The sequence below is a fragment of the Pseudomonas taeanensis MS-3 genome, assembly GCF_000498575.2.
GTDB classification, from domain to species: Bacteria; Pseudomonadota; Gammaproteobacteria; order Pseudomonadales; family Pseudomonadaceae; genus Aquipseudomonas; species Aquipseudomonas taeanensis.
The window spans coordinates 1,652,858-1,851,393 of the sequence record NZ_AWSQ01000001.1; the positions used below are offsets into that span (position 1 = coordinate 1,652,858).

Annotated in this window: 176 protein-coding genes, 2 tRNA genes, 1 other RNA gene and 6 pseudogenes (1 of these 185 cut by a window edge); 110 read left to right on the forward strand and 75 right to left on the reverse strand. The window is 59.3% G+C overall.

Annotated elements, in window-relative coordinates:
* Both TMS3_RS07225 and TMS3_RS07230 read left to right on the forward strand, forming a co-directional pair.
* Positions 1 to 407 carry the 3' portion of a malonic semialdehyde reductase gene (locus TMS3_RS07225; protein WP_025164589.1) on the forward strand. It extends 184 nt beyond the left edge of the window, so only the last 407 of its 591 coding nucleotides appear in the window; the start codon falls outside the window, past its left edge; the stop codon is at positions 405 to 407.
* Positions 408 to 418: 11 nt separating this feature from the next.
* Positions 419 to 1,195, forward strand: a complete 777-nt coding sequence (locus tag TMS3_RS07230; protein WP_025164590.1) for an SDR family NAD(P)-dependent oxidoreductase — start codon at positions 419 to 421, stop codon at positions 1,193 to 1,195.
* 39 nt (positions 1,196 to 1,234) lie between these two features.
* On the opposite strand, the gene TMS3_RS07235 is transcribed toward TMS3_RS07230, so the two are convergent.
* A complete protein-coding gene (locus TMS3_RS07235) occupies positions 1,235 to 1,855 on the reverse strand; it encodes a TetR/AcrR family transcriptional regulator (RefSeq protein ID WP_025164591.1) in 621 nt (206 codons plus the stop codon).
* A 183-nt stretch (positions 1,856 to 2,038) separates the two neighbouring features.
* Between TMS3_RS07235 and TMS3_RS07240 the strand changes: the two genes are divergently transcribed.
* Entirely contained in the window at positions 2,039 to 3,085 is a 1,047-nt protein-coding gene (locus TMS3_RS07240) for an aromatic ring-hydroxylating dioxygenase subunit alpha (RefSeq protein WP_025164592.1), read from the forward strand.
* Positions 3,086 to 3,209: 124 nt separating this feature from the next.
* Here the strand turns inward: TMS3_RS07240 and TMS3_RS07245 are convergent, their stop codons facing one another.
* Genes TMS3_RS07245 through TMS3_RS07255 form a run of 3 tightly spaced genes read right to left on the reverse strand, consistent with a single transcriptional unit; the run spans position 3,210 to position 5,830 of the window.
* On the reverse strand, positions 3,210 to 3,962 hold the full coding sequence (locus tag TMS3_RS07245; protein ID WP_029866186.1) for an SDR family NAD(P)-dependent oxidoreductase: 753 nt from the start codon (positions 3,960 to 3,962) through the stop codon (positions 3,210 to 3,212).
* A gap of 13 nt (positions 3,963 to 3,975) precedes the next feature.
* Positions 3,976 to 5,259: a histidinol dehydrogenase gene (hisD, locus tag TMS3_RS07250; RefSeq protein WP_025164594.1), complete on the reverse strand. Its 1,284-nt coding sequence runs from the start codon at positions 5,257 to 5,259 to the stop codon at positions 3,976 to 3,978.
* A 16-nt stretch (positions 5,260 to 5,275) separates the two neighbouring features.
* A complete protein-coding gene (locus TMS3_RS07255) occupies positions 5,276 to 5,830 on the reverse strand; it encodes a carboxymuconolactone decarboxylase family protein (RefSeq protein ID WP_025164595.1) in 555 nt (184 codons plus the stop codon).
* Between the two features lie 169 nt (positions 5,831 to 5,999).
* Between TMS3_RS07255 and TMS3_RS07260 the strand changes: the two genes are divergently transcribed.
* Positions 6,000 to 7,067, forward strand: coding sequence for a LacI family DNA-binding transcriptional regulator (locus tag TMS3_RS07260; RefSeq protein ID WP_025164596.1), 1,068 nt, complete (start codon positions 6,000 to 6,002; stop codon positions 7,065 to 7,067).
* 36 nt (positions 7,068 to 7,103) lie between these two features.
* On the opposite strand, the gene TMS3_RS07265 is transcribed toward TMS3_RS07260, so the two are convergent.
* On the reverse strand, positions 7,104 to 8,138 hold the full coding sequence (locus tag TMS3_RS07265; protein WP_025164597.1) for an aromatic ring-hydroxylating dioxygenase subunit alpha: 1,035 nt from the start codon (positions 8,136 to 8,138) through the stop codon (positions 7,104 to 7,106).
* Between the two features lie 111 nt (positions 8,139 to 8,249).
* On the opposite strand from TMS3_RS07265, the gene TMS3_RS07270 reads away from it, so the two are divergent.
* From TMS3_RS07270 to TMS3_RS25750, 12 genes are all read left to right on the forward strand, one after another.
* Entirely contained in the window at positions 8,250 to 9,272 is a 1,023-nt protein-coding gene (locus tag TMS3_RS07270) for a helix-turn-helix transcriptional regulator (RefSeq protein WP_083491714.1), read from the forward strand.
* A gap of 263 nt (positions 9,273 to 9,535) precedes the next feature.
* On the forward strand, positions 9,536 to 10,081 hold the full coding sequence (locus TMS3_RS25585) for a Rieske (2Fe-2S) protein (protein ID WP_235576612.1): 546 nt from the start codon (positions 9,536 to 9,538) through the stop codon (positions 10,079 to 10,081).
* A 73-nt stretch (positions 10,082 to 10,154) separates the two neighbouring features.
* Positions 10,155 to 11,168 carry an SMP-30/gluconolactonase/LRE family protein gene (locus tag TMS3_RS07280; protein WP_025164600.1) on the forward strand — a complete coding sequence of 338 codons (1,014 nt, stop codon included), beginning with the start codon at positions 10,155 to 10,157 and terminating at the stop codon, positions 11,166 to 11,168.
* 28 nt (positions 11,169 to 11,196) lie between these two features.
* On the forward strand, positions 11,197 to 12,180 hold the full coding sequence (locus TMS3_RS07285; protein WP_025164601.1) for a fumarylacetoacetate hydrolase family protein: 984 nt from the start codon (positions 11,197 to 11,199) through the stop codon (positions 12,178 to 12,180).
* A gap of 4 nt (positions 12,181 to 12,184) precedes the next feature.
* A complete protein-coding gene (locus TMS3_RS07290; RefSeq protein WP_025164602.1) occupies positions 12,185 to 13,132 on the forward strand; it encodes an NAD-dependent epimerase/dehydratase family protein in 948 nt (315 codons plus the stop codon).
* Positions 13,133 to 13,302: 170 nt separating this feature from the next.
* Positions 13,303 to 14,088: a cyclase family protein gene (locus TMS3_RS07295; protein WP_025164603.1), complete on the forward strand. Its 786-nt coding sequence runs from the start codon at positions 13,303 to 13,305 to the stop codon at positions 14,086 to 14,088.
* A 22-nt stretch (positions 14,089 to 14,110) separates the two neighbouring features.
* Positions 14,111 to 15,037 (forward strand): LysR family transcriptional regulator, encoded by a 927-nt coding sequence (locus TMS3_RS07300; RefSeq protein ID WP_025164604.1) that lies wholly within the window; start codon positions 14,111 to 14,113, stop codon positions 15,035 to 15,037.
* Positions 15,038 to 15,134: 97 nt separating this feature from the next.
* A complete protein-coding gene (locus TMS3_RS07305; protein WP_025164605.1) occupies positions 15,135 to 16,526 on the forward strand; it encodes a metal-dependent hydrolase family protein in 1,392 nt (463 codons plus the stop codon).
* Positions 16,519 to 16,959 (forward strand): GlcG/HbpS family heme-binding protein, encoded by a 441-nt coding sequence (locus TMS3_RS07310; RefSeq protein WP_025164606.1) that lies wholly within the window; start codon positions 16,519 to 16,521, stop codon positions 16,957 to 16,959. Before TMS3_RS07305 ends, TMS3_RS07310 begins: the two co-directional genes overlap by 8 nt.
* 47 nt (positions 16,960 to 17,006) lie before the next feature.
* Positions 17,007 to 17,390, forward strand: coding sequence for a nuclear transport factor 2 family protein (locus TMS3_RS07315; protein WP_025164607.1), 384 nt, complete (start codon positions 17,007 to 17,009; stop codon positions 17,388 to 17,390).
* Positions 17,391 to 17,666: 276 nt separating this feature from the next.
* Complete coding sequence (locus TMS3_RS25745) at positions 17,667 to 18,014, forward strand: hypothetical protein (protein WP_025164608.1); 348 nt, start codon at positions 17,667 to 17,669, stop codon at positions 18,012 to 18,014.
* Entirely contained in the window at positions 18,011 to 18,406 is a 396-nt protein-coding gene (locus TMS3_RS25750) for a hypothetical protein (protein ID WP_268788210.1), read from the forward strand. Before TMS3_RS25745 ends, TMS3_RS25750 begins: the two co-directional genes overlap by 4 nt.
* Before the next feature lie 229 nt (positions 18,407 to 18,635).
* Here the strand turns inward: TMS3_RS25750 and pobA are convergent, their stop codons facing one another.
* Complete coding sequence (gene pobA / locus TMS3_RS07325) at positions 18,636 to 19,820, reverse strand: 4-hydroxybenzoate 3-monooxygenase (protein ID WP_025164610.1); 1,185 nt, start codon at positions 19,818 to 19,820, stop codon at positions 18,636 to 18,638.
* 139 nt (positions 19,821 to 19,959) lie between these two features.
* Here pobA and TMS3_RS26150 point away from each other — a divergent pair, with 139 nt between their 5' ends.
* The 7 genes from TMS3_RS26150 to pcaC all read left to right on the forward strand — a co-directional run bounded on the left by TMS3_RS26150 (position 19,960) and on the right by pcaC (position 26,085).
* Positions 19,960 to 20,829, forward strand: a complete 870-nt coding sequence (locus TMS3_RS26150) for a helix-turn-helix domain-containing protein (RefSeq protein WP_025164611.1) — start codon at positions 19,960 to 19,962, stop codon at positions 20,827 to 20,829.
* A 13-nt stretch (positions 20,830 to 20,842) separates the two neighbouring features.
* A complete protein-coding gene (pcaQ, locus tag TMS3_RS07335; protein ID WP_025164612.1) occupies positions 20,843 to 21,769 on the forward strand; it encodes a pca operon transcription factor PcaQ in 927 nt (308 codons plus the stop codon).
* 119 nt (positions 21,770 to 21,888) lie between these two features.
* A complete protein-coding gene (gene pcaH, locus TMS3_RS07340) occupies positions 21,889 to 22,608 on the forward strand; it encodes a protocatechuate 3,4-dioxygenase subunit beta (protein ID WP_025164613.1) in 720 nt (239 codons plus the stop codon).
* 13 nt (positions 22,609 to 22,621) lie between these two features.
* On the forward strand, positions 22,622 to 23,230 hold the full coding sequence (gene pcaG, locus TMS3_RS07345) for a protocatechuate 3,4-dioxygenase subunit alpha (RefSeq protein WP_025164614.1): 609 nt from the start codon (positions 22,622 to 22,624) through the stop codon (positions 23,228 to 23,230).
* A 204-nt stretch (positions 23,231 to 23,434) separates the two neighbouring features.
* Positions 23,435 to 24,796, forward strand: coding sequence for a 3-carboxy-cis,cis-muconate cycloisomerase (locus tag TMS3_RS07350; protein ID WP_025164615.1), 1,362 nt, complete (start codon positions 23,435 to 23,437; stop codon positions 24,794 to 24,796).
* 10 nt (positions 24,797 to 24,806) lie between these two features.
* On the forward strand, positions 24,807 to 25,595 hold the full coding sequence (pcaD, locus tag TMS3_RS07355; protein ID WP_025164616.1) for a 3-oxoadipate enol-lactonase: 789 nt from the start codon (positions 24,807 to 24,809) through the stop codon (positions 25,593 to 25,595).
* Between the two features lie 94 nt (positions 25,596 to 25,689).
* Positions 25,690 to 26,085, forward strand: coding sequence for a 4-carboxymuconolactone decarboxylase (gene pcaC, locus TMS3_RS07360; protein WP_025164617.1), 396 nt, complete (start codon positions 25,690 to 25,692; stop codon positions 26,083 to 26,085).
* 488 nt (positions 26,086 to 26,573) lie between these two features.
* Here the strand turns inward: pcaC and TMS3_RS24550 are convergent, their stop codons facing one another.
* The gene (locus TMS3_RS24550; RefSeq protein ID WP_083491715.1) at positions 26,574 to 27,176 is read right to left on the reverse strand and encodes an antitoxin Xre/MbcA/ParS toxin-binding domain-containing protein; all 603 of its coding nucleotides are present in this window, start codon (positions 27,174 to 27,176) and stop codon (positions 26,574 to 26,576) included.
* A 489-nt stretch (positions 27,177 to 27,665) separates the two neighbouring features.
* Here TMS3_RS24550 and TMS3_RS07365 point away from each other — a divergent pair, with 489 nt between their 5' ends.
* Together TMS3_RS07365 and TMS3_RS24555 are read left to right on the forward strand one after the other, a co-directional pair.
* On the forward strand, positions 27,666 to 27,971 hold the full coding sequence (locus TMS3_RS07365; protein WP_025164618.1) for a plasmid mobilization protein: 306 nt from the start codon (positions 27,666 to 27,668) through the stop codon (positions 27,969 to 27,971).
* The gene (locus TMS3_RS24555) at positions 27,961 to 30,303 is read left to right on the forward strand and encodes a relaxase/mobilization nuclease domain-containing protein (RefSeq protein ID WP_083491716.1); all 2,343 of its coding nucleotides are present in this window, start codon (positions 27,961 to 27,963) and stop codon (positions 30,301 to 30,303) included. Before TMS3_RS07365 ends, TMS3_RS24555 begins: the two co-directional genes overlap by 11 nt.
* 14 nt (positions 30,304 to 30,317) lie before the next feature.
* On the opposite strand, the gene TMS3_RS07380 is transcribed toward TMS3_RS24555, so the two are convergent.
* The 6 genes and pseudogenes from TMS3_RS07380 to nadC all read right to left on the reverse strand — a co-directional run bounded on the left by TMS3_RS07380 (position 30,318) and on the right by nadC (position 38,583).
* On the reverse strand, positions 30,318 to 31,628 hold the full coding sequence (locus TMS3_RS07380; RefSeq protein ID WP_025164621.1) for a site-specific integrase: 1,311 nt from the start codon (positions 31,626 to 31,628) through the stop codon (positions 30,318 to 30,320).
* 341 nt (positions 31,629 to 31,969) lie between these two features.
* Positions 31,970 to 34,420 (reverse strand): site-specific integrase, encoded by a 2,451-nt coding sequence (locus tag TMS3_RS07385; protein ID WP_025164622.1) that lies wholly within the window; start codon positions 34,418 to 34,420, stop codon positions 31,970 to 31,972.
* 446 nt (positions 34,421 to 34,866) lie between these two features.
* A complete protein-coding gene (locus TMS3_RS07390; RefSeq protein ID WP_025164623.1) occupies positions 34,867 to 35,952 on the reverse strand; it encodes an IS5 family transposase in 1,086 nt (361 codons plus the stop codon).
* 712 nt (positions 35,953 to 36,664) lie between these two features.
* Positions 36,665 to 36,850 (reverse strand): annotated as a pseudogene (locus TMS3_RS25320) (IS3 family transposase); the annotation flags it as partial.
* Positions 36,851 to 37,037: 187 nt separating this feature from the next.
* Positions 37,038 to 37,526, reverse strand: coding sequence for a MarR family winged helix-turn-helix transcriptional regulator (locus TMS3_RS07395; protein WP_025164624.1), 489 nt, complete (start codon positions 37,524 to 37,526; stop codon positions 37,038 to 37,040).
* A gap of 208 nt (positions 37,527 to 37,734) precedes the next feature.
* Positions 37,735 to 38,583, reverse strand: coding sequence for a carboxylating nicotinate-nucleotide diphosphorylase (gene nadC, locus TMS3_RS07400; RefSeq protein ID WP_025164625.1), 849 nt, complete (start codon positions 38,581 to 38,583; stop codon positions 37,735 to 37,737).
* A 443-nt stretch (positions 38,584 to 39,026) separates the two neighbouring features.
* On the opposite strand from nadC, the gene TMS3_RS07405 reads away from it, so the two are divergent.
* The 19 genes and pseudogenes from TMS3_RS07405 to TMS3_RS07495 all read left to right on the forward strand — a co-directional run bounded on the left by TMS3_RS07405 (position 39,027) and on the right by TMS3_RS07495 (position 57,599).
* A complete protein-coding gene (locus tag TMS3_RS07405; RefSeq protein WP_025164626.1) occupies positions 39,027 to 40,487 on the forward strand; it encodes a 2-hydroxymuconic semialdehyde dehydrogenase in 1,461 nt (486 codons plus the stop codon).
* Positions 40,488 to 40,520: 33 nt separating this feature from the next.
* On the forward strand, positions 40,521 to 41,306 hold the full coding sequence (gene dmpE / locus TMS3_RS07410; RefSeq protein ID WP_025164627.1) for a 2-oxopent-4-enoate hydratase: 786 nt from the start codon (positions 40,521 to 40,523) through the stop codon (positions 41,304 to 41,306).
* A gap of 19 nt (positions 41,307 to 41,325) precedes the next feature.
* Positions 41,326 to 41,955: pseudogene (locus TMS3_RS25445) on the forward strand (acetaldehyde dehydrogenase (acetylating)); the annotation flags it as partial.
* Positions 41,953 to 42,770, forward strand: a pseudogene (locus tag TMS3_RS07420) (4-hydroxy-2-oxovalerate aldolase); the annotation flags it as partial. The pseudogenes TMS3_RS25445 and TMS3_RS07420, both read left to right, overlap by 3 nt.
* Positions 42,767 to 43,561 (forward strand): 2-oxo-3-hexenedioate decarboxylase, encoded by a 795-nt coding sequence (dmpH, locus tag TMS3_RS07425; RefSeq protein ID WP_025164630.1) that lies wholly within the window; start codon positions 42,767 to 42,769, stop codon positions 43,559 to 43,561. The pseudogene TMS3_RS07420 and the gene dmpH, both read left to right, overlap by 4 nt.
* A 20-nt stretch (positions 43,562 to 43,581) precedes the next feature.
* Complete coding sequence (locus tag TMS3_RS07430; protein WP_025164631.1) at positions 43,582 to 43,782, forward strand: tautomerase family protein; 201 nt, start codon at positions 43,582 to 43,584, stop codon at positions 43,780 to 43,782.
* Complete coding sequence (locus TMS3_RS07435) at positions 43,779 to 44,609, forward strand: alpha/beta fold hydrolase (protein WP_025164632.1); 831 nt, start codon at positions 43,779 to 43,781, stop codon at positions 44,607 to 44,609. The genes TMS3_RS07430 and TMS3_RS07435 overlap by 4 nt, the downstream gene beginning before the upstream one ends.
* A 74-nt stretch (positions 44,610 to 44,683) precedes the next feature.
* Entirely contained in the window at positions 44,684 to 45,985 is a 1,302-nt protein-coding gene (locus TMS3_RS07440) for an aromatic ring-hydroxylating oxygenase subunit alpha (protein ID WP_025164633.1), read from the forward strand.
* A gap of 32 nt (positions 45,986 to 46,017) precedes the next feature.
* On the forward strand, positions 46,018 to 46,548 hold the full coding sequence (locus TMS3_RS07445; RefSeq protein ID WP_025164634.1) for an aromatic-ring-hydroxylating dioxygenase subunit beta: 531 nt from the start codon (positions 46,018 to 46,020) through the stop codon (positions 46,546 to 46,548).
* Positions 46,549 to 46,790: 242 nt separating this feature from the next.
* A complete protein-coding gene (locus TMS3_RS07450; RefSeq protein ID WP_025164635.1) occupies positions 46,791 to 47,840 on the forward strand; it encodes a TAXI family TRAP transporter solute-binding subunit in 1,050 nt (349 codons plus the stop codon).
* Positions 47,841 to 48,335: 495 nt separating this feature from the next.
* Positions 48,336 to 49,460, forward strand: coding sequence for an OprO/OprP family phosphate-selective porin (locus TMS3_RS07455; protein WP_235576613.1), 1,125 nt, complete (start codon positions 48,336 to 48,338; stop codon positions 49,458 to 49,460).
* A gap of 105 nt (positions 49,461 to 49,565) precedes the next feature.
* Complete coding sequence (locus TMS3_RS07460) at positions 49,566 to 51,536, forward strand: TRAP transporter permease (protein WP_025164637.1); 1,971 nt, start codon at positions 49,566 to 49,568, stop codon at positions 51,534 to 51,536.
* A 3-nt stretch (positions 51,537 to 51,539) separates the two neighbouring features.
* Positions 51,540 to 52,397: a VOC family protein gene (locus TMS3_RS07465; protein WP_025164638.1), complete on the forward strand. Its 858-nt coding sequence runs from the start codon at positions 51,540 to 51,542 to the stop codon at positions 52,395 to 52,397.
* A 57-nt stretch (positions 52,398 to 52,454) separates the two neighbouring features.
* Positions 52,455 to 53,264, forward strand: coding sequence for a 1,6-dihydroxycyclohexa-2,4-diene-1-carboxylate dehydrogenase (locus TMS3_RS07470; protein ID WP_025164639.1), 810 nt, complete (start codon positions 52,455 to 52,457; stop codon positions 53,262 to 53,264).
* A 99-nt stretch (positions 53,265 to 53,363) separates the two neighbouring features.
* The gene (locus tag TMS3_RS07475; RefSeq protein WP_025164640.1) at positions 53,364 to 54,266 is read left to right on the forward strand and encodes a DMT family transporter; all 903 of its coding nucleotides are present in this window, start codon (positions 53,364 to 53,366) and stop codon (positions 54,264 to 54,266) included.
* Positions 54,267 to 54,292: 26 nt separating this feature from the next.
* Positions 54,293 to 54,643: a non-heme iron oxygenase ferredoxin subunit gene (locus tag TMS3_RS07480; protein ID WP_025164641.1), complete on the forward strand. Its 351-nt coding sequence runs from the start codon at positions 54,293 to 54,295 to the stop codon at positions 54,641 to 54,643.
* Between the two features lie 71 nt (positions 54,644 to 54,714).
* Positions 54,715 to 55,698, forward strand: coding sequence for an amidohydrolase family protein (locus TMS3_RS07485; protein WP_025164642.1), 984 nt, complete (start codon positions 54,715 to 54,717; stop codon positions 55,696 to 55,698).
* Between the two features lie 46 nt (positions 55,699 to 55,744).
* A complete protein-coding gene (locus tag TMS3_RS07490) occupies positions 55,745 to 56,758 on the forward strand; it encodes a 2Fe-2S iron-sulfur cluster-binding protein (RefSeq protein ID WP_025164643.1) in 1,014 nt (337 codons plus the stop codon).
* 259 nt (positions 56,759 to 57,017) lie between these two features.
* The gene (locus tag TMS3_RS07495; protein ID WP_025164644.1) at positions 57,018 to 57,599 is read left to right on the forward strand and encodes an NUDIX hydrolase; all 582 of its coding nucleotides are present in this window, start codon (positions 57,018 to 57,020) and stop codon (positions 57,597 to 57,599) included.
* Here TMS3_RS07495 and TMS3_RS07500 read toward each other — a convergent pair.
* Both TMS3_RS07500 and TMS3_RS07505 read right to left on the reverse strand, forming a co-directional pair.
* On the reverse strand, positions 57,596 to 58,357 hold the full coding sequence (locus TMS3_RS07500; protein WP_025164645.1) for an IclR family transcriptional regulator: 762 nt from the start codon (positions 58,355 to 58,357) through the stop codon (positions 57,596 to 57,598). The genes TMS3_RS07495 and TMS3_RS07500 overlap by 4 nt on opposite strands.
* Before the next feature lie 630 nt (positions 58,358 to 58,987).
* On the reverse strand, positions 58,988 to 60,013 hold the full coding sequence (locus TMS3_RS07505; RefSeq protein ID WP_025164646.1) for an IS110 family RNA-guided transposase: 1,026 nt from the start codon (positions 60,011 to 60,013) through the stop codon (positions 58,988 to 58,990).
* Positions 60,014 to 60,136: 123 nt separating this feature from the next.
* Here TMS3_RS07505 and TMS3_RS07510 point away from each other — a divergent pair.
* Positions 60,137 to 60,598: pseudogene (locus tag TMS3_RS07510) on the forward strand (transposase); the annotation flags it as partial.
* A gap of 652 nt (positions 60,599 to 61,250) precedes the next feature.
* Positions 61,251 to 61,712: a conjugative transfer protein MobI(A/C) gene (mobI, locus tag TMS3_RS07515; protein ID WP_025164648.1), complete on the forward strand. Its 462-nt coding sequence runs from the start codon at positions 61,251 to 61,253 to the stop codon at positions 61,710 to 61,712.
* A gap of 369 nt (positions 61,713 to 62,081) precedes the next feature.
* Here the strand turns inward: mobI and TMS3_RS07520 are convergent, their stop codons facing one another.
* Together TMS3_RS07520 and TMS3_RS07525 are read right to left on the reverse strand one after the other, a co-directional pair.
* The gene (locus TMS3_RS07520) at positions 62,082 to 62,447 is read right to left on the reverse strand and encodes a hypothetical protein (RefSeq protein ID WP_025164649.1); all 366 of its coding nucleotides are present in this window, start codon (positions 62,445 to 62,447) and stop codon (positions 62,082 to 62,084) included.
* Positions 62,448 to 62,987: 540 nt separating this feature from the next.
* On the reverse strand, positions 62,988 to 63,962 hold the full coding sequence (locus tag TMS3_RS07525; RefSeq protein WP_025164650.1) for a hypothetical protein: 975 nt from the start codon (positions 63,960 to 63,962) through the stop codon (positions 62,988 to 62,990).
* Positions 63,963 to 64,188: 226 nt separating this feature from the next.
* Here TMS3_RS07525 and TMS3_RS07530 point away from each other — a divergent pair, with 226 nt between their 5' ends.
* A complete protein-coding gene (locus tag TMS3_RS07530; RefSeq protein WP_025164651.1) occupies positions 64,189 to 64,764 on the forward strand; it encodes a recombinase family protein in 576 nt (191 codons plus the stop codon).
* 174 nt (positions 64,765 to 64,938) lie between these two features.
* Here the strand turns inward: TMS3_RS07530 and TMS3_RS07535 are convergent, their stop codons facing one another.
* Positions 64,939 to 65,124 (reverse strand): hypothetical protein, encoded by a 186-nt coding sequence (locus tag TMS3_RS07535; protein ID WP_025164652.1) that lies wholly within the window; start codon positions 65,122 to 65,124, stop codon positions 64,939 to 64,941.
* 200 nt (positions 65,125 to 65,324) lie between these two features.
* On the opposite strand from TMS3_RS07535, the gene TMS3_RS07540 reads away from it, so the two are divergent.
* The 5 genes from TMS3_RS07540 (at position 65,325) to TMS3_RS07560 (ending at position 70,268) form a co-directional block, all read left to right on the forward strand.
* Positions 65,325 to 66,026: a hypothetical protein gene (locus TMS3_RS07540; RefSeq protein ID WP_025164653.1), complete on the forward strand. Its 702-nt coding sequence runs from the start codon at positions 65,325 to 65,327 to the stop codon at positions 66,024 to 66,026.
* A 10-nt stretch (positions 66,027 to 66,036) separates the two neighbouring features.
* On the forward strand, positions 66,037 to 67,146 hold the full coding sequence (locus tag TMS3_RS07545; RefSeq protein WP_025164654.1) for an XRE family transcriptional regulator: 1,110 nt from the start codon (positions 66,037 to 66,039) through the stop codon (positions 67,144 to 67,146).
* Between the two features lie 152 nt (positions 67,147 to 67,298).
* Entirely contained in the window at positions 67,299 to 68,609 is a 1,311-nt protein-coding gene (locus tag TMS3_RS07550; RefSeq protein ID WP_025164655.1) for a nucleotide-binding domain-containing protein, read from the forward strand.
* Positions 68,602 to 69,165 carry an SLATT domain-containing protein gene (locus TMS3_RS07555; protein WP_025164656.1) on the forward strand — a complete coding sequence of 188 codons (564 nt, stop codon included), beginning with the start codon at positions 68,602 to 68,604 and terminating at the stop codon, positions 69,163 to 69,165. The genes TMS3_RS07550 and TMS3_RS07555 overlap by 8 nt, the downstream gene beginning before the upstream one ends.
* Before the next feature lie 272 nt (positions 69,166 to 69,437).
* Positions 69,438 to 70,268: a hypothetical protein gene (locus TMS3_RS07560; RefSeq protein WP_025164657.1), complete on the forward strand. Its 831-nt coding sequence runs from the start codon at positions 69,438 to 69,440 to the stop codon at positions 70,266 to 70,268.
* 137 nt (positions 70,269 to 70,405) lie between these two features.
* Here TMS3_RS07560 and TMS3_RS07565 read toward each other — a convergent pair whose 3' ends face one another.
* The 8 genes from TMS3_RS07565 to ssrA all read right to left on the reverse strand — a co-directional run bounded on the left by TMS3_RS07565 (position 70,406) and on the right by ssrA (position 81,134).
* Complete coding sequence (locus TMS3_RS07565; RefSeq protein ID WP_025164658.1) at positions 70,406 to 71,596, reverse strand: GIY-YIG nuclease family protein; 1,191 nt, start codon at positions 71,594 to 71,596, stop codon at positions 70,406 to 70,408.
* Positions 71,589 to 73,601, reverse strand: a complete 2,013-nt coding sequence (locus TMS3_RS07570; protein ID WP_235576614.1) for a DEAD/DEAH box helicase — start codon at positions 73,599 to 73,601, stop codon at positions 71,589 to 71,591. Before TMS3_RS07570 ends, TMS3_RS07565 begins: the two co-directional genes overlap by 8 nt.
* Positions 73,602 to 73,696: 95 nt before the next feature.
* Positions 73,697 to 74,758, reverse strand: a complete 1,062-nt coding sequence (locus TMS3_RS07575; RefSeq protein ID WP_025164660.1) for a PDDEXK nuclease domain-containing protein — start codon at positions 74,756 to 74,758, stop codon at positions 73,697 to 73,699.
* Positions 74,755 to 77,592, reverse strand: coding sequence for a class I SAM-dependent DNA methyltransferase (locus tag TMS3_RS07580; protein ID WP_025164661.1), 2,838 nt, complete (start codon positions 77,590 to 77,592; stop codon positions 74,755 to 74,757). The genes TMS3_RS07575 and TMS3_RS07580 overlap by 4 nt, the downstream gene beginning before the upstream one ends.
* Positions 77,593 to 78,076: 484 nt before the next feature.
* Positions 78,077 to 78,667, reverse strand: coding sequence for a helix-turn-helix domain-containing protein (locus TMS3_RS07585; RefSeq protein WP_029866196.1), 591 nt, complete (start codon positions 78,665 to 78,667; stop codon positions 78,077 to 78,079).
* Positions 78,660 to 78,899, reverse strand: coding sequence for a helix-turn-helix transcriptional regulator (locus tag TMS3_RS24560; protein ID WP_043301784.1), 240 nt, complete (start codon positions 78,897 to 78,899; stop codon positions 78,660 to 78,662). The genes TMS3_RS07585 and TMS3_RS24560 overlap by 8 nt, the downstream gene beginning before the upstream one ends.
* 468 nt (positions 78,900 to 79,367) lie before the next feature.
* The gene (locus tag TMS3_RS07590) at positions 79,368 to 80,573 is read right to left on the reverse strand and encodes a tyrosine-type recombinase/integrase (RefSeq protein WP_025164663.1); all 1,206 of its coding nucleotides are present in this window, start codon (positions 80,571 to 80,573) and stop codon (positions 79,368 to 79,370) included.
* Positions 80,574 to 80,746: 173 nt separating this feature from the next.
* Positions 80,747 to 81,134, reverse strand: a transfer-messenger RNA (tmRNA) gene (gene ssrA / locus TMS3_RS24565).
* Positions 81,135 to 81,282: 148 nt separating this feature from the next.
* Between ssrA and TMS3_RS07595 the strand changes: the two genes are divergently transcribed.
* Positions 81,283 to 83,784, forward strand: a complete 2,502-nt coding sequence (locus TMS3_RS07595; protein WP_025164664.1) for an ATP-binding protein — start codon at positions 81,283 to 81,285, stop codon at positions 83,782 to 83,784.
* A gap of 166 nt (positions 83,785 to 83,950) precedes the next feature.
* On the opposite strand, the gene TMS3_RS07600 is transcribed toward TMS3_RS07595, so the two are convergent.
* The 5 genes from TMS3_RS07600 to TMS3_RS07620 all read right to left on the reverse strand — a co-directional run bounded on the left by TMS3_RS07600 (position 83,951) and on the right by TMS3_RS07620 (position 90,635).
* The gene (locus TMS3_RS07600; protein ID WP_025164665.1) at positions 83,951 to 84,196 is read right to left on the reverse strand and encodes a hypothetical protein; all 246 of its coding nucleotides are present in this window, start codon (positions 84,194 to 84,196) and stop codon (positions 83,951 to 83,953) included.
* A gap of 126 nt (positions 84,197 to 84,322) precedes the next feature.
* Positions 84,323 to 84,586, reverse strand: a complete 264-nt coding sequence (locus tag TMS3_RS07605; protein WP_025164666.1) for a hypothetical protein — start codon at positions 84,584 to 84,586, stop codon at positions 84,323 to 84,325.
* A 221-nt stretch (positions 84,587 to 84,807) separates the two neighbouring features.
* Positions 84,808 to 87,615, reverse strand: coding sequence for an FAD-binding and (Fe-S)-binding domain-containing protein (locus TMS3_RS07610; RefSeq protein WP_025164667.1), 2,808 nt, complete (start codon positions 87,613 to 87,615; stop codon positions 84,808 to 84,810).
* A 14-nt stretch (positions 87,616 to 87,629) separates the two neighbouring features.
* Positions 87,630 to 88,784 carry an FMN-dependent L-lactate dehydrogenase LldD gene (gene lldD, locus TMS3_RS07615; RefSeq protein ID WP_025164668.1) on the reverse strand — a complete coding sequence of 385 codons (1,155 nt, stop codon included), beginning with the start codon at positions 88,782 to 88,784 and terminating at the stop codon, positions 87,630 to 87,632.
* 156 nt (positions 88,785 to 88,940) lie between these two features.
* Positions 88,941 to 90,635 (reverse strand): L-lactate permease, encoded by a 1,695-nt coding sequence (locus TMS3_RS07620; protein WP_025164669.1) that lies wholly within the window; start codon positions 90,633 to 90,635, stop codon positions 88,941 to 88,943.
* A gap of 315 nt (positions 90,636 to 90,950) precedes the next feature.
* On the opposite strand from TMS3_RS07620, the gene TMS3_RS07625 reads away from it, so the two are divergent.
* A complete protein-coding gene (locus tag TMS3_RS07625) occupies positions 90,951 to 91,718 on the forward strand; it encodes an FCD domain-containing protein (protein ID WP_025164670.1) in 768 nt (255 codons plus the stop codon).
* 82 nt (positions 91,719 to 91,800) lie between these two features.
* Here TMS3_RS07625 and smpB read toward each other — a convergent pair whose 3' ends face one another.
* Complete coding sequence (smpB, locus tag TMS3_RS07630; RefSeq protein ID WP_025164671.1) at positions 91,801 to 92,283, reverse strand: SsrA-binding protein SmpB; 483 nt, start codon at positions 92,281 to 92,283, stop codon at positions 91,801 to 91,803.
* Positions 92,284 to 92,453: 170 nt separating this feature from the next.
* On the opposite strand from smpB, the gene TMS3_RS07635 reads away from it, so the two are divergent.
* From TMS3_RS07635 to TMS3_RS07645, 3 genes are read left to right on the forward strand one after another with little or no spacing between them, the layout of a single operon-like run.
* On the forward strand, positions 92,454 to 93,857 hold the full coding sequence (locus TMS3_RS07635; RefSeq protein WP_025164672.1) for a sodium-dependent transporter: 1,404 nt from the start codon (positions 92,454 to 92,456) through the stop codon (positions 93,855 to 93,857).
* A 34-nt stretch (positions 93,858 to 93,891) separates the two neighbouring features.
* Entirely contained in the window at positions 93,892 to 94,326 is a 435-nt protein-coding gene (locus tag TMS3_RS07640) for a type II toxin-antitoxin system RatA family toxin (protein ID WP_025164673.1), read from the forward strand.
* Positions 94,319 to 94,639 carry an RnfH family protein gene (locus tag TMS3_RS07645; protein ID WP_025164674.1) on the forward strand — a complete coding sequence of 107 codons (321 nt, stop codon included), beginning with the start codon at positions 94,319 to 94,321 and terminating at the stop codon, positions 94,637 to 94,639. The genes TMS3_RS07640 and TMS3_RS07645 overlap by 8 nt, the downstream gene beginning before the upstream one ends.
* Before the next feature lie 73 nt (positions 94,640 to 94,712).
* Here the strand turns inward: TMS3_RS07645 and TMS3_RS07650 are convergent, their stop codons facing one another.
* Positions 94,713 to 95,234, reverse strand: a complete 522-nt coding sequence (locus TMS3_RS07650) for an outer membrane protein assembly factor BamE (protein WP_025164675.1) — start codon at positions 95,232 to 95,234, stop codon at positions 94,713 to 94,715.
* A 97-nt stretch (positions 95,235 to 95,331) separates the two neighbouring features.
* On the opposite strand from TMS3_RS07650, the gene fur reads away from it, so the two are divergent.
* Positions 95,332 to 95,736, forward strand: coding sequence for a ferric iron uptake transcriptional regulator (gene fur, locus TMS3_RS07655; protein ID WP_025164676.1), 405 nt, complete (start codon positions 95,332 to 95,334; stop codon positions 95,734 to 95,736).
* A gap of 81 nt (positions 95,737 to 95,817) precedes the next feature.
* On the opposite strand, the gene recN is transcribed toward fur, so the two are convergent.
* Positions 95,818 to 97,491 (reverse strand): DNA repair protein RecN, encoded by a 1,674-nt coding sequence (gene recN, locus TMS3_RS07660; RefSeq protein WP_025164677.1) that lies wholly within the window; start codon positions 97,489 to 97,491, stop codon positions 95,818 to 95,820.
* Between the two features lie 155 nt (positions 97,492 to 97,646).
* Here recN and grpE point away from each other — a divergent pair, with 155 nt between their 5' ends.
* The 8 genes from grpE (at position 97,647) to TMS3_RS07700 (ending at position 107,898) form a co-directional block, all read left to right on the forward strand.
* Positions 97,647 to 98,216: a nucleotide exchange factor GrpE gene (gene grpE / locus TMS3_RS07665; protein WP_025164678.1), complete on the forward strand. Its 570-nt coding sequence runs from the start codon at positions 97,647 to 97,649 to the stop codon at positions 98,214 to 98,216.
* A gap of 99 nt (positions 98,217 to 98,315) precedes the next feature.
* Positions 98,316 to 100,232: a molecular chaperone DnaK gene (dnaK, locus tag TMS3_RS07670; protein ID WP_025164679.1), complete on the forward strand. Its 1,917-nt coding sequence runs from the start codon at positions 98,316 to 98,318 to the stop codon at positions 100,230 to 100,232.
* A 172-nt stretch (positions 100,233 to 100,404) separates the two neighbouring features.
* Entirely contained in the window at positions 100,405 to 101,532 is a 1,128-nt protein-coding gene (gene dnaJ / locus TMS3_RS07675; protein WP_025164680.1) for a molecular chaperone DnaJ, read from the forward strand.
* Positions 101,533 to 101,601: 69 nt separating this feature from the next.
* Entirely contained in the window at positions 101,602 to 102,405 is an 804-nt protein-coding gene (gene dapB / locus TMS3_RS07680) for a 4-hydroxy-tetrahydrodipicolinate reductase (RefSeq protein ID WP_025164681.1), read from the forward strand.
* 204 nt (positions 102,406 to 102,609) lie between these two features.
* Positions 102,610 to 103,758: a glutamine-hydrolyzing carbamoyl-phosphate synthase small subunit gene (carA, locus tag TMS3_RS07685; RefSeq protein ID WP_025164682.1), complete on the forward strand. Its 1,149-nt coding sequence runs from the start codon at positions 102,610 to 102,612 to the stop codon at positions 103,756 to 103,758.
* A gap of 36 nt (positions 103,759 to 103,794) precedes the next feature.
* On the forward strand, positions 103,795 to 107,016 hold the full coding sequence (gene carB / locus TMS3_RS07690; RefSeq protein WP_025164683.1) for a carbamoyl-phosphate synthase large subunit: 3,222 nt from the start codon (positions 103,795 to 103,797) through the stop codon (positions 107,014 to 107,016).
* Entirely contained in the window at positions 107,013 to 107,489 is a 477-nt protein-coding gene (greA, locus tag TMS3_RS07695; RefSeq protein ID WP_025164684.1) for a transcription elongation factor GreA, read from the forward strand. Before carB ends, greA begins: the two co-directional genes overlap by 4 nt.
* A 10-nt stretch (positions 107,490 to 107,499) precedes the next feature.
* Entirely contained in the window at positions 107,500 to 107,898 is a 399-nt protein-coding gene (locus tag TMS3_RS07700; RefSeq protein WP_029866197.1) for a hypothetical protein, read from the forward strand.
* A 49-nt stretch (positions 107,899 to 107,947) separates the two neighbouring features.
* On the opposite strand, the gene yhbY is transcribed toward TMS3_RS07700, so the two are convergent.
* Positions 107,948 to 108,259 (reverse strand): ribosome assembly RNA-binding protein YhbY, encoded by a 312-nt coding sequence (gene yhbY / locus TMS3_RS07705; RefSeq protein ID WP_025164686.1) that lies wholly within the window; start codon positions 108,257 to 108,259, stop codon positions 107,948 to 107,950.
* 101 nt (positions 108,260 to 108,360) lie between these two features.
* Here yhbY and rlmE point away from each other — a divergent pair, with 101 nt between their 5' ends.
* From rlmE to TMS3_RS07790, 17 genes are all read left to right on the forward strand, one after another.
* Positions 108,361 to 108,984, forward strand: coding sequence for a 23S rRNA (uridine(2552)-2'-O)-methyltransferase RlmE (rlmE, locus tag TMS3_RS07710; protein WP_025164687.1), 624 nt, complete (start codon positions 108,361 to 108,363; stop codon positions 108,982 to 108,984).
* A 198-nt stretch (positions 108,985 to 109,182) separates the two neighbouring features.
* Positions 109,183 to 111,099 carry an ATP-dependent zinc metalloprotease FtsH gene (ftsH, locus tag TMS3_RS07715; protein ID WP_025164688.1) on the forward strand — a complete coding sequence of 639 codons (1,917 nt, stop codon included), beginning with the start codon at positions 109,183 to 109,185 and terminating at the stop codon, positions 111,097 to 111,099.
* Between the two features lie 8 nt (positions 111,100 to 111,107).
* Positions 111,108 to 111,959: a dihydropteroate synthase gene (gene folP / locus TMS3_RS07720; protein WP_025164689.1), complete on the forward strand. Its 852-nt coding sequence runs from the start codon at positions 111,108 to 111,110 to the stop codon at positions 111,957 to 111,959.
* A 20-nt stretch (positions 111,960 to 111,979) separates the two neighbouring features.
* Positions 111,980 to 113,317 (forward strand): phosphoglucosamine mutase, encoded by a 1,338-nt coding sequence (gene glmM / locus TMS3_RS07725; RefSeq protein WP_029866198.1) that lies wholly within the window; start codon positions 111,980 to 111,982, stop codon positions 113,315 to 113,317.
* Positions 113,318 to 113,382: 65 nt separating this feature from the next.
* Positions 113,383 to 114,138 carry a triose-phosphate isomerase gene (gene tpiA / locus TMS3_RS07730; RefSeq protein ID WP_025164691.1) on the forward strand — a complete coding sequence of 252 codons (756 nt, stop codon included), beginning with the start codon at positions 113,383 to 113,385 and terminating at the stop codon, positions 114,136 to 114,138.
* A gap of 4 nt (positions 114,139 to 114,142) precedes the next feature.
* On the forward strand, positions 114,143 to 114,526 hold the full coding sequence (gene secG / locus TMS3_RS07735) for a preprotein translocase subunit SecG (protein WP_025164692.1): 384 nt from the start codon (positions 114,143 to 114,145) through the stop codon (positions 114,524 to 114,526).
* 8 nt (positions 114,527 to 114,534) lie between these two features.
* Positions 114,535 to 114,620 (forward strand) — tRNA-Leu (locus TMS3_RS07740).
* A gap of 97 nt (positions 114,621 to 114,717) precedes the next feature.
* A tRNA-Met gene (locus TMS3_RS07745) sits at positions 114,718 to 114,794 on the forward strand.
* A gap of 129 nt (positions 114,795 to 114,923) precedes the next feature.
* Positions 114,924 to 115,382: a ribosome maturation factor RimP gene (rimP, locus tag TMS3_RS07750; RefSeq protein WP_025164693.1), complete on the forward strand. Its 459-nt coding sequence runs from the start codon at positions 114,924 to 114,926 to the stop codon at positions 115,380 to 115,382.
* 47 nt (positions 115,383 to 115,429) lie between these two features.
* The gene (gene nusA, locus TMS3_RS07755; protein WP_025164694.1) at positions 115,430 to 116,911 is read left to right on the forward strand and encodes a transcription termination factor NusA; all 1,482 of its coding nucleotides are present in this window, start codon (positions 115,430 to 115,432) and stop codon (positions 116,909 to 116,911) included.
* A 26-nt stretch (positions 116,912 to 116,937) separates the two neighbouring features.
* Complete coding sequence (gene infB / locus TMS3_RS07760) at positions 116,938 to 119,427, forward strand: translation initiation factor IF-2 (RefSeq protein ID WP_025164695.1); 2,490 nt, start codon at positions 116,938 to 116,940, stop codon at positions 119,425 to 119,427.
* A gap of 119 nt (positions 119,428 to 119,546) precedes the next feature.
* A complete protein-coding gene (gene rbfA, locus TMS3_RS07765; protein WP_025164696.1) occupies positions 119,547 to 119,954 on the forward strand; it encodes a 30S ribosome-binding factor RbfA in 408 nt (135 codons plus the stop codon).
* A gap of 4 nt (positions 119,955 to 119,958) precedes the next feature.
* Positions 119,959 to 120,876 (forward strand): tRNA pseudouridine(55) synthase TruB, encoded by a 918-nt coding sequence (gene truB / locus TMS3_RS07770; RefSeq protein WP_025164697.1) that lies wholly within the window; start codon positions 119,959 to 119,961, stop codon positions 120,874 to 120,876.
* Positions 120,877 to 121,033: 157 nt separating this feature from the next.
* Complete coding sequence (gene rpsO / locus TMS3_RS07775; protein ID WP_025164698.1) at positions 121,034 to 121,303, forward strand: 30S ribosomal protein S15; 270 nt, start codon at positions 121,034 to 121,036, stop codon at positions 121,301 to 121,303.
* A 174-nt stretch (positions 121,304 to 121,477) separates the two neighbouring features.
* Complete coding sequence (gene pnp, locus TMS3_RS07780; protein ID WP_025164699.1) at positions 121,478 to 123,583, forward strand: polyribonucleotide nucleotidyltransferase; 2,106 nt, start codon at positions 121,478 to 121,480, stop codon at positions 123,581 to 123,583.
* Positions 123,584 to 124,024: 441 nt separating this feature from the next.
* Positions 124,025 to 124,390: a BON domain-containing protein gene (locus TMS3_RS07785; RefSeq protein WP_025164700.1), complete on the forward strand. Its 366-nt coding sequence runs from the start codon at positions 124,025 to 124,027 to the stop codon at positions 124,388 to 124,390.
* Positions 124,391 to 124,448: 58 nt separating this feature from the next.
* Entirely contained in the window at positions 124,449 to 124,646 is a 198-nt protein-coding gene (locus TMS3_RS07790; protein WP_025164701.1) for a CsbD family protein, read from the forward strand.
* A 189-nt stretch (positions 124,647 to 124,835) separates the two neighbouring features.
* Here TMS3_RS07790 and TMS3_RS07795 read toward each other — a convergent pair whose 3' ends face one another.
* The 18 genes and pseudogenes from TMS3_RS07795 to TMS3_RS07880 form a co-directional block, all read right to left on the reverse strand.
* Positions 124,836 to 125,120 (reverse strand): DUF2845 domain-containing protein, encoded by a 285-nt coding sequence (locus TMS3_RS07795; protein ID WP_029866199.1) that lies wholly within the window; start codon positions 125,118 to 125,120, stop codon positions 124,836 to 124,838.
* Between the two features lie 62 nt (positions 125,121 to 125,182).
* Positions 125,183 to 125,476: a DUF2845 domain-containing protein gene (locus tag TMS3_RS07800; protein WP_025164703.1), complete on the reverse strand. Its 294-nt coding sequence runs from the start codon at positions 125,474 to 125,476 to the stop codon at positions 125,183 to 125,185.
* A 58-nt stretch (positions 125,477 to 125,534) separates the two neighbouring features.
* Positions 125,535 to 125,828 carry a DUF2845 domain-containing protein gene (locus tag TMS3_RS07805; protein ID WP_025164704.1) on the reverse strand — a complete coding sequence of 98 codons (294 nt, stop codon included), beginning with the start codon at positions 125,826 to 125,828 and terminating at the stop codon, positions 125,535 to 125,537.
* Positions 125,829 to 125,841: 13 nt separating this feature from the next.
* Complete coding sequence (locus tag TMS3_RS07810) at positions 125,842 to 128,769, reverse strand: DUF748 domain-containing protein (RefSeq protein ID WP_025164705.1); 2,928 nt, start codon at positions 128,767 to 128,769, stop codon at positions 125,842 to 125,844.
* 100 nt (positions 128,770 to 128,869) lie between these two features.
* A complete protein-coding gene (locus TMS3_RS07815; RefSeq protein ID WP_025164706.1) occupies positions 128,870 to 129,886 on the reverse strand; it encodes a class I SAM-dependent rRNA methyltransferase in 1,017 nt (338 codons plus the stop codon).
* A gap of 450 nt (positions 129,887 to 130,336) precedes the next feature.
* Positions 130,337 to 131,518 carry an acetyl-CoA C-acetyltransferase gene (locus TMS3_RS07820; protein ID WP_025164707.1) on the reverse strand — a complete coding sequence of 394 codons (1,182 nt, stop codon included), beginning with the start codon at positions 131,516 to 131,518 and terminating at the stop codon, positions 130,337 to 130,339.
* A 355-nt stretch (positions 131,519 to 131,873) separates the two neighbouring features.
* Positions 131,874 to 133,811, reverse strand: coding sequence for an acetate--CoA ligase (gene acs / locus TMS3_RS07825; protein ID WP_025164708.1), 1,938 nt, complete (start codon positions 133,809 to 133,811; stop codon positions 131,874 to 131,876).
* 220 nt (positions 133,812 to 134,031) lie between these two features.
* Positions 134,032 to 135,696, reverse strand: coding sequence for a glucose-6-phosphate isomerase (pgi, locus tag TMS3_RS07830; protein ID WP_025164709.1), 1,665 nt, complete (start codon positions 135,694 to 135,696; stop codon positions 134,032 to 134,034).
* 108 nt (positions 135,697 to 135,804) lie between these two features.
* Positions 135,805 to 136,184: pseudogene (gene panD / locus TMS3_RS07835) on the reverse strand (aspartate 1-decarboxylase).
* A gap of 80 nt (positions 136,185 to 136,264) precedes the next feature.
* Positions 136,265 to 137,125 (reverse strand): pantoate--beta-alanine ligase, encoded by an 861-nt coding sequence (panC, locus tag TMS3_RS07840; RefSeq protein WP_025164710.1) that lies wholly within the window; start codon positions 137,123 to 137,125, stop codon positions 136,265 to 136,267.
* Positions 137,122 to 137,922: a 3-methyl-2-oxobutanoate hydroxymethyltransferase gene (gene panB, locus TMS3_RS07845; protein WP_025164711.1), complete on the reverse strand. Its 801-nt coding sequence runs from the start codon at positions 137,920 to 137,922 to the stop codon at positions 137,122 to 137,124. The genes panC and panB overlap by 4 nt, the downstream gene beginning before the upstream one ends.
* A gap of 281 nt (positions 137,923 to 138,203) precedes the next feature.
* Complete coding sequence (folK, locus tag TMS3_RS07850; protein ID WP_025164712.1) at positions 138,204 to 138,689, reverse strand: 2-amino-4-hydroxy-6-hydroxymethyldihydropteridine diphosphokinase; 486 nt, start codon at positions 138,687 to 138,689, stop codon at positions 138,204 to 138,206.
* Positions 138,689 to 140,126 (reverse strand): annotated as a pseudogene (locus TMS3_RS07855) (polynucleotide adenylyltransferase PcnB). The gene folK and the pseudogene TMS3_RS07855 overlap by 1 nt, the downstream one beginning before the upstream one ends.
* Positions 140,127 to 140,819: 693 nt before the next feature.
* Positions 140,820 to 142,244 carry a sigma-54-dependent transcriptional regulator gene (locus TMS3_RS07860; protein WP_025164713.1) on the reverse strand — a complete coding sequence of 475 codons (1,425 nt, stop codon included), beginning with the start codon at positions 142,242 to 142,244 and terminating at the stop codon, positions 140,820 to 140,822.
* Positions 142,245 to 142,278: 34 nt separating this feature from the next.
* Positions 142,279 to 145,233: a sensor histidine kinase gene (locus TMS3_RS07865; RefSeq protein ID WP_025164714.1), complete on the reverse strand. Its 2,955-nt coding sequence runs from the start codon at positions 145,231 to 145,233 to the stop codon at positions 142,279 to 142,281.
* Positions 145,234 to 145,328: 95 nt separating this feature from the next.
* Positions 145,329 to 145,505 (reverse strand): hypothetical protein, encoded by a 177-nt coding sequence (locus tag TMS3_RS25005; RefSeq protein ID WP_003244646.1) that lies wholly within the window; start codon positions 145,503 to 145,505, stop codon positions 145,329 to 145,331.
* A gap of 117 nt (positions 145,506 to 145,622) precedes the next feature.
* Entirely contained in the window at positions 145,623 to 146,564 is a 942-nt protein-coding gene (locus TMS3_RS07875) for a DUF808 domain-containing protein (protein ID WP_025164715.1), read from the reverse strand.
* A gap of 143 nt (positions 146,565 to 146,707) precedes the next feature.
* Positions 146,708 to 147,295, reverse strand: a complete 588-nt coding sequence (locus tag TMS3_RS07880; RefSeq protein ID WP_025164716.1) for an LOG family protein — start codon at positions 147,293 to 147,295, stop codon at positions 146,708 to 146,710.
* 510 nt (positions 147,296 to 147,805) lie between these two features.
* Between TMS3_RS07880 and amaA the strand changes: the two genes are divergently transcribed.
* The 6 genes from amaA to TMS3_RS07910 all read left to right on the forward strand — a co-directional run bounded on the left by amaA (position 147,806) and on the right by TMS3_RS07910 (position 154,683).
* Positions 147,806 to 149,089, forward strand: coding sequence for an L-pipecolate oxidase (gene amaA / locus TMS3_RS07885; protein ID WP_025164717.1), 1,284 nt, complete (start codon positions 147,806 to 147,808; stop codon positions 149,087 to 149,089).
* A gap of 333 nt (positions 149,090 to 149,422) precedes the next feature.
* Positions 149,423 to 150,544 (forward strand): branched-chain amino acid ABC transporter substrate-binding protein, encoded by a 1,122-nt coding sequence (locus TMS3_RS07890; protein ID WP_025164718.1) that lies wholly within the window; start codon positions 149,423 to 149,425, stop codon positions 150,542 to 150,544.
* Positions 150,545 to 150,894: 350 nt separating this feature from the next.
* Positions 150,895 to 151,809, forward strand: coding sequence for an ABC transporter permease subunit (locus TMS3_RS07895; RefSeq protein ID WP_025164719.1), 915 nt, complete (start codon positions 150,895 to 150,897; stop codon positions 151,807 to 151,809).
* A gap of 29 nt (positions 151,810 to 151,838) precedes the next feature.
* Complete coding sequence (gene livM / locus TMS3_RS07900; RefSeq protein ID WP_407691609.1) at positions 151,839 to 153,098, forward strand: high-affinity branched-chain amino acid ABC transporter permease LivM; 1,260 nt, start codon at positions 151,839 to 151,841, stop codon at positions 153,096 to 153,098.
* A complete protein-coding gene (locus tag TMS3_RS07905; protein WP_025164721.1) occupies positions 153,095 to 153,970 on the forward strand; it encodes an ATP-binding cassette domain-containing protein in 876 nt (291 codons plus the stop codon). Before livM ends, TMS3_RS07905 begins: the two co-directional genes overlap by 4 nt.
* Positions 153,967 to 154,683, forward strand: coding sequence for an ABC transporter ATP-binding protein (locus TMS3_RS07910; RefSeq protein WP_025164722.1), 717 nt, complete (start codon positions 153,967 to 153,969; stop codon positions 154,681 to 154,683). Before TMS3_RS07905 ends, TMS3_RS07910 begins: the two co-directional genes overlap by 4 nt.
* A 740-nt stretch (positions 154,684 to 155,423) precedes the next feature.
* Here TMS3_RS07910 and TMS3_RS07915 read toward each other — a convergent pair.
* The 6 genes from TMS3_RS07915 to osmE form a co-directional block, all read right to left on the reverse strand.
* Complete coding sequence (locus TMS3_RS07915; protein WP_025164723.1) at positions 155,424 to 156,335, reverse strand: glycerophosphodiester phosphodiesterase; 912 nt, start codon at positions 156,333 to 156,335, stop codon at positions 155,424 to 155,426.
* 159 nt (positions 156,336 to 156,494) lie between these two features.
* Positions 156,495 to 157,067 (reverse strand): HupE/UreJ family protein, encoded by a 573-nt coding sequence (locus TMS3_RS07920; protein ID WP_025164724.1) that lies wholly within the window; start codon positions 157,065 to 157,067, stop codon positions 156,495 to 156,497.
* Positions 157,068 to 157,133: 66 nt separating this feature from the next.
* Positions 157,134 to 157,748: an urease accessory protein UreG gene (gene ureG, locus TMS3_RS07925; RefSeq protein WP_025164725.1), complete on the reverse strand. Its 615-nt coding sequence runs from the start codon at positions 157,746 to 157,748 to the stop codon at positions 157,134 to 157,136.
* A gap of 16 nt (positions 157,749 to 157,764) precedes the next feature.
* Complete coding sequence (locus TMS3_RS07930; protein WP_025164726.1) at positions 157,765 to 158,439, reverse strand: urease accessory protein UreF; 675 nt, start codon at positions 158,437 to 158,439, stop codon at positions 157,765 to 157,767.
* A gap of 108 nt (positions 158,440 to 158,547) precedes the next feature.
* Positions 158,548 to 159,048: an urease accessory protein UreE gene (ureE, locus tag TMS3_RS07935; RefSeq protein ID WP_025164727.1), complete on the reverse strand. Its 501-nt coding sequence runs from the start codon at positions 159,046 to 159,048 to the stop codon at positions 158,548 to 158,550.
* Between the two features lie 251 nt (positions 159,049 to 159,299).
* The gene (osmE, locus tag TMS3_RS07940; protein ID WP_025164728.1) at positions 159,300 to 159,671 is read right to left on the reverse strand and encodes an osmotically-inducible lipoprotein OsmE; all 372 of its coding nucleotides are present in this window, start codon (positions 159,669 to 159,671) and stop codon (positions 159,300 to 159,302) included.
* Between the two features lie 193 nt (positions 159,672 to 159,864).
* On the opposite strand from osmE, the gene TMS3_RS07945 reads away from it, so the two are divergent.
* The gene (locus tag TMS3_RS07945) at positions 159,865 to 160,761 is read left to right on the forward strand and encodes an AEC family transporter (protein WP_025164729.1); all 897 of its coding nucleotides are present in this window, start codon (positions 159,865 to 159,867) and stop codon (positions 160,759 to 160,761) included.
* A gap of 37 nt (positions 160,762 to 160,798) precedes the next feature.
* On the opposite strand, the gene TMS3_RS07950 is transcribed toward TMS3_RS07945, so the two are convergent.
* Positions 160,799 to 161,080 (reverse strand): hypothetical protein, encoded by a 282-nt coding sequence (locus TMS3_RS07950; RefSeq protein WP_025164730.1) that lies wholly within the window; start codon positions 161,078 to 161,080, stop codon positions 160,799 to 160,801.
* Positions 161,081 to 161,303: 223 nt separating this feature from the next.
* Between TMS3_RS07950 and TMS3_RS07955 the strand changes: the two genes are divergently transcribed.
* The 7 genes from TMS3_RS07955 to TMS3_RS07985 all read left to right on the forward strand — a co-directional run bounded on the left by TMS3_RS07955 (position 161,304) and on the right by TMS3_RS07985 (position 169,702).
* Entirely contained in the window at positions 161,304 to 162,194 is an 891-nt protein-coding gene (locus TMS3_RS07955; protein ID WP_025164731.1) for an esterase/lipase family protein, read from the forward strand.
* A 218-nt stretch (positions 162,195 to 162,412) separates the two neighbouring features.
* Positions 162,413 to 162,919, forward strand: coding sequence for a TRAP transporter small permease subunit (locus TMS3_RS07960; protein ID WP_025164732.1), 507 nt, complete (start codon positions 162,413 to 162,415; stop codon positions 162,917 to 162,919).
* A complete protein-coding gene (locus tag TMS3_RS07965; RefSeq protein ID WP_025164733.1) occupies positions 162,919 to 164,244 on the forward strand; it encodes a TRAP transporter large permease in 1,326 nt (441 codons plus the stop codon). Before TMS3_RS07960 ends, TMS3_RS07965 begins: the two co-directional genes overlap by 1 nt.
* Positions 164,245 to 164,417: 173 nt before the next feature.
* Positions 164,418 to 165,470, forward strand: a complete 1,053-nt coding sequence (gene dctP / locus TMS3_RS07970) for a TRAP transporter substrate-binding protein DctP (RefSeq protein WP_025164734.1) — start codon at positions 164,418 to 164,420, stop codon at positions 165,468 to 165,470.
* A 177-nt stretch (positions 165,471 to 165,647) separates the two neighbouring features.
* Positions 165,648 to 167,021, forward strand: coding sequence for a glutamine synthetase family protein (locus tag TMS3_RS07975; RefSeq protein WP_025164735.1), 1,374 nt, complete (start codon positions 165,648 to 165,650; stop codon positions 167,019 to 167,021).
* A gap of 111 nt (positions 167,022 to 167,132) precedes the next feature.
* Entirely contained in the window at positions 167,133 to 168,524 is a 1,392-nt protein-coding gene (locus TMS3_RS07980; RefSeq protein WP_025164736.1) for an aldehyde dehydrogenase family protein, read from the forward strand.
* 8 nt (positions 168,525 to 168,532) lie between these two features.
* On the forward strand, positions 168,533 to 169,702 hold the full coding sequence (locus TMS3_RS07985) for an iron-containing alcohol dehydrogenase (RefSeq protein ID WP_025164737.1): 1,170 nt from the start codon (positions 168,533 to 168,535) through the stop codon (positions 169,700 to 169,702).
* A 54-nt stretch (positions 169,703 to 169,756) separates the two neighbouring features.
* Here TMS3_RS07985 and choX (TMS3_RS07990) read toward each other — a convergent pair whose 3' ends face one another.
* The 4 genes from choX (TMS3_RS07990) to TMS3_RS08010 form a co-directional block, all read right to left on the reverse strand.
* Positions 169,757 to 170,701, reverse strand: coding sequence for a choline ABC transporter substrate-binding protein (gene choX, locus TMS3_RS07990; protein WP_029866201.1), 945 nt, complete (start codon positions 170,699 to 170,701; stop codon positions 169,757 to 169,759).
* Positions 170,702 to 171,455: 754 nt separating this feature from the next.
* Positions 171,456 to 172,400 (reverse strand): choline ABC transporter substrate-binding protein, encoded by a 945-nt coding sequence (gene choX, locus TMS3_RS08000; protein WP_029866202.1) that lies wholly within the window; start codon positions 172,398 to 172,400, stop codon positions 171,456 to 171,458.
* 323 nt (positions 172,401 to 172,723) lie between these two features.
* Positions 172,724 to 174,253: an aldehyde dehydrogenase gene (locus TMS3_RS08005; protein ID WP_025164741.1), complete on the reverse strand. Its 1,530-nt coding sequence runs from the start codon at positions 174,251 to 174,253 to the stop codon at positions 172,724 to 172,726.
* 110 nt (positions 174,254 to 174,363) lie between these two features.
* Positions 174,364 to 175,326: an NAD(P)-dependent oxidoreductase gene (locus TMS3_RS08010; RefSeq protein WP_025164742.1), complete on the reverse strand. Its 963-nt coding sequence runs from the start codon at positions 175,324 to 175,326 to the stop codon at positions 174,364 to 174,366.
* Positions 175,327 to 175,615: 289 nt separating this feature from the next.
* Here TMS3_RS08010 and TMS3_RS08015 point away from each other — a divergent pair, with 289 nt between their 5' ends.
* Positions 175,616 to 176,527 (forward strand): LysR substrate-binding domain-containing protein, encoded by a 912-nt coding sequence (locus TMS3_RS08015; protein ID WP_029866204.1) that lies wholly within the window; start codon positions 175,616 to 175,618, stop codon positions 176,525 to 176,527.
* 84 nt (positions 176,528 to 176,611) lie between these two features.
* Here the strand turns inward: TMS3_RS08015 and TMS3_RS08020 are convergent, their stop codons facing one another.
* From TMS3_RS08020 to dksA, 3 genes are all read right to left on the reverse strand, one after another.
* Positions 176,612 to 177,151 carry a hypothetical protein gene (locus TMS3_RS08020; protein ID WP_025164744.1) on the reverse strand — a complete coding sequence of 180 codons (540 nt, stop codon included), beginning with the start codon at positions 177,149 to 177,151 and terminating at the stop codon, positions 176,612 to 176,614.
* Positions 177,152 to 177,280: 129 nt separating this feature from the next.
* The gene (gene gluQRS / locus TMS3_RS08025) at positions 177,281 to 178,168 is read right to left on the reverse strand and encodes a tRNA glutamyl-Q(34) synthetase GluQRS (protein ID WP_025164745.1); all 888 of its coding nucleotides are present in this window, start codon (positions 178,166 to 178,168) and stop codon (positions 177,281 to 177,283) included.
* A 95-nt stretch (positions 178,169 to 178,263) separates the two neighbouring features.
* The gene (dksA, locus tag TMS3_RS08030) at positions 178,264 to 178,707 is read right to left on the reverse strand and encodes an RNA polymerase-binding protein DksA (RefSeq protein ID WP_025164746.1); all 444 of its coding nucleotides are present in this window, start codon (positions 178,705 to 178,707) and stop codon (positions 178,264 to 178,266) included.
* Positions 178,708 to 178,903: 196 nt separating this feature from the next.
* On the opposite strand from dksA, the gene TMS3_RS08035 reads away from it, so the two are divergent.
* On the forward strand, positions 178,904 to 180,085 hold the full coding sequence (locus TMS3_RS08035) for a pyridoxal phosphate-dependent aminotransferase (protein ID WP_025164747.1): 1,182 nt from the start codon (positions 178,904 to 178,906) through the stop codon (positions 180,083 to 180,085).
* Positions 180,075 to 180,782: a DNA/RNA nuclease SfsA gene (gene sfsA, locus TMS3_RS08040; protein WP_025164748.1), complete on the forward strand. Its 708-nt coding sequence runs from the start codon at positions 180,075 to 180,077 to the stop codon at positions 180,780 to 180,782. The genes TMS3_RS08035 and sfsA overlap by 11 nt, the downstream gene beginning before the upstream one ends.
* Before the next feature lie 58 nt (positions 180,783 to 180,840).
* On the opposite strand, the gene TMS3_RS08045 is transcribed toward sfsA, so the two are convergent.
* Positions 180,841 to 181,155: a Rieske (2Fe-2S) protein gene (locus TMS3_RS08045; RefSeq protein WP_025164749.1), complete on the reverse strand. Its 315-nt coding sequence runs from the start codon at positions 181,153 to 181,155 to the stop codon at positions 180,841 to 180,843.
* Between the two features lie 151 nt (positions 181,156 to 181,306).
* On the opposite strand from TMS3_RS08045, the gene TMS3_RS08050 reads away from it, so the two are divergent.
* From TMS3_RS08050 to TMS3_RS08060, 3 genes are read left to right on the forward strand one after another with little or no spacing between them, the layout of a single operon-like run.
* A complete protein-coding gene (locus TMS3_RS08050; protein ID WP_025164750.1) occupies positions 181,307 to 182,344 on the forward strand; it encodes a FecCD family ABC transporter permease in 1,038 nt (345 codons plus the stop codon).
* Entirely contained in the window at positions 182,344 to 183,111 is a 768-nt protein-coding gene (locus TMS3_RS08055) for a heme ABC transporter ATP-binding protein (protein ID WP_025164751.1), read from the forward strand. Before TMS3_RS08050 ends, TMS3_RS08055 begins: the two co-directional genes overlap by 1 nt.
* Positions 183,112 to 183,120: 9 nt before the next feature.
* Positions 183,121 to 184,002, forward strand: a complete 882-nt coding sequence (locus TMS3_RS08060) for a ChaN family lipoprotein (RefSeq protein ID WP_025164752.1) — start codon at positions 183,121 to 183,123, stop codon at positions 184,000 to 184,002.
* Between the two features lie 439 nt (positions 184,003 to 184,441).
* Here the strand turns inward: TMS3_RS08060 and TMS3_RS08065 are convergent, their stop codons facing one another.
* The 5 genes from TMS3_RS08065 to TMS3_RS08085 all read right to left on the reverse strand — a co-directional run bounded on the left by TMS3_RS08065 (position 184,442) and on the right by TMS3_RS08085 (position 188,408).
* A complete protein-coding gene (locus TMS3_RS08065; RefSeq protein ID WP_025164753.1) occupies positions 184,442 to 185,242 on the reverse strand; it encodes a Crp/Fnr family transcriptional regulator in 801 nt (266 codons plus the stop codon).
* Between the two features lie 106 nt (positions 185,243 to 185,348).
* The gene (locus TMS3_RS08070; RefSeq protein WP_025164754.1) at positions 185,349 to 185,621 is read right to left on the reverse strand and encodes a TfoX/Sxy family protein; all 273 of its coding nucleotides are present in this window, start codon (positions 185,619 to 185,621) and stop codon (positions 185,349 to 185,351) included.
* A gap of 41 nt (positions 185,622 to 185,662) precedes the next feature.
* Entirely contained in the window at positions 185,663 to 186,412 is a 750-nt protein-coding gene (locus TMS3_RS08075) for a class I SAM-dependent methyltransferase (protein ID WP_025164755.1), read from the reverse strand.
* Between the two features lie 2 nt (positions 186,413 to 186,414).
* Positions 186,415 to 186,759: a pentapeptide repeat-containing protein gene (locus TMS3_RS08080; protein ID WP_025164756.1), complete on the reverse strand. Its 345-nt coding sequence runs from the start codon at positions 186,757 to 186,759 to the stop codon at positions 186,415 to 186,417.
* Between the two features lie 86 nt (positions 186,760 to 186,845).
* Positions 186,846 to 188,408 (reverse strand): bifunctional aminoglycoside phosphotransferase/ATP-binding protein, encoded by a 1,563-nt coding sequence (locus tag TMS3_RS08085; protein ID WP_025164757.1) that lies wholly within the window; start codon positions 188,406 to 188,408, stop codon positions 186,846 to 186,848.
* A gap of 120 nt (positions 188,409 to 188,528) precedes the next feature.
* Between TMS3_RS08085 and mrcB the strand changes: the two genes are divergently transcribed.
* Genes mrcB through TMS3_RS08100 form a run of 3 tightly spaced genes read left to right on the forward strand, consistent with a single transcriptional unit; the run spans position 188,529 to position 191,897 of the window.
* Complete coding sequence (gene mrcB, locus TMS3_RS08090; protein WP_025164758.1) at positions 188,529 to 190,847, forward strand: penicillin-binding protein 1B; 2,319 nt, start codon at positions 188,529 to 188,531, stop codon at positions 190,845 to 190,847.
* A gap of 16 nt (positions 190,848 to 190,863) precedes the next feature.
* Complete coding sequence (locus tag TMS3_RS08095; protein WP_025164759.1) at positions 190,864 to 191,568, forward strand: tetratricopeptide repeat protein; 705 nt, start codon at positions 190,864 to 190,866, stop codon at positions 191,566 to 191,568.
* The gene (locus TMS3_RS08100) at positions 191,568 to 191,897 is read left to right on the forward strand and encodes a YqcC family protein (protein WP_025164760.1); all 330 of its coding nucleotides are present in this window, start codon (positions 191,568 to 191,570) and stop codon (positions 191,895 to 191,897) included. The genes TMS3_RS08095 and TMS3_RS08100 overlap by 1 nt, the downstream gene beginning before the upstream one ends.
* Before the next feature lie 17 nt (positions 191,898 to 191,914).
* Here TMS3_RS08100 and TMS3_RS08105 read toward each other — a convergent pair whose 3' ends face one another.
* Positions 191,915 to 192,349: a DUF4124 domain-containing protein gene (locus TMS3_RS08105; RefSeq protein WP_025164761.1), complete on the reverse strand. Its 435-nt coding sequence runs from the start codon at positions 192,347 to 192,349 to the stop codon at positions 191,915 to 191,917.
* A 404-nt stretch (positions 192,350 to 192,753) separates the two neighbouring features.
* On the opposite strand from TMS3_RS08105, the gene TMS3_RS08110 reads away from it, so the two are divergent.
* Together TMS3_RS08110 and ilvN are read left to right on the forward strand one after the other, a co-directional pair.
* Complete coding sequence (locus TMS3_RS08110) at positions 192,754 to 194,478, forward strand: acetolactate synthase 3 large subunit (RefSeq protein WP_025164762.1); 1,725 nt, start codon at positions 192,754 to 192,756, stop codon at positions 194,476 to 194,478.
* Positions 194,479 to 194,480: 2 nt separating this feature from the next.
* Positions 194,481 to 194,972, forward strand: coding sequence for an acetolactate synthase small subunit (gene ilvN, locus TMS3_RS08115; protein WP_025164763.1), 492 nt, complete (start codon positions 194,481 to 194,483; stop codon positions 194,970 to 194,972).
* Between the two features lie 51 nt (positions 194,973 to 195,023).
* On the opposite strand, the gene ilvY is transcribed toward ilvN, so the two are convergent.
* Positions 195,024 to 195,905 (reverse strand): HTH-type transcriptional activator IlvY, encoded by an 882-nt coding sequence (gene ilvY / locus TMS3_RS08120; protein ID WP_025164764.1) that lies wholly within the window; start codon positions 195,903 to 195,905, stop codon positions 195,024 to 195,026.
* Between the two features lie 123 nt (positions 195,906 to 196,028).
* Between ilvY and ilvC the strand changes: the two genes are divergently transcribed.
* Positions 196,029 to 197,045: a ketol-acid reductoisomerase gene (ilvC, locus tag TMS3_RS08125; protein WP_025164765.1), complete on the forward strand. Its 1,017-nt coding sequence runs from the start codon at positions 196,029 to 196,031 to the stop codon at positions 197,043 to 197,045.
* A gap of 156 nt (positions 197,046 to 197,201) precedes the next feature.
* A complete protein-coding gene (gene pssA / locus TMS3_RS08130; RefSeq protein WP_025164766.1) occupies positions 197,202 to 198,017 on the forward strand; it encodes a CDP-diacylglycerol--serine O-phosphatidyltransferase in 816 nt (271 codons plus the stop codon).
* Positions 198,018 to 198,536 lie beyond the last annotated feature (519 nt).

The following is a 198,536-nucleotide window of genomic DNA, read 5'->3' on the forward strand; positions in this document are numbered from 1 at the left end:
CTAAGCAGCGTCTGCTGCCCGCGCTGAAAGGCTACAACGGCGACAAGATGCTGGGTGCGCCCGTGACGGTGATCGTCGCTTACGACTGCCAGTTTTACGAGCGCTTACCCGAGCTGTTTCCAATCTACGATGCTGGAGCGGTTTACCGTGAAAACCCGCAGGCGGCCTATGTCGGTGCCTTGCGTAACGGCAGTCTGCAGGGCGCGTACTTGATCCTGGCGGCGCGTGCACTGGGTCTGGATTGCGGGCCGATGTCGGGTTTTGACAACGCCCAGGTAGACGTCGAGTTCTTCTCGGATGGCCGCTGGAAGAGCAATTTCCTCTGCTGTCTGGGTTATGGCGATCCTCAAAAACTGCGCCCTGCAGGCATTCGGCTCGGGTTCGAAGAAACTTGCCAACTGGTGTGAAGGGATAAATCGTGAATAACCCACTGTTCGATCTCTCCGGTAAAGTCGCGCTGATCACCGGAGCTACTCGCGGCATTGGCTTGGCGATTGCTCGCCAATACGGGCGTGCTGGCGCTCGCCTGGCGATCTCTAGCGAGAATGCCGAGGATTGTTCGCGTGTCGCGCTCATGCTCAATGGAGAAGGCCTTGATGCTCAGTCTTTCACCGCCGACCTGAGTTCTCAGGCTGCAGTCGTACGGCTCGCTGCTGACGTAAATGAGCGCTTTGGTCGTCTCGATGTGCTGGCTTGCAACGCTGGCGTAGCGCCGCACATGGGGCCGATCGGCAACGCCAGCGATGCCGACTGGGACCTGACCATGACAGTTAACTTGCGCAGCGCCCTGTGGCTGACCAGCGCTTTGCTGCCGCAGATGGCGGCGCAGGGCGGCGGCAGCGTGGTGTTGATGGCCAGTATCGCTGGCGTACGCGGCAACAAGGGCCTTGGCCTTTACGGCCTGTCGAAGGCCGGCCTGGCTCAGCTGGCACGCAACCTGGCGGTGGAGTGGGGGCCGTCGAACATTCGCGTCAATGCGATCAGCCCCGGGGTAATCCAGACCGAGTTCGCTCGACCGCTGACTGATCGGCCCGTGGTGATAGAAAAGCGCCTAGCCCTGACCCCGCTGCGCCGTGTCGGTACGCCCGATGAAATTGCCGCACTGGCACTGTTGCTGGCCGCGCCTGGGGGGGGCTTTATTACCGGTCAGAACATCGTGGTTGATGGCGGTACTACCATTGGAGACGGCAACTGAGTTTGGCGCACGCTTTCGATTTGTTGTGTTGTTTATGGCCTATACCGAACAGCCATAGCTTGGCAACGGGCCGAAGGCGGCGGCGATCACGGCGTTTTCCGTGTCTGCCCGGCTCAATTGTTCCAGCATGTAGGGCTTGAGCATATGACTTTGTCTCAATCGGGCATAACCATAGAGTGTCGACCACATTGCCACGAGCCGAACCCTCACGTGCTTCACATCCGCGCTGCCAAGCGCGCTCGCCACACTCGCGCCGATCTGCTCATAGGTCTCGTGCAACAACCCGCCTAATTCGTCCGCTTCATTGGCTTGTACCAACAAGCCGGAATCAAACATCAGCATGAATAGGCCTGGGCGTCGCTCGGCAAAGTCGAGGAAGGCCCGGCCCAGCGCATGGGCTTTTTCCTGCGGGCTTTGCGAGCCGGCCATCACTTGTCGGTGATCGTTCAGCAACAGCTGAAATCCCTCGCAGGCGCACGCGGTCAGCAGTGCGTCGCGATCGGTGAAGTGGCGGTAAGGGGCGGCGCGCGAGACGGCAACGACCTGTGCCAGTTCGCGAAGTGATAGCGTCTGATAGCCATCGCGCTCGATGACCTCGAGCGCGGCGTCGAGCAAGGCCTGGCGGAGATTGCCGTGGTGATAAGACCGTGTATCGCTCATGAGTACCTTCATTGACGGAACGGGATGGTGACGTTAATGTAAGCGCAGCTTACATCTGATCGGCAGGCGGTAGCCAGAGCTGCCTGCAGGGGCTTCTGCTGCTGGGACCCGCGTACAGGGTAGCAAGCGCGATCGCCGGTTGGGCGATGGCTTTTCGCATGGTTTGGTGAGGATAAAAACAATATGGCTTATCTACGAAACGTTTGGTATGTGGCCGCCTGGGATAATGAAGTGAAGCCCGGTGAACTGTTTACTCGTATGCTGCTCGACGAGCAGGTGTTGCTCTTTCGCGACGAAGCGGGCAAGGTCCAGTCGGTCTTCGACCGCTGCCCTCATCGCTTCGCTCCGCTTTCGATGGGCAAGCTGTGCGGCAATACCGTTCAGTGCGCCTATCACGGGCTGCAGTTCGACGGTTCCGGTGCCTGCACTAAAAATCCTCACGGCGACGGTGCTATACCGCGTGCGGCAAAGGTCAAGGCCTATCGCGTTGTCGAAAAATACAGCCTGATCTGGATCTGGATGGGCGATGATGAGCAGGCTGACGAGTCGCTGATTCCCGACTTTTCATGCATGGATCCGCAGCACATGTATGTCGCTAAGCGTTACCTGCTCGCCCGTGCGAACTATGTGCTTGAGTCGGACAATATCCTCGATCTGTCGCACATTCAGTATCTGCACCCCGGTACCTTGGGCAGCGATGACGTGAGTCAGTCCATCACCAAAGTCGAGCAGCAAGGTAATACGGTCTGGTCCTACCGCCTGATTGTGGCCGAGATCATGCCGGACTTCCTCTACGCAGCCATGGGAATTCCCGCCGGTACCACGGTTGATCGCTGGATCGATGTGCGCTGGGACGCGCCGGCCAACATGCTGTTGCTGGCCGGCGCAGTCGCGACCGGCGAGGCGCGCAGCGAGGGTCGGGAGACGCCGTTGCCGCACCTGTTCACGCCCGAGACCGAGACCACCACGCACTACTGGTTCGCTTTTCCGATGCCTCATGAACTGGGCGAGCAGGGCGCGCAAATTGCCGAGCAACAGGTCTCCGGCCTGTACGAACCGTTCAGCAAGGAGGACTTGCCGATGCTCGAAGCGCAGCAAAAAGCGATTGGCGGCGCCGATTTTTGGTCGCTCAAGCCAGTCCTGCTGCCCGGCGATGCGGGTGCTGTGCGTGCGCGGCGGGTACTGGACAAGCTTATTGCGGACGAGCAGGGCGCCCAGAACTCTGCTTGAACACAATGGCAGGCTAGGGAAGAAGGGGCTCAGATACCAGGCTTTCAATTGCTGTGATGAGCTACTTCACTATGGGTGGTGCCCGGCGCAGCGTAGCTTGGCCGGGCACCACAGATATCACCTCTTAGGTCAGCGGCCTGCCGCCATCGACCGGGATAATCGCCCCGGTGGTGAAGGTCAACTGCGTTGCCAGTGCGAGTACCGCTGCGGCCACTTCGTCAGGTTTGGCGAGCCGCTTGAGGGGCGTGCGTTCGGCCTGTTCGTTGCGCCAGTTGTCATCGAGCCCTTTAACGAACTCGGTGTCGGTCAGCCCCGGTGCTACTGACACCACTCGCACCGTCGGCGCCAAGGCGCGGGCGAGCGAGCGGGTCATGTTGTCCACCGCGGCCTTGGATGCGCAGTACATGACGTTGCTGCCCATTGCCGTGACCGCCGCGATCGAGGTGATATTCACCACCAATCCAGCACCGCTCTTTTGCAGCAACGGGCGCAGTGCGCGCACGCAGGCGAAGGGCCCGCGCACGTTCGTCGCAAGTATCTGATCGATCAGCGCATCGTCCAGACCATCCAGGTCGTCGTGGGCAACAAAACGTGTGGTGCCTGCGCAATTGACCAACAGGTCTAGCCGTCCGTAACGGCGTTCGACTTGCGCAGCCAGTTCGGCGAGTGCCGAGCTGTCAGTGACTGGCGCAGGCAGAGCCACGTGCTGCTGGCTCTCTCCCGGTAGCCCTGCAGCCAGACGCTCGGCCGGCTCGCGCGAGCTATTGTAGCCCACCACGATACTTGCACCTTCACGAGCCAGGTGCTGGCAGATCGCGGTGCCCAGCCCCCCTGCGCCACCGGTGACCAATGCCACCTTGCCTTTCAATGTATCCATGTCAGCGTTGTCCTCAGACAATTTTTTTCAGGCGGCGCACGCGGATATCTGCTTGTTCCTTATGGCCAGAGAAATGCTCCAGAGCGCACAGCCGTGAGCAGTACTCACCGATCATTACCGAGGCGTCATCAGTCAGTATGCGCTGATAGGTGTGGGTCTTGATGAACTTGCCGACCCATAGCCCGCCGGTGTAGCGGCCCGCACCCATGGTCGGCAGCGTGTGATTGGTACCGATCACCTTGTCGCCATAGGAGACGTTGGTACGAGCACCGAGGAACAGCCCGCCATAGTTGGTCATGCGCTCGAGGAACCAGTCCGGGTCACGGGTCATTACCTGTACATGCTCGGAGCAAATGCGCTCTGACTCCTGCAGCATTTCTTCCTCGGTGTCGCAGAGGATTATTTCTCCATATTCCTGCCAAGCCTGGCGGGCAACGGGTGCTGTATCCAGGCGTGCCAGTACCGCTTCGATTGCGGCTGGCAGCTGCTCGGCAATGGCCCTGCTGGTCGTCACGCAGATGGCTGGAGAGGTTGGGCCATGTTCGGCTTGGCCCAGCAGATCGACTGCGACCAGCTCGGCGTCCACCGTATCGTCGCAAATAACCATCGTCTCGGTCGGTCCGGCGAACAGGTCAATGCCGACGCGTCCGAACAGCTGGCGCTTGGCTTCGGCGACGTAGGCATTGCCCGGCCCAACGATCATGTCCACCGGAGCGATGGATTCGGTGCCCAACGCCATCGCCGCGACACCCTGAACGCCGCCCATCACGTAGATTTCATCGGCACCGGCCAAGGCCATCGCAGCAATGATTGCAGCTGACGGCTTGCCTTCGAACGGCGGGGCGCAGGCGATCACACGCTTTACGCCGGCCACCTTGGCGGTGAGCACGCTCATGTGAGCCGAGGCCAATAGCGGGTATTTGCCGCCGGGGATGTAACAACCAACCGAGTTGACCGGGATGTTCTTGTGGCCGAGCACTACGCCAGGGAGGGTTTCGACCTCGACGTCACGCATCGACATCAACTGGATCTGCGCGAAGCGGCGGATCTGCGCCTGAGCGAACTTGATATCCTCGATAGCTTGCGCGGATAGACTGTCGATGCACACCTGGATCTCGTCCTGACTCAAGCGTAGGGATGGCGGATTCCACTGGTCGAAACGCTCGGAGTACGTACGCACGGCCGCCTCTCCTTGCTGCTCGATATCGCGAATGATGGACTCGACGGTGGAGCGAACCTGCGCATTGAGCTCGGCCTTGGTCTCGACGGGCTTACCTTTTTTCAGATGGCGAATCATTTGTGTACTCCTGATTTCATGGCTGTGGTTCGAGGGGGATATCGAGCGCGATGAGAACGCGCGCGACCATGTTGTAGGCGGCGATCACACCGACCAGTTCGACCAGCTGCGTATCACCGAGCCGACCGCGGAGCTCGGTGAGCAGATCATGGTCGACTTGCAGTTGGTGGGTCATCTGGGTGGCGATAGTGAGGGCCTGGTGCTCGAGTGAGCTGAACAGCTCGGCAGTGGTTTCGCTCGCAGGGTTCGTCAGCGCCGCCAGTTGCGCCTCGCTACCGCCTAGGTTCAGGAAGACCTTGCTGTGCGCGGCATACTCGTAATGAGTGCCGGTCAGGACGGCCACCTTGCAAATAACCAGTTCGCGCAGGGATGCCGACAGCGCGAGCTCGTTGCGGACCTTCCCAAGCAATGCGCCCCAGCCTTGAGCGAATGGCACGCTGCGCATCAGCATGCGGTCGAGGTTCAGCAGCGGACCACCGCGTCGTGCGCGAACTTCGCGGGCTAGCTGGGCAAGCGACTCGCCGGCAGCATCGAGCTGTGCATCTGTAAGCAGGGGTGGCGTAGGGGGCATCGGGGCCTTCAATTGTAGTTTGCATACGTATGCAATTTAGCTGATCGTTTACATCTGCGCACTAAAAAAATTGCTTATGTTCAGATTCGCTGCGTAACGACGTCATTTCGATCGGGCCGCTTATCTGCCAAGCTATGCCTCTCGAGGCGACGACTGGGCGAAGGTAGCAATGACTGGACAGATAGATGCATCGCGTCGCCCGATAACCGCCAAGGACGTGGCGCGTTTGGCCGGTGTGTCGCAATCCGCCGTGTCGCGCACCTTCACCCAGGGTGCGAGTGTCGGCCCCGCCACGCGAGAGAAGGTCAGGCAGGCGGCTACACAGCTCGGTTATCGCCCCAATCTACTGGCCCGTTCACTGATCACTAGTCGCTCCAACCTCGTCGGTGTGGTCGTGCCCAGTCTCGACAACCCTTTCTACGCCCAGGTGCTCGAACAGTTGAGCGCTGCGTTCGAGTCACTCGGCTACCGCATCCTGCTGTTCTCCACGGCGAACCATGAGGACTCGGATCCGGTGCTGGAGGAGGTGCTGAGTTACCGCGTCGAGGCATTGATCCTGGTTTCCGCCAGCCTGTCGTCCAGCTTCGCCGAGCAGTGCTATGCCATCGGACTGCCGGTGGTGCTGTTCAACCGACGGATCGACAACGACAACATTTCCAGCGTGACCAGCGACAACGTAACGGGGGCACGCATGATCGCCGCGTTTCTGATCGCGGCGGGCCATCGGCATATTGGTTTCATCGCGGGCAAACCGACGTCATCTACCGGCCGTGACCGCCAGCGTGCGTTCCATGAAGCGCTCGATGCTGCAGGACGGGGAGTGCCAGTCACCGAGGTTGGCGCGTTCAGCTTCGAAGGCGGGGCCGCGGCCACTCGTCGCTTGCTGACGGTGCAGCCACAGATCGACGCGATCTTCTGCGCCAATGATGTCATGGCTCTGGCCGCGATCGGCGTCGCCAGTCATGAGTTCGGCCGGCATGTGGGCAAGGATATTTCGATCGTCGGATTCGACGATATCGCCATCAGCGCCTGGCCGACCTTTGCACTAACGACGTACCAGCAGCCCGTGGTGCGGATGGTCGAGCGGACGGTGCGGATCATTCTCGATCAGCTTGAACGGCCCGGTAGTCGCGCCGTTGCCGAGATCATCGCCGGGCAGTTGGTGGTACGCCGCAGCGCGCACGCCCCGGAGCATGGCGTAGTGATACGAGACGGCCAGAGCATCTGGCAGCCCTGAGCCCGTTCCCCCCGGACCATCCGCGCCCGGGCTCACTTAGTCGGCCTGCTGCTCTTGTTCGATCATCCCGGCGAGAATCCGCCGGGCTCGAACGGCGCCCGCATCGCCTGCCAGCAGAATTGGCTTGAGCGACCAGAAATCGTCCGAGCCCATGAGCCGCTGTTGTGCCTCTACGATGGGTTTATCCTCGCCGGCGAATATGCCCACCAACATCTCGTTCAGCATTCGGTTGTACTCGATATCGTCCTGCAGAAACGAACGGGTGTTGGCGTAGAAGTAATGCGTGGTGTTTTCACTTTCCGGAGTCATCACGTGTAGGTTGGCGCTGGTCACCGCCAGCTCGTCCGAGCCTCCTGCGGGTGCGACGCCCGTGGACAGGTACATTGATGCAGGGGGCGACCAGACCACGTCAGTCCACACATCGGCGAGTGCCTGTGGTTCCGGCAGGTGCGGGGCGAAAGCCGGCGGAGCCACCTCGTCAAAGGCTTCCCAGAGGATGCCCAGCCTGTTGCCGTCCAGTTCACTCAGTTTAGCTCCGACCCGACTTAGGGCCCCGCCACCCAGTGTATCGGGGTGCAGGAAATCGACATGACTCAGGTCCATAATGTTGTCGGTCAGCAGTTGATAATCGCTAAGGGTATGCAGATAACCCAGGTTGCGAGCGGTGGGTTTGGCTGCGCTGAGGAAGGCATAGTCCGGTATAAGTGATGTATCGGCCTTGTCCGTATCTCCCATCCAGATCCAGACGGCCAGATGCTGCTCGATGACCGGGTACGCCTTGACTTGCGCCGCCTTGGGAATGCGGCCATCTCCATGCGGGTTGTGGCTGCATTTCCCGGCGCTGTCGAAGGTCAGCCCATGGTAGGGGCACCTCACACAGTCGCCTTGCAGCGTGCCCATGTGCAGCGGGGCAAAACGATGCGGGCAGCGATTGCTGATCGCCGCTACGCTGGTATCGGTTTTACGGTAGAACAGGATCGATTCGCCCAGCAGGGTTCGGTTGAACAAGGCGCCTTCGGCCAGCTCCTCGCTCCAGGCAGCCATGTACCAGGTATTACGCAAATAGTTCATTATTGTTTTCCTTTGCGGAGTGCACTTAAGACCTCACTATCCTGCGAATCTGGTAGACGAAACAGCCTTCAGAGTCCTAATTTACGACTAAATACTCTCATTTGGTGATGCGTGGATCTTTTGGGTGAGCTGCTTCTTTCCGTTCGGATTGATGCGAATTCTATTGGTGTACTGCACGCCGGGGCCGACTGGGGCATTACGATGCCGGTGATGGAACGGTCCGCTGCCACGCTGTACAGCGTGCTGCACGCGCCCTGTCTGCTGTTGCGCGAAGGCAAGGATGATCTGCTGCTGGTACCTGGCGATTCTGCCATCGTGCTGCGCGACACCGCCGTGGCATTCGCTTCCGCGTCGTGCGTCTCACGGGTCCCATTTATCGAACTATGGCGGAGGCAAGGCCTGCCTGAGGAATTCAGCGCGCGGTCACGTCGCAGTGCGCCCATCCATTTTGGTTTTGACGCCCCTGATCGCACTCCCCGCTTGTTGACCATCGCCTACATGTTTCATGAGCCAGAGCGCAGCCCGCTGCTCTCCGGCTTGTCGGATGTTGTGGTACTTCGTGGAGGTGGCAGCGCCTCCTTGCCTTGGCTCGAGGCAACCCTGGACTGGCTGACGAGCGAAGACATAGCCCACAAGCCCGGTTATCTGGCACCCGCCTCGCTGCTGGCGGAGTTGGTGCTGACCAGCTTTCTCCGCGAGCACCTGCTGAGTGCCCCATTGGCCGGGGCCGGCTGGCTGCAAGCCCTGACTGATCCGCGGATGGCCCGAGCATTGACGGCCATGCATTCACAACCTGAACTGACTTGGACCGTCGTTACCCTGGCGCGCGAGGCCAGTCTGTCCCGTGCGGCCTTTGCTCGACGCTTTACCGCCTTGCTCGGTCAATCGCCGATCCAGTATCTGATTGGTTGCCGCATGCGTTACGCCGCCCGATCATTGACGGACGGCAGGGTCACCGTCGCAGCCTTGGCTGAGCGGTATGGCTATCGCTCAGAGTCGGCGTTCCGTACCGCGTTCCGGAAGCATTTCGGCATGGCACCCCAGGCCTTTGCCCGAAGCACGAGAACGGCGAAGAACGATGGGGAACCAGTCGAGAGGCATCGCTCCGGCATGCAAGAGTCGCCCCTCCGATAATTCTTGCGAGCGTCCGCGCGCGTGGCCCGTTATTGCTTAAGCACAACAGCGTACCTTCTGGCGTCGCCGAGATGGCCGAGCGGAGCGGTGCATCCGGCTCAGCGCCCTCGGCTATGGATTGAAGCGTTGCTCAGCGGACGTTTACCCAGCCGCACCATTCAGAGTGCCTACGTGATGCCCGGAAGCGAGATTCTGCTAGCCGACTGGGCCTGCTAGGCGGAAACGGGTGACTACAACTGTAGCCTGGAGCATCGTCAGAGGCATTGCTCGGTGCTTCATGTATTTCCTCCGGCGATACCTCGCATCGGAACAAGCGATTAGCCAAATTCGTGGTTCGGGGTGACCCTTCCAGTATTGGCTTTGCATCTATTTTGTTTGCTGCAGCGCGAGGCTACCCGAACAACGAGAGATGTTGCTGGCTTGTAGGCCAGAACATTCAAGTCGGCCTGATTTTCAGGCTCGCTATAGAGGTTTTTACCCTGTTATTTCTTTGCAACCTGTGTGAGCTGAAGCACGGCTCTGCGCTTGGATTAGACCCATGGGAGCAGGGCCGTGACACGCTGCTGGCACTGCTCTACGACGGACGGCCCAAGGTGTACCGTAACAACTGCCCACACCAGAACGTGCCGATGCAGTACCGCAAGGACCGTTTCATGTCGCCGGACGGCAGCCGCATCATCTGCTTTGCCCACGGTGCTTCCTTCAGGCCCGACAACGGGCTGTGCATCGATGGACCTTGCCTCGGTCAATCGCTGACGTCGCTGTCGTGCTTGGTTGATTCCGAGGGACGTGTCTGGCTCGAGTCTTAGACAAGGACAAATGCGGCCGCCTTAGTGGCTCCGTTCCCAACAATAAAAAGGCCGGACACCGGCTGAGGTACCCATGCAAAAAAACCCTCTGCTCGATTGGCAAGTTGATCGCGAATCCATCCGTTTCGTTGGCGATAACCTGCAGCGTCCCGAATGCATCATTGCCCAGCGTGACGGCACCCTGTGGAGCGCCGATGCGCGCGGCGGGGTGATGCGTATCGCTCCTGATGGCCACCAGAAGTTGCTGGCGCCGGCCCAGGCTGAAGTTGGCGATGCTTCATTCGAGCAACGCTTTGTGCAGTCACAGAATGCCTCCCTGCCTAACGGCCTCGCGATGACTGCCGAAGGTGACTTCATCATCTGTAACTGGGGTTTGGATCGCATTGAGCGACTCAACCGTAGCGGCGAGCTGCACGTGCTGCATGACAACCTCAATGGCCGGCCGCTGGGTAAAACCAACTTTCCGCTACTCGATTCCAAGGGGCGGATCTGGTTCACGGTGACGACGCAGATGCAGCCTTGGACCGACTCGATTAACGCTGACGTGGCTGACGGCTATATCGGGATCATCGATGAGAAGGGCATGCGCATTGTTGCCGACGGTTTCTACGGCACCAACGAGATTCGCTTTGACGATAACGAAGAGTGGTTGTACGTCGTCGAAAGCAACGCTCGGCGCATTTCGCGCCTGCGCCTGCAGGACGATGGTGGCCTGACAGGGCGCGAAATATACGGGCCTGAAACGCTCGAAGGTTTCCCTGACGGCTTCGCCTTCGACAGTTTCGGCAACCTCTGGGTGACGCTGATCATGACCGATAAGCTAGTCGCTATCACCCCCCAAGGCGAATTGCTGACGTTGCTCGACGACAGTAATCCGCAGGCCACCGCCGAGCTGTACAAGCATCGAGATGCCAAGACTCTGACCCCGCCGTTGATGCTCGCCGCTCAGGGCGCACTGGCACCGTGGATGGCCAGCATTACGTTCGGCGGCCCGGATCTGCGAACCGTTTACCTGGGCAGCCTGCTGGGCACCCGGATCCCTACGTTCCGCTCGCCAGTGGCCGGCCAGGCCCTGATCCACTGGTGAATAACTACAACTAACAGGAAAACGATCAATGAAGCTTGCTACGTTGAAAAACGGTACACGCGATGGCCAGCTGGTGGTGGTTTCGCGCGACCTCAGCTGGGCCGTTAGCGCCCAGGAAATCGTCCCGACGATGCAGCTCGCGCTAGAGCAGTGGGATGTGTGCGAGCCTCGCCTGCAGGAGCTCTACGAGGTGCTGAACCGCGGACGCGCCGAGGGCGCCTTCGCTTTCGATCCACGGCAGGCGCTGGCCCCGCTGCCGCGCGCCTATCAGTTCGTCGACGCCTCGGCGTTTCTCAACCACGGCAACATCATGGAGCGTGCCTTCAACCTCTCGATAAACGTGCCCGAGGGTGTGCCGATCCTGATCCAGCGCCAGGGTGACGACTTTCGCGGGCCTTGTGAGGACTACGAGTTCCCTCGCGAAGCCGATAACTGCGACTTCGAGGGCGAACTGGCCGCTATTACAGCGGACGTGCCGATGGGCGCAAGCGCCAGCGAGGCACAGCAGTGCATCCGGCTGTTCGCCCTTTTCAACGACGTGTCCATGCGTGGCCACCTGGCGCGCGAGCTGTCCATGGGCTTCGGCTTTATCCAAGCTAAACCGGCCTCGGCATTTGCGCCCGTTGCGGTCACCCCCGACGAACTCGGTGCTGCCTGGAAGGACGGACGCGTTCAGCTGGATCTGAAGGTGTCGCGCAACGGCGAATGGTTTGGCAACCCTAACGGCCGCGAAATGGATTTCAGTTTCGGCCAACTGCTTAGCCACCTTGCCTACAACCGCAGGCTGGGGGCAGGCACCATGCTAGGTACCGGCACTTTCTCCAATCGTGACCACAAAAATGTGGGCTCGAGCTGCCTGGCCGAACGGCGGGCGCTGGAGGTGATTGAGTTCGGCCAGCCCAGCACACCTTTCATCGAGTACGGCGAGCGGCTGCGTTTCGAGATGCTCGACGAGCAGGGTGCCAGCCTGTTCGGCGCCATCGATCAACGTTTCGTCAGGCCACAGGAGTGATCGCATGCACGTGTTAATCACCGGAGCCAACGGCTTCGTCGGCCAATCGCTGGCGCGGCGACTGATCGCCGATGGCGTGGTCGACGGTCGCCGCCTCGAGCGCCTGACGCTGCTGGACTTGGAATTTCCGGAGTCCGCGACTGACTCGCGGGTACGCCAGCTCAAGGGCAGCATTGCTGACAGCGGTGTGCTAGCTCGCGCGTTCGAGCACGGTCCGATTGAAATGGTGTTCCATCTGGCGAGTATCCCGGGCGGGCTGGCCGAACGCGAGTTTGATCTCGGTCGCCAGGTCAATCTGGACGCCACCCAGTGGTTGCTCGAGCTACTACGAAAGCAACAAAGCACGTCACGCCTGGTATTCGCCAGCACCATCGCGGTGTATGGCGCACCGATGCCGGGCCTGGTGACCGACGATACGCCGATGCGCCCATGCCTGAGTTACGCGGCGCAGAAGCTGATGGGCGAGATTATGGTTGATGACTATAGCCGTCGCGGCTGGGTCGACGGGATTTCCCTGCGCCTGCCCGGCATCGTCGCCCGCCCGCCACAACCTTCAGGCCTTCTCTCCGCTTTCATGAGCGATGTGTTCTGGAAGCTCAAGGCAGGCGAGCCATTCGAGAGCCCGGTTTCACCGCAGGCAGTGGCCTGGTGGATGTCGGTTGGTCGCTGCGTGGACAACCTGTTGCACGCAGCAGGTTTGCCGGCCGACGCCCTGAAGTCGCGGCGCAGTATGGCGCTGCCGGTGCTACGACTGACCATGGCCGAGGTTATAGACGGATTGTGCCAGCGATTCGGCGAAGATCGGCGGGCTCTGGTCAGTTATCGACCGAATGCGCAGTTGGAGGCGGTATTCGGAGCCTATCCACCGCTGCAGGCACACGCGGCCGAACAGCTTGGATTTCGCCACGACGGTGACGTCGGCGGCTTGATCGAGCAAGCAATACTAGGTTGAGGTTGGCGCTTGGCGGATGCCCTCCATCCGGCAAGCGCTTTTTGTTCTGCGGACGATTTCCGCCGATCTTCGGAGCGCGGCCTACTGTGTATGTTTGGGCGACTTCTCGGCGGCCGGCGAAGTTCGCAGCATAACTACAGCACGGCGCCTATGCGTCGGTAGGGAGTTGTATGAGAAACAGTAAACGCCGGATCGTCGATCTCTCTGTAACACTGGACAACAACCCATACACTGACCCGCCACCCCTGCTGCCGAAGATCGAATATACCGATCACCAGGAGGGATGGCCGCAGATGGCGGCGATGTTCCCCGGGTTGAGCCTTGACCAGCTGCCCGGCAACGAAAGCTGGGCAGCCGAGTACCTACATATCACCACGCACAGCGGCACCCATATGGACGCGCCCTGGCATTACGCCTCGACTACCGATGGCGGAAAACCGGCCTTCGGCATCGACGAGCTGCCGCTCGATTGGTGCTTGCAGCCAGGCGTGAAGCTCGACTTTCGCCACCTGCCGGATGGCCACGTGGTCACCGCGACCGAGGTCCAGGCGGAACTTGATCGCATCGGCCACGAGTTGCAACCCCTCGACATTGTGCTGGTCAACACCCGCGCCGGTGCACTGTTCGGTCAACCCGGTTATCTGGACGCCGGCGTGGGCATGGGCCGTGAAGCCACTCTATATCTACTTGAGCGCGGTGTGCGCGTGGTCGGTACCGACGCATGGAGCTGGGACGCACCGTTCAAGTACACCCGAGAACGCTTTGCCGAAAGCGGTGACGCCTCGATTATCTGGGAAGGGCATAAGGCCGGCCGTGATATTGGCTATGGGCAGATGGAAAAACTCTCTAACCTGGAAAGCTTGCCAACCAACGGCTTTGAGGTTTCGTGCTTTCCGTACAAGATAAAGCACGCCTCGGCTGGTTTCGTCCGCGCCGTCGCGATCTTCGAAGATTGACGTAAAAAAATCGGACTAAGCGATGCGCTATCATGGCCTGGACCTCAACCTGCTGGCGTTGCTCGAAGCCTTGCGCATCGAGCAGAATGTCACCCGAGCGGCACTGCGGCTGAACCTCACGCAATCGGCTGTGAGCGCTGCGCTCGGTCGCTTGCGTGAGCATTTCGGGGATCCGTTGTTCGCCTTGGTCGGCGGACGAATGATGCCAACCGCCTTGATGCAAGCGATGGCCCCGCGACTGGAAGAGTTCCTCGCCGTATCCCGAGTCCTGGCGTTCGCCAACGCCTCCTTCGATCCGGCTGCGGCAAGCCGCCGGTTCTACGTGACGGCCTCGGACTACGTACTCGCGGTGGTGATGCCCGAAGTGCAACGCCGCTTGCTGGACGTCGCGCCGGGGATTCGCCTGAGCCTCAATACGCTGCCGTTTCATTCTGGCCAGGCTGACCGGCTGGCCGCCGTAGCGTTGGAGCACAATAATAGCGACTTCGTCATCCTGCCCGACATACATCGCTCACAAGCGCATCCCTGCGCACCTTTTTTTCAGGACGGCTTCACCACCATTGCCTGGCTGGACAATTCCCTGATCGCAGGCGAGCTGACCTTGGCGCAGTACCTCGAACTCGAACATGTCGTGCGTGAAATCAGCCCGGGCGTGCCGGGCAGCATGGAGGCTGAGTTCTTTATCCAGGCGGGCTTCGAGCGGCGCGTGGCGGTGGCGGTAGATCAGTTCGGGCTGATTCCCGAATTCGTCGTCGGCAGCTCGCGCGTGGCTACTTTGCACAGTCGTCTTGCAGTGCTCTATGCGCGCCGCTTTCCGTTGCGTCTGATCAAGCCGCCACTGGACTTGCCTGCCACTGTACAGGTGATCCAGTGGCATGCTTACCAGGATGCGGACCCGGCCGTAACCTGGCTGCGCCAGTTAATGCAGGATGTGGCAGCCGTTATCTGACTATCGTTAGCAACTAGCGGGCCAACAATAAGTTTCACTTCTGTGGCGATCAGTTGGTGGCTAGGGTGGGTCTCCTCAAACAACTAGGGAACCGGCCATGCCGCGTACCTTCATTCGCTGCAAGACCCTGTTCAACGGACTCGACGACGAGGTTCTGAGGGACCAGACGCTGGTGGTGGGTAATGGCCTGTTTTGTTTCATCGGCCCCCACGCTCAAGCGCCCCAACCTGTCCTGGAAGATGAAGTGATTGATGCCGGCGACCATTTCGTTATGCCCGGCCTGGTGGATGTACATACCCATCTGGTGTTTGGCAATGCCAAAAGCGAGGAGGACATTGATCTGCATGTTTCACCGGAATTCCGGGCTCTGCGCGGGCTGTTCTTCACCCAGCACGTGCTCGCCGCTGGCTACACCTCGGTGGTTGTTCCGGGCGATGCCGGGCAATGTAGTATCGCAGTGCGCAATGCGATCAATGCCGGCATGTTCACCGGCCCTCGAATTGCCGCCAGTAGCAACGTGATCGCCAATCGCCAGAGTCTTAACGATTGGTTTCCCAGCTGGGTCGGCACTCCCGAATATTTTACCGGACGGTTGTGCGCGACCCGTGAGGAACAGATCGCCGAAATCCGTCGTCAGGCCAAGGACGGTGCCGACGTGATCAAGATCGCCATGGACGGGGCGCATTTTCGTGAGAACAGCGAGCACATCGCCGCGTTCACTCAGGACGAAACCCTGGCGATGGTCAGCGAGGTCCATCGGCTCGGAAAAAAAGTTGCTGTGCATGCCTATGGACGAGAGGCGGTCTTGTATGCGGCGAAGGCCGGCGTCGATGTGATCTTCCATGGTTTTTTCATGGACGATACCTGTATCGAAGCAATACTCGAATCTGGCAGCCATGTGGCCCCAACGCTGACCATGCTTGCCAACAACGTCGAGTTCGCGCAGGACTACGAGGCGTCCACCAAATCCGGTTACGCCGCCATGCAGCGCCGGGTAATTGACATCGGCTGCCGCAACCTGCGCCGCGCCCACGAAGCCGGCGTGCCCTTCATGACCGGCAGCGACAGCGGTTTTGCGATCACGCCCTACGGCGAGTGGCATGCCCGCGAGCTCGAGATCATGGTTGACTGGCTTGGCTTCAGTCCGGCCGAGGCGCTGCGCGCGGCAACATCAGTGTCGGCAAAAATGATGCCTGCGGCACAGCGGGCCGGTTCGATCAGCCTTGGACTGCCCGCGGATTTTCTGTTCATTAACGGCTCGCCCATTGACGATATTACGCGTCTGCAAATGCGCGAGAACATTCGTGCCGTGTACCTCGGGGGCCGCAAGGTTCGGACCCAGGTGCCTGGTTACGACCCCAATAAGGTCAGTGATTTCAATACCGTTAAATGGTCGGAACTGCACACCCGCCAGCGCGCCATTGAACAGGGCAAGAGGCCGGCTGCCGCGGCCGAACCTATCCTGACCCCAAGGATCGCCCATGAGTAGACTGACGCTCGCCCAGGCCAACAGCATCATAGATACCGCCTTGGCCGAAGGCATCCGGCTGGACTTTCAACCTCTGTGTGTCGCGGTGCTCGATGCGGGCGGTCATCTGCTTGCGCTTAAACGTGACGAACGTGCCAGCCTGCTGCGGCCGCAAATCGCCACTGGTAAGGCGTTCGGAGTGTTGGGCATGGGCTTTGGAGGGCGTGAGTTGGCGCGCCGTGCGGCCAAGATGCCGGCCTTCTTCAACGCTCTAAGTGACCTGGCCGGCGGCAATATGGTACCGGTGCCAGGAGGTGTGCTTATCCGCGATAGTAACGGAGAAATTCTAGGCGCGGTAGGCATCAGCGGCGATACCTCGGATAACGACGAGTGCTGCGCCGTGACGGGTGTGGCAGCGGCCGGCTTCATCGCGGATGTCGGCGGTGCCGACTGACCCCGTTTCGTACCACAAGAACGCCAATCCACCGCCAGGAGGGAAACATGACAACCGATAGCCTGATTCAAGAGCTTCTCGTCGCCGAAGAGGCGCGGCGCAAGGCGCTGATTGCAGACGATCACGCCACCGTTAAGGCCTTGTTTGCCGATGACCTGGTCTACGTGCATACCACGGGTCTGATACACAACAAGCGCGAGTACCTGAGCTATGCGCGGGATGTGGTTGCCTATCTCGCCATCGAGCGCGGCGATTTGCAAGTACGGGTGTATGGCGACGTTGCGGTGATGACTGGATCCCAGGTCAATACCCTGAAAAAACGCAACGAGGGTGGTCAGGTACGTGGTGAAGGCTTCGTTACACAGGTCTGGATCAAGGGGGCGAGCGGCTGGCAGATATCTTCGTTCCATGGCAGCCGTTTGCCTCAATGAAGAATGCTAAACCACATCGAAAAAGCGTCATAAAGGAGTGCAGCAGATGACGACGATCACCAACCACGTTGCGGCCACCGGCGGACAGCAGATCGTCGAGCCCAACTATCCCTTCGACAGCTGGTGGGTTGCGACAACATCCAATGCGGTTATCACGGGTTCACCTTCGACACGGAAGGTACCTGTGTTCGCATTCCTTCCCAGGCACGAATACCCAGGGGCTGTCGGGTCCATTCCTATCCGGTGGTTGAGCGACCTCCATTCGTCTGGGTGTGGATGGGCGACCCGGCCAAGGCCGATGACGGTCCTCCTTCCAGCGACGCCGAGTGGCCGGCTGATCCGGCGTTCAGTTCCTGGAGCGGAGAGACTCTTGTCGAAGGCAACTACATGCTGCTCAAAGAGAACGTACTGGACCTGACCCATTTCGGCTACGTCCACGCAACGAGTTTTAAGATCCTCGACTGTGTTGACGCGCCAAAAGTGACCCAGACCGACTTGACGGTAACGTATCACCAGGAGTTCATCGGTGGCACCTTGCCGCCGATGTTCGCTCAGGTGACGGGGATCGGTATGGAAAAAAGGTCAACCGCGCCAACTATGGCACCTATGTATCCCCGGCACTGAACGTTGCTGCACTGGACATCGAAGATCCAAGCCCGGTGCCGGGTGCGCGGTCACTCTTCCGCTTCCGAGTTATCCACGTTACAACGTCTGAAACGCCTACTCGCTTCAGATACATGTGGTTCGGCGGATTCGATATCCCTGACATGAGTCCGGAGCTGCTCGAGCACTGCAAGACGTTGACTGACACCGGTTTTGCCGAAGACAAGGCGATCATCCAGGCGGTTCACCGCAACATCGTGCGCGACTCTCGACACCAGAATTACCCGGAAATCATCGCGCAGACTGATCAGGCGGCTATTCAGGCTCGTCGCAAGCTCTCGGCACAGTTGGCTAGGGAGCGAACAGGCGAAAATACCGCCATACTGGTCCAGCCGGACACGAAGCTCGCATGACCGACCCAATGAGCACTATGGTATTGTCATGCCCCCCTTCATGTTGTCCCGCCGCGCCGGCCAATCCCTCGACCGGTTGAATCCACAACCGATATCGGACACACCGAGCAGCAACAGCTAGGTTCATATTGCTGTGGCGAACCTTGGGATGCACTCAATTTGCGTTGCGAAAGCTTTGCCTTCTGTAAAAAACGCCCAGAGCATTGCTACTGCAGGGAGCCGGATAAACTTACTCGATGGCTTCGTAGGGCAGTCCGACGTAGTTTTCCGCAATGGTCTTGCGCCCGGCTTCAGATCCGACGAAATAGTCCAGCTCGGTCTGCTGCATGCGCTGGCTGAAGGCGTCCGTGTCGGGAAACTTGTGCAGCATCGAGGTCATCCACCAGGAAAAGCGTTCGGCCTTCCAGATGCGCTTCAGACACACTGTCGAATAGCGCTCCAGGAGATCGCTGCGGCCTTCGCGGTAGACCTGGAGTAGGATGCGGTACAGCGTGCTGACATCGCTGGCAGCGAGGTTCAGGCCCTTGGCGCCGGTTGGTGGAACGATGTGTGCGGCATCGCCAACTAGGAACAAGTGGCCGTATTGCATGGGCTCGACCACGTAGCTGCGCAGCGGTGCGATGCTCTTCTCGATGGATGGGCCGGTGATCAGGCGCGCGGCGGTTTCGGCCGGAAGGCGACTTTTCAGTTCGTTCCAGAAGCGTTCGTCGGACCAGTCCTCGACCTGCTCATCACTGCCGACCTGCACGTAATAACGGGTACGAGTCGGTGAGCGCATGCTGCACAGGGCGAAGCCACGTTCATGGTAGGCGTAGATCAGCTCCTCGTTGACCGGCGGAGTGTCGGCCAGTACGCCCAGCCAGCCGAACGGGTAGACCCGTTCGAATTCCTTGAGAACGCCTTGCGGAATCGACTGACGTGATACGCCGTGGAAGCCATCGCAGCCGGCGATGTGCTCGCAGTCCAGGCGCACCGCTTCGCCGTTATGGGTGAAGCTGACATGCGGCCGCTCGCCCTTGAGCTCGTGCAGTTGTGCGTCAGTCACGTTGTAAAGGGTGATGCCGCCGCTGGCCTGGCGCGCGTCCATCAGGTCGCGGGTGACTTCGGTCTGACCGTAGATCATCACGGTCTTGCCGCCGGTGAGCTCGCGCAAGTCGATGCGTTCGCGGCGGCCGTCGAAGGCCAGTTCGAAGCCGTCATGCACCAGCCCTTCGCGGTCCATGCGTTCACTCACGCCGGCCTCGCGCAGCAGGTCGACCATGCCCTGTTCCAGCACGCCGGCACGGATGCGGCTGAGCACATAGTCGGGGCTCTGGCGTTCTATGATGATGTTGTCGATACCGGCCTTGTGCAGCAACTGGCCGAGCAGGAGACCGGACGGGCCTGCACCGATGATGGCGACTTGGGTTTTCATTGTTATTGTCCTCGGGGTATCGGCAGCGGCAATTGCTGTCGCTGGGCCTTGATTGGTTCATCTGTATTTTTGGTGGATTAACCACGGTTTTGAAGGCACTATTCGATTATCTTTATGGACTTTTCGAGGGTTCTGCCCGATGAGTAAAGCCCCTGTCGTGGCAGTGCCTGTGTTCAAGCTGTACGGCGAGACGGCTGCCTGGCCGACGCCGGACCTGATCCATTGCGAGTCGATTCCCGAACGCAGTCGTCAGCACGAGTGGGAGATCAAGCCGCATCGACATGGCGATCTGGTGCAATTGCTGTACGTGCAGGGTGGCAGCGCCGAGTTGGAAGTAGAGGGCGTGGTCAACCGTGTGCAGGAGCCATCCCTGCAGGTGGTGCCGGCGCTCAGCGTGCATGGTTTCCGTTTTTCCCAGGACATCCAGGGTCACGTGTTGAGCTTGGCCCTGCCGCTGGTGGAGCAGCTCGGTACGGTGCTCGACAGCCTGCCGCTGACGCGCGCCGCCTGCTACCCGGTGGGCGAGCAGCAGCGTTACCTGGATGCGCTGTTCGACTCCATCTCCGTGGAGTACAGCGAGCAGCAGCCGGGGCGCGAGCTGATGCTGCAATCGCTGATCAGCGCCTTGCTGGTGTGGGTCGGGCGCCGCTCACTGGCTCTGAAGCATGCCGAGGCGCAGAGCCCGGACCGTGGTCGCGATCACCTGCAGCGCTTTACCCGCTTGCTGGAATCGCATTTCCGCGAGCACCGCCCCATCGAACACTACGCCGCGGAACTGGGCATCAGCGCAGCTCACCTGAATGCCCTGTGTCGGCGCCTAGCCGGGCAATCGGCCTTGCAGCTGATCAACCAGCGCCTGTTGCTCGAAGCCAAGCGCTGCCTGGTCTACACCGCGATGAGCGTCAATCAGGTATCGGATAGCCTGGGTTTTTCCGAGCCCGCCTATTTTTCCCGGTTTTTCAAACGTGGCAGCGGGCTGACGCCCAAAGCCTTTCGCCTGAAACGATGAGCCAGAGAGCTGCATGAACATCGACAACCGCATTAAGTTCCGCCACCTGCTGTGCTTTCTCGAAGTCGCGCGCCAAGGCAGTCTGGCGCGCGCCGCCGTGGGCTTGGCGATCAGCCAGCCGGCGGTGTCGAAGACGCTCAAGGAGCTAGAGGAAATTCTTGCTGCCCGCCTATTCGAGCGCAGTAAGCAGGGCGTCACGCCGACCGCTGCCGGGCTGGCTTTCCTACGTTATGCCGGATCGAGTGTGCAGGCCCTGCGCGAGGGTGTGCGCAGCCTGCACAGCGGCGAGCACGAGTCTGGGGTCGTGCGCCTGGGCGTGCTGTCGACCGTGGAAAGCTCACTGCTGCCTGATGTGGTGCGCCGCCTGCATCAGCAGCACGCGGCTCTGGTGGTCAGTGTGGTCACCGGGCCTAGCGCGCATCTGCTCGATCAGCTGCGCGTCGGTGCGCTGGATCTGGTGGTCGGACGCATGACCGACAGCCCGCAGATCGAGGGGCTGAGCTTCGAGCACTTGTACAGTGAGTCGATGGTTCTGGTGGTTCGTCCCGGCCACCCTTTGTTGCAGGTCGATCTACGTGACCGCAGCCGCCTCGGCGAATATCCTGTGGTGCTACCGCTGGCCGGAACCACTATTCGCCGCTCTGCCGATAGTCTCTACGTGCAATGTGGTGTCGTCATGCCGCAGCAGCGCTTGGAAACACTATCGGTCGCCCTCAGTCGGCGTTATGTGCAGTGCAGCGATGCGGTGTGGATCGCGCCGCAAGATGCCGTGCGCCAGGATCTGGTGCGTAGTGAGTTGATTGAGTTGAATATTGGTCTGCAGGAGCCTGGTGGCTCGGTGGGTATTTGCAGTAATCCTACGGCGGCACTTTCGTTGGCGGCGCAGTGGTGTTGCGAGACCTTGCGCTCGGCGGCAGCTGAGTATCGCTCACATCCATAACTAAATGGTTATGGATGTGAGCGATATATTCAATTTTCAGCCTTGTGATTCTAATTGAGACTGGTTGCTATGCCTGAGCCTGCAGGCCGCGGCATCCATTCCAACTAGAGGAGATCGACATGTCTGACGCGGAACATAGCCGCTTCGTCATTCGCGACCGTAACTGGCACCCCAAGGCCTTCACTCCAGACTACAAGACCTCCATTGCCCGCTCGCCGCGCCAGGCGCTGGTGAGCATCCCTCAGTCGATCTCGGAAACCAGTGGTCCGGACTTCTCGCACCTGAAGATGGGGCAGTATGACAACGACCTGCTGCTCAACTTCAATAACGGTGGCCTGCCGATCGGCGAGCGCATCATCGTTGCCGGGCGGGTCATGGATCAGTACGGCAAGCCGATTGCGCATACCCTAGTGGAGATGTGGCAGGCCAACGCCGGCGGGCGCTATCGGCACAAGAACGACCGCTATCTGGCGCCGCTCGACCCCAACTTCGGAGGCGTCGGCCGCACATTGACCGATAGCCAAGGCAATTACAGCTTCCGCACCATAAAGCCCGGGCCTTATCCCTGGCGCAACGGCCCGAATGACTGGCGTCCGGCGCATATTCACGTCTCCATCAGTGGCCCGTCGATCTCTACCCGCCTGATCACCCAGCTGTACTTCGAGGGCGACCCGTTGATTCCGATGTGTCCGATCGTCGAGTCGATCGCCAACCCGGATGCGGTGCAGATGCTGATCGCCAAGCTCGACATGAGTGCGGCTAACCCCATGGACTGCCTGGCCTACCGCTTCGATATCGTGTTGCGCGGGCAACGTCATACCCATTTTGAGAACCGCTGAGGAGGAACCGAACATGCCTACCCAACTGCTGCCGGAAACCCCTTCGCAAACCGCTGGCCCATTCGTGCATATCGGCTTGGCCCTGGCCGTCGCCGGCAACCCGAGCCGCGAGCAGGAAGTCTGGAACCAGATGGCCAAGCCTAGCGCGGCGGGTGAGCACATCACTTTGATCGGCCAGGTCTTCGATGGTAACGGACATCTGGTGCGCGACTCCTTCTTGGAGCTTTGGCAGGTTGACCACAAGGGCGAGTTCGACCACGCGTTCGATGTGGAGAAATCCTTCAACAGCTTCGGGCGTACCGCCACCACCTTCGATTCCGGCAGCGAGTGGAATGTGCAGACGGTCAAGCCGGGTGTGGTTAAGAATGCGGCCGGGGTGCCGATGGCACCGCACGTCAACATCAGCCTATTCGCCCGCGGGATTAACATTCACCTGCAGACCCGCCTGTATTTCGACGATGAATCTGAGGCGAATACTCAGGATCCGGTGCTCAACTTGATCGAGCAGCCAGAGCGCCGTGCCACCCTGATTGCCAAGCGCTGCGAAATTGACGGCAAGACTGCCTACCGCTTCGACATGCGCATCCAGGGCGAAGGCGAGACGGTGTTCTTTGACTTTTAGTGCGCCGGCTGGCCATTGAACGTGTATGAACACTTGGCGCTCTAGATTGCCAAGAGCACCGCGTGAGGTTTGCATCACCGGCTCGTCTGCGATCATTGGGGTATCGGAAACCCGGTCGTCAGGCGGGCTCGCTCATGCAAATACTAGTCGTGCGGCATGCACTGCTATACAACAAATCATCGTCCTACTTACTGGAGCATCGGTTTGAACCGCCCGAGCAACCAACTCTTCGACGCCTATTTCACCCAGCCGGCCATGCGTGCGATCTTTTCCGATCACGGCCGGGTGCAGGGCATGCTGGATTTCGAGGCCGCCCTGGCGCGAGCCGAGGCGAGCAGTGGGCTGATTCCGCAGGCGGCGGTGCCATTTATCGTCAACGCCTGCCACGCCGAAGGCTATGATTTTGCCGCGCTGGCCCAGGCCATTGTCACAGCCGGTAACTCGGCCATCCCGCTGGTAAAGGCGCTGGGTCGACAGGTCGCGGCGCAGAGCACTGAGGCTGAACGCTACGTGCATCTCGGTGCGACCAGTCAGGACGCCATGGACAGTGGGCTGATCCTGCAGCTGCGGGCGGCCATCGCACTGCTGGAGCAGGATCTGGCGCAATTGGCGGCGGCCCTGGCCGTGCAGGCTGAGCGCCATGCCGATACCCCGCTGGCCGGGCGCACCTGGCTGCAACACGCCACTCCGGTGACCCTGGGGATGAAGCTGGCCGGCGTGCTCGGCGCGATTACTCGCAATCGCCAGCGCCTGGCCGAGCTCAAGCCGCGCCTGCTGGTGCTGCAGTTCGGTGGCGCTTCCGGCAGCCTGGCAGCGCTTGGCGAGCAGGCCTGGCCAGTGAGCGAAGCCCTGGCTCGCGAACTCGATCTGCAACTGCCGGAGCAGCCCTGGCACACCCAGCGCGACCGCCTGGTGGAGTTCGCCAGCCTGCTTGGCCTGATCTCCGGTAGCCTGGGTAAGTTTGGCCGCGACATCAGCCTGCTGATGCAGACCGAGGCTGCTGAAGTTTTCGAACCGGCTGCGCCGGGCAGGGGAGGTTCCTCTACCATGCCGCACAAGCGCAATCCGGTCAGCGCCGCTGTGCTGATCGGCGCTGCTACCCGCGCGCCCGGTCTTGTTGCAACGATGTTTAGCGCAATGCCGCAGGAGCACGAACGCAGCCTCGGGTTATGGCACGCCGAATGGGACACCCTGCCTGAGCTCTGTTGCCTAGTCTCCGGCGCACTGCAGCAGGCCCTCCTGCTGGTGCCAGGATTGGAAGTGGATGCCGCACGCATGCGCGCCAACCTCGACCTGACTCAGGGCTTGGTGCTGGCCGAGGCGGTGAGCATCGCCCTGGCCCAGCGCATCGGCCGCGATGCCGCCCACCATCTGCTCGAACAGTGCTGCAAGCAGGCCGTGCTTGAAGGTGTGCATCTGCGTCAGGTACTTGGTAGCAATGCCGAGGTCAACGCACAGCTGTCAGCCGAAGAGATTGATCGCCTGCTCGATCCGGCTCTGTACCTGGGCCAGGCACGCCGCTGGGTCGAGCGGGCTGTGGCCGAACACCAGAATTTTTCGAATTAGGAGTTTTTGCATGTCTGCCGTACAACTCGCCGGCGGCGATCTTTATTACAGTCTTGAAGGCCCCGTGGATGCGCCAGTGCTGGTGCTGTCTAATTCGCTGGGTACCGATTTGCATATGTGGGACGCGCAGATCCCGGCCTTCGTCGAACATTTCCGCGTACTGCGCTACGACACCCGTGGCCATGGCCAGTCGCTGGTGACCGAGGGCAGCTACAGCATCGAGCAAAATGGCCGCGACGTGCTGGCTTTGCTGGACGCGCTGGATATCGAGCGCGCCGCGTTCTGCGGCCTGTCCATGGGTGGCCTGATCGGTCAGTGGCTGGCGATCAACGCACCGGCGCGTATCCAGCGCCTGGTGCTGTGCAATACCGCGGCGAAGATCGGCAGTCCGGAGGTGTGGAACCCGCGCATCGAGACCGTGCTGCGCGACGGCCAGGCGGCCATGCTGACGCTGCGCGATGCCTCGATTTCGCGCTGGTTCACTGCGGGATTTGCCGCGGCCGAGCAGGTCAAAGTCGAGCCGGTGGTCGACATGCTCGCCGCCACCTCGCCGCAGGGCTATGCAGCCAACTGCGCAGCGGTACGTGATGCCGACTTCCGTGAACAGGTCGGCAGCATCCAAGCGCCGACCCTGATCGTCTGCGGTACGGCCGATGCGGTGACCACCCCGGAGCACGGCCGTTTCATGCAGGAGCGCATCCGGGGTGCCGAGCTGGTCGAGTTGCACGCCGCGCACCTATCCAACGTCGAGGCCGGAGAATTGTTCACCCGCCGCGTGCTGGACTTCCTGCGCGCCTGAAATGTTTTGGTGCGCGTGGCACACCCTTCGGCGCCCCACGCAACGTCCGTAGGGTGTGCCATGCGCACCACCTATTAATTACCCGGAGCTCGAAATGGACGAGAAACAACGCTACGAAGCCGGCATGCAGGTACGCCGCGCAGTACTTGGCGATGCTCATGTCGACCGCAGCCTGCAACATTTGACGCCGTTCAATGCGGAGTTCCAGGAAATGATCACCCGGCATGCCTGGGGTGATATCTGGACCCGCCCCGGTCTGTCGCGCCACACCCGCAGCCTGATCACCATCGCCATGTTGATAGGCATGAACCGCGAAGGCGAACTGCGCCTGCACCTCAAAGCGGCGAAGAACAACGGCGTGACCCGCGCCGAGATCAAGGAAGTGCTGATGCAAAGCGCGATCTACTGCGGCATTCCGGCAGCCAACGCGACCTTCCACCTAGCAGAGGAAGTGTGGGACGAGATGGGTGTGGAGTCGCTACAGGACTGATCGACACTGATCTTATCTCCTCGCTGATGACTCTTTGTCTGTGTAGATGAACCATTCGGCATCGCCCTTCCAAATTAGGTTTCTCATCAGCGAGTTCGGCTTGCTTTTACCCAAAAGGGTATTGCTCGGCCTGATTTGGTTGCGCCGTTCCGAAGTCGGAAATGCAGGGCCGAACTGGGAGACTATGCATCCAACTTTGGAAATGGGGGAGAACCCCTGGCTACCCAGTCTGGCAATGTCGATGGAGAAGCTTCCAATCCTCGTCCAGCTTCCAGTGGTCGACCCTGTTATCAGCAGGACCCTTGGATTGGTGGGCCGCAATAGCTCGCCCGGTAATCCCCCCTGTCACCTGCCGCGGATAAGTGTCGTGGACACGCTCTTGCACCAATGGCCAGGCTATACCTTACAGACAGGTCGCCCAACGTAAATGAGCAGCCTATTCTTCGCAGATGAACCCTTGCCCTTGAACTGTTATGGCGAGGGTGAGGCTACCGACCTACGCCATGCTCAATTCGTCCAATCAAAGTGACGACTTGCTGGTAGTTGCCTGCCGATATCGCGCTGGCGAGTGGGGATTGGGATAGCGCGCTGTTGGTGTTTGTAAGCCATCGAGCAGCTGCGGCTGCGTCAAGATCAAAGAGATGCAGTGCTGCCGCAATAACGTCAGCGAATTGTGATGGCGATTCTGTGGGGGCAGCGACTGTTGTTGCTGGTTGGCCTAGCTCTACTGCATGGGAGGGGCACCGTGTACGCAACCATTTATTTCGCTCTAGCGTCTGACCGGGTTTTCCACATACATCACAGATGGATTGCGACAAGTATTCTGCCAGGTCAATCAGGCGGCCGATGTAGTCATCGCCACCTCTGTAATAAAAGCGGAGCGTGCCGAATTTTTCTTTGACCTGCGCTGCTACTAACGGAGCGCAGTGTTGCTCCTGCTGGTGCTGCTGAATGAGCGTGCAAGTTGCATCGAGCAACTCGAACCAGCCGTTTCTGCACTCGAGGCCAAAATAGGGTGCGGTCTGATTTCCACTGGATGGAAAAATTTCGGGATAGTGAGTGCAGAAGTGATTTTCAAAGATTTGATCCATGATTTTTCAGTCCCAGGTGTCTTAATGGGGTAGCGGTTTCGACTTCTAGGGTCGGAAAGCCGCTGCCCAAACAGGAATCTACTTTCCGATTGCGGTACGCAAGAGCCCATTTCGGCTAGACGAGCGCAGTTCGGCTTCGCTGATCCGAAATCGGAAACGCGAGGCCGCAAACGGAATCTAGTGATCCAAATTTGGAAAGAAAAGGCCGAATTGGGCGGGACTCTAGTTATGGGTAATTGACCGTTCGTCGGCAAAAAACACTGGTAATACCGACTTTCCATCCATAACGACCGAGTTTCCTCGACGACGTTTTTGTCGGATTTTCCTGTGAGATACTTTTTATCGAAGGGCGAATTTGCGAGCAAAGGCGTTGTACGTCACTTCGTTTCTCCCAACGCGGCTCGCTTTTTCTGCGCTTCGCTTGAAAAAGAAAAGACGTATTTAATACGTCAATAGCATTGACATAAAAATAATAACAAGGTGCTCATTATGGACAGAAAAACAGCGAGGCTTTGCCTCCGAATAACCCCCAGCGACAAGCAATTGATCTTCGCCAAAGCGAGCGATCTCCAACTCAGCGTTGCCGATTGGCTGGTCAGGGCGGCTCTAGATCGTGAAATCATCCCGCCGCGATCCGTTTGGGATGCTGAATCGATCAGCCAGTTGTCCCGTATTGGCAACAACCTCAATCAGCTGGCTTATTGGGCTAATAGCGGAATGCTGGTGGACGACTCCGCCTTGCGTGAAATCGCAGCCGAGCTGCGCTTTCTACGAGGCTTGTCTGATGATCTTTAAGGTTCGCAAGCATCGCTCGAAGCGGCATTTGCGTAATCTGATCAGGTACTTGCTGTCCCGGCAAGGAAAGTCGAACGAGCGCGTTCTGCGACATGAGTCGCTGAATGCGCTACCAATGCTGCCAGGCGAAAGCCCAATCAGCTACGCAAAGCAATGGTCTGAACGGCTATGGAGTTTCACTGCTCAGGAGCGTCGTGGGAAGAAGCCACCGCAGGACTATTTCGTTCATTCGGTAATGAGTTTTTTCCCGGGTAATGATGAGCACGCTGCTGATCAGCTAACCGCAGAGCAAGCTATTGCTCTGGCTAAAGAGGCCATGGCAGAGGTTGCCCCCGGCGAGCGTCAGGTACTTTATGTGGTGCACGGCGACAAAGCACACCTGCATGTGCACATCGCATTTTCTGTTGTCGAGCAGGGTGGGCGGATCTGGAACCCAAGGATAGATTTTCGGCAATGGGAGTCGGCCGCCGCTCGCTTAGAAGTCAAATATGGTTTGTACCAAGTGACGGTGGGTCGACCCGGCGGAGTACCTGCCAGAAAAAAATCGCCGACCAGGAATGAGTTGAACATGGCCATTCGTACTGGAATGCCGTCTGACCGCATGTTGTTGCAGCAGCTGCTTGATGTTGCATTAGCAGGCAAGCCGTCTTTTCCCACTTTTATGCATCGCTTGGTGAGTGCAGGTGTTACGCCTATCCCCAATATCGCCAGTACAGGCCGAGTTTCGGGCATCTCTTTTCGAATAGGAGATGGTTTGCCCATGAAAGGGAGCGATCTCGGCAAAGCTTATTCGTGGGGGGCTCTTTCCAAACAGCTCAACTTTGCCGCATCGCAGCACCTTCACCTGCTTCGTCCATTTGTCGAGGAGAAGCCACTCGTAGACGGAGCGGTTCAGTTTGACGAGTCAGTTGAAACCCCAGTACTACCTCTATCGGAGCCGTTACCGAAAATTCGTCGGTTTATTGCGAAACCGCGGGGTGACCAGCGCATTGACTGGGTCTGGCGAAACAAGCCGACGCGAACCGCATTTGTCGAGGCACCCAAGATGTGCGTGGCAAGATCGGCCCATTCAGCTGTGTACGAAGCGATGGCAGAGCGATCCCTGCAGCGAGGCTTGAAGCGTGTCGGCGTAACAGGATCAGAGGCGTTTCGGAGAAGGATGTGGTTTGAGTTGTCGCTTCGCGGAATCTCGGCGGTGGGCTATGAGCCAACAGAGGCAGATAGAAATCGATTGGAATGGTGGATAAATGAGCAAGTTAAAACTGGCCGAGGAAAAGACACAGCAGCAAGTGCAACACCTAACGGAGGAGCTGTCACTGGCATTGGCAGTGAAGCTGGACGCGATGCGGCAAGCGAAAGTCTCAACGAGCGAAGAGTTGGCCGAGACGATGTATCCCCTGCTCCAGGCAATGACCTCGCTGGCGCTGGAAAATCAGGTGCTGATGAAGGAGATGCGTTCGATGATGCGGGAAGAACTCAGCAAAATGCGAGCAGAGATGGGCGAGCTGCATACCTTGATGACAGAGCTCAAAAGCCTGTCTTTAGCGCCGAGGTCGGGCCAGGTGGACTGAGCTCGCACCTGTCCTCCACTCCGACCTTGCTCCGTGCTTCTCGTTTGGGCCAGGCCGCTTTACTGCGACAGGGTGTGCAGTCGGTGCAGAGCATCGAAGAATGGCGGCAGCTAATGGATATGCTGTGGGCATTGAATCGCCGTTTTACCCGGTGGAGTATCGTTTTCGGTATGCCAAGCAAAGCTCCGCTAGGGGAGCTGACGCACCACGCCCAGGTTGCGCCGAGTTGGTCAAATTTGCAGGTTCTCAACAGTCAGGGGTGCAACGTTGATTTGCAGCTGACATCTCCGGGCAGTTGGCTACACCTTCAAGGGGTAACTGCCCTGGACTTCGAAAGGCTTGCCGCGCAGGGCGTCACACCAACCATTCAGTTCGCCTCAGGCGGTATTACGCAGGCGTTCGTGCATGTGAATTATGGCTGTGAGAGTCGTCAGGTCATGGACAGCCTGGCGGAGCAGATACAGGTTGGGCTCGACGCGAGTGTTCGGGCGCATATCGGCAGTGTGTCGTTTCCCTTACCGGGATTTGACTGCTGGTCTGATGAGCAGCTTCGAGTTTGCAGAGGTATCAGCTTCGACAGCAATTCAATGGGGACGCAGCTTTCGAATCAGCTGAGGCACTTGAAGGGGGAGGTGGATAGATCGAGAACCCTGGGGGCTGTACCGGCACTGATTTTGGAAGCGACGACCGAGGGTGGTGCGGAATCGCTGAAGGAAAAGCGGACGGTCCGCGGGGAACCGCCTCGTCCAAGTGAATATTGAACGAGGCGGGTTGATCAACGGCGCCGTGGATCGGGGGCTCGGCGTTTCTCTTTATGGCAGTGCGGCTTACGCTGCTGGAGTTTCTGATAGTTTTCCCATGAGATATGAGAGAGGTCGACATCGAAATTTACCTTCGCGATTGTCTCCTGCCGTCGAGGTAGCGAAAGCTCTTCGCCATAATTTGTGGTCGTGTCATCGTTAGTGCCGTGACCCACCAGCATCTTGATCATCAGCTCTTGCGCGCCAACCCCGTTGCGCAGGGTGTTAACGAACGTGTGGCGGAAGCTATAAAGACAGGCACCCATGCCTTTGTAAAAGCCACACTCTGGTAGATAGCCATGATCGTTAGCACCTTGCCCGCTAAACCAGCGCGATGCGGTGCGTGCGAATCCGTGTTTTTTGTCGTAAGGCAGCTCGGGAAAGAGAGGGCGATAGCGTCCACCTTCCTTCTGCCGCATTGCCACAAAATCCAGAAACCCTATATCAACAAGTGTGGGGTGGATTGGGATTTCCCGGGCGCTGAAGACAGTTTTAAGCCGTTGATCTGGCCCTTCATCGGTAATCCGTATAACCCAAACCCCAGCGGACTTAAAGATGTCACCCGCATAGAGTTGGCACAATTCTCCAGGCCGGGCCCCCGTGAAAGCGCCGAGCAATGGCAGCCAGAAGCAGTAGCTGAAAGGGGTCCATCTGAAATTTTCTGTAGCCTGTGTCGTGTAAATTCGACTATGAAATACACCCTGAAGCTCAAGAGGGGAAAATGTCTTGTAGTGGCGTTGCTGTTTGGATAGAGGGGGCAGCATTACTTCGTTAAGTGGTAGTTTGATCACCCACTTTTTGTGCGCACAGTACGTCATGAACTGCTTGAGCAGGTTGAAATAGCGGTGAGCCGTTTCGCCGCGAACGATTTCCTCGACCCCCGTATTGATCAGGTCGAGTTCATCTAGCGGTACCAGCGCTCGGGTGTTCTTCTTTTTCTTGCTAAGGGTCTCTTGCAGGTTCGTAAGGTCGGCCAAATTTAGCGAATGAACCAATCGATCCTTTCCAAGAAACTCAACGATCTGTCTTAGCTGGGATGCATACTTGTAAGCAGTGCCATGCTTCCAGGTCCCTTTGACCGTGTAATCCCAGATCATCTTGTCTGCTGCCATTTGGATCGACATGGATAGATCGGGGGACGAGGTGGGCGGGTTCGGAATGCGCTCAAGTAGGGTGCTAAGCTGCCCAGGGTCGTTGAGCAAGCTTTGAAGCTGGAAAGCAATTATTGCCGAGTTGAATCCAGGGTGCTGCGGGACTGTTAGTGTCAGAATATTAGTGCATTGCATTGAAACTCCTAAAATTGCTCCGAAGGTAGGCCGAAGGGAGCATTACTATTGGCCAGGCTTGGGCTATGCCAAACTTGATTCCGAATATAGTGCTGGTTTTAACTTCGTCAAGAATATTATTTTTAGTTGCCGTTTAAATATATGTTGAAATCTCTACAACCTCCGGCTGCAGGGGGTTGTAGAGAGATGGGGCGTTGTTTGGTTGTCAGTTGTTATGCGAAGTTTTTCCCCTGTTTTAACAGAAAGACGCCTGTCTGGTTTTGCGTTAAATGCAGAATATGGGGGGTAAGTCCGCTAGTAGGTGATGCACTTTATTTACGTGGTTGCCCGGTAATTCGGGGTTAGGTTTCCTGGCGTTTAAGCCAGTCAATCAATAGTCCGGTATTGTGATTTTCCAGCGCTATGGACTTGCGAGTTGGTGGGCGTTGTTCTTCCGTTCGTGCTGGTCGTCCCGGCCGATGGCTGATCCTCTGTAGCCCCTGGTAGTGCTCGAAACTGATGTGGCCGAGGCCGAGGTTGAAACGCAGCATTTCAACGGTCTGATGCTTAATCTCGGTACTGTAGCCATCACCGTACTCTGCGGTTGTGGACTCATTACTGTGTCCCGTAAGCGCCTGAATGCGCGGTTGATCTACGCCTGTCTGGCGTAACTGGTTGATGAAGGTATGCCGCAACGAGTGGAAGCTCAGGCCGTTGAGGCGAGGAAACCCGCATTGCTGCAAGTAACCCGCCCGCTGCGGGTCACCGCAAAACCAGCGTGATGCGGTGTGGCTATGCGCGCGGCGGATGTCGGCGCGCATCTGCGGAAACAACAGTTCTTTGGTGGATGTGGCTGCTTGTCGGCGTTGCGCAACGAAGTCGAGAAAGCCTTTCTCTAGCAGCACTGAGTGCAGTGGTATGTCGCGTGCGCTACTGCTGTTTTTCAGCAGTTTGTGTGGGTGATTGAGGTTGTGGCTCATCATCCAGGTTCCTTCCGGCGTCTGGACGATATCCTCGATCGTCAGTTGGCAAAGCTCGTTCAGCCGCGAGCCAGTAAACAAACCGAGCAGCGGCAGCCAGAATTTAAAGTCGTCCATGCGCCAACGTGGCACCTTTGCGGTGGTGTACACCGGGCCGTTGAACAACTGCTCCAGTTCGCTCTGGGTATAGGCTCGTCGTACGCGGGCACTGCGCTTTCGGGCTTTTTCCTTGAGGCGAATCGGTCCGGCAATATCGCGGGCGATCCACTCGTTTTCATAGGCAAAGCGAAACATCGCCCGCGCCAAGTCGAAGTACTTCTTCGCGGTTTTGGGATGAATCGCTTCATAGCCACCCTGCTCGAGCAGGATATGAATTGGGATGCCGTTGAGCTCGTTGAGTTGGCGTCGGTTGCGTGGGTACATCATCAGCACCGTGCGCAGGTTGCGAAAGTCCTCCGTCGTCACCGTGTTAATGGGGCGCAACGGCCCCAGGAGTTCACAGACGACTTCCAGTCGGGCGCAGTTGAGAAAGCGAGTGCCTTGGTGTGACCACTGCCCAGTCAGCTCTTGGTCGCGCCGGTAGCGCTCCATCAACTGCTGAATGGGCAACTGGCCCTCCGGCGATTGCTCGCTGCGAGGTGTCAGGCCGCCGGCGAACATTGCGCCCAGCGGATTGGCTGGAGCAGAGTGCTGACCGCCAGGGGACAGTATCCCGTTGTCACCGCTATTCGGTGTCGGTGCAGGTGGGGGTGTCTGACCGGGTGGCAGCGGCGTATCACTGTCAGGTCGCAAGCGTGCCCGGATGGCCTCGACATGAATGCGCAGCTCATTGAGGCTGGGGATGCCGCTACCGAACTGCTGTCCCTGCAGGACGAGACCCGACAGCCAGTCGAAGCGCTCCAGTACAAAACCCGACTTCAGCACGGCTTCATGCAGGTCGTGGGTGTGCAGGTCGAACGTCAGCCGAGCGGGCAACTGGGGATAGTGGCTCAGCAGCAGGTCGGGCATATCCACATCCAGCAGGTGATGCTCTCCATGGGTTGGGTGTAGGCGGTGTGGGGCGTTACGGGCACCTGCGGGATTGTCCAGGCGGCGCAGAAACTCATGGTCGCGGTCGCGCAGATCTTGTGGGCGAAGTGCCAGCCAGCGTGGGTTGTGCCGAAAATGCAGGCCGTGCTCGGGCAGCAGGTAACGGCGTAGTGATTCCAGCTGGAAGCTGGCTTGGTACAGCGGTAGCCACTCACTGCGGTGCAGGTGCTGTTCCAGCTGTGCGGCCAGCTCGGCCATCCCTTGCAGGATGAACTGGGCGCGCTGCTGTACCTCTGTGGGGTTCAGCGTGTGCAGCTCGAACACCTGGGTTTTCAGCAACAACGGGTAGGCTGCGCCGAGCAGGTCGGGGAGGGGTACTTGTAGGGTGAACTGCTGCGCTTCGCGTAGTAGAAAGGTGGGCATGTGGCGCAGTTGCTCATAGCGCTGACGGCCGATAGCCAGGCTCAGGTCCTGTAGCGGGCATGCGATCTGCGAACTGTGTGGCGTGGTGCGCGGGTGGGGATCCTGTTGGCTCAGCGGTCTGATCGACGCGTGAATGTCGGCCAGTGCCTGCTGCAGGCCTTCGGCAGTCTTGATTTCGCCGATGCGAAAGCGCAGTTGGCGGATGCGTTCAGCGAGATCCAGCGCCAGATCACGGGCGTCATCGACGCTCATGCCGTGGAGTGACCAGCGAATTTCGCGAGAGACGTAAGGGAAGCGCTGCTGAAGCAGGCGGGGAAGAATCAGCCGAAAGGTCAGCTGGTTGTTGCTGTCGCGGTACAGGTAGTGGGCTAGGTGTTGCATGGGGTTCAACCTCGTCGTCAGTGGAATTTCCTGAGAAATTTCCAGACGTGGTTTGAACCCCATTTAGATTAAACCTTTAAAATCAAAGGCTTAGTCTGATATTTGGTGGAGCCGGGGGGATTAAAGAATTATGTCTAAGTGGTTGTTTTAAAATATTTTTTTATGAGATCTATGTGAAAGTGCCCCCATAAGTGCCCCCGTCCACGTATTTTCGATGAACGGCTTATTTAAGGAGTTGAACTGGCGTCCTGAATTATCGTTCTGCGACAGGACGAGGGCTAGCAGGCCGTTGAAAAATTCAGCTCCAACCGCCCCAACCCGCCAGGTTTGACGTTTTTCAAGCATTCAGACCTGGCGTAACCGCTCAGAAGGCCTGATGTCAGGTCGTTTTCGCCGATTCCCGCGCGGGTTCTACGCCTTTCGGCGTTTTTTGGGCGTAACTCGCCCTATACATGCGATCCCCGCCACCAGCCCGACAGGCTGCCCAACCGGATCAGGTTGTAAACCGAAAAGCCCAGCAGCAGCTGAGCACTCAGCTTCGCCCGGCCGATCAGCTTGGTCTTGCGCAGGCCGCCCCCCGTCTTCAGCCAGCCAAAGCCTTCTTCGATTCGCTTGCGGATCTTCTGGCTGGCGGCGTACCCCGGATGCCGCGTGGTGCGCCCATCGATGGCGCTGCCCTTACGCTTCTGCGCCACATGCGGTGTCACCTTCAGCTCGCGCGCCCTTTGCACAAAACGTTTCTGGTCGTAATTCTTGTCCGCGCCTACCGTGCTGCCCGGCTTGGCCGTGCGCTCCAGCATCTCCAGGGCCGCCTCCACCTCGGCACGTCCATTGAACTCAGTGCATTCCACATCCACGATCAGACCGTTGCGGTGCTCCATCATCGTGTGCGCCATGTGCGCCAGGCGACTGGCATCGCCATTGCTCTTGCGTGCCAGCCGGGCCTCGGGATCGGTGGTCGATTGGTGGGTCGCGTTGCTGCGCTTTTCGCCCTTGAAGTCGGCATCGGGGTTGCGCGTGCCATCCTCCGGTGGTTCGCCACCGTCCTTCTTGATGACGGACTTGTGCGAGGCCCAGGCGTCGATCAGCGTGCCATCGACGCTGAAATGCTCGTCGCTGGCGTACTCGGACCATTCGTCCAGCGACTTGATGCGCTGAAAGAACAGCCGCGCTACATCCTGATTGAACAGCCGCTCGCGGTTCTGGCTGAAGGTCGAGTGATCCCACATGCGCTCGTCCATCGACAAGCCGACGAACCAGCGAAACAGCAGGTTGAAATCAATCTGCTCGACCAACTGCCGCTCGGAGCGAATGGTGTAGATCACCTGCAACAACGAAGCGCGCAGCAAGCGCTCCGGCGCAATCGAGGCGCGTCCCAGGGTGGAGTACAGCCCGTCGAACTCCTGATCCATCGACGTCAGGACGGCATCGACCAGCTCGCGCAGTGGACGTAGCGGATGATCGTTCGGGATGCGCTGCTCCAGCGTCGTGTAGCTGAACAGCTCGTTTTGTTTGAGGTCGAGTCCACGCATCGGCTTGGGCTAGGTCCGGCAGAAGAGGATGGCAGCCATTTTGCCAGAGCCACCCGGTCTCCGGCATTTTTCAACGGCCTGCTAGTCAGCCACCGGCGGGCATTAGATGGAGTCGGTCGTGTACAGTATGGTATCGGTTATCTGGCGACCAGGGCTTGAACCCAGCTCAGCGCCGGGGCGCTGGGTAGCTGTTGGGTCATGCCGTTGGGTTTTTTTCGCGGTAGCGCACCATGGGCTCATCTAGGACGATCTGAGCTGAGGTGCGGTATGAGACACTCACTGGTTACCTGTCACAACTGTGGCAAAGCGATGGTTCCGAGAGCGACATATAGCCGTGGTTTCTGGGGTTATTCGCCTTCTTCAAATCACTGTCCCTTTTGCATGAGTGAGAACTGGCACGGCGGAAGTCCAGGGTTAGGGGCTCGGCTGTTTGCGTTGGTTGGTCTGGCTTTGGGTATTCTGGCCTGTGTCTTGATGGGAGCGCTTTTGTTCAAAGTGCAGTGGTGGCTAAGCATTGAAGGGCAATGGCCTCTATTGACCCTTGTAACCTGCGCGGTGTCGGGTTTTGCAGGATATCGTTTTTACAACTGGTTTGTGGATTGCTGACGACGTGGTAATTCCACTGAGGGACGATAGGTAGGCGTCGCGACATCCCTGCCAATTCCGACCATCCCGGGGCCGACCACTACATGACAGGCGCAGCAGAGATGCCGAAGCTTTCTGCCGCTGCGTTGTCACGGCTATTACGGCGCCGACTCATGTTGCCGAGCAGATTGCTGGCCTTCATGAAACTCTGCCAATCGAAGCTGTTGAGCTGACGCCCTTGATCGGAATGCACCATCACTTCCTGCTTCGGCTTAAGAGGCCAAACAGCCATCAGCAAGCAGGCTAAATCAAGGTACACCCTGATTAGCAATGAACCTCAGGCCACGCCATCGCATGTCGGCCGGGGACCACAGCACGGCGATTTTCTGGCTCACCGTGCCAAACAACTGCGGGTAAACCCGTAATTTCCACCTTCCGGTCCGTTCGCGAAGGATCGCTGGCAGTAGTAGCTGAGGATCATTGCTAATCAGGAGGGAAATTCATACTGCTCCTGCTTCGACAAGGTTTTGGATGATAGCCAGCATAGCCCGGTGCACGGTTTTGATTTCGCTTTCGGATAGCCCTCGAACTGCGATTTCGTTAAGTTCTTCGGCTATTGGGATCAGGACATGTTTCAGTTCTCGGCCCTTAGGGGTTAGGTAGATGTGCACTTTCTTGCGGTTGCCATCCTCGAACCGGCGCTCTATCAGGCCCAGTGCCTCCATGGCTTTGAGGGCGGTGAAGGTGGTCGGTTCCATGAGGCCCACCTGATCGCTCAACTCACGTTGAGTCAGCCCTTCAGTAACCCACAGCACACGTAAAAATGCCCAGTGCCCAAAGCTTACGGAGTGTTCGCTGAGGCGGGTCTGCATGCTCTTGGTGAGTACTCGCGCAGCATCCCTGATTAGGTGCGCCAGACGGTCATCAGGCACCTCTTCGCGCCAGTGGCGTAATACTGGATGTGCTGTGTGGTCGTCTTTTTGTTTCATTCGAATTATCCATCTTCAGCCTGGGGCGTAGTGCTTCCTGGCCATGCTGTATGTGAGAGCCTTTCAGGTTAGACATCTAGATGAACTGCCAGCCAGTCCTGCTCAGTCGGTCAAGTCGGATAGTCTTGCAACGCTCTTCGGGCTAGTGAGGTGCATTAAGTCAGTGATGTTCCCAGGGCTCCATGAAAGCGAAGGAGTGCCCTTTCAGTCAGCTCGTCAAACGCATCGATAGATCAACAGCCGTAACGTCTTTGGTTATGGTGCCAAGGGAGATGTAATCCACACCGGTTTCGGCGATGGCCCTCAGGGTTGCTTCGGTCACTCCGCCCGAGGCTTCCAGTTTGGCCCTGCCGGCGGTGATTTCAACGGCTCGGCGAATATCTTCAAGGCGCAGATTGTCGAGCATGATCATCTCGGTATCTGTGGTGAGCGCCAATTGCAGCTCAGCCAGTGTCTCCACCTCTACTTCAATCGGTTTTCCCGGGTATAGCTTCCTGGCAGTGGCGACTGCTTGGGCGATGCCGCCGCAGGCCGCGATATGGTTTTCCTTTATCAGGAAGGCGTCGTAGAGGCCAAAACGGTGATTGTGACATCTGCCGCGGGTGACAGCGTATTTCTCTGCCATCCGCAGTCCGGGAAGCGTTTTTCGAGTATCGAGCAATTTCACCGGGGTATCTGCGATCAGGGTGTGAAAGTAGTCACAGCGGGTGGCCACTCCGGACAAGAGTTGCAGGAAATTGAGCGCCGTGCGCTCGGCGCTCAACAACGCTCTAGCAGGACCCGTTGCCCGGAGCAATTCCTCACCGGGTTCTACCTGCTCGCCGTCTGTTACATGCCACTCGATCATTACACGAGGATCGATCTGGCGGAAAACCTCATGTGCCCAGGCAGTCCCGCAGATGACGGCCTTCTCACGGCTGATCACTCGTGCATCTGCCATTTTTTCGGCTGGAATTAACTGTGCGGTGATATCGCCATAGCCCATGTCTTCGGCGAGGGCTGCTCGTACATTTTCCTGAATTACCCCAGTCAGTTGGTCGAGACGGGTGTTGTACATGGGTGGGTCTCCAGAGTGTTTGAGGCGCTATGGGGCCTCTGGCGTGCTGTTCTATGCGCGACGCGAGCGGCGATTAGCAGTCTGAGCCGTGGCGTTCGCTCCATGACACTCCGGCCGCTCATCCATGCACCGCTTGAAAGGGCTTGACAGTCTGCTGGAGTAAGTATCTTATAGATCTAACTTAGATGTCTAAGTTTATATTTCACAAGCGGGCAACCAAGAGCAGAAAGGGGGGGTAGCGGCCTTCCTGTCTGAAGCGCTTGGCTTTGTAGCAGGTGAGATGGAATTCAAGCGGGAGCTACCAATCACGTAGGTAGCTATGTGGTCGTGACGAGAAAATTCATAAATAAAATTAATTTTCACATAGTGAGATTTTTGCTGGTACTGGGCTCTCTGACTGCTGTCTGGGAGCCAGTCGAGGCGCGTAGGTAATGGAGTTGGTGATGCATGAGATCAAGCACTTTATCAATGGCGAGTATGTTGCCTCGCAGAGCGGTCACACTTTCGAGGATATCAATCCCGCTAACGGCGAAGTGATTGCGAAGGTACACGAGGGCGGCCAGGTCGAGATCGATGCCGCCGTGACCGCTGCCCGTGACGCTTTGGGCGGTGAGTGGGGGCGCATGCCCGTGGCCGAGCGCATGGCGCTGCTGCACAAGGTGGCCGACGGTATCAATGCCCGCTTCGACGAGTTCCTTGAGGCCGAGTGTCTGGACACCGGCAAGCCAAAATCGCTGGCTGCACACATCGATATTCCGCGCGGCGCGGCCAACTTCAAAGTCTTCGCCGACCTGGTGAAGAACGTGCCCTGCGAGAGCTTCCAGATGGACACGCCGGATGGCAGCGGCGCCCTCAACTACGCCTTGCGCCGGCCGCGCGGGGTTATCGCAGTCATCGCGCCATGGAATCTGCCGCTGCTGCTGATGACCTGGAAGGTCGGCCCGGCACTGGCCTGCGGCAACACCGTGGTGGTCAAGCCCTCTGAAGAGACACCGCACACCGCTGCGCTGCTCGGCGAAGTGATGAACGCCGCCGGCATTCCCAAGGGTGTCTACAACGTGGTCCACGGTTTCGGACCGGACTCGGCCGGCGAGTATCTGACTCGTCACCCCGGCGTTAATGGAATCACCTTCACCGGCGAGACGCGCACCGGCTCGGCGATCATGAAGGTCGCCTCCGATGCCATGCTGCCAGTGTCCTTGGAGCTGGGAGGCAAGAATGCCGCGGTGGTGTTTGCCGATGCCGATCTGGACAAGGCGATCGAAGGCACCATGCGTTCGGCCTTCGCCAACTGCGGTCAGGTTTGCCTGGGCACTGAGCGGGTCTACGTCGAGCGGCCGATTTTCGAGGCCTTCGTCCAGCGCCTGAAGGAAGGCGCTGAACAGTTGCGCATGGGCTGGTGGGAAGAGTCGGGCGTGAGCTTCGGCCCGCTGATCAGCCACGAGCACCGCGACAAGGTCCTCTCCTATTACGACAAGGCTCGCGCCGCTGGCGCCATCGTGGTGACCGGTGGCGGCGTTCCGCAGATGCCGGAAGCGCTGGCCAGTGGCGCGTGGGTGCAACCGACGATCTGGACCGGATTGCCGGAAGACTCCGCGGTGGTCCGCGAAGAAATATTCGGGCCCTGCTGTCACATCCGGCCGTTCGATAGCGAAGAAGAAGTTATCCGCCTGGTCAACGACACGCCCTACGGCTTGGCCGCGGCGCTGTGGACCGAGAACCTCTCACGTGCCCACCGCGTCGCCCCGCAGATTGAGGTCGGCCTGTGCTGGGTGAACAGCTGGTTCCTGCGCGATCTACGCACGCCTTTCGGTGGCAGCAAGCAATCGGGTATCGGCCGCGAAGGCGGCGTTCATGGGCTCGAGTTCTACAGCGAGCTGTCGAATATCTGCATCAAATTGTGAGTCGGCGCCTGACGCGACCAAAGGGGAACTGGTATGGAAAAAAATATGATCAACGAGCTCGGCGACGAGCTGTACCAGGCGATGCTCAACCGTGAGGCGATTGCGCCGCTGACCGAACGCGGGTTTGCCATCGGCATCGACGACGCCTACCACATCTCCCTGCGCATGCTCGAACGCCGGCTGGCCGCCGGCGAGCAGATCATCGGCAAGAAGATCGGCGTCACCAGCAAGGCGGTGCAGAACATGCTGGGCGTGTATCAGCCGGACTTCGGTTACCTGACCGACGCCATGGTGTTCAACAGCGGCGAGGCCGTGCCGATCAGCCAGCGGCTGATGCAGCCCAAGGCCGAGGGCGAGATCGCCTTCATCCTCAAGAAGGACCTGATCGGCCCCGGGGTGACCAACGCCGACGTGCTGGCCGCCACCGAGTGCGTGATGCCCTGCTTCGAGATCGTCGATTCGCGCATCCGCGACTGGAAAATCAGGATCGAGGACACGGTGGCGGACAACGCCTCCTGCGGCCTGTTCGTGCTCGGCGACACGGCGGTGTCGCCACGCCAGGTCGACCTGGTCACCTGCGGCATGCTGGTGGAGAAGAACGGCCAGTTGCTCAGCACCGGCGCCGGCGCCGCGGCCCTGGGTTCGCCGGTCAATTGCGTGGCCTGGCTGGCCAACACCCTGGGCCGCTTCGGCATTCCGCTGAAGGCCGGTGAAGTGATCCTCTCCGGTTCGCTGGTACCCCTGGAGCCGGTCAAGGCCGGCGACTTCATGCGCGTCGAGATCGGCGGCATCGGCAGCGCCTCCGTACGCTTCACCTGATCGAGCAGAGGACAAACCCATGAGCAAGAAACTCAAGGCGGCCATTATCGGCCCCGGCAATATCGGTACCGATCTGGTGATGAAGATGCTCCGTTCCGAGTGGATCGAGCCGGTGTGGATGGTCGGCATCGACCCTAGCTCCGACGGCCTGGCGCGCGCCCGCGAATTCGGCATGAAGACCACTTTTGAGGGCGTCGACGGCCTGCTGCCGCACGTACTCGACGACGACATCCGCATCGCCTTCGACGCTACCTCGGCCTATGTGCATGCCGAAAACAGCCGCAAGCTCAACGCGCTGGGCGTGCTGATGGTCGACCTGACCCCGGCGGCCATCGGCCCCTACTGCGTGCCACCGGTCAACCTCAAGCAGCACGTCGGCCGCCTGGAAATGAACGTCAACATGGTCACCTGCGGCGGCCAGGCCACCATCCCCATGGTCGCCGCGGTGTCCCGCGTGCAGCCGGTGGCCTACGCCGAGATCGTCGCCACCGTCTCCTCGCGCTCGGTCGGCCCGGGCACGCGCAAGAACATCGACGAGTTCACCCGCACCACCGCCGGCGCCATCGAGCAGGTCGGCGGCGCCCGGGAAGGCAAGGCGATCATCGTCATCAACCCGGCTGAGCCGCCGCTGATGATGCGCGACNNGCTGATCGAGATCACCCACGGCGACGGCCTCGGCGGCCGTTCGATCAACTACGGCTTCCCGGCGCACAGCGACGAGGAGTACCTGCGCGCGGTGATCCCGCACCTCAAGCAGGCCAAGGTCTCGGCCCTGCTGCTGCCCGGCATCGGCACCGTCGACCACCTGAAGATGGCCCTGGACTGCGGCGTCTCGACCATCCGCGTGGCCACCCACTGCACCGAGGCCGATGTCTCCGAGCAGCACATCGGCATGGCGCGCAAGCTGGGGGTCGACACTGTCGGCTTCCTGATGATGGCGCACATGCTCAGCGCCGAGAAAATTCTCGAGCAGGCCAAGCTGATGGAAAGCTACGGCGCNNCACCGAGGTCGGCTTCCACGGCCACCACAACATGGGCATGGCCATCGCCAACTCCCTGGCCGCGATCGAGGCCGGCGCCGCGCGCATCGACGGCTCGGTCGCCGGCCTCGGCGCCGGTGCCGGCAACACGCCGCTGGAGGTGTTCGTCGCGGTGTGCAAACGCATGGGCGTGGAGACCGGCATCGACCTGTACCAGATCATGGACGTCGCCGAGGACCTGGTGGTGCCGATGATGGATCAGCCGATCCGCGTCGACCGCGACGCCCTGACCCTGGGTTATGCCGGGGTGTACAGCTCGTTTCTGCTGTTCGCCCAACGCGCCGAGAAGAAGTATGGCGTCTCGGCCCGCGACATCCTGGTCGAACTGGGCCGGCGCGGCACCGTCGGCGGCCAGGAAGACATGATCGAAGACCTGGCCCTGGACATGTCCCGGGCCCGTCAGCAGCAGAAGGTGAGCGCATGAACCGTACCCTGACCCGCGAACAGGTGCTGGCCCTGGCCGAGCACATCGAAAACGCCGAGCTGAATGTCCACGACATCGGCAAGGTGACCAACGACTTCCCCGAGATGACTTTCGCCGATGCCTACGACGTGCAGTGGGAAATCCGCCGGCGCAAGGAGACCCGCGGCAACAAGATCGTCGGCCTGAAGATGGGCCTGACCTCCTGGGCGAAGATGGCGCAGATGGGCGTGGAAACGCCGATCTACGGCTTCCTCGCCGACTACTTCAGCGTGCCGGACGGCGGCGTGGTGGATTGCTCCCAGCTGATCCACCCGAAGATCGAGGCGGAAATCTCGGTGGTGACCAAGGCGCCACTGCACGGCCCGGGCTGCCACCTCGGCGACGTGATCGCGGCGATCGACTACGTGATCCCCACCGTCGAGGTGATCGACTCGCGCTACGAGAACTTCAAGTTCGACCTGATCAGCGTGGTCGCCGACAACGCCTCCTCGACCCGCTTCATCACCGGTGGGCGCATGGCCAGCCTGGAGGAGGTCGACCTGCGCACCCTCGGCGTGGTTATGGAGAAGAACGGCGAAGTGGTGGAACTCGGCGCCGGCGCCGCGGTGCTCGGCCATCCGCTGTCCAGCGTGGCGATGCTGGCCAACCTGCTGGCCGAGCGCGGCGAACACATCCCGGCCGGCACCTTCATCATGACCGGCGGCATCACCGCCGCCGTGCCGGTGGCGCCGGGCGACAACATCAGCGTGCGCTACCAGGGCCTCGGCTCGGTGACCGCGCGCTTCGTTTAATCCGAATAAGGGAGCCGGTCATGCCGTTATTGCAGGTATCGATTGTCGAGGGTCGCTCGCCCGAACTGAAAGAGCAGTTGATTCGAGACTTGACGACGACAGTCGTCGAGACGCTAGCGGTGAAGCCCGAGTCGGTTCGGGTGCTGATCCAGGAACTGCCCAAGACCCACTGGGGGACTGCCGGGCAATCAATGGCAAAACGCGATAAGGATAAAAAATGAGCGTGGAGAATCCCGAGATCGGCCTGCGCATTAACGCGGGTGGTATCGACACCAACTACCACGATGCTGGCCAGGGCAGGGCCACGCCGGTGCTGCTGCTGCACGGCTCCGGTCCCGGCGTCACCGCCTGGGCCAACTGGCGCCTGAACATTCCGCTGCTGGCCGAGGGCCGTCGCGTGGTGGCGCCGGACATGGTCGGTTTTGGTTATACCGAGCGCCCGGACGGCATCCAGTACAACCTGGAGACCTGGGTTAAGCACGCCATCGATTTCCTCGACGCTCTCGGCATCGAGCAGGCCGACGTGGTCGGCAACTCCTACGGTGGCGCGCTGGCGCTGGCCATGGCGATTCGTCATCCGCAGCGCGTTCGACGTTTGGTGCTGATGGGCGCGGCTGGCGTCGACTTCGAGCTGACCCCGGGGCTGGACGACGTTTGGGGTTACACCCCATCGGTCGCGGGCATGCGCCAGTTGATGGACAGCTTCGCCTACAACAAGGCGCTGGTCAGCGACGAACTGGCCGAGTTGCGCTATCGCGCCAGCATCCGCCCTGGCTACCAGGAGGCGTTCGCGCAAATGTTCCCCGCGCCGCGCCAGCGTTGGGTCGACGCCCTCTCCAGCACCGAGGCGGACATCCGCGCGCTGGACAAGGAAACGCTGATCATCCATGGCCGCGAAGACCGCATCGTTCCGCCTGTGACCTCGAAGAAGCTGTTCGAACTGATCGAACGTGCGCAGTTGCATATGTTCGGTTGCTGCGGGCACTGGACGCAAATTGAGCATGCGGCACGCTTCAACAGGTTGGTGACGGATTTTCTCGACGAATAGTTCTAAGCGGCACAACCGCTGGAGCCAACGCCGCATTGACGGCGGCTAAGACAGTAAATGATGAGGCCATAACAATGACAACGTTGATTGCATCCAGTCGTGACTATGGTGCGCTGGTCAAAGAGGACCGCGTCCATAGCTCGATCTTCACCGATGAGCAGATTTTCCAAGACGAGATAGAGCGCATCTTCCACCGCACTTGGCTGTTCGCCCTGCATGAAAGTGAAATACCTAAGTTCGGTGATTTCAAACGCATCCAACTGGGACGTTTCCCGATCATTGTCACCCGTGACGAGAATGGTGAGATCCAATTGCTGATCAACCGCTGTCGCCACCGAGGCGCCCAGGTCTGCGAGGCGCAGCGCGGCAATGCCAAGCGCTTCCAGTGCTGGTATCACGGGTGGACCTATGACTCCAAGGGCGATCTGGTCGGGGTCACCGGCCCAGAAGGCTACGACAAGAACTTCGAGGCTGAACAGCATGCCCTGGCCAAGGTTCCGCGCGTCGGCAGCTATCGCGGCTTCGTCTTTGCCAGTCTGGCCGAGGAGGGCATGAGCTTCGACGAGTACCTGGGGCCGACCAAGAAATTCTTCGACATGATGGTTGATTCCTCGCCAATTGGCGAAGTAGAGGTCAGGCCGGGTGTGGTCAACAAAACCATGTACCGCGGCAACTGGAAGCAGATTGGCATGGATGGCTACCACCCACACTACGTGCACATGTCGGTGTTCAAGATCTTCAGCAAGCGGGAAAGCACCACGGGCTCCGCAGTCGGTGCGCTGCATCTGGAAGATCCGTTTGCCGACACCTCGCTGAGCCGGACACGTGGCTTTCCTAATGGCCACGCTTGCCTCGACTTCCGCGAGCAGCGGCGCCCTCACGCGGCGACGGCGATCGAAGAGCTCGAACGCAGCGAGGAGGGCCGCCAGTACGTGGCGGATATGGTTGCCGCCCATGGTCGGGAACGTGCCGAAGAGCTGGTCGCCTGGCACGGCGACCCGCATCTTGGGCTGTTCCCCAACCTTCAACTGATCCACGGCCACGTGCGTGTGGTGATCCCGATCAGTCCAGGTGAGACCGAGGTGCTGATGTATCCGGTGTTCCTAAAGGGGGTGGAGCCTGGCATTAACGCGAAACGCCTGCGTGCCCATGAGGCCTTCTATGGTCCGGCTGCGGCCGGCTCACCGGACGATGCCGAGATATTCGAGCGCACTCAACGCGGATTGCTCGCCGATGCCGAACCTTGGGTATTGCTGTCTCGCGGAATTGAGCGCGAGCAAGTTGACGAGGACGGCAGCGTGACGGCCTGTATCAGCGACGAAGTTACCCAGCGGGCGCAAATGCAGGAATGGAAGCGCCTGATGACCGCCCGCTGAGTAGCGGTTACATCCGAAGCGGAGAAAAATTGATGGCGAAGCAAATTGTAAACGCAACCCCGGAGGCCCTGGGTGCCGGCATTCTGGACATCGAAACGCAACTGCGTTTGGAGCGCTTTCTGGCCTACGAGGCTGCGTTGATGGACGAGCACGAATACGACCGTTGGATGGCCCTGTGGTCTGGTGACGACATCACCTACTGGGTGCCATGCAATGACGACGACCAGGACCCAAGTACCGGCATTGCGATCATCTACGACGATCGCTCGAACCTGAACGAACGGATGATGCGTTTGAAAGACAAGACTGCCCACGCCTATCGGCCGCGGGCCAGGCTGGTTCGCACCATCTCCGGGGTGGTGCCGCTCAAGGCCGAGGGCGACGAACTGGAAGTCGCTTCCAGCTTCGTGCTCGGTGAGATCCGAGTCGGCGTGCAGAATATCTGGTTTGGCAAATGTATGTATCGGCTGCAGGACACTCCGGAAGGGTTTCGCATCCGCAGCAAGAAAGTGATGCTGCTGAACAACGATGAGGCAATGCCGAACCTGACCTTCCTGGTCTGACTAAACGGATTGGCGCGGCGGCTGGAACCGCCGCGTCAGTAGATCGTCAGCCATGTTGTGGGCGCGATCGGTTGGAGAAACCCTGGGGAACTTGGGTTTTTCCGCGGCAAACGGAGTTGCTGTGTGCCGAGCCAGGATGTAGTGGGCCCGGTGTTACTGAATGGGTAAGGGAAAACCTGTTCAGGGGATTTGCAAGAAACACGACGATTTTAAAGATAAATACAAGAAATGGAGAATGAGTCATGTTGAACGCCTTGGTGCGGCTTGGCCGCAAGTGCAATCGCGGGATCCTGGGAACTGTTGCGTTGGTCTTATCGGTCAGTGCCGGTATGGCCTTGGCGGCAACGCCTCAGGTCAAGGAAGGCCCAGTCAATGTAACCATCGCGGGTTATTCCTCGGGGGGCCAGGTGTCCGTGTTCGGTGAAGGGGTAATTGATGCGGTGCGCCGCAACTATCCCAACTCCAGCATCATCTATGAGCCGGGAAATCCTGCCGGCGCCCTCGAATACCTGCGTACCGGGCGCCGTCCTTTTGCCCTCGAGAGCATTATCGAACCACGTATGGCCTATAAAGGTCTGGCCCCATTTCGCAGCGCCTATCCGGAGGGCAGCATCACCGGAGTGCTGAACGGCGCGCCGGATGTCTTTGCGCTCAAGGTTTACGCTCGCAAGGCGTTCCTTGATCAGCACGGCATCACCAGTTTCGATGATTTGATCAAGAACGAAATCCCAATGCGTGTATCGGTGAACCAGCCGGGCAATCTTTGGGCTCGAGAGCATGTCCGCGCGCTGTTGTCTTACTACGGCAAGACCATGAAAGACATTGAGGGCTGGGGTAGCAGCCTGGTACCGCAACCTACCGGCGCTTCCAATGACCTCATGCGCGATGGTCGTCTTGACGTGATCATCACCGGCGGCGCGACTCCTGCGGGCGCTATCGTCGAATTGGGCAGCGTGCAGGAGATTGCCTTCGTTCCGCTTTCCAAGGAGCTGGCCGAACATGTGGCCAAGGAACTGGGCGTGAAGGTCGGCGTTATCCCCGCCAATTCATATAGCTTCCAGAAGGAAGACCTCTACGTGCCCTTCACCAGCTTCATCATAGTGGCAGGCCCGGAAGCAACATTCGACGATGCCTACAAACTGGCGAAGGCCGTGTACGAGCAAATTGAGCGTTACCGCTCCCTGCACCCGGCGTTGTCCCTGGCCAGCCGCGAGCGATTGCCAGATATGGGCAGCCTGAAGCTGCATCCTGGCGCCGAAGCCTTCTACCGCGAGGTCGGTTTGATCGAGTGATACGACGTTGAGTCGCTGAGCCCCGTGCTCCACGCACAGCGAGCTGTGGTGAGCTGTGGTGAGCTGTGGTGAGCGCCTCAGAGCGAGGCTCAGCCGCCTCGATGCACCGGCGCATCTATGAAGCTGTAAAGCACTAGACCCTGCGAGATACCTGCGCTCTGTTATGCACAGAGGGGACAGGTATTGATCTCTGTTAGTTGAATTCTAAGAAGCTTTCTTAAAAATAAAGATAAAAAAGGACATATGATGAAAAAGTTCGTAGTTGATAAAAACTGTAGATCCTCCGGCGCTTTCCAACTGACGGCGATTACCTTGGGCGGCTTGCTGCTAACTGCGAGCATTCAAGTGGCGCAGGCTAGCGAACAGGATCTTGCCGAGCGTGTCCGAGTGCTTGAGCAGGCTTTGGACGCCGTCAAAGCGGAGGCTGAGGCTGCAAAGGCAAGCAAGAGCGCAAGCGCAGGCAACATCGTTGCAGTCCAGGAGCGTGGTGGCCGTATGCAACTCGCCACGGCGGACGGCAACTTCACCTTCCGCATTGGCGGCCGCCTGTTGATGGATACCGCCTGGTACGACACCGATGTGGCCCCGATGGGAAGCGGCACCAAGTTCCGCCAGGCCCGATTGGAAGCCAGCGGAACCATGTATAAAGACTGGTCGTACGTGTTCCAGTACGACTTTACCGGCAGTGGCGAGAGCGGTATCAAGGATGCTTACCTGGGCTACCACGGTTTCAAACCTGCCGGTAACCAACTCAGCCTGTCTTTGGGCAACCAGTTTCAGCCATTCGGTTTTCAGGGTCAGCAGAGCCCGAAGTACACCCTGTTTATGGAGCAGCCCACCTCAAGTCTATTGCTTGGTGCGGGTGAGCGGCGCCTGGGCGGCCGAAGCGACCTGATCGGCTCAAACTGGCGCTGGAGCTTCGGCGCGGCCCAAGCACCCCTAGGCAGCCGGGCCAGTGAGGCCAACCGCAACGATCCGGTCGATCTGGCCACCCAGTTCACCTTCAACCCGATTCAGGAAAAGGGTCACGTGTTGAACCTCGGTGCTTCGTTGCGCCACCAGTCCTCCAACGGTTCCGACGCACACCGTCAGCGGACGCGTCCGCAGACCCATATCAGCTCGTTCCGACCGGTGGATACCGCCGGTTTCATCTCCGACGGCTTCACAGCAGCCGGCGTGCAGGCGGTTTACCAGCGCGGCCCGTTCGAACTGGAAACGGAATACTTACATCAGAGCTACGACAGTATCCAGGGCGGTATCGCTGATGGCGAGAGGCCGGAGTTCACCGGCGGCTACGTGCAGGCCGGCTACTTCCTTACCGGCGAGTCGCGTGCCTATAACCCGGGCATGGATGTCTTCGGTCCGCCGACTCCCGCACGTAGCCTGAGCCAGGGCGGCCCCGGTGCCTGGCAGCTGGCGGCTGGCTACAGCACCCTAGACCTGAGCGACGGCAGTATCGACGGTGGCAAGATCGACATGCTGATGATGGGCGTTAACTGGTATCCCGAGCAGCGACTGCGTTTCAGCCTGGAGTACGGCAATGTGCTCAAGGTTGATGGCGGACCGAATAACGGTGACGAGCCAAGCTTCGTGCAGGCTCGTGCACAAATCGAGTGGTAAATCGCTGGTTCCATCAATGCCAGGATGCTCCACCACTCGGTGGACCATCCGAGATCGCAATCAGCCGCACCGTCAACTGGTTGAACTAGCGAGTAGAGGTACCCAATGCACTATATAAAAAGATCATTCTGGCTGTTGTTCCAAATGGGCAATAAGGTGCCTTTGAGTCGGCACAAATATGCCTTGTTCGCCCTGTTGGCCGTTCCGCTGACCGTTTTCGAAGTCTGGTATGCGCTGGCCGGCGAGTTCGGCCGGCTCGAACTCGCCATCGTCTTCGTTGTACCGATGTACGTGATCTCGTTTCTGGCGGTCAGCTACGCCCCCGATGTCCACCGGAGCACTATCGGCGACTACATCCTCTCTGGCCTGAGCTTGGTCGGGGGCATCTACCTAATTTCGCAGATGGGCCGTTATCACGACTGGATCAGCGGCCTGAGTTACTTCGAGCCCCTGGATCTGGCCGTGGCGGGGTTGTACCTGTTCCTCACGCTGGAACTGTTGCGCCGTTGTGTCGGGCCAGGCATCTCCGTGGTGGTGTGGCTGGTGATCGCCTATTGCCTGTTCGGGGGGTACTTGCCGGGCTTCTTCGGCCATCGCGGCCTGGAGTGGAAGTTCTTGCTGGAGGGGTTGATGGTCTCTCCGCATGACGGGGGGTTGTTCTCGGCGCCGGTACAGGTGGCCGCGGTCTATGCCTTCCTGTTTGTCACTTTCGGCAAGTTTCTCGAGAAGAGCGGCGGCGGTGAGTTCTTCTTCAATCTGGCCGCCTTGCTGGCCGGTCGTGCCGCAGGTGGCTCGGCCAAGGTGGCTGTTACCTCCAGTGGGTTGTTCGGCATGATTTCCGGCAGTCCGGCCGCCGACGTGATGACCACCGGCTCGATTACCATTCCGATGATGAAACGGGCCGGTTACTCCGGACGTTACGCCGCCGCGGTGGAAGCTGTGGCCGCGACCGGCGGCGCCTTGTTGCCGCCGGTGATGGGCGCGGTGGTGTTCCTCATGGTGGAGTTCACCGGCATCGCCTACAGTGAAATCCTGCTCGCCATTTTGGCCTCCGCACTGCTCTATTACGCGGCGATCTATACCCAGGTCCACTGCTATTCGTGCCGGCATAACGTAGGCAAGATCGACAGCAGCCTGATTCCGGCGCTATGGACGGTGGTTCGCACCGGCTGGGTCTTCGTGGTTCCTATGGGGATCCTGGTTTATTACATGCTGGCAGGGTATACCCCCGCGCTGGCGGCAACGGCGGGTCTGCTGGCACTGATCGCGGCGAGCTGGAGCATGGCCAGCACACGTATCACCCCGCACAAGCTCATCCAGGGCTGCGTCGAGGTCTGCACCGCGCTGGCGCCGCTGATTGCCGCAGTAGCAGGCGCCGGCATTCTAATGATGGGCTTGAATATCACCGGCCTGGCATCGAAATTGGCCGCGCTGATCTTCAGTGTCGCCGAGGCCAATCTGCTATTGGCCCTGCTCCTGGCCGCCGTGGTGACCATTATCTGTGGCATGGGTATGCCAGTGGTGGCGGTCTATTCGCTGGTGGCGGTGATGGTGGCGCCGGCGTTGGTCGACGCCGGCCTGACCTTGATGCAGGCGCACCTGTTTCTGATTTTCTATGCGGTGGCCTCCTATCTCACTCCCCCCGTGGCGGTATCGGCCTACGTCGCCAGCACCATTGCCGGTGAGCGCCCTATGGCGGTTTCCGTGACCGCAGCGAAGATCGGCGTGGTCGCCTTCCTGCTGCCTTTCGCTTTCGTATACAACCCAGGTCTGCTGCTGATTGGCGGCTGGGAAGCCGCCCTGTTCGACATCACCAAGGTGACCGGGGGCGTGCTCATTCTCGCCGCAGCAGCAGAGGGTTGGTACCACGGCGATCTCAAATGCTGGGCTCGCGCCACCCTGATAGTGGCAGCTCTGTTGGCATTCTCCGCGTGGGACATAGCCGGTGTGGCTGCCCTGCTCAGCGCCGGTGTCTGCCTCTTGTCCAAGCGTTTTTGGCCGCTGTTGAAATGCTCAGTAACGGCAAAACATGGTGGGCTTGCCAAGCCGCCGGCGAAAACCATGAATGGAGAATAAGCAATGATCAATCTGCACGATATCTGTTACCTGCGCCTCGGCTGCCGCGACCTCGACGAAATGGTGCGTTTCGCTACCGAGATTCTCGGCTTGGAGCTGCGCCAGAAAACTGCGACCCACGCCTACCTGCGCGGCGACAGCAGCGCCTTCAACCTTTGCTACATCCAGGGCGATGCCGATTACGACGTGTCGGCGTTCGAATTGCGCGAGTTTGTCGAACTGGAACAGGCCGAGCGCGAACTGGCAGAAGTGGGCATTCAAGTCCATTGGGGCAGTAAGGCCGAGTGTACTGAGCGCCACGTCGAGGCGTTCATCGCCTTCGCCGACTCTAACGACAATCGCATCGAGTTGGTCTACCGGCCGCACCAGACTGGTGTGCGCTACTTCCCTTCGCGCGATGCCGGGATCACCGAGTTCGGCCATTTCGGTTTGCACAGCCGCGACATCAAACGCGATCTGCACTTCTGGACCTCGGTTCTCAGCGCCTGCGTCAGCGACAAGATCGGTGATGGCGCGCTGCTGCGCATCGATCAGGTCCACCACAAGATTGCCCTGTTCCCCTCGGACAAGGTCGGCGTGCAGCACGTCAACTTCCAGGTGGCGAGCATCGATGACGTCATGCGCTCCTGGTACTTCCTGCAGGAACGCGGCGTGCCCATTGTCTTCGGGCCGGGTCGACATCCAACCTCGACGGCGATGTTCATCTACTTCCTCGGGCCGGACCGGCGTGTCTACGAATACTCCTCGGGGGTCAAGCGGATCACCGACGAGGCGTCGTACACACCTCGCCAGTTCGAGATGAAGCCTTCCTCGTTCTGCATGTGGGGCGCCAAGCCCAACGTTGAAGAGTTCAGCGAATAACTGAGCCGGCCCGCAGAGCTACGTGGCCGCCAATTAACGAATGGAAGGGGATGGGTAGTGAACGAGCACGGTTGTAAACGATTTGTCGGAAAGGTTGCGCTGGTCACCGGTGCAGGACAGGGCATCGGCCTGGCCACGGCCTGGCGCCTGGCGCGCGAAGGCGCCCAGGTGGTGCTGGCGGACAAGTCCGCCGAACCGACCCATGAGGCCGCCGAAGCCATGCGTGCGGAGGGTCTCGAGGCGGCGGTGGCGATCGCCGACCTGGCAACCTATGCCGGCGCGCAAAGCGTGATGGCTGGAGCCGAAGCGGCCTTCGGGCGCATTGACGCGCTGATCAATAACGTTGGTGGGACCATCTGGAAGAAGCCGTTCTGGCACTACAGCGAAGATGAGATCAAGGCCGAGGTCGAGCGTTCGTTCTGGCCGCCACTCTGGTGCTGTCGTGCGGTGGTGCCGTACATGCAGGCGCATGGCGGGGCCATCGTCAATGTTGGCTCCAATGCGACCATGGGGATCTTCCGTATTCCCTATTCCGCCTCGAAGGGCGGGGTGGTCGGGCTAACCACGGCGCTGGCGGTGGAGCTGGCGGATTTCAATATCCGGGTCAACTGCGTCGCGCCGGGCAACACAGCGGTCAAGGAGCGGCCGACGCCGCGCCTAGAGCGTGAGTTGAGCGACCAGGAAAAGCAGTGGAATCAGCAGTTCTACGACTACGTGACCAAAGAAGGGCTGTTCGATCGGCCCGCGTCGATTGAGGAGCAGGCCGCGGTGATCGCGTTTCTGGCCTCCGACGATGCCTCTTATATCACTGGCGAAGTCTTGGATACCGGCAAGCGGGGCATGCGTATCTCTTCCGTGAGTCGTTAGTCATTTGGCCGCGCGGGTAATCAAGACACAGGATGGAATCGCCGCAGTCCGTGCAGGCGGGCAACTAGGTATTTTCCGTACGACGGGAGTCAGCGGGTTATGAGTGATGTATCAGGGGCGTTTCCCATCGGGCTAGCACTGCTTTCAGCGTTGATGTTCGCCCTCACGTTTGTCTTCGTGCGGGTGGGCGTGAAGCAGGCGTCGACTTCGACAGCGCTATGGGTGACGTTGTCGGTCAACGTGGTCTTTCTATGGGGCTGGAGTCTGCTGGTCTACGGCTGGCAGTTCGAGCACTGGTGGGAGTGGCGCTATTTTTTCATTTCAGGGGTATTTGCGCCCTTGCTCGGCCGGCTCTTCCAGTTCCGTGGGATGGCCAAGCTGGGCGCGAACATCACTACGCCGCTGACCCTGACTCATCCGGTGATTTCCGTGGTGCTGGCGATACTGTTCCTCGGCGAGAAACTGACCTATCTGGGGCTGTTCGGCGCGCTACTGGTGGTGCTGGGCAGCGTGGTGGTTGGGTCGCAGGGCGGGCAGAGCGCGACGCGCAGCCTGAGCAGCGTTTCGCGTATCTATCTGCTGTTGCCGTTGATTGCGTCACTGTCCTACGGCGTTTCCATCGTGTTCCGCAAGGTCGGTATCGACATCGGCTCGGACGCGGTGACCGCCGCTGCTGTGACCTGCACCTCCTCCTGGATCTTCGCCACGCTCTACCTGCTAGCAACCGGTGCGTTTGGCGCTATCCGCTGCAGTCGCAGCGAGTTTGGCTTCTTCGTGCTCGCCGGAGTCTTTTCCAGCCTCGGGCCGGTACTGCTCTATGCCGCGCTGCAGTATGAGGACCTGGTGGTAGTCGCTCCGCTGGCATCGACCACGCCGTTGTTCGTCCTGCTGGTCTCGTATGTGTTTATCCGTGCGGACGAAATTTTTACGCCCCAGGTCCTTGGCGGAACTGTCGCCACTGTGGTGGGCGTGATCCTGGTAACGGCCTACGGGCTGGTATGAGTCTTGAGTTTGAGAAAGGAGCCGTTATGGACCTTGTAGTAAATGTCTCTCGCTTCTTCGTCTGCGTTGCCGACGAGTTGGGCAACAATGAAATCCATCAGGTCACTCCACCTGGGCTCGGCCCTGTGGCCGTGTACCGGGTCGAGAATGCGTTCTACGCCACCGATGACATCTGTTCGCATGGCCAAGCGTCGCTCTCCGAAGGCGAGGTTGACGAGGACTGTGTGGTCGAGTGCCCCTGGCACGGTGGCACGTTCGATATCCGCACGGGCGAGGCACTTTCATTCCCCTGCGTACTGCCGGTGAAGGTGTATCCGGTGAGCGTCGAGGACGGCAACGTCTACCTCGATCTCGGTGCCGGAGAGGTCAAGCTCTAGATAGGAGCAGGGCGCACTGGCGCGCCCCTACGCCCGGCATCGACCAGAAGTCGTCGGGAAAGGAGAAAGATATGATTGATATGCACACCCATATAGTCCCAGCCGATTTTCCCGTCTATCCGGGCCGCGAGAAAACCCACGGTTGGCCCTGCATGCACTGTGGCGAGGGCCATCATCACACGGTGATGATCGGCAACAAGCCATTCCGCGAAGTGTCCGACAACGCCTGGGACATCAACCGGCGCCTGGAGGAAATGGCCGCCGAGGGTGTCGAGCGACAGGTGCTGTCGCCGATGCCGGAGCTGCTGTCCTACTGGTTCAACCTCGACGATGCCTTGGCCTTCGGCCGCTACATCAACGGTACCATCGCCGAGATGGTCGCCGTGGCCCCGCAGAGCTTCTACGGCTTGGGCATGGTGCCGCTGCAGGACCCCGAGCGGGCGGCCCGCGAAGTACGCAACCTGAAACACGAATACGGCTTGGTCGGGGTCGAGGTGGGCTCGAACATCAACGGCATCGCCATGGGCGACCGTTGTTTCGACCCATTCTTCGCCGCGCTGCAGGAAGAGGACATGTGCCTGTTCGTGCATGCCCTGCACCCGACCAAGGAGCGGCTATACGGGCCGCCGTTGATCGAAGCGTTGGTCGGCTTCCCCAACGAGAACGGCTTGGGTATCGCCGCCTTCATCGCGAACGGCGTGCTCGAGCGTTTCCCGCGCCTGCGCATCGCTTTCAGCCACGGAGGCGGTTCTTTCCCGATGATTTTGCCGCGCCTGCAGCACGGCTGGGAAATCAGCGCATCTCTGCGCGAGGCGATCCCGCGCTCGCCACAGGAGGTGGCGCGGCAATTCTGGTACGACACGCTGGTCTATAGCGATCCGGCGCTCGCCTACTTGATTGAGGTCTACGGCAAGAGCCAGTTGATGGTCGGCACCGACTACCCCTTTGTCATTCGCGAAAGTCACCCGGGCCGCCGGCTGGCGGGGCTGGGGCTCAGTGCGGCCGATCGCGACGCCTTGCTGGTGGGAAACTGCCGGCGTTTTCTGGGCCTCTAGGGTTCAGCGCACGGCGTTCATTCAATAACTTCCAGAGAGGCCGAATATGCCAATCGTACAAATCCATAACAGCGCCGACTCTTTCGAACAGACCGAGAGGCATGACTCCATCCTGCGGGCTGGGCTTGGGGCTGGTCTCGGTCTTTCCTATGAATGCAACTCGGGCGGCTGTGGCAGCTGCAAATTCGAGCTTATCGAAGGCGAGGTCGAGGAACTCTGGCCGGAGGCCCCGGGCCTGACCGCCCGCGATCTCAAAAAGGGGCGCAAGCTGGCTTGCCAGTGCCGTGCGAAAAGCGATCTGGTGATCAGCATGCGCACTGACGAAAGCTTCCGACCGGTAATACTGCCGGTACGTTTCCAGGCCACCCTAGAAAGCCGCCGTGAGCTGACCTCGGACATCACTGAGTTCTGCTTCCGTGGCCCTGCGCCAGCGCGTTTCCTGCCCGGACAGTACACCATGCTCAGTTTGGACGGTGTTCCCTGCCCGCGCGCCTACTCGATGAGCAACCTCGCCAATACCGAGGGAGTCTGGGAGTTCTGGATTCGTAAGAAGCCTGGGGGGCGAGTGACCGAGCCCTTGTTCGCCATGCTCGAACCGGGTGATCAGGTCGGCCTGGACGGGCCATACGGACTGGCCTTCTTGAAAGCTGACGCTCCCCGTGATGTGCTCTGCATCGCCGGTGGCTCGGGCATCTCGCCGGTACTGTCGATCGCCCGCGGCTTGCTCAACAATCCGACTATGGTCGGGCGCAAGCTGCACTTCTTCTTCGGCGGCCGAACGCCAGCCGACATTTGCGGCCTGGAAGAGCTCAAGGCGTTGCCCAGCTTCGCCGAACGCGTCTGCTTCCATGCCGCGATTTCCGAGCCCAAGCCGGAAGACGGTTGGGAGGGGGCGGTCGGTTTCATCCACGACACGGTTGTACAGGTACTCGGTGGCAGCCTCGGCAACTATGAATGTTATCTGGCAGGGCCGCCGCCCATGGTACAAGCGACCACCAAGATGCTTCTACTCGACGAGGGCGTACCGGCTGAGCAGGTTCATTTCGACCGCTTCTTTTAACCGCCCTGTGTAACAGGGTGTTCGCCGATAGATGGTTTGAAGTATATGGCTGTCTGCCGAAGTTGATTCTTATTGTTCGCCAGGGGCGGTCCGGCAATTAGCGGCAGGCTGTGCAGGAGTTTGCGGATATGCAACGGGTGAAAGCAACTTTGGACGCACGGATAATGATCGGTAGTGCGGCGGAGATATTCCGGCGTTGTCAGCGAACACTGTGGTCGACCAAAACCAAGACCAGGAGCATTACCGGCAGGAGGAACCCATGGAGGAGCTGACAGCGGAAGCCCTGGCGCAGCGTTTCGCCCATTTGGATTGCGAGGTGCCGCTATTGAGTGCCGGCTCGGAAAGGGTTGCCTCGGTGTTGATACCGCTGCTCACCGCCGAGCCCTGCTGCCCAGTAGTCTTTACGCGGCGTGCCGATCGTATGCGCCGGCATGCCGGGGAGATTAGCTTGCCCGGTGGCCTTCTCGAGCCGGCGGATGATGGCTCGGTGATAAGCGCCGCATTGCGTGAGGCTCAGGAGGAGTTGGGGTTGCCTCCGGCGGCTGTGCAGGTGCAGCTGGTTCTCCCGCATTGCCGCAACAGCCATGGTCTTGTGATCTACCCGGTTGTGGGCATCGTGACGCGACCGCTGCAGTGGCTGCTCCAGGCCGAGGAGGTGGCAGAGGTGATCGAGGTCCCGCTGGGTCATTTCCTCCGGGCCGAGCACTATCGCCTGGAACGAAGGACCTATGACGGTGAGGAAAAGCAAAGCTTGGTACTGGACTGCGGTGTCGAGCAAATTTGGGGCCTGACAGCACGCATCATGAACAACCTGCGGTTGCTGCTGAACCCCAAAGATTAGGGCTTTGCGGCCAGTTCCTCGCCTATCTGCCGGGCATGTTCGCGTAGTGCCTGGGCGACTTCCGCAATCTTTGCCTGGTCCAGGCGAGTGGTGGGGGCGGACAGCGAAATTGCCGCCTTGAGCTGGTTGCTGCAACCAGCGATAGGCACCGCCACGCAGCGTAGACCAATCTCCACTTCCTCGTCGTCAAGCGCGTAGCCGCGCTCACGAGTCAGGTTCAACGCCTCGAGCAGCGCCGCCGGGTCGATGGTGGTCTTGTTGGTGAACGGCTTGAATGACTGGTGTCCGATGCAGCGCTGCAACTCGGCTTCCTCGAGCGTCGACATCATCGCTTTTCCCAGCCCGGTGCAATAGGCCGGCAAACGTTTGCCTATGTGGGTAATCAGCGTCAGGCTGCGCGAGACTTCGCCCTTAGCCACATAGCAGACCATGTCGTTGTCGAGAATTGCGGCGTGGATGGTCTCGCCGAATCGCTCGGCCAGGTGTTTGACGTGGGGCATGGAGATGCTGTTCATTACATCAATGTTCGAAACTTTCCCCCCCAGATCGGCCAGCAACAGCCCCAGTTCGAACGCGCCGTCGGGTGTTTTCACCAGGGCTCCCACCGACTGCAAGGTGATCAAGAACCGGTGAGTGGTAGCGATATTCATATCGAGCCGTCGGCTCAGTTGTGAGAGGCTAAGTTTTTCTCCCGCATATTCAAATGCATTCAATATACGGAAAGCTTTGATGACAGATAGATTAACTGGCGTACTCATGGATTCCGCAATATAGGTCAAGTATTTACTTGGTCGATAATAATCAGCCCCAAAACGTTGCCCAGTATATCATTAATTTTGCGTACCTTATTGACCGGCCCTATTGAGTCTGATTGACGTAAGTCCTTAGGTCGGGACGCCTGGGCTGTATGGCATCACCGAAAACGGCGGTGCGATGCCTATGGCCGCGAGACGAATTCCCTCGCGAGCTGATCGAGATGCTCAACAACGTTTTCGGTAAGGGCTCATCGATACCAAATAGGTGGCCTTCGTCGTGTATGTTTTCGGAGTTTCTGCTCAGGTGTGGAGTCAAAGTAACTCTTTCAGGCGGGGTGGAGTATCTTTTGAATGGTCGCTTCTGGCCCAGAGTGTGTAAAAATCTATGGTCACCCCCACTTTTGCAATACTGATCAGCGATGAGCGTTAGGCTTGCCTAAATCTATCCGGCGTCTTGGTGGAGCAAGCTCCGCGCCTCGATGAGAGTCGCGCCTGACGATCCTGAAAACGCTGGCGGCTTCGAAAGCCAGTTTTTACATCAGGTTCTTCATCAGGCCGGTTGGCCGTTCACGTCATCGTCTGTTCAGCTATCGCAAAACCGGAAAAGGTCGTCGTACTGCTCAGTCAGTAGGGTCAGGCGGTCAAGCCGTCTGGCTCGGCTTCATATCGAGTGTGCTTAACGGCAATCGCCCAGGCAATACGGGCCAGTTTGTTCGCCAGGGCGCAAGCCACCACGTTCGAGTGGCGTCGAATGAGCAAGCCCCGCGCCCAAGTCGCCAATGCCCCACGCTGATGCTCAAGTCGCATTAGATAGACGCGAGCGCACTGAACCAGCAAACGTCTGAGGTGCTTGTCACCCCGCTTGCTGATGCCCAACAGAGTGTTGCGACCGCCTGTGCTGTACTGCCGGGGCACCAGCCCGAGTGATGCGGAAAAGTCGCGGCTACTGGCGTATTGCCAGCCATCTCCCATCTTGACCGCCAGCAAGCTGGCTGTGATCGGGCCGACCCCCGGCATGCTGAGCAACCGACTGCCTAAGTCATCCTCGACTACTTGAGTCTCCAGCTGACTCTCCAGCTCCTTGAGCTGCTGATCCAAGTAGAGGAAGCGCTGATGCAGTCGCATCAACAACTGCGTTAGTTGCGGCGGCAACGAGTGCTCTGACAAAGTGCTCGAGAGTCGCTTCATGGTTGCCAGGCCCTTGGGCAGGCAGATGCCGAACTCCAGCAGGAAACCATGTGCCTGGTTGGTGGCCTGCGTGCGCTCACGGACCAAGGCTTCACGCATACGATGCAAAACAGACAGCGTCTGTTGTGCCTCGGTCTTGGGTGCGACAAAACGCATGGAAGGTCTGCACGCGGCCTCGCAGATGGCCTCGGCATCCACGAAGTCGTTCTTGTTGCTCTTCACGATCGGTCTGACAAATTGCGGTGAGATCAGCTTAGCAACGTGTCCGAGCTTGTTGAGCTCCCGCGCCGTGAAGTGGGCTCCGGCACAGGCCTCCATGACCACCGTGCAGGCCGGCAGATTGCCGAAGAGCCGCATCATCTGCAGCCGCGAGAGCTTCTTGCGAAAGACCGCCCGGCCTGCCCCATCCTGACCATGCAGATGGAAGTTGTGCTTGCCGAGATCGATACCCACCAGTGCAACGTTGTTCATGGCGATGGCCTCCGAGATGAACCCTGCGAGAGCGTAGCCCTCTTGGGTGTGGGGGTGACCATCTCATTACGTCCCGGTAAACCCTTGCTATGATTTCCGAGAATCTCATGGCAAGGGACGCCCATGAAACGGTTTATCCAGGGTGAACACCGAGGTCAAAGCACCTTACTTCCCGAAAGCCTCGACGACTACCTCAGCGATACCAATCCGGTACGTGTGGTCGATGTCTTCGTCGACGAACTCGACCTAGCCACGCTAGGTTTTGATGGCGCCATTCCAGCCGAAACCGGCAGACCTGCCTACCACCCCGCGACTCTGCTGAAAATCTATATCTACGGCTACCTGAACCGCATCCAGTCGAGCCGACGTCTTGAGCGTGAAGCCCAGCGCAACGTCGAGCTGATGTGGTTAACCGGGCGCTTAATGCCCGACTTCAAAACCATCTTTAACTTCCGAAAAGACAACAGCAACGCTATTCGCGGCGTCTGCCGCCAGTTCGTTTTGCTCTGCCAGCAGTTGGGGTTGTTTAGCGATAACCTGGTCGCTATCGACGGCAGCAAATTCAAGGCGGTGAATAACCGCGACGCTCAAACAATGGATGGGGGCAACGCACTTCTTGACTCGAAAACTGAACGGGGTGAGCGCAGAGATGAGCTTGAATGTGCTCGCCTACAACTTGAAGCGGGTGATGAAAATCATCGGCACCGAAGGCTTGTTGAAGGCGATGATGGCGTAAAAGCCCGGCTTTTACTGCCCCAATAGGTGCCAAAGCGTTTCATAAGTGCGCTGAAGCGTTACCGGCGCTGATCGTGGTAAATAATCGGGAAATCGCCACGCCCAGGAGCAATGGGCTGAAGCACGCAAGATAAGAAAGTGTTTTTACACACTCTGGGCCGCTGCCTGTCATCGCCGGCAGCTTGGGTCGGTCGTAGTCGTTCACGAATGGCCGACATAGTTGAACACCTGGGTCAGTTTTCGGTCGGCAGAACAGCCTCTACTGGGTCAGTTTTCGGTCAGCGGCAATAAGCAATAATCTGTTGTACGTCTGTTGCATGCACCGCCTCTCTACGTCTGCCATGTCGTCATTTGCCGCCCATCTGATGCTCGACAGAGTGACGGCGTTACCTGGCGGATTCAGCTTCGGCTGATTTCCGACGATAAAACCGTCTGAAAACGAATTTTGGGTGGTCAGCGTTCAGTCACCATTTAGGCTCATACAAAGTAAAGAGCCTTGGCCATGAGCAAAGAAGCACAAACGATAGTCACCCTGCTGGATCAGCAGTACGAGCGGTTGCTCGCGGACGCGAGATGCCTGGTAGCAAACTATGTGGATGCGTCCATGAAGCTGTACAAAAAGACCGGGGTCGAATCTGTTGTGGCTGCCGTATCAATCAAGCAGGCGAGTCTGAATGCGTACTCGATCTACTGGTGCAAACTGGTGCCGCTGCAAGGACAAAAAAACAAATTCGCGCCCCTGACTATTGCCAAGGGGAATGGTAAACATAAATACCCTGCTTCCTCGTTTGAGTTTGTTAAGTACCCATACCGTCACCTCGTTCTGCAAGTTGAGGGGCGGCTTGCTGAGATTCGCAGCATTGCGAGCGAGAATCGTCAGCTACGTCGGACGTTGGTCGCTTATGAGAAGAAGCTGTCTAGATACCAAGCGCTTAATCATGGCGACCTCTATTCGGGAGGGTAGCGGCTGAGTACCTATAAGCAGTGCCGAACAGATCTGACCCGATTGTAAATCCCGAAAGCCCCGTGCAGCTTGGTCTGATGGGGCTTTCTTGTATCAGCAGTGAATTCCGGTGCGACATGCTGCAGCGCTTGACTAGGTTGCGGGCTATAAGCAGTGCCGTGCGCTAAATCTACTCGCTGCCAGCCAGCAGGCCCGTGCAGGCGGGGGTTGCAGGCTATATTTGTTATTAGCAGTGACGCGAGAGTCCAAGTCTGCCGGCTAACTGCGATCTGTATTAGCAGTGAAAGGCTTCACTTTCATAAAATAAACATTGGTAGGTGCCTGCCTGGCTGGTACCCGTGTCGCGCAGCGGATGGCGGCGGTGATGCGCTACCCTTCACTGCCTCGCTGCTGTTCGAGTGCAATGCGGTTCATTATGCAGATGGGGATGGGGTAGCCCTGGATGTGGGTCGTGAGGGCCTCGTTGCCTGCGATCACCATGATGCAGGATAGGCCTCTGCGGAAGCGCATTCCTCGTCCCGAGTAATTGCGCGGAATGATCTCCCATGATTCGTCGTCGTAGTAAAAACCAACGATTTCTGACCAGTGCGATTGGATGCCCGCGCCCATGATGCCTACTGGTGTCAGGCAGAAAATCTCTACCTGGGTTTCCTGCCCAAGAGGTACAGCATAAACTCGACCGTTGGGCGCAATAGGTGGGAAGTACAGCCCGTTACCGAGGTGACGAAATTCCATGCTTGCGCTCCTGATAGATGAGGTCGCTAGACACTCTCCGGTAGCTTTCGGAAAACCCAAGATCAGATGTTGCCTGCGAGTCGGCGCACGGGTTTTAGCGTACTGGGCAAGCTAGCTCGCCACGTGGAGGGCGTGCATGTCGCTGATCTAAACGCTTCGGCGCTCCGGTCATTTTCGCTAGGGTGCGGAAATTGACAGCCCTTCCGAAGCCATCCCATGACCTCATAGGCTTGGGTAAATACTGCGTATCGCAGCGGTAGGATGCCTTGCCGATGGATTTGGGTAAGCGTCCGCTGCCAAGGGACAGCGGACAGTTTGTTGCAGGTATCTGGTAGTTCCGCTGAAGGCTCAATCGTCGCCGTGCTTCTTGTCCAGATACGCTGCGACCATATAGCCAATTACACCTGCGATAGTCAGCGCACTGATGACGGCAAGCACGGCATATACAAGCAATTCAAAACGATCCATAGCCTTACCCCTTTAATTCGAGCTCTGCCAAGGTTGAGGGCGTCTGATCTAATCCCAAATCTGCTGTGTGGCTTAGCAACTGGTAGCGGCGGCTTCCTTCCGCAGGTTGGCTCGGGCACCGACGTACGCATCAGTTTCCCAAATACGTAAATTCCCAAGCTCGTAGGCGACGTGATTCCGGGCCTCCAGATCCTCATCGTTGGGAGCTTTTCCCCCAAGAATCGGGGCGTGGTGACCAGACAATCGCCGGTAGAGCTCGCAGGCATATGCCGCGCGACAATCATCAATATTTAGTCCGTGAGGAAGTAAAAGCTCTTGCGCTGCAGGTAGGTTCTTTAATTTCCATGTACGCCAAGCTGCTGGCGTCGCGCGACTGCTGCCCTGAAGCTTTTGAAATGCCGCAGCCTTCTCCAAAATTACAATTTGCCCAGGGGTAGAAATATTAATGATCCGATGCTCATGCTCATGCTTATCTTTGCTGAACACATAAAAGATGTTTTCTTCTTCGGCGTCCTTGTGAGCATCTTCTGCGTCGAAGAAAAAAGCCTCAAGCAATGAGATGCCGAGGTATCGAACTAGCCTGATTAAGGTTGCTAGCTGCTCTGAGACAAGGGCCTGAATATCCACCATCGCAGCTTCAAACTTAGTTCGGTCAAGACTGCGCGGCACGGTAATACGTGCATGGCTTGGAAAACCAAGACGGCTACCGACGTTAGCCGCTGCGCCCTTCCAACGGCCATCAGTTGCGAAGCCCATCACTGAATACACAGTCTCAAGCAGACTCGTCACGCAGTGTTGCGGGAGATTTCCTTGGTATGCCTGGATATAGAGCTCTTCTCCGTATTCCCTCACCAGTTTTTTGTTGACGAGTTCCAGGATATCCACCTCATGAGATTCCTTGGCATAAACACTAAACTGCGCCCATTGCTGGTCGTGGATCATGGCCTCGTGCTGACTGAGTAGCCCGCGTCGGACTTCCTCCATGAGTATCGCCGAGCCGGCCCTGGTCAAGTCCCGATCAAAATGTGAGTGAAAACTCTGCTTCATGGTCATTCCTCCATTCAGCTCAGGTGCTGAGCTGCTAAAGGAAATGTTGAGCGAGAAAAAATATCCTGGGGTTCGTTTTCGGTCGCTTTCAGCGCCTGAAATTGACGAGCCCGTCCGTCCCTTAAACGGTCGTTTCTGGCACACCCTCTCTGATAGCCCGTTTCAACTTGGGATTTCCCGGTTTTCTGTCACTTTTCCCGCACCGAAATCAGTGTGGGAAAAACGTATGGGAAAGCGGATTGGGTACGCCCGAGTGTCGACTGATGATCAAAATCTCGATCTGCAGCGTGATGCACTTGCCCTGGCTGGATGCGCTACGGTCTACGAGGAGACCATGAGTGGCAAGTCAGCGGATAGACCGGAGTTGGGGCATTGTCTCAAGGCTCTGCGCAGTGGTGACACCTTGGTCGTATGGCGACTGGATCGCCTCGGCCGCTCCCTGTCTGACTTGGTTGGGATCGTCAGTCGGCTGGAGCAAGAAGGAGTGGGATTCGAGTCGATCAACGAGCGAATCGAAACCACCAGCGCTGCCGGTAAGCTGATCTTTCACGTGTTTGCTGCACTGGCCGAGTTCGAACGCAACCTAATACGAGAACGTACCCGCGCAGGGCTAGCGGCGGCTCGCGCCCGAGGGCGCAAAGGAGGGCGCAAGCCCGCGCTTGATGATCGTCAGGTGCGTGAAATAAGAGCTTTGCTCAAAGATCCTGAGATACAGGTGACTGATGTAGCCCGGCGCTATGGCATTTCCCGAACGACTTTGTATCGTTACGTTGGCGCGCTCAAATCAGCCGGCGCCGTGTGAGTAGCAGTATCGTGTTCCGCCGAGCATTGCGGCCCCATCCAGGGGCACAGTAGCAGGTTCTGTTGTTGACCAATCCAGCCGCAGCCAGCAGGCCGGTGATCACTTGCTTATCCAGGCCGCGACTGCGGTAGTTCACATCTTCCAGATGAGCGGCATAGCGCAGCTTAGCCTGCTTCAGCAGTCGAGACAGTTTGCGGTGCTCGCGATCAGCTCAGAATCTGGCTGTGCCTGCTGGCTCTCCGCATGGGTCAGGTAGGTAAGGCTGGAGGTCAGGAAGTCGAGCGTGTCTTCGGCACGCTCCAGAAGCTCCAGGCATTGGTTGTGGGGCATTCCCAGCGCTTCGGCACTTGGTAAAAGCATTAGGTATTTCCTCTGAGTAATTCCAGCCGCTCATCACCGGCAGCTACCGATCGAAGGTGGATGTTTGGTCATCACTCCTGCGATGACGGTGTTGCAGCGGGAAGGAACCTACTCGCCCGTGACTCTCTAGCTCGCCTAATATTTCCGTTTTTTACACCTCAACATGAGGTACAATTTCCGGAAACACGAAAGGAACGGTCATGAGCAAATTTGAACTAACCGCCTCCAATGCCCTCACTCGCCGGGCTACGATCATCAATGACCCTGCACACGTGGAAACACGACTGCGGGAGCTACATCCTGACCTGAGTCCAATTCTCCTCCGTGATGCCGTCACGGGTGGGCTCAGTGAACGCAACGAGGTCACACGTGCGTCAGCGCCGACCGCCGCAGGTGTGCAGCAATGGCTGAAAACTGTTGAAGATCTGCGCACTTTACTGGCGACAGCTCAATGGCATATCCATGAGCAGCAGAATTGCCCCTTCATCAGCTCACCTGATCGTGACATTTCCATCGTGGTGATGACCGGTAACAGTGAAACCGGTAAGAATGGTGTTGAGGATCCCACAAACCAAGCGGAGAAAGGAGCGGTTGCTGAAAACTTTGTTCAAAAGAACAATCATCAGCTAGAGCTATTCAATAGCACATCGTTCAAGCTCGCCAAGGAAAACCAGAGAGGAACCCAGGTCTGGGCACTGCTCTATCACTACGATAAGGGACTCAAGGAAGTTCGTTACGAATTGTCCTTGCCGACCGGTTTTGGTAACAAGAAAATTACCGACTGGGGTGTCCGTATACTTCTGGGAAATATCTCTAACAATCCCGATGACTTCACAGTGCGCAAGGACGAACCCAATCCCCAGATTTCAGTGGAAGTAGAGCCTAAGACAGGCATATTTTGAGTAAGTAATCATGTCCGAAATAAATCCCAAGCAAATCACATTTGCCAGGGTGAGAAGACGCTTTACAAAAGCGCAGTTGGCAAAGGAATTAGGCATCACTAGTCGTAGCCTGCAAAACTACGAAACTGGAGCATCCTATCCTGATCCAGGAACCTTGGAAAAAATCGCAAAACTGCTGAACTTCCCTCAGCAGTTTTTTTTCATTGATGAGGATATGCCAGAGCTAAGAGAGCATTCGGTAAGTTTTCGTAAGCTCTCAAAGATGACAGATGCATTGAAAGCTTGCACCTTTGCGGCTGGTGCCATTGCGTTCAAGGTCAACTACTGGATCGAAGAAAGGTTTAGCCTCCCCTCGGCAGAGTTACCCGACTTGAGCGATCTAGAGCCTGAAGAGGCAGCTGCCACACTTCGCCGCGTGTGGGGGTTGGGCAATGCGCCGATTCCTAACATGATTCACTTGCTGGAATCCAAAGGCATCCGTGTTTTTTCACTGGCCGAAGAAACCCGAGAGGTGGACGCTTTCTGCACATGGTATGAGGGCAAACCATTTGTTTTCCTTAACACCATCAAGTCCGCTGAGCGGAGCCGCTTTGACGCAGCGCATGAGCTAGGCCATTTGGTGCGCGACGTTTACACCATGCAGCATGGCCAAGCCCATGGTCCTGAAATGGAGCGACAGGCTGATGCATTTGCTGCAGCCTTTCTGATGCCCAAGGAAAGTGTGGCCGCTAACCAACCGCCCGCTTACACAATCAAGTACCTGATGAAACTCAAGCACTATTGGGGTGTATCACTAGCAGCCCTAGCATACCGATTTAGTTCATTAGGGTTGGTCAGCGAGTGGAATTACCGCAGCCTTTGCATAGAAATTGCTAAAAGTGGATATAGAACCAATGAGCCGGAGCCGATGGAGCGAGAAACATCGCAACTGCTGACTAAAGTGCTGGATATCCTGCATAGCCGAAAGCAAGGTCGCCGTGAAATTGCAGAGAGTTTGAGGCTTAGTATAGATGAAATTAATGCCCTAACGTTCCAGCTAACAAGGTTGTCAGTGATTTCTGGAAATGCATCTACCGGCTCGAAAGTCAGAAAAGACTCACCAAAGTTGCGATTAATATAGAGAAAAAGCCTCAGCGGGCGAGCTAGATCTCGGTTTGTCCGGAATGAATCAGAGGGAGCCGAGCTGTAAGGGCCCCTTTTAGTCGTCTGAGTCGCCAACGGCCGTTATGTGCCTTAAATGCTCGTGACGGTCCACTTTAAAAGGAAGCAAAGATGGGTGTTGGGGAAATGTTCTCTGAATTTCTGGGGAACCTGCTTGTGGACAATACGGCAACTATCAGCGCGCGTTACGGCGAGCTGACTTGTGCGCTAAATAAAGAGTTTAGGGACACCGAGTCAAAGACAGCCAACACACTGCAGGTGGGTTCGTTTGGACGCAGCACCGGTATCAAAGGCATTTCGGACTTGGACATGCTTTACATCATGCCCAAGAGCAAGTGGGACGACTACAATAAGACTGGCGGGCAAACGAGGCTGCTTGAAGACGCTAGAAAAGCTATCAAGGATCGTTATCCAACAACCAAGGTTCGTGTGGACCGGCTGGTCGTAACTGTAACGTATCAGGACTTTCACGTTGAGGTCCAACCGGTGTTTGAACAGGACGACGGTAGCTACAAGTACCCTGATACGAAGAACGGTGGCTCTTGGAAGATTACCAAACCACGTGAGGAGATGGATGCTGTTGCAACGCTTGATGGTAAGAAGAACCACAATCTTCGACCGCTCTGTAAAATGGCTCGAGCCTGGAAGAACAAGCATGGCGTGAGCATGGGCGGCCTGCTCATCGATACGCTCGCCTACAACTTCCTCAGCTCAACCACTGAGTACGACAGCCAAAGCTATTTCTACTACGACTGGATGAGTCGAGACTTCTTCAAGTACCTATCCGAGCTTCCCGAGCAAACGGAGTACGCTGCTCCTGGCAGCCGACAGCGGGTCAGGGTCAAGAAGAAGTTTCAGAAGAAGGCCAAAAAGGCCTACGATCTCTGCGTGACTGCCATCGACGCAGAGAAGAGCGCCAACGTCAACGATAAGTGGAAGAAGGTTTATGGTAGACCGTTCCCAGCGTCCAAAGAGCGAGTCGCAGTTGCGACCGTGGCGAGGGCTTGGCGAAACACCGAACAGTTCATCGAAGACCTATTCCCGGTGGACGTTCGCGAGGATCTAAAGGTCGACTGCGACGTTAAACAGCGTGGATTCCGAAAATTCTCCCTAAGGGACATGCTCTCGCGAGCAATCCCACTACGGAGCGAGAAGAACTTGGAATTCAGAATGACTCGACCACTGGCGTTGGACCCAGGCTGCCAGCTCTACTGGAAAGTTCAGAATAGAGGCCCGGAGGCCGAGCAGCGCGATTGCATTCGAGGACAGATCGAATTGGACCGGGGACACTACATGAAGTGCGAATCCACGAGCTTCCGAGGAGACCATATCGTCGAGGCATACCTCGTACGGGACGGCGTCGTAGTCGCCAAGGATAGAATCCACGTTCCCATCGTCAACGACGGACGTGACTATGACTGACGAAAAAACGATCTTGGAGGGCCAGATACGCGAGTGCTACGGACGCGTCGTCTACACCCATAAGACTCATGAGAAGTGCGCCGACTTGCTGTTCAAGCGCCACCAGTGCATCAAAGGATGGCAGATTGCGCTCTCGGCGTTGGTCACGGGCGGGGTGCTAGGCGCGCTATGGCCGGATACCACGTTCGCGTTGACATTACTCACCGCGATTCTGTCCACCGTTCTGCTCGCCCTGAACTCCTATACGAAGGACTATGACTTGGGCGAAGTAGCCCAGAAGCACCGTCAAGCCGCATCGGAAATATGGGTCATTCGGGAACGCTATCTGAACCTGCTGACGGATCTTCGCTCCCAGACCATGAGCCTGGAAGCAGCCCGCGAGATCCGAGATGAGCTTCTTGAGGGGCTAGGTTCCATCTATAGCGGCGCACCAAGCACTAATTCTAAAGCCTATCAATTGGCGCAAGCGGGACTCAAGAACCTGGAAGAGATGACCTTCTCGGACGAAGAGATCGACAAGTTCGTACCCCGTGAGCTACGGCGTAACAAGGTTTAGCACCCAGATAGGCCCTCGAAGTTGAGCAGTAGGTGTCAGAAGGAGCTACCTGCTTACTTTAGGTGGGCAGAATCGTCGGCACAATGGATCACAACCACTGGAATGGCTGGGCAGAACCTCCAGCACGGGCGGGTCACAATCACTGGAACTGGGTGTCAGCATCACTGGAATACACAGAAGGACAGGCACGGCCTTTCTTGGGGATTGTTTTCCTTGGGACTTGGCGAGGGGGCTGTAGCTTGGATGGAAGTAAACAGAGAGGGAGTTTTCTTATGTTCGTGTGGTTTTCAGTGAAAGGTGGTGTAGGTGCGTTGCTTCTGGCTCTCCTGATTGGGTGTTCCAGTTCTCCGAAGGTCACTTTGCCAGAGCCAAAGGATGTGCCCCGCGAGAAATGGTCTGATGCCATGCTGGTTCTGGAAGCCATGCGCATCGATGGTCAGCGCGACATTCCTCGAGAAATGGTCGGGAGTGAAGCCGACAGCTTGGCCCCGCAGCTTGCTTCGGTAGGCGTAGGAGATCTTACCATCGGCGGTTTGGGGTACGTCTCCCCACCCACAGGGTTCAGTAGTGCAGGAGCGGCATCGCTCGGACTTGGATTGTTCCTTTTTGGAGGCAGTGGCGGTCCTGTTTATCACTACCAGGTCGTTGCATGGGTGCCTGAAGAGCTTGCCACCACCCCGGAGAATGCTTCCTTGTTGGTCAAGTCAGCTTGGCTTGAGGCCAGAGAAAAATACTTCAATGGGAAGATTTCCAATTTACGACATGAGCCGGCCCAATACGCTGATGGGTCAGGTAAAAAATTCGACAAATTTACCGATCTGGTAAAAGGGAATCCCACCCCATTTAGTGCTCCTGCGAGTGGGGCTCCGCCGTTCATTTCCGCCAAGAAAGCGTATGGCCCAATCTTTCTGACCGATCCGTCGCTTGAGCTTTTCGCCGATGCGAATAGAGCCGGTATGGATGGTCAGGACGCGTTGGCTGGAATCACCAAGTACCTTCCTGGCTGGGTATATTCTTACTACCCAGGGAAAAACTGGCCCAAAGATTTTCGGCCTGCTGCGATCTACAACAAAAACGGCAACCTCTACTTCATCGGGAGGTGAACATTAGCTCCGCAATGCGGGGCTAATGTTTCATGCTTCAGCGCTTATCCTGGTTGGGAGTGGCCGGAAGATTGCCATCTGGCCGAACACAGCTCGTCACTTTCCAATCCCATGTTCTTGAAAGGCCGCCTCTTCTGCTAGCTGACTAGGCGAGCCGTTTGCGGGTCATATGCAAAATCAGTAATCGACCCATCCCGAATGCGCTCAACCGCCTCATCGATTACATGCAGCGGCACCAGGAACCACTCCCTAGGCTTGACCGGATGGCCGAAGCGGTCTTCGATGGTTAAGTCCAGCTGCGCTGCGCCGAACAGGCGGTGGAAGATGTTTTCTAGCCTGGTGCGATTCAGGTTGTGCAGCTTGTAAGTTGCAACCACTTCCACATCGGCCAGCAGGTAGGTGGCATCCTTCGCCGCCGCCGCGATGCGGGCTTCCACTCGGCCGCCAGTTACGCCGATCTTGTGGATCAGCTCGCGGTGCTCGGCTACGAATGGGTGGCTGGACTGGCTGCGCAGCACATAGATAGTGCCAGTTTCGATGTCGTCCGGCTCGGCTATGTCGCTAAACAGCGGGCCGGAATCTACCTTGATGACCCGAGATCCAGCACGCCCCTCACTGTCCTTGTAGAGCGCCCGCTGCAAGGATCGTAATAGCAGGTCGCTTTCCGTCTCATTGGAGTAGATGACCCGCAAGCGCCCATTCGTCTCCGCATTTGGGGTTCTGTAGGTGTCGCCCACCTCGGCAACATAGGCGATCAGTCCACTCAGGACGAAGAAGTCACCGGCCTCGATGCTGGCGTTCTTGCCAAAGGGCTTGGTTACCCACAGTTTTTGCTTGAGACCTGCTTCCACTTCATCAAACAGCGGCTTGAACTTCTCGAAGTCTTTACATGGATTCCGGGCAGCAATTTCTTCTGCCGCCTTGATTGCCGCACTGGAGCGTACATGCCGCAGTACGGTGATGTCGTCCTGGTCGACGGACTCACTGCCGATGCCCAGCTCGGCGAGCAAAGCGTCTTCATCCAGGTCATCCACATTTACTGTGGCGACTGCCGAACCCGACAGTAGGCCGTGACTATCCAGGCCGGCCAGTAGGGTTTGTGCCTCCGGCAGCTTGCGCAGCTGATCCAGGCGCACGGCATACAAACGCTCGAAGATGTCGCGGTCTTCGCCATGCAGTGGGGCGCGGCCGTGGGTCTGATAGAAGCGCTGAATGTCCTCGAAGCCAGCAATGATGCGCTCTTCGCGAGGAGCTCGAGTGGCTGTCTTGAGCGTAGGGACTTCTACCCCCAGCGCATCCAGCAGGTCGTCATCGTTCATATCAGCCATTGGCGGATTCTCCCTGCGCCGCTTTGGCTTGGGCGCGGTAGCGTGCCAACGCGGCTACGCCTTCGGCCATGCGCTTCTCCCAGGCATCGGCGGAGTTGATGTCAGGTAGGCGGCCACGCTCGTTCTTGAACTGCAGGGCACGCCTGGCCAGCTGACGCGCTTCGTCTTCAGGAATGCTCACTTTCTTGGCCGCAATGCTGGCCTGTACTTGGCGCAGGGACTTCTCATCCATCGCCTTCGCCAGTACCGCATAGGCCGCATCGAAGGGGTTGATGCGGTCGATCAGGTCAATGTCCAGCTCGCGCACGTTAACGAATTTGCGCACGCCATCAAGCAGTGCGGTGCTGCCCTGCACGTTGTCGCTACCGTTTGCATCTGCCTGCGCCAGAGCCAACTTGGCCTGCTGGGTAATGTTCATGGCGGCGATGGCGTGCTGGCGGATGGCTTCCTGGTCGACGTCGCTCAAATCGGGGTAACGCTCGCGCACGATCTTACCCATGCGCAGCTGGGTCAGCTCTTCCGGCAGGGTGTTTTCCTTGTCGAACAGGCCGCGCTCCAGCACGGTTTTATCCTGCAGGAAGCTGGTCACCACTTCGTTCAAGTCTTCTTTGCAGATGCGCGTGGCTTCTGTGCTTTGCGGTGTGGTCAGGCCATTGATCTCGACATGAAACTGGCCCGTGGTTTCATTCACACCCAGGTTGGTGCCACCCGGTTGATACCCCTCCGGCCCGTAATTGAAGCCTTCTTTTGGCCCGGTATCTTTCGGGGTGAACTCATAGCGTGGGGCCAGCACCTGTTCCATCAGTAGGCTGGCGGAAATGGCCTTGAGCATATCGTTCACTGCCTCAGCTACAGCGGCTTGATCAGCTGTAGGTTCGGCGATCAGGTTGGTGAAACGCGAGCGTTCCTTGCCCTCGGCATCCCGCGTGGCACGGCCAATGATCTGCACGATTTCGGTCAGGCTCGAACGGTAGCCGATGGTCAGCGCATGCTCACACCAGATCCAGTCAAAGCCTTCCTTCGCCATGCCCAGTGCGATGATCACATCCACGTTGTCGCGGTTGTTCTTCTGCGCCTGATCTTTCAGTGCGCCGAGCACTTTGGAGCGTCTGGCCGCGTCGCTGTCATCTACCAGGTCGGCCACTTTCAGCGTGCGGCCATCTTTGGCTTTGATCAGATGGAAGCCGGTGGCCGGGTCGACACCCTGCCAATCGCCCAGCGAACTCATGATTTCGTTGACCTCGCGCTCCTTGTCTTTGAGGCTCTCACGGGCATTTACGTTTGGAATGTGGACGATGGTTTTCAGCGACGGGTCCAGAACCTTGGCGACCGCATCCACGTACCTGCCGGTGTAGAAGAAGTAGCCAATATCCAGCGACTTGAGCCAGCGATATCCGTTGAGCTGCTCGTAGTAGGTGTACGTCACTGTCTCAAATTTGTTCTCTTCCGACGGGGCCAGCACGGCCTCGCTGTCTCCACGGAAGTAGGAGCCGGTCATTGCAACCAGGTGCACCTTGTCGCGGTTGATAAACGCGCTCAGTTGGTTGCCCAGTTTGTTGTCTGGGTTGGCGGAAACGTGGTGGAACTCGTCGATGGCAATCAGGCGGTTATCGAAGGCGTCGATGCCCAACTCTTCTACAGCAAAGCGGAAGGTGGCATGGGTGCAGACCAGCACCTTGTCGCTGCTGTCTAGGAAGGCACGCACGGCATCTACTTTGGACTTGGCCACACGCGGTTCGTCGATGCCAGGGGCATTACACAGGTTCCACTGCGGGGCCACCTGCCAGTCCCAGTAGAAGCCATGCTGGCTCAGCAGCTCATCGGCAAAGCTGCCGCCAATGGAGCGTTCGGGCACCACGACAATGGCTTGTTGCAGCCCCTGGTTGTTTAGCTTGTCCAGGGCGATGAACATCAGTGCGCGGGACTTGCCCGATGCGGGTGGCGATTTGATCAGCAGGTACTGTTCGCCGCGCTTGGTATAGGCACGTTCCTGCATGGTACGCATGCCTAGCTCATTAGCCTTGCTGGATGCCCCTGTGTGCGCAGTAGCAATGGATACCGACGGCACCGTGTAGCTGTTTGTCGGGTTGGTGGTGTTAGTCACTGTGATTCGTCCTCCATGAGGGTGCCGTCGCCCGCCAGTTCACGTTCGATCTGTTCAATGCTGGGCAAGCTGGTTTGCAATTCTGCAGGCAGAGATTCGAGTAGTTTGTACTCGGCAATGCCCATGGGCTGGGTCTTATCGCCCAGCGCATATTCCGCCACGATCTTGTTTTTGCTCTTGCAGAGCAAAAGGCCGATGGTGGGGTTGTCGTGTTCACCTTTGACCTGGCGATCCACCGCGGTCATATAAAACCCAAGCTGGCCCAGGTGCTCGGGCTTGAACTTGCCGGCTTTGAGCTCGATCACCACATAGCAGCGCAGCTTGAGGTGATAGAACAGCAGGTCGATAAAGAACTCATCGCCGCCTACATCCAGCAGCACCTGCCGCCCGACAAACGCAAAGCCAGCGCCCAGTTCCAACAGAAACTCGGTGACGTGTTTGACCAGGGCATGTTCGATCTCGCGCTCCTGCGCCTCATCGCGCAGGCCGAGGAAGTCAAAGCGATAAGGATCTTTCAACGATTCGCGGGCCAGGTCGGACTGCGCCTTGGGCAAGCTGACATCGAAGTTAGTGACCGCCGAGCCACTGCGCTCCAGCAGGCGGGTCTCGATATGGATGTTCAGCACATTGCGCGACCAGCCGTGCGCAATGGCGCTCTGGGCATAGGCCAGGCGCTGCTGTGGATCTTTCAGCCGGGTCAGCAATACCAGGTTGTGCCCCCAAGGCAATTGTCCAACAGCCTGTTGGACAATTGCGGCATCCGGCCAGGCTTCGGCAAAGGCGCGCATATACATCAGGTTGGCGCGGGAAAATCCTTTCATGTCAGGAAAGGCGGTGCGCAGGTCGTGTGCCAGCCGCTCGATCACTTTGGCTCCCCAGCCCTGTTGTGCCTGGCGGCTCAAAATGTCGTTGCCGATCTGCCAGTAGAGCTGCACCAGTTCGCGGTTTACCGCCAGCGTGGCACGCTGTTGAGCGTTGTGGATGCGGCCTTTGAGGTCTGCTAACCACTCGCCGTAGCCCTCGGGTGGTGTGGTCAGGCTAGCAGGGGTGTCGCTCATGCCATTTTCCCTCGTTGCTTCTTCGGCGTAGCCTTCGCTGTGTCTGCTGTCATCTTGGTGTAGAGATCAAACAGCTTCTCCAGCCGTTCGGTGTCGTTCTTGAAACGGCGGCCGATGTATATCCGCTCCAGCACTTCATCGTTGCGCTCGTGTGCGTGGCGCAGGTTATCCGGCATGGTTTCCGGGTCGTATAGGTCAGCGATGGTGGCGGGGAAGTGGACTTCGCGGGCCAGCAGAATGTCCTCAGCGCAACGGGTCAAGTCTGCCTTGTTTTGTTCGGTGAGTAGCGGTACGGGGAATGTGTTCCAGCCGAGGGTATTGGAGTAGCGGTAGTCAGTTTTCATCTTCCCGCAGATGGTGGCAACCCAGACCAAATGTAGGCGGCTAGCGATGAGTGCCATGCACCAGCGTGGGGCGTCATAAAAGGCGAATGCCTCTGTCACGATGGCGCCGCGTGGAAATATAGATACGGGTAGATAATCACGCTGTTCCGAAGATGTTTTGGCAACAATCATTACATCTTCAGCACCTGTTTGCCGAACCTCTCCGAATCTGTATGGCGCATCGCCAAGCTTTTTCGTCGCAGCTCGATCACTTGACTGGCGTTTTTCTTGCACGCTCTCAAAGCGGGTCTGGAGCCAGATATTGGCAGAAGCATCTTCGTAATCTGCTTGGCGTACCCAGATGCAGCGCCGCTCAATACCATTAATAAATTCTTTCGTGCCTAATGCCGGACGAATAAATTTCGGTTGCACTTCATGTTGCTTAATCGCTGACGTTGCATCATCAAAGCTCATCAATAGGTGGCCGCCATCATTCGGCATGCTGCCGAAGCTCATTTCTGCAAGCCCACTTATTGGGGATGATCTAGGCGCAACAATGACATTCTTGGCAGGAATCAGGTAGGGGTTGATGTTTTCAACATCTTTTACGGTGAGCGTTCCTTCCTTCTCTGCAAGAAACAGCCTCCGGCGTTTACTGGCCTGATTTGAAAGGCCAATAATCACTACCGTCACACCTGCATTTTTTGAAGCCAAATTTTTCCACTTGAAAGAAGTGTGTGCGAACGCTATTTCGTACCCTTCCGCTAAGATCAGTGGCCACAAAATCGGAACCTGCTGGCCTTGGCAGATCGAGTTAGTTGTCACGAGCGCGGTTGCAGTTTTAGTCTGTTTTCCGTAATCAACAGCCTTCATAAACCAACCAGCGACATAGTCCAGCGTTCCAAATGTGCTCGTGCGCTTTTCAAAGACAAGCTTCAAGTCCGCTTTACGACTTTCAGCTTCTTTCTTCAGTCGTTCCTTTTGCTCGTTGCTCGCGTCCTTAGGCGGCTTGACGTTTGAGCCAACGTACGGTGGATTACCGCAAATATATGTTTCGCCACCCTCATTCTCGAAATCTATCTCCGCTTGATTCAGCGGCGTGCCAAATAAGTCATCGGCAACTACTTTGACGCCCGTGCCGGTAGGTGGGCAAATGCTCAACCAATCCAGCCTCAACGCATTGCCGCAAACAATCCAGTTTTGCGCATCCAGAGGCAAAAACTCAGCCAGAGCATCCTGTTGACCGCGATACAGCACGTCGCATTGAAACTCGGCGATGATCAGCGCCAGACGGGCAATTTCAGCCGGGAAGTCGCGTAGCTCGATACCGCGGAAGTTGGTCAGCGGTATTTCGGATTTGTTGTGAGCTTCTCCCCGGCGATGATTGATTTCCGCCTCGATCTCGCGCATTTGCTTGTAGGCGATAACCAGGAAGTTGCCGGAGCCACAGGCTGGGTCGAACACACGAATATGTGCCATACGCTTGCGTAGGTTCAGAAGCTTGGCCCTGTTGTCGCCAGCCGCCTCCAGTTGCGCCCGTAGATCATCCAGAAACAGTGGGTTCAACACCTTCAGGATGTTGGGCACGCTGGTGTAATGCATGCCTAGTGCGCCGCGCTCCTCATCGTCGGCGACAGCTTGGATCATGCTGCCGAAGATGTCTGGGTTGATTTTTTTCCAGTTCAGATTGCCGGCGTGTACCAGGTAAGTGCGTGCCATGCGGGTGAAGCGCGGTACTTCGGTGCTGCCTGAGAACAAGCCGCCATTCACATAAGGGAAGGTGTTGGCCCAGCTGGGCAGGCGCGGCTGAGCGGTTGCCCGTTCGGCCAGCTTGATGTTCATGGCACGGAAAATTTCCGACAGCACCTGGTCGGTGTTGGAGCCCGCGCGCTCGCTGAACTGTTCAACCGTTTTGGTAAACAGACCGTCGCCATTGAAAATATCGGTGTCTTCGGCAAAGAAGCAGAACACTAGGCGCGCCATAAAGTGGTTCATGTCGGCGCGGCGCTCGGCTCTGGCCCAGTCCGGGTTCTCGTTCAGCAGCTCGACGTACAGCTTGTTAAGGCGGCTGGTGGCGCGCACGTCGATGGGGTTGTCCTTGATCTCCTTGATAGTGGAGATGCCGGCCAGCGGCAGCAGGAAACCGAAATGGTTGGGAAAGTCCGGGTAGTCGCAGGTGATGGTTTCACCCGTGATCAGCTCTTCGGCCTCCAGCGTTTGCCCGTCGGTGGCAAGGATGAACTTGGCTTTGGCTTTTGTGGTGGCCGGGCTGACGCGCAAGGCCTTGAGCGTGTCGCCCACGGTGCCGGGCTCGCATGCGGCAATATGAATGTTGCTGCGCAGTAGTACGCCGCCGGGTACGTCCGAGGCGTTGTTGTTGCCAGCGCGCAGGCGCTTGAGCGCGGTTTCCTTGTTGCCGAATGCAGCTAAGAAGGTGAACGGAAACTCCGCCGCGTCAAAGGGCTCAAGGGCCAGGTCCGAAATGGCGGACTCAATTTCTACTGCATTCATGGTTTACCACTGTCCAGATCGCTGATGCGCGAAGGCGGCGATTTTAGCCGCTAAAATTTTTTGGTGATGGCTCCATCCCGGCCGGCACATGCCGCTCTGTCGGCTTGGCGTCAGCATCGGCTACTCAGTTCTGCTCAGCCGTATCGGTTTATGCCGGATGCCACTGGATGCGACAGCCGAGCGCCCTGAGCCAGTGACCGGGGAATCAACCACTACACGATGCCGGGGATGATAAAGGAAGGCGCTTCTGTAATGCGAAAAAGCCGCAGATGGCAGGGCTGGCGGGATTCGTCGAATCGAGTTTACGGTAGCTGTCCGTAACCAATATGGCTTCGGCGCTTTCACTCAGGAGGCTATGTCGCCTCCTGAGCTTCTCTTTTTTATTTTCTCTTTCTTTTTAGCGGCTCAGCCTGAGCTGGATTCCAGCGCGATGGAGCTCTAGGTGAGATCCATCCAGATGGTACACAGCTCAGGTTGATACGTGTCACTCTGAGCTGTGTATAAGATCGCTACGGCGATTGAGGTTTCTACGCAGCGTTTCTCGAATGCCGGCTGGCAGTCGATCTAGGTCGGTGTGCAATGAGCCTAAATCGATCTGGGAATTACCACCTGCTAGATTGATTTGTATATTCAGGCGCTCGATATTCAGTGTTCGCGTACTTGCGAGATCGCCAGCGATCATGGCTTTTTTAAGCTCAGTAACGGTCTGCTGGGCGCGATCCGGCACGTAATCCCAGGTTACTACGGTATGTGGTAAGCCGGCCTGAGTAACCTGGACCTTTTCGCGTAGGGTGTAGTGATTAGATCGGCCGCACTTTTTCTTTGCGATGAAACCTGCTTTTTCGAGAACCCCTAATGCCCGTTTGACCTGTGCCTGACTGACTCCAGACTGTTCGGAAATCCGTTGGATGCCCGGTTTCGATAATCCATGGTCGAAATTGGCGTGTGCCTTGATGACGGCATAAACCGTAAACGCATGGGGCCCGATTCGGGCGACATCACCCTGATCAATCATGGCCCTGAAGACATGAAACCACTGGGTCTGTGCGCGCAGTGGGACGGAGGTGTTAGTCATTGTTATGCCTCCCACGTAGCTGTACGCGCGGCCGGCTCAGGATCCAGGCAGATATCTCCGTGCTGAGCCAGCCAACCGATCTGCTGCTGCCTAGATCATATGGAGTAGGGAATTTTCCCGCAGCTATGTCGCGATAGATCGTGGATCTCTTTTTCCCGACCGCGAGCTCAACCTCGGGCAGGCGTAGGAAACGTGGTTCCTCTGGGCTGGGTGCAATAGTTCGTGCTGACATTTGATTGGTGCTCAGGCGGTGGCGTTGCAGCAGTCCTCAAGTGCTGCAATACGCGTATGTATTGGGAGTGGCGCTCGGATTTTCCTACTGCAAAGCAGGGGCGTTTGTCGGGCCCAGTGCTACGGGCCTCCGAGATTTATTGCCGGCGGCAGCTGTGCGGATGACAGCTGAGGCTGTGTCTTTGGCGTGGGGGAGAGGAAAGACCCTGCTGGTACGGAATAGGAGTCCGTAAGTTTCTTTAGCAGCCTTGCTGCAGGCGAGCAGGCGAGCAGGCGCAAAAGGCCCTGCGAGATGCTGGCGATACCCCGATGAGGTGGCCAGAAAGTCCATTTGCTAACAGCAGATGGACTTCGGATTCTTAACGCCGTAACCGGGGCAGCGTGACGATCCCATGGAGTCCTATGAACGTCCGAGGGATGCCAGATTTTTACCAAGCGGGGATCGGTATTGCAAGCCCAAGCAGTGAGCTCAGGCCTTGATCGCATCTAGGTAATCTGACCAGCGCTGCATCATGTCGCGGCGCTCTGGCAGAAATGATGTTCGGTCATATGCGCGGCCCAGTGGATTTTTTACCGTGTGAGCAAGCTGATGCTCCAGAAGATCGGGGCGAAACCCCAGCACCTCAGCACCTATGGTTCTCGCGGTCGCACGAAAGCCGTGCCCTGTCATTTCGTCGCCACTGATGTCCATGCGGCGTAACGCGCTGAGGACGGCATTGTTGGACATCGGTCGGTCGCCTCCTCGTGCCGATGGGAAGGCATATCGATGTCTGCCAGTTAGTGGTTTCAGTTCGCGCAGAACGGCGACTGCTTGTTGGCTGAGAGGAACCAAATGATCCGGCCGATCCTGTTTGGTGGCAGTAAGGCCCTTCATTTTCTGGCCAGGAATCAACCACTCGCCAGCATCCAGATTCACCTCCGACCATTCCATGTGTCGAAGGTCTCCGGGCCGGCAGAACAGCAACGGGGCCAGTTTTAACGCACAACAAACAGGCATCGTTCCGCTGTAGCTGTCCAGTGCTTTGAGCAGTGCGCCGAGTTTTTCAGGATCGGTCACGGCAGCAAAGTGTTTCACCCGCTTGGCTGGGAGCGTACGTGATAGATTCCCAATCTGGTTGGGAGGGGTGATGCCGGCAGCTTCGGCGAACTCGAAAATCTGTTTGTAGATCTGGGCTACACGACGCGCCGTCTCGCGAGCGCCGCGCTTGATAATGCGTTGCAGATTTTCGACCAGCATGGGCGTGTTGATGCTGCTGATTGGTAGCTTTCCCAACCAGGGGTAGGCGTTGAGCTTAAGGCGCTGCCGCACCGTGCGGGTGTACTCCGGATCCCAGGATGACTCGCGAATAGTGAGCCATTGCTTAGCGACCGATTCAAAGGTGTGCTGGTGATCGAGCTGGCTGACCACCTTGGCCATGCGTCTTTGCAGCGACGGGTCATGGCCACCTGCGAGCTGGACACGAGCATCATCACGCTTGCGCCGGGCCTCCTGCAGGCCGACCTCTGGATAAACGCCAAGCGCCAGGCGTTTTTCCTTTCCCAGAAAACGGTACTTCAAGCGCCAGTAACGGCCTCCGTTGGGCTGCACTTCCAGGTACAAACCCTGCTCGTCATACAGGCGGTAAGGCTTGTCTTGGGGTTTGGCGTTGCGGCAGTTGATGTCTTTCAGGGGCATTGGGGGCACATCCTCTCCGAGCGAGCTGATGAGCGTTTTATGCCCCCATATATGCCCCCGTCAACCGTGGGATGCCCTGGGATTAGGTGGGAAAACGTGGGCAATAAAAAAGCCGTAACGCTTTGATTTATCTAGGCTTTACGGCTTTTCTGGGTCTTCCTGGGAAGACAAAATGGTGGAGCCGGGGGGATTTGAACCCCCGTCCGCCAGTACTCCGCTGTTGGTTCTACATGCTTAGCCGTGTCTACTGAGTTAACCCTTGGCCGCCCGACGGGCAGGGTGCTTTGGGCGAGTTGTGTAATGTTTAGCCGTTTCGTCCACAACGTACTACGCGGCGATTCTGTTCTGCATGACAATCATTTCGGGTTTACAGACATCCCCTAATGATTGCTGGAGCCGAAGCTACCAGAAGTGCGACTAGGCTGCTTACGCAGCTAGTTGAGCACCGTAATTGTCATCATTGGCAATTATGGATTTTTGCAACAGTTTATTTACGAGTTCTGTTACCAACTCGGCATGCCCCTCGAGTTTTGTTACCGGCGTCGAATCCTAATCGGCCCCAAAACAGTAGTGCGTGAAGCTAGGTGCTCAGTGTACGGCAAAGGTTGCGCAGCGTCGACCCAGCGATTGTCCAGCGGACGCTGTAGGCAGAGTGCGGCTATGATTGTGGGCTAGAGCTGCAGCAATGTCTTTGGGAAGAGACCTTACTATGTCGCGCGAGTCGCGTTACCCCTTGCGTCAGTGGATTTGGCGCGCGTTCGTACAGAGTGCATTGATTCCGCTGATTCTGGTGGAATCGGTATTAATTACAGTCTACTTGCTGAGCAATGCGGCTATTCGTGACGCGCAGATTGAGCATTTGCAGCAGAGCGCGCTGGAAGATTTGTCTGCGGCGGTGGTACGAGAGGGGCAGATCATTGACAGCCGCCTGCGTTCAGCCGAGTCGCAGGTTCAGGTTTTCCGTGATGCTGCGCAGCGGGCCTTGCAAAACACCGACTTTCAGCCCGATGAGGTGGAGCGTCGGCGGCATGCCACGACTGCCAATGGGGTGTTCTACAGCCGTACCGACGATGGTAGAGCGGCCTCGTTCTACGCCAATAGCACCCCGCCGGAGCAGCAGGATAGGGCCAAGGCCTTGCGCCTGTCACAGCTCGATCCGCTGATGAGCTCAATCCGTGCGGCCAATCCTCTGGTCGCGGCGATCTATTTCAACAGTTGGGACAGCTATAACCGTATTTATCCATTCTTCATGACGCCTGAGCAGTATCCGCACGATCTTGTGATACCGGATTACAACTTCTATTACCTCGCCGACGCTCAGCACAACCCGGAGCGCAAGGTGGCGTGGACTGATGTCTATCTGGATCCGGCGGGACTGGGCTGGATGATGTCGGTGATCGCGCCGGTGTACCGCAATGATTTTCTCGAGGGGGTGGTGGGGCTGGACATCACCGTCGGGCAAATGCTCAACGAAATCGGTGAGCTGGATGTGCCCTGGCAGGGTTATGCCATGCTGGTCAGTCGCGACCACAACATCATGGCGTTGCCACAGGCAGGGGAGCAAGACTTTGGGCTGCGTGAGCTGACCCAGTACTCCTACGATGAGGCGGTGCGTCGCGAGGTGCTCAAGCCTGAGGATTTCAATCTGAGCAAGCGTGCGGATATGCAGCCGCTGTTGCAGGCCATGGCGGATGGGCAGGGGCATGTTCAGGAGGTCCTGCTCGGTGGCCGCAAGCAGTTGGTGGCCTGGAGCGAGATTCCGCAAACTGGTTGGCGCCTACTGCTGGTAGTGGATGAGGATAGTATTTTCAGCGAAACCAACCGGCTGGCTGAGCGCTATTTGCAGATCGGTTATCTGTTGATCGGCGGTTTGGCCCTGTTCTATCTGTTGTTTTTCGCCTGGATGTGGATGCGCTCGCGCCGTTTGAGCGATGAGCTGGCGCAGCCGATTGCCGGCGTTGTCGGAATGATGCGCCGGCTTGGGCAAGGCGATTTTCACCCCAGTGCGCCGAGCAGCCAGATCGAGGAACTGGCTTTCATGGCCCAGGCAGTGCAACAGACCGGTGAGCAATTGCAGGCCAGCGAGACCGAGCGCCAGGAGGCAAAGAGCATTCTGCAGCTGGTGCTGGAAAGCACTACAGAGAGTCTCTGGGAGGTGGATGCGCAGAACATGACCATCAAGCTCAGCGAGCGCTTCCTCAAGCGCTTTGGCCTGACGGTCGAATGCATGAGTTTCAGTGAGTTCAACTTGCGCGTGCACCCGGATGACCTGGAGCGCATCCGTCATTTGCGTCAGCTATTCGCGGCCAGTGGCGAAGATGATTTCGAGGCCGAGTATCGCTATGCCGACTCGCAGGGCGGATACGCTTGGCTTCTGAGTCGCGGCAAAGTGCTGGAGCGCAATGCCGAGGGCCGGGCCTTGCGTATTGCCGGTACCCATGTCGATATCACGCGCCTCAAACAGGTGCAGGAGGAGTTGCGTCGCGCGAGCCTGGAGGCTCAGGCCGCGAGTCAGGCCAAAAGCCGTTTCTTGTCGAGCATGAGCCATGAGCTGCGCACGCCGTTGAACGCTATTTTTGGCTTTGGTCAATTGATCGAAATGGAGGCGCAAGAAAAGCCGGATGCTCAGCAGGAGGCGGATTACGCGCGGGAGATTGTCAGGGCCAGCCGTCACCTGACCTCTCTGGTCGATGACATTCTCGACCTGTCGAGCATCGAAAACCGTCGTCAGCAGCTGCAATTACAGCCGGTGGAAGTAGGGGCGTTGTTGCAAGGTTGTGCCGAGCTGGTACAGCCAGAGGTCCAGCAGCGGGGTTTGCAATTACAGATGATGGCCGCGACCGATGCGTCTTTGTATGTCCAGGCCGATGAGCGGCGCTTACGCCAGGTGATCCTCAACTTGCTGTCGAATGCGATCAAGTACAACGGCCCGCAGGGGCTGATATGTCTCGGTTACGAAGTACGCTCGGATTGTGTGCGGATGTGGGTCGAGGATACCGGCTCGGGGCTGACTGTCGAGCAGCAGGCTCAGCTATTCCAGCCGTTCCAACGCCTGGGCCGGGAGAACTCGAACATACCTGGAACCGGCATTGGTCTGGTGCTGTGCCACGAGTTGTCCAGCTTGATGGGTGGCGAGATGGGTTTTCATAGCACCGCTGGCAGCGGGAGCCGGTTCTGGATTGACTTGCCAAGCGCGGCTGCGCCGGAGTAATAGGCCTTGCAGTGGCTGGCCTGGATTTAGCGGGTGGCAATAGTCCGTGCTGTCAGTGCCGACAACAAGGTGGCGTAGGGAGGTGGTTTTATGAGGCGCTGTTAGGCCGATAAATTGAAACTGCCTAACAGCGCTGGCGGGTTGTTAATACTGGAAGGCCCGAAGTTTATTCGCTGGCTTCGAGTAGTTGCAGGGCTTTGCCGAGCACCTCGACAGATTTGCTGTGGTTACCCGATTTGTGCAACTCCTCACCTTCTGCGCGGAGCTTCTGCACCTGGGCCAGTACGGCGGCATCGCTGGGTGGATGGCTGCTCAGCATGGCGTCGATTTTCGCCATGTCCGCAGGGCAGTGCATGGCCCAGAGTGACGTGCTGAGCAGGGCGGTGGTCAGGAAAACGGCAAGACGGCGCATGGCATTTCTCCTCTAGTGATGTGCTTTCACTCTAGAAAAAACAGGGCGAAAAACAAGTTGTGGACTCGCATGCGCAGCCTTGAACGCACAAGACNGTCTTGTGCGTTCAAGGCTGCTTCGCTAGGTCTAACTGGCTTCACCGCCGGTTTCCTGCAATAGGTCCAAGGCCTTGGTTGCATGTGTAGCACAGGCCTCTGTGTCGCCCATGGTTTTGGCCTTGTCGGCCATCATTTTGTGCTCTTCGACTTGCTCCTTGAGGGGAGAGCCCAAGTTCTCTATCACGGTCATGCTGTTATCGAGTTCCTGCATCTTGACGGTGCATAAGTCTTCAGCTGCAAACGCGGGGGAGGCGAGCACGGCGACGGTAAAAAACAGGGCAGTACGTTTCATCTGATAGTCCTCTCATCGTTGATAGTCTCTCGGCGCCGCGCGCCTTATCAGGGCGCGCCAAACAGCCGAGGTCTATATCCACCTAAATCATTCAGGCTTAAAAGCTGACTGCCGATCGGCAGGCTAAGTTCAGTTTTTCCTGATGAGGGTATTCGGCTTGACCGTGATCGATCTTGCGTCGAGATGACATTTCACAAGTTGAAAAATCAGGTCTTGATGAGTCAGATCCGCGGGCGGGTGACGCGATCCACCAGATAGACCAGGCCGTGATAATCGATGCCGGCGTGATGGCTCAGACCAATCTCGCAGGTGCGACTGGTGGAAATACCTTCCTCGCAATTCTGCACCGCACTGTGCAGTCCGCGCAGCGAGTGGGCGTTGAGTTCCGGGGTAGTGAAGCCTTTGTCGCCGGCAAAACCGCAGCAGTGGATGCCTTCGGGAACCACGACTTGCTTGGCGCAGCGTTGGACAATATCGAGCAGCCCCTGGGCTTCGCCGAGGTGCTGGGTGCTGCAGGTGACATGCACCGCTACGGGTTTGTCCTGTGGCGTGAATTCCAGGCGTTCGAGCAAATGCTCGCGGATGAATTTCACCGGATCATGCAGTTTAAGCCGTTCATCAAGGCCGTCCTGCAGCAGGCGCAGGGTGCAGGGGCTGGTGTCGCAATAGACCGGGTCGAGGCCGCCGCGACTGGCCTTGAGTAGCGCGTCGATTAGCTCCTGGCGTTTGCTGTTGGCCTGCTCGGCATAGCCCTTGGAGGCGAATGGCTGACCGCAACAGAGGTTGTCTTGATTCTCCGGGAACACCACCTGGAAGCCGGCTTTCTCCAGTAGCGCGCGGGTCTTGTCGAGCAGCGGCATTTGTTCGCGGTCGCTGAGCGCGGGCCCCATGGCGCGGGACACGCAGGCGGCCAGATAAACCACCCGTGGGCGCTGATCGGCGGTAGGCGGGCTGAAGCGGATCGGCTGCACGGCTTGCGGCATGGCTGCTGTCCACTGCGGTAGGCGGTTGCCAGACAGTCTGCGCAGGCCCGTCGAGGTTTTCTCCAGTAGCGCGGAGCCCAGCAGTTTATGCAGACCATTGACCGTCATGAGGCTGAAGCGTGCGCCTTTCAGGGACGCTGCGAAATGCTCGGCCAGCCAGTTGGCGGTGCCGGTGTGGTGCGCGGTGTCTGCGCGCAACTGGCGCACCAGGTCGCCGGTGTTGATCCCCACCGGGCAGCGCTGGGCACACAGCCCCGTAGCAGCGCAGGTGTCGAGGCCTTGGTACTGGTAGTCGCGCTGCAGTGCTGTGGTATCGATCCCTGCGCGTTTTTTCGCCTGAATATCGCGCCAGATAACGATGCGTTGGCGTGGGCTGAGTGTCAGTCCCTTGGATGGACACACCGGTTCGCAGAAGCCGCACTCGATGCATTTGTCGATGATCTCATTCGCGGCCGGCAGTGGCTTCAGGTGTTTCAAGTGAATCTGTGGGTCTTCGCTGAGCACCACGTCCGGGTTGAGAATGCCGTGCGGATCGAGCAGGCGCTTGATCTGCCACATCAGCTTGTAGGCGTCAGCCCCCCATTCGAGCTCGACGAAGGGTGCCATGTTGCGCCCGGTGCCGTGTTCGGCTTTCAGTGAGCCGCCGAACTCCACCGCCACCAATTGCGCCACTGCGTCCATAAACGCCGAGTAGCGGGCGATCTGCTCCGGTGTTTCGAAAGCCTGGGTAAATACGAAGTGCAGGTTGCCTTCCAGGGCGTGGCCAAAAATGATCGCTTCGTCATAGCCATGTTGGTCGAACAGGGCGAGCAGGCGATTGACGCCCTCGGACAACTGTTCGATCGGGAAGGTGACATCTTCAATGATCACCGTGGTGCCGGTCTGACGTACTGCACCGACGGCAGGGAAAGTGTCTTTGCGGATCTTCCACAGCTGGTTGTAGGTCGCCGGGTCTTCGCTGAAGTCCACCCGCTTCTCCAGCGGGAAGCTGGCAATCGAGTGCATGATCTGCTCGAGCTGTTCGTGCAGCAGACTCTGGCTGGCGGCGCGCGACTCGATCAGCAGGGCGCAGGCCCCGCTCGACAGCGCCTTGACCCACTCGGGCATGCCTGCTTTGTTTTCCACCGAGCGCAGGCTGCGCCGGTCGAGCAGTTCCACTGCCGAGACCGGCTGGCTTTTCAGGACTGTCACCGCGCGGCAGCAGTTGTCCACGTCGGGAAACACCAGTAGTGCGCTGGCCTTGTGTGGGTGGTCGGGCACAGTGTCGTAGGTGATCGCGCTGATAAAGCCCAGCGTGCCTTCGGAACCGACCATCAGATGGCTGAGGATATCCAGCGGCTGGAAGAAATCCACCAGGGCATTGAGTGACAGGCCTGTGGTGTTTTTCAGGCGGTACTTGTGGCGAATCTTAGCGGCCAGCTCGCTGTTGGCACGGGTCTGTCGCCCGAGCTCGGCCAGTTGCTCCAGCAGCTGGCCATGGCTGGCCTGGAAGGCCGCGATGCTGGCACTGTCTTCGGTGTCCAGCACGCTGCCGTCGGCCAATACCAGGCGGATACCGGCCAGGGTGTGATAGCTGTTGTGCGCGGTGCCGCAGCACATGCCGCTGGCGTTGTTGGCGACGATGCCGCCGATCTTGCAGGCATTGATCGAGGCCGGGTCCGGGCCGATCTTGCGCTGGAAAGGCGCCAGTACGGCGTTGGCTTGAGCGCCGATGACCCCCGGTTGTAGGCGAATCTGGGCGCCATCGGCCCTGATTTCGCGGCCGTTCCAGTGGTCGCCGAGGACGATCAATAGCGAGTCGCTGATCGCCTGGCCGGACAGGCTGGTGCCGGCGGCGCGGAAGGTCACCGGCACCCGCTCGGCGTCGGCCAGCTTGAGCAATTGCACCACTTCGTCTTCCGCTTCGACGCGCACCACCAGCTTGGGGATCAGCCGGTAAAAGCTGGCGTCGGTGCCAAAGGCCAGGGTCGACAGTGGGTCGTCAAAGCGCCGTTCGCGCGGGATCAGGCGCTCGACGGCGGCAAGGAAGGCGGTAGGCAGGCTCATGCGGGCTCCAGAGGTCAGGGGGCAGTGTGGGTCAGTTCGCGCACCAGCGAATCGGCGCTGATCTCGCCGATCGACTTGGCGCCGGTCAGCACCATGGCCACTCGCATCTCTTTCTCGATCAACTCCAGCAGGTTGCTCACCCCGGCGCCGCCAGCCGTGGCCAGGGCGTAGATAAAGGCGCGGCCGAGCAGCACGGTGTCAGCGCCAAGGGCGAGCATGCGCACCACATCCAGGCCGGTACGGATGCCCGAGTCGGCGAGGATCGCCAGTTGGCCCTTGACCGCATCGGCGATGATCGGCAACGCACGGGCACTGGACAGGACGCCGTCGAGTTGACGACCACCGTGGTTGGACACGACGATGCCGTCAGCACCAAAGCTCACCGCGTCCTTGGCGTCCTGGGGATCGAGGATGCCCTTGATCACCATCGGACCGTCCCAGAATTCGCGAATCCACTCCAGATCCTTCCACGAGATCGACGGGTCGAAATTCTCGCTCAGCCAGCCGATGTAGTCGGCCAGGCCGGTGGGGTTGCCGCGGTAGATGGAGATGTTGCCCAGGTCATGGGGGCGGCCGTGCAGGCCAACATCCCAAGCCCAGCTCGGATGGGTCATGGCCTGCAGCATCCGGCGCAGCGGTGCGTTGGGTCCACTCATGCCTGAGTGGGCGTCACGGTAGCGGGCGCCCGGTACCGGCATATCCACGGTGAACACCAGGGTGGTGACGCCGGCGGCCTTGGCCCGCTCCAGGGCGTTCTTCATGAAGCCGCGGTCCTTGAGCACATAGAGCTGGAACCACATCGGTCGGTCGATGGCCGGCGCCACTTCTTCGATCGGGCACACCGACACGGTGGACAGGGTGAAGGGGATGCCCTTGGCCGCGGCCGCCCTGGCCGCCTGTACTTCGCCACGGCGGGCGTACATGCCGGCCAGGCCTACGGGGGCCAATGCTACCGGCATCGCCAGGGTCTCATTGAACAGGCGGGTTTCCAGGCTCAGTTCGGACATGTCGCGCAGCACGCGCTGGCGCAGGGCGATGTCGGCCAGGTCCGCGACGTTGCGCTTGAGTGTGTGTTCCGCATAGGCGCCGCCGTCGAGGTAGTGGAACAGGAAGGGCGGCAGTTTGCGTTGCGCCGCGGCGCGGTAGTCGGTGGAGGCAGAAATGATCATTGGACTCATCCTGGATCAGAAAGAGGGGCAGAGCAGGCCAAGGCAGTTCTCGCCCTCGGCGCAGTGCCTTACACATTGAGACTAACGGTCTGTCTGGCGGTTACTGGGCGTGAATGACGTGCGCCCTGACAATTCCGGGGCGCACAGGCGTTGATCTCAGCCGCCGTTCAAGGGATCGCTGATGCCCAATACGTAGATGCCGAGCAGGGCAATCAACCCGGTGAACAGCACGTAATACAGGGTAGGCCAGATGGTCTTGCGCAGGATGCTGCCTTCGCGACCCAGCAGGCCGACTGTGGCCGAGGCCGCCACCACGTTGTGGATGGCGACCATATTGCCGGCCGCCGCGCCAACGGCTTGCACCGCGACGATCAGTGCGCTGGAGATGCCCAGGCTGCTGGCCACGCCGAACTGGAACTGGCTGAACATCATGTTGCTGACGGTGTTTGAGCCGGCGATGAAGGCGCCCAGCGCTCCGATGCTCGGGGCCAGCAGCGGGTAAATCCCGCCGACGCTATCGGCCACCCAGCGCGCCATCAAAATCGGCATGCTGGCGAGTTCGGCATTGTTGACGCCCGAGTTGATCAGAATGCGCACCATCGGCACGGTGAACAGCAAGACGAAGCCGGCGCTGAGCAATACCCGGGAAGACTCTTTCACCGCCGTAGCCAATTCGCGAACCCTCATGCCATGCAGGAAGAACGTCGCGAGAACCACGGCAACCAGAATGCCACCCGGCAGGTACAGCGGTTGGAAGTTGGCGCTGACGCCGACCTCACCCAGCAAGTCGGGGAAATTCAGCACAACGGCTTTCAGCGCGGCAGTCACCTCCGGCACTACGCGGCTGATCACCAGCACAACACCGACCAGTACGTAGGGCAGCCAGGCGCGCAGGGAACTCATCGGTTTGGCAGTGAGTTGGTCGAGTTTCATTTCCACGGTACCCAGCCACTCGCTCGGCCAGTCCTTGGCGGGGGCGAAGTCCCAGGTGGTCTTTGGTGCAAGAAAACCGAAGCGTGCGGCGCTGGTGACAATCGCCAGGCCGATCAAGCCGCCTGCCAGTGAGGGGAACTCCGGGCCGAGGAACACGCCGGTGAGGGCGTAAGGAATGGTGAAGGCCAACCCGGCGAAAATCGCGAAGGGCAGTACTTGCAAGCCGACCTTCCAGCTTTTTTCCCGACCGAAGAAGCGGGTCAGCATCATCGCCATCACCAAGGGCATCACGGTGCCGACGATGGCGTGGACAATGGCGACTTCGCTGGTGATCAGTTGCAGGAATTGCGCCCAGGACGAACCTTGTTCAACCAGCTGTGCGCCGATCGTCGCTGAGTCGAGACCGGTGTTTACCCCGACGATGATCGGTGTGCCCACGGCGCCGAAGGACACCGGCGTACTTTGCACCAACATACCCATCAGCACCGCAGCCATCGCCGGGAAGCCGATGGCCACCAGCAATGGTGCGGCAATCGCAGCGGGTGTGCCGAAGCCTGAGGCCCCTTCGATAAAGCAACCGAATAACCAGGCAATGATGATCGCCTGAATGCGACGATCCGGGCTGATCGTGGCGAAGCCTGCACGGATCGCGGTGATGCCACCGGAATGCTTGAGGGTGTTGAGCAGCAGAATGGCGCCGAAGATGATCCACAGCAGCCCGAGGGTGATCAACAATCCTTGCAGGGTGGAGGCCAGTACCCGGTTGAAGCTCATGTCCCAGGCGAGCAGACCCACTGCGGCAGTCAGCAGGTAAACCAGGGGCATGGCATGTTTGGCCGGCCAGCGCAGGCCAATCAGCAGAATGGCGGCGAGCAGAATGGGGGAGAAGGCGAGCAGGGCGAGAAGACCAGATGACATATCGGCTTCTCCCTAGCGGCGCGCAGCGCGCAGGGTGGGATGCGGGTGCAGCGGTGCAACGAATGTTTTGCGTGTAGCCAGCATGGAGAGACCTCATCAGCGTCTTGGAGTTGTTTTAAAGATGATTAAATTGGTAATACCAATTTACAAGGTGCCGGGCTAAGGTTAGAAGTGCAGGCTTGTGGCTGTCAATTAGCAGGCTTACGACTTTGGTCGCAGGGCTGGTTCTTGTAGGGTCGTTAGGCACGCTATAGGCTTGCTCTACAAGGGGCTGATAAGTGCATCCCAGGTGGTCAAACCAGTGGAGGTCGAGTTATGGAAGTAGGTCAGGTGCGCTCGCGCCGTTTGTCGGACGATATCGTCGCGCAGCTGGAAACCATGATCCTCGAAGGCACCTTGAAGGCCGGCGAGCGGCTACCGGCCGAGCGCGAGTTGGCGGAGCGCTTCGGTGTCTCGCGGCCCTCGCTGCGTGAGGCGATCCAGAAACTCGCGGCCAAAGGACTATTGGTCAGTCGCCAGGGGGGTGGTAACTACGTCGCCGAGTCGCTCGGCTCGACCTTCAGCGATCCGTTATTGCACCTGCTGGAAAGCAACCCGGAGGCGCAGCGCGACCTGCTGGAATTTCGTCATACCCTGGAAGGTTCTTGTGCCTATTACGCCGCGCAGCGCGCTACCGAGTTGGATCGTCAGCGTCTGGCGGAGGCCTTCGCCGCGCTTCAGGATTGCTACAGTCGCAGCGGCAAGGTCACCCGTGCCGAGGAAGGTGCTGCCGACGCGCGCTTTCACCTGGCCATCGCCGAGGCCAGCCATAATGCGGTGTTGCTGCACACCATTCGCGGCTTGTTCGATCTGCTCAAGCGTAACGTGGTGACCAACATTGGTGGCATGTACGCCCAGCGCGACGAGACCCGCGACATGCTGATCGGTCAGCACCGTGCGTTGTATGAGGCGATTGTCGAGGGGAGGGCCGAACAGGCGCGGGAGTTGTCCAACCGGCATATCGACTATGTGCAGGAGGTGCTGGCCGAGGTGCGGCAGGAGGCGCAGCGCATGGCGCGGGCTCAGCGTCGCAGTCAGACTTGAGGTGGCTGGGCGGGGGATTGAGGTTGCCGCGCGTACGCGGCAACCGGCATGGCGCCGGGTGGCTTAAGTCCGGCGAGCGGCGTTAGTCGTCCTTGCCCTTGGTGCGCATGGCGCGCTGGACTTCACGGTCGGCGTCGCGTTCTTTCTCGGTGTGACGTTTGTCGAAGTCCTTCTTGCCCTTGGCCAGGGCGATCTCGCACTTGACCAGATGCTGCTTCCAGTAAATCGACAGGGCCACGCAGGTGTAGCCTTTCTGCTGGACGGCGCCGAACAGCTTTTCCAGCTCGCGCTTGTTCAGCAACAGCTTGCGCGTGCGGATCGGGTCGGCGATAACGTGGGTGCTGGCGGTCTTCAGTGGGGTGATGTGGCAGCCCATCAGCCAGGCTTCGTCGTCTTTCAGCAATACATAGCTGTCGACCAACTGCACCTTGCTGGCGCGCATGCTCTTCACTTCCCAGCCGGCCAGGACCAGGCCCGCCTCGAACTTGTGTTCGACGAAGTAGTCGTGCAGCGCCTTTTTGTTCTGCGCGATAGTGCCTTCTGGGTGTTTCTTTTGTTTAGCCATAGGGCGCGCATTATAGGGAGTCACAGACGCGGACGCTATGTGCGGTGAAGGGCAAATTAGTCAATTGCCTGGTTGCGATTCGAGTGGTGTGCTTCCCGTCGATGCTTGAGCCGCCCAGGCTTATCCCCGACAATGCGCGCTCTTTTGCAAGCAGAGCGGGCTAGCCACACATGGCGAACGATAAGGTCTCGATTCATGGCGTCTGGGCCAGCCGCTGGGTATTTGTCCTCGCGGCGACAGGCTCGGCTGTTGGCTTGGGCAATATCTGGAAGTTCCCCTATATGACCGGGGTGTATGGAGGCGGCGCATTCGTGGTCATGTACCTGCTGTGCATTGCCTTGGTCGGGGTGCCGATCATGCTGGCGGAGACCCTGATTGGTCGTCGCGGCCGGCAGAGTCCGGTGAATGCCATGAAAAGCCTGGCCATCGAGGCCGACTCATCGCGGCGCTGGTCCCTGGCGGCGCTTATGGGCATGGTTGCTGCGCTGCTGATTCTGTCCTTCTATAGCGTGGTGGCCGGCTGGTCGCTGGACTATATCCTCGGTATGGGGCGCGGCGACTTCGCCGGTATCAGTGGCGACGGCGCGGGCGCGGCTTTTGGCAAGTTGACCGCTGATCCCTGGCGCTTAACCCTGTGGCATAGCCTGTTCATGCTGGGCACTGGCCTGGTCATCGCCCGCGGCGTGGTCGCGGGGCTGGAGCGCAGCCTGCGCATCATGATGCCGTTGCTGTTCGTGCTGTTGCTGGTGCTGCTCGGCTATAGCCTGACCACCGGGCACTTCATGCAGGGCTTCGATTTTCTCTTCCACTTCGACCCGAGCAAGGTGCAGGGCGGTATTCTCGCCGCCATGGGGCATGCCTTCTTCACGCTGAGTGTGGGGGTTGGCTCGATCATGGTGTATGGCGCCTATATGCCGAAGAAGGCCTCTATCGGTGCGACCGTGCTGGCGGTCGGCCTGCTCGATACGCTGGTGGCGTTGACCGCGGGCTTGGCGCTGTTCCCCATCGTGTTTGCCGCTGGCCTGGAGCCTGGCGGTGGCCCGGGCCTGATGTTCGTCACCCTGCCGATCGCCTTCGGCAACATCGCCTTCGGTCAGTTGATGGGGCTGGTGTTCTTCGTCTTGGTCGCAGTGGCAGCCTGGAGTTCGTCGATCTCCATGCTTGAGCCGGCGGTGGCTTATTTCGTCGAGCGTAGCGGTCAAAGCCGTGTTCGGGTTACTGCAGTGCTCGCCTTTATCTGCTGGCTGATCGGCATGGGTACGGTGTTGTCTTTCAATGTTGGCGCCGAAGCCAAGTTCTTCGTGTTTGGCGACGATGGTTTCCATCTGTACCAGTGGGGCGCAGAAGGTGGGCGGAACTTCTTCGACAGCATCGATTACCTGACCAGTCGCATACTCTTGCCTTTAGGTGGCCTCGCTTTCGCCGTGTTTGCCGGCTGGGTGCTCAAGCGGGAAGTGGTGCGCGACGAGTTGGCGATAGGGCATCCGCTACTGTTCGGTCTGGTGTATTGGCTGGTGCGTGTGGTTGCGCCGATTGGCGTGTTGATCGTGTTCGTTGCAGAGCTGACTAAATGATTGCAGATAACCTGTTGGATAAAGCCGCCGACTTATGAGTACGCATATTCATCGCTCCGCTTTGCTGCCCTATCCGGCGCAGGCACTCTACGATCTGGTCAATGATGTGGCGGGTTATCCGGCATTTCTGCCCTGGTGTTCGGCCAGCGAGGTGTTGGAGGTCAGCGAAACGCAGATGCGCGCGAGCCTGGCCGTGGCCAAGGGTGGCCTGCAGCAGCGCTTCGTAACCTGTAATACCTTGGTGCCGGGGCAGTCGATCGAGTTGAATCTGGAGCAGGGGCCGTTCAAGCAACTGCATGGCCGCTGGGAATTCAAGGCGTTGGGCGACAAGGCCTGCAAGATCAGTCTGGATCTGACCTTTGACTACGCGGGGCCTCTGGTGCGGGCGACGCTCGGTCCTCTGTTCAATCAGGCAGCGAACACCTTGGTGGATGCCTTCTGTCAAAGGGCGAAAGAGTTGTATGGATAGCAAGAATATTGTGGTTGAGGTGGTCTATGCCCTGGCGGACAAGCAGAAACTCCTGCGCCTGATTCTGCCCTATGGCACCACCGTGCGTCAGGCGGCCGAGCAGTCTGGCATGGCGGCGCACTTCCCCGACCTGGACCTGTCTACCTGTCCCTTGGGGATATTCGGTAAGGCCGTGGCCAAGCCGCAGGAGCGGGTGCTCGAAGACGGTGAGCGAGTGGAGATATATCGCCCTCTGATTGCCGACCCTAAAGAGGTGCGTAAGCAGCGTGCGGCTCGGGCGGCGCAAGCCAAGGCAGACGCAGAAGGGACCTAAGCGGCGCAGGAGATGCGCAAAAAAGCCCGGACGAGTCCGGGCTTTTTTGCACTGCTTGAAAGTTCAAGCAGTGTTACTGCGGTGAGGTGTCCAGCGGTTCCGGGGTCGGTACCGGTACCGCTTCGACGCTGTCCACGTCGCGCTGAATTTGCTCCAGCAGGGAGCCTGGAGCGGGCTTGTCTTCCACCTGTGGCGGTTGGCTGGTCTGCGGTGCGCTCAGATTGTCCACATCTTCGCCAAGGATCGCCTGGTCGCGGCTCACGCCAGGCAAGAAATCACCTGCCAGGCCGGCCAGTTGGTCGTTGTCGTCGAAGGTCAAGCTGACACGCTCTTGCAGGCGCTGGCGACCGCCCGGCTGCATGCTGTACAGGTAGTCCCAGCGATTGGCGTGGAAAGTGTCGGTCAGCAGCGGGTTGCCCATGATAAACCGCACTTGGCGCCGGGTCATTCCAGGCCGCAACTGGTCTATCATGTCTTGCGTCACGACATTGCCCTGTTGGATGTCGATTTTATAAACCCCGGGGAATGAACAACCGGCGAGTGCGATGAGCCCCACGAAGGAGAGGCTGGTCAGCAGGAGCTTGGTTTTTTGCATCGGAGGGTGACTTCCACTATCTTGGCTGGGCAACGTAAACCCGGATCATACCCGTAATAAGGGAAGCTGCGAAACCGCTTCCACGAGAAAGCAGACCATGGTTGAAAATAGCGAACTACGCAAGGCTGGCCTGAAAGTGACCCTGCCACGGGTCAAAATTCTGCAGATGCTCGACTCCGCGGAGCAGCGTCACATGAGTGCAGAGGAAGTTTACAAGTCACTGATGGAGGCGGGCGAAGACGTCGGTTTGGCCACGGTATATCGGGTATTGACGCAGTTCGAGGCCGCAGGCCTGGTTGTGCGGCACAACTTCGATGGCGGTCATGCGGTGTTCGAATTGGCCGACAGTGGCCACCACGACCACATGGTCTGTGTCGATTCGGGCGACGTTATCGAGTTCTTCGATCCCGAAATCGAAAAGCGTCAGCGCGAGATCGTTGGTGAGCACGGCTTCGAGTTGGTGGATCACAATCTGGTGCTCTACGTGCGCAAGAAAAAATAAGCGCGCAGCTGAAGCAGAAAAAGGCGACCCTAGGGTCGCCTTTTTAGTGGGCGTGGCGTTCTGTGCTGAGGCAGTGGCCTGTCAGGCTTGAGCGCTGCCGACCATCTGCCTGGCATGCGCCAGGGATTCCTCGGTCAGGTCGACGCCACCAAGCATGCGGGCGATCTCTTCGACACGCTGCCCGCTGTCCAGCTTGCTCACAGCGGTGCGGGTGGCGTCACTGCCGCGCAGCTTGTGCACGAATAGGTGCTGATGACCCTGAGCGGCGACCTGCGGCAAGTGGGTCACGGTCAATACCTGGCCGCGATCGCCGAGGCGGCGCAGCAGTTGGCCGACCACTTCGGCGGTCGGGCCGCCAATGCCGACATCGACCTCGTCGAACACCAGCGTCGGCACGCGTGAAGTCTGTGCGGTGATTACCTGTATCGCCAGGCTGATGCGCGACAACTCGCCGCCAGAGGCGACCTTGGCCAGGGTTTTCAGCGGCTGGCCGGGGTTGGCACTGACCAGAAACTCCAGTTGCTCCAGGCCGTTGGGGTGCGGCTCGCTGCTGTTGTTCGGACTTAGCTTGATACTGAAACGTCCGCCGGGCATGCCCAGGCTTTGCATTTCCTGCTCCACCGCGGTGGCGAGCGTGTTTGCGGCCGCGTTGCGCAGGGTGCTCAGTTCGCTGGCTTTTTTCTGGTAGTGGCGGGCAAAGGACGTCAACTCGTCGCTCAGGCGATCGACCGCCTGGTCGTCGGCATTGAGGCTTTCCAGCTCCTCGAACAGTTGCTGTTGCATGGCCGTCAATTCGTTCGGCTGGGTGCGGTGCTTGCGGGCCAGGGTGTAGATCGCGTCCAGGCGTTCTTCCATTTGCTGAAGGCGTTCGGGGTCAGCGTCGAAGTGGTCGAGAAAGCGGTTGAGTTCGCCGACGGCTTCTTCGACCTGGATCTGGGCGCTGGCCAGCAGATTGGTCGCCTCGCTCAAGGCGCCGGGTTGGCCCTGAAAGGCACCCAGGCGGTTGAGGCTGCCGGTCAGGGCGGAGAGCACGTTGCCGGCATCGTTTTCGCTGCATTGCTCGATGACCAGGCGGCAGGCGCTGAGCAGGCTTTCGGCGTTGGTCAGGTTCTTGTGTTCCTGTTCCAGCTGTTCCAGTTCGTTTTCACCGAGCGCCAGGTTGTCGAGCTCTTCGAGTTGATAGCTGAGCAACTGGTGACGGGCGCGCTGCTCGTCGCCTTGGCTGGATAGGCGCTCAAGTTCGCTCTTGGTCTGCTTCCATCGTTGTGCGGCGAGTTGTACCTGGCGCGACAGCTCCTGGCTGCCGGCGTACTCGTCGAGCAAGCGGCGGTGGGTTTCGGCTTTCAGCAGGGACTGGTGTTCGTGCTGGCTGTGAATGTCGATCAGCAGTTCGCCGAGGGCTTTGAGGTCGCCCTGAGGGCAGGGTGAGCCGTTGATGTAGCCGCGTGAGCGGCCTTCGGCGGTGATCACACGGCGGAGGATGCACGGGCCGTCCTGCTCCAGGTCGCGCTCGGCCAGCCAGGCGCGTGCTTCGGGAATATCGCTCAGGTCGAAGCTGGCTAAAATGTCCGCTTTGTCGGCGCCGGGGCGCACCACGCCGCTGTCCGCTCGGTCGCCCAGAGTCAGGCCAAGGGCATCGAGCATGATCGATTTGCCCGCGCCGGTTTCGCCGCTGATCACGCTCATGCCGCGATCCAGTTCGAGGTCCAGGTGTTCAACGATGGCGTAGTTGTGTACGGACAGGTGTACCAGCATGGCGAGGCCTCCCAAGCCTAAAGTCTGGTTATTTATACAGTGTTTATTTGTGGGCTGACAATCCTCTGTGTGCCCTTGAAGCGAGAGAATTTGACCCCATATAGGCGGCAGGCACGTGAGTTGAGGCTCGCGTCGAATTTTTAGAGGAGAAACGCATGGCTGACGAACAGAACCAAGATACCCAGCTTCCAGACGTTGTTGCAGAGGCCGAAGCGGCCGGCGGCGATGAGATGGACGCGCGCATCCAGGTGCTGGAGGAGGAGTTGGCTGCTGCGCAGGATCACACGCTGCGTATGGCGGCTGATTTGCAGAACGTGCGCCGTCGCGCCGAGCACGACGTGGAGAAGGCGCACAAGTTCGCCCTGGAAAAATTCGCCAGCGACTTGCTGCCGGTGGTCGACAGTCTGGAGCGCGGCCTCGAGCTGTCGAGCCCGGACGATACGTCGATCCAGGCGGTGCGTGAGGGCATGGAACTGACCCTCAAGTTGTTCCAGGACACTCTCAAGCGCTATCAGGTCGAGGCCGTTGATCCGCATGGCGCGCCATTCGATCCTGAGCACCATCAGGCCATGGCCATGCAGGAAAGCGCCGAGGTTGAGCCGAACAGCGTGCTCAAGGTGTTCCAGAAGGGCTACTTGCTCAATGGTCGCCTGTTGCGTCCGGCCATGGTCGTGGTGAGCAAGGCGCCGGCCGCAGCGTCGCCATCGATCGATGAGCAGGCTTGAAATCCGCCGCGCCGACCCCATTTATGAGTCAAGCGTTTTAGAGCTACCGCGACTGACACAGCGCAGCGCCGGGAATATTAAAGTTTCAGGAGAGTGAACATGGGCAAGATTATCGGTATTGACCTGGGGACCACCAACTCGTGCGTCTCCATTCTGGAAAACGGCAACGTCAAGGTTATTGAGAACGCTGAAGGCGCGCGCACTACGCCGTCGATCATTGCCTATGCCAACGACGGTGAGATTCTGGTGGGGCAGTCGGCCAAGCGTCAGGCTGTGACCAATCCGCACAACACCCTGTATGCGGTGAAGCGTTTGATCGGTCGCCGCTTCGACGAAGACGTCGTGCAGAAAGACATCCAGATGGTTCCGTACAAGATCGTCAAAGCGGACAACAGCGATGCCTGGGTTGAGGTTAACGGCCAGAAGATGGCGCCTCCGCAGATTTCCGCTGAAATTCTGAAGAAAATGAAGAAAACCGCCGAAGACTATCTCGGCGAGCCGGTAACCGAGGCGGTCATCACCGTTCCGGCCTACTTCAACGACAGCCAGCGTCAGGCCACCAAGGATGCCGGTCGTATCGCCGGTCTGGACGTTAAGCGGATCATCAACGAGCCGACTGCAGCGGCCTTGGCTTACGGCATGGACAAGGCCAAGGGCGACCACACCGTGATCGTCTATGACCTGGGAGGCGGTACTTTCGATATCTCGGTGATCGAAATCGCCGAAGTCGATGGTGAGCACCAGTTCGAAGTGTTGGCGACCAACGGCGACACCTTCCTCGGTGGTGAGGACTTCGATATCCGCCTGATCGATTACCTGGTCGACGAGTTCAAGAAAGAAAGCGGCATGAACCTCAAGGGTGACCCGCTGGCCATGCAGCGCCTGAAAGAGGCTGCTGAAAAAGCCAAGATCGAGCTGTCTTCCAGTCAGCAGACCGATGTCAACCTGCCCTACATCACTGCTGACGCCACCGGGCCGAAGCACTTGAACGTGAAGATTTCGCGCGCCAAGTTGGAGTCGCTGGTTGAAGATCTGGTGCAGCGCACTATCGAGCCGTGCCGTATCGCCTTGAAAGACGCAGGCGTCGATGTCGGTTCGATCCACGACGTGATCCTGGTCGGTGGTCAGACCCGCATGCCGCTGGTGCAGAAGCTGGTAACCGAGTTCTTCGGCAAGGAAGCGCGCAAGGACGTCAACCCGGATGAGGCCGTGGCCATGGGCGCCGCCATTCAGGGCGCGGTACTGGCCGGTGACGTCAAGGACGTGTTGCTGCTCGACGTATCGCCGCTGACCCTGGGTATCGAAACCATGGGTGGTGTGATGACTGCGCTGATCGAGAAGAACACCACCATCCCGACCAAGAAGTCTCAGGTGTTCTCCACCGCCGACGACAATCAGTCGGCCGTGACCATCCATGTACTGCAGGGTGAGCGCAAGCAGGCGTCGCAGAATAAGTCGCTGGGCAAGTTCGACCTGGCCGAGATCCCGCCGGCGCCACGTGGGGTGCCGCAGATCGAAGTGACCTTCGACATCGACGCCAACGGCATCCTGCATGTTGGTGCGAAAGACAAGGCGACCGGCAAGACTCAGTCCATCGTGATCAAGGCCAACTCCGGTCTGTCCGAGGAAGAGATCGAGCAGATGGTTCGCGATGCCGAGGCCAATGCCGAGGAGGATCGCAAGTTCGAAGAGCTGGCGACCGCGCGCAATCAGGGCGACCAACTGGTGCATGCGACTCGCAAGATGCTCACCGAGGCGGGTGACAAGGCTACTGCGGACGAGAAAGCGGCTATTGAGAAAATTCTCGGCGAACTCGAAGTTGCAGTGAAGGGCGACGATAAGGAGGCTATCGAGGCGAAGATGGCAGCCCTGTCCGAGGCGACCACGCCGCTGGCGCAGAAGATGTACGCCGAGCAGCCGCAGCCAGAAGCTGCCGCTCAAGGTGCTGGCGACGGCAGCGGCTCAGCCGATGACGTGGTCGATGCCGAGTTTGAAGAGGTCAAGGAAAACAAGTAAGCGCAAGCTTGTGACCCACAAGGATGTGGGAAATGCAGCGGGTCGCCGGGTGCGACTGCTGCTTGCCGCTCCATCCGATTGTGGCGTGAGCTGCGCCGGATGATCCGCCACGCGGGAGCTTGCTCCCGCGTTGGCGTGTCTGGAGTAGATGATTTAAGGGTGTAGAAAACTAATGTCCAAACGTGATTATTACGAGGTGCTGGGGGTTGAGCGCGGCGTCAGCGAAGCGGAGCTGAAAAAGGCTTACCGGCGCTTGGCGATGAAGCATCACCCGGACCGTAATCCCGACGATAAAGCGTCGGAAGACAAGTTCAAAGAGGCCAATGAGGCCTATGAAGTGCTGTCCGATGCGGGTAAGCGTGCGGCCTATGATCAGTACGGTCATGCCGGCGTCGACCAGAGCATGGGTGGCGGACATCCGGGTGGTGGGGCGAATTTCTCCGATATTTTCGGCGATGTGTTCAGCGACTTCTTTGGTGGTGCAGCGGGTGGTCGCGGTGGTCGCGGCGGTGCGCAGCGCGGCAGCGATCTGCGTTACACCCTGGAACTGGACCTGGAAGAGGCAGTGCGCGGCACCACGGTGACCATTCGCGTGCCAACCCTGGTCAACTGTAAGACCTGTGAGGGTTCCGGGGCCAAGAAGGGCACCAGTCCAGTGACCTGTACCACCTGTGGAGGTATCGGTCAGGTGCGCATGCAGCAGGGATTCTTCTCGGTGCAGCAGACCTGTCCGCGTTGCCACGGCAACGGCAAGATGATCACTGAGCCGTGTGGTTCCTGTCATGGTCATGGTCGGGTTGAGGAGCACAAGACCCTGTCGGTGAAGGTGCCGGCTGGCGTCGATACCGGTGACCGTATCCGTCTTTCGGGTGAGGGTGAGGCGGGCGCTATGGGTGGTCCTGCTGGCGACCTGTATGTGGTGGTCAGCGTGCGTGAGCATGCGATCTTTCAGCGTGATGGCAAGCACCTGTACTGCGAGGTGCCGATAAGCTTTGCCGATGCGGCGCTGGGTGGTGAGCTGGAGGTGCCGACGCTGGATGGTCGGGTCAAGCTGAAAATCCCTGAGGGCACCCAGACCGGCAAGCTGTTCCGTTTGCGTGGCAAGGGTGTGGCTCCAGTGCGTGGTGGTGGTGCCGGCGATCTGATGTGTCGGGTGGCAGTAGAGACGCCAGTGCATCTGGATCGGCGTCAGCGTGAGCTGCTCGAAGAGTTTCGTCACTCATTGGCTGTCGACAGCTCGCACTCGCCGAAAGCCAATGGTTGGTTTGAGGGTGTGAAGCGCTTCTTTGGCGACTTGTAAGTAGGCCGCAGTCGCAGGGTCTGCTGTTTGCCCTGTGGCGGTGGGCTTCGAGATTGGAGCGGTAGAGATATGCAGCGTATTGCAGTGATGGGCGCCGCTGGGCGCATGGGCAAGACCCTGATCGAGGCCGTGCAGCAAGCTGAGGGTGCTGGTTTGGGGGCGGCAATTGATCGTCCCGACAGCAGTCTGGTAGGTGCCGATGCGGGTGAGTTGGCGGCCCTGGGTAAGATCGGTGTCAGCCTGTCGGGCGACTTGCGCACTGCACTGGAGCAGTTCGATGTGCTGGTTGACTTCACGCACCCCTCGGTGACCCTGAAGAATCTGGAAATCTGCCGTCAGGCTGGCAAGGCCATGGTCATCGGCACTACCGGCTTCAGTGTGGCCGAGAAACAGATGCTGATCGATGCGGGTAAGCATATCCCGATCGTCTTCGCGGCCAACTTCAGTGTTGGCGTCAACCTTTGTCTGAAGTTGCTGGATACTGCGGCGCGGGTGCTGGGTGATGACGTCGATATCGAAATCATCGAGGCGCACCATCGGCACAAGGTCGACGCACCGTCCGGCACGGCACTGCGCATGGGGGAGGTGGTGGCTGGCGCACTAGGGCGCGACTTGGAGAAGGTTGCGGTCTATGGTCGTGAGGGCCAGACCGGTGCTCGCGAGCGCGAGACTATCGGTTTCGCCACTGTGCGTGGCGGGGATGTAGTCGGTGATCACACTGTGCTGTTTGCCGCTGACGGTGAACGGGTGGAGATTACTCACAAGGCCTCCAGTCGCATGACATTTGCCAAGGGCGCGGTGCGTGCTGCGCGTTGGCTGGATGGTCGGGCGGCAGGGCTGTACGACATGCAGGACGTACTGGGGCTTAACTAGGCTGCTGTTTGCTGTCGAGCATCTGCGTATTGGTCGCATTTGCGGGTAGACCAAAAAGCCGCTTTTCTGTAAGCTTCCCGCTTTAGTGTGTCCACTAAAAGTTACGCAGAATGAATCAGATAAAAAAGCGGGGTGACGGTCGATACGTCATCCCGCTTTTTTACAATCTGCGTTTGCTTCACGATTTGATCTCCGGAGGTTTTCTTGAGTAAGCCAGCCCTTAAACCTGCCATCTTGGCTCTTGCTGATGGCAGCATTTTTCGCGGCGAGGCCATCGGTGCCGATGGCCAAACTATTGGAGAGGTGGTTTTTAACACCGCCATGACCGGCTATCAGGAAATCCTTACCGATCCTTCCTATGCCCAACAAATCGTTACCCTGACCTATCCGCATATCGGCAATACCGGCACCACGCCGGAAGATGCCGAGTCCAATCGAGTCTGGGCTGCTGGTCTGATTATTCGTGATCTGCCACTGATCTCCAGTAACTGGCGCAACAAGCAGCCACTGGATGAATACCTGAAGGCCAACGGTACTGTGGCCATCGCCGGCATCGACACTCGGCGCCTGACCCGCATCCTGCGCGAGAAGGGGTCGCAGAACGGCTGCATCCTCGCTGGCGACGATGCCACCGAAGAGAAAGCCCTGGAGCTGGCGCGCAGCTTCCCAGGCCTCAAAGGCATGGATTTGGCCAAGGTGGTCAGCTGCACCGAGCGTTACGAATGGCGCTCCAGCGTGTGGAACCTCCCGAGCGACAGCCATCCTGAGATTCCGGCCGCAGAGCTGAAGTACCACGTGGTGGCCTACGACTACGGGGTCAAGTGGAATATCCTGCGCATGCTGGTTGAGCGCGGTTGCCGGCTGACCGTGGTGCCGGCACAAACCCCGGCGGCCGAGGTGCTGGCCCTGAATCCCGACGGCGTGTTCCTGTCCAACGGCCCGGGCGACCCCGAGCCGTGCGACTACGCGATTCAGGCGATCCAGGACGTACTGCAAACCGATGTTCCGGTATTTGGTATCTGTCTGGGTCACCAGCTGCTGGCCCTGGCGTCCGGCGCCAAGACCCTGAAAATGGGCCATGGCCATCACGGTGCCAACCACCCGGTGCAGGATCTGGACAGCGGCGTGGTGATGATCACCAGCCAGAACCACGGTTTTGCCGTGGACGAGGCCAGCCTGCCAAACAACGTTCGCGCCATTCACAAGTCGCTGTTCGACGGTTCCTTGCAGGGCATTGAGCGTACCGACAAGGCCGCCTTCAGCTTCCAGGGTCACCCTGAAGCCAGCCCGGGCCCGGCTGACGTCGCACCGCTGTTCGACCGTTTTATCGAAACCATGGCCAAGCGCCGATAAGCCCGCCGACTGACCCAAGGATTCGAGAGTAAGAAAATGCCAAAACGTACAGACATAAAAAGCATCCTGATCCTCGGCGCTGGCCCGATCGTTATCGGCCAGGCCTGCGAGTTCGACTACTCCGGTGCCCAGGCGTGTAAGGCCCTTAAAGAAGAAGGCTTTCGCGTCATTCTGGTGAACTCCAACCCAGCCACCATCATGACCGACCCGGCCATGGCCGACGCCACTTACATCGAGCCGATCAAGTGGTCCACCGTGGCCAAGATCATCGAGAAGGAGCGTCCTGACGCCCTGCTGCCGACCATGGGCGGGCAGACCGCGTTGAACTGCGCGCTGGACCTGGAAAAGCACGGCGTGCTGGAAAAATTCGGCGTCGAGATGATTGGCGCCAACGCCGACACCATCGACAAGGCCGAAGATCGCTCGCGTTTCGACAAGGCGATGAAGGACATAGGTCTGGCCTGCCCGGTATCCGGCATCGCGCACAACATGGAAGAAGCCTACGGGGTTCTGGAAAAGGTCGGTTTCCCCTGCATCATTCGGCCGTCCTTCACCATGGGCGGCACCGGTGGTGGCATCGCCTACAACCGCGAAGAGTTCGAAGAGATCTGCGCCCGCGGTATCGATCTGTCGCCGACCAGCGAATTGCTGATCGACGAATCGCTGATCGGCTGGAAGGAATACGAGATGGAGGTGGTCCGCGACAAGAAGGACAACTGCATCATCGTCTGCGCCATCGAAAACTTCGACCCGATGGGCGTGCACACCGGTGACTCGATCACCGTGGCGCCGGCGCAGACCCTGACCGACAAGGAATATCAAATCCTGCGTAACGCCTCGCTGGCGGTATTGCGCGAGATCGGCGTGGAAACCGGCGGTTCCAACGTGCAGTTCGGCATCTGCCCGAACACTGGGCGCATGGTAGTGATCGAGATGAACCCGCGGGTGTCGCGTTCCTCGGCGCTGGCCTCCAAGGCTACCGGCTTTCCGATCGCCAAGATCGCCGCCAAGTTGGCGGTCGGTTACACCCTCGACGAGCTGTCCAACGACATCACCGGCGGGCGTACCCCAGCCTCGTTCGAGCCGGCCATCGACTATGTCGTCACCAAGATTCCGCGTTTTGCCTTCGAAAAGTTCCCCAAGGCCGATGCCCGTCTGACCACCCAGATGAAGTCGGTCGGTGAGGTCATGGCCATCGGACGGACCTTCCAGGAATCCATGCAGAAAGCCCTGCGCGGTCTGGAAGTCGGCGTGTCCGGTTTCGACCCCATGCTCGATCTGAGCGATCCCGAGGCGGAAAGCACCCTCAAGCGCGAGCTGATCGTGCCGGGCGCCGATCGCATTTGGTACATTGGTGACGCCTTCCGTGCCGGTAAGACGGTCGCCGAAGTGTTCGAGCTGACCCGTATCGACGAATGGTTCCTGGTGCAGATCGAAGACCTGATCAAGGATGAAGAGCGGATCAAGACCCTGGGCCTGGCCAGCATTGACCGTGATGCGATGTACAAGCTCAAGCGCAAGGGCTTCTCCGATATCCGTCTGGCCAAGCTGCTCGGCGTTTCCGAGAAGAGCCTGCGCAGCCACCGCCACAAACTCAAAGTGCTGCCGGTATACAAGCGCGTCGACACCTGCGCCGCCGAATTCGCCAGCGACACCGCCTATATGTATTCGACCTACGAGGAAGAGTGCGAGGCCAACCCGTCGACCCGCGACAAGATCATGATCTTGGGTGGCGGGCCTAACCGCATCGGTCAGGGTATCGAGTTCGACTATTGCTGCGTGCACGCGGCCCTGGCGCTGCGCGAAGACGGTTACGAGACCATCATGGTCAACTGCAACCCGGAAACCGTCTCCACCGACTACGACACCTCCGACCGCCTGTATTTCGAGCCGGTAACTCTGGAAGACGTGCTGGAAATCGTCCGTGTCGAGCAGCCGAAAGGTGTGATCGTGCAATACGGCGGGCAGACCCCGTTGAAGATCTGTCGCGCCCTGGAAGAAGCCGGCGTGCCGATTATCGGCACCAGCCCGGATGCCATCGACCGCGCCGAAGATCGCGAGCGCTTCCAGCAAATGGTCCAGCGCCTGCACCTGCGCCAGCCGCCGAACTGCACCGCGCGTAGCGAGGAAGAGGCGCTGGCCGCTTCCAAGGTCATCGGTTATCCGCTGGTGGTGCGTCCGTCCTATGTATTGGGCGGTCGGGCCATGGAAATCGTCTACCAGGAAGAAGAGCTGCGACGCTATATGCGCGAAGCGGTGAAGGTGTCGAATGACAGCCCGGTGCTGCTCGACCACTTCCTCAACTGCGCTATCGAAGTCGATATCGATGCCATCTGCGACGGCGAGACCGTGGTAATTGGCGCGATCATGCAGCACATCGAACAGGCCGGTGTGCACTCCGGCGACTCGGCGTGCTCGCTGCCGCCTTACTCGCTGCCAGCGCACATCCAGGACGAGATCCGCGACCAGGTCAAGAAAATGGCCCTGGAGCTCGGCGTGGTTGGTCTGATGAACGTGCAGATGGCGGTGCAGGGCGAGGATATCTTCGTTATCGAAGTCAATCCGCGCGCTTCGCGTACCGTGCCGTTCGTCTCCAAGTGCATCGGTATTTCCCTGGCAATGCTCGGTGCGCGCGTGATGGCGGGCAAGACCCTGGCGGAACTCGAGTTCACCCAGGAAATAATCCCCAACTTCTACAGCGTCAAGGAAGCGGTGTTCCCCTTCGCCAAGTTCCCTGGCGTCGACCCGATCCTCGGCCCAGAAATGAAGTCCACCGGCGAGGTGATGGGGGTTGGCGATACCTTTGGTGAAGCCTTTGCCAAGGCTCAGATGGGTGCCAGTGAAGTGTTGCCGAACTCCGGTTGCGCGTTTATCAGCGTACGCGATGATGACAAGCCCTTGGTGGCCGAAGTCGCCCGTGACCTGATAGAGCTGGGTTTCGAGGTGGTGGCCACCGCCGGTACCGCCAAGCTCATCGAGGCCGCCGGCTTGCCCGTGCGTCGGGTCAACAAGGTGACCGAGGGGCGTCCGCATGTGGTCGACATGATCAAGAACGACGAGGTCACTCTGATCATCAACACCACCGAGGGGCGTCAATCGATTGCCGACTCCTACTCCATTCGTCGTAACGCCCTGCAGCACAAGATCTACTGCACCACCACCATTGCGGCGGGTCAGGCGATCTGTGAGGCGCTCAAATTCGGTCCCGAGAAGACCGTGCGCCGCTTGCAGGATCTCCATGCAGGAATCAAGGCATGACTAAATACCCCATGACGGTCCAGGGCGCTCGCGCCCTGGAAGAAGAACTGGCCCATCTGACCAAGGTGGTGCGACCCAAGCTGAGCCAGGACATCGGTACTGCGCGCGAGCTGGGTGATCTCAAGGAAAACGCCGAATACCACGCTGCGCGCGAACAGCAAGGTATGGTCGAGGCGCGCGTGCGCGATATCGAAGGTCGTCTGCAGAATGCGGTGGTCATTGATGTGACCAGCATTGCGCACACGGGCAAGGTGATCTTTGGCACGACAGTTGAGATCGCCAACGTCGATACTGACGAAAGCGTGACCTACCAGATCGTCGGTGAGGACGAGGCGGAGATTAAACTCGGTAAGATTTCAGTTGGCTCGCCTATTGCTCGCGCCCTCATCGGTAAGCAAGAGGGTGATGTGGTGACGGTAAAGACCCCGAGCGGTACGGTCGAGTACGAGATTGTCGAGGTCCGTCATATCTAATCCCGCGGCACTGGGTGCTGGGGGCATCAGCTGGCTGCTGGCTCAGACGTTCTGGGTTGGTGGCCTCTGGTTGCTGCATTTCGTGATGCTGCCGGCTTTGGCCAAGCTGGGTCTGGCACCCTTGCTGGTTGAGGAGGTCGCTGACGCGCTCACGCCCCTGCTGATTGGCTTGGCGGCTGTGTGCGCTGCTTTGCAGGTGGTGGTGTTGGTGCGGGCTGAGCGTATAGCCAGTCTGTGGCGCGATATGCGTGGCCAGCTGTTGCTCTGTGTGCTGCTCATGGCAGCTGGATATTTCGCGGTGCGCCAGTGGTGGCCGGATGCGCGGCCCTGGTTGCTGTTCAGCTACCTGGTGTTGGCGTTCTGCGGCTTGCTGTTGGTATTGCAGCCCGTACCTGCACGGCGCAGTTAAGCGGTGTAGCTAGGCTGGAGGCGTGTAAGCTTCCAGCCTGCTGTGAATATCAGCCGTGAGCGCGGCTGATATTGGACAGGTTTTTGTTCGGCTTGGGGTTCTTGCGGTAGATCAAGGCCATTTTGCCGATTACCTGTACCAGCTCCCCTTTGCCGGCTTTGCACAGCTCGTCGATGGTGGCGAGACGGTCGGCGCGCTCAACAATGCGCAGCTGCACCTTGATCAGCTCGTGATCATTCAGCGCGCGCTCCAGCTCGGCCAGTACGCCTTCGGTCAAACCATTGTCTGCCACGATCAATACTGGCTTTAGGTGGTGGCCGATAGATTTGAATTGTTTCTTCTGCTCCTGAGTGAGCGGCATAATCTGAACCCTGCGTCTGGTCTGGTAAAAACGGCGATCAGTTTACCCGAGCGTCTTCGGGGCCGCCCAGATATTCACACATTGCTAATTTGAGGTGCCACTTGGCCCGTTCCAAAACAAGCCTGCGGTGGCTGAAAGAACACTTCGATGACCCCTACGTCAAAATGGCGCAAAAGGACGGTTATCGATCGCGAGCGAGCTACAAGCTGCTGGAAATTCAGGAGCGCGATCGCATCCTTCGCCCGGGCATGATCGTGGTCGATCTGGGCGCCGCGCCGGGCGGCTGGTCGCAAGTGACCAGTCGGGTGATTGGTGACAAGGGTACTTTGATCGCCTCGGATATTCTGGAGATGGACAGCATCCCTGACGTTACCTTCATTCAAGGTGACTTTACCGAGGATGCGGTGTTTACCCAGATACTTGAATCGATTGGCAAAAAGCCGGTAGACCTTGTGATTTCCGATATGGCCCCCAATATGAGTGGAGTAAGGGCTACCGATCAGGCGCGCGCCATGTATTTGTGCGAGTTGGCGTTGGATCTGGCCGGGCGCGTGTTATGCCCGGGTGGTGACTTTTTGATCAAGATTTTCCAGGGCGAAGGTTTTGATCTGTACCACAAGCAGGTCCGCGGGATGTTCGACAAAGTGCAGATGCGCAAGCCACTGTCATCGCGTGATCGTTCGCGTGAGCAGTATCTGCTCGGGCGTGGTTTTCGCGGCTTATAGATTCGATGCAACCAAGGGCTGGCTCGCCAGTCCAACGTGAAGTAGAAGAGTCGGCTGGGGCTGCGACTCATAAAGGGTTACAGACGGTGTCTGCCAGGTGCGGACGTTGTGTAGTAAGTTAGATCGGTACATAACTGGTCGTCATGCGAAGCGCGCTTCGGCACGGGGCCTGCTTCAGAGGGTAGTTAATTGAACGACATGGCAAAGAATCTGATCCTGTGGCTGATCATCGCCGCAGTCCTAGTGACTGTGATGAACAATTTCTCCACGCCGAGCGAGTCGAACAAGCTCAATTATTCCGAGTTTATCCAGCAGGTTCAGGATGGCGGGGTTAAGCGGGTTACGGTTGATGGCTTCATCATCAGCGGCGTGCGCGCAGACGGCTCTCCGTTCGAGACCGTTCGTCCGGCTATCCAGGATAACGGCCTGATCAAGGACCTGATCGACAACAACGTCGAGATTGTCGGCAAGCAGCCGGAGCAACAAAGCATCTGGACTCAGTTGCTGGTGGCCAGTTTTCCAATTCTGGTGATCATTGCAGTGTTCATGTTCTTTATGCGCCAGATGCAGGGGGGCGCCGGTGGCAAGGGCGGGCCGATGAGTTTCGGCAAGAGCAAGGCGCGTCTGCTGTCTGAAGATCAGGTCAAGACCACCTTTGCCGACGTTGCAGGTTGCGATGAGGCCAAGGAAGAAGTCAGCGAGTTGGTCGAGTTTCTGCGCGACCCGGGCAAGTTCCAGCGCCTTGGTGGGCGCATCCCGCGCGGCGTACTGATGGTCGGCTCACCGGGTACCGGTAAGACGTTGCTGGCCAAGGCTGTCGCCGGCGAGGCCAAGGTACCGTTCTTCACCATATCCGGCTCCGATTTCGTGGAAATGTTCGTCGGTGTCGGCGCCTCGCGCGTACGAGACATGTTCGAGCAGGCGAAAAAGCATGCGCCGTGCATCATCTTTATCGATGAAATCGACGCAGTCGGTCGTCATCGTGGTGCAGGCATGGGTGGCGGTCACGATGAGCGCGAACAGACTCTCAATCAGTTGCTGGTAGAGATGGACGGCTTTGAAATGAACGATGGCATCATCGTCATCGCCGCCACTAACCGCCCAGATGTGCTCGACCCTGCTCTGTTGCGCCCTGGTCGTTTCGATCGCCAGGTGGTCGTGAGCCTGCCAGACATTCGCGGTCGCGAGCAGATTCTCAAGGTGCACATGCGCAAGGTGCCGATGGGTGAAGATGTCGCTCCCGCGGTTATTGCTCGTGGTACGCCTGGCTTCTCCGGTGCCGATTTGGCCAACCTGGTCAACGAGGCCTCGTTGTTCGCTGCCCGTGCCGGCAAGCGCCTAGTCGAGATGAAAGAATTCGAACTGGCCAAAGACAAGATCATGATGGGCGCCGAGCGCAAGACCATGGTCATGTCGGAGAAAGAGAAGCTCAATACGGCCTTCCATGAGGCGGGTCACGCAATCGTCGGGCGTCTGGTTCCTGAGCATGATCCGGTCTACAAGGTCTCGATCATTCCCCGTGGTCGTGCCTTGGGGGTGACCATGTTCCTCCCGGAGGAAGATCGGTACAGCCTGAGCAAGCGCGCGCTGATCAGTCAGATTTGCTCACTGTTTGGTGGTCGTATTGCCGAGGAAATGACGCTGGGCTTCGACGGTGTAACCACCGGAGCTTCTAACGACATCATGCGCGCTACTCAGTTGGCGCGGAACATGGTGACCAAGTGGGGGCTGTCGGAGAAGCTCGGCCCGCTGATGTATGTCGAGGAAGAGGGTGAAGTCTTCCTAGGTCGCAGCATGGGCAGCCAGCACAACAATGTGTCGGCTGACACGGCCAAGATGATCGACCTCGAAGTGCGCAGCATCATTGATGAGTGCTACGCCACGGCCAAGCGCTTGCTGGCGGAAAATCGCGACAAGCTCGATGCCATGGCCGAAGCCTTGATGAAGTATGAAACCATCGATGCCGACATGATCGACGACATCATGAATGGTCGCCCGCCGCGCGAGCCGCGTGACTGGGACGGTGGTGCGGGTGATGCAGATGTGCCTGCGGTTAAACCTACTGAGCCTGACCTGCCCGAAAAGCCGGTAGGTGGTCCTGCTGCCGAACATTAAGGCCTGCCATGTCTGTATCGCTTGACTTGAACCGGCTGCCTTGCGGCAGCCGGTTTCTTGATTTGTCCCGTCCGCAAGTGATGGGCATTTTGAATGTCACCCCCGACTCGTTTTCCGATGGCGGGCGCTATGGTCAGCGCGATGCCGCCTTGCGCCATGCCGAGTCCATGGTGCTGGCTGGCGCGACGCTGATCGATGTGGGTGGAGAGTCGACGCGGCCGGGGGCTCTGCGGGTCTCGCCGGCAGAAGAGCTCGAGCGTGTAGCGCCAGTGGTCGAAGCCATTGCGGCCGAGCTGGATGTGATCATTTCTGTGGACACCTCGACGCCGGCAGTGATTCGCGAGAGTGCTCGCTTGGGTGCGGGGCTGATTAACGATGTGCGCTCATTGCGGCGCGATGGCGCTCTTGAGGCCGCCGCCGATAGTGGCTTGCCGGTATGCCTGATGCACATGCGGGGCGAGCCGGGAACCATGCAGCAAAGTCCTGAATATGCGGATGTGCTGAGCGAAGTGCGTGATTTTCTGGCGCAGCGAATTGCCGTGTGCGCCGCCGCTGGAATTGCCGCCGAGCGAATAATCCTCGATCCGGGCTTTGGTTTCGCTAAAGCCCTGGAGCACAATCTCAGTCTATTCAAGCGCCTCGAGTCGCTACTCGACTTGGGGCGGCCGTTGTTGGTCGGTGTGTCGCGCAAAAGCATGATCGGCGGGGTGCTGGGGCATGAGGTGGGTGAGCGCTTGTTTGGCAGCCTGGCCTTGGCCGCTCTGGCGGTGACCAAGGGCGCGCATATCCTGCGGGTGCATGACGTGGCCGAGACGGTCGATGTGGTACGCATGATCGCTGCAGTCGAAGCGGCTGAATAAATGAGAAGGATGCGTGGCTGATGGGTAGAAAATATTTTGGTACTGACGGTATCCGTGGGCGCGTCGGCGAATTTCCCATTACTCCGGACTTTATGCTCAAGCTCGGTTGGGCTGCGGGCATGGCCTTTCGTAAGCAGGGCAAGTGCCGCATCCTGATTGGCAAGGACACGCGGATCTCTGGTTATATGTTCGAGTCGGCGCTGGAGGCGGGTTTGTCTGCTGCAGGGGCGGACGTCATGTTGCTGGGTCCGATGCCAACACCGGCTATCGCCTACTTGACGCGCACCTTCCATGCCGAGGCCGGCATCGTGATCAGCGCCTCACACAATCCGCACCACGACAATGGCATCAAGTTTTTTTCGGGGCAGGGCACCAAGCTCCCGGATGAAGTCGAGTTGATGATCGAGGAGTTGCTCGATGCGCCGATGACGGTGGTCGAGTCTGGGCAGTTGGGTAAGGTCTCGCGGATCAATGACGCAGCTGGTCGCTATATCGAATTCTGTAAAAGCAGTGTGCCGACTAATACTGATTTTGCGGGTCTGAAGATCGTTGTCGACTGCGCTCACGGTGCCGCATACAAAGTGGCGCCAAGTGTTTTCCGCGAGCTCGGCGCTCAGGTCACTGTGTTGTCGGCGCAACCTGATGGGTTGAACATCAATGCCGCATGCGGATCGACTCACGTTGAGGCGCTGCAAGCTGAAGTCGTGGCTCAGCATGCTGATCTAGGCATCGCGTTTGATGGTGACGCCGATCGTGTGTTGATGGTCGATCATACTGGCACTTTGGTTGATGGTGACGAGCTGCTGTTCATCATTGCCCGCGATTTGCAGGAGCGTGGGAAGTTACAAGGTGGCGTAGTCGGTACGCTGATGAGTAATCTCGGTCTCGAGTTGGCGCTTGCCGACTTAGGTATACCCTTTGTGCGGGCCAAGGTCGGTGATCGTTACGTTATTGCCGAGCTGTTGTCGCGAGATTGGCAGCTGGGCGGGGAGAACTCCGGGCACCTGGTGTGCTTCCAGCACACCACCACAGGTGATGCGATCATTGCTGCCTTGCAGGTGCTGTTGGCGCTCAAGCGGCGCGAGCAGCGCTTGGCTGAGGCTCGCCAGGGGTTGCGCAAGTGTCCGCAGGTGTTGGTCAATGTGCGTTTTGCTGGTGGTATAGATCCGCTGGATCACCCGGCAGTGCAGGATGCCAGCGCAAAAGTGACTGAGCGCATGGCCGGGCGAGGACGGGTGTTGTTGCGTAAATCTGGTACCGAGCCATTGGTGCGAGTGATGGTTGAAGGGGATGATGAAACCCAGGTGCGCAGCTATGCCGATGAATTGGCTGAGGTTGTTGCGAAGGTTTGCACCTGATACGGCTTGCCAGTCCAGGTGCCGTTGGGTAACATCTGCGCCCTCTTTGACCGACGAGGTAAAGCATGCGCCGCCCTTTGGTTGCTGGTAACTGGAAAATGCACGGTTCCCGCGCAGGCGTAGCAGAGCTGATCATGGGTCTTCGTGAGCTGGCATTACCGGCTGATGTTGAGGTTGCTGTTTTTCCGCCGTATGTATATCTCGCTAAGGTCGTCGAAGAGCTGGGCAGGGTCGCTGTAGGGGTTGGTGCGCAAGATTGTGCTATCGAGCCGCAGCAAGGGGCTTTGACTGGTGAGATTGCGGCCTGTCAGTTGCAGGACGTAGGTTGCTCGATGGTGTTGGTTGGCCATTCTGAGCGGCGCTTGCTGCTGGGTGAGAGCGATGATTGGGTGGTTCGCAAGTTTGCGGCCGCTCAAGCCTGCAGCTTGACTCCGGTGCTGTGTGTGGGGGAAACCCTGGAGCAGCGTGAGGCAGGTAAGACGCTTGAGGTGGTTGGGCGTCAGTTGGCTGGCGTAGTTGATGCCTTGGGTGTCGAGGTGTTTGCTCGTGCTGTAGTGGCTTATGAGCCGGTGTGGGCAATTGGTACTGGCTTGACCGCATCGCCCGAGCAGGCGCAGGAAGTGCATGCAGCCATTCGTGCGCAATTGGCAGATAAAAGTGCTGAAGTGGCGAGTGGTGTAAGAATTCTTTATGGCGGCAGTGTCAAGGCCGCCAATGCAGCCGAGTTGTTCGGTATGCCGGATATCGATGGGGGGCTTGTGGGTGGAGCCTCTCTGAATGCGGATGAGTTCGGTGCGATTTGTCGCGCCGCAGGAAACTGAAAAGATGCTGGAAACAGTCATAGTTGTTTTTCATCTGCTGGGAGCGATCGGTGTGGTCGTTCTGGTTCTGTTGCAGCAGGGTAAGGGTGCCGATGCGGGTGCTTCATTTGGTTCGGGTGCTTCTGGTACCGTTTTCGGTAGTCAAGGTTCCTCTACCTTTTTGAGTCGCGTTACTGGTATACTCGCCACCGCTTTTTTCTTAACTAGCTTGGGCTTAGGCTACTTTGCTAAAGAAAAAGCTGATGCGCTAACTCAGGTGGGTTTGCCTGATCCAGCAATGCTGGAAGTGCAGCAGGAAAAACCGGCAGCTGAAGATGTGCCGGTGCTCGAAGAGCAAAAGCCAGCAGTAAATGCGGCGGATGTGCCTCAGGCTCCAGAGCAGCAGTAAACGTTTTTGCCGAGGTGGTGGAATTGGTAGACACGCTACCTTGAGGTGGTAGTGGCCATAGGCTGTAGGGGTTCGAGTCCCCTCCTCGGTACCAATTTTCAAGAAAGCCCGCTGTATGCGGGCTTTCTTGTTGCTGGAGCGTCGGTTGACCCTTTGATGGGTTCGGCCGTATACTTCGGCCCCAGCTTTGACGCGGGGTGGAGCAGTCTGGTAGCTCGTCGGGCTCATAACCCGAAGGTCGTTGGTTCAAATCCAGCCCCCGCAACCAGTAGTAGCGGAGCCCCTGTTAAGGGGCTTTTTGCTAGCTGGGAGACAGTATTGCCGGCCTTTAGAGGGCGGTTAACAGGATGGGCGTTTCGCCCTTTTTTTATTTTCACAGCATGCGCGAGGGGCTCAGGTGTCGAGCAAGCTAGAACAGTTGCAGGCCTTGGTGGCCCCAGTAGTCGAGGCCCTTGGCTATCAGTGCTGGGGCATCGAGTTTTTGTCGCAAGGGCGGCACTCACTGCTGCGAATTTATATCGACCATGCCAATGGCGTTCTCATTGAAGATTGCGAGAAAGTCAGTCGACAGATCAGCGGCGTTCTCGATGTCGAAGATCCGATCAGTGCCGAGTACACCCTCGAGGTGTCTTCGCCAGGCATGGATAGACCACTGTTCACCCTGGAGCAATTCGCCAGTCATGCCGGTGAGCAAGTGAAAATCAAGCTGCGTTCGCCTTTCGAAGGGCGCCGCAACTTTCAGGGCCTCCTTCGCGGAGTGGAAGAGCAGGACGTGGTAGTGCAGGTGGATGACCACGAGTTCCTGTTGCCGATCGACTTGATCGACAAGGCCAATATTATTCCCCGGTTTGATTGAGACGCGGATCCCGCGGATCCAATGGATTGCGAAAGGCGAGGCGTACGATGAGCAAAGAAGTACTGCTGGTTGTTGAGTCGGTATCCAATGAAAAGGGTGTGCCGGCTAGCGTAATTTTTGAAGCGCTGGAACTGGCCTTGGCCACAGCGACGAAAAAACGGTTTGAAGACGAGGTCGAGTTGCGCGTGGCGATCAATCGCCAAACGGGCAACTATGAAACCTTCCGTTGCTGGACTGTGGTGGAAGAGGCCGATTTCGAAGATCCGGCACATCAACTGACGGTCGATATGCCGCAGGCGATGGAAGCAAACGCGAAAGTCGGTGAGGTCCTGGAAGAGAAGATCGAGTCGATCGAGTTCGGCCGTATCGCTGCACAGACTGCCAAGCAAGTCATTGTGCAGAAGGTACGTGAAGCCGAGCGTGCCCAGGTGGTCGAAGCCTATCGTGAGCGATTGGGCGAAATCATCTCGGGCACCGTGAAAAAAGTCACCCGCGACAACGTCATCGTTGACCTGGGTAACAATGCCGAGGCCCTGCTGGCTCGTGAGGACATCATTTCACGTGAGACTTTCCGTGTGGGTGCGCGCATGCGTGCGCTGCTCAAGGAAATTCGCACCGAGAATCGTGGCCCGCAATTGATTCTTTCGCGTACTGCGCCGGAAATGCTGATTGAGTTGTTCCGCATTGAAGTGCCGGAAATCGCCGAAGAGTTGATTGAGGTGATGGCCGCTTCGCGGGACCCGGGTTCTCGCGCTAAGTTGGCCGTTCGCTCCAAGGATAAGCGTATCGATCCGCAAGGCGCCTGTATTGGCATGCGCGGTTCGCGCGTACAAGCGGTGTCTGGCGAGCTGGCTGGTGAACGTGTGGATATCGTGCTGTGGGATGACAATCCCGCGCAGTTCGTGATCAACGCCATGTCGCCGGCCGAAGTTGCGGCGATCATCGTCGACGAAGATGCTCATGCCATGGATATCGCTGTCGGCGAAGACAACCTGGCTCAGGCCATTGGTCGCGGTGGTCAGAACGTACGTTTGGCCAGCCAGTTGACCGGTTGGACGCTCAATGTCATGAGCGAGGCGGACATTCAGGCCAAGCAGCAGGCTGAGACTGGCGATATTCTTCAGCGTTTTATCGACGAACTGGAAGTCGATGAGGAGCTGGCTCAGGTGTTGGTGGACGAAGGTTTCACCAGCCTGGAAGAAATCGCTTATGTGCCGATGGAAGAGATGCTTAGCATCGACGGTTTCGATGATGAAATCGTCAACGAGTTGCGGTCGCGGGCTAAAGATCGCCTGCTGACCAAAGCCATCGCCACTGAAGAAAAGCTGGCAGACAGCCACCCGGCCGAAGACCTGCTCTCACTTGAGGGTATGGACAAAGGTTTGGCGCAGGAACTGGCAGTGCGCGGTGTGATTACCCGCGAAGACCTAGCCGAGCAGTCGATTGACGACCTGCTCGACATCGACGGCATCGACTCTGAGCGTGCCGGCAAGCTGATCATGGCCGCCCGAGCCCATTGGTTCGAGTAAGTTTTACGGCCTGAGGAGAGAAGTGCATGTCGCAAGTCACGGTGAAAGAACTGGCCCAAGTGGTCGACACACCGGTAGAGCGCCTGCTGCAGCAGATGCGTGAGGCAGGTTTGCCGCACAGCAGTGCCGAGCAAGTTGTCACCGATAACGAGAAGCAAGCCCTGCTCGCTCATCTTAAGAGCAGCCACGGCGATAAAAAGGCTGAAGAGCCACGCAAGATTACCTTGCAGCGCAAAACTACTAGCACCTTGAGAGTGGCTGGTAGCAAGACCATCAGCGTTGAAGTTCGCAAGAAGAAAACTTTCGTCAAGCGCAGCGCTGAAGAGATTGAAGCCGAGAAGCAGCGCGAGCTTGAAGAGCAGCGTGCGGCAGCCGAAGCTGCACGCCTGGCGGCCGAAGCCGATGCCAAGCGTCGTGCCGAGGAAGAGGCGCAGCGTCAAAGCTCTGCAGCCAAGACTGGGGAAGTTGCTGCGCCGGTTGCAACTGCCGCAGTAGTTGACGTGCCTGCAGTTGTGCCGGTCGTTGAGGAGCGCAAGAAAGATGAGCCGCGCCGCACCGATAAGCCGCGCAATGACGACTCAGACCGTCGTGGTGAGCGCAAAACCACGCAGCACCGCCCAACCGTTAAGGAAAAGGCGCCTGCACCGCGTGTAGCTCCGCGCACTATCGACGAGGAAAAAGACAACTTCCGCCGCGGTGGCCGTGGCAAGTCGAAGCTGAAAAAACGCAACCAGCACGGCTTCACCAGCCCGGCTGGCCCCATCGTGCGTGACGTTCTGATCGGTGAAACAATCACCGTGGGCGACCTGTCACAGCAGATGTCGGTGAAGGCCGCGGAAGTGATCAAGTTTATGTTCAAGATGGGCACTCCGGTGACCATCAATCAGGTACTGGATCAGGAAACTGCACAGTTAATCGCTGAAGAACTGGGTCACAAGGTCAAGCTGGTCAGCGACAACGCGCTCGAAGATCAGTTGGCCGAATACCTGAAGTTCGAGGGTGAGTCGATTTCCCGTGCGCCGGTTGTCACTGTCATGGGTCACGTTGACCATGGTAAGACCTCGCTCCTCGACTATATCCGTCGCGCCAAAGTGGCCGCGGGTGAAGCCGGTGGCATCACTCAGCATATCGGTGCCTACCACGTAGAAACCGAGCGCGGCATGGTGACCTTCCTCGATACCCCGGGTCACGCGGCGTTCACCGCCATGCGTGCACGTGGTGCCAAGGCGACCGACATCGTGATCTTGGTTGTGGCTGCAGACGACGGCGTGATGCCGCAGACCATTGAAGCGGTCCAGCATGCCAAGGCTGCTGGGGTTCCGTTGGTCGTTGCAGTGAATAAAATCGACAAGCCGGGTGCCGATCTCGATCGCATCAGAAGCGAACTGTCGGTTCAGGGCGTGACTTCCGAAGAGTGGGGTGGTGATACGCCATTCGTATCCGTCTCGGCGAAAGCCGGTACTGGTGTCGACGACCTGCTCGAAGCTGTCCTGCTGCAAGCCGAAGTGCTTGAACTTAAAGCGACCCCGTCTGCACCTGGTCGTGGCGTCGTGGTTGAGTCGCGTCTCGACAAGGGTCGCGGTCCCGTGGCTACTGTTCTGGTTCAGGATGGCACCCTGCGTCAAGGCGACATGATTCTGGTCGGCTCGAACTATGGCCGCATCCGCGCCATGCTCGATGAGAATGGCAAGCCGATCAAGGAAGCCGGTCCAGCAATCCCAGTCGAGATTCTCGGTCTCGATGGTACGCCGGAAGCTGGCGACGACATGACTGTGGTGGCCGACGAGAAGAAGGCCCGCGAAGTTGCCCTGTTCCGTCAAGGCAAGTTCCGCGAAGTCAAACTGGCTCGTGCACATGCTGGCAAGCTGGAAAACATCTTCGAGAACATGGGTCAGGAAGAGAAGAAGACGCTGAATATCGTCCTCAAATCCGATGTCCGTGGCTCCCTGGAAGCGCTGCAAGGTTCGCTCGGCGGCCTGGGTAACGATGAAGTGCAGGTGCGTGTGGTCGGTGGCGGCGTCGGTGGTATCACCGAATCCGATGCCAACCTGGCGCTGGCCTCCAACGCCGTGCTGTTCGGCTTCAACGTGCGCGCCGATGCCGGCGCACGCAAGATAGTCGAGCAGGAAGGTCTGGATATGCGTTACTACAACGTGATCTACGACATCATCGAAGACGTCAAGAAGGCGCTGACCGGCATGCTCGGCAGTGATGTTCGCGAGAATATCCTGGGTATCGCCGAGGTTCGCGACGTGTTCCGCTCGCCGAAGTTTGGTGCGGTTGCCGGCTGTATGGTTGTCGAAGGTGTGGTGCACCGCAATCGTCCGATCCGTGTGCTGCGCGACGACGTGGTGATCTTCGAGGGCGAACTGGAATCCCTGCGCCGCTTCAAGGACGACATGTCCGAGGTGCGTAGCGGCATGGAGTGCGGTATTGGCGTGAAGAGCTACAACGACGTCAAGGTCGGCGACAAGATCGAAGTGTTCGAGAAAGTCCAAGTGGCTCGCAGCCTGTAACAGGCATGTAAGCGCGAGTTGCGATACGCAGCGCCCGGCCCCGTTTATGCGAGGCCGGGCGTTTGCCGCTTTTAGGTCCGCTGCTTATCCGGGCAGTGTGGCGAGTGAAGGTAGTAGAAATGGCCAAAGAATTTAGCCGGGCCCAGCGCATCGGCGACCAGATACAGCGCGAGCTGGCACAGTTGATCCGCATGGAAATCAAAGACCCACGTCTGGGTGGTCTGGTGACTGTGACTGCGGTGGAAGTCAGTCGCGACTCCAGCCACGCCAAGGTGTTCGTCACCGTGATGGGCGGCGAGCCGCAAGAGGGTGTGGATGGCGTGGCGCAGAGCATCAAGGTGCTCAACGATGCCAGCGGTTTTCTGCGCATGCAGTTGGGCAAGGCGATGAAGCTGCGCAGCGTTCCGAACCTGCGCTTCCACTACGACGCCAGCGTGATTCGCGGTGCGGAGTTGTCGGCTTTGATCGAGCGTGCGGTCAGCCAAGACCGTCAGCACGGTGATGAATCCACCGAGTCTGAGGAGTAAGCGAGTGGCTCAGGTGAAACGTATTCGTCGTGCCGTCGATGGCATCATCCTGCTCGATAAGCCCCGTGGTTTCAGCTCCAATGCGGCGCTGCAGAAGGTCCGTTGGTTGCTTAATGCCGAGAAGGCTGGGCACACGGGCAGCCTTGACCCGCTCGCCACCGGTGTATTGCCACTGTGCTTCGGTGAGGCGACCAAGTTTTCCCAGTACCTGCTGGACGCCGATAAAGGCTACGAGACGCTGATGCAGCTGGGTATCACCACCACCACCGCGGATGCTGAAGGCGAAGTGCTAGAGCGTCGACCGGTGACCGTTGGTCGCGCCGATATCGAAGCGCTGCTGCCGCGTTTTCGCGGTGAAATCAGTCAGATACCGCCGATGTACTCGGCCCTCAAGCGTGATGGCCAGCCGTTGTACAAGCTGGCGCGTGCAGGCGAAGTGGTGGAGCGCGAGCCGCGTTCTGTTACTATTGCGCGCCTGGAATTACTGACCTGCGATGCGGAGCAAGCGCGCCTGGAGGTCGATTGCAGCAAGGGCACCTATATCCGCACCTTGGTCGAGGATATCGGTCAGTTGCTCGGTTGCGGTGCTCACGTTGCGCAGCTGCGCAGAACCAAGGCTGGCCCCTTCGACTTAAGCCGCACCGTGACGCTCGAAGAGCTGGAACGTGTGCATGCCGAAGGTGGCAATGAAGCGGTCGACCAGTTTCTCCTGCCGGTTGACAGTGGCCTGCAGCATTGGCCGTTGCTGCAGTTCTCCGAGCACAGTTCGTTTTATTGGTTGCAAGGGCAGCCGGTACGCGCACCGGAAGCGCCGAAGTTCGGCATGGTGCGGGTGCAAGATCACAACGGTCGCTTTATCGGTATAGGTGAAGTGAGCGAAGACGGGCGGATAGCGCCGCGTCGTTTGATTCGGTCGGTTTGACCGTAGTGGGTGGTCGCAAACCTTAGGTTTGCGGTGTCCATGTCGAGGGTGGCTGTTAATAGGCACGGTCATGCCTCATTTAAAAAACACGGGAAGTAATTTCCGGCCTATTGGAACTGCTGGTTTTCGGCAGTTTCCTAACTGAGAGGAAGCCCACATGGCACTCAGCGTTGAAGAAAAAGCTCAGATCGTTAACGACTATAAGCAAGCTGAAGGCGACACTGGTTCGCCGGAAGTGCAAGTTGCCCTGTTGTCCATCAACATCAACAAGCTGCAAGGTCACTTCAAGGCCAACGGTAAGGACCACCACTCGCGTCGTGGCCTGATCCGTATGGTTAACCAGCGTCGCAAGCTGCTGGATTACCTGAAGAGCAAGGACGTTAGTCGTTACAGCGCCCTGATCGGTCGCCTGGGTCTGCGTCGCTAAGCAATGCTTACGCGAAGCTGAATGCCGAAGCTGGAAGTGGGGTTTATCCCTGCTTCCAGCTTTTGCCTTTCAGTCACACGCGTTTTGGACGGCTGCGGGTTCGACTCCCGCTGTTGCCCACGAATTCTGCAAGAAACAGCTTTCCCCAAAGGCAATGAAGAGAAGGAAAACACCGTGAACCCGGTCATCAAGAAATTCCAGTTCGGTCAGTCGACCGTTACCCTCGAGACAGGCCGTATCGCCCGTCAAGCCTCCGGCGCAGTGCTGGTCACCGTTGACGACGACGTCGCCGTACTGGTCGCCGTTACTGGCGCCAAGACTGCCGACCCGAGCAAGGGCTTTTTCCCGCTGTCGGTGCACTACCAGGAAAAAACCTACGCAGCCGGCAAGATTCCCGGTGGTTTCTTCAAGCGTGAAGCGCGTCCTTCTGAGAAAGAGACCCTGACTTCGCGCCTGATCGACCGTCCGATCCGTCCGCTGTTTCCAGAAGGCTTCCAGAACGAAGTGCAGGTTATCTGCACCGTGATCTCCACCAGCAAGAAGACCGACCCGGACGTCGCTGCGATGATCGGTACTTCGGCAGCCCTGGCCATTTCCGGTATTCCGTTCAACGGCCCTATCGGTGCTGCGCGCGTCGCCTTTCACCCGGAAACCGGCTACCTGCTGAACCCGAATTACGAGCAGCTCAAGGCTTCCAGCCTGGACATGGTCGTAGCCGGTACCAAAGACGCTGTGCTGATGGTTGAGTCGGAAGCCAAAGAGCTGACCGAAGACCAGATGCTCGGTGCCGTGCTGTTTGCCCACGACGAATTCCAGGTCGTGATCCAGGCCATTACCGAGCTGGCTGCCGAAGCCGCCAAGCCGACCTGGGACTGGCAGCCCAAGCCCGAGAACACTGCCCTGCTCAACGCTATTCGCGGCGAGTTCGGCGAGGCCATCTCCCAGGCTTACACCATCACCGTCAAGCATGAGCGTTATGCCCGTCTGGGTGAGCTGCGCAATGAAATCGTCGCCAAGTTCGCAGGCGAAGAAGGCCAGCCGACTGCCGGTGAAGTCAAAGAGGTGTTTGGCGAGATCGAATACCGCACCGTGCGTGAGAACATCGTCAACGGCAAGCCGCGTATCGATGGCCGTGATACCCGTACCGTCCGCGGTCTGAACATCGAAGTTGGGGTGCTGGACAAGACCCACGGTTCTGCATTGTTCACCCGTGGCGAAACCCAGGCCCTGGTGGTTGCCACTCTCGGCACCGCACGTGACGCGCAGCTGCTCGACACCCTGGAAGGCGAGCGCAAAGACCCCTTCATGCTGCACTACAACTTCCCACCATACTCGGTCGGTGAGTGTGGTCGCATGGGCGCTACTGGCCGCCGCGAAATCGGTCACGGCCGTCTGGCTCGTCGCTCCATCGCAGCCATGCTGCCAAGCGCCGATGTGTTCCCGTACACCATTCGCGTGGTTTCGGAAATCACCGAGTCCAACGGTTCCAGCTCCATGGCTTCGGTCTGCGGCGCTTCCCTCGCTCTGATGGACGCTGGCGTGCCAATGAAGGCACCGGTTGCCGGTATCGCCATGGGTCTGGTTAAAGAAGGCGAGAAGTTTGCCGTTCTGACCGACATCCTCGGTGACGAAGATCACCTCGGTGACATGGACTTCAAGGTAGCCGGTACTGACAAGGGCGTTACCGCTCTGCAAATGGATATCAAGATCCAGGGCATCACCGAAGAAATCATGGAAATCGCTCTGGGCCAGGCCCTGGAAGCGCGCCTGAATATCCTCGGCCAGATGAACCAGGTCATCGCCCAGTCGCGTACCGAGCTGTCGGCCAACGCCCCGACCATGATCGCGATGAAGATCGATCAGGACAAGATTCGCGACGTGATCGGCAAAGGTGGCGCGACCATCCGTGCCATCTGCGAAGAGACCAAAGCGTCCATCGATATCGAAGACGACGGTACCATCAAGATCTTCGGCGAAACCAAGGAAGCGGCTGAGGCAGCACGCCAGCGCGTTCTGGGTATCACCGCAGAGGCCGAAATCGGCAAGATCTACGTCGGTAAAGTTGAGCGTATCGTCGACTTCGGCGCCTTCGTTAACATCCTGCCGGGCAAGGACGGTCTGGTGCACATCTCGATGCTGAGCGATCAGCGTGTCGAGAAAGTCACCGACATCCTCAAAGAAGGCCAGGAAGTGAAGGTTCTGGTACTGGACGTGGACAACCGTGGCCGTATCAAGCTGTCGATCAAAGATGTAGCGGCAGCCGAAGCCTCAGGCGTGTAACAACGCCTGCACTTCAGTTGTAGAGAAAAGGGCCCCTCGGGGCCCTTTTTTGTTTGGCTTTTGGCATCTGCGACAGCGGAAATATGGCTAAAGCGCTCGGCCGTACGCCCAAACCTTCTCGCTGCATTAATAAGCCAGCGAGGGCCTGTGAAATGCCTTATTGGCCTGAGTTACAGGGTGGATGGAGCCTGGGCCAGGTGAATGCATCGTTGGGACGGTGAGCTTGTCGTGATGGCGTTCTGCCTCTTGCAATTTGCCTGAAGCAATTCGCTCGAGCATGCAGTTTGCATGAGCAGTGTGATTTTTTATATTGGTTAAGTTGTTGATAAATATAAGGATAAATTTTTTGTTTGGGTTGGCATAGGGCTTGCGACAGTAGTCTCGAGACTGCAGCCGGGAACGGGCTTGCAGATAATCTGCAACGTACAGGAGTCGATAGCCATGAAACAGTCAATCAACAAGTTTGCCTTTGCCGCAATCACTGCAACCGCCCTCAGCCTGTCGTTGGCCGGTACCGCCTTCGCGGCCAACACTACTGCTGTGCAGCCTACGCTGCTGGCGGGGAATACGATGGATAAAGCTGAAGAAGCGGTGTCCGATACCTGGATCACCAGCAAGGTGAAGTCAACTTTCCTTGCAGATGACAGCCTCAGCGGCATGGATATCAAAGTCGAAACCAACCAAGGCGTGGTCGCACTCTCTGGGGTGGTCGCCAGCGATGCCGAGCGTGACCTGGCGATTGCCAAGGCCAAGGAGATCAAGGGCGTCACCGCAGTGTCTGCCGACGGCCTGAAGTCCGCCAACTAAGTGTGACGATATACGTCCGGCCTGTTCGGGTCTGGCGTCATCCAAGGAGGACAACAGCATGAATTCCGATGTGATCAAAGGTAAGTGGAAGCAGGTCAGTGGCCGGATCAAGGAGCGTTGGGGCAACCTGACCGATGATGACCTGGATGTTGCCGAAGGCCATAGCGAGTATTTGGCCGGCAAGCTGCAGGAGCGTTATGGCTGGACCAAGGAAAAGGCCCAACAGGAAGTACGCGACTTCAGCAGCAAGTTGTAAGCACTGTCACTCAAAAGCCCCCGCGAGTATTGCTTGCGGGGGCTTTTGCATTTGCTAAAGACCCGTGCTCAATATCGATATCAGGCAGGGTTTCTTGTCAGCGCTGGACAGTTAAAGCGGCGTACCTATAAAGCGTATGTGGCCTAGGTGCCTGGTTGCGAGGAGGCTGCACCTATGGGGTTGCTCGCCTTAGTTGCCGCGCTTGCTGTCGATCTTTTTCAGGCGTCCGCCCTCGAACGTCAAATAGTAAAACATGCCACTGCGTGGACCATAGACCCACTCTTCAATTTGCTTTTCCTGATCGCCGTTGGCGTTCAAGGTATAGCCGAGTAAGTCGCGGCTGTTCGCTTCGCCACATTTTGCTTGAACTTCGATGCTGCGATCGCCTTCGCTAGCGATGCCTTTTTCGCAACGCAGGGAGGCATCGGCGCTAGCAGCGGCGAAGAAAAATATGAAGGGGAGTATATGTCGCATGGGGAGGCTTCCTTGTCCGATTGATTGAAACAACGCGAGGTTATCAGCAGGCCTGTGGTTTGTCAGTTGCCGCGCTTGCTGTCGATTTTGATCAGCCGATTCCCCTCGAATCGCAGGAAGTGATACATGCCATTACGCGGGCCATAGCTCCATTCCTCAACCGCAACTTCGTTGCGAAAGCCATAGGCGTCTAGCGTTTCGCGGTAGCCAAGAAAGTCTCGGCTGACCGGCTCACCACATTTACTGAGGACTTCGCTGCTGGGATCGCCGCGGCTAATCAACGCGCTGCCGCAACGCAGCGTCGAAGCTTCGGCTGCGCTGGTCAGTAGCAGCAAGGAGAGCAACAGGTACTTCACCGGGGTTCTTCCTGAAATCGATGTGCAGGGGTCAGCCTACACCGCAGTCACTGGTCTGTCAGTGACTGCGGCGGCGCTCGATGCGGGTTAGCCGATTGCCCTCGAAGGTGAGGATAGTCAGCACGCCATTGCTCGGGCCGTAGATCCATTCCTCTATCTTGAGCTCACGCCGATCGTAGGGGCCGAGGGTATAGCCGACCAGGTCGCGATGGGTCGGTTCGCCACATTTTTGCTGCACTTCGAAGGCGCGATCGCCGACACCCACCAGTTGACTGCCGCAGCGCAGGGTGTCGGCATGGGCGCTGACGTTGCAACAGAGGAGCAATGCCAGGCCGAGCAGGTAAGTGCGCATCATCGGCTCCAGTTCATTGGCTATCGAGGTGCAGTGCGGTGTTCACCTTGCCGCCCACCGGTGCAGGATCAAGGCTGACGTCCAGCAGGTAGATACGCTCGTTTGCCAGGCCCCCTCGGTCGACCAGGAAGTCCTTGATCGTGGCGGCGCGGGCTTGGGCCAGCCGACGCGGCAATAATTTGCTCCGTGCCCAGAGCTGCAGCACGGCATTGCGCAACTGGGCGGCGCGTTGTTCAGACTCCAGTTGGGCCCACTCGATGGGCGGCTGCTGTTTCAGGCGAGTGCGGTAGATACCTTCGAGCAGCGCGGCTTTTTCCTCTTCCGGCACCTGTAGCTGGCTGGCCTCGGCCGGTACCGGGGTGCCACGGCGCTGGAGAATTGTGTAATAGCTGTTCTGGTATTCGCGAGCTAGACGCTGTTCGGCCAATGGTGGGCCGTCGCTGAGCGGCGCGCTCCTGCCTTCCACTTCCAGGCGTAGCGCCGGGCGTTGTTTCAGTGCCTTGGCCAGAGTGTCCAGGGCAGCCTTTGCCTGCGTATCGAGCTCTGCACTGCCGGAGGTGAATGACACGTGACTCAGATCCATTTGTGAGCCGCCGCTGACCAGGCCTGCAATAAACTTGAAGGGCGCTTGGGCGGCCCGCAGCACCAGACCACGTAGGGTTTTCCAGACGATCGGCATGACGCTGAACTGGGGATTGTTGAGGTCGCCCTTAACCGGCAGCTGGATGGCGATCTTACCTTCGCTGTCCTTGAGCAAGGCGACCGCCAGGCGTATGGGCAAGTCGACTGCACTGGGGCTGTCGACTTGTTCGCCCAGTTGAAGCTGCTCGACCACCACGCTGTTTTGCGCATTGAGCTGGCCTTTGCTGATGCGGTAATGCAGGTCCAGGTTGAGTCGTCCCTTGCGAATCCGGTAACCGGCGAACTTGCCTGAATAGGGGGTCAGGGTGGTCAGTTCGACTTGCTTGAACTGAGTGTTGATATCCAGGCTCTCGAGTGGGTCGAAGGGGTTGAGGCTGCCTTTGACGCTCATCGGCGCATAGCGATCGATCTTGCCGGCGATATCCACGCTGGCTGGTTTCGAACTGCGATTGTCGAGGGTGCCGATACGCCCGTTGAGCTGTTGAATGGCGGTGGCGAAGTCGGGCGTCAGACTGAAGTCGGCGAAGTTGGCCGAGCCATCGGCTATGACCACTTCGCCGATGTGAATGGCTAAGGGTTGGCTGGTCGACTCCGAGGGGGCGGCCGCAGTCGAGGTGGCGGTCACCGGCTGAGCGATCAGCAAGTCGCTGACATTGGTGGTGAGGTCTTCGTTGATGATAAAGCGTGCATAGGGTTGGTTCAGGCGCACGCTAGCGATCTTCAGGCTGTCGCCGTGTTGGTAGTTCAGGCCGTCCAGGTTGAGCTGCTGCCAGCGTACGAAATCGCGCTCCTTGAGGCTGTCGAGGGTGTGCAGCTGGTTGACCTGGGCCTTACCGGAGACGCTGAGCGCCAGTGGTGCGGTACTGCTCAGGTCGACCTGCAGATCGCTGCCGAGCAGGCCGCTGCGCAGTTCGAGGCGCACGAAGGGGCTCAGATAGGCCTGAGCCAGACGCAAGTCGATGTCGCGCGTGCTGACTTTAAGGGTGGCAGACGTCGGCTTCAGTTGTATCTGACCCTCGGCCTGCAGCTGGCCCTGTTCGCCCAGTCCGCTATCCAGTTTGAGATGGAAGGGTGAAGTGCCGAGGCTATCGAGGTTTTGCAGGTCGAGGTTTAGCGGGCCGAGCTCGAGCGTCACCTCCTGCTCTGGCAGGCGGTCGACCAGATGAGCCTGGTAATCACGCAGTTGCACATCGTCTAGCACCACTTGCCAGGGTTTGCTGGCTGCCGGGTTCTGCTGTTTGACTGGTCGTGGTGTTTTTGCCGGCTTCTGAGCGGCTGAGCTGCTGTCCTGCGCTGTCGGTAGCAGCAGTGTTTGCCAGTCCAGCTGGCCATCGCGCTCGCGGGCAGCCCAGGTCTCCAGCTGCTGGCTACGGACTTTGCCCACCGTTATCTGCTGTTTAGCCAGGTCCAGGCGCGCATCGCTGATCTGCAGATTGGCCAGCTTAACCAGCGGCCGGCCAGTCGGTGCTTTGATGGCGAAAGATTTGACTTGGATCTGGGTGTTGTTCAGCAGCAGCTGGAGTTTCTCGCCCAGCTTCAGGTGGTAGTCGGTGGCCAGGCTGACTTGGCCTTTATCCAGCACCAGTGGGGCGGCATCGCGTACATAGGGCCAGAGACTTTTCAACTGACCTTGGCTGAGTGTCAGGTGGCCGCTGGAACTGAGTGGCCGTAAACTGATCTGACCACGCCAGTCTATCCGCCCAACTTCAGGACCATTAGCGGTCAGGGTTATTTCAGCGTTGTCGTCGGGCAGGGTACTGAGGTGCTGCAGTTCCAGGCTAAGGTCGTCGTAGATGAGTTCTATGGGGTCGCTCGGACGTCGATCCGCAAAGTGCAGCTTACCCTCGGTCAGTTTGATCCGGTCGATGCGCAGCGGGAACGGCTCGCCTGGTACTTCGTCCGGTGCGGCCGTGGGGCGCTCGGGCAGCTTGAACAGTTGCGCCAGATTGAGCCTGCCCTGTTTGTCGAGCAGCACCTGGCTGCGGGCTTGATCCAGCTCAACATTGGCCAAGTGCAGCGCGCCACTCCATAGACTGTCGAGTTGCAGGTTGGCGTACAGGCGCTCGAAGGCCACTTGTTGCTGTTCCTGTTCGCCGATGTGCAGGCCCCACAGGCTGAGCTCCAGGCTGAATGGGTTGAGCTGCAGGCGCTCAAGTTTGGCGGGCAGCGTAGCGTAGAGAGCCAATTGCTGGTTGGCCAGGCGCAAGGCAATCCCGGGCAGGATCAGGAAGCCGAGTAGGCTGTAGAGGGCTGCGGCAATCAGCAGGGCAGCGGCGGCGCGTTTCATTCCGTTGTACATGGCGAGGCGTCATCTATCCCGACGAGAAATGCCTTGGAGTATGGCATGTGCGGACGGTTCCTTCTCCGCCACCGAGGTTTCTGCCGCGCGGGGCCGACCTTTAGAAATGCAGGATCAGGGTCTTCAGCGGCGGTTGGCCGTCGAGCGAGGGGAAGTCCGCCGCCGGCGTCAGTACCTGGCACTCACGCACAGGGCGCCCGAGTTTGCTGGCACAACGCAGGACCTGTTCGCGCCAGTCGGCCAGGCTGACCTTTGCCAGGTTGTTGCAACAGATCAGCACGCCATCCTCGGCGGTGGCGAGCAGTGCCGGTTTGAGCAGGCTTTGATAGTCGCGTAGCAAGTCGACAGTGCCGAACGCGCTCTTGGCCCAGGCGGGCGGATCGAGAAACACCAGGTCGAACTGGCGTGATGTCAGGCGTGGGTAAGTCGGCAGTTTTTGCCCGCGACGCTGGGTAATGGGTAGTCCGGCCAGCTGGCGGATGGCCGGGAAATAATCTGACTGGATAAACTGCATCGGAGTCAGTTCGGGGTTGAGCATGCCATTCTCGCGACCAACCGCCAGGTTGCCCTCGGCGAAATCCAGGTTGAGCACCTCACTCGCGCCGCCGGCTGCGGCGCTGAGGCCGATTCCGCAGGTGTAGGCGAACAGATTGAGCAGGCTTTTACCGGAACTGTGCGCCTTGACCCAGCCGCGGGCATTGCGCAGATCGAGAAACAGCAGCGGATCCTGGCCGGCATGACGGCCACGCACTCGGTAGTTGAGGCCCCATTCATGGCCAATCAAATCCGCCAGCGCGTCGGGCTCGGCTGGGTAGATGGGGTCCTGGCGGTCGATACGCGAGTTGCCTTGGGAGCGGTCGTTGTACACCAGCAGCAGGGGTAGGTTGAGCTGCTCGCGGCATTGCTCGGCCAGGCGCAGCAGCTGATCGCGCTCAAGGCTATGGTGAAAACTCTGTACCAGCAGCTGCGGTCCGTAGCGGTCTATTGTCAGGCCGCTGGCACCTTCCTGGCTGCCATGGAACAGGCGGTAGCAATCGGTGCCTTGTTGGTGCAGCTCATTCAGCAGGGCTTGGCGATTGTGCAGGGCGGCGCGCAGCGCCTGGTCGAGAGCAGGCATGCGCGATGGCTCGGAATAGGAGGGAGGTGCGCAGTCTAGCAAGAAAAGCGTCGGCGCCTTCTCTCGGAGCGGCGCCGGCGTTCGGACGTCCTGTCCAGCGCTCCTCGTTGCGAGGAGGTGGCGCGCAGGCAGTAGATCGCCTACGGCAAGCGGCGCCGAGGCAGCTAGTGCGAGTGCCAGGCGTTAGCAGGCCGTTGAAAAGCTACTGCGCTCGGCTATGCGGCGTTGAAATCAGCCCGGGGCGCGGCGTCTCAAAATGCTCATGTACAACTCGTACACTGCGCTTTTGATTCGCTACGCTCACCCTGCGGGCCAGCCTCCGGCTGTTACTTCGCTTCGCTGTGTTGCAACTGATTTCGCCTTATGACCCACATGGATGTGGGAAATGCCGTTACCCAAAGGGAGCGGGCACGGCCCTAGTCTTCGCTCGCTACATTTTTCAACGGCCTGTTAGTCGCGTTCGATGGCCAGGGCCACGCCCTGACCGCCACCGATGCACAGGGTTGCCAGGCCTTTCTTGGCATCACGCTTGATCATCTCGTGCAGCAGGGTCACCAGTACCCGGCAGCCGGAGGCGCCGATCGGGTGGCCAAGGGCGATGGCACCGCCGTTGACGTTGACCTTGCTGGCATCCCAGCCCAGCTCCTGGCCGACCGCCAGGGCCTGGGCGGCAAAGGCTTCGTTGGCTTCGATCAGGTCAAGCTGCTCCAGACTCCACTCGGCCTTCTCCAGACAGCGGCGAGTTGCGGACACAGGGCCGATGCCCATGATCGCCGGGTCGACGCCGGCATTGGCGTAACCGGCGATGTGCGCCAGTACCGGCAGGCCGAGCGCCTGGGCCTTGCTCGCGCTCATCAGCAGCACTGCGGCGGCGCCGTCGTTGAGGCTGGAGGCGTTGCCGGCGGTGACGCTGCCGTCTTTCTTGAACGCCGGCTTGAGTTTGCCCAGGGATTCGGCGCTGGTGCCGGCGCGCGGCTGCTCGTCGGTGGCGAAGGCCAGGGGCTCGCCCTTGCGCTGGGGAATCAGGATCGGGGTGATCTCTTCGACGAAACGCCCGGCTTCGATGGCGGCGCAGGCTTTCTGTTGCGAGGCCGCGGCGAAGGCGTCTTGCGCCTCACGGGTGATGGCGTACTTGTCCACCAGGTTCTCGGCGGTGATGCCCATGTGGTAGTCGTTGAAGGCGTCCCACAGTCCATCAGTGATCATGCTGTCGATCAGTTGGGAATGGCCCATGCGCAAACCGGTGCGAGCCTTGGGCATGACATAGGGAGCCAGGCTCATGTTCTCCATGCCGCCGGCGATGATCACCTCGGCATCGCCGCAGCGGATCGCCTGGGCGCCCAGATGCAGGGCTTTCAGACCCGAGCCGCAGACCTTGTTGAGGGTCAGGGCTGGCACTGCATGGGGCAGACCGGCCTTGATCGCAGCCTGACGTGCGGTGTTCTGCCCTGCGCCAGCGGTCAGTACGTGGCCGAGGATCACTTCGTCGACCTCGGCTCCATTCAGATCGGTTTGCGCAAGCAGCTGGCGGATCACCGCAGCGCCCAGTTCGGTGGCAGGAATGCCCGCCAGCGCGCCCTGGAAGCTGCCGATGGCGGTGCGGGTGGCGGCGACGATAACGACTTCTTGCATGAATCGATCCTCACAGTGACAGGCGCGGCGAGCCGCGAAGGCGGTTATGGTGGCACATGGACTTTGCCCACGACCAGCTCATGAACCCGTACGGTCGGCCAGCTAGTGGCAGCCTTATGTGAGCAGGCAAGCTGGGTAACACCTCGCTATACGGCCTAGTGGCAGTGGGGGCTTCGGTTTGTTGTGGTTGGCGCGGCGTTAGGTCTGTCGATCTGAGCTGGTGGCGTTCAGGTTGAACAGGCTGCCGCCTCATCAGGGATGACGAGGCGGCGAAGCGGCTTGGGACGACCGCGCGGCTGCACCTTCAAGCGCTGCAACAGAGGGCACGGCAGCGCGTGCCCGGGTGATGCTTGTCTCAGCGGTTGAGGCGCTTGTCGATCAGGTCGTCGACCACGGACGGGTCGGCCAGGGTAGAGGTGTCACCGAGGTTGTCCAGTTCGTTGCAGGCTATCTTGCGCAGGATGCGCCGCATGATCTTGCCCGAACGGGTTTTCGGCAGGCCCGGCGCCCATTGGATCAGCTCCGGTCTGGCGAAACCGCCGATTTCCTTGCTGACCAGGGTCAGCAGCTCCTTTTGTAGCGCCTCGCTCGGCTCTATCCCGTTCATCGGGGTGATGAAGGCGTAGATACCCTGGCCCTTGAGATCATGTGGGTAACCGACCACTGCGGCTTCGGCGACCGCATCGTGCAGGACCAGGGCACTTTCCACTTCGGCGGTGCCGATGCGATGGCCGGACACATTGATCACGTCGTCCACGCGTCCGGTGATCCAGTAGTAGCCGTCCTCATCGCGGCGTGCGCCGTCACCACTGAAGTAGTAGCCTGGGTAGGCGGAGAAATAGGTATCAATCATCCGCTGGTGGTCGCCGTAGACGCTGCGTATCTGACTCGGCCAACTGGCTTTGATCGCCAGCACGCCTGAGCCCGCACCCTCGATTTCCTGGCCTTGCTCATCCAGCAGGACCGGATGCACGCCGAAGAACGGCCGGGTCGCCGAGCCGGGTTTGAGGTCGGTGGCGCCGGGCAGCGGGGTGATCATGATGGCGCCGGTTTCGGTCTGCCACCAGGTGTCGACGATCGGGCAGCGCCTGTCGCCGACCACATTGAAGTACCACTCCCAGGCTTCCGGGTTGATCGGCTCGCCGACACTGCCGAGTAGACGCAGGCTGCTGCGCGAGGTCTGCTTGACCGGATCTTCGCCTTCGCGCATCAGCGCGCGCAGGGCGGTTGGCGCAGTGTAGAAGATGTTCACCTGGTGCTTGTCGATCACCTGCCAGAAGCGCGAGGCATCGGGGTAGTTCGGTACGCCTTCATATATCAGGCTGGTGGCGCCATTGGCCAGCGGGCCATAGACGATGTAGCTGTGCCCGGTGACCCAGCCGACATCGGCGGTGCACCAATAGATGTCGCCGTCGTGGTAGTCGAATACGTACTTGTGGGTCATGGCCGCCATCAACAGATAGCCGCCAGTGGTGTGCAGCACACCCTTAGGTTTGCCGGTACTGCCCGAGGTGTAGAGGATGAACAGCGGGTCCTCGGCGTCCATCGGTTCGGCCGGGCAGTCGTCGTCGACTTTCTGCAGTGCCTCGTGGTACCAGAGATCTCGGCCCTCGACCCAGTCGATCTTGCCTTGGGTACGCTCGACCACCACCACGGTCGAGACGTTCGGGCAGCTTTGCAGCGCCTTGTCGACGCTGGCCTTGAGCGGCACGTACTTGCCGCCGCGCACGCCTTCGTCGGCGGTGATCACGGTGCGGCAATCTGCATCCAGGATGCGATCACGCAGGGCGTCGGCAGAGAAACCACCGAACACCACCGAGTGCACCGCACCGATGCGCGTACAGGCGAGCATGGCATAGGCCGCTTCCGGCACCATCGGCATGTAGATGCACACCCGGTCGCCTTTCTGTACGCCACGACTCTTCAGCACATTGGCCAGGCGGCAGACGTGGTGATGCAGTTTACGGTAGGTGATGTTGGCGGATTCGGCAGGGTTGTCGCCTTCCCAGATAAGGGCAATCTGTTCGCCGCGCTGCTCCAGGTGGCGGTCGATGCAGTTATAGCTGACGTTCAGTTGGCCGTCCCTGAACCAGCTGGCCTGGCCTTTGCGCATGTCGCCGTGGTGCACGCTGCGCCAGGGTTTGAACCAGTCGAGAAAGGTCGTCGCCTGCTCGGCCCAGAAGGTTTCAGGCTGCTCGATGGATTGTCGGTACAGACGCTGGTAGTCGTCGTCGTTGAGGTGGGCACGCTGACGCACTGCAGCGCTGACGGGGTGGCGAGTGATCTCAAACATGGCGGGGCCTTCTTGTTGTGTTTCCGCGATGTCCGTAAGGGTAGCACCCAAGTCACTGTTTGATTCAAGTGCTGGCGTGCGCTTTTGGCAGGGGCGCAGGTTCGCGCCGAAGGTTGTCTCAGATGCAGGGTGCCAAGCGCTCGGGAGGTCCGGTGATTGAGTGCGTAGCCGTGTTTTATGGGCCGGCCGACCCGACGTATGTTGGGTCGGCCGGGAGCTTTCAGCCGCGATGGCGACCGCGGAAATAGTCGATCAAACCTTGAGTGGAGGGATCTTCCGCCGGCTGCTGCTCATCGCCGGTGAGGCGTTGGTAAACCCCCTTGCCCAGCTCCTTGCCCAGTTCGACGCCCCACTGGTCGAAGGCGTTGATGCCCCAGATCGCGCTCTGTACGAACACCTTGTGCTCGTACATCGCGACCAGCGCTCCGAGGCGGCGCGGACTGATTCGCTCGAGTACCAGTGTGTTGCTCGGGCGGTTGCCGGGAATCACTTTGTGCGGGGCGAGGAACTGTACCTGCTCTTCGTTCATGCCTTTGGCGCGCAGCTCGGCTTCGGCTTCTGCGCGGCTCTTGCCCAGCATCAGGGCCTGGCTCTGTGACAGGCAGTTGGCGTACAGCCATTGGTGGTGGTCGGCGACCGGGTTGTAACTGACCACCGGCACGATAAAGTCCGCCGGAATCAGCTGTGTGCCCTGGTGCAGTAACTGGTGGTATGCGTGCTGACCGTTGCAACCGACGCCGCCCCAGATCACCGGGCCGGTCGCACAGCTCACCGGGCTGCCGTCCTGGCGTACGCGCTTGCCGTTGGACTCCATGTCCAACTGCTGCAGGTGCTTGGTGATGTTGCGCAGGTAATGATCGTACGGCAGGATCGCCTGACTCTGCGCGTCCCAGAAATTGCCGTACCAGATGCCCAGCAGGGCCAGCAGTACCGGCATGTTGTCTTCGAACGGTGCGCTCTGGAAATGCTCATCCATGCTGTAGGCACCGGACAGCAGCTCCTTGAAGTTGGACATGCCGATGGACATGGCGATCGGTAAGCCGATGGCCGACCATAGCGAATAACGCCCGCCGACCCAGTCCCACATGGGAAAGATATTTTCTTCGTGGATGCCGAACGCGACCGCCGCCTCGCGATTGCTCGACACCGCGATAAAGTGCCGATACAGCTGCGCTTCTGAGCCACCCTGGGCCAGGTACCAGCGGCGAGCGGCCTGGGCATTCTTCAGGGTCTCCAGGGTGCTGAAGGATTTCGAGGAGACGATGAACAGCGTGGTTTCCGCCCGCAGCTTGGCCGACAGTTCATGGAATTCGCTGCCATCGATATTGGCCAGGTAATGGCAGCGCACACCGCGTTGGGCGAATGGCAACAGCGCTTCGGAGACCAGTTGCGGACCGAGGAACGAGCCACCAATGCCGATATTCACCACGTCGGTGATGGGCTTTTCAGTGTAACCGCGCCACAAGCCATCGTGGATGCTGCCGACCACCTCGGTCATCTGGTGCAGCACTCGCTGCACCTCCGGCATCACATCGACGCCATCGACCAGTACCTTGTCGCCGATGGGGCGGCGGAGGGCGGTATGCAGCGCCGGACGGGCTTCCGATGCATTGATCGGTTCACCATCGAATAGGGCGCGGATCGACTGGGCCAAACCGGTTTCTTGCGCCAAGTTGACCAGTAGTTCGCGGGTCTCCTGGTTAATCAGATTTTTCGAGTAATCGAGAAATATTCCACAGCTGCTTAGCGACAGTTTGCTGAAGCGCTCTGGATCGGTGCTGAACGCTTCGCGCATGTTGAAGTTCTGCAAGCTGGCGCGATGAGTTTGCAGAGCCTGCCAAGAGGGCAGGGCAGTGACATCGAGCGGGTGCTGGTAGTACGCCATATGCGGAGGCTTCCTTTTGCTGGTGCGTGCTTAAAAAGCGGGGGGCAATAAAAAGCCCGGAACACTGCTCGTGTGCCGGGCTTTTAGTGTAACGGCCTGGGTACAGGATTAGGCAACCTGCTGCGGAATGGCGGTGCTGGTGTGGCTCAACTCGTTGCCTGCTGCCATGTACAGCAGGCGCGGTTTGAAGTTGAGCAGATCGGCCTCGCTGTAATGGGCGTAAGCGCAAATGATCACGCGGTCGCCCTCCTTGGCCTTGTGCGCGGCTGCACCGTTTACTGAAATCATCCGCGAGCCGGCTTCGCCGCGAACTGCATAGGTGGTGAAGCGCTCGCCATTGTCGATGTTGTAGATATGGATCTGCTCATACTCCTGGATGCCGGACAGGTCCAGCCATTCCCCATCAATGGTGCAGGCCCCTCGTAATCGAGCACGGCGTGAGTGACTTCGGCGCGCTGCAGCTTGGCTTTGAGCATGATGGCGTGCATGGCTGTTTCTTGGCGGTCCACAGACGGCGACTGAAGTGTGCGCTCGGCGATAAAAGCGCGGCAAGGGTACAGGTGGTCGGTTAAGTCACTGCATCGAGATCGAACGCCAGGTTATCGATCAAGCGGGTGTTGCCAATAAACGCAGCAGCCAGAATGACCAGCTGGCGATCCTCCGGGCTGGCGGCTCGCAGGCTGTTCGACTCGCGAATTTCCAGGTAGTCAGGGCGGAAGCCGGCGGCCGTTTGCTGCTGCTGTGCGATCGCGATCAGCTTGGCAAGGTCACGCTCGCCGCTGCGAATGGATGCGGCAATCTGCTGCAGGCTGCGATACAGCGCAGGCGCCGCACGGCGTTGCTCTTCGCTCAGATAACCGTTACGTGAGGACAATGCCAAGCCATCTTCTGCGCGCACAGTCGGTTCGCCGATAATCTGCACGGGCATATTCAGATCACGCACCAAGGTACGAATCACCGCCAGTTGCTGGAAGTCTTTCTGGCCGAAGACGGCTAGATCCGGCTGCACCATGTTGAACAGTTTGGTCACCACGGTGGCGACTCCGTCGAAATGGCCAGGGCGGCTGGCACCGCACAGTCCTTCGGCGACGCCTTGCACGCAGACGCGGGTCTGGCCGGCCATGCCGCCGGGGTATATCTCTTCGACATCCGGGGTGAACAGCAAGTGACAGCCGGCCTCGAACAGTTTTTCCTGGTCGGCGGCGAGGGTGCGCGGGTAGGTGCCAAGGTCTTCGTTGGGGCCGAACTGCAGCGGATTGACGAAGATACTGGCGACCACGAAGTCGCTGCGTTGGGCGGCTTTTGCCACCAGCGCGGTATGCCCGGCATGCAGGTTGCCCATGGTCGGCACGAAACCTATCTGCTTGCCTTCGGCGCGGGCCTGGGCAACAGCGGCATGCAGTTCGCGGATGGTTTTAACCGTGTTCATGCAGAAAATCCGTGTTCGGCTGCGGGGAAGCTCTGGTCTTTGACCGCTTTGACGTAAGCGCTGAGCGCCGTCTGGATGCTGCTCTGGCCAGCCATGAAGTTTTTCACGAACTTAGGCGTGCGATCACTCAGGGACAGTCCGAGCATGTCATGCAGCACCAGTACCTGACCGTCGGTGGCGTTACCGGCACCGATGCCGATGACTGGGATATTCACTGCCTGGCTGATCTCCGCAGCCAATTCACTGGGGACGCATTCGAGCAGCAGCATGGCGGCGCCGGCTTGTTCCAGGGCCATGGCGTCGGCGCGCATTTGCCGTGCCTGAGCCTCCTGGCGACCCTGAACCTTGTAGCCGCCAAGGATATTCACCGCTTGCGGGGTCAGGCCCAAGTGGGCGCAGACTGGCACGCCGCGCTCGGCCAGCAGGCGAATGGGTTCGGCCAACCAGGCCGCGCCTTCCAGCTTGACCATGTGCGCGCCGGCCTGCATCAGGACTGCGCAGTTGTGCAGGGCTTGCTCGGTGGTGGCGTAGGCCATGAAGGGTAGGTCAGCGAGGATCAATGCACCCTGGTTGCCGCGCTTGACGCTGGCGACGTGGTAAGCCATGTCGGCGATGCTGACTGGCAGGGTGCTGTCATGCCCCTGCAGCACCATACCGAGGGAGTCGCCGACCAGCAGTACATCGACGCCAGCCTGACAGGCTGCATGGGCGAAGGTGGCGTCATAGCAGGTCAGCATGGCAATTTTTTCGCCGCTCTGCTTGAGGCTTTGCAGGGTGGTCAGGGTAATTTCTGGCATGAGAATCGTCCTCACTCAGGCATTCAGCAAGCTGTTGAACTGCTTCAATATGGCCTGCATTGGCCTCGTTTTGCACCGGTGCTGGGCAACGGGACGCCTATAGTCCTGATGGGGGGGCTTGAAGTCAATTGCGGGTGTTACCGACTTGTTACTGACGTTACCGCCGACACCCGAGCCAGGCTGTTATGCGCCCTGCTGAGGCCGCTGATTTCTCAGCCGAAGCGGCACCGTGCGGTCGTTCATCGCGTGGCTAACGCCGCACGCGCGCGCGCACACCGCGTTCAGGCCGGCAGGCGCTCCAGCCCTGCGAAAGGGCAGGCGGCGAGCAGTTCACTGAGTGCCCGGCCGTCCGGCAGGCATAGTTCTGGAGCCAGCTCGGCCAGGGGATACAGAACGAAGGCGCGGGCGTGCATATGGTAATGCGGCACGGTCAGGCGGGCATTATTCAGTAGGCGCTCGCCAAACAACAGAATGTCCAGGTCGAGGGTGCGAGGTCCCCAGCGTTCGGCCTTGCGCTCGCGACCTTGACTCAACTCGATGGCTTGCAGGGCGTCGAGCAAGACCAGCGGTTCGAGCGCGCTATCCAGTGCGGCTACCGCGTTGACGTAGCGCGGCTGATCCGCTGGGCCGAGCGGGTCGCTGACATAGAACGAGGACTGGGCCAGCAGCTGCGTCTGCGGCAAGGCGGCCAGTGCTGTCAGGGCGCCGCGCAGCTGCTTGAGCGGCTCGGCTAGGTTACTGCCGAGACCGATATAGACGCGCTCCATCACTCCTGGTCCGGTCTTGCAGCCCCTTCGGTGCTGGGGCTGCGCTTGCGTTTGCTGCCGCTGCGCTTACGCTTGCGCGGCGCGCCAGGACCGTCGTCTTTACTGCTGAGGTCGCGAATCATGCCGCGTCGTTCGCTGTCGCTGGCGTCCTGATAGTCCGTCCACCAGTCGCCGAGGCCGTCGGTCTGCTCGCCCGCGCTTTCGCGCAGGAGGAGGAAGTCATAGCCGGCGCGGAAGCGGGAATTGTCCAGAAGCATGTCGGCGCGTTTGCCACTGCGGCGCGGCAGACGCTCTTGCATGTCCCATATTTCACGGATAGGCAGAGTGAAGCGTTTTGGCACGGCGATGCGTTGGCATTGCTCGGCGATCAGCTCGTGGGCGGCTTCCTGCATTGCCGGAATCGGCGGCATGCCGCGCTCTTGCAGCAACAATACCCGGGCTGGCAGCGCCGGCCAGAGCAGAGCGGCGAAGAGGAAGGCCGGGGTCACGGTTTTGCCCTGCTGGATGCGCAGATCGGTATTGGCCAGGGCATTGCGGATCAACTGGTCGGTGTAGTCAGGGTTCTGCTTGAGCGCAGCGGCACTGGCGGGGAACAGTTGGCCGAACAAGCCGNNGGGGGGGGAACAGTTGGCCGAACAAGCCGTAATCGACCAGCAGTTCATAGGTGTACTCGGCGTAACCGGCGAGGAACAGTTTGAGGACCTCATCGAACAGGCGTGCCGAGGGGATCTCGCGGAGCATCGGTGCCAGCTTGTAGATCGGCGCGGCACTGTGCTTCTCAATCTCGAAATCCAGCTTGGCGGCAAAACGCACCGCCCGCAGCATCCGCACCGGATCCTCCTGGTAGCGCTGAGTTGGGTCGCCGATCAGGCGGATCAGGTGATTGCGAATGTCATGCATGCCATTGGCGTAATCGAGAATGCGCTCGCTGCTCGGATCGTAATACAGCGCGTTGATGGTGAAGTCGCGGCGCTGGGCATCGTCTTCAAGGCTGCCGTAGACGTTGTCACGCAGAATCCGTCCGCTTTCATTGCGCGAGGCCAGATTGCTGTTCTCTTCCTCATCTCCCTGCGGGTGATTGGCGCGGAAGGTAGCGACTTCGATGATCTCGCGGCCGAAATGCACGTGTACCAGCTTGAAGCGGCGACCGATCACCCGTGCATTGCGAAACTCGGCGCGCACCTGCTCGGGCGTCGCGCTGGTGGCCACATCGAAGTCTTTGGGGTCGATGTCCAGCAGCAGGTCGCGTACGCAGCCACCGACCAGGTAGGCCTGATAGCCGGCTTTCTGCAGGCGCTCGACGATACCTGTGGCGTAACGACTGATTTGTCCACGACGTATGGGGTGCTGGTGATTGCTCAGCACTTCTGGGGTGCTGTGCGAATGTTTGGCGCGGCGCAGCGGGGAGCGTAAAGACTTGAACAGCTTTTTCAGCATAAGGGGCACTGTATGACGAAATGACCGGCCAGAATAAATGATGACCGCATGGATGCTGCGGATTCTAGCATTGAGTCGGGGGATGGTGTAGGAAGCGAGGGATGGCAGTCGAAGCTGGGAGGGTTGAAGCTACTGGGGGAGCCTAAGCTCCCCCCCAAGTAGGTGCGTGCTTTGTTTTTATTATTATGGCGGGCTTGTTGTTTTTGTTGGTTTACCCGTTCCATTGAGTCAGAGACCCTTGGAAAACCTCCCAAGCTGGGAGTTAGTAGCAAACGGATTGCTTTGGATGCTGACGCTACCATGGTCACGTTGTGACCTAACCAGTACAGGCACTGCCTTCGAGCAGTTTTATTGTTCTCAGCCTGGTTATGGGGCAAGCCCCAAAGGCAATTCCTCTCCAAAAGAATCAGTTAGCTGCGCCTCCGCCCTGTTGTTTTTGTTGTGCTGGAGTCGATACGTCTTGTTTTTATTGTCTGTGGCATTGCTTGTTATTGTTGTTGTGCCAGAGATAAAGCAGATGCCGTGCCAGTTTTAGAGAATCCTTTTAAAACAAAGGCTTGCGTGAAGTGTGTGGTGATCGGCAGGTATAAAAAAGCCGGGTTCTCGTTACCATAAGACCCGGCTTTTGTTACTAAGTGTTGAAGCGGTAACAGTGTGAGGAACCTCTCGCGCACTCATCTGTCGTCGCGTGCGTTACCCGGTAGTCGCGCCGGACTTGCGCCGTGGAATGCCCAGACGCTGGCGTCGCTCCCACAGGCATTTGCGGCTGATGCCGAGCTTGCGCGCCAACTCGGTCTCGGTCATGTGGTCCTGGTGTTCGAGCACGAAGTGCTGGAAGTAATCCTCAAGCGACAGGTCTTCGGTGGGTTCAAGGCTGCTGTTGCTCGCCTGGGCGGGCAGGCCGACGAAGTCGTCGTCCTCTTCCAGGCCACTCAGTTCGATGTCGATGCCCAGTAACTCGGCCGAGATAGCGGTGCTCTCGCAGAGGATGACCGCACGCTCGATGGCATTTTCCAGTTCGCGCACGTTCCCCGGCCAGGGATAGTGGCGTATCGCTTGTTCGGCATCCGGGGCGAAGTACAGGTCCTCGCGTCCCTGGCGCATGCACTGGCGCAGGAGAAAGGCGCGGGCGATTTCGCTTACGTCGGCGCCGCGCTCGCGTAACGCCGGTAGCTTGAGGGCAATCACATGCAGTCGGTAATACAGGTCTTCACGGAACTGGCCGATCTTGGCCAGGCCCTTGAGGTCGCGGTGGGTAGCGGCGATCAGGCGGACATCGACTTTTTGTGACTGTACCGAGCCGACCCGACGAATCTCGCCCTCCTGCAGTACGCGAAGCAGGCGGGCCTGGGCTTCCAGCGGCAACTCACCAATTTCATCGAGGAACAGGGTGCCGCCGTCGGCGGCTTCGACCAGGCCTGCGCGGCCGGCGCTGGCGCCGGTGAAGGCGCCCTTCTCGTGGCCGAACAGTTCGGATTCGATCAGCGATTCCGGGATCGCCGCGCAGTTCACTGAAATCAGCGGCGCCTTGGCGCGTCTGGACAGATTGTGCAGGGCGCGGGCGACCAGTTCTTTGCCGGTGCCAGACTCACCCTGAATCAGTACGTTGGAGTCGGTCGGCGCCACCTTGCGGATCTTGCTGTACAGCTCCTGCATGGCTGGACAGGAGCCGATGATGCCAATCTCGCCGTTACTGTTATCGACGGCCTTCTCGCTGTTGCGGCTGCTGTTGGCGTTGCTGCGTTCGCTCGGGATGTGCCTGGATTCCTGGTGGTCGCGCAGAATGCGTGCCACCGCTTTGAGCATTTCATCATGGTCGAAGGGTTTGGCGATGTAGTCGACCGCGCCCATTTTCATCGAATCGACCGCCGAGCGCAGGCTGGCGTAACTGGTCATGATCAACACGGGCGTGCCTTCGCTGTGCTTGATCAGTTCGGTGCCGGGGGCGCCCGGCAGACGCAGGTCACTGACGATCAGGTCGAAGCTGGGAATGCTGAAGCGCTCCTGCGCTTCCTGCACCGAGCCGGCTTCGCTGACCTGGTATTGGTTGCGTTCCAGGAGGCGGCGAAGGGCAGAGCGGATAATGGTTTCGTCTTCGACGATCAGAATATGAGGCATTAATACGGTCTCTTGGCGGTCTCAGGTCGCTGGTTCAAGTCGCTACGGACGTCGCCTCGACATGCCGCGGTAACGTCACCCGTATTCGGGTGCCGCGCTGTTGCTCGGGGTCTACCGGACTGTCGATTGTTATCTGTCCATAATGCTCTTCCACGATCGAATAGACCAGTGCGAGGCCAAGTCCCGTGCCTTTGCCGGGGTCCTTGGTGGTGAAGAACGGCTCGAACAAACGCTCGATGATGGCCTTGGGAATGCCGCTGCCCTCGTCTTCGACAATCAGGTCGACGGTGTGCTCGGAAGCCTCGCTCTTGACCCGGATTGCCGAGCCCGGCGGCGAGGCGTCACGCGCGTTGGAAAGCAGGTTGATCAGCACTTGGGCGAGCCGCTGGGGATCACCTTCGGCCCAGTGATCGGGGTCGCACAGGTTGAAGAAGTGCACCTCGATGCCGAGCCGGTTGAGTGCCAGCAGACCGATGGCATCCTGTGCCACCTGGGCCAGGCACACCGGCTCATCGGCCTGTTGATGCTCGCCCGAGTGGGCGAAGCTCATCAGCGACTGGACGATGCGTGACACGCGTTTGGTCTGCTCGAGAATCTGTCCGCTGATTTCGGTCAGCTCGCTGTCGTCTTCGCGCTCCTCGCGCAGGTTTTGCGCCAGGCAGGCGATGCCGGTGATCGGGTTGCCGATTTCATGGGCCACGCCGGCGGCCAGGCGACCGATGCTGGCCAGACGCTCGGAATGTACCAGCTTGTCTTCCAGGTACTGAGTTTCGGTGAGGTCCTCGACCAGCAGCACCAGACCGCTGTTGCCCGGTGCCAGTGGCTCGTCAATGGCCGCCTTGTGCAGGTTGAGCCAGCGTATCTGGCCGTCCAGCTCCAGTTGCTGCTTGTGCAGGTGCTGATCGGGCAGTTCGATGAAACGCTCCAGCAGGTCGCGCCAGGGTTCGCCCAGTGTCGACAGGCGTGAGCCGACCACACGCTGCGCCGGCACCTCGGTGAGTTCCTCCATGGCCTTGTTCCACATCAGGATCTCCTGGTCCTTGGCCAGCGAGCAGACGCCCATCGGCAGCTCCTGCAGCGTCTGCCGATGGTAGCGACGCAAGGTGTCGAGCTCAGCGGCCAGGCCGGTGAGGCGTGAGTGGTAGTCCTCCAGGCGGCTCTCGATAAAGTGGATGTCTTCGGTGACGTAATTTTCGCTGCCGGACTTATACGGCAGGAAGGTTTCGACGATGTCCTGCGCGACGCTCGGTCCCATCAGGCCAGAGAGGTTGGCTTCGATGCGGTCGCGCAGGCGGCGCAGGGCATAGGGGCGGCCTTCGTCGAACGGCAGGTGCAGATCGCGCAGTGCCTGCTCGACCTCGCGCTGCGCCGTCTTGGCGCCCAGTGGTTTGGCCAACTGAGTGGCGAACTCCTGCGGTGACAGCGCCAGCAGCTCGCGCCGTTGCGGGCGTCGGACGTTATCCACTGCGCAGGCTTCGGCGGCGCTCTTTTCCTCGACGCTGGCCTCGGTAAACAGCGAGACCAGGGTGAACGCCAGCACGTTGGCGGCCAGCGAAGCGATCGCGGCCATGTGCCAACTGCTGTCATCGAGCACATACACCACATCGAAAAACGGCAGGTAGAGGCCTTGCAGGTTGCCCAGCATCGGCAGCAGCATGCCCACCACCCAGACACCGATGCCCATCAGCAGACCGGCGATAAAGCCGCGACGGTTGGCGGTCGGCCAGTACAGCACCGAGAGCACGCCGGGGAGGAACTGCAGGGTAGCGACGAAGGCGACAATACCCAGGTTGGCCAGGTCCTGCTCGGCGCCGAGTAACAGATAGAAGCCGTAGCCGGCCATGATGGTGACGGAGATCAGGGCGCGCCGCGTCCACTTCAGCCAGCGGTAGATATTGCCCTCGGCTGGCGGCTGGTACAGCGGCAGTACTACGTGGTTGAGCAGCATGCCGGACAGCGCCAGGGTGGTGACAATGATCAATCCGCTGGAGGCGGAGAGGCCGCCGACATAGGCGATCAGCGCCAGGGTCTGGCTGTTGACCGCGATGCCCAGGCCGAGGGTGAAGTATTCGGGGTTGGTAGTGGCCCCGAGTTTCAGGCTGGCCCAGAGGATCAGTGGCACCGCCAGGCTCATCAGCAGCAGGAACAGTGGCAGTCCCCAGCTTGCACTGACCATTGCTCGCGGATTGAGGTTCTCGGTAAAGGTCATGTGGTACATGTGCGGCATGACGATGGCCGAGGCGAAGAACACCAGCAGTAGCGTGCGCCAGGGGCCTTCCTGCAACGGCGTGTGTAGGCTGCTCAGCACGTCCTTGTTTTGCACCAGCCACAGTTCCAGATCCTTCGGGCCGTCGAATACACCATACAAGGCGTACAGGCCGATTGCCCCGAGGGCGACCAGCTTGACCACAGATTCAAAGGCGATGGCGAACACCAGGCCTTCATGTTTCTCGCGCGTGGCGATATGCCGGGCGCCGAACAGAATGGTGAACAGGATGATCAGCCCGCAATAGCTTAGGGCGACCCTTTCCTTCAGCGGCTCCTGGGTGAGAATGCCGATCGAGTCGGTCACCGCCTGCATCTGCAAGGCCAGCAATGGCAGCACGCCAATCAGCATGAATACGGTGGTTAGGGCGCCGGCCCAGGTACTGCGAAAACGAAAGGCGAACAGGTCGGCCAGTGACGACAGCTGGTAGGTGCGGGTGATGCGCAGGATCGGATAGAGCAGCACCGGCGCTAGCAGGAATGCGCCGGAAACTCCGAGGTAACTGGCGAGAAAGCCGTAACCGTATTGGTAGGCCAGGCCGACCGTGCCGTAGAACGCCCAGGCGCTGGCATATACGCCCAGCGACAGGGTGTAGGTCAGTGGATGGCGGATGATCCAACGAGGGATCAGGCCGTGCTCGCTGATCCAGGCAACGCCGAACAGGATCAGCAGGTAGGCGGCGCTGATCAGGATCAGCTGGCTTAGGCTAAAGCTCGTCAGCATCACGTTGGCTCTGCGAGTAAGGGTAAGGGGTGGTCACTAGGCTGCGGCGCGGCCGCATCGAAACGGCAACAGCCCCTGGGTTTCGCCGCCGCTCCTCAGAGTTCATCGGCATCACGCTGGCTCTGCAGGATAAAAGTCACCACGATCAAAATCAGCCAGAGCAAGTAAGGCCGATACCACGCGCCGTTAGGGTCGATCCACCAGTCCATGATGGCTGGAGAGAACAGATAGATTCCCACCACCAGGATCAGAACCAATCGATAGATATACATGCCGCATCTCTTTGCGAGGAAGCCGCGATGGTAACGGATGCGCAGCCGCCTGCGTAGGCTGCACAATGGTACGTCGGCCGATTACCGCGTGCTGTCGTGGCGCGGTTTAACTGGTTGTCAGGCCTTGAGCGCCTGCCAGGTGCGCGTGGCAATACTGACCACGGCCAGCGCCAGCGCACCGGCGGCGATGCCGGCCAGCGCATTGAGCAGAGTGGGCAGCAATGCGGCCAGTACGCCGCTGCTGGCGCCGGCGCTATGCGCCAGTTGCTCGATCAGTCGATGAGCCGGGGCAATGCCATGGGTGAGGATGCCGCCGCCGACCATGAACATCGCTGCGGTGCCAAGGATCGATAAGCCCTTCATCAAGTAAGGCGCCGTCAGCAGTATTCCGCGACCCAATGCACGTTGCAGGCGGCCAGTCAGGCCGGTGCCGCCGCGCTGGCTCAGGTACAGCCCGCCATCGTCGAGCTTGACGATACCGGCCACCAGGCCGTACACCCCAGCAGTTATCAGCAGGGCGATGGTGCAGAGCACCAGTAACTGTTGGGTAAACGCCGCAGTCGCTACCGTGCCGAGGGTAATGGCGATGATCTCGGCAGAGAGAATGAAGTCGGTGCGAATGGCACCTTTTATTTTGCTGTTCTCGAAGGTCAGCATGTCCATCTTCGGATCGGCTGCCACCTGTAACAGCTCGGCCTGGTGGGCCCGGTCCTCGGCGGGGTCGTGGAGAAATTTATGCGCCAGTTTCTCGAAGCCCTCGTAGCAGAGAAAGGCGCCACCCAGCATTAACAATGGGGTCACCGCCCAGGGGGCAAAGGCGCTGATCAGCAAGGCGGCGGGGACCAGAATCAACTTGTTTTTCAGCGAGCCCTTGGCCACCGCCCAGACCACCGGCAGCTCACGCTCGGCACGTACCCCACTGACCTGCTGGGCATTCAGCGCCAGGTCATCGCCGAGCACGCCGGAGGTCTTCTTGGCCGCCACTTTGGTCATCATCGCCACGTCATCCAGCACCGTGGCGATGTCATCGAGCAGGGTCAACAGGCTACTACCGGCCATGCGAATCGTTCCTTTTCTAGGGTCAGGTTGGAAAGCCAATGGTGCATATTATCTTGGGCAGACGCTTCCCGCGCAGAGCGTCTGCCTTGGCTGCCAGTTCACTTGGCCCACGCAATGGGCGAGATTATGGCGGAGCGGGAGAGTTAGTCAGGCTGGCGATCCTCCCACTTCGGTGTCGCGGAGGGTTGCCACAGGCGTAGGGCGTTGAGGAGGCCGGCCGGTGATTCGCTGAGTTGCAGCATGGCGCGATGCGGGGAGCGAACGAAGCGTTCGGTGACCAGGTGATCTAGGAACTCACCGAGCTTGGCGTAGAAACCGTCGACGTCGAGCAGGCCGAGCGGCTTGCCGTGGTAGCCGAGCTGGCCCCAGGTCCACACCTCGAACAGTTCCTCCAGGGTGCCGAGGCCGCCGGGCAGGGCGATAAAGGCATCGCTGAGTTCGGCCATGCGGGCTTTGCGCGCGTGCATGCCGTCGACTACTTCCAGGCGGGTCAGGCCTTGGTGGCCAATCTCGGCGCGCTCCAGGCTTTGCGGGATGATGCCGATGACTTCACCGCCTGCGGCCAGGGCTGCATCCGCGACGACGCCCATCAAGCCAACCGCGCCACCGCCATATATCAGGCGCAGGCCTTGCTCGGCAAGATGGCGGCCGAGACTTTCCGCAGCTTGACGGTAGATAGGCTGGGCGCCGGTGCTGGCGCCACAAAATACGCAAATGGAACGCAGGGGCATGGTCAGTCCGTGAGTGTCGGCAAGGACTGCAGGGTAGCGCTTGCGCCGCCTGAGTCCAATCGTTCAGACAGCAAGGTACTCGTCAGGTATGCGCCGCAAGCGCCACAGGCATAGGCGGCCAGAAGACTGTGCAATAGGCTAGAAAAGGGCATGTTGATTCTTCCTTGGGATAGAACTGACAGGCTATCGCGATCATGTACGACGGACCGGTTGATTGATTCGATAGGCGCGATAGCGTTCTGCAGGAGTCTAGTAGTCGTTCGTGGCGACGCCACTCGAGCTGTTCGCGGACCTAGAAGTCTGCTTCGCGATGGTGTGGCTGCATGACTAAACGGAATGATGTGGCGAATAAAGGTCGTTTGTTGCGCTGCGTGAGCCCGGCTATTACTTGAGCCGAGCGAATCTGTCGCGAGCGTATCGGCGGGCTCTCTTTACGTGGAGCAAGCCTCGGCAAACCCGACGTTGACTCGCTGCCGTATTGACCCCTATGCCGCCGTTAAGGATCTAGTAATGTCGCTGCGCCAAGAGTGTTTGTGGGAACAATTGACGTCGACGCGGCCAACGGCTGGCGCCCTGAGTGGCGAGCTGAAGGTCGATGTTTGCGTGATTGGTGCGGGCATCACCGGGCTTTCCGCGGCGCTTCACCTGCTCGAACAGGGTAAGAACGTCTGCATACTGGAAGCCCATGAAACCGGGCACGGTGGCTCCGGGCGTAACGTCGGCCTGGTCAACGCGGGGATGTGGATTGCCCCGGATGAGGTCGAAGCCAAGCTGGGGCAGGCGGTCGGCAGCAAGCTGGTGGCAACCATGGGCGCCGCGCCGGCGCTGGTGTTCTCGCTGATCGATAAATACGCCATCGATTGCCAGTTGCGCCGCGAAGGCACCCTGCATATGGCGCATAACAGTCGCGGTCTGGCCGATCTACAAAGCCGCTGCGAGCAATGGCAACGCCGTGGCGCGCCAGTCGAGATGCTGACGGGCTCGGCCTGCCGTGAAGCCACCGGTACTCAGCGGATCGCTGCGGCCTTGCTCGACCGGCGCGCCGGCACGCTGAACCCGATGGCCTACACCAGCGGCCTGGCCGCTGCAGTCATCCAGCTCGGCGGCCGGTTGTTCCATCATTCCCCGGTCACTCGCCTGGAGCGGCAGGGCTCGGCCTGGTGGGTGATCACCGAGCACGGCGTGGTCAAGGCCGAGCAAGTGGTGACGGCCTCGAACGCCTACACCGAAGGCGAGTGGACCGAACTGCGGCGCAATTTCTTTCCCGGCTTCTACTACCAGGTCGCTTCGACGCCGCTGACTGGGGATGCCGCCGCGCGCATCCTGCCGGGTGGGCAGGGCGCCTGGGATACGCGGCAGGTGCTCAGCAGTATCCGTCGGGACGCCGATGGGCGTTTGCTACTCGGCAGTCTGGGTAGCGGCACACGTAAGCCGGCCTGGTTCCTGCGGGCCTGGGCCGATCGTATCCAGCGCCATTACTTTCCTGAACTGGGCAAGGTGGATTGGCAGAGCACCTGGACCGGCTGTATCGCCTTCACCCCGGATCACTTGATGCGTCTGTTCGAGCCCGCGCCAGGGCTGCTCGCGGTGACCGGCTATAACGGCCGTGGGGTCACCACCGGTACGGTGGTCGGTAAAGCCTTCGCCGATTACCTGTGTCAGGGCGACCCGCAGGCATTGCCCATGCCGTTGCAGCCCATGGCTAAAGTCGGTGCTGCGGGGCTACGCAGTTGCCTGTATGAAACCGCCTTCTCGCTGTACCACGCGGGGCAATGTCTACGTGTGGTGATTTGAATGCCTGAGCTCAGCTATGAACGGGCGGTCTGCGGACTACATATGCGCTACTGGACTAAGTGTTATAGCTATTTGCGCTGCAGTGATGGCAAATCGGCTAGGGCTGTCTATTGTTAGTACGGCTGTGCCATGGCGCTGCGCATAGCCCGCCCCAAGCGCACTATGACGATGCGTTTTGATCAATTAAGCGACTGCTTTACAACAATAACGACAAGAAACAGAGGAGAAAAACCGCTTTCAGGCGTACTGCATCTATAACAACCAATGGCACGCCGCTTGCCTATTCAAGCCGAAAGTAGCAGCACTCACTCATAGCAATGGAGCAATAAAACTATGTCGCAGAAGGTTTTCAGAAAGGGTTTTCTGGCGCTCGCAGTGACCGGCGCACTGGGTCTATCTTCCTTGGCTCAGGCCGACCTGGTGATTGGGGTGGCCGGTCCGCATACCGGAGCCAATGCTACGTTCGGCGAGCAGTACTGGCGTGGGGCTACCCAGGCGGCGGAAGACATCAACGCGGCGGGCGGCGTCAATGGCGAGCTGATCAAGCTGATCAAGGCCGATGACGCCTGTGAACCAAAGCAGGCGGTCGCCGTGGCCAACCGCCTGGTCGATCAGGATGATGCCCAAGGGGTGGTTGGACATTTCTGTTCGTCCTCGACCATTCCGGCTTCCGAGGTCTACGACGAGGCAGGCATCATCGCCATTACGCCCGGTTCGACCAATCCGGCGGTAACCGAGCGCGGCCTGTCCGGCATGTTCCGCATGTGTGGGCGCGACGATCAGCAGGGCATCGTCGCCGGCGATTACATCGTCGATACCCTGAAGGCCAGCAAGGTCGCGATCATCCATGACAAGGACACCTACGGCCAGGGCCTGGCGGATGCGACCAAGGCGCAACTGAACAAGCGCGGCGTCACCGAGGTGCTCTACGAGGGCCTGACTCGCGGCGAGAAAGACTTCAACGCGTTGGTCACCAAACTGCGCGCCGCTGGCGCCGAGGTGGTGTACTTCGGTGGGCTGCATGCCGAAGCCGGTCCGCTGGTGCGGCAGATGCGCGAGCAGGGGCTGACGGCGACCTTCCTCTCCGGCGACGGCATCGTCACCGATGAGCTGGTTACCACCGCCGGTGGTCCGCAGTACACCAAGGGCGTGCTGATGACCTTCGGCGCCGACCCACGCCTGATTGCCGATGGCAAGGCGGTGATCGAGAAGTTCCGCGCCAACGGCTTCGAACCCGAAGGCTATACCCTTTACTCCTACGCTTCAGTGCAAGCCCTGGCAGCCGCCTTCAATGGGGCCGGCGAGAACGATAGCGCCAAGGCCAGCGCCTGGCTGAAAGCCAACCCGGTGCAGACCGTGATGGGCAAGAAGGAGTGGGACGGCAAGGGCGACCTGAAAGTCTCCGACTACGTTGTCTATGAATGGGACGAACAGGGCAAATACCACCAGCAGTAAAAACTAGTGGTCTGTGTGGCTGGTTCAATTAGTCAATTTCGTCGCCTGAGGCCCTGATACTGCGTTGCCGCTCCTCGCCATAGCCCGCTATGACTCGTTGCGGCGTCCTGTCTCAAAGCCCCGCTCATCCGAACTTGAGTTAATCAGCTAGCCGTACAGGCCCCTAGCTCGGCTAACCGCTCAGGTACTACCCGTGCTTGAACGGTTGCTGCCTTCCGGGAACTGCTGAGTTGTCATTCCCGCTCGCTGCTGCATTGCGTGCCGTGGTCGTTCAGCAGTCCCCGTCTGATTTCACTCGAGCAGGCCGGCCGAACCCCAGGCCGCTTGTCTCAGCAGACGAGACTGAGTCAATGGACGGTATTTTCCTGCAGCAAACGATTAACGGGCTGACCCTCGGAGCGGTCTATGGCCTGATCGCCATCGGTTACACCATGGTCTACGGCATCATCGGCATGATCAACTTCGCCCATGGCGAGGTGTACATGATCTCCGCCTACCTGTCGGCCATTACCCTGGCCATTCTGGCGTCTTTCGGTCTCGAATCCTTTCCGCTGCTGATTCTCGGCACATTGTTGTTCACCATCGCGATTACCGGGGTGTACGGCTGGGTGATCGAGCGGGTGGCCTACAAACCGCTGCGCAATTCCACGCGGCTGGCGCCGCTGATCAGTGCCATCGGCATGTCCCTGGTCTTGCAGAACTACGTGCAGATCAGTCAGGGCGCTCGCCAGCAAGGCGTGCCGACCCTGCTCGAAGGAGCGTTCAAACTGCATATAGGTGAGGGCTTCGTGCAACTCACCTACACCAAGGTGTTCATCCTGATCGCCGCCTTTGTCGGCATGGCGCTGCTGACCTATGTGATCCAGTACACCAAGCTCGGGCGCATGTGTCGCGCCACCCAGCAGGACCGCAAGATGGCCTCGATCCTCGGTATCAACACCGACCGGGTGATCTCCTATGTCTTCGTCATCGGCGCCGCCATGGCCGCGCTGGCCGGTGTACTGATCACCATGAACTACGGCACCTTCGATTTTTATGCCGGCTTCATCATCGGTATCAAGGCCTTTACTGCTGCGGTGCTGGGCGGCATTGGCTCGTTGCCTGGGGCGATGCTCGGCGGGCTGATTCTGGGGGTGGCCGAGTCGCAGTTCTCGAGCATGGTCAACACCGACTACAAGGACGTGTTCAGTTTCTCCTTGCTGGTGCTGATCCTGATCTTTCGGCCCCAGGGTCTGCTGGGCCGTCCACACGTGGCGAAGGTGTAATCATGTCCTCAGCCATTGCAAACAATCCGATGGATATTAAGAAGAGCCTGGTGGATGCCGTACTCGCCGGCCTGATCTCCTTGATCGTGTTCGGTCCTATCGTCGGCGTAGTGCTCGACGGCTATCAGTACAACCTGGAGATCGATCGAGTCGCGATGATCGTCGGCGTGGTGATGCTCGGTCGTTTTGCCTTGAGTCTGTTTCTGCAGACGGCCAAAGGGATGGCGATGCTCGCCAGCTTCGAGAGCAGTGACTCGGGCGTACACGTGCTGGCACCGGACTATAAGAGCCGGCTGCGCTGGATCATCCCGATGCTGATCGTGATCGCGATGATTTTCCCGATCTTTGCCAGCAAGTACCTGTTGACCGTGGTGATTCTCGGCCTGATCTACGTGCTGCTGGGTCTCGGTCTGAATATCGTGGTCGGCCTGGCAGGCCTGCTCGATCTGGGCTATGTGGCTTTTTATGCCATTGGCGCTTATGGCCTGGCGCTCGGCTATGAGTACCTCGGTCTGGGTTTCTGGACGGTACTGCCACTGGCCGCGCTGGCCGCGGCGATGGCCGGAGCATTGTTGGGTTTTCCGGTATTGCGCATGCACGGCGATTACCTGGCCATCGTGACCCTGGGCTTCGGTGAGATCATCCGCCTGGTTCTCAACAACTGGCTGGAATTTACCGGCGGGCCGAACGGCATGTCGGTGCCTTCACCGAGTTTCATGGGGCTGGAATTCACCCGCCGGGCCAAGGACGGCGGGGTGCCGTTCCATGAGTTCTTCGGCTTCAGCTACAACCCCAGTATGAAGTTCATCTTCATCTACCTGGTGCTGTTTCTGGTGGTGATGCTGGTGCTCTATATCAAGCACCGGTTGACCCGCATGCCGGTGGGTCGCGCCTGGGAGGCCTTGCGCGAAGACGAGATCGCCTGCCGCGCCATGGGCTTGAACCACGTATTGGTGAAGCTCTCGGCCTTTATGATCGGGGCGTCCACGGCCGGGTTGGCCGGGGTGTTTTTCGCCAGCTACCAGGGCTTCGTCAATCCAGCGTCCTTCACCTTCTTCGAGTCGGCGTTGATCCTCGCCATTGTCGTGCTCGGCGGCATGGGCTCGACCGTCGGCGTGGTGCTGGCGGCCTTCATGCTGACCGTCGCCCCAGAACTGTTGCGCACCTTCGCCGAGTACCGGGTGCTGCTGTTCGGCATTCTCATGGTGCTGATGATGATCTGGCGCCCACGCGGGCTGATCAGGGTGAGCCGCAGCGGTGTCGTGCCACGTAAGGGAGTTGCGCCATGAGCGAAGAAATTGTCCTCTCGGTCGACCGCCTGGCCATGCATTTCGGCGGAATCAAGGCACTCAACGATGTCAGCCTGAACATCAAGCGTAACTCCATCTCGGCGCTGATCGGCCCGAACGGTGCCGGCAAGACCACGGTGTTCAACTGCCTGACCGGCTTCTACAGTGCCACCGGTGGCACGATCAAGCTGAACGCTCGGGGCAAGAGCACCGACGTGGTCAAGGTACTCGGTGAGCCCTTTGAACTGGGCGACTTCATTTCCCCACCGAAGCTGCTCAGCCGGATCTATTACAAGATGTTCGGCGGCACCCACCTGGTCAATCGCGCAGGCCTGGCGCGGACCTTCCAGAACATCCGTCTGTTCAAGGAAATGTCGGTGGTGGAGAACCTGCTGGTGGCGCAGCACATGTGGATCAACCGCAACATGCTCGCAGGCGTGTTCAATACCCGCGCTTTCCGCAAGGCCGAGAGCCAGGCGCTGGATCATGCCTTCTACTGGCTGGAAGTGGTTGATCTGGTCGACTGCGCCAACCGCCTGGCGGGTGAGTTGTCCTATGGTCAGCAACGCCGCCTGGAGATCGCCCGGGCCATGTGCACGCGACCGCAGATCATTTGCCTGGATGAGCCGGCGGCCGGTCTCAACCCACAGGAAACCGAGGCGCTCAGTCGGATCATCCGTCTGCTGCGCGACGAGCACGACCTGACGGTGCTGTTGATTGAACACGACATGGGGATGGTCATGAGTATTTCCGATCATATCGTGGTGCTCGACCATGGCCTGGTGATTGCGCAAGGAGGGCCGGAGGCGATCCGTAGCGATCCCAAGGTGATCGCCGCTTATCTGGGCGCGGAAGAGGAGGAGCTGGTATGAGCGAGCCACTTCTCGAGCTGAAAGCGCTGGACGTGTTCTATGGGCCGATCCAGGCATTGAAACAGGTCTCGCTGCACATCCAGGAGGGTGAGACGGTCAGCCTGATCGGCGCCAACGGTGCGGGCAAGTCCACCCTGCTGATGTCGATCTTCGGTCAGCCGCGGGCCTCGGCGGGGCAGATTGTCTACCGTGGCACCGACATCACCCACAAGTCCTCGCACTACGTGGCCTCCAACGGTGTGGCGCAGTCGCCGGAAGGGCGCCGGGTGTTCCCTGACATGAGCGTCGAGGAAAACCTGATGATGGGCACCATCCCGATTGGCGACCAGCACGCCGACGAGGACATGCAGAGCATGTTCGAGCTGTTCCCGCGACTGAAGGAACGGCGTAACCAGCGCGCCATGACCATGTCCGGGGGCGAGCAGCAAATGCTCGCCATTGCCCGCGCCTTGATGAGCCGACCCAAGCTGCTGTTGTTGGACGAGCCGAGCCTGGGGCTGGCGCCCATTGTGGTGAAGCAGATCTTCCAGACCCTGCGCGAACTGGGGCAGAGCGGCATGACCATCTTTCTGGTCGAGCAGAACGCCAACCATGCGTTGCGCCTGTCCAATCGCGGCTATGTGATGGTCAACGGCGAAATCCGCCTGAGCGGTACCGGTGCGGAGCTGTTGGGTAACGAGGAGGTGCGCAAGGCTTATCTGGGCGGGCACTAGTTCCTGTTAGTGGCTAGCGTTGCTTGTCCAACTGGATGCGCATCAGCTTGCTGGTTTGCAGAAAAGCCGAGGGCGATCCTCGGCTTTTTTGTGGGTCGCGGCTGCACAGGTTGCAAGTTAATCCAACTAAAACCTGGACCCTTGCAGTCGGGAAGCAAAGGCTGGGAAAAGCCTGTGGGTGTGCATCCAGAAGATGCTGCCGCGCAGCGGTCCTACTGGGCGAGGCTGGCGCTATGGAGAGTTGCCCACAAAGACTGTGGAGCGAGCTGTGGATAAGGTGGGAGTAGAGCGGTGCAGGCCTTGTCGTGGGGACTTCTGTGCGGCCTGAGTGTTTTTTGATCAGTCTTGTTTTAATCGTAAAAACAGAGAGTTAGTCGATTTTTTCAGCAGCACGCCGGTTCATGGAAGTTGTCCCCTGCTGCTGTGGGTAGGGTTGTGGGTAACTACGGTAAGCCTTGCGCATAGCCCCGCCAACCGTGGCTTTGCGGGAATAGATCAGTTTTTGATCAATGCTTTTGCGGGTCTTTACAGGTCCTGTCGAACGGCTCTGAGTCAAGAAATAATCACGTTATTTCAACGGTTTGGCCGCAAGCCAGGTCCTGGGTCGAATAGTTATCCAGTGTGGCTGTGGAGTTATCTGTGGATAAGCTGCGCGTGCATGCGCCTAAGCCAGGCCGGCCAAGGCGCGGGCGGGGTTGCTGGTTTTTTGCTCAATTCCTGCATTGTGGGCTTAAGGCCGGTTAATCGCTCAGTGCGCTGATCCGGGTCGAGCGACCGAGCAGCTGCAGGGCGCGATCCGGGTAGTCGGTGATCAGGCCCTGGGCGCCGAGATCGAGCAGGCGGCGCATGGCCGGTTGTTCATTGATCGTCCACAGCTGCACGTTCAGCCCGCGCGCCTGGGCAGTCTGCAGCAATGCAGCGCTGGCGATGCGCAGGCCGCTGTGTTGTTCGGGAATTTGCAGCGCCTGGTAGGAGGGCGAGAGCAGGCTACCCAAGCCCAGCCAGTTGAGCGCCACCAGCATGCGTACCGAGGTGGGCCCGGCTGAGGTGGCGACCCCTGGGCATTGCTCGCGAAACAGTTGCAGGCTGCGTTCATAGAAGCTGCCGACTATCACCCGCTCACGCTGGTCATTGGCGCTGAGCACTGCACACAGCTGCGCCTCCATGCCGACATCCGGCACTTTGATCTCGATCACCTTGGGTATGTCCGGCAGGCGTTCGAGCACTTCGGCTAAGCTCGGGATGCGGATGCCCTGACCGCGATAGGGGTAGCTTTCGCCGCCGTCGGCGGTCCAGCGGTAGCCGGCGTCCAGAGCCTGCAGTTGGTCCAGGCTGCGCGTGGCGACCGGGCCTTCGCCATTGGTGGTGCGCTCCAGGCTGGTGTCATGGATTACCACCAGCTCGCCATCGCTGGACAGCTGCAGATCCATTTCCAGCATGTCCACGCCGAGGGCGCTGGCGCGCTCGAAGGCGAACAGACTGTTCTCTGGCCATAATCCCCGCCCGCCGCGATGGGCGATCACCAGCGGCTGGTCACCTAGTGTGCTGAGCACCAAGGGTGGCGCTGTTGGTCGACTGGTCAGCGCCAGCACGGACAACAGGGTGACGATCAATAGCAGCGGGGCAAACAGGAAGCGAGCGAGGCGCAGCATGGCGGGTTCCAAGCGTTCGGGAATCGGGGTAGTCAATGCCTGGACTATGGCAAATCAACGGCTGTGGGGCGAGCGGCGAATGGCGACAGGTAACAGACCATTAGGGACAGGGCGCTACGGCCCCGTCGTAGCGTGTCAGCAGCGCCCCCAGCTGCTTCGCTAGCTAGCCAGCAAGCAGACGCCGGCCGCAGCCGAGATGACACCAGCCAGGCGCACCAGCGGCGCTGCGCTGTGCGGCAGGCTGCGTACCAGAGCGTAACCGGCGGCATGTAGGCCCGCAGTGGCGATCAGGAAACCACAGGCGTAGAACCATGGATTGACCTGCGTTGGCAGCTCCAGACCATGGGCGAGGCCGTGGCTGAGTGCGAACAGGGCGGTCAGGCCGAGGGAGGCAGCCATCGGCAATCGCGCCGCGACCGCCACCAGCAGGCCGAAGGCCAGTACCGAGGCGGCGATAGCCCCTTCCAGCAACGGCATGCCTACGCCGCCGAGGCCCAGCACGCCACCGACCAGCATGCAGGCGACAAAGGTCAGCGGTAACGTCCAGCGTGCGGCGCCCGACTGTTGCGCGGCCCACAGGCCCACGGCGACCATCGCCAGCAGGTGATCGAGGCCGAGCAGCGGGTGGCTCAAGCCGGCCAGCAGACCCGCCTGGTCATGCCCGCTATGGGCGAATGCCAGGGTTGGACTGAACAGCAGGGCGAGGGCGAAGAGGGTTTTGTGGCGATTCATGGCGGGACTCCTGGTTGTTCGTTGTTGTCCGGTTGTACCGGGCGCGCGGGCTGTTGCGCGTAGCGATCAGGCTGGCTTGAGCATGCCGTGGCGTTCGATGAAGGCGATGACTTGATCAAGGCCCTGGCCGATTTTCTGATTGCTGAAGACGAAGGGCTTGTCGCCACGCATCTTTCTGCTGTCGCGATCCATCACCTCCAGCGAAGCGCCGACCAGGGGCGCCAGGTCGACCTTGTTGATTACCAGCAGGTCGGACTTGCAGATCCCTGGCCCACCCTTGCGCGGCAGCTTGTCGCCGGCGGATACGTCGATCACATAGAGGGTCAGGTCGGACAATTCCGGGCTGAAGGTGGCAGACAGGTTGTCGCCGCCAGACTCGATCAGGATCAGGTCGAGGCCGGGAAAGCGCCGGTTGAGTTGATCCACTGCCTCCAGGTTGATCGAAGCATCTTCGCGTATCGCGGTATGCGGGCAGCCGCCGGTTTCCACGCCGATGATCCGCTCCGGCGGCAGGGCCTGGTTGCGTACCAGGAACTGGGCGTCTTCCTGGGTGTAGATGTCGTTGGTTACCACGGCCAGGTTGTAGCGCTCGCGCAAGGCCAGACACAGCGCCAGGGTCAGTGCCGTTTTGCCGGAACCGACCGGGCCGCCGATGCCGACACGCAGAGGTTGGCTGTTCATCGTTGAGTGTTCCTTATCAAGAGCGGAATAAACGGCTGTATTGGCGTTCATGGGCCATGCTCGCCAGTGTCAGGCCGAACGCGGCACCGCCCCAATGTTCGGGGCGTAGCTGAAGGCTCTGCAGCTGCGCTTGTTCGAGTGTGGGTAGCAGTTGCGAGGTCAGGCGCTGAGCGGCCTGCTGACCGAGCGGCAGGGTTTTCATCAGCACCGCCAATTGGTTTTCCAGCCAGCCCCAGAGCCAGGCGGCAAGGGCATCCTGCGGGTCGATGCGCCAGGCGCGGGCGGCCAGCGCCCAGCCAGCGGCCAGGCCGGGAGCGTCGAGTTCGCTGAGCGAGGTGTGTGAGGCGTCGTCCAGTTCGGGCAGGTCAGCCAGCAGTTGCGCCAGCGAGTAGCCCATCTGCCGACTTTCCTGATGCAGCTCGCGGGTCTCGCGGCTGGCGCGTTGCTGTTCGACCAGCGTTTTCAGGGTCGTCCAGTCGGCGTTGGCGGCTGCTGTGCAGTGAGCCAACAGCAAGGGCGCCTCGAAGCGCGCGAGGTTAAGCAACAGTTGATCGGCGATCCAGTGTCTAGCGCTTTCCGGGTCATGCACCAGGCCTTGTTCGACCGCCATTTCCAGCCCCTGCGAATAGCTGTAGCCACCGATAGGCAGCTGAGGGCTGGCCAACCGGAGTAAGGCCCATGCCTTATTCATCGGCCGACACCGAACTCAGGGTGGTACGGCGCATAGTCAGCCGTACCGTAACCAGCTGACAATTCGGCAGCTGTGGGCTGGTCAGGTGCAGCAAGGCCCGTTCGGAATTCACTTACGTGCCCCGAATTGATGCAGGCGCGGCGCGTAGCTGAACTCGGCCTCGCCGGCGTGGGAGTGGTGATGACCGCCGCCGTAGGCACCGTGCTCGGGTTGATAGGGGGCTTCGATTCGCTCTACCGTGGCGCCCAGTTGTTCGAGCATGGCTTGCAGCACGTAGTCGTCGGGCAGGCGTAGCCAGCCTTCACCCAGTTGCAGGGCCACGTGGCGGTTGCCCAGGTGATAGGCGGCGCGGGTCAGTTCGAAGGCGTTGGCGCAGGTGACGTGCAACAGCGTTTCGGCGCGGGCGTGTACGCGGACCACGCGACCGTCCTCGGCCTTCAGGCATTCACCGTCGCGCAGCGGCGCCAGGCCACGTTCGAGAAACAGACCGACCTCTTCGCCTTGGCGGGTGAAGCAGCGCAGACGGCATTTACTGCGGGCTTCAAAGCTCAGTTCGAGTTCGGCGTCGCAGTGGTCCTGGGCGGGGATACGTTGGTGGATCACCAGCATGGGCAGTTTCCGGCAGTTCAATGCCGGGAACAGAGCAAGGGGCTTGCCAACCTGCATTAACCTTGAGGGTTGCGGGACTGGGGCTAGGCGGCTAGCAGAAATGAGGCACTACTCGGGATTATTTGGTGCGCGACGCTAGTCGGCGCACCGATTGAGTGCTCAAACTGCGTCGGCTGCCTGCCAACGCAACACTGGCGGGCGATACGCGGCAAGCTGGCCGTCGTCGCAGTCCCATGTTTTAGGCATCAGTCTCAATAACCGCCGCCACGATCGAAGACCGGCGCACGAGCACGCGCGCGTTCATTTTTCTCCATCTGCTGACAACTGATGAAGCCTTTGCCATCGACGCGTCCAGCCGAGTTGAAGCTGACGTAATAGGCCTGCTGCCGACCTTCCTTATTGAGAATGTAGTTATTGCAGGTGCCGGGGCTGACGGTGCGCGGCTCCTCGCTGGACGGGGGGCCGGCGATTTCCAGAACGTGCTGCTTGTTCATGTCTAAAGCTACTTCCTGGACCAATGGCTCGTCGCGATAGGTCAGGTAGTCGATCGGGTTTTGTGTCTGGCCGGCACACCCGGCCAGTGCCGTCAGCACACCGGCAACACTCAGGGTTCGCAGGTACATGGTGTCTTCCCTTGTGGCGGGCCTGACCGGGCTACAGCTGATTGGAACCACAAAAACCGGCAGGCAGTGTCCGCAACGTGCATGGGGCGAGTCGTATTCAGGCGGGCGCGCGCTTACACTGGCGCCCTCTCAAACATGCCCCCTTTGGGCGAAATTTGCGTGCTCGTTGCGTGGTTCAGGAGCCTCTCCATTGATGGTAGCTGTTCAGGCGATTCTGCCGATCTTTGCATTGGTGCTGCTGGGCTACCTGCTGGGCTGGCGCCAGTGGCTGAGCGCCGAGTCGGCGGCCGGCTTGGCCAACATCACCTTCAAGCTGTTCATGCCGACCTTGCTGTTCGCCGGTATCGCCAAGGCGCCGCTGGCCGACGGCTTGTCGCCGATGCTGCTGCTTGCCTATTACCTGCCAGTGCTGCTGGTATTCGGCCTGGTCAACCTGCTCGTCCACCGGCAGCGCGGCACAGCCACGCCGTTGGGGCTGGTAGCGGCTTTTTCCAATAATGTGCTGGTCGGCATTCCGCTGGTGACGACCCTGATGGGCTCGGCAGGACTGGTGTATGTGTTCGCCATTCTGGTGTTTCACAGCCTGACGCTGTTCTCCCTGCACAGTTTCTATGCCGCCTTCGGTAGTCCAGAGCGAGTCGATGCGAGGGGGCTGCTGAAGAATCTGGCCAATCCGATGATCGTCGGTCTGCTGCTCGGTGCGCTGCTCAACGTCTCGGAGGTGGGCTTGCCTGAGCCGCTGTGGCGCATGTTCACCTGGCTGGCTCAGGCGGCATTGCCCTGCGCCTTGATCGTGTTGGGTGTGAGCCTGTCGCGCTATCGGCTGCGGCCCAGTCGTATGGTGCTGGGTCTGACCTTGGCCAAGCTGGTGCTGTTCCCGGCCATGGTCTGGTGGCTGAGCACGCTACTGCCCGGGCTGAGCGATGCGGCGCGTTCTGTATTGGTACTACTGGCCGCCTGCCCCAGCGGGGTCAATGTACTGGCCTTCGCGAAAAACCCGGAAGACACTCGTAGCGTCAGCTCGGCGGTGTTTCTATCCACCGTACTGGCGGCGCTGACGCTGCCGATGTGGATGCTTCTGGTGGCCTGAAGCCAGAGCGTCTTCGTTCTGCTTTAACCAATCGGGGCTAACCCGCATGACGTTGCTTCAGCAGACGTTCGGTACCGCCTTCGGCCAGGCGTAGATGCTGTTGTCCTGGCGTGCGCGCTGCACCGTTCTCCGCAGTACGCAAGCGCTGCTGCAGCAGGCGCTCGGTGCCCCCTTCGGCTACATGGCGATCTTGCAGCTGAATTTCTGGCTGGCTGTCTTTCACTTCGCCGAGCAGAGGCTGGGGATTGAGGTTCGGCAGCGCGAAGGCGTTGGCGGCGAACAGGCTCAGGAACAGGCTGATAAGGATTTGGCGTTTCATGTCGGCTCCTCCAGGTGGGGGCACAATGGCTACAGGAGGCAATTCTAGGGACTTGGCGGCGGATAAGAAGTTGAGCGGCTCGATAGTGCCCATCGACCCGTTTGATGGTCGGGCGAACCCCTCTATATCAAGGGGCGTGGCCGGTTTTGCGCTATGGTTAATCAGTCTTCCGTGCCTTCCGGCGCCGCTCACTCAACTGCTTGTCGAACAGGGATGCTCACTCATGTCGAAGTCCGCTACGCCGCGATACCCACTGGTGCTGGTGCCAGGGTTACTGGGGTTTATCCGGTTGCTCGGTTATCCCTATTGGTACGGCATCGTCTCGGCGTTGCGCCGGCAGGGTGCCCAAGTGTTTCCCGTGTTGCTTTCTTCGGTGCACTCCAGTGAGGTGAGGGGCGAGCAGTTGCTCGAGCGTATCGCCCAGGTCTTGCAGGAGACCGGGGCCGACAAGGTGCACCTGATCGGCCATAGCCAGGGCGCGCTGAGCGCTCGCTATGCCGCCGCGCTGAAACCGCAGTGGGTGGCCTCGGTGACCTCGGTGGCCGGGCCTAATCATGGCTCGGAGTTGGCTGACTTCCTCCTGCGCTGGGCGCCCTCTGGCAGTGTGCGCGAAAAACTCCTGGCCGCCGTGATGCGCGGTGTGGCGCGCTGTATGGCCTGGCTGGAAAGCGCCTATAAAGGACCGCGCTTGCCCATGGATGTGCGCGCCGCGCAGCAATCGCTGACCACTCAAGGCGTCGCCGCGTTCAACGCGCTTTATCCGCAAGGCGTAGCCGAGACCTGGGGCGGCGAGGGCGCGGAAGAGGTGAGTGGCGTGCGCTATTACTCCTGGTCCGGCACCCTGCAAGCGGGTATCACCAATCGCGGCGGCAATCGCTGGGACGGGCCGAATCTGGCCTGTCGGCTGTTCGCCCGCACCTTTCGCCGTGAGGCCGGACACTGCGATGGCATGGTCGGCCGCTACAGCTCGCACTTGGGCAAGGTGATTGCCGACGACTTGCCGCTGGATCACTTCGACATCATCAATCAGAGCTTCGGTCTGGTCGGCAAGGGTGCCGATCCGGTGCGGCTGTTCGTCGAGCATTCCCGGCGCTTGCGGGATGCGGGCCTGTAGACGCGGCCAGGTGCTGCACTGTCTGGTGCAGGCGCGCGGCTCTCGTCGAATCAAGCGCTGTTGCGTGCATTTCCCGTTTTGTCGGGCTCTTTATCAGCGTGTCCTGGTCCCGGGGCGTGATGCCCTGACAGCATGGCAGCGGCTGGAGGGTGAGTGAGTTGGCTTTAGTGAATCTTCGACTAGTCTGACGAGATAGCGACTATTTCGCGGGACTTAGCATGCCTAAAGCCATAAGGGTTTTTGTCAGAGCAGTGGATGCGATGAATCGGGTCATAGGCCGATTCGCCATGTACCTGATCTTCGTCATGCTGGGCGTGCTGCTTTATTCCTCGATCAGTAAGACCTTCTTCCATCCGGCGTCCTGGACCTTGGAAACCGCGCAGTTCCTGATGGTCGCCTATTTTCTCCTGGGCGGCGGCTACTCCATGCAACTCGATGCCCATGTGCGCATGGACCTGTTCTACAGCCGCTGGTCGCCCAAAACCAGTGCGATCATGGATGCTCTCACCGTCGGCTTCCTGATTTTCTACCTGGTCTTCCTGCTCTACGGCGGTATTTCCTCGACCCGATACGCGCTCGAGTATGGCGAAACCAGCTATTCGGCGTGGTCGCCACCGATGGCACCAATCAAGATCATCATGACCATCGGCGTGGCGCTGATGCTGTTGCAAACCATCGCCACCTTCTTCAAGGATGTCGCCGCGGCGCGGGGAGAAACGTTGTAATGAGTTATGAACTCATCGCGCTGCTGATGTTTTCCTCGATGATGTTGCTGTTACTCACCGGTAAGCGGGTGTTCGGCGCCATCGGCTTCGTCGCGGTGGTTTCTGCCTTGCTGCTATGGGGCGACGGCGGCTCGGAAATCGCCTTCAGCGCGGCCATGAAGTTGATGAAGTGGTACCCGCTGCTGACCCTGCCGATGTTCGTGTTCATGGGTTACATGCTCTCCGAGTCCGGGCTGGCCGACGATCTGTACCGGATGTTCCACGTGTGGATGGGGCCGCTTCACGGCGGCCTGGCGATCGGCACCATCGCCCTGATGGTGGCGATTTCCGCGATGAATGGCCTGAGTGTCGCCGGCATGGCCATCGGCGCCAGTATTGCCTTGCCGGAGCTGCTGCGCCGCGGTTACGACAAGATCATGGTGACCGGGGTGATCCAGGCCGGCAGTTCCCTGGGCATTCTGATTCCGCCCAGCGTGGTACTGGTGCTGTACGGCATGATCGCGCGGCAGCCGGTGGGGCAGTTGTGGTTGGCCGGGGTCTTTCCGGGTTTGATGATGGCGGGTCTGTTCGTACTCTACATCGTCATCCGTTGCCGCCTGCAGCCAGACCTGGGGCCGGCCTTGCCCGAGGAGGAGCGGCAGGCGATCAGTTGGACGGAAAAAGTGCGTCTGCTCAAGGCCGGCATCGCACCTTTGTTCATCTTCTTTTCCATGACCGGCCTGTTCCTGATGGGCATCACCAGTCTGGTTGAGAGTTCGGCCGTGGGCGCCGCCGCGGCGACCCTGGCCGCGCTGCTCAAGCGCCGGCTGACCGCCCAGGTGATGGAGGAGACCCTGCGCAAGACCCTTGGCATCAGCTGCATGTTCATGTGGATCATCCTCGCGGCCCTGTGTTTTGGCGCGGTGTTCGATGGTCTGGGCGCAGTGAATGCCATTGAGGGCTTCTTCGTCGATCGCATGAACCTGGGGCCCTGGGAAATCCTCATCATGATGCAGCTGTCGTTCATCCTCATGGGCATGTTCCTGGATGACACGGCCATGCTGGTCATCGTTGCGCCCCTCTACGTGCCCCTAGTCGGCGCCCTGGGTTTCGATCTGGTCTGGTATGGCGTGCTCTATACCATTACCTGCCAGATCGCCTACATGACCCCGCCCTTCGGCTACAACCTGTTTCTCATGCGTGCCATGGCTCCGCCGGAAGTGACCTTGCGGGACATCTATGTCTCGGTTACCCCCTTCGTGCTGATCATGATCCTGGCCTTGGTGCTGGTGATGATGTTTCCGCAATTGGCCCTGTGGCTGCCTCAATGGCATTACGCACGCTGAACAAGAGATTTCAGGACCGGCAGCCAAGCAGTTGGATGATTGACGCGGGCGAGAACGGCGCCCCCAAGCGAGGGCAAGAGGGCCACCTGAAAAACGCTGCACCGACCTGGCAGGGTCGCAGTAGTGCTATGCGGTTGTATGACATCTGAATCGACACTATTGGAGATAACAGCATGAGTACGAGACGCAATTTTCTGAAAACCGCGGCGGTGACTACCGGGGCAGTGGGCGCCACGGCCCTGGGCTCGGCGCATATCTATGCCGCTGAGCCGAAGAAGATCACCTGGCGCCTGCAGACCTATGCCGGTCCGGCGCTTGCCGAGCATGTGATCAAGCCGTCCATCGATGCGTTCAATCAAGCGGCCAACGGTGAGATGGAGATTCAACTGTTCTTCGCCGATCAGCTGGTGCCGACCGGCGAGTTGTTCCGCGCCATGCAGCGCGGCACTATTGATGCTGTGCAGAGCGACGACGACTCGATCGCCGCGCCGGTGGATGTCTCGGTATTCGGCGGCTATTTTCCCTTCGCCACACGCTACAGCCTGGACGTGCCGGTGCTGTTCGAGAAGTACGGCCTGCGGCAGATCTGGGAGGAAGCCTACAGCGAGGTCAAGGGCGTCACCTGGCTCGGTGCCGGCGCCTGGGACCCGTGTCATTTCGCCACGGTCGAGCCGATCAGGAGCCTGGCTGACCTCAAGGGCAAGCGCATCTTTACCTTCCCTACCGCCGGCAAGTTTCTCTCCCGCTTCGGGGTGATCCCGGTGACCCTGCCCTGGGAGGATGTCGAGGTCGCGGTGCAGACCGGCGAGCTGGACGGCATCACCTGGTCGGGCATCACCGAGGACTACACCGTCGGTTGGGCCAACGTGACCAAGTATTTTCTCACCAACAACATCTCCGGCGCCTGGATCGGCTCTTATTTCGCCAACTCGGAGAAGTGGGCCGAAGTGCCCGAGCACCTCAAGACCCTGTTCAAACTGTGCATGGACAGTTCGCACTATTACCGCCAGCACTGGTACTGGGGCGGCGAGGCGCAGTTGCGGGTCGAGGGCGGCAAGCTGGAGCTCACCACCATTCCCGATGCGGAGTGGAAAACCGTGGAAGACGAGGCGCACAAGTTCTGGGACGAGATCGCCAAGACCAGTCCGCGCAGCGCCAAAGTGGTGGAGATATTCAAGAAATACAACGCCCTGATGGCCAAAGCTGGCCCACCCTACCGCTATTGAGAGCGGGTGTGGGCTGCCCTGGTCGCGGCTCTTCGTGCCGCGTGCGCAAGCGCGTGGCTCAGGCTGGGCGCACTCGGCTGCTGGCCACGAGCTGGTTGGCCATCGCCATCAGGCAGGGGTTAATCGACTGACAACGCCGACAACGGAGGTCGGCAATAACAATAATCAGGGGTGCATATGCTCAATCCGCGGGATGTTAAAACCATCGAGGACGCCAAACGCATCGTCGAAGAGCGCGGCCTCAGCCACATAAAGGTGGGCGTCTTCGATAACGATGGGGTGATGCGCGGCAAATACCTCAGCCGCAGCAAGTTCTTCTCCGCCCTAGAGCACGGCTTCGCCTTCTGCGACGTGGTGCTGGGCTGGGACGTCAAGGATCAGCTGTATGACAATGCCAGCTACACCGGCTGGCACACCGGTTACCCGGACGCACCGGTGCGGGTGCTGGCGCATACCTGCCGGGATATTCCGTTCGAGAACGGCATGTTGCTGTTCATCTGCGAGTTCGATCAGCAGGCCGAGAAAGTCTGCCCGCGTGGCACGCTGCGCCGGGTAATCGAGCGCTGCCAGGCGATGGGCTTCGACGCCTATGCGGCGTTGGAGTATGAGTTCTTCATGTTCGATGAGACCCCGGAGTCGGTGCGCGAGAAGGGCTATCGCAATCTCAAACCGTTCACTCCGGACTGGTTCGGTTACTCGACCATCCGCAGTTCGGTGCACGCCGAGCTGTATCACGAGATCCTCGAGATGGCCGAGCGCATGGACTTTCCCATCGAGGGCCTGCACACCGAGACCGGACCGGGCGTGCTGGAGGCGGCGATTGCCTATGATCATGCCGAAGCGGCGGCGGACAAGGGCGCGTTGTTCAAGACCTTCATGAAGGTGCTGGCCCAGCGCAACGGTCTGATGGCCACCTTCATGGCCAAGTGGTCGGGCGATTATCCGGGGCAGAGTGGGCACATTCACGTCTCCCTGCGCGACAGTGCCAGCAACAAGTCGGCCTTCTACGACCCGGCCCAACCGCACAGCATGAGCCAGATTCAGCGACACTTTCTCGCCGGCCAGCAGCGCCTGATGCCTGAGTTCCTGTGCATGGTGGCGCCGACTCTGAACAGCTACCGGCGCATGATTCCTGGTTTCTGGGCGCCCACCGACGCCACCTGGGGCGTGGAAAACCGCACTGCGGCGCTGCGGGTGATCCCCGGCAGCGATAAGTCGCAGCGCCAGGAATATCGCCTCGGTGCGGCGGACGGTAACCCCTATCTGGCCCTGTCGGTGGCCTTGGCGTCTGGCCTGTACGGGATCATGCAGAAGTGGGAGCCGACCGATCCCGTGGTCGGTAACGCTTATGCGCAGAAGCATCCTGAAGAGCTGGCCCTGCCGCGCACCCTGTGGGACGCGGCGCAGCGTTTGAAGGCCTCCACTGCGGCGCGAGAGCTGTTCGGTGATCCGTTCGTCGAACATTTCGCCGCCAGCCGAGAATGGGAGGAACGTGAATACCGTCGGCATGTCAGCGATTGGGAGCTGGATCGCTACTTCGAAATCATCTGAGTCACGCGCCTCCCTTCTGGTAGTCCGGGTGCAATCCGGTGGCGGCTTGACCCCATTCCAGGTTGCATTCGGGCTAAGTGTCTATCGGGACCGGCTTCTACGGAGTGAGCAATGAGCAAGCAGTTACAGTGCATTTCCCCCATCGACGGCTCGGTGTATGTCGAGCGTCCCCTGGCCTCGACCAGTGAAATAGCCATGGCCCTGGCCAAGGCCGAACAGGCGCAGAAAGTCTGGAAACACACCACGCTGGCCGAGCGTGTCAGCATTGCGCGCAAGGCCATTGCCGTCTTCGCCGCCAAGGAAAACCAACTGGCCGAAGAGCTGTGCTGGATGATGGGCCGGCCGATCCGCTATGCCGGCGGGGAGATCCGCGGCTTCGTCGAACGCGCCAGCCATATGGCCGATATTGCCGAGAGTGCCCTGGCCGATATCCAGCTGCCGGACAAGCCCGGCTTCATCCGCTTTATTCGCCGCGAGCCGCTGGGCGTGGCCCTGGTCATCGCACCCTGGAATTACCCTTACCTGACTGCGGTGAATGCCGTGCTGCCAGCGCTGCTGGCCGGCAACGCGGTATTGCTCAAGCATTCGGCGCAGACGCCCCTTTGCGCCGAGCGCATGGTCGAGGCCTTCGCCGAGGCGGGACTGCCGGACGGGGTATTCCAGTACCTGCACCTCAGCCATGCCGATACCGAGCAACTGATCAAGGCCCCGGCAGTGCAACATGTGGCCTTCACTGGCTCGGTGCCGGGCGGCGCCATGGTCGAGCGCGCAGCGGCGGGGCGCTTTATCGGTAAGGGGCTCGAGCTGGGCGGCAAAGACCCGGCCTACGTGCGCGCCGATGCCGATCTCGCCCATGCGGTGGAGACCAGTATCGATGGCGCCTTCTTCAACTCCGGACAATCCTGTTGCGGTATCGAGCGCATCTACGTGCACGAGACGCTGTATGAGGCCTTCGTCGAACAGGCGGTAGCGCTGGTCAAACAATACAAGCTGGGCCGTTCCGACGACCCGGACACCACCCTCGGCCCGTTGGTGCGCAGTGACGCTGCCGACTTTGTCCGCGAGCAGGTCGCCGAGGCAGTGGCCCAAGGCGCGCTCACCCATATCGACCCGGACGAATTTCCGTTGGACCAACCGGGCTCGGCGTACCTGGCGCCGCAGGTGCTGACCAACGTGCACCACGGCATGCGAGTAATGACCGAGGAATCCTTTGGTCCGGTAGTCGGCATCCAGAAGGTCAAGGACGATGAAGAGGCGTTGGCATTGATGAACGACAGCGAGTTCGGCCTCACCGCTGCGATTTTCAGTCGCGATGTCGAGGCCGCACTGGCCCTGGCCGACCGGGTCGAGGCCGGCACGGTGTTCCTCAACCGCTGCGATTACCTCGATCCGGCGCTGGCCTGGACTGGGGTGAAAAACTCCGGGCACGGTTGCAGCCTGTCGAGTGTCGGCTACGAGCATCTGACTCGACCGAAATCTTTCCACTTCAAGACCCAGCTGTGAGGCGCGTCATGGACCTGAACCACTACCGAATGAACTGGAACTATCCGACCGCTATCCGCGTTGGTATCGGACGTATCACCGAACTGCCTGAGGCCTGCCATGCCCTGGGCATACGTGCGCCGTTGTTGGTCACAGACCCTGGTTTGGCGGCCTTGTCGATGCTTGATAAAGCGTTGCTGCAATGCCGCGACGACGGCCTGCAGACCGAGTTGTTCTCAGCGATCAAGGGTAACCCCACCGGGCAGAACGTGATGGATGGAGTTGCCGCCTTCAAGGCAGGCGGTCATGACGGGGTGATTGCCTTCGGCGGCGGCTCTGCACTGGACGCTGGCAAGGCCATCGCCCTGATGGCCGGGCAGGATCGTCCCCTGTGGGATTTCGAGGACATTGGCGACAACTGTCTGCGAGTCAACGTTGCCGGCATGGCCCCGGTGGTAGCGGTGCCGACTACTGCCGGAACCGGCTCGGAAGTCGGTCGCGCCTCGGTGATCACCGATGAGGTCGCGCAGCTCAAACGCATCATCTTTCACGCCAGGATGCTTCCGGATCAGGTCATCCTCGACCCACAACTGAGCGTCGGTCTGCCAGCCAAGATCACCGCCGCCACCGGCATGGATGCCCTGTCGCACAACCTGGAGGCCTATTGCTCGCCGTTGTTCCACCCCATGGCGGAGGGTATCGCCCTGGAGGGCATGCGTCTGGTTAAGGAATACCTGCCGCGAGCAGTGGCCAAGGGGGCAGATGTCGAGGCACGCCTGCACATGCTGGTGGCCTCGACCATGGGCGCCACCGCCTTTCAGCGTGGCCTGGGTGCCATGCACGCCCTGGCGCATCCGCTCGGCGCCTTGTACGACGCCCACCATGGGCTGCTCAACGCGGTGCTGATGCCCTTCGTGCTGCAAGCCAACCAGGCGCACATCGAACCGCAGATGGAGCGCCTCGCACGCTATCTGGACCTGAAAAAGCCAGGGTTCGCCGGGGTGCTCGATTGGATCCTGCAATTACGAGCCGAGGTGGGCATTCCCCACAGCTTGGGCGAGATAGGCATCGACGATACGCGTGTCGAGCAGGTCGGCAAGATGGCCGAGGTCGACCCTTCCGCTGGCACCAACCCCATTGCTTTCAGCTCCGCCGAATACAGCAAGCTGTTCACCAGGGCCTTGCACGGCGAAATATAAAGCGGCAGGACAACATAGACGCCTCGAACCGAGCCGGTTCGAGGCGGGTCGGATTTAGAGATCCAGGTGTTTCTTGACTGCCTCAAGGCCGTTCTTGCCATCAAAGGTCGTCACCCCGGCTAGCCAGGTTTCGAGCCATTGTGGATTCTTCTTTATCCAGTCCGTCGCCACTACGTCGGCTTTTTCATGTTCCATGATCCGCGCCATCAACGCGGCTTCCATATCAGTGGTGAACTTCATGTTCGAGATTAGTTTCGCCGCGTTCGGGCAGCGTTCCGCGTAGTCAGGCGTGGTAATGGTATAGATGGTGGCCGCACCATAGTCAGGGCCGAAATAATCATCCCCGCCAGTTAGATAGGTCATATCAAACTGCAGATTCATCGGGTGCGGGGCCCAGCCGAGAAATACGATCGGCTCCTTCTTGCTGATGGCGCGGGCCACCGCTACACGCATGGCGGCTTCACTCGACTCAACCAGCTTGAATTCACCCAGACCGAACTTGTTCTCGGCGATGATTTGATTGAGTAACTTGTTGCCGCCCGAACCCGCCTCGATACCATAGATTCTGCCGTTGAGTTCTTCTTTGAAACGCGGGATATCGGAAAAGTCTTTCAGGCCTTTCTCAAACAGGTAGGTCGGTACGGCCAGGGTGTACTTGGCGCCCGGCATGTTGGGCTCTTCCAGGACTTTAATGGTTCCCTTGTCACGGAATGGTTTGACGGTATCGTCCGAGGCGGGCGACCAGTAATCCAGAAAAACGTCCATCTGTTTCTTTTGGATGGATGCCAGGGCGATTGGCAGGGAGACGATGGTGGCCTTGGGTTTATAGCCAAGGCCTTCGGCCAGAACCATGGTCAGTCCATTGTTGGCGGCGTTATCTACCCAGCCGATATCGGCGAATTTGATGGCCTTGCATGAGTCGGGTTCTTGAGCCAGAAGGTCTCCGGCGCTGAAACATAGGAGAGTACTCATCAGTGCGGGAACTATTTTTATAGTCATGTTATTCCTCTGTTACTTAGGTGGGGCGAGAGGGTAGCTGTGTCTCGCTTGGTGTAAGTGCGCTGTAAGTGCTTGAGTAGTGTTTTTAAGGCGTTTTTGGGAGTGGCTGATGGGGCGGTTGACCGCGCTGGTTTTTTTAGTGATCTGATAGTGGGCGTGGGGTTTTAAACTGGCCATCAATAAATTTTTTGCCTTAGGGGTCGTTTTTTTTATGGATGGACATGCTCAGTTAGAGGGGCGGTAGCAGCAAGGCTGGAGAAAAAACTCTCGGTATGGCCTGATCCGCGTAAGCGTAGCCGTTGCCAGCGCCCTGCCAAATATACGTTACCCCGAAGGATGCTCATGTGTTGCAACAGGGTTGCCACATACGCACCCTAGCCCATAGGCGCATCCATTGGCTACTCGGTACGGCGCCCATCACGGTTTACTCAACGGGCCTCGATGAGACGCTGCAGACCAATAAAGCCGGCACCGAACCGCAGGTGGAGCGCTTGGCGCATTACCTGGACTTAAGCAAATCGGACCGAGCCGCTGTGTTCGACTGGATGCTAGAACTGCTCACCTGTTCGCGGCATGGCAAGTTGTGAATCATTGGAGGATTGACCGGCGGGGCGGCCTGGTTGCTGCGCTGACTTAGGCCTCCGCGAGGGGCTGAGGCGCGGACATTGCATCGAGAGGAAGGGCCATCCGCTGTGAGGGGAGGCAGGGGAGGATCCTGGTCTCGGGGCGAGACAATCCGAGACCAGGTGAGGGTTCAGAGGCTTAAGTGTTTTTTGACCGCTTCAATGCCGCTTTTACCGTCAAAGGTCGTCACACCGGCAAGCCAGGTGTCCAGCCACTCAGGGTTCTGCTTGATCCAGTCCTTAGCCACGACGTTGGGGTCTTCTTTTTGCATGATTCGATCCATCAGCGCAGCTTCCATCTCAACCGTGAACTTCATGTTCGAGACCAGTTTGGCCGCATTTGGGCAGCGCTGATCATAGTCCGTAGCGGTAATGGTATAGACCTCGGCTGCGCCAAAATTAGGGCCGAAGTAGTCATCGCCACCTGAAAGATAGGTCATATCAAACTGCAGGTTCATCGGGTGCGGGGCCCAGGCGAGGAAGACGATGGCTTCTTGCTTCTTGATCGCGCGGGCCACCGCGACCCTCATGGCCGCCTCACTCGACTCGATATGCTTGAAATCACCCAGGCCGAATTTGTTTTCGCCGATGATTTTATTGATTTGCTTGTTACCGCCGGAGCCCGCCTCAATACCATAGATCTTGCCACCGAGTTCTTCCTTGAAGCGGGAAATGTCGGCAAAGTCTCTCAGGCCCTTTTCATGCAGGTAAGTCGGTACGGCCAGGGTGTACTTGGCGCCGCGCATATTGGGTTCCTGCAGAATTTTTACGGTTTTTTTGTCGCGGAATGGTTTGACCGTTTCGTCGGTGGACGGAGACCAATAATCAAGATAGACGTCCATCTGTTTCTTCTGAATGGACGCGAGGGTGATAGGTAAGGAAACCATGGTTTTCTTCGGCGTGTAACCAAGCCCCTCGGATAGCGTTACGAGCACGCTATTGTTGGCGGCGTTATCCACCCAGCCGATATCGGCTATGCGCATGGTTTTACATGAGCTGGGCTCTTGAGCCAGAAGGTCTCCGGCGCTGAAGCATAGGAGAGTACTCATCAGTGCGGGAACTAACTTTATAGTCATGTGATTCCTCTGTTACTTATGCGGGGCGAGAGAGTGGATTTCTCTTGCTTGGTTTAAGTGCGCTGTAAATGTTGAGTAGTTCCGTTTAAAGCTTTTCCTGGGTTGGATGATGGTTAACTTAAGTGATTGCGTTTTGTAAACTGTCGATAGTGTCCGTGAATACTTAAGCTGGCCATCAATATTATTTTTACCTTTGTGGCTGCTTTTCTTATGGCTGGATAGGCTCAGCTATGCGGCAGCGAAAGCGGTAAAATATCTCCGATGTGGCCGATTACGCATTGCTGAATATGTTGCCAATGCACTGGCAGATTCACCGATTCGACTCATTCAAGGTTGAACCAGGCAGATTTACTCTGGGTGTAGCCAAGCAGGCACTCGAAGGACTTGTCCCGCGTGTTACCGGATTGCTTATAGCCGCCAAAGGGTTGAGTCATGTCGCCATCCCCGAAGCAGTTGACCCAGACCACCCCGGCTTCAATGGCCTGCACCATGCGATGGGCCGTTTTCAGGTCTTGTGTCCAGACGCTGGCCGCCAGCCCGTAGATGGAGTCGTTGGCAATGGCAATGGCTTGCGCTTCGTTGTCAAAACTCATCACCGAGGCTACCGGGCCGAATATTTCTTCCCGGGCGATGCTCATGTTCTGATCTACGCCGGTGAACAGCGTTGGCGTGACATACGCACCCTGCTCCATACCCGCCGGTGCGCTTCCGCCCAAGGCAAGATGGGCACCCTCCAAGCTGCCTTGCTTGATCTTCTCTAGCACGCCTTGCTGGTGGGCGCGGGTGACCACTGGCCCCAGGGTCGTTGCTGGATCCAGCGGGTCGCCAGGTTGATAGGCCTGGCTACTGCGTGCAATGAACCTTTCCACGAAGGCGTCATGAATGTCGCGATGCACCAGCAGCCGGGAGCCGGCGTTACACACCTGCCCCGCATTGTCGAAGATGCCGCCATAGGCACGCTCCACTGCCGCATCGAGGTTTTCGAGGTCGGCCATGAATATTTGTGGGCTCTTGCCACCGGTTTCCAGCGCCACACGTTTGAGATTGGACTGGCCGGCATAGATCATGATTTGTTTGCCGACTGCAGTTGAGCCGGTAAAGCTGACTTTGGCTACATCCATATGCAGGGCCAGTGCCTTGCCTGTAACGGGGCCGTCACCGTTGACTACGTTGAACACCCCTGGCGGGCCACCGGCTTCGATGAACAACTGGGCCAGTCGCAGACAGCTCAGAGGCGCTTGCTGTGCCGGCTTCAGCACCACGCAGTTACCTGCCGCCAGTGCCGGGGCGACCTTCCATGAAGCCATCAGCAGTGGATAGTTCCAGGGCGAGATGGCGCCGATAATGCCCAGGGGTTCGCGCTGGATCATATGCAGCGCTTCGGGGGCAGTATTGGTGACGACGCCGTCGATTTTGTCGATGCACTCGGCGTAGTAACGAAACGTATTGATGACTTCGGGCAGGTCGATGGTCAGGGCATCGGTAATCGGTTTGCCCATGTCCAGGGTTTCCAGCAGAGCCAACTCGGCGGAGTTTCTCTCTATCAGGTCGGCCAGGCGCATGAGAATGCCCATGCGCGTACGCGGCGCCATGTGCCGCCAATGTCCGCTGTGCCAGGCTTGTTTGGCGGCAGCCACGGCGCGATTGATATCGTCTTCGCCGCCGTAAGCGACCGAGGCCAGTACTTTGCCCGTGGCCGGGTTAATGCTGTCGAAACGATTGCCTTTCAGTGCCTCGACAAAGTGACCGTCGATAAAGAGTCCGGTTTCGATCTTCAGATTCTTCGCCAGACTGCACCAGTCATGCTGACGCAGTGTCTCGGGTGTTGCTGCCACTCGCGCTTCGGTCGACATGGTTCAGTCCTTGGTTGCGTGTAGAAGAAGGCCGCGACCTGCAAGGGCATGCGATCGCTGCGGGCAAAGGGTCACGTGGCTAATGACACATGCCCCCTTTGCTGGATGACCTAAGCGCTACGGCCCGGCGGCACGACTTCGGCACCTTGTTCTTCCGGTTCGTAGTCAACCAACTCTGCTGGGAACCCAGGTGCAAGTACCTGCAGGTCACAGGCTTGTTCCAGCCGCTTGACGATGTTGGAGGACCACTCGCGTGCGCCAAAGCGCTGCTGGCCGTCTTTGAATATGTCCAGAATCAGAGGGGAAATCTCCAGTGGTACGCCCAACTGGTTGGCCAGCGAGTCGAACAGGCCGACGTCTTTGATCACCAGGTCCATGGTGAAATTGACATCGCGGCTGCCGTTGAGGATCAGCTGGGATTCGGTCTCATGGACAAAGGAGTTACCGGAAGAAATACGGATAGCTTCATAGGTGGTGCCCAGGTCCAGCCCGGCTTTTTTGCAGACCACCAAGGCTTCAGCCAAGGCGCACAGATGCGTGGTGGCCAGGTAGTTGGTCATCACCTTGAGTACCGATGCAGAACCGATATCACCGGTGTGCAGCACGCGCCGACCGAGGGTCGACAGCACTGGTAGTACGCGCTCGAAGGCGGCCCGTGAACCGCCGGCAAAAATTGAAATATTGCCGGTGGCGGCACGGTGGCAACCGCCGGAAACCGGGCAATCCATGGCCAGCGCGCCGGTCGCTTCCACCAGGGCGCCAAGGCGACGTACCTCGGCGTCATCGGTGGTACTCATCTCCAACCAGATTTTTCCGGTTGTCAGGCCATGAACCAGGCCGTCTGCGGCTTCCATCACCTTGGCGCAGGCGGCCGGAGATGGCAGGCAGGTGATAATCAGATCAACCTTTTCTGCCAGCTCTTTGGGGGAGTCGGCCCAGTGCGCGCCTTTATCCAGGAAGGACTGCGCCAACTCATGATCCAAGTCTCGCACCGTGAGGTCATAGCCATTACGCAGCAGACTTCCCGCGAGTTTGCCACCGACATTACCGAGGCCAATAAATCCTACTTTCATATAACCCTCATATTTATTTCTGCTGTGAAGTTGTGGACAAAGGTTGCTCGAGACTCAGCTGTCTGGCGAAGACCACGTTGCTCGGCAACGGCCGCTTTTGCTCGTCAGTCAGCGTGAGGATGTCGACGGCTCGGAAGCCAAACTATTACCTGTCACAGGAAGGGACAATTGAGATGTTTTTTGCGCACTGGTAAAAAAAATCTACCATTCGCGATCTGGCGCCGGATATATTTTGGGCATCGTAGAGGGCGCGAGTAGTCGCGTTGGCTTGCAGGCTTGAGGTGTGATGATGGCGAGCGGTATCGATTTGCGGAAACTGCCCCCTCTGAAGTCGCTGAAGGGGTTCGAGGCGACAGCGCGGCTGGGCAGTGTAAGGGGTGCGGCCGAAGAGCTGAATCTGACTCACCCTGCGATTACGCACCAGATGCAGGTTCTGGAGGCTGACCTCGGGGTGAAACTGTTTGCTCGTAAAGGCCGCAGTCTGATTCTGACCCCTGAAGGTGAGCGCTATTACCCTTACGTGCTGGGCGCGCTTGAGCAGCTGCTTGAAGGCGGCGCGGCGATCCGGCGCATGGCGTCATCACCTGCACTACGCGTGCAGACCTACATCAGCTTTGCGATCTGTTGGCTGGCCCATCGACTGACGCACTTTCGAACACTGCATCCGGAAATCGAGCTGCGCCTGGCTACCTCTGGTGCTGGCTGGGATTTCGACGAAGACAGCGCGGACATTGGGGTGATCTATCGCAGTGAACCGATCCCCGCGCATCTGCATTGGGTGAAGCTGTTCGATTCCAGATTCTTCCCGGTTTGCAGTCCCAGGCTACTAGCCGATAAACCAAGTGGGTTATGCCCTGAAGACCTCGCGCACTATCCGTTGATTGCGGTTAATTCCGAGGATAGGTACTGGAACTGGAGTCAATGGTTTGAATCTGCCGGGCTGAAGATGGCCAGCAGAGCGGTGCCGATTGTGGTCGATACCCTGGCCATGTCGTTGGAGATGGCCATCAATGGCGAAGGGGTCGCGCTGGTGAATGGCCCACTCGCCGATAACGATCTGCGTTCGGGGCGTTTAGTTAAGCCGGTCGATCATTTTGCAGAAGGGCAGGGGCAGTGGGGCGTTATTTGTAGAAAGGAAATCCAGCATGATATTCGGGTCGTGAATCTGACCAACTGGTTGCTAGAAGTCAGCCAAACATAGGCAATCACTGAGCTTGCCCGGCTGGCGTTAACGTCGTCCAGAAACGCTCAGCGCGGGCTGCGACTTGTGCGGCGACGTGCCGGGCTACTCGTTCGCAGCAGCTTGCGCGGCCTTCAGTGCCTCATAGGCCGGCGCCGCATAGATGCCCACTTCAATACACAGCGCCATGACGCGCGACAGGTCGCTGCTGTACACCAGCACGGCTTGCAGCTCGTCATCCAGCGGCTCGCTGAAACTCAGCAGCACATAGCCCTGGGTCTCCGGGCTCATGCTGCTGAGCTGCACTTGAATGCGGTTCAGCGCCTTCAGTGGTTCAACTTTCTGCAGCTGTTTGGGCTTGATATTGAAAGGCACGTCCGGGCCGAAGGAGTCGACTATCTGCTGGAACAGTTCGGCGTAGTTGTCGGCCTGGAACAGTACGGTTTCTGGCAGACTGCCGACGATCACCCATTCGCCGAGCGGGATGGGGAAGCTGTCGTCGTAATTGATATCCGGGTTGGCCGTGAGGAACGCCTGCGGCTCGGCATAGGCTTGGGCCGCTTCTTCGGCGATGCGGGCTATTTCGTCCGGCCCCATGCAGCCCGAGCTTATCTTGCTGATCAGTTCTTCGAGCTGAGCGTTCATTGGCGGGGTCCTGTTGGTGAGTTGAATAAGTAATGGGCGCAAGGATAAGGTAACTGGCACCTGTCCAGACACCGCAAAGTAAGCCGGGTGTAATCCGGGGGGCGTCACATCCGGGCTACTACTCGGCGTTCAGCGCAGTTGCGCCTCGTCCAGGGTGCGCCGACAGGGAATCAGTCCGGCATCCCAGTGCCGAGTGGCCCAGCTCAGCAGCTCAGGCGCGCGGGCCTCCTCAAGCTCACTGGGCACCCGTTGGCCCAGTGCGTGCAGGCCACGGATCAGCAACGCAGTGGCCTGGTCCGCCGGTAGTGGCGGCGAGCGGTAGGATTTGCCCAGCTTATGTCCGTCCGGCTGGAGAATCAGTGGCACGTGCAGATAGCGTGGTTGCGGCAGGCCGAGGAGCTCCTGCAGGTACAGCTGGCGCGGGGTCGAGTCGAGCAGGTCGGCGCCGCGCACCACGTCGGTGATGCCTTGCCAGGCATCGTCGAGCACCACCGCCAGTTGATAGGCGAACAGCCCATCGCGACGGCGAATCACGAAATCGCCCACCTCCTGGTTCAGGTGCTGGCGGTACTCGCCCTGCACACGGTCGTTGAAGTGATAGGCCGCGTTCGGCACGCGCAGGCGAATGGCCGCATCGTGCGTGGCATGTCCGGCTTCGCGGCAGAAACCGGGGTAGATGCCGTGATAGCCCTCCAGCTGCTTGCGTGAGCAGGTACAGGCATAGGCCAGGCCCTGATCGAGCAGACGTTCGATCAGGGCGGCGTATTCGGCATGTCGCTGGCTTTGCCGCACCAGTTCGCCGTCCCACTCGAAACCGTAGGTTTCCAGGGTCTTGAGAATTGCATCTTGTGCACCGGGGACTTCGCGCGGCGGATCAAGGTCTTCTATGCGCAGCAGCCAGCGTCCGCCCACGGCGCGGGCGTCGAGGTAGGAGGCGAGGGCTGCGACCAGGGAGCCGAAGTGCAGGTAACCACTGGGTGTGGGGGCGAAGCGACCAATGTAACTGGGGGCGTTCATCTGGGCGAGGGAGCCAGTTGCCGGGGAGAAGGTTCGGGGCATCGGCGATAGTGAAGCAGAAACAACACGGGGCGCCTAAGCGCCCCGTAATCGGATCAGGATCCGACCTGCTTTTCCCTGATTTCCGCCAGGGTCTTGCAGTCGATGCACAGGGTCGCGGTGGGGCGCGCTTCCAGACGGCGGATGCCGATCTCGACGCCGCAGGAATCACACCAGCCGTAGTCGTTGTCTTCGATCAACTGCAGGGTTTCGTCGATCTTCTTGATCAGCTTGCGCTCGCGATCACGGGCACGCAGCTCCAGGCTGAATTCTTCTTCCTGGCTGGCACGGTCGGCCGGGTCGGGGAAGTTGGCCGCTTCGTCCTGCATGTGGTGCACAGTACGATCGACTTCCTGCATCAATTCCAGCTTCCAGGTATTGAGGATGCTGGTGAAGTGGGCGCGCATCGGCTCACTCATGTACTCCTCGCCCTTGCCTTCTTTGTAGGGTTCGAAGCCACGAATCAGTTGGCTGCTTTTTGCTTTTGCTTTGGTGGGCATGGATGACCGCCTCTCACATTCTCTAATCCACTGCGCAGGATGATGTCCATTGCCGGTTATAAAGCGGCCCTGCGGCTGCAAGCGGGCGAACTTACCAGAACAACTCAAGCCGCGCCACTCCCTGTTGTCGAGGTTGCTGACGTTTCGCCGAGACGTTGGTTAGAATCCGCGCCTCAACCTCTATAAAGGCAAGACCATGGCCCAGCCTTACAGTGCCCGCAGCCGCGCCATCGAACCCTTTCACGTCATGGCCTTGCTCGCCCGCGCCAACCAGTTGCAGGCCGAAGGCTGTGACGTGATTCACCTGGAAATCGGTGAGCCGGACTTCACCACCGCTGCACCTATCGTCGCTGCCGGCCAGGCTGCCCTGGCTGCCGGGCATACCCGCTATACGGCAGCGCAGGGTATTCCGGCCCTGCGTGAAGCGATTGCCGGCTTCTACGCGCAACGTTATCGATTGAGCATAGACCCTCAACGGATTTTGATTACTCCCGGTGGTTCCGGCGCCTTGTTATTGGCCACCAGCTTGTTGGTCGATCCGGGCAAGCATTGGCTACTGGCCGATCCGGGTTACCCCTGCAATCGCCACTTCCTGCGCTTGATCGAAGGCGCCGCGCAGCTGGTGCCGGTGGGCCCGGAGGTGCGTTATCAGCTGACCCCCGAACTGGTAGAGCGGCATTGGGACCGCGATAGCGTCGGCGCTCTGGTCGCGTCGCCAGCAAACCCGACCGGCACCTTGCTGCAGCGCGATGAGTTGGCCGGCCTGTCGCGAGCCTTGAAAGATCGTGGGGGGCATCTGGTGGTCGATGAGATCTATCACGGCCTGACCTACGGGGTCGACGCGGCCAGCGTGCTGGAAGTGGATGATGAGGCTTTTGTGCTCAACAGCTTTTCCAAGTATTTCGGCATGACCGGCTGGCGTCTCGGTTGGCTGGTGGCCCCGCCCGCGGCGGTGCCGGAACTGCAGAAACTGGCGCAGAACCTCTACATCAGTGCGCCGAGCATGGCGCAGCACGCCGCGCTGGCCTGTTTCGAGCCGCAGACCCTGGAGATTCTCGAGCAGCGCCGTGAGGCGTTTGCGCAGCGCCGCGACTTCTTGCTGCCGGCGCTACGTGAGCTGGGTTTCAATATTGCGGTAGAGCCAGAAGGCGCCTTCTATTTATATGCGGACATCAGTGCGTTTGGTGGCGATGCTTTCGCATTTTGTAAGCACTTTCTGGAAACCGAGCATGTGGCCTTTACGCCGGGCCTGGACTTCGGTCGGCATCAGGCCGGACAACATGTGCGATTTGCCTACACACAGAGTCAGATGCGACTGCAGCAGGCCGTCGAACGCATCGCCCGTGGCCTGAAAACCTGGCGGCCCCATGCATTTTGATCCGCCACTGGAGCCGGGGCGCCTGCTGCGCCGTTACAAGCGTTTCCTCGCCGATATCGAAACCTCCAGTGGCGAGTTGCTGACCATCCATTGCGCCAACACCGGCTCGATGCTCAATTGCATGAGCGAAGGCGCGCGGATCTGGTTCAGCCGCTCCAGCGATCCCAAGCGCAAACTGCCGGGCACCTGGGAGATTGGCGAAACTCCGCACGGTCGACTGGCCTGCATCAACACGGGGCGGGCCAACGGGTTGGTCGAGGAGGCGCTGCGCGCCGGGGTGATCGCCGAGTTGAGCGGATTCAGTGGGCTTAAGCGCGAAGTGCCCTATGGACAGGAACGCAGTCGGGTGGATTTTCGCCTGGACTATCCGAGCGGCCCTGCCTTCGTCGAAGTGAAAAGCGTGACCTTGGGCTTCGCCGACTCAACTGTCGCGGCCTTTCCCGATGCGCGTACCGAGCGCGGCAGCAAGCACTTGCGTGAGCTGGCCGCCTTGGCCCGCGAGGGTGTGCGTGCAGTGCAGTTGTACTGCGTAAACCTCTCCGGCATCGACGCAGTGCGCCCGGCCGAAGAGATTGACTCCGCGTATACCGCAGCCCTACGCGAGGCGGTTAAGGCCGGCGTCGAGGTGTTGGCCTATGGCGTGGACATCAGCCCCGAAGGTCTTCGCCTGGCGCGCAAGCTCGAGGTGGCGCTATAGCCGGATGTAATCTGAGGGCACTGTTTTTTGCATAAACCGCTGCCGGATTGCATCCGGGCTACAGGAGCCAAATTCCTTCGCTGTTTTCCTCGCAACTCAGCGCCTCGAGTGACTGCCCGGCGCAGGGGCCAGCCACGCACTCGCCTGAATCGATCAGGAACAGTGCGCCATGGGTAGCGCACTGGATCAGGCTGGCGCTGGCGTCGAGAAACTGGTCGGGCTGCCACTCCAGGGGAATGCCGCGGTGCGGGCAGCGGTTCAGGTAAGCGTATACCTGGCCGTCCTTGCGCACGGCAAACAGCTTGTTGTCAGCAATCACAAAGCCTCGGCTCTGACCTTCAGTCAGCTCATCCGGAGCGCATAAACGAATCATCGGCATCTCCACGCAGGCGCGCATTATCCTCTACTGTTAGCGACTGCCAAGAGGCATGAGCTGTCGGGGACTGAGTCGTTTGACTGGCAGCCTGTCGCACAGCCTCTTATCCTGCCAGCCAACCTCTGACTGCCGAAGCCAAGTCCACGCCATGAATCCTGTTGTTCAGCCGCGCTCACTGTTTATTGCTCTGGGCTTACTGCTTGCGTTCGCGCTGTGGTTGTCCCTGGCGTTGGGGCCGGTCAACCTGCCACTGGCCGATACCCTGCAAGCGGCGTTGCGCCTGCTAGGGTTGCCCGTGGGCGGCACAGAACTGCAGCAGGCCGAGTTGATTCTCGGGCAAATTCGTCTGCCGCGCAGTTTGCTCGGGCTGACGGTGGGCGCGGTGCTGGCGTTATGCGGGGTGGCCATGCAGGGCTTGTTCCGCAACCCGTTAGCCGACCCTGGCTTGGTCGGCGTGTCCAGCGGCGCGGCCCTGGGCGCGGCCCTGGCCATCGTCGGCGGCGCGGCGCTGGGTGGCCTGCCAAACGCCTTGGCGCCTTATCTGTTGTCGTTTTGTGCCTTTATCGGCGGGCTTGGGGTGACTGCTTTGGTCTATCGTCTGGGGCGGCGCGATGGCCAGACCAGCGTAGCCACCATGCTCTTGGCCGGGATCGCCCTGACCGCCCTGGCTGGCGCGGCGATTGGTCTGTTTACCTACCTGGCCGATGACGCGACGCTGCGCACCCTGACCTTCTGGAACCTTGGCAGCCTCAATGGCGCCAGTTACGCACGGCTCTGGCCTTTGTTGCTGGTTACCGTGGCGGTTGCGCTGTGGTTGCCGCGTCGGGCCAAGGCGCTGAATGCGTTGCTGTTAGGCGAATCTGAAGCGCGCCACCTGGGATTTGCGGTCGAGGGGATCAAGCGTGAGCTGGTGCTGTGCACCGCCCTCGGGGTTGGTGCTGCGGTGGCGGCAGCGGGGTTGATCGGTTTTATTGGCCTGGTGGTGCCGCATTTGATGCGTTTGTTGATTGGTCCGGATCACCGACTGTTGTTGCCAGCGTCGGCGCTGGCGGGGGCGAGCCTGCTGCTGCTGGCAGATCTGCTCGCGCGTCTGTTACTGGCGCCGGCTGAGTTGCCATTGGGTATTGTCACCGCGTTGATCGGGGCACCGTTCTTCCTCTACCTACTCGTGCGAGGACGCGCCTGATGCTGCGCGCGGAGAATCTGGCGGTGCAGCGTGGTCCCCGCACGGTGCTGGCGGGCATCGACCTGCAGCTGCAGCCAGGTCAGGTGCTGGGCGTGCTCGGTCCGAATGGCGCGGGCAAGAGCACCTTGCTCGGCGCGCTCTGTGGTGAGCTGCACCCGGCCCAAGGCCAGGTCTACCTGGATCAGCGCCGGCTCAGCGATTGGCCGGGCGGCGAGCGTGCGCAGCGGCTGGCGGTTTTGCCGCAGAGTTCGACGCTGAGTTTTGCCTTTCCTGCTGAGGCTGTTGTGGCCATGGGCCGATTGCCCCACGCCAGTGGCCGCGTGCGCGATGCGCAGATCATTCGCGAGGCGCTGTTGGCCGCGGACGCCGCGCATCTGACCGGGCGCAGTTACCTGGCCTTGTCCGGCGGCGAGCGGCAACGCGTGCACCTGGCGCGGGTGCTGGCACAACTCTGGCCAGGCGGGGCGGGACAGGTCCTGCTGTTGGACGAGCCGACCTCGATGCTCGACCCTTTGCATCAGCACACCACCCTGCAAGCCGTGCGGACTTTCGCCGAGCAGGGCGCGTCAGTGTTGGTGATTCTGCATGACCTGAACCTGGCGGCGCGTTACTGCGATCGTCTGTTGTTGCTCGATCGCGGTCGGCCATATGCCCTGGGCAGTCCCGAGGAGGTGCTGTGCGCCGAGCCGCTGCACGCCGTATTCGGCCTGCAGGTGCTGGTGCAGCGCCATCCAGAACGCGGTCATCCGCTAATTGTCGCCCGCTGAGGAGAACCCATGCGTGTCCTTGTCATCGCATTGTTGGCGCTCCTGGCGGGCTGTCAGAGCGCTTTGCCACCCTTGCCGGCCTGGCAGAGTCCACTGGGCCTGACGCATGCTGACCTGGGGCAGATTGAAGATCTGCGTACAGGCGAGCGACTAACGCCACGGCAACTGGTTGAGCGTCTGGCCAAGGCACCACGGGTGCTGGTCGGCGAACAGCACGACAACCCGGATCACCATGCCCTGCAACTCTGGCTGCTGCGCGCGCTGGCAGAGCAGCGGCAGCAGGGCAGTCTGTTGCTGGAAATGCTGACGCCGGACCAGCAACCCAGGGTGGATGCCGTGCGCGAGCAGTTTGCGTCCGGTGATACGGTTGCCGACCTGCCAGGCGCGCTGTATTGGCTTCCCGGCTGGGACTGGGCGTTGTATGAAGCGCTTGTGCGGCATGCCCTGGGCCAGCCTTATCCGTTGTTGGCGGCCAATCTGCAGCCTGCTGAGGTGCTGCAGGTTTATCGCCAGCCAGCGATCTTGAGCGGCACGGCTTCGACGGCGGATAGGGTGCGTCAGCTGCTGCTGGAGCAGATTCGCGTCTCTCACTGCGGCCTGCTGCCGGACAGCCAGCTGCCGGCCATGCTCGCCGTGCAGCAGCAACGCGACCGACGCATGGCCGAGGTGCTGCTGGCAGCGCCTGCCCCAAGCCTGCTAGTAGCCGGAGCCTTTCATGTGCGCCGTGACCTGGGCGTACCCTTGCACCTGGTCGATCTGAACCCGCTGGCGGACAGCCTGGTGTTGCTCCTCGCCGAGGTCGGCAAGCCGGTTAGTGCTGACGCGGCCGATTTCGTCTGGTACAGCGCCGCGCTGCCGGAACAGGATCATTGCGCCGAACTGCGGCCTTGAGTTGTTGCCGGCGGGCGATCTAAGCAACTTACTGTCGCTGTCATAGGCGGTTCCGCTTGCTGTTTGTGCTGGGCTGCTGACTCGAATGCAGCTATCAATCAGCCTGAGTTCTCGATGAGAGCTTGTTAGAGCGCGGAATTGGCCAGATGGTCGGCGATGCAAGTGGGCCACGAGGAGTCGGCTGGGCGTACTTTTCTGCAGGTAAAAAAAGACCCGGCAAGAGCCGGGTCAATAACCGTGATTAGCCTGATGAGGAGATAACCAGAAGAGGCCTGTAAGTCTCTTGAGGTTAACAGCTGATCTCGCGATCAGTCGCGATAATAATAACAATTATCATTTACAAGTCAACGGTCTTTTCAAAATACTTTCGACCACTCTGTCGCAAGCCTCGAGTGCTCCGAGCCTGGCCTAGGGTCAGGCTCGAGGTAGGGTTTATGCCTTACAGGGCCGCCGCAGGCAGGCGCAGCTGGGTGACTTCCTTGTTCAGTAAGTCGATGCGCCGGGCCATGTTTTCAATCAGGCTGTGGGCAATCCGTGGATTGCTCTGCATCAGGCTGAGGAATTGCTCCTTGGGGATCACCATTACCGTACAGGGCTCACAGGCCACTACGGTGGCGCTGCGCTTCTCGCGGGTGAAAACAGCCATGGCGCCGAAAATTTCGTCTTTCTGTACATCGCCGACCTTGTGTCCGTCGACATAGGCTTCGGCACGACCTTCGATGATGATGAAAACGTGATCGGCAGCGGTGCCTTGAAGGATCAGCTCTTCACCGGCGGCGAAGTGTTGGAAGCCGGTAGCGGGTCGGATGTCCGGTTGCTTAAGGCGCGCCAGGGCATCGGAGAGTAGAGCGGTATGGCCGATCAGGTACTGGATAAACAATTCTTGGCGCTGTTCGCTGGCGTAGATGTGTTTGAACACTTCGCTGCGTGAGTAGGGGGTCAGGCTCAGTGGCTCTTCGCTGCTGAACCGGCAGCTGGGCAGGTCGATGCCCTGGCGTAAACCTACCAGGTCGCCTTCCTGTAGATAGAACAGCGGACGCTCGCTGACCAGTGCATGCAACAAGCCATCTTCAATAATGAACAACTGGTTGTCCGGCAGCACTTTGCTCAGATCTTCGACCCCCTCCAGTCGTAGGGGTGACCCACTAGGTGACAGGCCTTCCAACAGCTGCGTGGGGATGCTTTGCAGTCGGTTGATCAGTTGGTCGGCGTAAGCTGGTTGCTCACCGAGTAAGTACATACGCGTAATTCCTTGAACTGGCTAGGCTGACTGAAGCGCACGAAAGGCCCTAAAACAATAGGCGGCGCCAGGCCCTAGGTAAATCCTTGTCGGTAGAGGTTGTGAGCTAGCTCTTATTGTGTGGCGAACAAGCTTCGAGTTGACCGTTCAACTCGGCTTTGTGAGCGGGTGGCAACTGATTCCAGTGCACATCCAGAAGTGCTCCCTCGATGGCGTAGAGCAGGACTTTGGACGCGCGAAAACCACGCGCGCGTACCGCCCGGTAGGCACTGACCGCGCCGAGCCTGCGCAGGTCGTTGGCGCTGTGTATGCCAACGGCATGCAGCCACTGCGCCGAAGTCTTGCCAAGGTTCTTCAAGTGTTGCAGTTCGTCGTTCATCGAGCCTCCTTGCATTGCCGGAAAAGCGGCTGGAGAAATACTCAGTGGGGGATACCTGCCAGAAAGTGTAGCGGCCAGCGGACAACTCGTAGCTGATTGATATCACCCCAGGCCTCACGCAGGTCCGGCTCAAGCTCGGTAACCGGGTCTCGGTCATGTTGACGTTCCCAGCATTGCACCGCCGACCAGGTGCGCAGATAGCCAAGCAGGTGATTGAAGCTCCATCGCGCTTCGATGGCCAGATCGGGCAGTTTGATGCGTGGGAATGGTGCGTAGATATCGCTATAACCGGCATCTACGCTACTGCGTCCGGTGGGCCAGTAGCCGCCCAGGGTGCCCCAGTAAAACACGTCGATCAGCGCATCCAGGGGCTCGTCGATACGCAAAAGGCTGTAACACCAGGCGCAGAACAGTCCGCCAGGCTTGAGCAGGCGCGCCACCTCGGCGAAGAACACTGGTGTGGCGAACCAGTGCAGGGCTTGCGCGACCACGATCAGATCGAGGCTGGCACTGGCTAATGGCTGTGCTTCGGCGTTGGCAGTAAAACAGGCAATGCCACTGAGATCTTCGGCGGCGCGTAGCTGCTCCAGGCTCGCATCGCAGGCCAGGACCTGAGTGAAGTACTGGCGGAGTGGGCGGCTGGCCTGGCCGTTACCGCAGGCGATGTCCAGGGCTCGTTGGCGTTCGGGGCTGTGATTGGCCAGCCACTGGAACAGTGCGTCTGGATACTCGGGGCGAAAATTGGCGTAGGCAGTCGAGCGGGCGCCAAACAGTTGGGAGGCTTCGCTCATGTCTATCGGGTGCGATAGCGCAGGCGGGTACCAAAGTTGACTGACATGAGGATCTCGTCAGCACTGAGCTCGGCGGGGAAGTAGGCGCCTGAAATTTGTGCATGCGCCAAGCTGGCGCCTTCCAGTTTTGCCTGACGCAGATCGAGGCCGCGCAGGTCGCTGCCGCGAAAATAGGCGTCGCTGAAATTGATGCCTTCGGCGTCTAGGGCGCGGAAGTCCAGGCCGCGAAAATCGCCGCCGCTGAGGTTGACCTCTTCGCCTGGCGGTTTGCGATTGTTGAAGCCGCTGATGTCTTCGTTATACAGCAGGCGGTAGAGCGGGCAATCGAGTTGGCGCGGCTGGCTCATGGTGGGTTATCCATTGCAGGGTTTCCCGCCAGTATAGAAGCCACGGCGAGCTCTGCTCGCCGTGGCTGACGCGAGTATTGCGGTATTTACAGGCCGGGCAAGCGCTGACGTATGCGTGCCACCAAACTGTCCAGGCTGGCGCTTTGGTGGGTTTCGACGCGCTTGCTGTGGGCTTGTTCGTCGTCGTTGAGCGCTTCGCGGCTGGCGTGCTGCGCCTGGATGACCTCGAGTGTGGCGTCGGACGGGTCCTGGCCCACGGCTTGACGTTGAGCCAGCCAGCTGGCGATTACCTCGTCCGGGGCGTTGCAGTCGAGAATCAGGAACGGCGCGCCGGTTTCTTCGGCAATTTGCCAGGCGGCCTGACGCTGAGCTTGCTTCAGGTAAGTGGCGTCGATCACTACCGGGAAGCCAGCGTGCAGTGCGGCATCGGCCATTTGATGCAGGCGTTGGTAGGTCGCCGCGCTGGCGTCCTGACTGTAGATGCCGGTGCTCAGCTGGCCTTGCGCGCTGCTCTGCTGCTCGCCAAACAGACGCTTGCGTTCGACATCCGAACGGAGGCGGATGGCCCCGAGTGCTTCGACCAGGCGCATGGCCACCTGGCTTTTGCCGACTGCGGAAACGCCATGGGTAATGGCCAGGAAGCGCGAAGGGATGGCGCTGTAGCTCTCCGCTAGAGTGGCGTAGCTGCGGTATTGACGCAGAATCACTGCGCGCTGTACCGCGTCCTGTTCCTGGCCGAGACGGAACAGGCTGACTTTACCGCGCACCATGGCGCGGTAGGCTTTATAGAAGTTCAGTAGCTCCAGCGCGGCGTAGTCGCCGGTGTGCTCCAGCCAGGCGCTGACGAAGCGTCGGGCCAGGGGTTTCAGGCCGCGATCCTCCAAATCCATGGCAAGGAAGGCCGCGTCCGAGACGATGTCGATCAGGCGGAAGGGTTCGTTGAATTCGATGCAGTCGAACAGCGTGACCTGACCGTCAAGCAGGGTGACGTTTCCCAGGTGGATATCACCATGACATTCGCGAATGAAACCCTCGGCCTTGCGTTGTGCCAGCAGCGGTTTGAGTCGTTCGAAGCTACTTTCGGCCCAGTCCTGCAATGCATCGAGTTGTTGCAGGTCGGCCTGATCCGAGAGTAGCGGGCGGACCTGCTCGAAGTTCTGCCGGACCGGCGCCATGATCGCCTCAGGCGTGCCGAGTTCATGGCTCTGCGCCACCTGTGGGGCGTTGAGATGAAAACGGGCGATGCTCTGGGCCAGGGCGTCGATGTGCGCCTCGCTCAGTTCACCGCGCACCTGCACCTCACCCAATAACTGGTCCTGGGGGAACTGGCGCATTTTCAGCACGTATTCTATGGCCGGGCCATCGCCATTCAGTTGCGGTGCCTCGAGGTTACCGTTGATCGGTAAAACCTCCAGGTACAGGTCGTGGGTCAGGCGTTGATTGAGGCGCAGTTCTTCCTTGCAGAAGTGTTCGCGGGCCGCCAGTTCGGTGAAGTCGAGGAAGCCGAAATTCACCGGCTTCTTGATCTTGTAAGCGTAGGGGCCGGTCAGCAGGACCCAGGAAATGTGCGTCTCGATGACCTGGAAGGCGTCCACCGGGTGAGGGTAGAGGGCCGGGTTTTGCAGGGCGGCAATCAGGGCTTGGCTCACGGGTGATCCTTGGCTATGCGAACAAATTTAAGAGGCGGGCATTATGGCGGCTGCGAGCCGCTCTGCAAACCGCTTGGCTGCGCCTGCTTGTGCCCAGCAAAGTGCGTATAATGCCGCGCCATGACTCGTACCCGATCCCCCCGTTCTCGTTCAAAGCGCCGCTCGCGTGGCATGCGTCCCTGGCTGGGCTGGGCTTTCAAGCTCAGTCTGGTCGGTTTGGTCGTACTCGCCGGCTTTGCGGTTTATCTCGATGCCGTGGTGCAGGAGAAGTTCTCCGGCAAGCGCTGGACCGTGCCCGCCAAGGTCTATGCCAGACCGCTGGAGCTGTTCGTCGGGCAGAAGCTGGCCAAGACCGATTTTCTCAAGGAGTTGGACGCCCTCGGCTATCGCCGAGAAAGTGCGGGCAGTGGCCCGGGCGGCGTCTCGGTAGCCGGCAATAACCTCGAATTGCATACCCGCGGTTTTCAGTTCTATGAAAGCAGCGAGCCCTCTCAGCGCGTACGTGTGCGTTTTTCCGGAGACTATGTCGCCGGCTTGAGCCAAGCCAACGGTGGCAACCTGGCGGTGGCTCGCCTGGAGCCGCTGTTGATCGGTGGTTTGTACCCGGCGCATCAGGAAGATCGGGTGCTGATCAAGTTGGAGCAGGTGCCGCCTTATTTGGTCGAAACCTTGGTGGCAGTTGAGGATCGCGAGTTTTTCAATCATTTCGGCGTATCGCCCAAATCGATTGCGCGTGCAGTGTGGGTCAACGCTACTGCCGGGCAGTTGCGTCAAGGCGGCAGTACGCTGACTCAGCAGTTGGTGAAGAACTTTTACCTGACCAACGAACGTAGTCTCACGCGCAAGGCCGTCGAAGCCATGATGGCCGTGCTGCTGGAATTGCATTACGACAAGAAGGACATCCTCGAGGCCTACCTCAATGAAGTCTTTCTCGGCCAGGATGGCCGGCGTGCGGTGCATGGCTTTGGTCTGGCCAGTCAGTATTTCTTCAGTCAACCGCTCTCCGAGTTGAAGCTCGAACAAGTGGCATTGCTGGTCGGCATGGTCAAGGGGCCCACGTACTACAACCCGCGCCGCAATCCGGAGCGTGCTCTGGAACGGCGCAATCTGGTGCTTGATGTCCTGGCCGAGCAGGGTGTGGTGACGCCCGAAGAGGCCAACACGGCAAAGCAGAAGCCACTCGGTGTGAGCAGTCGTGGCAGCATGGCCGACAGTTCCTTTCCGGCTTTCATCGACCTGGTAAAGCGGCAACTACGTGAAGATTACCGCGAGGCCGACTTGACCGAAGAAGGGTTGCGCATCTTCACCAGCTTCGATCCGATTATCCAGCTCAAGGCCGAAAGCGCCCTGGCGGACTCGCTGAAGCGTTTGTCTGGGCGTAAGGGCGTGGATCAGGTGGAAGCCGGGATGGTCGTGAGCAACCCGGAAACCGGTGAGGTTCAGGCGTTGATCGGCAGTCGTCAGCCGCGCTTCGCCGGCTTTAACCGGGCTTTGGATGCAGTTCGGCCGATTGGCTCTCTGATCAAGCCAGCGATCTACCTGACCGCACTGGAGCGCCCGAGCCAGTACACCTTGACCAGCTTGCTCGAGGATCAACCCTTCTCCATCAAGGGGCAGGACGGTCAGGTCTGGCGTCCGCAGAATTATGACCGCAAGGCCCATGGCACGATTTACCTGTATCAGGGCCTGGTAAACTCCTACAACCTGTCCACGGCAAAGCTGGGGCTGGAACTGGGCGTGCCAAATGTACTCAAAACCCTTGAGCGCTTGGGCGTCGAGCGCAAGTGGCCGGCGTATCCATCTATGCTGCTGGGTGCCGGTGCACTGACTCCGCTGGAAGTGGCGGATATGTATCAGACCCTGGCCAATGGCGGCTTCAATACCCCACTGCGAGGGATTCGCAGTGTCTTGACGGCCGAGGGCGAACCGCTTAAGCGCTACCCCTACCAGATTCAGCAGCGTTTCGATGCCGGCGCGATTTATCTGCTGCAGAACGCCATGCAGCGCACCATGCACGAAGGAACCGGGCGCTCGGTGTATAGCCAATTGCCCCGCTCTCTGGCGTTAGCGGGTAAGACCGGGACCAGTAACGACTCCCGGGACAGTTGGTTCGCCGGCTTCAGTCAGGATCTGTTGGCGGTGGTCTGGCTCGGTCGCGACGATAATGGCCCGACGCCGCTGACCGGTGCCAGTGGCGCCTTGCAGGTGTGGACCGAGTTCATGCGTAAAGCTGACCCGCTGCCGCTGGACATGCCGCTGCCGGATAACGTGGTGCAAGCCTGGGTGGATGCCAATAGCGGGCGAGGCTCCGACCCGAGCTGCCCGAATGCCGTGCAGATGCCGTATATTCGCGGCAGCGAACCAGTTCCTGGCATCGCCTGTGGTATTCAGGCGCCGGTCGACTCGGTTATGGACTGGGTCCGTGGCTGGTTGGATTAATTGAAGAGGGTGTGACGTGACTAAGTGGTTGATTCCTGCTTTAACTGCCTCGGTATTGCTGGGTGGTTGCGCCAGCGTGCCGCGCGGCTCGATCCCGGTGGTCGAGTCTGGCTCGTCGGCCTCTGAGCAGCAACAAGGCAGCGTTGGCGGCTATGGTGCGACGCCTAGTCCACGGCAAAGCCAGCCACAAGACTCGGGAGTGGTGGTGATGGTGCCGGGTGCGGGTGGCAGCTCTGCGCCGATTCAGACCTTTCCTGCGCCCAGCGCGCCGATCATCGGCAGCCAGGGCAGCGAGCCGCTGAGCACTGACTCGGGCGGCTTTGGCGCTTACGGCGCATCAGCGCCGGTCATGCCGAACGGGATTCCGAGTTCGGGTGGCCTGTCCGCCGATGAGCAGTTGGATGGCCCTGTCTTGGCATTGTTGACTACTGCCCAGCAACAGCAAGGTAGCGGTGATCTGAATGGCGCGGCGTCCAGTCTGGAGCGTGCCCAGCGCATCGCGCCACGTGAGCCGCAAGTGCTGTTTCGTCTGGCGGAGGTTCGTTTGGCTCAGGGCGATGCAGCCCAGGCCGAGCAGTTTGCGCGCCGTGGTTTGAGTTATGCCAGTGGTCGTCCGGCGCTGCAGGCCAGTCTCTGGAACCTGATTGCCCAGGCTCGTGAGCGCCAGGGCGATCCTGCCGGTGCGGCGCAGGCGCGTGAGCGTGCGCGGGTCAATCTCTGATGGACGCACGTGTGCCAGCGGTGGCTGAGCAGTTGTTGCTGATCGAGCGTGAGCTGCGAGCGCAGGGCTGGTGGAGTGATCAGCCGCCGAGCGAGGAATCCCTGGCCAGCCAGCAACCCTTTTGCGTCGATAGCATGGCATTCGAGCAGTGGTTGCAATGGATCTTTCTGCCACGCATGAAACGCCTGCTTGAAGCCGGTGCTGAGCTGCCAGCGGTATCAGGTATCCAGCCCATGGCCGAGCAGGTGTATGCCCAGCGCCTTGAACAAGCAGCAGTACTTATACGTCTGCTGGGTGGGTTCGATCAATTGATCACTGGCGCGACCTGAGGTCGCGCTCCGCCGGCCTACTTGCAGTTGCTGGTGATCGACTTCTTGGCCTCAGCAATGCGCTGCTGACGTTCTTCTTCGGTTAGGCGTCGCACCTCACCGGCCTCTTCGACTCGCACTCGTGGGTTGTTCTCCAGCTGCGCAAGGTTAGTGCGCACGCTTTCGCAATGCTTCTTGCGCTCGACTTCCTTTGCGGCGATTTCGCGTTTGACCTTCTCGTCAATCGCGGCCTGTTCGGGGTCGGCAATGCTCTGGAAAGTCGGTGCAGCTTTCTGCTCGACAGGCATTGGCGGTGGGGTTGCGGTATTGATAGTCGTGCTTTGCTGGCCTTGCGGTGGCTGCGCACCGAAGTGGGTGACCCCTTGTGCATCGACCCACTTGTAGACTTGGCTGGCCATGGCGGTTGCGCTCAGGGCGAGCAGCAAGCTGCTGGTGAGAATCATTCGGCGCATGCTGTTTCCTTAAATGAGCTGCGAAACCTGTTGGTTACTATAACGAAAAAGCTTGAGTCTTCATCCTGCGCTGCGTCACAGCAGAAGATTGCAGATTCCGTTACGGATCACTTGACTTGCTTCGCGCGAATCCGAACAATTCAACGTTCGCTGTAGTGGAGTCCGCCGCAAGCAGGCTTTAGCTCAGCAGACATGAGGCGCACACCCGCGCCGACCTGTTACACCCGCAACGCGTTACCTCGCGCTGGGTGGGAAAACCCCGCAATATTTGGGGTGTTCCCAATACTTGCTCAGTAGTAGCTGACGTAGTCGGCGACCACCGTCGCTCATGCTCTGCTTGGCAGTAAACCTATCTTAGACCGTCCTATTGTGGGCGGTTTTCTGGCGTTTTAGAGGTGAACAACGTGGAGCTTTTATCCGGCGCTGAAATGGTCGTCCGCTTTTTGCGTGACGAAGGCGTTAAGAACATTTATGGCTACCCTGGCGGTGCCTTGCTGCATATCTATGATGCCTTGTTCAAAGAGCCGGAAGTGCAGCATATCCTGGTCCGTCATGAACAAGCGGCAACGCATATGGCCGATGGATATGCCCGCGCCACCGGTAAAGCCGGTGTGGTGCTGGTGACCTCCGGCCCGGGCGCGACCAATGCCATTACCGGTATTGCCACGGCCTACATGGATTCCATCCCGATGGTGGTGCTGTCCGGCCAGGTGCCCAGCAACATGGTCGGTACCGATGCCTTCCAGGAAACCGACATGATCGGTATCTCCCGGCCGATCGTGAAGCACAGCTTCATGATCAAGCATGCTTCGGAAATTCCAGACGTTTTGAAGAAGGCCTTCTATCTGGCGCAGTCTGGTCGTCCCGGTCCGGTTGTCGTGGATATTCCGAAGGACATGACCAACCCGGCCGAGAAGTTCGAGTACGTTTACCCGAAGAAAGCCAAGTTGCGCTCCTACAGTCCGGCGTTGCGCGGGCATTCCGGACAGATCCGCAAGGCTGCGGAATTGCTCCTGAGCGCCAAGCGCCCGATGCTCTACTCCGGCGGTGGGGTGATCATGGGCGGCGCTGCGGCGCCGCTGACCGAACTGGCGAAAATGCTCAACCTGCCAGTGACCAACACCCTGATGGGTTTGGGTGGCTATCCGGGCACTGACCGCCAGTTCCTCGGCATGCTGGGTATGCATGGCAGCTACACCGCCAACCTGGCTATGCATCATGCCGATGTGATTCTCGCCGTGGGCGCGCGCTTCGATGATCGGGTAATCAATGGCCCGAGTAAGTTCTGCCCGAACGCCAAGATCATCCACATCGACATCGATCCCGCTTCGATTTCCAAGACCATCAAGGCCGATATTCCGATTGTTGGTCCGGTGGACAGCGTGCTGACCGAGATGGTCGCGATCCTCAAGGAAATCGGCGAAGCCCCGGGCAAAGAGGCGTTGTCCAGCTGGTGGAAGCAGATCGAAGAGTGGCGTGGCAGCCGTGGCATGTTCCCGTACGACAAGGGTGACGGCAGCATCATCAAGCCGCAGACCGTGATCGAAACGCTGAGTGAAGTGACCCACGGCGATGCCTTCGTCACCTCCGATGTAGGTCAGCATCAGATGTTCGCGGCGCAGTACTACCGGTTCAATAAACCCAATCGCTGGATCAACTCCGGCGGTCTGGGCACCATGGGGTTCGGCTTCCCGGCAGCGATGGGGGTCAAGCTGAACTTCCCTGATGACGACGTAGCCTGTGTCACCGGTGAAGGCAGTATCCAGATGAACATTCAGGAACTGTCCACCTGTCTGCAGTACGACTTGCCGGTGAAAATCATCAACCTCAACAATGGCGTCCTCGGTATGGTGCGCCAGTGGCAGGACATGATGTACAGCAGCCGTCATTCGCACTCCTACATGGAGTCGTTGCCCGATTTCGTCAAACTGACCGAGGCCTATGGTCACGTGGGCATGCGCATTACCGATCTGAAGGATCTGAAGCCAATGATGGAAGAGGCGTTCGCACTGAAGGATCGTCTGGTATTCCTCGATATCCAGGTCGATAACAGCGAGCACGTCTATCCGATGCTGATCAAAGACGGGTCGATGCGTGATATGTGGTTGAGCAAGACGGAGCGGACTTAAGCATGCGACATATTATTTCCCTGCTGCTGGAAAACGAACCAGGCGCTTTGTCCCGTGTGGTCGGTCTGTTCTCGCAACGTAACTACAACATCGAAAGCCTCACTGTGGCACCGACCGAGGACCCGACCTTGTCGCGTCTGACGTTGACCACCGTGGGCCACGATGAGGTGATTGAGCAAATCACCAAGAACCTCAACAAGCTGGTGGAAGTCGTCAAGCTGGTGAATCTGTCGGAAAGCGCGCATATCGAGCGCGAACTGATGCTGGTCAAGGTCAAGGCCACCGGCGCTCAGCGCGCAGAAGTCAAGCGCACTACCGATATCTTCCGTGGACAGATCGTCGATGTAACCAGCAGCGTGTACACCATTCAGTTGGGCGGCACGAGCGACAAGCTGGACAGCTTTATTCAGGCTGTTGGTACCGCGTCGATTCTGGAAACCGTGCGCAGTGGCGTTACCGGCATTGCGCGTGGCGATAAGGTGCTGAGCATCTGATGCAGTTGTATTTGAAAGCCCCGCATTAGCGGGGTTTTTTTTGGCCGGTTGTCAGCGTTGGCGATTCCAGAAGGCATTGATTAGCGGTTCTTTGAGACGCTTCTCTAGCGCAAATAGGCCAATGTCGTAGGCGGTTAGCGGTGGTTGGATGTCGTAGGTGCGGATGCGGGCGGTCAGCGGGCTGTTGTCGAGTACGATTTGCGGGACTACACCAATGCCAAAACCCAGGCTGACCATGCTGACGATGGCTTCGTTACCACTGACTTGCGCGTAAATGCGCGGTTTGATGTTGTGGTTTTTTAGCCAGCGATCTGTGCGTGTTCGAGCGAGACCTTCTTCCGAGAGAATCATCGGCACATCTCGCCAATTGACTGCGCCGGGGTGCTTCACCTGCTCATCACTTAATAGCTGGGATGACAGTGGGCCGATAAAGCACAGTTCGGAGCGCGCGATCGGTTGGAACTCGACGCCAGTCGGTAGGCTGTCGGGGCGGGCGCCGATGGCAATGTCTTCCAGGCCTTCTTGTATGCGTTCCACCGCTTTAGCGGCGTCACCTGTGTGCAGCTTCATCTCAATGCGCGGGTAGTCCTGGCGAAAGTTGCTCAGGATGTCGTAGAGAAAGCTGTAGCTGGCCGTTACCGAGCAATACAGCGAAAGCTCCCCATGCAGAACCAATTGATCCTGTTTGAAGGCCTGGCGCATGGCTTGCCAGCCGCTTATTACGTCTTTTGCATACTCGCGAAACTGGATTCCCTCACGGGTCAAACGAACCGAGCGGTTGTCTCGAAGAAACAGCGGTGCTCCGAGTTCGTCCTCAAGTTGTTTGATGCTACGGCTGAGCGCGGAGGGGCTAACGTGCAGCTCGCGGCTGGTTTTGCCGAAGTGCAGGTTGTCGGCCAAAGAAAGAAAAAGTCTAAGGGAGTGGTTATCCATGATCATTTCAAATATCGGCATGTTGTGTTGCAAATATATCATTTTACGCAACGGTGCTGATCACTTAAGGTGTCTCCGTCGCGGTGCTTGCACCCACCTATTTCGATTAGAAGAGCCAAGAACATGAAAGTTTATTACGACAAAGACTGTGACCTCTCGATCATCCAGGGTAAGAAAGTTGCCATCATTGGTTACGGCTCCCAGGGTCACGCCCAAGCGTGCAACTTGAAAGACTCCGGCGTTGACGTGACTGTGGGTCTGCGTAAAGGCTCGGCCACCGTTGCCAAGGCTGAAGCCCATGGCCTGAAAGTAACTGACGTGGCCTCGGCTGTTGCCGCTGCTGATCTCGTTATGATCTTGACCCCGGATGAGTTCCAGTCGTCCCTGTACAAGAACGAAGTCGAGCCGAACATCAAGAAAGGCGCTACCCTGGCTTTCTCCCACGGCTTCGCAATTCACTACAACCAAGTAGTGCCGCGCGCTGACCTTGACGTGATCATGATCGCGCCGAAGGCTCCGGGTCACACCGTGCGTACCGAGTTCGTCAAAGGCGGCGGTATCCCTGACCTGATCGCTATCTACCAAGATGCTTCCGGCAACGCCAAAAACGTTGCCCTGTCCTACGCGTCGGGCGTTGGTGGTGGTCGTACCGGTATCATCGAAACCACGTTCAAAGACGAAACTGAAACCGATCTGTTCGGCGAGCAAGCCGTACTGTGCGGCGGTACCGTTGAATTGGTTAAAGCGGGCTTTGAAACGCTGGTTGAAGCCGGCTATGCGCCTGAAATGGCTTACTTCGAGTGCCTGCACGAACTGAAGCTGATCGTTGACCTCATGTACGAAGGCGGTATCGCCAACATGAACTACTCGATCTCCAACAACGCCGAATACGGCGAGTACGTGACCGGCCCAGAAGTCATCAACGCCGAATCCCGTCAGGCGATGCGCAACGCTCTTAAGCGCATTCAGGACGGTGAGTACGCCAAGATGTTCATCAGCGAGGGCGCAACCAACTATCCTTCGATGACCGCCAAGCGTCGTAACAATGCGGCCCACGGTATCGAAGTCATCGGAGAGCAACTGCGCTCCATGATGCCTTGGATCGGTGCTAACAAAATTGTCGACAAGGCCAAGAACTAAGGTCTATTGATTGAAGAAAAACGCGGCCTTGGCCGCGTTTTTTCATTCTAGTGCGAGGCTTCTGGTATAAAGCCTGATCATTAAGTCAGGGCTGTCGGCGAATCATTGTCGGTAACGCCTGTCGATATTTTCCATCTCCGTTGCAAGGTGTTGTTCATGAACGAACGTCCAGAAGAGCCAAAACCGGCCCCCGACGCCGAAAGCATGCTGCCAATCGATGAGCATGAGGAAGAGGGACATGATGCGGAGGGGCGTAAGGTTCGTCATCGCGGCATCTATCTGCTGCCGAATTTGTTCACTACCGCCAACCTGTTCGCCGGCTTCTACGCGATCATCAATGCCATGAACGGCAATTTCTACGTGGCTGCTGCTGCGGTATTCGTGGCCATGGTGCTGGATAGCCTGGATGGGCGAGTGGCGCGACTTACCAATACGCAGAGCGCTTTTGGTGCCGAATACGATTCGTTGTCCGATATGGTCGCCTTCGGTGTAGCTCCAGCATTGCTTGCTTTCGAATGGGCGCTGGGCAGCATGGGCAAGGTCGGCTGGATGGTGGCGTTTATCTACGTCGCGGGAGCTGCCTTGCGCCTGGCGCGGTTCAATACCCAGGTTGGCACAGCGGACAAGCGTTTCTTCATCGGTTTGGCCAGCCCGGCGGCGGCCGGTGTAGTGGCAGGTACCGTCTGGGCCTTTAGCGACTTCGGCATTAAAGGCTCGAATATGGCCTTTGCAGTGGCGATGTTGGTGGCTGCCGCCGGCATGCTGATGGTCAGCAATATCAAGTACCACAGCTTCAAGGATCTTGATCTGAAAGGGCGCGTACCATTTGTCGCCATCCTGGCGGTGGTGTTGGTCTTTGCTGTTGTATTCAGTGATCCGCCACGGATTCTACTGATCATCTTCCTTGCGTATGCAGCTTCAGGCCCCGTGCAATATTTGTTGCAACTGCGTCGGCGCAAGCCGGCCAAGTAATCTAATTTCAGTTTTGCTCCGTGGTTTATTGGTGCACCGTCACCTATGGCCACGGAGCTGCCTTCCCTTCCCCGTAGTCGCTCGCCGTTCCGGCGCCCCTCTGGCTCTATCTGTCTGTTTCGTCGCCGGCTCTGTGCGGTCGCTGGTCGTCCGTGTTTGTGGCGGTAGGGCTCAAAGTCTCTTGGACGATAGCAGCACATTATTTCGCTACTGGTTCTGAATAAGTGGATAGCCGCATTCGCGCATCTCGACGCGAAGTTTTACTTCAGCGGTATGGTATGTGGTGCTTTGCGGACTTGGCTGTTGATTGATAGTGCGTATGGAGCTGCTCTCAGATGAGGTTGTCTGTCTGCTGATGCTGGGGGTGATTGGTATTGGTTGCTTGGAGCAGTGCATATAGCGGTACTCGTGCTGTTGTGTCCTCCTTATATGGGTGGCCGCTTGGTGGAGTGTTTGGCAGGCTTACTGGTGGCACTGAAATAAACCCCCAAATTAAGGGTTGACGTGGATTTCGTGGGG

Coding starts and splice junctions, on each gene's coding strand:
- TMS3_RS07235 (WP_025164591.1), bottom strand. CDS start 1,855: ATGAGCGATACACGGTCTTATCACCACGGCAATCTCCGCCAGGCCTTG.
- TMS3_RS07240 (WP_025164592.1), top strand. CDS start 2,039: ATGGCTTATCTACGAAACGTTTGGTATGTGGCCGCCTGGGATAATGAA.
- TMS3_RS07245 (WP_029866186.1), bottom strand. CDS start 3,962: ATGGATACATTGAAAGGCAAGGTGGCATTGGTCACCGGTGGCGCAGGG.
- hisD (WP_025164594.1), bottom strand. CDS start 5,259: ATGATTCGCCATCTGAAAAAAGGTAAGCCCGTCGAGACCAAGGCCGAG.
- TMS3_RS07255 (WP_025164595.1), bottom strand. CDS start 5,830: ATGCCCCCTACGCCACCCCTGCTTACAGATGCACAGCTCGATGCTGCC.
- TMS3_RS07260 (WP_025164596.1), top strand. CDS start 6,000: ATGACTGGACAGATAGATGCATCGCGTCGCCCGATAACCGCCAAGGAC.
- TMS3_RS07265 (WP_025164597.1), bottom strand. CDS start 8,138: ATGAACTATTTGCGTAATACCTGGTACATGGCTGCCTGGAGCGAGGAG.
- TMS3_RS07280 (WP_025164600.1), top strand. CDS start 10,155: ATGCAAAAAAACCCTCTGCTCGATTGGCAAGTTGATCGCGAATCCATC.
- TMS3_RS07285 (WP_025164601.1), top strand. CDS start 11,197: ATGAAGCTTGCTACGTTGAAAAACGGTACACGCGATGGCCAGCTGGTG.
- TMS3_RS07290 (WP_025164602.1), top strand. CDS start 12,185: ATGCACGTGTTAATCACCGGAGCCAACGGCTTCGTCGGCCAATCGCTG.
- TMS3_RS07295 (WP_025164603.1), top strand. CDS start 13,303: ATGAGAAACAGTAAACGCCGGATCGTCGATCTCTCTGTAACACTGGAC.
- TMS3_RS07300 (WP_025164604.1), top strand. CDS start 14,111: ATGCGCTATCATGGCCTGGACCTCAACCTGCTGGCGTTGCTCGAAGCC.
- TMS3_RS07305 (WP_025164605.1), top strand. CDS start 15,135: ATGCCGCGTACCTTCATTCGCTGCAAGACCCTGTTCAACGGACTCGAC.
- TMS3_RS07310 (WP_025164606.1), top strand. CDS start 16,519: ATGAGTAGACTGACGCTCGCCCAGGCCAACAGCATCATAGATACCGCC.
- TMS3_RS07315 (WP_025164607.1), top strand. CDS start 17,007: ATGACAACCGATAGCCTGATTCAAGAGCTTCTCGTCGCCGAAGAGGCG.
- TMS3_RS25745 (WP_025164608.1), top strand. CDS start 17,667: ATGGGCGACCCGGCCAAGGCCGATGACGGTCCTCCTTCCAGCGACGCC.
- pobA (WP_025164610.1), bottom strand. CDS start 19,820: ATGAAAACCCAAGTCGCCATCATCGGTGCAGGCCCGTCCGGTCTCCTG.
- TMS3_RS26150 (WP_025164611.1), top strand. CDS start 19,960: ATGAGTAAAGCCCCTGTCGTGGCAGTGCCTGTGTTCAAGCTGTACGGC.
- pcaQ (WP_025164612.1), top strand. CDS start 20,843: ATGAACATCGACAACCGCATTAAGTTCCGCCACCTGCTGTGCTTTCTC.
- pcaH (WP_025164613.1), top strand. CDS start 21,889: ATGTCTGACGCGGAACATAGCCGCTTCGTCATTCGCGACCGTAACTGG.
- pcaG (WP_025164614.1), top strand. CDS start 22,622: ATGCCTACCCAACTGCTGCCGGAAACCCCTTCGCAAACCGCTGGCCCA.
- pcaD (WP_025164616.1), top strand. CDS start 24,807: ATGTCTGCCGTACAACTCGCCGGCGGCGATCTTTATTACAGTCTTGAA.
- pcaC (WP_025164617.1), top strand. CDS start 25,690: ATGGACGAGAAACAACGCTACGAAGCCGGCATGCAGGTACGCCGCGCA.
- TMS3_RS24550 (WP_083491715.1), bottom strand. CDS start 27,176: ATGGATCAAATCTTTGAAAATCACTTCTGCACTCACTATCCCGAAATT.
- TMS3_RS07365 (WP_025164618.1), top strand. CDS start 27,666: ATGGACAGAAAAACAGCGAGGCTTTGCCTCCGAATAACCCCCAGCGAC.
- TMS3_RS24555 (WP_083491716.1), top strand. CDS start 27,961: ATGATCTTTAAGGTTCGCAAGCATCGCTCGAAGCGGCATTTGCGTAAT.
- TMS3_RS07380 (WP_025164621.1), bottom strand. CDS start 31,628: ATGCAATGCACTAATATTCTGACACTAACAGTCCCGCAGCACCCTGGA.
- TMS3_RS07385 (WP_025164622.1), bottom strand. CDS start 34,420: ATGCAACACCTAGCCCACTACCTGTACCGCGACAGCAACAACCAGCTG.
- TMS3_RS07390 (WP_025164623.1), bottom strand. CDS start 35,952: ATGCGTGGACTCGACCTCAAACAAAACGAGCTGTTCAGCTACACGACG.
- TMS3_RS07395 (WP_025164624.1), bottom strand. CDS start 37,526: ATGAAACAAAAAGACGACCACACAGCACATCCAGTATTACGCCACTGG.
- nadC (WP_025164625.1), bottom strand. CDS start 38,583: ATGTACAACACCCGTCTCGACCAACTGACTGGGGTAATTCAGGAAAAT.
- TMS3_RS07405 (WP_025164626.1), top strand. CDS start 39,027: ATGCATGAGATCAAGCACTTTATCAATGGCGAGTATGTTGCCTCGCAG.
- dmpE (WP_025164627.1), top strand. CDS start 40,521: ATGGAAAAAAATATGATCAACGAGCTCGGCGACGAGCTGTACCAGGCG.
- dmpH (WP_025164630.1), top strand. CDS start 42,767: ATGAACCGTACCCTGACCCGCGAACAGGTGCTGGCCCTGGCCGAGCAC.
- TMS3_RS07430 (WP_025164631.1), top strand. CDS start 43,582: ATGCCGTTATTGCAGGTATCGATTGTCGAGGGTCGCTCGCCCGAACTG.
- TMS3_RS07435 (WP_025164632.1), top strand. CDS start 43,779: ATGAGCGTGGAGAATCCCGAGATCGGCCTGCGCATTAACGCGGGTGGT.
- TMS3_RS07440 (WP_025164633.1), top strand. CDS start 44,684: ATGACAACGTTGATTGCATCCAGTCGTGACTATGGTGCGCTGGTCAAA.
- TMS3_RS07445 (WP_025164634.1), top strand. CDS start 46,018: ATGGCGAAGCAAATTGTAAACGCAACCCCGGAGGCCCTGGGTGCCGGC.
- TMS3_RS07450 (WP_025164635.1), top strand. CDS start 46,791: ATGTTGAACGCCTTGGTGCGGCTTGGCCGCAAGTGCAATCGCGGGATC.
- TMS3_RS07455 (WP_235576613.1), top strand. CDS start 48,336: ATGCAACTCGCCACGGCGGACGGCAACTTCACCTTCCGCATTGGCGGC.
- TMS3_RS07460 (WP_025164637.1), top strand. CDS start 49,566: ATGCACTATATAAAAAGATCATTCTGGCTGTTGTTCCAAATGGGCAAT.
- TMS3_RS07465 (WP_025164638.1), top strand. CDS start 51,540: ATGATCAATCTGCACGATATCTGTTACCTGCGCCTCGGCTGCCGCGAC.
- TMS3_RS07475 (WP_025164640.1), top strand. CDS start 53,364: ATGAGTGATGTATCAGGGGCGTTTCCCATCGGGCTAGCACTGCTTTCA.
- TMS3_RS07480 (WP_025164641.1), top strand. CDS start 54,293: ATGGACCTTGTAGTAAATGTCTCTCGCTTCTTCGTCTGCGTTGCCGAC.
- TMS3_RS07485 (WP_025164642.1), top strand. CDS start 54,715: ATGATTGATATGCACACCCATATAGTCCCAGCCGATTTTCCCGTCTAT.
- TMS3_RS07490 (WP_025164643.1), top strand. CDS start 55,745: ATGCCAATCGTACAAATCCATAACAGCGCCGACTCTTTCGAACAGACC.
- TMS3_RS07495 (WP_025164644.1), top strand. CDS start 57,018: ATGGAGGAGCTGACAGCGGAAGCCCTGGCGCAGCGTTTCGCCCATTTG.
- TMS3_RS07500 (WP_025164645.1), bottom strand. CDS start 58,357: ATGAGTACGCCAGTTAATCTATCTGTCATCAAAGCTTTCCGTATATTG.
- TMS3_RS07505 (WP_025164646.1), bottom strand. CDS start 60,013: ATGAACAACGTTGCACTGGTGGGTATCGATCTCGGCAAGCACAACTTC.
- mobI (WP_025164648.1), top strand. CDS start 61,251: ATGAGCAAAGAAGCACAAACGATAGTCACCCTGCTGGATCAGCAGTAC.
- TMS3_RS07520 (WP_025164649.1), bottom strand. CDS start 62,447: ATGGAATTTCGTCACCTCGGTAACGGGCTGTACTTCCCACCTATTGCG.
- TMS3_RS07525 (WP_025164650.1), bottom strand. CDS start 63,962: ATGAAGCAGAGTTTTCACTCACATTTTGATCGGGACTTGACCAGGGCC.
- TMS3_RS07530 (WP_025164651.1), top strand. CDS start 64,189: ATGGGAAAGCGGATTGGGTACGCCCGAGTGTCGACTGATGATCAAAAT.
- TMS3_RS07535 (WP_025164652.1), bottom strand. CDS start 65,124: ATGCTTTTACCAAGTGCCGAAGCGCTGGGAATGCCCCACAACCAATGC.
- TMS3_RS07540 (WP_025164653.1), top strand. CDS start 65,325: ATGAGCAAATTTGAACTAACCGCCTCCAATGCCCTCACTCGCCGGGCT.
- TMS3_RS07545 (WP_025164654.1), top strand. CDS start 66,037: ATGTCCGAAATAAATCCCAAGCAAATCACATTTGCCAGGGTGAGAAGA.
- TMS3_RS07550 (WP_025164655.1), top strand. CDS start 67,299: ATGGGTGTTGGGGAAATGTTCTCTGAATTTCTGGGGAACCTGCTTGTG.
- TMS3_RS07555 (WP_025164656.1), top strand. CDS start 68,602: ATGACTGACGAAAAAACGATCTTGGAGGGCCAGATACGCGAGTGCTAC.
- TMS3_RS07560 (WP_025164657.1), top strand. CDS start 69,438: ATGTTCGTGTGGTTTTCAGTGAAAGGTGGTGTAGGTGCGTTGCTTCTG.
- TMS3_RS07565 (WP_025164658.1), bottom strand. CDS start 71,596: ATGGCTGATATGAACGATGACGACCTGCTGGATGCGCTGGGGGTAGAA.
- TMS3_RS07570 (WP_235576614.1), bottom strand. CDS start 73,601: ATGCGTACCATGCAGGAACGTGCCTATACCAAGCGCGGCGAACAGTAC.
- TMS3_RS07575 (WP_025164660.1), bottom strand. CDS start 74,758: ATGAGCGACACCCCTGCTAGCCTGACCACACCACCCGAGGGCTACGGC.
- TMS3_RS07580 (WP_025164661.1), bottom strand. CDS start 77,592: ATGAATGCAGTAGAAATTGAGTCCGCCATTTCGGACCTGGCCCTTGAG.
- TMS3_RS07585 (WP_029866196.1), bottom strand. CDS start 78,667: ATGACTAACACCTCCGTCCCACTGCGCGCACAGACCCAGTGGTTTCAT.
- TMS3_RS24560 (WP_043301784.1), bottom strand. CDS start 78,899: ATGTCAGCACGAACTATTGCACCCAGCCCAGAGGAACCACGTTTCCTA.
- TMS3_RS07590 (WP_025164663.1), bottom strand. CDS start 80,573: ATGCCCCTGAAAGACATCAACTGCCGCAACGCCAAACCCCAAGACAAG.
- TMS3_RS07595 (WP_025164664.1), top strand. CDS start 81,283: ATGTCGCGCGAGTCGCGTTACCCCTTGCGTCAGTGGATTTGGCGCGCG.
- TMS3_RS07600 (WP_025164665.1), bottom strand. CDS start 84,196: ATGCGCCGTCTTGCCGTTTTCCTGACCACCGCCCTGCTCAGCACGTCA.
- TMS3_RS07605 (WP_025164666.1), bottom strand. CDS start 84,586: ATGAAACGTACTGCCCTGTTTTTTACCGTCGCCGTGCTCGCCTCCCCC.
- TMS3_RS07610 (WP_025164667.1), bottom strand. CDS start 87,615: ATGAGCCTGCCTACCGCCTTCCTTGCCGCCGTCGAGCGCCTGATCCCG.
- lldD (WP_025164668.1), bottom strand. CDS start 88,784: ATGATCATTTCTGCCTCCACCGACTACCGCGCCGCGGCGCAACGCAAA.
- TMS3_RS07620 (WP_025164669.1), bottom strand. CDS start 90,635: ATGTCATCTGGTCTTCTCGCCCTGCTCGCCTTCTCCCCCATTCTGCTC.
- TMS3_RS07625 (WP_025164670.1), top strand. CDS start 90,951: ATGGAAGTAGGTCAGGTGCGCTCGCGCCGTTTGTCGGACGATATCGTC.
- smpB (WP_025164671.1), bottom strand. CDS start 92,283: ATGGCTAAACAAAAGAAACACCCAGAAGGCACTATCGCGCAGAACAAA.
- TMS3_RS07635 (WP_025164672.1), top strand. CDS start 92,454: ATGGCGAACGATAAGGTCTCGATTCATGGCGTCTGGGCCAGCCGCTGG.
- TMS3_RS07640 (WP_025164673.1), top strand. CDS start 93,892: ATGAGTACGCATATTCATCGCTCCGCTTTGCTGCCCTATCCGGCGCAG.
- TMS3_RS07645 (WP_025164674.1), top strand. CDS start 94,319: ATGGATAGCAAGAATATTGTGGTTGAGGTGGTCTATGCCCTGGCGGAC.
- TMS3_RS07650 (WP_025164675.1), bottom strand. CDS start 95,234: ATGCAAAAAACCAAGCTCCTGCTGACCAGCCTCTCCTTCGTGGGGCTC.
- fur (WP_025164676.1), top strand. CDS start 95,332: ATGGTTGAAAATAGCGAACTACGCAAGGCTGGCCTGAAAGTGACCCTG.
- recN (WP_025164677.1), bottom strand. CDS start 97,491: ATGCTGGTACACCTGTCCGTACACAACTACGCCATCGTTGAACACCTG.
- grpE (WP_025164678.1), top strand. CDS start 97,647: ATGGCTGACGAACAGAACCAAGATACCCAGCTTCCAGACGTTGTTGCA.
- dnaK (WP_025164679.1), top strand. CDS start 98,316: ATGGGCAAGATTATCGGTATTGACCTGGGGACCACCAACTCGTGCGTC.
- dnaJ (WP_025164680.1), top strand. CDS start 100,405: ATGTCCAAACGTGATTATTACGAGGTGCTGGGGGTTGAGCGCGGCGTC.
- dapB (WP_025164681.1), top strand. CDS start 101,602: ATGCAGCGTATTGCAGTGATGGGCGCCGCTGGGCGCATGGGCAAGACC.
- carB (WP_025164683.1), top strand. CDS start 103,795: ATGCCAAAACGTACAGACATAAAAAGCATCCTGATCCTCGGCGCTGGC.
- greA (WP_025164684.1), top strand. CDS start 107,013: ATGACTAAATACCCCATGACGGTCCAGGGCGCTCGCGCCCTGGAAGAA.
- yhbY (WP_025164686.1), bottom strand. CDS start 108,259: ATGCCGCTCACTCAGGAGCAGAAGAAACAATTCAAATCTATCGGCCAC.
- ftsH (WP_025164688.1), top strand. CDS start 109,183: ATGGCAAAGAATCTGATCCTGTGGCTGATCATCGCCGCAGTCCTAGTG.
- folP (WP_025164689.1), top strand. CDS start 111,108: ATGTCTGTATCGCTTGACTTGAACCGGCTGCCTTGCGGCAGCCGGTTT.
- glmM (WP_029866198.1), top strand. CDS start 111,980: ATGGGTAGAAAATATTTTGGTACTGACGGTATCCGTGGGCGCGTCGGC.
- tpiA (WP_025164691.1), top strand. CDS start 113,383: ATGCGCCGCCCTTTGGTTGCTGGTAACTGGAAAATGCACGGTTCCCGC.
- secG (WP_025164692.1), top strand. CDS start 114,143: ATGCTGGAAACAGTCATAGTTGTTTTTCATCTGCTGGGAGCGATCGGT.
- nusA (WP_025164694.1), top strand. CDS start 115,430: ATGAGCAAAGAAGTACTGCTGGTTGTTGAGTCGGTATCCAATGAAAAG.
- infB (WP_025164695.1), top strand. CDS start 116,938: ATGTCGCAAGTCACGGTGAAAGAACTGGCCCAAGTGGTCGACACACCG.
- rbfA (WP_025164696.1), top strand. CDS start 119,547: ATGGCCAAAGAATTTAGCCGGGCCCAGCGCATCGGCGACCAGATACAG.
- rpsO (WP_025164698.1), top strand. CDS start 121,034: ATGGCACTCAGCGTTGAAGAAAAAGCTCAGATCGTTAACGACTATAAG.
- TMS3_RS07785 (WP_025164700.1), top strand. CDS start 124,025: ATGAAACAGTCAATCAACAAGTTTGCCTTTGCCGCAATCACTGCAACC.
- TMS3_RS07790 (WP_025164701.1), top strand. CDS start 124,449: ATGAATTCCGATGTGATCAAAGGTAAGTGGAAGCAGGTCAGTGGCCGG.
- TMS3_RS07795 (WP_029866199.1), bottom strand. CDS start 125,120: ATGCGACATATACTCCCCTTCATATTTTTCTTCGCCGCTGCTAGCGCC.
- TMS3_RS07805 (WP_025164704.1), bottom strand. CDS start 125,828: ATGCGCACTTACCTGCTCGGCCTGGCATTGCTCCTCTGTTGCAACGTC.
- TMS3_RS07810 (WP_025164705.1), bottom strand. CDS start 128,769: ATGTACAACGGAATGAAACGCGCCGCCGCTGCCCTGCTGATTGCCGCA.
- TMS3_RS07815 (WP_025164706.1), bottom strand. CDS start 129,886: ATGCCTGCTCTCGACCAGGCGCTGCGCGCCGCCCTGCACAATCGCCAA.
- TMS3_RS07820 (WP_025164707.1), bottom strand. CDS start 131,518: ATGCAAGAAGTCGTTATCGTCGCCGCCACCCGCACCGCCATCGGCAGC.
- acs (WP_025164708.1), bottom strand. CDS start 133,811: ATGTTTGAGATCACTCGCCACCCCGTCAGCGCTGCAGTGCGTCAGCGT.
- pgi (WP_025164709.1), bottom strand. CDS start 135,696: ATGGCGTACTACCAGCACCCGCTCGATGTCACTGCCCTGCCCTCTTGG.
- panC (WP_025164710.1), bottom strand. CDS start 137,125: ATGAACACGGTTAAAACCATCCGCGAACTGCATGCCGCTGTTGCCCAG.
- panB (WP_025164711.1), bottom strand. CDS start 137,922: ATGCCAGAAATTACCCTGACCACCCTGCAAAGCCTCAAGCAGAGCGGC.
- folK (WP_025164712.1), bottom strand. CDS start 138,689: ATGGAGCGCGTCTATATCGGTCTCGGCAGTAACCTAGCCGAGCCGCTC.
- TMS3_RS07860 (WP_025164713.1), bottom strand. CDS start 142,244: ATGCCTCATATTCTGATCGTCGAAGACGAAACCATTATCCGCTCTGCC.
- TMS3_RS07865 (WP_025164714.1), bottom strand. CDS start 145,233: ATGCTGACGAGCTTTAGCCTAAGCCAGCTGATCCTGATCAGCGCCGCC.
- TMS3_RS25005 (WP_003244646.1), bottom strand. CDS start 145,505: ATGTATATCTATCGATTGGTTCTGATCCTGGTGGTGGGAATCTATCTG.
- TMS3_RS07875 (WP_025164715.1), bottom strand. CDS start 146,564: ATGGCCGGTAGTAGCCTGTTGACCCTGCTCGATGACATCGCCACGGTG.
- TMS3_RS07880 (WP_025164716.1), bottom strand. CDS start 147,295: ATGCCCCTGCGTTCCATTTGCGTATTTTGTGGCGCCAGCACCGGCGCC.
- amaA (WP_025164717.1), top strand. CDS start 147,806: ATGTCGCTGCGCCAAGAGTGTTTGTGGGAACAATTGACGTCGACGCGG.
- TMS3_RS07890 (WP_025164718.1), top strand. CDS start 149,423: ATGTCGCAGAAGGTTTTCAGAAAGGGTTTTCTGGCGCTCGCAGTGACC.
- TMS3_RS07895 (WP_025164719.1), top strand. CDS start 150,895: ATGGACGGTATTTTCCTGCAGCAAACGATTAACGGGCTGACCCTCGGA.
- livM (WP_407691609.1), top strand. CDS start 151,839: ATGGATATTAAGAAGAGCCTGGTGGATGCCGTACTCGCCGGCCTGATC.
- TMS3_RS07905 (WP_025164721.1), top strand. CDS start 153,095: ATGAGCGAAGAAATTGTCCTCTCGGTCGACCGCCTGGCCATGCATTTC.
- TMS3_RS07910 (WP_025164722.1), top strand. CDS start 153,967: ATGAGCGAGCCACTTCTCGAGCTGAAAGCGCTGGACGTGTTCTATGGG.
- TMS3_RS07915 (WP_025164723.1), bottom strand. CDS start 156,335: ATGCTGCGCCTCGCTCGCTTCCTGTTTGCCCCGCTGCTATTGATCGTC.
- TMS3_RS07920 (WP_025164724.1), bottom strand. CDS start 157,067: ATGAATCGCCACAAAACCCTCTTCGCCCTCGCCCTGCTGTTCAGTCCA.
- ureG (WP_025164725.1), bottom strand. CDS start 157,748: ATGAACAGCCAACCTCTGCGTGTCGGCATCGGCGGCCCGGTCGGTTCC.
- TMS3_RS07930 (WP_025164726.1), bottom strand. CDS start 158,439: ATGAATAAGGCATGGGCCTTACTCCGGTTGGCCAGCCCTCAGCTGCCT.
- ureE (WP_025164727.1), bottom strand. CDS start 159,048: ATGCTGGTGATCCACCAACGTATCCCCGCCCAGGACCACTGCGACGCC.
- osmE (WP_025164728.1), bottom strand. CDS start 159,671: ATGTACCTGCGAACCCTGAGTGTTGCCGGTGTGCTGACGGCACTGGCC.
- TMS3_RS07945 (WP_025164729.1), top strand. CDS start 159,865: ATGGTAGCTGTTCAGGCGATTCTGCCGATCTTTGCATTGGTGCTGCTG.
- TMS3_RS07950 (WP_025164730.1), bottom strand. CDS start 161,080: ATGAAACGCCAAATCCTTATCAGCCTGTTCCTGAGCCTGTTCGCCGCC.
- TMS3_RS07955 (WP_025164731.1), top strand. CDS start 161,304: ATGTCGAAGTCCGCTACGCCGCGATACCCACTGGTGCTGGTGCCAGGG.
- TMS3_RS07960 (WP_025164732.1), top strand. CDS start 162,413: ATGCCTAAAGCCATAAGGGTTTTTGTCAGAGCAGTGGATGCGATGAAT.
- TMS3_RS07965 (WP_025164733.1), top strand. CDS start 162,919: ATGAGTTATGAACTCATCGCGCTGCTGATGTTTTCCTCGATGATGTTG.
- dctP (WP_025164734.1), top strand. CDS start 164,418: ATGAGTACGAGACGCAATTTTCTGAAAACCGCGGCGGTGACTACCGGG.
- TMS3_RS07975 (WP_025164735.1), top strand. CDS start 165,648: ATGCTCAATCCGCGGGATGTTAAAACCATCGAGGACGCCAAACGCATC.
- TMS3_RS07980 (WP_025164736.1), top strand. CDS start 167,133: ATGAGCAAGCAGTTACAGTGCATTTCCCCCATCGACGGCTCGGTGTAT.
- TMS3_RS07985 (WP_025164737.1), top strand. CDS start 168,533: ATGGACCTGAACCACTACCGAATGAACTGGAACTATCCGACCGCTATC.
- choX (WP_029866201.1), bottom strand. CDS start 170,701: ATGACTATAAAAATAGTTCCCGCACTGATGAGTACTCTCCTATGTTTC.
- choX (WP_029866202.1), bottom strand. CDS start 172,400: ATGACTATAAAGTTAGTTCCCGCACTGATGAGTACTCTCCTATGCTTC.
- TMS3_RS08005 (WP_025164741.1), bottom strand. CDS start 174,253: ATGTCGACCGAAGCGCGAGTGGCAGCAACACCCGAGACACTGCGTCAG.
- TMS3_RS08010 (WP_025164742.1), bottom strand. CDS start 175,326: ATGAAAGTAGGATTTATTGGCCTCGGTAATGTCGGTGGCAAACTCGCG.
- TMS3_RS08015 (WP_029866204.1), top strand. CDS start 175,616: ATGGCGAGCGGTATCGATTTGCGGAAACTGCCCCCTCTGAAGTCGCTG.
- TMS3_RS08020 (WP_025164744.1), bottom strand. CDS start 177,151: ATGAACGCTCAGCTCGAAGAACTGATCAGCAAGATAAGCTCGGGCTGC.
- gluQRS (WP_025164745.1), bottom strand. CDS start 178,168: ATGAACGCCCCCAGTTACATTGGTCGCTTCGCCCCCACACCCAGTGGT.
- dksA (WP_025164746.1), bottom strand. CDS start 178,707: ATGCCCACCAAAGCAAAAGCAAAAAGCAGCCAACTGATTCGTGGCTTC.
- TMS3_RS08035 (WP_025164747.1), top strand. CDS start 178,904: ATGGCCCAGCCTTACAGTGCCCGCAGCCGCGCCATCGAACCCTTTCAC.
- sfsA (WP_025164748.1), top strand. CDS start 180,075: ATGCATTTTGATCCGCCACTGGAGCCGGGGCGCCTGCTGCGCCGTTAC.
- TMS3_RS08045 (WP_025164749.1), bottom strand. CDS start 181,155: ATGATTCGTTTATGCGCTCCGGATGAGCTGACTGAAGGTCAGAGCCGA.
- TMS3_RS08050 (WP_025164750.1), top strand. CDS start 181,307: ATGAATCCTGTTGTTCAGCCGCGCTCACTGTTTATTGCTCTGGGCTTA.
- TMS3_RS08055 (WP_025164751.1), top strand. CDS start 182,344: ATGCTGCGCGCGGAGAATCTGGCGGTGCAGCGTGGTCCCCGCACGGTG.
- TMS3_RS08060 (WP_025164752.1), top strand. CDS start 183,121: ATGCGTGTCCTTGTCATCGCATTGTTGGCGCTCCTGGCGGGCTGTCAG.
- TMS3_RS08065 (WP_025164753.1), bottom strand. CDS start 185,242: ATGTACTTACTCGGTGAGCAACCAGCTTACGCCGACCAACTGATCAAC.
- TMS3_RS08070 (WP_025164754.1), bottom strand. CDS start 185,621: ATGAACGACGAACTGCAACACTTGAAGAACCTTGGCAAGACTTCGGCG.
- TMS3_RS08075 (WP_025164755.1), bottom strand. CDS start 186,412: ATGAGCGAAGCCTCCCAACTGTTTGGCGCCCGCTCGACTGCCTACGCC.
- TMS3_RS08080 (WP_025164756.1), bottom strand. CDS start 186,759: ATGAGCCAGCCGCGCCAACTCGATTGCCCGCTCTACCGCCTGCTGTAT.
- mrcB (WP_025164758.1), top strand. CDS start 188,529: ATGACTCGTACCCGATCCCCCCGTTCTCGTTCAAAGCGCCGCTCGCGT.
- TMS3_RS08100 (WP_025164760.1), top strand. CDS start 191,568: ATGGACGCACGTGTGCCAGCGGTGGCTGAGCAGTTGTTGCTGATCGAG.
- TMS3_RS08105 (WP_025164761.1), bottom strand. CDS start 192,349: ATGCGCCGAATGATTCTCACCAGCAGCTTGCTGCTCGCCCTGAGCGCA.
- ilvN (WP_025164763.1), top strand. CDS start 194,481: ATGCGACATATTATTTCCCTGCTGCTGGAAAACGAACCAGGCGCTTTG.
- ilvY (WP_025164764.1), bottom strand. CDS start 195,905: ATGGATAACCACTCCCTTAGACTTTTTCTTTCTTTGGCCGACAACCTG.
- ilvC (WP_025164765.1), top strand. CDS start 196,029: ATGAAAGTTTATTACGACAAAGACTGTGACCTCTCGATCATCCAGGGT.
- pssA (WP_025164766.1), top strand. CDS start 197,202: ATGAACGAACGTCCAGAAGAGCCAAAACCGGCCCCCGACGCCGAAAGC.